The sequence below is a fragment of the Rhodococcus sp. OK611 genome, assembly GCF_003050885.1.
In the GTDB taxonomy this organism is placed as follows: Bacteria; Actinomycetota; Actinomycetes; order Mycobacteriales; family Mycobacteriaceae; genus Rhodococcus_G; species Rhodococcus_G oryzae.
On record NZ_QAOZ01000013.1, the window covers coordinates 1 to 200,208 of the forward strand.

Here is a 200,208-nt window from a genome sequence, read left to right on the forward strand (position 1 = left end):
CTTGTGACCGAGCTTGCCGGGCAGCGAACGTTCGGCCGTTTCGACGATCAGGTTGTGGCCGACCGCCGAGGCCCGGCGCAGCGTTTTCTCCAACCAGCGCATGGTGTCGGTCAGCTCGGCGTCGGAGAGCCCGGTCAAATCGCTGTCGCCCAGTCCCTCGACGGCGTCGGCGATCGCGGACAGGTGTTCCTGCACCTGCCTCGCAGCCCCGGCGTCATCGATCGAACTCATGTTCGAATTCTAGCGTGGGGGTCCGACACGACACGTCATCACGAAGTCGTATCCAGTCGGCACACATCTCGTGGCCGGCCAAACCAGCGTTCGGCGGGGCGGTCCGGACTCGCGAGTACGCTGACTTTGCAGCAGGTCGGGGCGGATTCTGTCGTGGAGGGTCACGCCATGCGCTATGTCGCGAGTCGTCGTCGGTTCGTCGCCTGGGCCGTTGCGTCCGCGGCTGGTCTGGCGTTCCCGCTTGGCTTGCCCGCCGCGGCGCAGGCGGACGGGCCGCCCATGCCGACCCCGGCGACCACGGTGTTTCAGGTCCCGGTGACGTTCGTCTCGGCGTGTAGCACGGTTGGGTTCAGATGCTGGGTGCCGCACCAGCTGGCAGCGGTGACGCCGACGGCCACGACGGGTGCTCCCGGCGTGGTCACCTTTGCGGCCGGTCCTCCGACGACGACCTCGATCACCACGCTCGACTGTATTGACGTGTCGGTGAACTGGCGAAATCTGACCACGGGTGCGGCCGGTACCACCGTGCTCCGAGCCATACAGCCCACTGACTTCAGTGCGTCCATCGCGCCGGACGAGTGGTGCCGATACGCCCCCGCGACAGTGGTCGCCGGTAGCGGCACGGTCGCCTCGATCGCCGACGTCAATGCCCGCGTATTCCCGCACGGGAGCGGCACCTGGCCTCAGGTGCCGGTCAGTCCCGGGATCGGTGTTTTCCAACTCCCGTAGACGCTTGGGCCCGTTGCTCGGGTGGCCTTTTGAGTCGGCCCGACCGCATACGTGGGCCGGAGGGACAGCTCGCGAGCAGTCCCTCCGGCCTCCTATCGCGCGTGGTGAACCTGTCGGAAGCGCTGGTCGAGCTACTGGCCTGCGGAGAAGTCGGCGCGACGCTTCTCGACGAAGGCGTCGACGCCTTCCCGGCCGGTCGGGCCTGCGGCCGCGGCCGAGATCGAGGCGGTCTCGGCGTCCAGCTGCTCGGACAGCGAACGCTGACCCGACTGGGCGAGCAGGCGCTTGATGCCCGCATATGCGGCGGTCGGGCCTGCCGCGAGGGTGCGGGCGACCCGCAGTGCCTCTTCGCGGATCTCGTCATCGCCGACCAGCCTGCTCAGGATGCCGAGCCGCACCGCCTCGTCACCGCCGATGATCGCGTCGGTGAGCAGGATCTCGCGGGCCTTGGCGATACCGACGATCCGCGGCAGCGTCCAGGACATGCCGCCGTCGGGGGTGTACCCGATCGAGGGGTAGGCCGGGCGGAGCTTGGTGGACGGGCCACCGATGGAGACGTCGGAGGCGCAGACCAGGCTCATGCCCGCGCCTGCCGCCCAGCCCTGAACCGCGGCGACGACGGGGATCTCGGTGGCATCGATCGCGCGGACGAAGTCGTGCAGGGTGCGCGCGAGGTAGTCGACGAACTCGCCGCGGTTCTCGGCGGCGGCGAAGGCCCGGACGTTGCCGCCAGCGCAGAAGTTGGCGCCCTCGCCGATCAACAGGACGCTGCGCGCGGCGAGGGTGCCCGCCGCCACGGCTTGCAGGGCGGTGGTGCCCTGGCTCACCCCGTCGAAGTCGAGGGAGGTGCCGTTGTCGGCGGTGGCGATTGCGATTCGGAGTACGTCGCCTTCGAGGCGGACGTGGCTGAGGCCGTCGAGTGAAGTCACCGATGAACCATATCGGGGCCGCAGATACGACTGTGCCCCGACACCTGAGGTGTCGGGGCACAGTCGTGAAAGCGTGGAACGCGTCAGCCGCGGACGACCTTGCCTGCCTTGAGGCAGGAGGTGCACACGTTGAGCTTCTGACGGGTACCGGGTCCAACCTGGGCCCGGACAGTCTGAATGTTCGGGTTCCAACGACGGTTGGTACGCCGGTGCGAGTGCGAGACCGACTTACCGAAGCCGGGCCCCTTGGCGCATACGTCGCAGACGGCAGCCATAGTCGCGAACTCCTTGAATTGATGTACGGATATCTTCTTTGGTGCTGGCCTACGAACACGGGACACCGAAGTGACCCTTGCGAGGCAACCCTGCAAGAGTAACCGTATCCGTGTTGATTGACCAAACCGGCCTGTCCCGCACGTGGAGCCGGGCGGACCGTCTGTGGAGAAGGATAGTCTGGCCGAGCCGAGCAGTTCCCACTAGGGCAGAGAGGAAGAGTCGAGTTGCTCATTGCCCTGGACAGCGTGGACGGCGAGGCGTTGCTGCGTTGGTCGCGATGGTGCGTGGACGGCCTCGTCGCCCGCTGCGAGGAGATCAACAGCCTCAATGTCTTCCCGGTCCCGGACTCGGACACCGGCACGAATCTCCTGTTCACCATGCGCGCGGCTGCCGAAGGCGCCGAGGTCGTCGGCCCGGCCGCCTCGGTGGGTGCGGTGGCCGCGGCCCTGGCCCGAGGTGCGGTCGCGGGAGCTCGCGGTAACTCCGGTGTGATCCTGTCCCAGGTGCTGCGTGGGATCGCCGAGGTCGCAGGCGACGAGCCGCTGGACGCCCGGCTGCTGCGCGGTGCGCTGAACGAGGCCGCCGTGCTGGCGACCGAGGCGATCAGCATCCCGGTCGAGGGCACGATCGTGACGGTGCTCCGGCACGCCGCCGCGGCGGCGGACGGGTGCCCGCACGACGCGGCGCTGTCGGTGGTGGCCACGGAGGCCGCCGACGCCGCCGCCGAGGCGCTCGCGCGCACCCCCTCGCAGCTCTCCGTTCTCGGCGCGGCGGGCGTGGTCGACGCGGGCGGGCTCGGGCTGCTGGTCATCCTCGACGCGCTCGTCGGCGTGGTCACGGGGGCGACACCCGAGCGCCAGGACATCGTGGTCGCGCCGGTCACGCTGGCGACCCCCGGCGTGGTCGTCCCGCCGTCCGCCTGCGCGGACGAGCCGGGCGAGCAGGACTACGAGGTGATGTACCTGCTCTCCGGGTCCGACTCGCGAAGGGTGGACACCTTGCGGTCCCGGCTCGGTGAGCTGGGCGACTCGGTGATCATCGTCGGTGACGGTGAGGGCTCCTGGTCGGTGCACGTGCACTGCTCGGATCCCGGCCCCGCGGTCGAGGCCGGGCTCGCGGCGGGTCGCACCCACGACATCCGGATCTCCTGCTTTGCCCTCGACGAGACGCGTGCCGGGCGGGTGGGCAGGCGTGCAGGCGCGACCGACCGCGGGGTTCTCGCGATCGTCGCGGGTGACGGCGCCGCCGACCTCTTCGCGGGGGAGGGTGCGATGGTGCTCCGCTGTGACGAACCGGTCACCCCCGATCAGCTGCTCGACGCGATTCGCGCGCTCGATTGCGGTGAGGTGCTGGTGCTCCCGAACGGCGCGCTCTCGGCGCCGGAGCTGGTGACCATCGGAGTCGCCGCCCGCGACGAGAGCCACGAGGTGCTGCTGTTGCCCTGCTCGTCGATGGTGCAGGGACTCGCCGCCCTCGCCGTGCACGACCCGGGTCGGGCCGCCGTCGACGATGTGTTCGCGATGTCCGAGGCGGCAGCGACGACGCGCTGGGGATCGTTGCGCGTGGCGACGGAGCGGGCGCTCACCCTGATGGGTACGTGCGAGGCCGGCGACGGACTCGGGCTGATCGGCCGCGAGGTCGTGGTGATCGCGCCCGATCCGGCCGAGGCGGGCAGGCGCCTGATCGACCAGGTTCTCGGGGTCGGCGGCGAACTGTTGACTTTGTTGTTGGGGGCAGAGATTCCCGCGGGCTTCGCCGACCTCCTCTCGGAGCATGTCGCGGCGCGCCACCCGGGCGTCGAGGTGTTGGTCTACGAGGGCGGGCAGGCCGGGGATCTGCTGCAGCTCGGCGTCGAATAGGCGGTGTGATGGCAACTCTGACCGATCGGATCGATCACCTGCTGGGCCGCAAGGTCGCGGAGCCGCTCGCGGAGGCGTTCGGGATCGAGACCATGCAGGACCTGCTGCGGCACTACCCACACCGGTACGCGACGCAGGGCGCCGAGCTCGGCGAGAAGGAGCCGCCCGAGGGCACGCACCTGACGATCCTGGCGACGGTGACCTCGGCCGCGATCATCTCGATGAAGTCGCGCAGCGGGAAGATGCTCAAGGTGGTGCTGACGTCCGACAAGCAGAGCGTCGACGCCACCTTCTTCAACCCGCAAAAGGTGGCGCACTCCATCAAACCCGGTGTGCGCGCGATGTTCTCGGGGAACGTGAAGTACTTCAGGGGCAAGCTGGGGCTCACCCATCCCAGCTATCTCATCCTGCCGAACCGTGACGAGGACGACGGTTCGGTGGTGGCCGCGGGCAAGGTGCGCGGTGGTGGTGCCCTGGCCGGGATGGCGCGCAGCGCGCAGGATCCGGGCGCTGGGGTCGACATGTCGATCTTCGAACGGAACCTCATCCCGCTGTACCCGGCGACCCGCGAGGTCGAGAGCTGGACGCTGCTCCGGTGCATCCGTCAGGTGCTCGACCAGCTCGACGAGGTGCAGGACCCGCTGCCCGAGGAGATTCGGCGTGAGCACGGGCTGATCGGTCTCGACGAGGCGCTGCGATCGGTGCACCTGCCGGAGACGAAGGACGAGGTGGATCTCGCCCGCGAGCGCCTCCGGTTCGACGAGGCGGTCGCCCTGCAGTTGGTGCTGGCGCAGCGCAGCCACGAGGTGGCGGGACGGGTGGCGCCCGCCTGCCCGCCGAAGCCCGACGGTGTCGCCGCCGCGTTCGAGGCACGGCTGCCGTTCACCCTGACCGAGGGGCAGCACGCGGTCGCCGAGGAGATCTCCGCCGACCTCGGCCGGGCACACCCGATGAACCGGTTGCTGCAGGGTGAGGTCGGCTCGGGTAAGACCGTCGTCGCGTTGCGCGCCATGCTGCAGGTGATCGATGCCGGCTATCAGTGCGCGCTGCTGGCGCCGACGGAGGTGCTCGCCGCGCAGCACGCCCGGTCGCTGCGGCAGATGCTCGGAAACCTCGCCATGGCAGGCGAACTCGGCGCCGACGAGCTGGCCACGCGGGTGGCCCTGTTGACCGGGTCGATGTCGGTCGCGGCCCGCCGCGCCGCGTTGCTGGAGGCGGTGACGGGCGATGCCGGGATCGTCATCGGCACCCACGCCCTCATCCAGGACGGCGTCGAGTTCTTCAACCTCGGCATGGTGGTGGTGGACGAACAGCATCGGTTCGGCGTCGAGCAGCGCGACGAGTTGCGGGGCCGGGCACGCGAGGGGCTCAGCCCGCACCTGCTGGTGATGACGGCGACGCCCATTCCCCGGACCATCGCGATGACCGTGCTCGGCGACCTCGAGACCTCGACGCTGCGGCAGCTGCCCAGCGGGCGGTCGCCCATCGTCAGCAAGGTCGTGCCCGCTCTGACCCAGCCTGCGTGGGTGGACCGCGCCTGGGAACGGATCCGCGAGGAGGTCGCCGACGGCAGGCAGGCCTATGTGGTGTGCTCGCGGATCGGCGAGGGCGACGACGCCCCCGACGCGAAGGAGCAGCCCACGACGGCGGCGCTGGCGCTGTTCGAGGAGCTGCGGTTCGGTCCGCTGTCCGATCTGCGGGTCGGCTTGCTGCACGGCCGGTTGCCCGCGGACGAGAAGGACGCGGTGATGCGCGATTTCACCGCGGGACTGATCGACGTGCTGGTGTGCACCACCGTGGTCGAGGTCGGCGTGGACGTGCCGAACGCGACCGTGATGGTGCTCAAGGATGCGGACCGGTTCGGCGTCAGTCAGCTCCACCAGCTCCGCGGCCGGGTGGGTCGTGGCGCCCACCAGGGGCTGTGCCTGCTCATCACGGACACCAAGCCCGGCTCACCGCCGTTCGAACGACTGACCGCGGTGGCGGGCACGAACGACGGCTTCGAGCTCGCCCAGCTCGACCTCGCCCAGCGGCGCGAGGGCGACGTGCTCGGCGCCGCGCAATCCGGCAGCACCACCACCCTCCGGTTGCTCTCGCTGCTCGACCACGAGGACGTGATCGTCGCCGCGCGCGAGTTCTCGCGCGCGGTGATCGACGCCGATCCGGACCTGGCCCGGCATCCTGGCTTGGCCTCGATGGTGACCGCCGCGATCGACGCCGAGAAGATCGAGTACCTGGAGAAGTCCTAGGCGGCATACTTCCCTGGTCGGCGGCCACGGTCGGGCGCCAACGGGGCGCTACGCGCTGTATGACCTCACCTCGGGGGATCGCGCTGCCATCCCGATCATGAACGGCCGTCACTCCACGGTCGGCGAGGTTCGCCTGGCCCCGCGGGCACCTTGGTGGTCACATCTTGGTGTACCGGGCCATGGCGAAGCTATACAGGCCGTAGGTGATGAGCCCGAGACCCGCAACGACGACGAGCACGGGCCCGAAGGGTTGGCTCAGAAGCGATTTCAGCGCGCCGTCGAGTCCGGTCGCCCGGTTCGGATCCGACACGATCGCGGCCACGACGACGAGCACCCCCACCTCGGCGAGAACGAGTCCCTTCGCGACGTAACCGGCGATCCCCAGTGTTCTCACGACATTGCTGGGCGCGCCGTGGAGGTCCTCGAGGAAGTTCTGGCTCGCGCCCTTGTAGACGTGATATCCGCCGACCGCCACGATCACTAACCCGGCCGCTACGAGGGCCACGGTGCCTGCCGCGGATTGCATCATGTGCGCACTGATTCCCGCGTCCTGTTGCCCGGTGGACTTTCCGCGCCCGCGCGTGAATTCCAAGGTGGAGTAGGCGAATGCGAGGTAGACGACCGCCAGGGCGAGGGCTTTGCCGCGGTCAAAGACCTCGGACATGGGGTCTTGGTCTTTCGGATCGGTCGAACGTCCGAATATCGTTTCGGCAAGACGCCAGAGCGCCATCGCCGCGAACGCGACGGTGGCTACCCACAGCGCGAGCACACCGCCCGGCTTGCTCGCCAACTCGGCCAGCGCACCGGACTGGTCGGCCGCGCCGCCCCCGCCGAGGGCGAGCCGGATGGCGATGTAGCCGATGATGAGGTGGACGAGGCCGCTGGTGACGTATCCCGCGCGGGCGAACCGCTCGAAGACACTATTCTGCGCTACCCGTTCCGCGGCGGAGTCAGTGACGCTATCGCTCACGGCGGCGATCCTCCCGGTGTGGACCGGACGTCGGATCCGGATCGGTCAGGATTGATCCTCGACCCGTGACACGCCGGATTGATGGGCCGGACCGACACTCCGTTCGGTGTCATCGGTCGAGTCTGGATGTTTGGGTTCTTCGTCGTCAGGCGTCGCCCCCGGAGCTCCTCGGCGTGGCGGAAGAGCCTGTGGGATCGGTCGAGTGCCGCTGAGAGCCGCCTGCGTCGGACTGGCCGGTTCTGCCCTCATAGGGCGGGACGACCGGATCCGCGTCGCCAATCTCGGTGGTGTACAGGGGTTCGGGCGCGTCTGGTTGATCTGGATCGGTGGACGGCAGATCGTGGTCCTCGATCGCGCCAGATCGTCGCCCAGCGCCTTCGGACGCGCCTGGCGAGGGCATGCCACGCGAGCCTGGTTCGCCTCGCTCGGACTGTGGCTCTTCTTGCCTTCCAGTTTTGTCGTTCACTTGAACGCTCCTGGTCCCGTTGATTGAACTCTCTCGGCTTGATTCAGGGCGGTGGGCTAGATCCATCCGGCGATTTCGGTGGCGACGAGCAGCAGCGGGCGCCCGGGGACAATTGGCAAAAAGGTCCATTGATGCACGCTTGGGATCAGCCAATTCGCCAGCAGCGCACGACAATGACCTTGCGTTCATGGCGGCTGGCACCCCGTGCCCCGCCCGCTCGTCGGCCCACGAGCGGGCGTCAACATTGGGTCGGGTCAGTCCTTGAAGGCGTCCTTGACCTTCTCGCCGGCCTGCTTGAGGTTGCCTTTGGCTTGGTCCTTGCGGCCCTCGGCCTCAGTGTCCTTGTCTCCGGTGGCCTCTCCGACCTTCTCCTTGGCCTTTCCTGCTACCTCTTCGGCCTTGTTCTTCGCCTTGTCGACGGCGCCCATTGTGTCTCCTTTGCACTCGCTGATCTTGCCGCGGGTTCGCGGACAGTGAGCCGCGTGCAACGCGGCCAGGGCCTGGATACCCAATCCCGGCGATGTCTAACGGTGCTCGGCGGGATTCGATGTCATTGCTCGTCGGCGGCATCGTGGTGATACAAGTGGCTCGAAGCCGTCCCGGCGGCGTGTTTCGCAGAGTCCGCCAGGTTCTGGGCCGCGTGCTGCGTTGCTTCAGCGGCCTGCGACTCGGCAGCGCGGTCGAGAATCTCGTGTGCCTTGCCGGGCAGGTCAATCTTCTGCAGCCGTTCTCTGGCCTCGGGGACGTGCTCCTTGACAGCCTGGGTGACAGTGTGGCCGGCCTTGACTGTAACGAGTCCCGCCCGCCTGCTTCCGTCGACGATCGCACCGATGGCGGCTCCCGTAGCGGCGCCGATGACCATTCCTGTCCACAGATTGCGCATGACATAGGTATGCCCCATCAGATGCGAGCGCAAACGCCGACGACGGTGACCTCCCGTTGCTCCATCCGCGGCGCGGCTGGGTTTACCCCTCCGGATTCGGTGGTCGGTTGGGGCAAAGGACGCCATACGCCCGGTCGGCTGAAATGTTCGGCGAGCGGCAGGCCTCTGGTCACGATCTCGTCGCGAACGTCCGTGAGGGGCAGCCGGACCCGCCACCACTACATGTCGCAGCCCCTCTTTTCGAACTGGACCGTTGTGAGGTATTCGGTTGCTTGCGCGCCGAGCGGTGCGTGTCGGTCGTCACGCTCGGCACAAAACCGAGCAGCCTGACAGTCACGAACACCAACGCGAACACGAGTGCAGCCTTCTGGACAGGGAGAGCACTCGCGAGCCGAGACCGTGACATCACCGAACCTCCTCGTTTGCCCCTCCGGGACGACTGGCCTTTTCGGCCGCCCTTGCGGATACCCAAGTCAACTGCGGATCGCGCGGTCCGCGTGGACAGGCCCCCACACCATGCCGCGCCGTATGGCTGCTCAGGGGGTGCGCTTGCCGCCCATCGGCGGTGAAACGGTCGGTTCCGCCGCCGGAGTCGGGGTCGCAGCTTCTTCCAGCGGCGCGCCGGCGGTGGAAGCGGTGATCGCGCTCGTGTCAGCGCCGTCAGCGCCGTGGTGGGTAGCCTTCTTCGCCAGGGCACCGACCTTCTGCTGCAGCTTCGGGGCCTTATCCTTCACGGTCTCTGTTGCGTCGCTCACCTTCTCCTTCACGGCGGGGTTGTGCAAAAGTTCGACGGACTGATCCCTCATCTTCTCGTAGGTTTGCCTGCCAGCCCGGGTTCCCAGAACGAAGCCAACGGCCGCCCCCGATGCGAAGAACAACGTTTTCACCATGACATCTCCCGATTGTTGTGTGAGACGGGCGCTCAGCCGGATCTCGTCAATACGTCCTGCTACCGCTATGCCCGCAGGCAGCCGAGTGCAAACCGCCGAAACGGGCTAGCTTCGCTTCGTTGACGAAGCAGCAGTTCAGAGTGCAGAGGGGACGTTGTTCAGGAGCGGTGCATGACCGTCCCGGCAAGGGTGCAGAGGCGGCGGGCAAGCCTCACGATGGGGATACCCAGCGGAAGAATGGCACAGCAATGTCGGGATCATGCCCATTCGCCGCCGCAATGAACTGCCTGGTGGACCACTTCTGGGTTGTTGGATCAGGTGCATGAAAAGAGGTTATTCGGCGACTTTCAACCCGGCCGAGATCCGGCCCGGGCGTTCACCTGCGTCGTAAAGGTGTTGCGCTAGCGAGCGTGATCATCGGTAGTTTCGCTGGCGGCGGATAGCAGGCTGCGGAACTCGCCCACCACACGGGCGCGGGCCTCGGAAGACCGGGCCGTTGGTGTGTTGAAACCACACCGTCGATGAGACGGGTTTGGTCCAGGCGTCAGGCGGGAAACCCGAAGTTTGAGGCCCTCCAATGGAAGCAATCGACCTGCGGCCCCTCGGGATGAACCACCCGATGGGGGCCGCCACGACTTCGCACACTGTCGCCGCACAGATGCGAACAACCCTCGGCCCCGCCCGCGGGCCGATCACCCAACAGAGAAGAAGTACCGCCATGAGCATCGGGAAGAAGCTTCGGCACAAGGCTGAAACCGCAGAGGGTGCAGCCAAGAAGACGGTCGGTAAGGCTCTCGGAAACGAACGCATGGAGGCAGAGGGGCGCGCAGACCAGGCAAAGGGCAACGCTAAGCAAACCGGAGACAAGCTCAAGCAAGCGGGACAGAAGATCAAGCACGCCTTCAAACACTGACCCGCGCTCACGCCCTTCGATATCCCATCCCCAGTCTCTCTCCCGAAATTAGGTCGACGTCATGTTCATTCTCGGTATCATCCTCGCCATCATCGGCGCGGTTGCCAGCATTCCCGTCCTGTTGTACATCGGGGTCGCCCTTATCGTCATCGGCGTGGCGCTCGAGATCATGGGCATGACCGGCCACGCTGTGGCGGGCCGACGCCACTACTACTGACCCGTAGTCCGAGTTGTATCCACCGGTCCCGCCCGCGCCGCGATGTTTCGCGGTGGGGGTGAAGATCCGGAGTGTGGAGCAGACGCATGGCGATCTCCGACATCAAGGAATATGCGCACCTCACCGCTGACGACGTCGAGGCGCTGCGCTCCGAACTTGACAGTCTCCGGCAAGACGTCACTGAGTCGCTCGGCGAGAAGGACGCCAGATATATCCGCCGCACCATTGCCTTCCAACGGCTGCTCGATACGGCGGCCCGGTTGGTGATCCACGGTAGTAGGTCGCCGGCAGGGTGGATTCTCGGGGCGACGGCGCTCGGTGTGGCCAAGAGTGTGGAGAACATGGAGATCGGCCACAACGTCTGTCACGGGCAGTGGGACTGGATGAACGACCCGGAAATCCACTCCAGCACCTGGGAATGGGACATGGTCGGGCTGTCGTCGCACTGGCGTTACTCCCACAACTACCGCCACCACGTGTTCAGCAACGTTGTCGGGATGGACGATGACCTCGGCTACGGCGTCATCAGGATCACCCGCGACCAGCCATGGAGGCTCGACAATCTGTTGCAACCGGTACGAAACCTGTTGTTGGCGGTGACATTCGAATGGGGCATCGCCCTGCACGACCTGTATTCCGAACAGGCCCGCGCCGACACAGACGCCGAGAAATCGGCGCATCGCAGAAAATTGATTGGGAAGATCGCCCGACAGACGGGAAAGGACTACCTGCTCATCCCCGCCCTCAGCGGACGCCGCTGGCGAAGAACCCTCACGGCAAACCTGACCGCTAACCTGCTGCGGAACGTGTGGGCGTACGTGGTGATCTTCTGCGGGCACTTTCCCGACGGAGCCGAGAAATTCACCCTCACGGAACTCGAAGACGAGAGCCGGGCGGAATGGTATCTGCGTCAGATGCTCGGCGCCGCGAACTTCCACGCCGGCCCGGTGTTGGCGTTCCTGAGCGGCAACCTCTGCTACCAGATCGAACATCACCTGTTTCCCGACCTCCCCAGCAACCGCTATGCGGGGATCTCCGCCAAGGTGCGCGCCTTGTGCGAAAAGTACGACCTGCCGTACACCACCGGGTCGCTGGCACGGCAATACCTTCTGACGCTGCGGACCATCCACAAACTCGCCCTGCCCGACCGATTCCTGCGTGCGACCTCCGATGATGCGCCGGAAACGGCCTCCGAACTGAAATTCCGCCCATCGTTCCCGGTGCCCGCTGACGTAAACACCGGGCGACGGGTGGGACTGCGCACCGCCCTACGCAACGCGCCCGCCGGGACGAGGCGCCATCGGCAGACAAGATCGATCCTCACCCGCATCCTCGTCGTGCTCGAGTATCACCCGCAGGGCTTCTTCGAAAAGACCGGAAACATCTGGCGAGCCCAGGGTCGGCGGATGCGCTTGGAGCTGAAGAACTTCCAACGCCATGTCATGACAAGCACTGTCCTACATCCCGACGACGTCGAGGGCTGGCCCGGGGAAATCCGGGACGGCGAGGTGGTCGAGCCAGAGCAGGACGAATACGAAATGGACACGGGCGAGGAAGCCGAGGACGAGGACGCAGTCGAGGAGGACGAGGACGCCGGCGACACGTCTACGGCATCGTGCCCGCGGACGTGGAGACCGAAGACGGCGCCGTCGACGTCGAGCGAATCGTCGTAGCCGAAGCGGTACTTCAATCCGCCGCGCTGGCGCCGATCGGATTGGCGCACTACTTCGCAGGCGCGCTGATCCTGCCGTACAGCCAGTTCCTGGACTCGGCTGAATCGCTGCGCTACGAAATCGACCTCCTGAGCCTGAAGTTCGAGGTCGGCTTCGAGACCATCTGTCACCGGCTGTCCACGCTGCAGCGGCACCGCCAGCGCGGGGTGCCCTTCTTCTTCGTCCGAACCGATCGTGCCGGGAACATCTCCAAGCGGCAGTCCGCCACCGCCTTTCACTTCTCCCGGGTGGGCAGGAGCTGTCCGTTGTGGGTGGTCCACGAGGCGTTCGCCAACCCCGGGCGGATCCACACGCAGGTGGCGAAGATGCCCGACGGGCGCACCTACCTGTGGGTGGCCCGGACCACCCACAGCGGCGGCCTCGGCTACCTGGCACCCGAACGCAACTTCGCGATCGGGCTCGGCTGCGACATCGCCTACGCCGACCGGATGGTGTACTCGCGCGGAATCCAGACCGACGATCCGGCCACGATCGTGCCGATCGGCGCGGGGTGCGAGGTGTGCGACCGCCCCGCCTGCGCGCAACAGGCATTCCCGCAGTTGGGGCGGTCGGTCCTGGTGAACGAGAACAGCAGCGGCCACCTGCCGTACCCACACGCGTAGCCGCACCCACGCCCGCCCGGGGCGAGCGCAGGTGCGGCGCCGGCCTAGAGCTCGGCCCGGACCAGTGCGGTCGCGGCGACGAGGTTGCGCAGGGACGCCTCGACCTCGGCCCGGCCACGGGTCTTCAGGCCGCAGTCGGGGTTGACCCACAGCCGCTCCGCAGGAACAGCCTTCAGCGCGGCACGCAGCGAGTCGGCGATCTCCGCGACCGAGGGCACCCTGGGGGAGTGGATGTCGTAGACGCCCGGACCGACACCGAGATCGAATCCGACCGCGTTGAGATCGTCGAGGACTTCCATGTGCGAGCGCGCCGCCTCGATCGAGGTGACGTCCGCATCCAGACCGGCGATCGCCCCGATCACCTCGCCGAACTCCGAGTAGCACAGGTGGGTGTGAACCGAGGTCGCGTCGGCGACCCCGGAGGTGGCAAGCCGGAACGCGCCGACCGACCAGTCCAGGTAGGCGGGTTGATCCGCCGACCGCAGCGGCAACAGCTCACGCAGCGCGGGCTCGTCCACCTGGATCACCCGCGCCCCCGCTCTTTCGAGGTCGACGGTCTCGTCGCGGATCGCCAGCGCCACCTGGTCGGCCGACTCGGACAGCGGCTGGTCGTCCCGGACGAACGACCACGCCAGGATGGTGACCGGCCCGGTGAGCATGCCCTTGACCGGCCTCGCCGTCAGGGACTGTGCGTACGAGGTCCAGTCGACCGTCATCGGGCGCGGTCGACGGACATCGCCGTACAGGATCGGCGGTCGCACGCAGCGGGTCCCGTAGGACTGCACCCAACCGTTGGCTGTGGCGAAGAAGCCGTCGAGCTGTTCGGCGAAGTACTGCACCATGTCGTTGCGCTCGGGTTCGCCGTGCACCAGCACGTCCAGACCCAGCTGTTCCTGGAGGGCGATGACATCGGCCACCTCGCCGCGCATCCGGCGCAGGTACTCGGCCTCGTCGATCTCGCCCTTCCGCAGCGCGGCCCTGGCCACCCGGATGGCGGTCGTCTGCGGGTACGAGCCGATCGTGGTGGTGGGCAGCTTCGGTAGCGGCAGGACGGCAGCCTGCACCTCGCGCCGCTCCGCGGCGGGACGCCGCCCGCCGTCGGACGCCTTCAGACCGGTCAATCGCGCCCGGATCGCGTAGTCGTGCAGCCGTCGATCGGCCGCCCTGGTGGCCTTCGCGGACGCCGCCTGCGCCAGCTCCTCGCCGACGGCCTCGCGACCGGAACGCAGGCCGGTGGCGAGGGTGATGACCTCGCGCACCTTCTCGGAGCCGAAGGCCAGCCAGGACCGCAGGGCGTCGTCGAGTTCGCTCTCGCTCTCGAGCGAGTACGGCACGTGCAGCAGGGAGCAGGAGGTGGAGACCGCGACCGAAGCCACGCTTCCGCGCAGGGTTTCGAGCGTCGTCAGGGATGCGGCCAGGTCGTTGCGCCAGATGTTCCGCCCGTCGACGATCCCGGCGACGAGGTGCTTGCCCGCGAGTTCGGGGATTCCGGCCAGCGCCTCCTGGTCGCCCGCGACGAGGTCGACCGCCAGACCCTCGATGTCGGTCTTCGCCAGCGCGGGCAGGGCGGCGCCGAGGTCGCCGAAGTAGGAGGCGAGCAGGATCGCGGGCCGATGCTCGAGCGCGGACAGCGACCGGTACACCTCGCCAGCGGTGGCGATCTCGGACTCCGTGCGATCGGCGACCAGCGCTGGTTCGTCGATCTGAACCCACTCGACGCCTGCGTCCGCCAGCCGCCCGAGCAGCGCGGAGTACAGCGGGAGCAGCTCCCCGACCCGGGAGAGGAGGGAGGACTCGGAGTCGATCGCCTTCGACAGGAGCAGGAAGGTGACCGGCCCGATCAGCACCGGTCGCGCGGCGATGCCGAGGGCCTGCGCCTCCTCGACCTCGCCCAGCACCTTCGACGGGTCGAGGGTGAACCGGGTCGAGGAGCTGATCTCGGGGACCAGGTAGTGGTAGTTCGTGTCGAACCACTTCGTCATCTCGAGTGGGGTGACGGTGGCGGTGCCGCGGGCGGCCGCGAAATAGCGATCCAGAGCCGTCGACTCGCCGGCGACCCGCTCCGGCAGGGCGCCGAGCATCGCGGCGGTGTCGAGCATCTGGTCGTAGTACGAGAAGACGTTGACCGGAACGGAATCGATCCCGGCGTCGCGCAGTTCGGTCCAGGTCTGTGTGCGTAGGTCCCGTGCGACGGCATCGAGCGCGGAGGCGTCGAGACTGCCGGCCCAGAAGGACTCGACGGCCCTCTTGAGTTCGCGGCGGGGACCGATGCGCGGGGAGCCCAGCACGGTTGCGGTGAAGGTGGATGTCACGGTGTTCTCCAGTTGCTGACAACGGGGTGGCCACCACCGGCAGACGAGAGCACGGACCGAGCCCAGGTGGCGCCCGCGTGCGGGCAGCAGTCAACGGCGATCCGATCTACTCGCCCATTCCACGAGGCGGTGGACCGTCGGGCACGGCGTGCCCGACGCAGTCGGCAGGTCTTCGGACTCGCAGGCGCCCGGTGATCGACACCGGTCCTAGTGGCCGTCGCTTCCCAGACGCGAAGTCCAGTGCATGGTGACGGCGGTCGTTCCTGCATACCGCTGCGGGACAGTCCCGGATTCTCACCGGGTTCCCTCTCACACCTCTCTCCTCATAGGCAAGGGAGACGTGCTTCGACGCCGGGCGGGGACTTCGGGGCTCCTCATGACCACACCGGGCGGACCGATTGCACTGACGAGTATATGAGGCAGACCGGGAGCGGTCGACCAGCTCGCTGCGGGGGTGTTCGCCCGCCGTTCGGGCCATCTGTGAACCCTGCGAAAGAGTTGTGATCGAGTCGTATATCCGCAGCTCACGGTGGGTGCCGTATCCCTGTGAGGTGGGGGCCGGTAGCGTACTGCATCGTTACAGCGGGTCGAGTATGCGGGAATTTCCCGGATGCTAGGACACCGTCCGGCGAGCGGTACGAGAGCAAGGGTAATTTTCAGCAATGTTCTCTAAAGTTTTGGTTGCCAATCGCGGGGAAATCGCGATCAGGGCATTCCGCGCCTCCTACGAGCTGGGCGCGGGGACCGTAGCTGTCTTTCCGTACGAGGACCGCAACTCGGTCCACCGTCTGAAGGCCGACGAGAGTTACCAGATCGGGGAGGAGGGGCACCCGGTCCGGGCCTACCTGTCGATCGCCGAGATCGTCGCGGCTGCGAAGAAGTCCGGCGCCGACGCCATCTACCCCGGCTACGGCTTCCTCTCCGAGAACCCGGACCTGGCCGCGGCCTGTGCCGCCGAGGGCATCACCTTCGTCGGCCCGTCCGCGGAGGTGCTCGAGCTCACCGGCAACAAGGCCCGCGCGATCGCCGCCGCGAAGGCGGCAGGCCTCCCCGTGCTCTCCTCGTCGGCGCCGTCCGCCGACGTGGACGAGCTGCTCGCCGCCGCCGCGTCCATGCAGTTCCCGCTGTTCGTCAAGGCGGTCGCAGGCGGCGGTGGCCGCGGCATGCGCCGGGTCGCCGAGCGCGCCCAGCTGCGCGAGGCGATCGAGGCCGCGGCCCGCGAGGCGGAGTCCGCCTTCGGTGACGCCACCGTGTTCCTCGAGCAGGCCGTCGTCGACCCGCGCCACATCGAGGTGCAGATCCTGGCCGACGGTCAGGGCAACGTGATCCACCTGTTCGAGCGCGACTGCAGCGTGCAGCGACGACACCAGAAGGTGATCGAGCTGGCGCCCGCGCCGAACCTCCCGGAGGAACTGCGCGCGCGGATCTGCGCCGACGCGGTCGCGTTCGCCAAGGAGATCAACTACAGCTGCGCGGGCACCGTCGAGTTCCTCCTCGACACCCGCGGCAACCACGTGTTCATCGAGATGAACCCGCGCATCCAGGTCGAGCACACCGTCACCGAGGAGGTGACGGACGTGGACCTGGTGCAGGCGCAGCTGCGGATCGCCTCCGGCGAGACGCTTGCCGATCTGGGCCTGTCCCAGGATTCGATCAAGCTCCGCGGCGCGGCGCTGCAGCTCCGCATCACCACCGAGGACCCGGCCAACGGGTTCCGTCCCGACACCGGCCGGATCACCGCGTACCGCACCCCCGGCGGTGCAGGCGTACGCCTCGACGGCGGCGCGAACCTGGGCGCCGAGGTCGGCGCCTACTTCGACTCGATGCTCGTCAAGCTCACCTGTCGCGGCCGGGACCTGCCCGCAGCCGTCGCAAGGGCGCGCCGGGCGGTGACCGAGTTCCGGATCCGCGGCGTCGCCACCAACATCCCGTTCCTGCAGGCCGTCCTCGATGACCCCGACTTCCGCGCGGGCAACGTGACGACCTCGTTCATCGAGGAGCGCCCGCAACTGCTCACCTCGAGGGCGTCGGCCGACCGCGGCACCAAGATCCTGACCTACCTCGCCGACGTGACCGTAAACAAGCCGCACGGCGAGCGCCCGACCACGGTCTACGCGCGCGACAAGCTGCCCAAGATCGACCTGACCACGCCGCCGCCCGCCGGCTCGAAGCAGCGACTGATCGAGCTCGGGCCCGAGGGCTTCGCCGCCGCGCTGCGTGCACAGGACGCGCTCGGTGTCACCGACACCACCTTCCGCGACGCGCACCAGTCCCTGCTGGCGACCCGGGTGCGCACCGGAGGCCTGCTCGACGTCGCCGGTCACGTCGCCAGGATGACCCCCGAGCTGCTGTCGGTGGAGGCCTGGGGCGGCGCGACCTACGACGTCGCGCTGCGCTTCCTGCACGAGGACCCGTGGGAGCGGCTGGCCGCGCTGCGCGAGGCGATGCCGAACATCTGCCTGCAGATGCTGCTGCGCGGCCGCAACACCGTCGGTTACACGCCCTACCCCGAGTCGGTCACCCGCGCGTTCGTGCGCGAGGCCACCTCGACGGGCGTGGACATCTTCCGGATCTTCGACGCGCTCAACAACGTCGACCAGATGCGGCCGGCCATCGACGCGGTCCGCGAGACCGGCACCGCCGTCGCCGAGGTCGCGATGAGCTACACCGGTGACCTGTCGAACCCGAACGAGGACCTCTACACCCTCGACTACTACCTGAAGCTGGCCGAGCAGATCGTCGACGCGGGCGCCCACGTGCTGGCCATCAAGGACATGGCCGGACTGCTGCGGGCACCGGCGGCCGCGACCCTGGTATCGGCGTTGCGCAGCAACTTCGACCTGCCGGTGCACGTGCACACCCACGACACCCCCGGCGGCCAGCTGGCCACCTACCTGGCGGCGTGGCAGGCGGGAGCCGACGCCGTCGACGGCGCGAGCGCGGCGCTGGCGGGCACCACCAGCCAGCCCGCGTTGTCGGCGATCGTCGCGGCCACCGCCCATTCGGCGCGGGACACCGGCCTGGATCTGCAGGCCGTGTGCGACCTCGAGCCGTACTGGGAGGCGCTGCGAAAGGTGTACGCGCCGTTCGAGTCCGGGCTGCCCGCCCCCACCGGTCGCGTCTACACGCACGAGATCCCCGGCGGTCAGCTGTCGAACCTGCGCCAGCAGGCCATCGCGCTCGGGCTGGGCGACCAGTTCGAGGAGGTCGAGGCGAAGTACGCGGCTGCGGACCGGATGCTCGGCCGCCTGGTGAAGGTGACCCCGTCCTCCAAGGTGGTCGGCGACCTCGCGCTGCACCTCGTCGGCTCGGGCGTGTCGACGGACGAGTTCGCGGAGAACCCCGCCGGATACGACATCCCGGAATCGGTGATCGGGTTCCTGCGCGGCGAACTGGGCAACCCGGCAGGCGGCTGGCCGGAGCCGTTCCGCACCAGGGCGCTCGAGGGCCGCGGCGAAGCCAAGCCCGAGACGCCGTTGACCGCGGACGACCAGGCCGGACTCGACGGTTCTCCTGCCGAGCGCCGCGGCACCCTGAACCGGCTGCTGTTCCCCGGCCCGACCCGCGAGTTCCTCGAGCACCGCGAGAAGTACGGCGACACCTCGCGGCTGTCGGCGAACCAGTTCTTCTACGGACTGCGCCGCGGCGAGGAACACCGGGTCACGCTGGCCCCCGGTGTCGAGCTGCTCATCGGGCTCGAGGCGATCTCCGAACCCGACGAGCGCGGCATGCGCACGGTGATGTGCATCCTCAACGGCCAGCTGCGGCCGGTGTCGGTGCGCGACCGCTCGATCGCCAGCGAGGTCCCCGCCGCGGAGAAGGCGGACCGGGGCAACCCCGGCCACGTGGCCGCGCCGTTCGCGGGCGTCGTCACCCTCGTCGTGGCGGAGGGACAGAAGGTCGCTGCGGGCGACACCGTCGCGACGATCGAGGCGATGAAGATGGAGGCGGCGATCACCGCAACCCGCGGTGGCGTCGTGAGCAGGCTCGCGATCACCCCGGTGCAGCAGGTCGAGGGCGGCGACCTGCTGACCGTGATCTCCGTGGTGTCGACGGAGGAGGACGGGCCGCAGTGACCCGGATCGTCGCCGGCGCCGCGGGTGGGCGCCGGCTCCGGGTCCCGCCGAAGGGCACCCGGCCTACCTCGGAGCGTGTGCGCGAGGCGCTGTTCAGTTCGCTCGACGCCCGGATGCATCTCGACGGCGCCGCCGTGCTCGACCTGTTCGCGGGATCGGGAGCGCTTGGCCTGGAGGCGCTCTCACGGGGCGCCGAGCACGTGGTGCTGGTCGAGTCGGACGCGAAGGCGGCCGCGGTGGCGCGCGAGAACGTGGCGACGCTCGGGCTGCCCGGCGCGCTCGTGCGGTCGTCGCCGGTGGCCGCGGTCGTCGCGGGCACGCCCGATCGGGAGTACGACCTGGTCTTCCTCGACCCGCCGTACGCGATGGGCGAGGACGAGGTCGGATCGGTGCTTGGCGCGCTCGTCGACGGGGGCTGGATCGGGGAGGATTCGCTGGTCGTCCTCGAACGGTCCTCGCGATCGCCCGCGACCGTGTGGCCGTCCGGACTGTCGGCCGACCGGGTGCGTAAGTATGGCGAGACCCGGATCGAGATCGCCTGTTACGGTCTGCAGTCATGAGCAGTGCGGTCTGCCCCGGGTCCTTCGATCCCATCACCAACGGTCACCTCGACGTGATCGGCCGGGTGGCGGTTCAGTTCGACGAGGTCATCGTCACGGTGATGATCAACAAGAACAAGAAGGGGCTGTTCAGCATCGACGAACGCCTCGAGATGCTGCGCGAGGCCGTCGCGGACCTGCCGAACGTCCGGGTCGACTCCTGGCAGGGACTCCTCGTCGACTATGCGAAGGCGAATGGGGCCAGCGCGATCGTCAAGGGCCTGCGCGGCGCCAACGACTTCGACTACGAGCTGCAGATGGCGCAGATGAACCACAAGCTCACCGGCGTCGACACCCTCTTCATCGCGACGAACCCGCGCTACAGCTACCTGTCCAGCTCGCTGGTCAAGGAGGTGGCGACCTACGGCGGTGACGTCGCGGACATGCTGCCCGCGAAGGTGCACGAGCGGCTGCTGGCCCGGCTGGCGGAGCGCGCCGCGGGGCCGACCGCGTAACGGTTGATCCTCGACACACTGGGCGTGGCGGCGCGCCGGTGAGCGGCGCGACGGGCAGACTGGTCCCGTAAGCCGTCGTCGACGATTGGGGTTTGGCGTGTACCGGGTATTCGAGGCGCTCGACGAGCTCGTCGCGATCGTGGAAGAGGCGCGCGGTGTCCCGATGACGGCCGGGTGCGTGGTGCCCCGCGGTGACGTCCTCGAACTCCTCGATGACGTCCGTGAGGCGATCCCGGGCGAGCTCGATGACGCGCAGGACGTGCTCGACCACCGCGACAAGCTGGTCGGCGACGCCCGCGCGCACGCCGAGCAGGCGGTCTCGAGCGCGGACGCCGAGGCGGCGGCCACCCTCGCCGAATCGCGGGACAACGCCGACCGGATCCTCGCCGACGCCAAGGCGAAGGCCGACCGGATGGTCTCCGAGGCGCAGGCACACGCCGATGAACTCGTCGCGGACGCGCGCGAGGAGGCGGACCGGACCATCGCCGAGGGGCAGCACGAATACGACAGCCTCACCGGGCAGGCAGCGGCCGAGGCGGAGCGCCTGGTCGAATCCGGCCGCGCCGCGCACGAGCGGTCGGTCGCGGACGGGCGCGCCGAGCAGGAGCGGCTGGTGTCGCAGACCGAGGTCGTGCAGGCCGCGCACTCGGAGTCGGCTCGGGTCATCGACTCCGCGCACGCCGAGTCGGACCGGCTGCGGGGCGAATGCGACCTGTACGTGGACGGCAAGCTCGCCGAGTTCGAGGAGTTCCTCAGCGGGACCATCCGCTCCGTTGGCCGCGGCCGCCAGCAACTGCGGACCGGCTCCGGGATCCCCGACTACGACGAGCCCGACGAGCGACCCAGCCGGTCGAGCCGTCACCGGTAGCCGAGGGTCGCCGGCTTCAGATTTTCCATTGGGGCACCCCATCGCGTACCGTTGAGTGGTTGCCCATCCCCTTCTTCGCTGACGAAAGAGTATTCGCGTGTCCTCGCATCGTTCCGGTTCGCCCCGTCTTCACGAGGGCGGTCTTGTGCTGGACATCCTCAGTCTGGGGCGCCGTCCCGGGTCGATGACCACGGTCACCCGCACGGTGCCCGCCGCCTCCCGTATCGGCCTCGACATGATCGCGGTGCCGGTCGGCGGTGACGTCGCACTCGACCTCCGGCTTGAGTCCGTCTCGGAGGGCGTGCTGGTCACCGGCACCGTCCGGGCGGCCACCGAGGGGGAGTGCTCGCGCTGCCTCGAACCGTTCGACGCCGAGCTCGACCTCTACCTCACCGAGCTGTTCGCGTACCCGAACAGCACCACCGAGGCGACCACCGAAGAAGATGAGATCTACCGCATCGTCGATGACCTGATCGATCTCGAACCGGTCATCGTGAATGCGGCCGGGCTAGCGCTTCCGCTGCAGCCATTGTGCAGCGAAGATTGCCAGGGACTGTGCCCCGAATGTGGGGTTCGTCTGGCGATTGCAGAATCTGGGCATGGACATGAGATACTGGATCCTCGCTGGGCTGCCCTCGCGGGGAAGTTCGACGCTGAGGATGCATCATCCCAGCCCAGCAAGAGTCGTGTGAACACTGAAGCCGAGGAGAAGTAGAAGTGGCTGTCCCCAAGCGCAAGATGTCGCGGTCCAACACCAGGTCGCGTCGCAGCCAGTGGAAGACCACTGTGCCCACCCTCATCACCTGCCCGAACCGTGGCTGTGGCGAGAAGACCCTGCCCCACATTGCGTGCCCGTCCTGCGGCACCTACAAGGGTCGTCAGGTCACCGCTGCGGTCTAGTCGCGCAGTGACAAGTAGCAACGCAGCACCCGCCGGCGGCGAGGGGGATCATGATTCCCTCCTCGCCGCTCTTGGCGTTGTCCTGGACGAACCGCTGCTCACGCTGGCGCTGACCCACCGCTCGTATGCGTACGAGAACGGCGGGTTGCCGACCAATGAGCGGCTCGAGTTCCTGGGCGACTCGGTGCTCGGCCTGACCATCACCGAGAAGCTCTACGTCGCGCATCCGGAGAAGTCCGAGGGTGAGCTGGCCAAGATCAGGGCCAGCATCGTCAACATGCACGCACTCGCGGAGGTCGCACGCGATCTCGGTGAGGGTGGTCTCGGTGCCCATCTCCTGCTCGGCAAGGGCGAGGAGATGACCGGGGGCCGCGGCAAGGCGAGCATCCTGGCGGACGGCATGGAGTCGCTGCTCGGTGCCGTGCACCTGCAGCACGGCATCGACACGGCGCGGACCGTCGTGCTCTCGCTGTTCGGTGACCTCCTCGAGCGCGCACCCAAGCTGGGCGCGGGTCTCGACTGGAAGACCAGCCTGCAGGAGCTGACCGCGGAGCGTGGCGCGGGCGTGCCGGTCTACGAGATCAGTGCGACCGGGCCCGATCACGACAAGGAGTTCACCGCGACCGTGCTGGTCGCGGGGGATGCGCTCGGCGTCGGTGTCGGACGGTCGAAGAAGGAAGCCGAGCAGAAGGCGGCCAGCACCGCCTGGAAGTCCCTCTCGGAGGACGACTCCGACCAGGTCGGCTGACGCCGTGCCGGAGCTGCCCGAGGTCGAGGTGGTCCGGCGCGGGCTCGAGGCCCACGTCGTCGGTTCCCGGATCGATGCCGTCGAGGTCCTGCATCCCCGAGCCGTCCGCAGGCACCTTCTCGGCGGTGACGATCTCGCGGCGCAGCTTGCCGGTCTCGGGGTCGTCGGCGCCAGCCGTCGCGGCAAGTACCTCTGGCTCGAGTTGGCGCCCGGCGACCTCGCCGTGGTGGTGCACCTCGGGATGAGCGGCCAGATGCTGGTGCAGCCGCCGGCCGCGCCGCGCGAGAAGCATCTGCGCATCCTGGCGAACCTGGACAGCGGGTCACAGTTGCGGTTTGTCGACCAGCGCACCTTCGGCGGCTGGGCATTGGCGCCGATCGTCGACGTGGACGGGACGGCATTGCCCGAGCCGGTGGCCCACATCGCGCGGGACCCGCTGGACCCGTTGTTCGACGCGGATTCGGTCGTCGCCGCGATCCGGGCGAAGGGATCCGAGATCAAGCGGGTGATCCTGGATCAGACGGTACTGTCCGGGGTCGGCAACATCTACGCCGACGAGGCGTTGTGGCGCACCGGGATCCACGGGAACAGGCCTGCTGACCGGCTGACCCGCCCACAGGTGCGCCTGCTGCTCGGCTCGGTCACCGAGGTGATGAGCGAGGCGCTGGCGCAGGGCGGTACCTCGTTCGACGCGCTGTACGTGAACGTGAACGGGGAGTCCGGGTACTTCGACCGGTCGCTGTCCGCCTACGGCCGCGAGGACCGTCCGTGCCCGCGCTGTGGTGCGCCCATCCGGCGGGAGAAGTTCATGAACAGGTCCTCCTACAGCTGCCCGAAGTGCCAGCCACGGCCGCGAGGCTTGTAGACCCCGACCCGCGACGCGCACACTGACGGGTGTCCTTCGGCGAGGAGGTCTCGTGGCCGACTACGACGACATGCTCATCGTGCGCCAGCTCGTCGACGATGTGCTGCTGGTGTTGCGCTGGTCGGCGCAACCGGACGCGGCCCTCGGTGACGACAGCGGTGCGGAGCGCGCCGTGCTGCCCGACGAGGATCTCCGACGCCGGTTCGCCTCGGCTGTCGAACAACTCGTGGCGAATCAGGGGGCGGAGGCGCTCCGCGCGCTCAGCGGCGAGAGCCGGGAGTTCCCCGCCGACACCGTGATCGACGCGTTGGGATCGGCGGGCTGGGACGGCGCCATGCGTGATTTCAAGCTCGCGGTGATCGAGCTGGCAGGCCGCAGCGAGGTGATGGGGGTCGTCCGCGGCGGCGGGACGATCGGGCGGCGGATCTTTCGAACCCTCCTGGCCGCGCTGAACGCGGCCCTCGCCAGTCTCAGCGCCATCCCCGGCGCGTCGGCGATCCAGGAGCTCAAGGACTTCCTGGAGAAGGTCCTCGAGCAGGAGCCGGATGAGCAGCCGTGAGTCAGCGGGCGAGATGCCTGCCGACCACCTCCGCGATCGCACCGGCGACGGCGTCGGCCTGGGTCTCGGGTAACTGCGCGTATCCGAACATCAGGCCCCGTGGACCCGCCGCGTCGGTGCGGTAGGGACCCAGGCCGGGCACCGCGATGCCCCTGGTGCCGAGTTCGGTTGCGATGGCGTCGTCGTCGTCGTCGGCGTGGTCCGGCAGGCGCAGCACCACGTGCAGCCCGGCCTCGATGCCCGCGAGGTCGACCCCCGGCCGGTCCATCAGGGTTGGGCGGCTCCGGAGTGCACCGACCAGGGCGGCCCGCCGCGCCGAGTAGGTGCGCGAGGCCCGGGCGAGGTGCCGGGTCAGGGCGCCGGATTCGATGAAGTGGGCCAGTGCGAGTCCGGTGACCCCGCAGCAGTTCTCGCCGGTGCGGCGCAGCGATTCGTGCACCCGCTGGAGCAGGGCGGGCGGGGGGAGCAGCCAGGCAAGGCGGATCGAGGGCGAGAGGATCTTCGACGCGGTGCCGAGGTAGGCGACGTGCTCGCGTCCGCCCTCGATGCTGCGCAGGGCAGGCAGTGCGGAGACGTCGTAGCGGAACTCGCCGTCGTAGTCGTCCTCGATGATCAGCGTCCCGGAGGCGGCCGCCCGCCCCACCAGCCCGGCGCGACGGGCGACCGGCATCCGGGCGCCGAGCGGATACTGGTGCGCCGGAGTGCAATACACGGCGGCATCGGTCTCGCGGAGCGCCGCCGGGTCGAGACCGTCGGCATCGACCGCGATCGGCCGCGGGCGGGCCCCGGACAGCTCGAGTGTCCGGCGGGCGTTGCGGTACCCCGGCTCCTCGAAGGCGACGTCCCTGCCGGCCAGGTCCGCGGCCGCGGCGAGGGTGCGCAGCGCGGAGTCGACACCGGGGACGACCACCAGTTCGTCCGGGTGGGCGAGAATCCCGCGGGTGCGGCGCAGGTGCAGGGCCAGCGCGTGGCGCAGCACCGGATGGCCGGTCGAGCCGGGCGAGCGCGGGCGGATCGGTGCCGCCGCGGCCGCCCGCCAGGCGCGCCGCCAGTCGTCGGGGGAGATGAGGCCGGTGTCCGGGCAGCCCGGGGTGAGGTCCCAGGTCGGGGCTGTCGGTGTCGGTCCGGTGTCCGGGACCGGCGTCGGGCGGTCCGACACGTGGGAGCCGGCACCCGCGGCGGCCGCGGCATCGGCCCCAGGCGCGATCAGGGTCCCGGATCCCGGCCGCGCGCACGCATATCCGGCCGCGCAGAGTTCGTCGTAGGCCTCGACCACGCCTGCCCTGGACACGCCCAGCTCGGCGGCGAGCGCCCTGGTCGGCGGCAGTGCGTCGCCGGGGTGTAGCCGGCCGAGCCGGATCGCGTCGATGATCGCCTCCGAGATGCGGTGCCGGAGAGCGGCGCCGGTGGGAGGCAGCGTCAGCGTCAGTTGGACGTCGCGGGGGTGGCGGGCCATGCTCGGAGAATACTGGACTATGCAGATTGGCAATTCTGGACCTGTTGGCCGCGCCAGAATGTGACGAGGCTGGTGGGGTGGACACAATCACCAGGCACCCCGAACGCTCGATGCTCGACCGAACCCAGCTCGACGCCGTGCTCGATGCAGCGGTGGTGGGCACCCTCGCCACCGTCGTCGACGGCATGCCGTGGGCGGTTCCGATGCTCTATGCCAGGGACGGCGACCGGATCATTCTGCACGGGTCCACCGGCGCCGGGGCACTACGCCAGGTCGCGTCGGGCGCACCCGCCGCGCTCTGCGTTGCCCTGCTCGACGGAATCGTGGTGGCGGACAACCTCTTCAACTCCTCGGCCAACTACCGATCCGCCGTGGTGCGCGGGCACCTGATCGCGCTCACGCGGGATGAGTCCGCCGACGCGCTGAACGCACTCTCGGACGCCCTGATCCCGGGACGGAGTGCCGAGGTGCGCGGCCACACCAAGAAGGAGCTCGCGGCCACGCTGACCATCGCGTTGCCGATCAGCGCGGGCGGGTGGACGGTCAAGGTACGCAACGCCCCGCCGAGCGAACCCAACCGAGTCGGCGATGCCTGGGCGGGCGTCGTGCCGCTGCGGACCGTGGCGGGCGCACCGATTCCGGCGCCCTGGGTGGACGGGGACACCCCGGTGCCCGCGTCGGTCGGTCGGCTCGCGGGGGAGACCGCTGTCGTCTGACCGCCACGGAACTGTGCGCGCGTTGTACCCCTGTTGGGGTGCGACGCGCGCACAGGCGCAAGCGCGTAAAGAAGGCGTCAACAGCCCAGGTGGCGGCGTTAGCGAGCCGTAAGGAAGTCCCTATTCGCCCTCGTCCGGGAGCACGCTGCACTGTGCCCGAAAACGGGGACGGCGCACGCCGATGGACGGCGCGCGTGAGACTTTCGAAAAGGAACTGTCATGGCTGATCTGGCCTACGTGGCGCTCATCATCGGCACCTTCGGCCTCTGCGCGCTGGTGCTGCGCGGGTTGCAGACAAAGCGTGCGCAGTGACCGCCGGCGGGACGCTCAGCGTCATCCTGATCGCCATCGCGGCGGCCCTCGTGATCTACCTGCTGATCGCGCTTCTTGACCCCGAGAGGTTCTGACACATGAATCCCGCGCTTGCTGCGGGACTGCAGATAGCACTGGTGATCGCCGTGCTAGCGATTCTGTATGTCCCCGTCGGTGACTACATGGCCAAGGTCTACACCACCGACACCGATCTCCGCTCAGGGGATCTGCGCATCGAGACGGTCCTGTACCGGCTCTGCCGTATCAACGCCCGCACCGACCAGACCTGGTACGGCTACGCCGGGAGCCTGCTCGGCTTCTCGGCCGCGAGCGTGCTGTTCCTCTACTTCCTGCAGCGCGTCCAGGGCGTGCTGCCGCTCAGCGGTGACCTGTCCGGGGTGAGCCCGGCGATGGCCTTCAACACCGCCGCATCGTTCGTGGCGAACACCAACTGGCAGTCCTACGCGCCCGAGACCACGATGACCAACCTGACCCAGCCGCTCGGCCTGGCCGTGCAGAACTTCGTGTCCGCGGCGGTCGGTATGGCGGTCGCGGCAGCGCTGATCCGCGGCTTCGTCCGTGTCTCCCGCGGCGGCGAGATCGGCAACTTCTGGGTGGACCTGACCCGTGGCTGCATTCGGATCCTGCTCCCGATCTCGTTCGTCATCGCGCTGATCCTGTTGAGCCAGGGCGTGATCCAGTCCTTCGATTCCGGTTTCTCCTCGACCGGCCTCGACGGGAACTCCGTCACCAACGCGCTCGCGCCGGTGGCCTCGCAGGAGGCCATCAAGGAACTGGGCACCAACGGTGGCGGCATCCTCGCGGCGAACTCGGCGCACCCGTTCGAGAATCCGACTCCGCTGAGCAATATCGTCGAGATCATCGCGATCCTGCTCATCCCGGTGTCGCTCACCCGCACCTTCGGCACCATGGTCGGCGATCGCAAGCAGGGCCTGACCCTGCTGGCCGTCATGGGCCTCCTCTGGGCCGGCCTGCTCGCCGTGACCCTCGCCGCCGAGTCCGGCCAGCGTGGCGTCGCCGCCACCGCGGCAGGCGCCATGATGGAGGGCAAGGAGGTCCGATTCGGGATCCCCAGCACCGCGCTGTTCGCGGTCAGCACCACCGGAACCTCCACCGGCGCGGTCAATTCCGCGCACGACAGCATGTCGCCGCTCGGCGGCGGCGCGGTGATGCTCAACATGCTGCTCGGTGAGATCGCACCCGGCGGCGTCGGCACCGGCCTGTACGGCATCCTCGTGTTGGCGCTGATCGCCGTGTTCGTCGGCGGACTGCTCGTCGGCCGCACCCCCGAGTATCTGGGCAAGAAGCTGGGGCAGCGGGAGATCACGCTGGCGGCGCTCTCGGTGCTCGTGATGCCGGCACTGGTGCTCATCGGCACCGGTATCACCGTGATCCTGTCGTCCACCACCGGATATCAGGGCAACAGCGGCGATCCGGGCACGCCCGGATCCATCCACGGGTTCTCCGAGGTCCTCTACGCGTTCGCTTCGGCCTCGAACAACAACGGCAGCGCCTTCGGCGGCCTGACCGTGACGAGCGACTGGTTCCAGTCCTCGCTCGGCGTCTGCATGCTGCTCGGACGATTCCTGCCGATCATCTTCGTCCTCGCGCTCGCCGGATCCCTGGCGTCGCAGAAGAAGACGGCGCCGGGCGCAGGCACCCTGCCCACCGCGGGCCCGATGTTCGCCGGACTCCTCACCGGCACCGTCGTCCTGGTCGCCGCGCTGACATTCTTCCCGGCCCTGGCTCTGGGCCCGATCGCGGAGGCTCTGCAATGAGTGTGAACACAACCGTACGACCCGACGTCACCCCGCGATCCGGGGAAGGCGCGGGGGACGACCAGCACCACCAGCATCGGGTGCAGGGCGGGATCTTCAGCCCGAAGCAACTGCTCACGGCGCTGCCCGGTGCGGTCCGCAAGCTCGACCCGCGTCACCTCGCGCGCAACCCGGTCATGTTCGTGGTGCTCGTCGGCTCGGTGGTCACCACGGTGATGGCGATCGCCGACCCGTCGGTGTTTTCCTGGGTGGTCGCGGCCTGGCTGTGGTTCACCGTGCTCTTCGCGAACCTGGCCGAATCCGTCGCAGAGGGGCGCGGAAAGGCTCAGGCGGCAAGCCTGCGGAAGGTCAAGCAGGACACCACCGCTCACCGCATCACCGCCGGTGGTGCCATCGAGTCGATCCCGGGCGCTGACCTGGTGGTCGGCGATCGGGTGGTCGTGGTCGCGGGCGAGGTGATCCCCGGTGACGGCGACGTCGTCGAGGGCATCGCCACCGTGGACGAGTCGGCCATCACCGGCGAATCCGCGCCCGTGGTCCGCGAGTCCGGCGGCGACCGCTGCGCGGTGACCGGCGGCACCATCGTGCTGTCCGACCGGATCGTCGTCGAGATCACCGCGGCGCCGGGCCACTCGTTCGTGGACCGGATGATCGCCCTGGTCGAGGGCGCCGCGCGGCAGAAGACGCCCAACGAGATCGCCCTGAACATCCTGCTGGCCTCGCTGACCATCATCTTCATGCTGGCCGTGGTCGCCATCGGGCCGATGGGCATGTACGCGGGCCAGGAGCAGGACCCGATCAAGCTGATCGCGCTCCTCGTCTGTCTCATCCCGACGACCATCGGCGCGCTGCTCTCGGCCATCGGCATCGCGGGCATGGATCGACTGGTGCAACGCAACGTGCTGGCCATGTCGGGCCGCGCGGTCGAGGCGGCGGGCGACATCGACACGCTGCTGATGGACAAGACCGGCACCATCACCTACGGCAACCGCAGGGCCACCGCCCTGCATCCCGCTCCCGGGGTCACCGCGGGGGAACTCGCGGCAGCCGCCCGGCTGTCCAGCCTGGCGGACGGCACGCCGGAGGGCCGCAGCATCGTGGAGCTGTGCGCCAGGGACTTCGGGCTCGACCCGGACCCGTCCGAGGCGGAGAAGCTCGGCGAGTTCGTGCCGTTCACGGCTCAGACCCGGATGAGCGGACTCGACCTCAACGGATCGCAGATCCGCAAGGGCGCAAGCGACGCAGCGCTGTCCTGGGTGCGGACGCAGGGCGGCGGTGCGGCCCCTGCCGTCACCGACACGGTCAACGAGATCGCCCAGGTCGGCGGCACGCCGCTCGTGGTGGCCGTGGTCGAGGCGGGGAGCCCGAGGGTGCTCGGTGTCATCGAGCTCTCCGACGTGGTCAAGCCGGGCATCGCCGAGCGGTTCGCCGAGCTGCGGGCCATGGGCATCCGTACCGTCATGATCACCGGCGACAACCCGTTGACCGCCAAGGCGATCGCCGCCGAGGCAGGTGTGGACGACTTCATGGCCGAGGCGACCCCGGAGGACAAGCTCGAGCTGATCCGCAAGGAGCAGCGGGGTGGACGTCTGGTCGCGATGACCGGTGACGGCACGAACGATGCGCCCGCGCTGGCACAGGCCGACGTCGGCGTCGCGATGAACACCGGTACCTCCGCGGCCAAGGAGGCCGGGAACATGGTGGACCTTGACTCGGATCCCACCAAGCTCATCGAGGTGGTGGAGATCGGCAAGCAGCTCCTCATCACCCGTGGAGCGCTGACCACGTTCTCGCTCGCCAACGACCTGGCGAAGTATTTCGCCATCCTGCCCGCGCTGTTCAGCGGCATCTACCCGCAGCTGGACACGCTGAACATCATGCGCCTGGCGACGCCGCAGTCGGCGATCGTGTCGGCGGTGATCTTCAACGCGTTGGTGATCGTGGCGCTGATCCCGTTGGCGCTCAAGGGCGTGCGCTACCGGCCGTCCTCGGCCTCGCAGTTGCTGGGCCGAAACCTGCTGATCTATGGCCTCGGTGGTGTGATCACGCCGTTCATCGGCATCTGGCTGATCGACCTCGTCGTCCGACTTATTCCTGGGATTGGGTGAGCTTGAATGCGATTCACTATCGGTTTCGTGAAGCAGGTGTGGGCCGGCCTGCTGGTCCTGCTCGCGCTCACCGCGATCCTCGGGGTGATCTATCCCGCCGCGGTGTGGGGGGTGGGCCGGATCAGCTCCGGATCCGCGGAGGGCTCGCCGGTGCGTGACAGCAACGGTTGCGTGGTCGGCAGTCGCTGGGTCGGGGTGGACCCGCAGGTGGAGTCCGGTGCGCCGGATCCGTTCTTCCACAACAGGGTCACCGGTTCGGTCGCCGATGAGGACCCGTTTGCGCCGGGCGACCCGGCGACGGCCCTGCCGACCAACCAGGGCCCCAGCAGCGAGATCCTGGCGTCGTTCATCACCGAGCGTCGCACGGCGATCGCCGAGCGGGAGGGCGTGCGCCCCGATCAGGTTCCCGTCGACGCGGTGACCGGATCCGGGTCCGGCATCGACCCGCATATCAGTCCCGCCTACGCCGCGATCCAGGTGCCCCGGGTTGCCGAGGCGAACGGGCTCGGCGAGGAGCGGGTCCGCCAGCTCGTGGACGAGAACACCGAGGGCCGCCGGCTCGGGCTGCTCGGCGAGGAACGGGTGAACGTGCTCGAACTGAATCTCGCACTGGGCTTGACCGCGCCTTCCTGCGGTTGACGTGCGCACTGGTGGATGATGACGGAGTGAGCAGTACGGGTTCCTGGGACGGGTGCAAGCGCGGTGAGCTGCGCATCTATCTGGGCGCCGCCCCCGGGGTGGGCAAGACGTTCGCGATGCTCGGCGAGGCCCATCGCCGTCGCGAACGAGGCACCGATGTGGTCGCGGCCGTGGTGGAGACCCACGGCCGCGCCCGCACGGCCGCACAGATCGGCGATCTCGAGGTGGTGCCGCCGAAGCTGATCGACTACCGCGGCACCACGATGGGCGAACTGGACGTGGATGCGGTGCTCCGCCGCAGGCCGGCGCTGGTGCTGGTGGACGAGCTCGCCCACACCAACACTCCCGGCAGCCGCAACGAGAAGAGGTGGCAGGACGTCGAGGAGGTGCTCGCCGCGGGCATCGACGTGCTCAGCACGCTCAACGTGCAGCACCTCGAGAGCCTCAACGACGTCGTCCAGCAGATCACCGGGGTGACACAAAGGGAGACCGTTCCCGACGCGGTCGTGCGCGCGGCCACCCAGGTCGAGCTGGTGGACGTGACCCCGGAGGCGCTGCGCCGCAGGCTCTCCCACGGAAACATCTATGCCGCGGAGAAGGTGGACGCGGCATTGAGCAACTATTTCCGTCGCGGCAACCTCACCGCGTTGCGGGAGCTCTCGCTGCTGTGGGTCGCCGACCAGGTGGATGCGGCGCTCGCGAAGTACCGTGCGGAGAACAAGATCACCGACACCTGGGAGGCCAGGGAGCGGGTGGTGGTGGCCGTCACCGGGGGACCGGAGTCGGAGACCCTGGTGCGCCGGGCCGGCCGGATCGCCTCGAAGTCCAGTGCCGAGCTCATCGTCGTGCACGTGGTGCGCGGCGACGGGCTGGCCGGGGTGTCCGCGCCGGAGATGGGCAAGGTGCGCAAGCTGGCGACCAGCATCGGCGCGAGCCTGCACAGCGTGGTCGGCGACGATGTGCCGTCGACCCTGCTCGAGTTCGCGCGCGCGGCCAACGCGACCCAGCTGGTGCTGGGGACCTCCAGGCGGTCGCGCTGGGCCCGCATCCTCGACGAGGGCATCGGCGCGGCCGTCGTGCAGCAGTCCGGCTCGATCGACGTGCACATGGTCACCCACGGTGAGTCGAGCACGCCACGCAGGCTGACCCCGGTCGGAACCCGTTCGCGCAAGATCCTGGCCTGGGTCGCCGCGGTCCTGGTGCCCTCGGCGGCCGCGCTGGTCATGGGAGCGGTCGACCGGCACCTCGGCTGGGGGGGCGAGAGCGCGCTGTTCTTCATCGTCGTGCTCCTCGTCGCCCTGCTCGGCGGCGTGGCGCCCGCGGCACTGTCCGCGCTGATCTCGGGCCTGCTGCTCAACTACTTCTTCACCCCGCCGGTGCGTAGCTTCACGATCGCCGAGCCGGACAACTTCATCACCACGGTGGTGCTGTTGGTGATCGCCGTCGCCGTGGCCGTGCTGGTGGACGCCGCCGCGAAGCGGGCAAGGGAGGCGCGCCGGGCGTCGAAGGAGGCGGAACTGCTCGCCCTGTTCGCCGGGTCGGTGCTGCGTGGGGCGGACCTCCCCGCACTGCTGGAGAAGGTGCGGGAGACCTACGCCCAACAGTCGGTGAGCATGATCCGCCGCGAGCACGGGGTGGTGAGCTCGGTGGGACCGGCCCCGCTCACGACGGTCGACGAGGCCGACACCGTGTGCGAGGTCAACGACGGCGAGTACGCGCTGGCCCTGCGGGGCGGCGAACTGCACGCGCGCGACCGACGGGTTCTGCTGGCCGTAGCGAATCAGGCGGTGGGGTTGATCCGGCAGAGCGAGCTCGCCGAGGAGGCCAGCCAGGCGAAGGCTCTCGCGGAGGCGGACCGGCTGCGACGCTCGCTGTTGTCCGCGGTGAGCCACGACCTGCGGACGCCGCTGGCGGCGGTCAAGGCCGCGGTCTCGAGCCTGCGCAGCGACGACGTGGAGTTCTCGCCGGAGGACACCGCGGAACTGCTTGCCACGGTGGAAGAGTCGGCCGACCAACTGACCAATCTGGTGGGTAACCTGCTCGACTCCTCGCGGCTGGCGGCGGGCGTGGTGCGCCCGACCCTGCGCCCGGTCTACCTGGAAGAGGTGGTCCATCGCGCGCTGGTCGGCGTCGGGATCGGCGCGCCGGGAATCGGCCGGGCTGGACCGGACCGGGTGAAGGTCGAGGTCGGCGGCAACGCGGTGATGGCGGACAGCGGACTGCTCGAGCGGGTACTGGCGAACCTGGTGGACAACGCGCTCCGGTACGCACCCGACTCGATGGTGCGGATTGCCGCGGCTCCGGTGAAGGACCGGGTGCTGATCACGGTTGCGGACACCGGCCCGGGCATCGCCCGAGGTGCGGAGGATCAGATCTTCGACTCGTTCCAACGCCTCGGCGACCGAGACATGTCCACCGGGGTCGGCCTTGGGTTGTCGGTGGTGCGCGGTTTCGTCGAGGCGATGGGGGGAAGCGTCAGCGCCACGGATACACCGGGCGGTGGGCTGACAATGGTGGTGGACTTGGCTGGGATCGGGAAGGTGACTGTGTGACACGGGTGCTGGTGATCGACGACGAACCGCAGATCCTGCGGGCGCTGCGGATCAATCTGAGCGTGCGGGGCTACGAGGTGACCACGGCGGCGACCGGGGCGGCGGCGCTGCGGGCCGCCGCCGAGAAGCACCCCGAGGTGATCGTGCTCGACCTGGGTCTGCCGGACATGGACGGCATCGAGGTGCTGGCCGGGCTCCGCGGCTGGTCCACCGCCCCCGTGATCGTGCTCTCCGCGCGCACCGACTCGGCCGACAAGGTGGAGGCCCTCGACGCGGGCGCCGACGACTACGTCACCAAGCCCTTCGGCATGGACGAGTTCCTGGCACGCCTGAGGGCCGCGGTACGGCGGCACTCCGCGGCCACCGATGTGGGCGAGCCGGTGGTGGTGACCGAGTCGTTCACCGTCGACCTGGCCGCGAAGCGGGTGATCAAGGACGAGCGCGAGGTGCATCTGACGCCCACCGAGTGGGGGATGCTGGAGATGCTGGTGCGCAACAAGGGCAAGCTGGTCGGGCAGAAGGAATTGCTGCGCGAGGTGTGGGGCCCGTCGTACGCCACCGAAACCCACTACCTGCGTGTGTATCTCGCGCAGCTGCGCCGCAAGCTGGAGCGGGATCCCTCGCAGCCCAAGCATCTGATCACCGAATCCGGGATGGGGTACCGCTTCCAGGTGTAGCCGAGTGGCGCCATGTCGGCTGCGGAGCCGACCGCGGCGGATGGCAGGATTCGGGTATGGCTGATCAGACTTCCGCTAGTACCCCCGCCCAGCCGGCCGCGTCCACCGAGTTGTGGGTCGAGCGCACCGGGACGCGCCGCTACACGGGCCGCAGCTCGCGCGGCGCGGAGGTGCTGATCGGGTCGGAGAGCGTCGACGGCGTGTTCACCCCCGGTGAGCTGCTCAAGATCGCGCTGGCCGCCTGCACCGGCATGAGCTCGGACCTGCCGCTCTCGCGCAGGCTCGGGGACAACTACGACGCGACAGTCCGGGTGTCGGGCGCGGCGGACCGTGAGAACGAGGTGTACCCGCGGCTGGACGAGGTTCTCGAGGTCGATCTCAGCGAACTCGACGCCGAGGCGCAGGAGCGTTTGCTCACTGTTGCGCTCAAATCCGTGGACAAGGTGTGCACGGTCGGACGTACCCTGAAAAATGGCACCGTGGTGAACCTGACGGTTGAAACTGATTCGTGATCAAATAGGCGCCATGTTGCTCTCTCGTGTTGCGATGGTCGGTGCCCTGGTGGCAACCGGCGCGATCGTGGGTGCCCCGATCGCCGTCGCCCAGCCCGCTCCCGTTCAGCCTGCTCCGACTCCCGCGGAGCCCGCGGCCACGACGACGCCCACTGTCGCGCCGCCCTTCTCGCTGCCCGGCCTGACCTCGCCGTTGCCCGGAGTTGCCGCGCCGACCACGACGGCCGCACCCGTCGCGTCGACCACGACGGCCGCGCCCGCCGTCGCGCCGACCACCTCCGCCGCACCTGCGGCCGCGACGCCCGCCACCGCGGCGCCGACCGCGGCGCCGGTGACGTCGACGCCCGCGAGCTCGGCACCCGCGCCCGCCGCCGCGACCACGACGCCGTCCGTCACCACGACCACCGCTGCCGCGCAGTCGTGTACGCCGTGGACGGCGAGCGAGGTGGCCAGCGGATTCGGGATGCTGGAGAACCTGGCGTTCGACGGCCGCGGAAAGATGCTGCTGTCCGAGGGCACCCTGTTCGGCGACGGAGCCATCCGCACGCTGTCCCCCGGAGGCAAGACCGGCACACTGGTCTCGGACTTCACCGGGCCGGGCGGCATCGTCGTCAGCGGTGACAACATCCTGTTCACCACCGGGAACAACGCGATGGCCGGCCTGTCGAACAGCAAGAACGGCACCGTCGAGTCCCTCGACCTGGACACCGGCGAGCAGACCACCGTGGCCAAGGGGCTGACTATGCCGAACGGGCTGGCCAAGCTGGCGAACGGTGACCTGCTGGTCACCAGGAACCTCGGGTCCGACCAGGGTCTGACCCGAATTCCGGCAGCACAGCCGGGCACCCCGGCGTCGGTGCGTACCGACCTGGGCTCCGCCAACGGCCTCGCCGTGTCCGCGGACGGCGCAACTGTCTACGTCGGCAACACCTTTGACTCGAACACCGAGATCCGGGAGCTGAACGCGACCGATCTCAAGGGCGCGGTCCACACCATGAAGGTCGCGGGATCCGGTTCGTCGAACGCGGGCGACGACCTCACCGTCGGGGCCGACGGCAACATCTACATGGCGCTCAACGGCGCGGGCAAGGTGGTTCGGCTCGACCCCACCACCGGCTCCACCTGCGAGATCGGCTCCGATCTGCCGCTGACGAGCTCCGTCCGGTTCGGATCCGGCCCCGGCTGGGATCCGGCGGCGTTGTACACCACCAGCTTTGACGGCAGCGTGCACAAGCTCGTGCCGCCGAAGAGCAGCTGAGCGGGCTCCGATGCGCCCACCGGAACCGGTGCGCCTGACCGCCTGGGTACACGGGTCGGTTCAGGGCGTGGGGTTTCGGTGGTGGACGCGGTCGAGGGCGCTCGAACTCGGCCTCGTTGGACATGCCACCAACCGCCCGGACGGTCGGGTGCTGGTGATCGCCGAGGGGCCCCGGCCGCAGTGCGAGCTGCTGCTGGAGCTGCTCCGGTCCGGCTCGACGCCCGGCCGGGTCGATCTCGTGGTGGAGAGCTGGTCGGACGCCGCGGGAAACCTCACCGGTTTCGACGAACGCTAACCTCGGTGCGATGACGTCACAGGATGGGGAGGGACGAGTGGGACCGGATCAGGGCGGACCGGACGACAGGAACGGGGCAGGCGAGACCGGCGGTACGGACGGGTCCGGCGCAGGCGACGAGGCCGCGCAGGCTCCCGGCGGCGGCCGGATACGGCGTCAGGAACCCGGCAGCACCGTGCCCCGTCCGCCGACGGTCGGCGAGGCGCGCGCCAGGGACAAGGCCCGCAAGGACCGCGCCGAGCAGGAGCGGCTGGCCGCCGAGGCCGAGGCCAAGGCCGAGGAACGCCGACGCAAGCGGAAGAAGGGCCTGATCGGCGGCGTCGCGGTGGTCGGCGTGGTCGGACTGGTCGCGCTCGGATACACCGCGCTGTCCTCGGACGAGGTCCAGGCCACCTGCATCGACCCGAACACCGAGGTCGAGGTCGACGAGTCGTACTGCACGACCGGGACGCCCGGCACCGGCGGCATGGCGGGCATGTTCATCTTCGCGGGCTCGCCGTACCGCTACTACTACGGCGGCAGCGCGGGCGGCGTCGGCACGAAGGTGACCGGCGGCACCGTCGTCACACCCAAGGGCACCACCATCACCACCAAGTCCGGTACCACGATTCAACGCGGCGGGTTCGGCAGCAAGTCGACCGGCAGCGGCGGGAGCTGACGTGCGCAGAGTTCGATCCACCCCGCGTCCGGGGTGGCAGAAGATAGTCGAATCCCAGGGCCTGGTGTACGGCACCCCGGCTCGTCTCGGCGATGGCACCGCCCGCCCCTACTGGGACGAGTCGGTGCACTACGAGTTCGATATGGACGAGATCCTGGCGATCGAGGCGGATGTCGAACTGCTGCACTCGATGTGCCTCAACGCGGTCGAGCATGTGATCCTCACCGAACGGTTCGCGGACTTCGGTCTGCCGGAATGGACCTGGGGCCCGATCGCCGAGTCCTGGCGTCGCGGCGACCCGCACGTCTACGGTCGATTCGACCTCCGCTATGACGGTCGCCGTCCCGCGAAGCTGCTCGAGTACAACGCGGACACACCGACCACCCTGCTCGAAGCGTCCATCCTGCAATGGCATTGGCTCAAGGACACTCACCCCGACGACGACCAGTGGAACTCGCTGCACGAGGCGCTGGTCGAGCGGTGGGGAGCGATCCGCGACCGGCTGCCCGGCCACGAGGCGCATTTCTCCTGGTCGTCGGCGGATGCCAGCGGCGAGGACAACATCACCGTCGCGTACCTGCAGGAGACAGCGGCGGAGGCGGGCCTGAACACCGTTGCGCTCGCGATCGAGGAGATCGGCTACGACGAGGACCTGCACCGGTTCGTCGACCTCGAAGAGGCGCCGATCTCGACCCTGTTCAAGCTGTACCCCTGGGAGTGGGTGCTCGACGACGACTTCGGGAAGAAGGCGCTCGCGCTGCTCCCGGAGACGATGTGGGTCGAGCCGCTCTGGAAGACGTTGTTGAGCAACAAGGCGATCCTGGCGGTGCTGTGGGGCATGTATCCCGGGCACCCGAACCTGTTGCCCGCCTATCTCGACGACCCGCACGAGCTCACCGAGTACGTGCGCAAGCCCAGGCTCGGCCGGGAGGGCGCGAACATCTCGGTGGTGGGCGCGGGCATGGAGACGACCACCGGCGGCATCTACGGCGACGAGGGCTTCGTCTACCAATTGCTCGATCCGCTACCGGAATTCGACGGCATGCGCCCGGCTCTCGGCGCCTGGATCGTCGGCGACACGGCCGCCGGTCTCGGCATCCGCGAGACCTCCGGGCTGATCACCGATGACGGCGCGGCCTTCGTGCCGCACCGGATTCCGCAGCCGTGACCGCACCCTGGAACCCGATGCATACCGAAACGGAGCGATTGATGACGACTGAGGTGCTGGCCCTGAGTAGCGATTACTGGTCCGATCTGGGCAGGGGCGTCTCCGCGATCGCGCTGTACGCGATCGTCGGTCTGCTGCTGATGGTCCTCGGCTTCTACGCCATCGACTGGACCACGCCCGGCCACCTGCGAACGCTGGTGCGCGAGGGCAGGCCCAATGCCGCGATCGTGACGTCGGCGGGCATGGTGAGCATGGCGCTGATCATCGTGCTGGCGATCTACGCCTCCTCCGGCCGACTGGTCGAGGGCCTGATCTACACGCTCGTCTTCGGGCTGTTGGGGATTGTCGCGCAGGTGTTCTCGGTGCGATTCATCGAGCTCGTCACCGGCATCGACATCGGCGAGGTGTTGGCCGAGGAGCGCTTCACCCCCGAGGTGCTCGTCGTCGCGGCCGCGCATCTCGCGCTCGGTCTGATCGTCGCGGTCGCCATCCTGTAGCGTCCCCGCTCCCACGGGCCGGGAGTAGGTTGGCGGCATGAGTGAATTCCTCGGACGTGTCGCGGTCGTCACCGGCGCAGGCTCCGGCATGGGGCGAACCCTCGCACTCGGTCTGGCTCGCCGCGGGGCGCGACTGGCGGTGTCCGACGTCGACACGGAGGGGCTCGCCGCGACCGTCGGGCTGCTCGAGGGACTGGGTGCCGACGTGAGGTCGGACCGGCTCGACGTGTCCGAGCGCGAATCGGTTCTGCACTATGCCGACGCCGTCGTCGAGCATTTCGGCGTCGTCAACCAGGTCTACAACAATGCGGGCATCGCCTTTTCCGGCTCCATCCTCGAGTCCGAGTTCAAGGACATCGAGCGCGTCCTCGACGTCGACTACTGGGGAGTCGTCAACGGCACCAAGGCGTTCCTGCCGCACCTCATCGCGTCGGGCGACGGCCACGTGATCAACACGTCCAGCCTCTACGGCATCCTCGCCCTGCCCCGCCAGAGCGCCTACAACTCCGCGAAGTTCGCGGTGCGCGGGTTCACCGAGTCGTTGCGGCTGGAGATGTTCGCGGGTGGGCACCCCGTGCGCGTCACGTGCGTGCACCCGGGCGGCGTCAAGACCAACGTCGCCAACAACGCAGGGCACGCGGGCCCGACGAAGGACGAGGCCGAGACCGCGCTCTACAACGAGAAGCTGCTGAGGATGAGCCCGGAGAAGGCGGCGGAGATCATCCTCGACGGCGTCGCGAAGAACCGGGCCCGCGTCCTCGTCGGCAACGATGCCCGCGGCCTGGACCTCATGGTGCGCGTTCTCGGTTCGTGGTACCAGCGGCCCATGCTCGAGGTGCTCAAGCGGGTCATGCCGTCCACGAAGCGCACCTGACGCCTCAGACGGCCGGCTCGCGGTCGCGGGCCTCGGGTTCGGGGAGTCGGCGTTCGATGATCTCGCCGTCGAAGAACCGGCGATCGCGGCTGCGCCACCACCACATCAGCGGCAGGCCAAGCAGCATCGATCCCACACCGAGGATGAACACACCGCCGATCTGCCAGTGCGGGGCGAAGGGCAGCGTCCAACTGGTCTCGCCGTAGTCCGAGGCGAACGAGGTCACCGCCGTCCAGGCGGCGGAGAACAGCAGCATCGCGCCGCCGAGGAGCGGGAGGATGCCTCGCATCCACAGCTCGCGCGGACCGTCGCGCAGGGTGTCCCGGTACAGCCACGCACAGGACACACCGGTGATGCCGTAGTAGAAGCCGACGGCGATCCCGATCGCGGAGACCGAGTCGAAGATCAGGTTGCCCGCGGACACGAAGTTGAACGCGATGTAGAGGCCGGCGGACACCGCGCCCATCGCGAGGGTGGACACCGTCGGTGTCAGGAACCGGGGGTGCACCTTCGCGAAGCTGTCCGGCAGCGCCTTGAAGACGCCCATCGACAGGGTGGTGCGGGCCGTCGGCAGGATGGTGGTCTGCGTCGACGCGATCGCCGACGTCAGGATCATCAGCAGCAGGACGTGCACCAGGATCTGCCCGAGCATGCTCTCGCCGAACACCGCGGTCCCGAGCGCGGCGAAGATGTCGTCCACGTGTTCGGGGTTGGCCAGCCCGGTTCCCTCCTCGCCGATCCCGGCGAAGGACTGCGCCGCGACGGTGACGAGCACGTACAGGGCGACCAGCACGATCGTGGAGATCACCGCCGAGCGGCCCGGCGTGCGCCGCTTGTCGACGGTCTCCTCGTTGACCGAGACCACCGAGTCCCAGCCCCAGTAGATGAACACCATCAGCAGGATCGCGTTGACGAACGTCGAGAAGGATCCGATCTCGAACGGGTTGAACCAGCTCCACTGCGGGGTCAGGGCCGCGGCACCCGCATTGCCCAGCCACACGCGGATCAGGGCGACCACCGCGAACAGCACCAGCGCGACGAACTCGATCGTCAGCAGCACCGACTGGAAGCGTGCCGAGATGTCGATGCCGCGAAAGCACAGGTAGGTCATGGCGACCATGAACGCCACCCCGAGCAGCAGCACCCAGACGCTGGTGGCGTCGCGGCCGATCCCCTCCGCGCCGAACAGCAGGAAGGTGTACTGGCCCGCGACCTGGGCCATGCTCGCCATCACCAGCACGTCCGCGACGACGATCGCCCAGCCGGCCATCCACCCCCAGGACGGGCCGAACGCGCGGGTGGCCCAGACGAAGGTGGTGCCGCAATCCGGGTCGGCGCGGTTGAGCTCCTTGTAGCCGAACGCGGCGAACAGGATCGGGACGAACGCGAGCAACGCGACCACCGGGGCCTGCAGCCCGACAGCCGCGACGACGAGGCCGAGGGTGGCGGCGATGCTGTAGGCGGGGCCGGCGGAGGCCACCCCGATCACCACGCTGGAGGTCAGGCTCAGGGCCCCCGCCCTGAGCCCCTTGGAACTGGTCACATCATCGATCACTCGGGGGAGAGTAATGCAGGGTCCGTGTCGGCGCCGAAGGCTAGCGTCGACGGCGTACCCGACAGTTGAGGAGTAGCGATGAGCGCCGTCACGACGAACCAACCGCTTGGCACCCCCACCTGGATCGACCTGGGCATCCCCGACCTGGATCGGGCGATGTCGTTCTACGGGCAGGTCTTCGGCTGGGAATTCGACATCGGCCCCGAAGAGGCCGGGCGGTACACGATGTGTCTGTTGCGGGGGAAGAAGGTCGCCGCGCTGATGCCGAACCCCGAGGAGAACGCGACCGAGTTCTGGTGGAACGTCTACCTGGCCACCGACGACCTGGATGTCACCGTCGCGCGATCCAGGGACGCGGGCGGTGTCGTGCTGGTCGATCCGATGGACGTGATGGGGCAGGGTCGGATGGCGATCGTGCGAGACCCCTCGGGCGGACAGTTCGGGCTGTGGCAGGGGCAGGCACACGTCGGCTGCGAGTTGGTGAACGAGCCGAACACGCTGCTGCGCAACGATCTGGTGACGCCGGACCCCGGCCCGGCGCGCGACTTCTACGCCGCGGTGTTCGACTTCACGCTGGACGGGAACGAGGACCTGCCGGGCATGGACTTCACGTTTCTGCGCAGGCCGGACGGGCACGAGATCGGCGGCATCATGGGCGACCCGGCGGCACCCGCATGCCTGGGGCACGCTGTTCCAGGTCACCGATGCCGACGTGGCCGTGGCCGCCGCGCGAGCGGCGGGAGGCGCCGCGGACGACCCGACCGACATGCCCTACGGGCGGACCGCGGAGATCACCGACCCGTTCGGCGCCAGGTTCACCGTTGGTTCCCCGGCCCAGGGCGCATCGGGGTAGGGGCCTCACCCCTGCCGCGGGCGAAGGCCCAGGTCTTCGCCCCGGCACGGCGTTCAATGGCCGATTCGGTCGGTGCGGTGCAGTAACGTCATTCGCCATGCATCTCAAGAGTCTGACGCTGAAGGGGTTCAAGTCCTTCGCGTCCGCGACGACTCTGCGGTTCGAACCGGGCATCACCTGCGTGGTGGGACCGAACGGGTCCGGCAAGTCGAACATTCTCGACGCCCTCACCTGGGTGATGGGCGAGCAGGGCGCGAAGGCGCTGCGCGGCGGCAAGATGGAAGACGTCATCTTCGCCGGCACCTCCGGCCGGCCCCCGCTCGGCCGCGCCGAGGTGACGCTCACCATCGACAACTCCGACGGCGCGCTGCCGATCGAGTACTCCGAGGTCTCGATCACCCGGCGGATGTTCCGCGACGGCGCGGGCGAGTACGAGATCAACGGCAGCTCGTGCCGGTTGATGGACGTCCAGGAGCTGCTCAGCGACTCCGGTATCGGCCGGGAGATGCACGTCATCGTCGGTCAGGGCCGCCTGGCCGCCATCCTGGAGTCCCGCCCGGAGGACCGCCGCGCGTTCATCGAGGAGGCCGCGGGCGTCCTCAAGCACCGCAAGCGCAAGGAAAAGGCCGTCCGCAAGCTGGACTCCATGCAGGCCAACCTCGCCCGCCTGACCGACCTCACGACCGAACTGCGTCGTCAGCTCAAGCCGCTGAGCAGGCAGGCCGAGGTCGCGCGCCGCGCGCAGACCGTGCAGGCCGACCTGCGCGACGCCCGGCTTCGGTTGGTGGCCGACGACCTGGTCACCCGGCGGGCCGAGCTGGCATCGCAGTCCCAGGACGAGGCGATGGCCCGAGCCCAGCAGGAGCACGTCCAGACCGAGCTCGAGGCGGCGTCCGCGGAGCTCGGCGCCCACGAGCAGGCCCTGGCCAGGCTGACCCCGAGCGCCGAGGCAGCCGGGCAGACGTGGTTTCAGCTCTCCGCGCTGGCCGAGCGGGTCAACGCCACGATCAGGATCGCCGCCGAACGTGCCCGCCACCTCGACAGCGCACCCACCTCGAGCCGCGGGCAGGACCCCGACCAGCTCGAGGCGCAGGCCGAACGCGTCGCGGCGGAGGAGGCGGAGCTGGTGGCCGCGGTCGAGATGGCCAGGGCCACCCTCGATGCGGCGAAGGACACCCTGACCGAGTACGAGGAGGCCTCCGCCGCCGCCGAGCGGGCGCACATGGCCGCCGTCCGGGCCATCGCCGACCGTCGCGAGGGCCTGGCCCGGCTCTCCGGCCAGGTGGACACCCTCCGCAGCCGCGCGGACTCCGTCGACGCCGAGGTGGCGCGACTGACGCTGGCGATCGAGGACGCGCGCGCCCGCGGCGATGCGGCACAGGCGGAATTCGAAGGCGTGCAGGCGCAGATCGGCGATCTCGACGAGGGCGAACTCGGGCTCGACACCCAGAACGAACGCGCCGTCGCCGCGCTCGAGGCGGCCACCGCCCGGGTCACCGAACTGCAGGACGCCGAGCGGGCCGCCGGCCAGGAGGTCGCCTCGCTGCGGGCCAGGATCGAGGCGCTCTCGATCGGACTGCAGCAGAAGGACGGCGCCGCCTGGCTGATCGAACATCGCTCCGGTGAGGGATTGATCGGCCCGCTCGCCGGGATGCTCCGCATCCGGCACGGCTACGAGGTCGCGATCGCCGCCGCGCTCGGGCCCGCCGCCGATGCCATCGCGGCCCAGACGGTGGCGGCCGCGCGCTCGGCCGTCGCTGCACTCAAGGAGGCCGACGGCGGCCGGGCCGCACTGGTGGTCCGGGACGGCACCCAGGCGTCGCCGCGGGAAGAAGCCCCGCTGCCGGGATCCGCGCTGCGCGCCCTCGACCTGGTCGAACACCCCGACAACCTGCGCGGGGCGCTGAGCGCGCTGCTCGGCGAGGTGGCCGTCGTGGACACTCTGGAGGAGGCCGCGGACCTCGTCGCCGGACGACCCGGCCTGCGGGCGGTCACCAGGGACGGTGACCTCCTCGGATCCGGCTGGATGACCGGCGGCTCCGATCGGCGACCCTCCACCCTCGAGGTGCAGTCGGCCATCGACGCGTCCACGGCGGGCCTCGCGGACGCCGAGCGCCGTGCGGACGAGCTCTCCGCCGCGTTGTCGGGGGCCACCACCGAACGCGAGCACCGCGCCGAGTCCGCCGAGCAGACCCTGGCCGCGCTCAACGAGTCCGACGCCGCCCTGTCGGCGATCTACGAGCAGCTCGGCAGGCTCGGCCAGGTGGCCCGCGCCGCGCACGCCGAGTCCGAGCGGCTGGCAGGCCAGCGCACCGCGGCGGAGACGGGCCGTGAGGACGCGGTCGCGTCGCTGCGCGAGCTGGAGGATCGCCTGGCGCTGGCCCAGCAGGAGCAGTCGCTGGACAGCGATCCGGCGGCCGGGGACCCCAGCAACGGCGAGCGCGAGGCCGCGGCCGCGGCGCTCGCCGAGGTGCGGTCCGTGGAGATGGAAGCGCGCCTGACGCTGCGGACGGCCGAGGAACGGGCGGAATCCGTTCGCGGCAAGGCGGATTCGCTTCGGCGCGCGGCGCAGGTGGAACGCGAGGCACGGGCCCGCGCCGAACGGGCGATGGCCGCGCGGCAGAACGCGGCCGCGGTCGCCGCCGCCGTCGCGGAGTCCGGCAGGCGGGTGGCGGCTCACCTGGAGGAGGTGGTCGCGGCGGCGGTGGCGCACCGCGACGAGCTGACCCGGCAACGCACCGAACGCACACAGCAACTGGAGACGGTCAAGGAGCGGGTGCGGCAGTACACCGGACAGCTGACCGCGCTCACCGACGCCGTGCACCGCGACGAGGTGGCCCGGGCGCAGGCCGCGCTGCGGATCGAGCAGCTCGAGCAGACCATCTCCGAGCAGCACGGTATCGGCCTGGACGACCTCGTCGCGGAGTACGGACCCGACGTGCCGCTGCCGCCGTCGGCCCTGGAGATGGCCGAGTACGAGCAGGCGCGCGAGCGGGGCGAACAGGTGGTGGCGCCCGCGCCGATGCCCTACGACCGGGACACCCAGGAGCGGCGGGCCAAGCGGGCCGAGCGAGATCTCGCGACCCTTGGCAAGGTCAATCCGCTTGCGCTGGAGGAGTTCGCGGCGCTGGAGGAGCGCTACAACTTCCTGTCCACCCAGCTCGAGGACGTCAAGACCGCGCGCAAGGACCTGCTCGGGGTGGTCGCCGACGTCGACACCCGGATCCTGCAGGTGTTCACCGAGGCATGGGAGGACGTCGAGCGCGAGTTCGTCGGGGTCTTCGCGAAACTGTTCCCCGGCGGCGAGGGCAGGCTGGTGCTGACCGACCCGTCCGACATGCTCACCACCGGCATCGAGGTCGAGGCGCGTCCGCCCGGCAAGAAGGTCAAGCGCCTCTCGCTGCTCTCCGGTGGCGAGAAGTCGCTGACCGCGGTGGCGATGCTGGTGGCGATCTTCCGCGCCCGTCCGTCCCCCTTCTATGTGATGGACGAGGTCGAGGCCGCCCTCGACGACACCAACCTCCGGCGCCTGATCGGCCTGTTCGAGCAGCTGCGCGAGAAGTCGCAGCTGATCGTCATCACGCACCAGAAGCCGACCATGGAGGTGGCCGACGCGTTGTACGGCGTCAGCATGCGCGGTGACGGCATCACGCAGGTCATCTCGCAGCGCATGCGGGGGCAGAACCTGGCCGTTCCCCAGCCGGTCGCGGAGTGATGCGCTGCGCGTCGATCGCTCGCTGACCGGGTGATCTCCCGTCGCCTCTCTGCGCCGGATCGGTGCCTGAAAGGATGGGGGGCGTGACTACCGGAGCTTGGATCGCAATCGCGGCCGTCGTGGCCGTCCTTCTCGTCGCGCTCGTCGTGGGCTGGGCGCTGTACCGGAGGCGGCGGGTCAGCCTGCAGCCCACCCAGCCGGCGCCCGGTGAACTGGGGGAGACGAAGGACCGTTCGGGCGGGTACAAGCCCGCGAGCGGGATCAGCTTCAGCCAGGGTGCGACGGCCACCGCGCCGCCCGTGTCCCGGCCGACCCCGCCGCAGGCGCCGCCGGTGACGCCGCCGGTCGAGGAACCGGTCACGGAGGTGCTGCCCGTCGAGACTGCGCCCGTCGAGCCCGCGCCGCCCGTCGAGGCTGCGCCGGTCGAGCCCCCGCCGGCCCCCGTCGAGGAAGTCCCCGTCGAGGAGGCTCCGGAGGTCGCTCCCGCTCCGCCGGCCCCCGCCGCGCCCGCCCCGGTCGAGCCGGCCCCCGTCGAGGAGGCGCCTGCGGCCGCTCCGGCCCCTGCCGTTCCCGCCCCGGTGGAGGAGATCGAACCGACCGCGGGACGGCTCGACCGGCTGCGCGGCCGGCTCTCGCGCTCGCAGTCCGCGGTCGGCAAGAGCCTGCTGGGTCTGCTCGGCGGCGGCGACCTGGACGAGGACTCGTGGGAGGAGATCGAGGACACTCTGCTGATCGCGGACCTCGGTAGCGCCACCACCGAGCAGATCATGACCCGACTGCGCTCCGAGCTGGCGGCGGGCAGCGTCAAGTCCGAGGCCGACGCCCGAGCCCTGCTGCGCACCGTCCTGATCGAGGCCCTGCACCCCGAGTTCGACCGCTCTATCAAGGCGCTGCCCCACGATTCGACCCCCGGCGTCCTGCTGGTCGTCGGAGTCAACGGCACCGGCAAGACCACGAGCACCGGCAAGCTGGCGCGTGTGCTCGTCGCGGACGGTCGCCGGGTGTTGCTCGGCGCCGCCGACACCTTCCGCGCGGCCGCCGCCGACCAGCTGCAGACCTGGGCCGAGCGGGTGGGCGCCGAGGTGGTGCGTGGTCCCGAGGGCGGTGACCCCGCCGCGATCGCGTTCGACTCGGTGACCAAGGGCATCGAGACCGGTGTGGACGTGGTGATCGTCGACACCGCAGGCCGGCTGCACACCAAGACCGGGCTGATGGACGAGCTCGGCAAGGTCAAGCGCGTGGTGGAGAAGCGCGCCGTCGTCGACGAGGTGCTGTTGGTGCTCGACGCCACCGTCGGCCAGAACGGCCTGATGCAGGCCCGGGTGTTCGCGGAGGTCGTTGACATCACCGGAGTGGTGCTGACCAAGCTCGACGGCACGGCGAAGGGCGGCATCGTCTTCCAGGTGCAGCACGAGCTGGGGGTGCCGGTGAAGCTCGTCGGGCTGGGGGAGGGCGCGGACGACCTCGCGCCGTTCGAGCCGGGCGCCTTCGTGGACGCGCTGCTGGGCTGACCCGAGGGGTCAGACCCCGGACTCGGCGAGCACCGTCAACGCGTCCGCGGTCCGGGCGCAGAACGACTCCGCGTCGATCAGCCCGACCGTGAGCCCGCGCATGGTCGTGGCCGACATCAGCAGGTCGAAGACCGCGTTCGCGGTGACCTGCGTGGCCTCGGCCGTGCGCTCCGGCGCGGCCGAGGCGAGCAGCTCGGTCATCGCCTCCCTGGCGGGCAGCTCGGCGCGGCCGACGAGCCGTTCGTAGACGCCCTCGTGGTGGTGATAGGCCGAGAGCAGGCCGGGGATCGCCGACCGGGTCGCTGGTTCCGCGATCCGGTCGAGGAACATCCTGGTCCACGCGAGCAGGTCGGCGTGCAGGTCGCCGGTCGCGGTGGGCAGGTCCACGTCCTGCATGCCGAAGATCGCGTCCTCGACGATCGATTCCCTGGTCGCCCAGCGTCGGTAGATGGCGGCGGTGCCAACCTTTGCGCGCCGGGAGATCGCCGAGATGGTGGTCTTCTGGTAGCCCGTTTCCGTCAGCAGCTCGCGGGTGGCCTGGAGGATCGACCTGTCGACCTCGGGGTCGCGGGGCCTGCCCGCGCCCGGTTGCTGAACCTGCCGATCCCTCTGTTCGCTCACATCGGCGGACAGTACCGGAGAGATTTCGCCGAAATCATTACGATGCGACATGCTCCGTATTATATTTCGGGAATCATCCGATTCACGAAGGGCTCGCCATGATCACCCCGCACGACGAACTGCTCATCCACCAGCTCCCGACCACGCTCGACCACGTCTCGCAGAGCGACCTGCGCTGGACCGAGCGCATCGTGATGTACGGCTTCGACAAGTCCGGCGAGATCAGCATCATGACCGGCATGGCGAAGTACCCGAACCGCAACGTTCTCGACGCCTACGCCATGGTCACCCGCAAGGGCGAGCAGGCCCGCGTCGTCCGCCTGTCCACCGAGCTGAACCCCCAGACCGGGGCACTGAACGCGTTCAGCGTCGGCCCGTACACGTACGAGATCGTCGAGCCGCTGCGCAAGGTGCGCTCCACCGTCGAGTCCAACGAGCACGGCCTGAGCCTGCAGCTCGACTTCAGCGGCGACTTCCCGGTCTACGAGCAGACCGCGGCCTTCCACCGCAGCCGCGGCCGGGTCCGCGAGGATGCGCGCCGGTTCTACCAGAACGGCACCATCACCGGCTGGATCGAGATCGACGGCGAGCGCATCGAGATCGACCCCGAGAACTGGTGGTTCGGCCGGGATCACTCGTGGGGCGTGCGCCACGGCGGCGGCGGCGGCAGCCTGCCCGAGGGCGGGAACATGCAGCCCTCCGAGGTGCCTGCCGGCGTCCTCTATTACATGGGCATCTTCCAGTTCGACGACGAGGTGGTGCACTTCGCACAGCGCGAGACCCACACGGGGGAGCGTTGGCAGTTCGAGGGCGAGGTGCTCTTCCCGATCGACTCCGGCAAGGAGCCGCTGCCGATCATCGACGTCGAGCACGACCTGGACTTCCGCGACGACCTCCGCGTCGTCAAGTCCGGCACGTTCACCGTGCACCGCTCGGATCGCACGACCGACGTCATCGAGGTCAAGCCGGTGTGCGACTTCTGGCCGGGTCTGGCCGGGTACGACGAATACAACGGCTACGCGTCGGGCATGTACCGCGGCAAGGACTTCAGCGACAGCTTTGAAGTCGACATCACCGACGTCGACGAGATCCGCAAGGTGAGCATGCTCAGCGAGACGCTCGTCGAGGTCCGGATGGGTGACAAGGTCGGACACGGCCTTGTGGAGATGGTGTTCATGGGAGTGAACCCGCGCTACGGCTACACCGACTGGAGCGCCAACCGAGCCGGCAAGAACAATGGCTGAGCGGGTCGCGCAGGAGGAGCTGGCGGCCGCCCTCGAACCGATTGTCCAGCAGCGTATTCCGGGCGCACAGAACGCGAAGATCGTCGACTGGAAGCGCACCGAACGCGGGTTCTCCACCGAGACCTACCTGTTCGACCTCGAGGGCGCCGAGCACGAATCGGCCGGGTACGTCTTCCGACGGCCGCCCGAGATCTCGCTGTTCCCGGATTACGACCTGCGGCGCCAGTACCTGGTCTCGGAGCGGCTCGCGCCGACCGATCTCCCGGTCCCCAGCGTCCGGTGGATCGACGCGGACGACAACCCGCTCGGCACGCCGTACTACGTGATGGACCGCATCGGCAATGCCGAGGCGCCCAGCGACTTCCCGTCGTACCACACCGCAGGCAATTACTTCGAGGCCGACGAGCAGGGTCGGGCGAAGATGTGGTGGGAGTGCATCGAGACGATGGCGCAGGTGCATCTGCTCGATCCCGAGGAGCTTCGGCTCGGGTTCCTGGCGATGCCGAAGTTCGGGGACAAGCCGGTCGAGCAGATCGTGAACTACCTCGACTGGGCCGTGCGCTGGGCGGCGCCGGAACTGCCCCCGGTGATGGAGAGGGCCCTTGCCTGGCTCAAGGCCAACCTCTACGAGCCGGAGCACGTGACGCTGGTCTGGGGCGATGCCCGCATGTCGAACATCCTGTACACGCCGGAGCTGTCGGTCGCGGGTGTACTCGACTGGGAGATGGCGTACCTGGGTGACCACGAGGCCGACCTGGCCTGGGTGCTGTTCCTGGACTGGGCGTGCAGCGAGAACGAGGGGCATCCGACCCTGCCCGGCACCCCGACGCGGGAGGAGACCGTCGCCCGCTACGAAGAGTTGACCGGCTGGAAGGTACAGAACCTGCTGTTCAACGAGGTGCTCGGCGCGGTGCTGCTCTCGGTGCCGCTGCTGCGCCTGTCCACCCACCTGAACCTCGGTGACAACGTCAGCATCAGCGGGTTCTGCATGGCCCGACTCGAGCAGCTGCTCGCCGGGGAGTGAGGGGGGGTCACGGGGGCGCCCTCTCGGCGCCCCCGTGACCGTCGGAGGACGCCTAACGAATGAGTAACGAAGCGGCCCGGGCTCGCCCGGCTCGGCCTCCGCACAGGGAGATTCACTTGGGCGACAGGTTCGTGAAACGCAGAAGCAACACATTCCCCCGATGCGTTCACTCGAGCGAAACACGACAGCGCCACAGCTGAAACACCGGATCAGCAGTCTTCACACCAAGTCGAAAGCCGCAAGGAGCGGGACGACAGAAGGAGGAGGCTCAACGTGGAATTTCCCACAATCGGGGCGCCGGACACCGGAGACACCGCGTGGATGCTGATGAGCGCCGCGCTCGTGTTGCTGATGACGCCGGGGCTCGCATTCTTCTACGGCGGCATGGTCCGGGCCAAGAGCGTTCTGAACATGATCATGATGAGCATCGGCGCGATGGGCGTCGTGGGCATCCTCTGGGTCCTGTACGGCTACTCGGTGGCCTTCGGCGAGGACAAGGGCGGCCTCTTCGGTGACCCCTTCCAGTACTTCGGCCTGAAGGGCATCTTCGGCGGCGCCTACCTGGCCGACGCCGACACCGGCGCAGGCGTGGCCATCCCGCTGGTCGGCACCATCCCGGCAACCGTGTTCGTCGCCTTCCAGGCGATGTTCGCGATCATCACCGTCGCCCTGATCTCGGGCGCGGTCGCCGACCGACTCCGGTTCGGCCCCTGGCTCCTGTTCGCGGGCCTGTGGGCCACCATCGTGTACTTCCCGGTGGCGCACTGGGTCTTCGCCTTCGACGGCGTGACCGCGGAGAAGGGCGGCTGGATCGCCAACCAGCTCAAGGCAATCGACTTCGCGGGTGGTACCGCGGTCCACATCAACGCCGGCATCGCCGGCCTGGTCCTCGCCATCGTCCTCGGCAAGCGTCGGGGATGGCCGGGAACGCCCTTCCGTCCGCACAACCTGCCGTTCGTGATGCTCGGCGCGGCGCTGCTGTGGTTCGGCTGGTTCGGCTTCAACGCGGGATCCGCGGTGGGCTCCAACGGGATCGCCGGTGCCACCTTCCTCACCACGGTGATCGCCACCTGCGCCGCAATGCTGTCCTGGCTGCTGGTCGAGCGGATCCGTGACGGGCACGCCACCACCCTCGGCGCCGCCTCCGGCATCGTCGCAGGTCTGGTCGCCATCACCCCCGCCTGCTCTTCGGTGAACGTGCTCGGCGCGCTGGCCGTCGGCGTGGCCGCGGGCGTCCTCTGCGCCCTCGCGGTCGGCCTGAAGTACCGCTTCGGCTACGACGATTCGCTCGACGTCGTCGGTGTCCACCTCGTCGGTGGTCTGGTCGGCACCCTGCTGATCGGCTTCGTCGCGACGGAGGAGGCGCCCGCGGGCGTCAAGGGACTGTTCTATGGTGGGGGCTTCGACCAGCTGTGGCGTCAGGCTGTCGGTGCGGGTGCGGTTCTGCTGTACTCGCTCGTCGCCACGACGATCGTCGCGCTCATCGTCAAGTACACGATCGGCCTCCGGGCCAGCGATGAGGCCGAGTCGCTCGGCGTGGACGAAGCAGAACACGCTGAGAACGCATACGATTTCGCCGCGCTCGGCGGAAGCTCGGTACCGGGGCGCTCGACCGTCAGGGAGGCATGAGAAATATGAAGCTGATCACCGCAATCGTCAAACCGTTCACCCTCGAGGACGTCAAGACCGGCCTGGAGCAGGCCGGGGTGCTCGGAATGACCGTCAGTGAGGTCCAGGGCTACGGCCGTCAGAAGGGCCACACCGAGGTGTACCGCGGTGCCGAGTACTCGGTCGACTTCGTGCCCAAGGTGCGCGTCGAGGTCGTCGTCGACGACGCCGCCGTGGACAAGGTCGTCGAGGTCATCGTCGAGGCCGCTCGTACCGGGAAGATCGGAGACGGCAAGGTGTGGGTATCGCCCGTCGAATCCGTCATCCGCGTACGTACGGGTGAACGGGGCGCGGATGCGCTCTGACCCAACAGGGTCCGGATCTGGTGGCCCCGATCCCGCCGCGACGTCGGCGGGGTCGGGGCCACCCGCGTCCGGTGGCATTGTTGCCGCCGACGATCTGGTCCGTGCCCGGAAGCAGTTGCTGGACGGTGGTTCCCGGAGCCGCCGCCTCGACACGGTCGCCCTCCGGCAAGCGCTGGTGGACCTGCACGAATTCTGGCTGACCACCAAGGGGGCAGAGCTCGGCATCAAGCCGGACAGCGGATTCGCGATCGTCGCCGTCGGCGGGCTGGGCCGCCGCGAGCTGCTGCCGTACTCCGACCTGGACCTGGTGCTGCTGCACGACGACCTGGACCCTTCGGTCGTCTCCGAGGTGGCCGACCGGCTCTGGTATCCGTTGTGGGACGCGCACATCAAGCTCGACCACAGCGTGCGGACCGTCCCGCAGGCGCTGCAGGTGGCGTCGTCGGACCTCACCGCCGCCCTCGGTCTCCTCGAGGCCCGGCACATCGCGGGCGATGTGGAGCTGAGCAACCTGCTGATCGGCGGGGTGCGGCGGCAGTGGCGCACCGGGATCCGTTCGCGTTTCGACGAACTCGTGGAGCAGGCCCGCACGCGGTGGGCACGCAGCGGCGAGATCGCGCACCGGGCCGAACCGGACATCAAGAACGGCCGCGGCGGGCTGCGCGACATCCAGCTGCTGAGCGCGCTGGCGATCGCGCAGTTGACCGACGCGGTGCCGGGCCTCGGCCCACAGACACCTGGCGGCGGACTGGCGTTCGCGCACGAGCGGCTGCTGGACGTGCGGACCGAACTGCACCGGGTGGCCGGACGCGCCCGCGACCAGCTCCGGGCCCAGGACGCCGACGAGATCGGCGCGGCCCTGCGGATAGGGGACCGCTTCGACCTGGCCCGGATGCTCAGCGACTCGGCCCGCACCATCAGCTACTCCGTCGACGTCGGGCTGCGGACGGCGGGCAACGCGTTGCCGCGCCGCGGCCTCTCGCGGCTGCGCAGGGTGCCGGTGCGGCGACCTCTGGACGAGGGCGTGGTCGAGCACGCGGGTGAGGTGGTGCTGGCGCGCGATGCCAAGCCGAACAAGGACCCGGGGCTGATCATGCGGGTGGCGGCCGCGGCCGCGCAGACCGGCATGCCGATGTCGGCCTCGACGTTGAACCGGCTCTCGGACAGCGCGCCCGAGCTGCGGGAGCCGTGGCCGAAGGAGGCCCTCGACGATCTGCTGGTGCTGCTCGGATCCGGCAGGAACACGATCGCGGTGATCGAGGCGCTCGACCGCACCGGCCTCTGGGGTCGGTTGCTGCCGGAATGGGGCGCGATCCGCGACCTGCCGCCGCGCGACGCGGTGCACACGTGGACGGTGGATCGGCACCTCGTCGAGACCGCCGCCTACGCCAGCGGGTTCACCACCCGGGTCTCGCGGCCGGACCTGCTGGTGCTCGGCGCACTCCTGCACGACATCGGGAAGGGCCGCGGCGGCGATCACAGCCTGGTCGGCGCCGAGCTCGCAAATCAGATCGGCAATCGGCTCGGGCTGTGGCCCTCGGACGTGGCCGTGCTCAGCGCGATGGTGCGCTACCACCTGCTGCTGCCGGAAACCGCCACCCGCCGCGACCTGGACGACCCGGCGACGGTCCGGATGGTCGCGGAGGCTCTCGGCGGTGACACGGTGCTGCTCGAACTCCTCTATGCGCTCGCCGAGGCCGATTCGCTGGCCACCGGTCCTGGTGTGTGGGGGGACTGGAAGTCGTCGCTGATCCGGGAACTGGTCCGGCGCTGCCGGATGGTGATGGCGGGCGAGCAACTGCCGACTCCTGACCCGATCGACCCGGAGCACGCGGCGCTGGCGGCGGACGGGGGCGTGCACGTGCTGTTGCAGCCCGCGGAGGGCGCGCACACCTACACCGTCACCGTGGTCGCACCGGACACCCCGGGCCTGCTCTCGGACGCCGCGGGCGTGCTGGCGCTGCATTCGCTGCGCGTGCTCTCGGCCTCCCTCGGCAGCCACGAGGGGGCCGCGGTGAACTCGTTCACCGTTGCGCCCCGGTTCGGTGCGCCGCCGCAGGCCGGGCTGCTGCGCCAGGAACTGATCCGGGCAATCTCCGGCGAGCTCGACCTGGTCGCGATGCTCGAGGCGAAGGAGCAGCAGTCGCTGGCCGAGCAGGCGCTCGAGCGGGGCGCCGAGGGCGTGCCCGTCCAGTACGCGCAGGCGCCGCCGCGGATCATCTGGTTCGACACCCCGGTGGACGGCCAGGTGATCCTCGAACTGAGGGCCGAGGACCGGCTCGGCCTGCTGTGCCGGCTGGCGAGCGTGCTCGAGCGCCACGGTGCCGACATTCGCTGGGCGCGGGTCTCCACGCTCGGCGCGTCGGTGGTCGACGCGTTCTGCCTGCATCTCGGCGACACCGACTCGCGGGTCACCAGGGAAGAGTTCGAGGCGGCGATGCTCGCGGTGGTTCCGGCGCCCCGCCCGCGCACGAGCGAGGGCGCCGAGGATGGCGCCACGGACGGGGGCGCCGGGTAGAGCGGCTAGGCTTGACCGAAACGCCCACGCGACAGCCAGGAGCCCGATCGGTGTTCGAATCCCTTTCCGACAGGTTGACCGGTGCCCTCAAGGACCTCCGGGGCAAGGGGCGCCTCTCCGGCGCCGACATCGACGCCACCTGCAGGGAGATCCGGCTCGCCCTGCTCGAGGCCGACGTTGCGCTGCCCGTGGTGCGTGCCTTCATCGAGAAGATCAAAGTGCGCGCCAAGGGTGCCGAGGTCTCCGGCGCGCTGAACCCGGCGCAGCAGGTCGTCAAGATCGTCAACGAGGAGCTCGTCGGGATCCTCGGCGGCGAGACCCGGCGGCTCCGGTTCGCGAAGAACCCACCGACCGTCATCATGCTGGCCGGCCTGCAGGGTTCCGGTAAGACCACCCTCGCGGGCAAGCTCGCGAAGTGGCTGACCGGGCAGGGACACACGCCGCTCCTGGTGGCCTGCGATCTGCAGCGTCCCGGCGCAGTCAGCCAGCTCCAGATCGTCGGTGAGCGCGCGGGCGCCGCGGTGTACGCGCCGCACCCGGGCACCTCGATCGGCGGCGGCGAGAACGCGCTGGGTCAGTCGGCGGCCGACCCGGTCGACATTGCCCGGCAGGGCATCGCGGAGGCCAGGGCCAAGCAGCACGACGTGGTGATCGTCGACACCGCCGGACGCCTCGGCATCGACGAGGAGCTGATGGGTCAGGCGGCGGGCATCCGCGACGCCGTCAACCCGGACGAGATCCTGTTCGTCCTCGACGCGATGACCGGTCAGGACGCCGTCCAGACCGCGGAGGCGTTCCGCGCGGGCGTCGGCTTCACCGGCGTGGTGCTCACCAAGCTCGACGGCGACGCCCGCGGCGGTGCCGCGCTGAGCGTCCGCGAGATCACCGGCGAGCCGATCATGTTCGCCTCCACGGGCGAGAAGCTCGAGGACTTCGACGTCTTCCACCCGGACCGGATGGCCAGCCGGATCCTCGGCATGGGCGACGTGCTCAGCCTGATCGAGCAGGCCGAGCAGGTCTTCGACGCGAAGCAGGCCGAGGCCACCGCCCAGAAGATCGGCTCCGGCCAGCTCACCCTCGAGGACTTCCTCGAGCAGATGATGGCCGTGCGGAAGATGGGCCCGATCGGCAACCTGCTGGGCATGCTGCCCGGCGCCGGGCAGATGAAGGACGCGCTGGCCAACGTCGACGAGAAGCAGCTCGACCGGGTCCAGGCGATCATCCGCGGCATGACTCCCGCGGAGCGCGATGACCCGAAGATCATCAACGCCTCCCGGCGGCTGCGCATCGCCAACGGCTCCGGCGTCAAGGTCTCCGACGTCAACCAGTTGGTGGACCGGTTCTTCGAGGCCCGCAAGATGATGGCCGCGATGGCGGGCCGGATGGGGATGCCAGGGGCCCGCTCGAGCCAGCGCAGCAAGAAGGGCAAGAAGGGCAAGAAGGGCGGCAAGGGGCCGACGCAGCCGAAGATCCGCGGCGGCTTCCCCGGCATGCCCGGCGGGATGCCGGGCGGGATGCCCGCCGGGTTCCCCGGACTGCCCGCAGGCATGGACCTGTCGAAGATGCCGAAGGGGCTCGACGAGCTGCCGCCCGGCCTCGAGGGCATCGACCTGTCCCAGCTGAAGCTGCCCAAGAAGTAGCCGTGGCGCCTGCCCGCCCAGGGTCCTTCCGGCTGCGCGGTGTCGGGCTGCCCGACGGCCAGCCGCTGGAACTGTGGGTCGGCGGCGGGGTGATCTCGGATCAGCCGGTGCCCGGCGCGGAGTCGCTGTGCGAATCGGGCTGGATCCTGCCCGGGCTGGTCGACGCGCACTGCCACGTCGGTATCAAGTACGGCGGGGGTCACGAGGACCGGCCGGGGATGATCGCGCAGGCCGAGGCCGAACGCGGGGTCGGGGCGCTGCTGCTGCGCGACGCGGGGTCACCGGTGGACACCCGGGATCTCGACGCGCGCGAGGACCTGCCGCGGATCATCCGGGCCGGTCGGCACATCGCGATGCCGAAGCGGTACATCCCCGGCCTTGCCGTCGATCTCGAGGACGAGTCGCAGCTGCCGGAGGCGGTCACCCAGCAGGCGCTGCTCGGCGACGGCTGGGTCAAGATCGTCGGGGACTGGATCGACCGCTCGGTGGGGGACCTGCGTCCGTTGTGGAGCGACGACATCCTCAAGGAGTCCATCGAGGCGGCACACCGGGTCGGCGCCCGGGTGACAGCGCACGTCTTCTCCGAGGACGCGCTGCCGGGCCTGATCAACGCAGGCATCGACTGCATCGAGCACGGCACCGGACTCACCTCGGAGACGATCGAGCTGATGGTCGAACGCGGCACCGCGCTGGTACCGACGCTGATCAACATTGACACCTTCCCCGGCATCGCGGACTCGGCCACCCGGTACCCGGTCTACGCACGCCACATGCGGGAGCTGCACTCGCGGGTCCGTCGCACCGTCGGCGACGCGCACGACGCAGGCATCCCGATCTATGCGGGCACCGACGCCGGCGGCTCGATCGTGCACGGGCGGGTCGCCGACGAGGTCGCCGCGCTCGCGCAGGCCGGACTGGGACCGACCCGAGCCCTCGGCGCGGCCTGCTGGGACGCCAGGGCCTGGCTTGGTCGGCCAGGGCTCGAGCCCGGCGCGCCCGCCGACCTGCTCGTCTACGAGCAGGACCCGCGCACCGGGCCCGAGGTGCTCGCCGCCCCGGACCTGGTCATGCTGCGCGGCCGGGTGGTCGAGGTGCGCGGCCGGGTCGTGTGATGCGGTCTATTTGACGCAGGGATCGGCCCCGGCATCGGCGCGACCGGTGAACCGGACCTCGCTGACCGAGGTGACGTCGTTGAACGGCGCGGATTCCTGGCCCGCCGCGTTCTTGACAGGCTGACCGTCCACCGTCTCGTTGATCGTCAGGGTGACCGTCTTGGCCGCCTTGTCGACGTCGAGCGCCTGGATGCCGCGCTCCGGCCGGACCTCCTGGACGACCGAGGTGCCGTCGTCGAACGCCCAGGTCACCTTCGTGACCTTGCGGTTCTGGGCGAACCGGTCGGAGCCGTCCACGTCTTTCTTGTCGTAGCCGGGATCGATCCCGACGGAGGTGAGGTCGAGCTTGCAGGCGAAGCTCACCGAGAGCACCTGGCCCTTGGTGCCTGCGCAGCGCCACGCGGTGGTGACGTCGCCGTCGGTGGCGTTCGGGGCCTCGTAGGAGTTCTTGCGCCCGGTGGAGTCGACCGCGGGCGGGTAGGCGGCGCAGGTGGGGACGGCGCCGGTCGGGGTGATCGCGGCGGGGTCGGTGCCGAAGTCGCCGAAGTCGCCACCGCTGAAGGCGTCGCCGTCTGCGGATTCCGCCGTGGCGGCGGTCGCCTCGCCATCGGTGTCGCGGGCCAGCGTCCAGTTGAGTAAGAAGCCGCCGCCCGCGAGCAGCACGACTGCGGCGGTGACGGCCGCGATGATGCCGAGCCAGCCCTTCCAGGACAGCGGCCCGCGCGCGGGCGCGGGCCCGGGAGCTGGCCCATTGGGCGCATCGAAAAAGGGCTGGGCGGGCGGCGGAGGCGGTGGCGGCGGCGGGGGAGTCGCCTCGGCGGTGGGACGAGGTCCGTCGTCGGGGGTCACGGGGCCTCCACCTTCTCGGCGGCCTTGTCGGCGGACTGCTTCGCGTCTTTGTCTTTGTTCTTGTCGGTGGGCTCGTCCGCGTCCTTGTCCGTCGTCTCGTCCCCGGACTTGGCTTCGGTGCGGTCCGGGCGTGCCTTCAGCGCGGCGTCCACCTCGGGGTCGCCCAGTTCCGCCAGCCAGTCCAGCAGGTCGGGATAGGCGCTGGGGTTCGCCGCGACGTACGGACGCAACGCGGCATCGGACTGGGCGATGTGGCCGAGCGTCTGCAGCGGGGTGTACGGATCGAGCGCGAGTGCCTGCGTGTAGGGCTTGGTCGGGGCGGGAGACCCGACAGCGGGCGGCGGCGTCCCGGGTGCCTCCGCGTCGACGGGCTCGGCCGGTGCGGGCGCGAGACCGGCGCCCTGATCGAGCACGCGGGCGGCGCGGGGCTGCACCAGGCCGAGGTCGTAGGCCAGGGCGAGGAACGCCGCGATGGTCTGCAGGATCGACAGGACCAGGATCGCGATGCCGCCCCAGCCGAGCGAGACGGCCAGGCTCTCGTCGTCGGAATCGTCGAAGAAGTTGCCGGTGAAGGTGGGAACGTTGCTGATCGCGATCAGCAGGAACAGGGCCAGCAGGGCGCCGACCGCGGCCGCGGCGGTCGCGATGGCCCGCAGGGCCGGCGCCGCGCCCGGGAACTGGGACAGCCGAGACACGGTGGACAGGCCCGCACTGATGCCGGAGAACAGCAGGAAGACGACAACGAGCAGGGCCTGTGGGAGGAGGAAGCCGCTGACGTTGATCACATCGCCGGAGGTTCGGACGACGAAATAGGGGCCGAAGCCGAGCAACAGGTTGAGTAGGCCGAGCGTGAGCACTGCGATGCCCAGTGCGTTCGGTCGGCCGACGGCCGGAACAGGTGGCCCCGCGATGGGCGCTGCGAACGGCGCGTTGGACATGATCCCCCTTGTGAACGAGCGACGACTTCGGTCGAATTCGTCACCGACCTGCGGTGATGACGTGCCAACGAAGTCTAGGCCGCGGGGGCGCCCGCGGAAGGGCGAAACACCGGCGGCCGCGGGCGATTAACGGCGCGACCTCATCGTCTGGCAGAATGGACCGCTGTTCGCCCGTCTCCGGTTACGTACCGCGCGGCGGTCACGACAACCCCTCAACGCGAAACCGGGTGCGCAGGCCTTGCGCATCGCTGAATTGCGCCGTGACCATCTGAAAGGCTCCACCATGGCTGTCAAGATCAAGCTCATGCGGCTCGGCAAGATCCGCACCCCGCACTACCGCATCGTCATCGCCGACTCTCGCACCCGCCGCAACGGCCGTGCGATCGAGACCATCGGCAAGTACCACCCCAAGGAAGAGCCCTCCCTGATCGAGATCGACTCGGAGCGTGCGCAGTACTGGCTGGGTGTCGGCGCGCAGCCGACCGAGCCGGTCGAGAACCTGCTCAAGATCACCGGCGACTGGCAGAAGTTCAAGGGCCTGCCGGGCACCGAGGGCACCCTGCGCGTCAAGGCTGAGAAGCCGTCCAAGCTGGAGCTGTTCCAGGCCGCGCTGGCGCAGGCCGACAGCGAGCCGGTGGCCGAGGCCATCACCCCGAAGAAGAAGGCCGCCAAGAAGGCCGACGCGGAGGCCACCGAGGCTCCCGCCGAGGCCGAGGCCGCCGCGGATTCCGAGGCTGCTGACAAGTGAGTGCCGTTGTCGCCGATGCCGTCGAACAGCTTGTTCGCGGCATCGTCGCCAACCCCGACGACGTCCGGGTCGAGCTCTCGACCGGACGCCGTGGGCGGACGGTCGAGGTGCACGTGAACCCCGAGGACCTGGGCAAGGTCATCGGTCGTGGCGGACGCACCGCCACCGCGTTGCGGACCCTGGTCACCGGTATCGGTGGTCGCGGCATCCGCGTCGACGTGGTCGACACCGATCAGTAAATCAGTGGAGCTCGTCATCGGGCGTGTGGCCAAGTCACACGGCATCAGGGGTGAATTGGCCGTAGACATACGGACCGACGATCCCGAAGAGCGTTTTGCGGTCGGCACCGTGCTGCACGGCCGCAAGCCCCGCGAGCAGAAACTCACCAGCTACACGGTGGAAGCCGCCCGGGAACACTCCGGGCGGCTTCTGCTGCGTCTCAAGGGGATCGACGACCGCACGGCGTCGGACGCGATCCGTGGCACGCTGTTCATCGTCGACACCGCGGACCTGCCGCCGTCGGATGATCCCGACGAGTTCTATGACCACGAGCTCGAGGGCCTCGCCGTGCGGCTTGGCGACGGCACCGCGGTCGGCTCCGTCATCGAGGTGCTGCACTCGGCCGCGGGCGAGCTGCTCTCCGTGCGTCCGGAGGGGCAGAAGACCGGCGAGATCCTGATCCCGTTCGTCGCGGCCATCGTCACCTCCGTGTCCGTCGCCGACGGAGTCATCGAGATCGATCCGCCTGAGGGACTTCTGAATCCGGAGTAGCTGTGCGCCTCGACGTCATCACGATCTTCCCCGAGTACCTCGAGCCGTTGCGAACGGCGTTGCTGGGCAAGGCCATCGACAAGGGCCTGATCTCCGTCGGCGTGCACGACCTGCGGGACTGGACGCACGACGTCCACAAGGCGGTCGACGACTCGCCGTACGGCGGCGGCCCTGGCATGGTGATGAAGCCGACCGTCTGGGGCGAGGCCATGGACGAGGTGCTCGGCACCGAGCCTGACCCCAACACGCTGCTGGTGGTCCCCACTCCGGCAGGCGTGCCCTTCACACAGGACACCGCGCACCGATGGGCGGGGGAGAAGCGCCTCGTGTTCGCCTGCGGCCGTTACGAGGGCATCGATCAGCGGGTGTTCGACGACGCGGCCAGGCGGGTGCGGGTCGAGGAGGTCAGCATCGGCGACTACGTCCTCATCGGGGGCGAGGCCGCGGTGCTGGTGATGGCTGAGGCCGTCGTCCGGCTGCTCCCCGGCGTGCTCGGCAATCAGCAGTCGCACCAAGAGGATTCGTTCTCCGACGGCCTGCTGGAGGGTCCGAGTTACACCCGGCCGGTGAGCTGGCGCGAGCTCGACGTGCCGCCGATCCTGCTCTCCGGTGACCACGCCAAGGTGGCCCGCTGGCGCCGGGAACAGTCGCTGTTGCGCACCGGCGAACGCCGCCCCGACCTGCTCGAACACGTCGAGCTCTCCGACTCGGATCGCGCTGTTCTCGAGCCCTGACGGTGCCTGCCGGTAGGGTCGATCGCCGTGACCTCAGCTCCGAATGCACCAGCTCTGAAATCAGTCAACGCGCGCATCGCGGAGGAACTCGGCGTCCGGGAAGAGCAGGTCCGCGCGGCGGTCGAACTGCTCGACGGCGGCGCGACGGTTCCCTTCATCGCCCGGTACCGCAAGGAGGTCACCGGGACCCTCGACGATGCCCAGCTGCGCACGCTCGAGGAGCGGCTGCGGTACCTGCGTGAGCTCGACGAGCGCCGGGTCGCGGTGCTCGAGTCGATCCGCTCCCAGGACAAGCTCGATCCCGAGCTCGAGGCGCAGATCATGCTCGCGGACACCAAGGCCCGCCTCGAGGACATCTACCTGCCGTTCAAGCCGAAGCGCCGCACCAAGGCGCAGATCGCGCGCGAGGCCGGGCACCAGCCCGTCGCCGACGCCCTGCTGTCGGACCCGACCACCGACCCCGCGCAGTACACCGCCGAGCAGCTCGAGGGTGCCCGCGCCATCCTGGTCGAGCAGTTCGCCGAGGACGCCGACCTGGTCGGCGAGCTGCGCGAGCTGATGTGGACCCGCGGCCAGGTCAAGTCCGCGGTCCGCAAGGGCAAGGAGACCGAGGGCGCCAAGTTCGCCGACTACTTCGAGTTCTCCGAGCCCTTCGGCAAGCTACCCAGCCACCGCATCCTCGCCATGTTCCGCGGCGAGAAGGAGGAGGTGCTCTCGCTGACCCTCGACCCCGAGACCGAGGAGCTCCCGCTCGGCGAGGTCAGCGTCTACGAGGGCCGCATCGCAGGCCGGTTCGGCGTCGCGGACCGCGGACGGCCCGCCGACAGGTGGCTGCTCGACACGGTCCGCTGGGCCTGGAAGACCAAGATGCTCATCACGCTCGGCATCGACACCCGGATGCGGCTGCGACAGTCCGCCGAGCGGGACGCCGTCGACGTGTTCGCGATGAACCTCAAGGACCTGCTGCTGGCCGCGCCCGCGGGCACCCGCGCCACGATGGGCCTCGACCCCGGCTTCCGGACCGGCACCAAGGTCGCCGTCGTCGACTCCACCGGCAAGGTGCTCGCGTACGACACCATCTACCCGCACCAGCCGGCCAACAAGTGGGACCAGTCCCTGGCCACGCTCGCCGCGCTGGCCGCCAAGCACAAGGTCGACCTGATCGCGATCGGCAACGGCACCGCCTCGCGCGAGACGGACGCGCTGGCGGCGGACCTGATCAAGAAGTTCCCGGAGGCCGGGCTCACCAAGGTGATGGTCTCGGAGGCGGGCGCCTCGGTGTACTCCGCCTCCGCGTACGCCTCCGCCGAGCTGCCGGACCTGGACGTGTCCATCCGCGGCGCGGTGTCGATCGCGCGCCGGCTGCAGGACCCGCTGGCCGAGCTGGTGAAGATCGACCCGAAGTCGATCGGCGTCGGCCAGTACCAGCACGACATCTCCGAGACGCTGCTGGCGCGCTCGCTGGCCGCGGTGGTCGAGGACGCGGTGAACGCGGTGGGCGTCGACGTCAACACCGCCTCGGTGCCGCTGCTCTCGCGGGTCTCGGGCATCACCGGCTCGCTGGCCGAATCCATCGTCGCGCACCGCGACGCGAACGGTCCCTTCCGTGCCCGCGCCGGCATCCTCGACGTGGCGCGGCTGGGCCCCAAGGCATTCGAGCAGTGCGCGGGCTTCCTCAAGATCACCGACGGCGACGACCCGCTTGACGCCTCCGCGGTGCACCCCGAGGCGTATCCCGTCGTGCGGCGGATCGTGGAGGCCACAGGAACCGGCGTCAAGGAGATCATCGGCAACACCACGGCGCTGCGGGCGCTGCGGCCGCAGGACTTCTCCGACGACAAGTTCGGTATCCCGACCGTCACCGACATCATCGCCGAGCTGGAGAAGCCGGGCCGCGACCCGCGCCCCGAGTTCAAGACCGCGACGTTCGCGTCGGGTGTGGAGAAGGTCGCCGACCTCAAGCCCGGCATGACGCTGGAGGGCGTGGTCACCAACGTCGCGGCCTTCGGCGCCTTCGTCGACGTCGGCGTGCACCAGGACGGGCTCGTGCACGTCTCCGCGATGTCACACAACTTCGTGAAGGACCCGCGCGAGGTGGTCAAGTCCGGCGACGTCGTGAAGGTGAAGGTGATGGAGGTCGACCTGCCGCGCCAGCGCATCGGGCTGAGCCTGCGCCTGGACGACGAGCCCGGCGCGGCCAAGCAGGACGGACAGGGCGGCGGACAGCGCGCCGCAGGCGGTCAGCGTCAGGGCGGCGGCCAGCGGGACGGCGGATCACGTCAGGGTGGCGGTCAGCGCCAGGGCGGGCAGCGGGGCGGCGGTCAGCGTCAGGGCGGCGGATCGGGCGGCAGCAGCCCGGCGAGCGGCTCGATGGCGGACGCCCTCCGCAAGGCCGGCTTCGGCAAGTAGGCGGCTCCGCCGCCCGTGCGCGGTTGACGAGTCTCTGGACTCGTCAATCGCGCACAGGCGCGCAGCGCCTAGTAACCGCCGAGACCCTTGCCGATCATCACCACACCGATCACCAGCAGCAGCGTCGCCATCACGGCCGCATTGTTGGCGGTCAGCCAGGACTTGAGGTTCTGCAGCCAGACCGTGGCCTTCTCCCTGGCGACGAAGTAGGCGATCACCGGCACGGCCACCGTGCTGGCGGCCAGGATCGTGAAGACCACCCCGGTGACCACCAGCGTGGCGCCGCTGACCCCGAGGTTGGCGACGGCCACCGCCGCGCCGACGATCATCAGCAGGTTCTTCGGGTTCACCGCGGACAGCGCGAAGCCGAGCCCAAGCGCCTTGCCGGGGGTGACCTTGTCGATGGCGGCGAGCCAGCCGGGCATGGTCGGTTCCTCGCCGGGCGCGGGCCTGCCCCGCCACTGCTTGAGCGCCAGCCCGAGCAGCGCGACACCCAGGATGATCTTGATGGTCGCGGTCGTCGCGTTCCCGCCCGACGAGCTGTCCAGGCCGACCGCGCTGGCGATCGTGACGATCACCGTGTATCCGAGCGCGATGCCGAGAACCCAGCCGGCGGTGAACGCGGTCGCGGTGCTCCCCGCCTTCGGCGTCAGCAGCATGAGGATCGCGGCGATGATCGGGATCGGACTGATCGCGACGCCGAGCGCGAGCGGAAGAATGTCACCAATGGCAGTTCCCATGGTTGGCATGGTCTCAGTCGGCCGGTGGGCGGGAACCACCCGAAAAGGGTGACCGGTGGTGGCTGCGCCCGGTGCGGGTGAGGTGACATGCTTCCTTGCATGGCGTCGAACACCCAGTCGTTGAACACCCCACTCAAGAACATGTCCTGGGTGCCGGGCGGTCTCTTCTGGATGGGCTCGGAGGACTTCTACCCGGAGGAGAAGCCCGTCCATCAGGTCGAGGTGGACGGCTTCTGGATGGACACCCACCAGGTGACCGTCGCGGAGTTCCGGCGTTTCGTGAAGGACACCGGCCACGTCACCGTCGCCGAGACCGCGCCCGACCCCGCCGACTATCCCGGCGCCGACCCGGCGCTGCTGGTGCCCGGCTCGCTGGTGTTCACCCCGCCGCCCGGCCCGGTCTCGCTCGACGACTACCAGCAGTGGTGGTCCTGGGTGCCGGGCGCGGACTGGCGTCACCCGGAGGGCCCGGACAGCAACGTCGGCGGGCGCGAGCGGCACCCGGTGACGCACGTCGCGTACGCGGACGCCCAGGCCTACGCCGCGTGGGCGGGCAAGGAACTGCCGACCGAGGCCGAGTGGGAGTTCGCCGCCCGTGGCGGTCTCGACCGCACGGCCTACGCGTGGGGCGACGAGTACACCCCCGGCGGTAAGCAGCAGGCCAACACCTGGCAGGGCCAGTTCCCGTGGCAGAACCTCGTCGAGGACGGGTTCGTCGGGACCTCGCCGGTCGGGAGTTTCAAGCCCAACGGCTACGGGCTCCTGGACGTCGCGGGCAACGTCTGGGAGTGGACCACCGACTTCCACACCGCCGATCACAGCGCGGGCGGGAAGAACGTCAACCCGGCGAGCTCGTGCTGCATCCCGCGCAACCCGAGGTCGGAGTCGGCGGCGCGGACCGAGGGCGAGAGCTACCCGCGCCGGGTCATCAAGGGCGGCTCGCACCTGTGCGCGCCCAACTACTGCCTCCGTTATCGCCCCGCCGCCCGCCAGGGGGAGACCGAGGAGACCTCCACCTGCCACGTCGGGTTCCGCTGCATCGTCAGGTCGCCGGGGCCGCGCTGATGAACCACTGGCTGCAGCGGGCGATCATCGAGCCGGGCAAGCTGCCGCTGCTCATGTTCTTCCTGGGTTTCATCGGTGGCTTCGCGTTCATCCGGCTCAGCGTGCGGATGATCCGCGCCCAGGTCCGGTGGTGGCCCGGCAACGTCACCCCTGGCGGCCAGCACGTGCATCACGTGGTGTTCGGCGTGGTGGCCATGCTCGTCAGCGGCGGGTGGTTGATCGCGGTCTTCGAGGACGGCAGCTCGACCACCGGCGCGGTGCTCGCCGGCGTCTTCGGGGTCGGCGCCGCGCTGGTCCTCGACGAGTTCGCGCTGATCTTCTACCTCAAGGACGTCTACTGGGCGGAGCAGGGCCGAACCTCCGTCGATGCGGTGTTCGTCGCCATCGGGGTCACCGGACTGCTGCTGCTCGGTGCCCGCCCGACGGCGATCCTGGACGTCGAGGACTTCCGCGGGCAGGAGCCCTGGTGGGTGCGTGGGTTGGTGGTGCTGATCACCGTGTTGGGCCTGATGGTCGCGGCGGTGGTGATCGCCAAGGGCAAGATCTGGACCGCCATGCTGGGGATGTTCGTCTTCCCGGTGCTCCTGGTCGGCGCGATCCGGTTGAGCCGACCGGGGGCGCCGTGGGCGCGGTGGCGCTATGAGGAGCGGCCGAAGCGGATGCTGCGGGCCATCGAACGGGAGAAGCGCTACCACCGGCCGGTGGTCCGGGCGAAGATCTATGTCCAGGACCTCGTCGCGGGCAAGCCGAGCGTCGAGCACGCGAAGGTCGCGACCGAGCAGGAGCTGGAGCGGACAGTGCAGGCCGCGCCCCCGGCCCCGCACCACGAGCGGGTGCCTCGGTAGTCCCGATTTCGTCCCGTCCTGGTCGTCTGGCACAATTGACGGGTTGCCTGTACAGGCAACACCTACCTAATCGGAGTACGAACCAGCCGAGCACAGCGTGAGCAGTGCCGCTCGGTTCCTCTACTCGTGCGAAAACGCAAGGATGGAACAACCGATGAACACCCTGGACTTTCTGGACGCCCGCTCTCTCCGCGACGACATTCCGGAGTTCCGTCCCGGCGACACCCTGAACGTGCACGTCAAGGTCATCGAAGGCTCGAAGGAGCGCGTGCAGGTCTTCAAGGGCGTCGTGATCCGTCGCCAGGGCGGCGGCATCCGCGAGACCTTCACCGTTCGCAAGGTCTCCTTCGGCGTCGGCGTCGAGCGCACCTTCCCGGTGCACAGCCCCAACATTGCTCAGGTCGAGGTCCTCACCCGTGGTGACGTCCGTCGCGCCAAGCTGTACTACCTCCGCGATCTGCGTGGCAAGGCCGCCAAGATCAAGGAAAAGCGCTGATCTTTTTCACGTCGGCCCGGCCCCGGAACAGCACGACCGTTCCGGGGCCGGGCTAACCTGTTCCGGTGGTAAATACCCCTCAGGAATCGACGGCGCCGGACGGTGCCGAATCCCCCGAACCGACGTCGGGGAGGGTCGAGAAGAAACCCCGCTCGTTCTGGCGGGAACTCCCCATCCTCATTCTCGTCGCGCTCGTGATGAGCTTTCTGCTGCAGACCTTCATCGTCAGGGTGTACCTGATTCCGTCGGAGTCGATGGAACCCACGCTGCACGGCTGCGCCGGCTGCACCGGCGACCGGATCGCCGTCGAGAAGATCAGCTACCGCTTCGGCGACCCGCAGCCCGGGGACGTGATCGTGTTCAAGGGCCCGGAGTCCTGGAACGCCGGCTGGTCGTCCACCCGCTCCAACAACCCGGTGGTCCGCGGATTGGAGGAGTTCGGTTCCCTGGTCGGCCTGGTGCCGCCGGACGAGAACGATCTCGTCAAGCGAGTCATCGCGACCGGTGGTCAGACCGTCGAATGCTGCGACGACCAGGGCCGGATCCTGGTCGACGGCAAGCCGATCGACGAGCCGTACGTCGTCACCGACTTCCCCTTCACCCCTGGCGCCCAGACCTGCGACACCCCGCTCAAGTCGGGGCGCTGCTTCGGTCCCGTCACCGTCCCCGAGGGCAACCTCTGGATGATGGGCGACAACCGCAACAATTCCGCGGACTCGCGCTATCACGTCGGCGACGAGTACAACGGAAGCGTGCCCGTGGACAACGTCATCGGCAAGGCCGTCGCCATCGTGCTGCCGCCCTCGCGCTGGGGCCTCATCGATTCGCCTGATATCCAAGGACAGTGAGTACCTGGCCACCGAGGACGATCATCCGCAGAGCGGCTGGCCTGCGGACGATGGAGTCTGCCCTCATCCGTAGCGGCCTCGGCCCCGTGGTTGGCGTCGACGAGGCCGGCCGCGGCGCCTGCGCGGGTCCGCTCGTGGTCGCCGCCTGCGCGCTCGGGCCCAAGCTGCACCCGGCACTGGTGAACCTCGACGACTCCAAGAAGCTGACCGAGCGGACGCGGGAGGAACTGTTCCCCGCCATCACGCGCATCGCCAGGGCCTGGTGCATCGTGGAGATCCCGGCGTGGGAGGTCGACTCGCTCGGCGTGCACGTGGCGAACATCGAGGGCATGCGGCGCGCGGTCGCGGGCCTGGCGTTGTCCCCGGGATACGTTCTGACGGACGGGTTTCGGGTGCCGGGCCTGCCGGCGCCGTCGCTGCCGGTGATCGGCGGCGACGCGTCGGCGGCGTGCATCGCGGCGGCCAGCGTGCTGGCGAAGGTCTCGCGCGACCGCACGATGGTGGCGATGGACACGGAACTGCCCGGGTACGGTTTTGCCGCGCACAAGGGGTACAGCACGGCCGCGCACACCGCGGCGATGGCCGCGCTCGGCCCGAGTCGTGAGCACCGGATGTCGTACGCGAACGTCGCAGCGGCGCGACTGATGCAGCGCGATCCGGTGCGCGAGGACCGCTTGGTGGCCGATGAGGTGGGCGAAATGTACACCGCGGAGGTGCGTGCGGGATGATGATGGTTCACCACAGAGCAGGAGGACGGCGAAACAGATGAGTGCCGAAGATCTCGAGAAGTACGAAACGGAGATGGAGCTCTCGCTCTACCGTGAGTACAAGGACATCGTCGGCCAGTTCGCCTACGTAGTGGAGACCGAACGCCGGTTCTACCTGGCGAACTCCGTCGAGCTGATCCCGCACAACGCGGACGGGGAGATCTACTTCGAGGTGCGGATGGCCGATGCCTGGGTGTGGGACATGTACCGCCCCGCGCGGTTCGTCAAGCACGTCCGGGTCATCACCTTCAAGGACGTCAACATCGAGGAGCTGGAGAAGTCCGACCTGCGGTTGCCCGAGAACGGGCCGTTCGGGGAGTAGGGCGAGCGCACCGCCGCACACTTTTTGCCGAGTTCGCACACCCCTTGATCGCTCACGGGGTGTGCGTTCTCGTCAATGGGGGTGCGCGATGTCGGGCAGGCGCGGGTCAGGCGATCCGGACGCCGTTCTCCAGCATCGTGGTCCGCAGCACGAAGGCGGCCTCGCCGCCGATGATCTCGTCGACCAGGACCAGGTAGCGGTCGACGAACTCGGGGCCGTGCGGGGCGAGCGCCGCGCCGTCCGGCTCGAGGTGATGGGCGAGTTCGTGCAGGACCACCAGCTCGCGCAGCGCCCATGCCGTGCCGCGGGTGTGCAGCGGGACAGCGATGGTCGCCGCGCCGGCCTCGTAGTGGGCGGCGGCCGCCCCGGCTCGCGCGCGGACGGTGACCGGGACGGCCGCGCCCGACCAGCGTGCGCGCACCCAGTTCAGGGCCAGGACCCGGTCCGCGTAGTCCTGCACCGAGTCGACCGAGGCGAACTTCCGCTCCACCGGCAGGGTGATCGTGGAGCCGAACAGCTCGAGTTCGCGTGCCCCCTTGTCGGCGCGGTCGAACACCGTCCGCACCACGGTCTCGGCCTCGTAGACCCGGGAGCGCTGGCTGTCGCGGTCGGTGCTCACTCGAGCTGCTTCCTCGCGCCCGCCAGCTCCGGCGCGTGGCCGAGGCGTGCGGCCCTGCCTGCCCGGTCGCCCGCCCGCCGCGCGGTCGAGGAGTGCCCCGCGGTGGCCTTGGATCCCCGCCAGGTCCCGCGCGCCTGCGACGTCTGACGGTAGAAGTCGGACAGCTCGAGCTGCTTGTCGCGCAGCACCAGCGCGGTGCCGGTCAGTTCGGGGCCCGTGGACTCGTCCGCGCGCACCGCGTCTGCCTCGGCGGCCCTCTTCGCGGTGGCCAGCCGCTCGCCGATCCGGGCCGCGAACGCGAGCTGGAAGTTCAGCCGGGCGGTGACCCCCGCCACCGGGCGGTGAGCGCCCGACTTGATGAACGCGTCGGAGGCCCGCACCATCTGCACGAGCAGGCTCGAGTACAGCGCCTCGCAGGCGTCGATGTCGGTGCCGAAGCCGTAGGCGAACACCTGCGTCGAGTTGTGCGCGACGTCGCACTGCACGTCGTTGGCGGCAGCGATGCTGACGAACAGGTGCACGTAGGTGCGCAGGCCCTTCTTGCCGGTCTCGCCGATCGCGATGACCCGCTGGGTGGGGGTGACGCGCTGCTCGCGGCGCGAGGTGTGCGAGCGCGCGACGGCGAGGTCGATCGAGGTCGCGGTGGCAAGGCGCTGCGCGGCCTCCATGAAGGCCTGGGCCTCGTGCGGGTTGGTGGTGGACTCGGCCTGGCGGAGCAGACCGCCGATCCGGGCCAGCATCTTCTCGGAACTCACCCGGACGAGCGTAGACCGCGGCACCGACGCGCGGCCGGGCCTATCGCGGGCCGTCGAGCTCGAAGTACAGCGCGTCGGACCAGTAGCCCAGTCCGAGCTCGCGGAGCGGTTCCTCGATGCTCTCCTGCGACGGCGTGAACAGCCGCTGCCAGAAGCTCGGCTTGGTGGGCGCGAGCCCGGCAAGCGCGGCCTCCATCTCGGCGTCGATGTCGGCAAGCCCGGCCACCAGTGCCGCGCCCTGGTCGGCGAACGGCTCGTCGTCCATCGCGAAGATCTCGCCGCATTCGAGGACGAAGTGGTCGTCGGGGTCGGTGTGGGCGCGCAGGAAGCGCAGCGCGTCCTCGGCCATCGTGCCGAGACCGGGGTGGTCGATGCGGCTGAGGAACTTCTCGAGCCGGGCGATGCCGGGGCCGCAGCGCGCGGTGACCGCGATCAGGCCGGGGGTGTCGTCCCAGATGATCGACTGGCGGGTGCAGGGGTCCACGGAGACCAGGATCCGGGGGACCAGCGGTATCGCGTACGACCACTCGGAGACGCCCGCGACACGTTGGGTACGGGCCGCGGCCGGATCCGTCTGTGGGTCAAGGAGAGTGGTGTAGAGGTACGTGCGGTTGGCCACGCCGCCTCCTGTCTGTGTGCGGGATCGGGCGACCGGCCGAGTGTAGGTGTCGCCGGTGACAGGGTCGGTCGGCTGCGTTCTCCACAGGCCGGGATCCGTCCACAGGTACCGCGAAATCGGCCGCCGCCGGACGTGATTCGTCCCGGACGCGGTGCAGGGTCTGGTCATGGCACGAAACCTGGAGCTGGGGGCATGGGGTGAGGAGCTGGCCGCGGGCCACCTCGCCCGAGCGGGCCTGACGATCCTCGCGCGGAACTGGCGGTGCCGCTACGGCGAGCTGGATCTCATCGCCCGGGAGGGGGACGCGGTCGTCTTCGTCGAGGTGAAGACGCGATCGGGCCGGGGCTACGGCACGCCCGCCGAGGCGGTGACGTTCGCGAAGCAGGGCCGGATCCGCCGGCTGGCCGGGTTGTGGCTGGCCGAGCAGCCACACGGCTGGCGGCACGTGCGGTTCGACGTGGTCGCCGTCGTCGTGGAGTCCGGCCGGGATCCGGTGCTCGAGCACCTGCGCGCGGTGTTCTGATGGCGCTCGGGCGGGCCTACGCGGTGGCGGTGCGCGGTGTCGACGGTCAGCTGGTGGAGATCGAGGCGGACATCGGCCGCGGGCTGCCCGGGGTGCACCTGGTCGGGCTGCCCGACACCGCGCTACAGGAATCGCGGGACCGGGTGCGTGCCGCGGTCACCAACTCCGGTGAGCGATGGCCGGATTCGCGGGTGATCCTGGCGCTCTCGCCCGCGACCCTGCCGAAGGGCGGCAGCGGATTCGACCTCGCGCTGGCCTGCGCGGTCCTGGTCGCGGACGGACGGGTGCCGAGCACGGACCTGGACAAGGCGGTGCTGCTCGGCGAGCTCGCCCTGGACGGCCGGCTGCGCGGGGTCCGCGGCGTGCTGCCCGCGGTGCTGGCGGCCAAGTCCGCGGGACGACCCAGCGTGGTGGTGCCGTACCCGGCGCTGGCCGAGGCCGGTCTGGTGGACGGCATCGAGGTCTGGGGCGCGCGCAACCTACGGGAGGTGATCGAGTGGCTGCGCGGGGAGCTGGTGCTGCCGGGGCCTGCCCCGCTGGAGGTGCCGCCCGAGCGGACGACGGCCGACCTCAGCGACGTGGCGGGCCAGGGGGAAGCGCGCCTGGCACTGGAGGTGGCGGCTGCGGGGGCACACCACCTGATGCTGACCGGTCCGCCCGGTATCGGGAAGACGATGCTGGCGCAACGTCTTCCGGGGGTGCTGCCGCCGCTGAGCGAGCAGGAGGCGCTCGAGGTGACCGCGATCCATTCGGTGGCGGGACTGCTCACCAGCGAGCGGCCGCTGATCACCGAACCGCCGTTCGTCGCCCCGCACCACACCTGCTCGATCAGCGCGCTGGTCGGCGGCGGGTCCGGGATGGCAAGGCCGGGCGCGGTGAGCCGGGCGCACCGGGGCGTGCTCTTCCTTGACGAGTGCGCCGAGTTGGGCGTCAAGGCGCTGGAGGCACTGCGCACCCCGCTCGAGGACGGTGAGGTCCGGATCGCGCGGCGGGACGGGGTGGCCTGCTATCCGGCGCGGTTCCAGCTGGTGTTGGCGGCGAATCCGTGTCCGTGCGCGCCGCCCCGCACCGAGGACTGCGTCTGCGCGCCGACCGCGCGCAGGCGCTACCTGGGGAAGCTGTCGGGTCCGCTGCTCGACCGGGTGGATCTGCGGGTGAGCATGCAGCCGCTCTCGGTCGGCGCACTGAACGGTGAGGCCGCCGAGTCGACGGCGGAGGTTCGCGCGCGGGTGGCGGCAGCCCGGGCGACGGCGGTCGAGCGGTGGCGTGAGTTCGGCTGGCGGACCAACGCGGAGGTGCCGGGCCCGGCTCTGCGGCAACGGTTCCGGATCTCTCGTGGGGCACTCCGCCCGCTGGAGGGGGCGCTGCGGGAGGGGCAGATCACCGCCCGCGGCGCCGACCGCGCGCTCAGGGTCGCGTGGACGCTCGCGGACCTGTCCGGCCTGGCGTTGCCAGGGGAGGACCAGGTGGGGTGTGCGCTGGGCTACCGGGATCGGCGGGGCGAATGAGTGCGCGACGGGAGGCCTGGGCGTATCTGTCGCAGGTGGCGCAGGGTCCGTGTGCCCCGCTGGTGGAACTGGTCGAGGCGGTGGGGCCGTTGGAGGCGGCGCGGGCGGTGCGCGGGGCGGAGTTGCCGGAGGCGCTGCGGACGCGGACGGAGGCGCGCAGGCACATCGACTCCGCGGCTCGCGATCTCGACCTCGTCGGGCGGCTCGGCGGCAGGCTGCTCACGCCGGACGACGAGGACTGGCCGGCGTGGCGGCTGCTGGCCTTCGACGGCCTCGACTCGCGGCGCGAGCGGGAGTCGGCGCCGCCGTTGGCGCTGTGGGTGTTGGGGGAGCGGCCGCTGGCCGAGCTGACCGATCGGGCGGTCGCGGTGGTCGGGACCCGGGCCGCCAGCGGCTACGGCGAGCACGTGACCGGGCAGTTCGTCGACGACCTCGCGGGCCGGGGCTGGACAGTCGTTTCGGGAGGTGCGTACGGGATCGACGGTGCTGCGCACCGCGCCGCCCTGGCCGCGGGTGGTGCGACGGTGGCGGTGCTGGCGTGCGGGGTGGACCGGGCCTATCCGGCGGGGCACGCGCGGTTGCTGCGCGAGATCGCCAGGGAGGGGGCGGTCGTCAGTGAATATGCGCCGGGCACGCCTCCGGCCCGGCACCGCTTCCTGGCCCGCAACCGACTGGTCGCCGCGCTCGCGGACGCGGTGCTGGTGGTTGAGGCGGGGGCGCGCAGCGGGGCGCGTAACACCGCGACGTGGGCGTCGCGGTTGGGCCGTCCGGTCCTGGCGGTGCCCGGCCCGGTGACCTCGGCGTCCTCGGTGGGGTGCCACCGGATGATCCGGGAGGGTGAGGCGCTGCTCGCGGCGCGGGCCGCCGATGTGGTGGAGGCGGCCGGGCCGGTGGGGGTGGCAGGCGAGGACGGCGGCCCGGTGCGCGCGCTCGACGGTCTCTCCGCCAAGGCGGCGTTGGTGTACGACGCGCTGCCCGCATCGGGGTCGGTGGGCGTCCGCGAGCTGTCGGAGGGCTCGGGGCTGCCGATCGGATCGGTGCGGGGCGCGTTGCCGGTGCTGGAGCTGGCAGGGCTGGTCGGCTCGGACGGGACGGGGTGGTTCAGGCGCGGGTGAAATCGGGAGAAAGAGTTACGAATCCGCGGGTTCCGGCCATCGTGGCAGGCCCGGAGGGTTCGGGACTCAGGCTGCTGGGCACCGGCTAGTACGCGGACTGCCAACGATCCTTTCCGTCGCTGGCGACATCGCACACCATTGATTTGCCCTTCGTGGTGACACCAGTCGCTCCTGGAGTGGAGCAGAACGACCCCGGGTGAACTGTTCCTCCGGATCGCTCCACTGCTGGAGGCGAGTAGACCGGTGCGGGCGCAGGTGCCACCGTTGTCGTGGGAGGGGAGAATAGCGGTGCAGGAGCTGGCGGCTGGTTTCTCGGGACCCACGTCGATCCGCAGAGTCTGTCGCCCTCGAGCCCCATCGACTCCCGCCAGTCCGAGTCGCTGCACGAGGCTTCGAGTGACAGTGTGGGTTCGATGGTGATCGGCCGCTGCGTCGTGGACTCGACAACCGGTGAAACCGGTACCGTGGCCGGCTGCGATGAGGGCGGAACCGTCCTCGTTGTTGTCGTTGCGCGCGGCGTCGAGGAAACCGGTTGAACCGTAGCGGTAACCGTCGTTCCGGCATCGGATCCGGTATCACCGCCGTCGGTCATTGCCCCGAATGCGATGAACGCAACCACAGCCGCACCGACCAGCCAAGGCCAATTTTGATGCTTCTTCTTGGCCCCATTACCGGCCACACGCGGACGCGCCTGGTCGGTCCATCTCTCGCCGTCCCAGTAGCGCTCACTTGCGCTTGGATCGTATGGGTCCGAGTGCCAGCCAGCGGGAGGGAGCATTCCAAGTCCGTCTCTTGAGGGTCAAGCTCAGTGATTGCTCGGAGAGTTTGACAGACCGAACGGTACGGGTCGGCAGTCCCCTGAAACTGCTGTCGTTCAGTCAGACGACACCGCCTGAGCTGAGGTTATCCAGTTGCACGAGCGGTTGGGGGGCGGGTGTGCCGATCGAGTCGGTGTGGGGCGCGCTGTCGGTGCTGGAGCTGGTGGGATCGGACGAGACGATGGTTCAGGCGGGGATGACGCTGTGACTTGACCCTGCCCCTGGGGCAGGCTTGCAGAATGGTCGGCATGACGAGCACCGAGACCCCGAGCGACGCCCGAAGGCGCGGTGATCGGTGATGCTCACGGTCGGCGAACTCGCATCACTGGCGGGCACCACTGTGAAGACCGTGCGGCACTACCACGCCCGTGGCCTGCTCGTGGAGCCCCCGCGGGAGGCGAACGGGTACCGCCGCTACGGCGCGCAGGACCTGGTCCAGCTCAGCCGCATCCGCAGGCTTCGCGACCTCGGACTGTCCATCGCCCAGATCGGCGATCTGCTCGATGGCGAGACCGGCGGCATCCACCAGGCGCTCGACGCGCTGGACGATGAACTGGCCGAGCAGTCCCGGCTCATCGCGCTCCGCCGCCGCACCATCGCGGACCTGCGAGGAAGCCTCGATCCGGAGCTGCCCGACGAGTTCGCGAAGGTGATGTCGGAGTACCTCGCCGCGGGGGTGTCGCCGGAATGGGTCGCGCAGGAGAAGGAGTTCCTGCTGCTCGTGCTCGCAGTCTCGGCCGGGAGTCCCGACGTGAGCGAGCGGCTGCTCAGTATCCACCGGCGGGTGCTCGCACAACCCCATCGGGCGCGCGGCGTCGATCTTATCGGCCGGGTTTCGCGGCTAGGGGACGACGCCGGCGCCGCCGAGATCGAAGCGCTCGCAACGGACTACTGCGCCTTCATGGCGGAGGTGCTGCCCGACCAGATGCGTCCCAGTGAGGTCCCGTACATCAGGGACGACGAGCGGATGGCCGCCCTGATGGATGAGCACCGCTTCAACAACGCCTCATCCGGTTACGCGAGGTTCGTCCGGGCGGTGGCCGCCCGGCTCGCCGACGGCGCCTAGCGCCGCACACCACCGATTCACCCATTCATGCCCGCGTCACTTGCGGGTCCATCTGTCATGCCCGAATTCAGGAGGTACACGCGCATGCGAAAACTGACAGTCATCACGGCCGCGGCGGCAGCGGTGGGCGCCATGCTCGCCGGATGCGCTCAGCCCCAGGCGGATCCGGAGGCCACAGGCCCGCTATCGAGCGCGTCGGCCGCCGACCTCGACCGCTACTACCGGCAGCCCGTCTCGTGGGCGGCCTGCGCCGACGAGCAACTCGCGGCGACCGGCAGCGAGTGCGCCACTGTCGACGTCCCGCTCGACTACCGGGATCCGCAGGGCGCGACCATCGAACTCGCGATCTCCCGGATGGCGTCCACCGACCCCGACAGCAGGCGCGGCATCCTCCTGACCAACCCCGGTGGACCGGGCGGCCGCGGCCTTGGTATGCCTGCCAACCTGCGCGAAGGGATGACCCCCGACGTGTCCGCCGCTTACGACATCATCGGGATGGACACCCGCGGGCTAGGCGCCAGTACCCCGCTCGACTGTGGGTTGACGGACATGACCTGGTTCCGCTCGACCGGCGCCGGGCGATCGGGGTTCGACGAGAACGTGCAACGGGCCTCGAAGGCCGCCGACCTGTGTTGGGAGAAGTATCCGGATGTGTTGCCGCACATCAACACCGCCAACATCGCCAGGGACCTCGACGTAATTCGCGAGGCACTGGGGGAGGAGACCGCTTCGTACTACGGCTGGTCCTACGGCACCGTGCTGGGCGCGACGTACAGCCAGATGTTTCCGGAGAGGATCGATCGCCTGGTGCTCGACAGCGCGGCCGATCCGGCCAAGTACGGCATCGAGATGTTCCGGGACATGGGCCCGGCCAACGAGAAGGCCATCGACGGCTTCGCCGGCTGGGCGGCGCAGCGCGACGACGACTACGGCCTTGGGGCCGCCCCGGCGCAGGTGCGGGCGGGCATCGAGCAACTGATCGCCGACGCGGCGGCGACCCCGATCACGGTGGGGCAGTTCACGCTCGACGACCACACGCTGCCGTTCGTGCTGTACTTCTATGCCACCAGCGACACGGACAACGCCGCCTTCGCGGACGCCCTGGTGCAGCTCCGTCAGTTCGCGGCAGGCAAGCAGGTGACGCCGATGCCGAAACTCGCGGGCCTGCTGCAAGCGATGTTCCGCCCGGAGTCAGGCACGGGACCCGACTACGCGTCGACCCTGGCCATCCTCTGCGGCGACCGCGCGATGCCGACGGACCCGGAGTGGTACTGGCAGAACATCGAACGCGCTCGCGCCGACCAGCCCATCTTCGGATCCGTGCACAATTCCATTACGCCGTGTGCGTTCTGGCGTGGGGAACCGATCGAGCAGGTCGAGATCGGCAATGACACCCCCGCGCTGCAGGTGCAGTCGCTCGGGGACACCAGGACCACTTACGAGGAGGGCCTTGGCATGCACCGGGCAATGCGAGGGTCGAGGCTGGTCACTGTGCCGGGACGCACGCATGCCGTGTTCCCGGACTACCCCAACGATTGCGCGCGCGACGCGGTGAACGACTACCTCAGGGAAGGCACACTGCCGAGCGAAGACGTCGTCTGCGAGGCGTAGCCGGGCGTCAGCCGAACTGCGGGCAGATGTGCTGCCGCGCCGCGTCGTAGGCCCTGGTCTCCTCCTCCAGCGCCTGCTGCTCGGCCGAGGAGTCGCGACCCGCGGCCTTCGCGGCGTCCAGGGCGGACTGCCGGGCACCGATGAGGGCCGCCGTGTATCCCGCCCAGTCGTCCCAGGAGCCGGTCGACACAGCGGCGGGCAGCATCTGCTCGTAGGCCTCGCAGTAGCCGTGGCCCGCGGACACGATGGCGGCGCGTTCGGCGCGCGGGCTCAGCGTGATCGCGCCCGCGGTGATGTCGTCCCAGCGGCTGTCCGCGCAGACGGCGCTTGCGTACCCGGCGTCGCCGCCCTCGGGCACGTTCCGGAAGACCGTGCTCTGTCCGACGCGCTCGACCTGGGCCGGGCGCGAGGCGGCGAACTGGTCCACCAGGTTCTGCTCGACGGAGTCTGTGGTCCCGTCGCCCCTCGGCCGGAGCACGTCGACGAGCTCCTCGGCGGTGGCGTTGGGGAACGTCGCGTCGACGCATGCCGCCGCCTCCGCCGTTCCGGGCTCGGAGGAGGCCGCCGAGCACCCGCCGAGCAGGACGGCGGTCAGCGGCAGGAGGACGGCGAGCGAACGGATGCGGCGGATGTGTGTCATTGCCCCTCGAGAAAAGACGCGGAAGTCGTTGGCGGCGGGGTTGGTTCACCTCGCCCCGGCGTGGACGGTCGAACGCACACGGCGAATCGGCCAGGCAGCAGTATCTCAGGCCGTGGCCGAGAGAGAGGGGAATCACGCCATCCACCTCGAGTCAGCCGGTACTGTGTTAGGTAACACTAACTATCGAGAGGTGTCGGAATGGCCAGGCGAATCACCACCCTCACGGTCTCGCGCACTCAGCGGCTGACCCCGCACCTGGTGCGCGTCTACCTCGGCGACCCCGGCTTCGAGGAGTTCGTCCCCAACGACTTCACCGACGCCTACGTCAAGCTGATCTTCGGGCCAGATGACGATCAGGTGCTGCGCACCTACACCGTCAGCTCCGTGGACGACGAAAACCGCGAGGTCGCCATCGATTTCGTCGTGCACGGCGACGAGGGAGTGGCCGCACCGTGGGCGGCGTCCGCCCAGCCGGGGGAGAGCGTGCGACTGTACGGGCCCGGCGGGGCCTATGCGCCGCGCGCGGACGCCGACTGGCACCTGCTCGCAGGCGACGAATCGGCCATCCCCGCGGTCGCGGCGGCGGTCGCGGCGCTGCCCGCGGACGCGGTGGCGCGGGTGGTGCTCGAGGTCGCGGGCCCGGACGACGAGGTGCCCCTGCCATCGCCCGCGCCAGTGCAGGTCACCTGGGTGCACCGCGGCGGCGCCGCCGACGAGGTGGGCGACGACCGGGCGGGCGACAACGCGCCGCTGATCGAGGCGGTCAAGGCCGTGCCGTGGTTGCCCGGTCAGCCACACGTGTTCATCCACGGCGAGGCGCATGCCGTGATGCACGGTCTGCGCGCCTACATCCGCAAGGAGCGCGGGGTCGCCGCCGAATGGGCGTCGATCTCCGGCTACTGGCGACGCGGCCGCACCGAGGAGGGGTTCCGGGTGTGGAAATCGGAGCTCGCGGCCACCGATAACCCCGAACGCCCGCGCTAGCCGACGGGGACCGACGCGTCGCGGCGAACCAGACGAATCCCGGTGCCGCTGAGCGCTATCGCGATGATCAGGCCCAGCGCGAGGCCGATGGCGGGGAAGCTGAGCCAGGTCGGCCCGAGGTCGATGTGCCACGGCAGTGATGCGGTGGTGGGATCGCCGGTCGGTGTTCGGTCCAGCGCGAAGGGCTGGCCCAGTTGGGGCGGATGGATGCCGCCGACGAGCGCGACGATCGCGCCGTAGACCAGGCCGCAGATCACGAAGACCGCGAACAACGGCCCTCGGCCGCCGCCCCCGCGGCGGACCAACCGCCAGCCGGACAACCCCACCAGCGCACCGACGGCGGCCAGCATCGTCGCGCCGACGGCCGGGAAGATCAGCAGCGCCGGGAGCCACGGCGGGCCGGGGAAGTACATGAACCCGTAGTAGATCGTCCGCACGCCCAGGCGGCCGTTCGGCTCCGTGGGCGAGTAGTCGGCGTACGGGGTCGCGTGGCGCCAACCGATCGCGCCGAGCACCCCCGCGGCCAGCCCGAACACGGCCAGCGCGGCGACCAGTGCCAGGAACCTGCTGCCCGTCCCGTTGCGGTTGCTCACCGGATCATCATCGCGGACACCGGGTCCCAGACGGTGTAGTCGACGCCGGGCGCGTCACGCCGTCGGTCTAGACCCGGGCCGCCGCGACGTCGGCACCGGTGTCCGCCGGCTTTGCCGGCCTGCCAAGGGTGAGCAGCGCCGTCATCGCCGCGACCGCGCAGACCACGATGCCGATCGACATCCCCAGCGCGGACCCGCCGACCAGCGGCGAGATCAGCGCCGCCAGGCCGAACTGGCCCGCGCCCATCAGCGCGGACCCGGTGCCCGCGGCGGCCGTCACCTCGGACTGCCCGAGCGCGGTGGCGTTGCCCATGATGAATCCGAGGCTGGTGGTCACCAGAAACAGCAGGGGCAGCACGACCGCGGTCGCGGCGGCGCCGACGGTCACCTCGAGCAGCAGCAGGGTGCCTGCGGTGAGCAGCATCGACACCCCGAACCTCAGCAGCTGGCGGGCGTGGAACCGCCCGATCAGCCTCGTGTTGACGATGCTGCCCGCGACGATGCCGATCGAGTTGACGCCGAACACGATCGAGAACTGACCGGGGGTCAGGCCGAGCACGTCCTGCACCACGAAGGGCGAGGCGGAGATGTAGGAGAACAGCGCGCCGAATCCGAACATGAACGTCAGCGCGTACCCGACGTAGCGGGGGTTGCCGGTCACGTACCGCATGTTGTGCGCGAGAGCCGAGAGACCGCCGCCGTGCCGTCGTTCGACGGGCAGCGTCTCGGGAACCAGCGTCAGCACGCCGACGAGCATCACCACGGAGGCCGCGGCGAGCACCCAGAAGATGCCGCGCCAGCCGATCGGTCCGAGCAACGCGCCACCCATCAGCGGGGCCAGCACGGGGGCGACGCCGCCGATGATCATCATGATGCTGAACAGCTTCGCGGCGTTGTCGCCCTTGGCCCGGTCGGCGATCACCGCGCGCGCCAACACGATTCCCGCGCCGCCGCTGAGGCCCTGCAGCAGTCGGGCGCCGATGAGCACCTCCGCCGACGGTGCGAGCGCACAGGCCACGCCGCTGATCGCACAGACGATGGTGCCGCCGATGAGCAGCTTGCGCCGCCCCCATCCGTCGGAGAGCGGGCCGATGATCAGCTGGCCGATGCCGAGGCCCGCCATGAAGGTGGTGAGGGTGAGCTGGACCGTCGAGGCCGAGGTGCCGAGGTCCTCGCCGAGCGCGGGCAGGCCCGGCAGGTACATGTCCGTCGCGAGCGGCGCGATCGCGGACAGCAGGGCGAGGATCAACAGCATCGGGATCGGAATGGTTCGGCTCACATGAGGGACCCAGCGGCGCGGGTGCTTGATTTATTCCCGTCCGGGGGACACGGTGCGAACATGAGTTCGCATGCGAAGCGGCAGGAACCGGGCGAGGTGCCAACGCGGTTGGCGTCGCACCTCGATGCCTACGGCGAGTACCTGTCGCTCGAGCGCGGCCGGTCCGAGCACACGGTCCGGGCGTATCTGGCCGACGCCCGGTCGCTGCTCGCGCACCTCGCGGCCGCCTCGCCGGACGCGGGCCTCGACGACATCGACCTGCGGGCGTTGCGGTCCTGGCTGTCCGCGCAGGCGTCGGCGGGGGTGGCGCGCACCACCCTGGCCCGCCGAACAGCGGCCGCCCGCACCTTCACCGCCTGGCTGACCCGCACCCGCCGGATCCCGCGCGATCCCGGCGTCCGCCTCGTCGCACCCAAGGCGCACCGCACCCTGCCTGCCGTGTTGCGCCAGGGCCAGGCGGCGGAGGCCATGCAGGCCGCGGAATCCGGTGCCGCGCAGCTCGAACCGATCGCGGTGCGGGACCGGCTGATCGTGGAGTTGCTGTACGCCAGCGGAATCCGGGTCGGGGAGCTGTGCGGCCTCGACCTCGACGACGTCGACCTCGAACGCCGGGTGCTCCTGGTGCTGGGCAAGGGCAACAAGCAGCGCTCGGTGCCATTCGGGGGACCGGCGGCCGCCGCCGTCGACGCCTGGCTGACCTCGGGACGCCCCGCGCTGGTGAACGAGCGCTCCGGCCGGGCGCTGCTGCTCGGCCGTCGCGGTGGCCGGATCGATCAGCGGCAGGCCAGGAGCGTCGTGCACGAGGTCCTCGAGGCGGTGCCCGGCGCGCCGAGTCTCGGCCCGCACGGGCTGCGGCACTCGGCGGCGACCCACCTGCTCGAGGGTGGCGCCGACCTGCGGGTGGTGCAGGAGTTGCTCGGGCACAGCAGCCTGGCCACCACGCAGCTCTACACCCACGTGTCGGTGGCGCGGCTGCGCGCGGTGCACGATCAGGCGCACCCACGGGCCTGACGGCGGTTACTGCTTCGCGTAGTCGGCGAAGCCCTGCCAGTCCACCAGGATGCAGGCCTCGTCGCCGACCACCCACGCGTCGTGACCGGGCGGGGCGATCATCACGTCGCCGGGACCGAACTCCTGCCGTTCGCCGTCATCCATGACCACGACCATGCGTCCGGAGACGCAGTAGCCCACGTGCGCCGCCTGGCAGCTGTCGGTCTTGGCGATCGGCTTGACGTGGTCGGACCACTTCCAGCCGGGTTCGAAAACCCCGCGCCCGACCGCTCCGCCTGCAAGGTCGACCAGATCGATCTTGCCCTTGCCGTCCTCGAACGGGCGGGTCTCCTCGGGTGAATCGAAACTCTTGCGAACCAATCCGGACATGGCCTGCCTCCTGTGGTTGCCTGTCACCGATGCTTCTCCCCGGTAGGGGGCGATGTCCAGGCTCCACTTGGTAGCCTCGCCCAGACTGCTGCGGGTCGAACCCGCAGATCTGCCACACATTCGGGGGAATTGTGAACCGCGATCATTCGACGCCGGCCTGGCTGCAGGGAGCCGCCGCGCCCGCGGAGGAGCCGGCCTGGACGGATCGGAGTGCGCCGCCCACCGCGGTGCCCGCGTGGTCGGCAGCCGCACCCGCAGTATCCGCGATGCCCGCCGGCCCTCAGGAAACGTGGACCGGGCCCAACCACGCCGTCGAACCCGGCTGGGCGCAGCCCGAACCCGCCCCGGTCGAGCCGACCTGGACCGAGCCGATCCGCCCACCGGCGCCGCCGCACCAGCCCACCAACCGGGACCTGGTCGCCGGGGCGCTGCTCAAGCGGCCGCGACGTGCCCCCGACGCAGGCTGGCGCGCGGCCGTGCACCGCATCTCCGGCGGGGTCATCAACCCCGGTCAGTCCGGCGAGGAACTGCGACAGCAGGCGCTGGTCGAGCGGATCAACCAGCCGATCCGGGGCGACTACCGGATCGCCTTCCTCTCGCTCAAGGGCGGAGTCGGCAAGACCACCACCACGGTCGGGCTCGGTTCGACCTTCGCCTCGCTGCGTGGGGACCAGGTGATCGCGGTGGACGCGAACCCGGACATGGGCACCCTGGCGACCCGGGTCCCGCTGCAGACCGCCTCGACGGTGCGCGATCTGCTCGCCGACGCGCCGAACCTGCGCCGCTACTCCGATGTGCGCAGGCACACCTCGCAGGCCGAGAGCCGGCTGGAGGTGCTGGCCAGCGAGCAGGACCCGGCCATGTCGGAGGCGTTCAGCGAGAACGACTACCGGTCGGTCATCGACATCCTGCAGGTGTACTACAACATCATCCTCACCGACTGCGGCACCGGAATCATGCACTCGGCGATGAACGGCGTTCTGCAGCTTGCCAATTCGCTGGTGCTGGTGAGCTCGCCCGCGATCGACGGGGCCCGCAGCGCCGCGGCCACCCTGGACTGGCTGCAGCACCACGGCTACGGGCACCTGGTCGAACGGACGGTCGTGGTGATCAGTTCTGCCCGGCCGGGCGCGTCCACGATCGATCTCGACGAGCTGAGCAGGCACTTCCTCGCCCGGTGCCGGGCCGTCCAGGTGGTGCCCTTCGACGAGCACCTCGCCGAGGGCGCCGAGATCGACCTGAACCTGCTCCGGCCCGCCACCCGCCGGGCCTTCGTCGAGCTCGCGGCGATGGTCGCCGACGACTTCCCGGCCTCCTCGGGCAGGCATGCCGTCGCCGAGTGGAGCTAGTTCCGCCTGCCCTCCGCGCCCAGCGGCTTGAGCCGGACCGGCGCCGATCGCACAAGGCCGAGCGGGTCGAGGTACTCGCGGCCCCGCCGCAGCCCCCAGTGCAGGCACGTCCCGCACCCGGGATGTCCGGGCTCCAGGATGCCGAGCGGCGTCCCGCGCCCCACCCGCCCGCCGACGGCGACCGCCGCGCGGACCGGCTCGTAGGTGGTCCGCAGCCCGCCCGGGTGATCGATCGAGACCACCGGCTTGCCCGCCACCACGCCCGCGAACGCCACCACTCCCTCGCCCGCCGCGAGCACCGCCTGGCCGGGGCTGCCGACCAGGTCGACGCCGCGGTGCCCGGGCAGCCAGTCGTGTTCGGGTGGGTCGAAGGCCCGCGCGAGCGCCGGGCGCGGACGCAGCGGCCAGGAGTAGCCGTCGGGCGCGGCCGTGCTCGGTGACGGACCGCCGAGCAGGACGATCGCGCACAATCCGAGAACGGTCAGGATCCGCATCGCTCCACCCTGGGCCACGCCGGGTCGCCGCAGGGGCCGCGTCGGGCGATCTGTGGACAGATCGGCTGTCCACAGCGCCGGTTATGACCTGCTGGTGTCAGCCCGTACACTGTCCATGCGGTCTGTGCACGCACAGTCCGACTTCGCGCGCCCGCGCATGAACAACGGCCTCCGGCTGGTCCTGCACTCGTGCAGGTCCGGGGGCTGGCGGGCGCCAGGGCAGGGATCACCGATCGCCTGCGTCAACCGGCTATGAAAGAGGTACACAGCCATGGCTGTCGTAACCATGAAGCAGATGCTCGACAGTGGTACCCACTTCGGGCACCAGACCCGTCGCTGGAACCCGAAGATGAAGCGTTTCATCCTCACGGACCGCAACGGCATCTACATCATCGACCTGCAGCAGACCCTCACGTACATCGACAAGGCGTACGAGTTCGTCAAGGAGACCGTTGCCCACGGCGGCACCGTCCTCTTCGTCGGCACCAAGAAGCAGGCGCAGGAGTCCATCGCCGAAGAGGCGACCCGCGTGGGCATGCCCTACGTGAACCAGCGCTGGCTCGGCGGCATGCTGACCAACTTCACCACCGTCCACAAGCGTCTGCTGCGCCTCAAGGATCTCGAGGCGATGGAGCAGACCGGTGGCTTCGAGGGTCGCACCAAGAAGGAAATCCTCATGCTCACGCGTGAGATGACCAAGCTCGACCGCACCCTCGGTGGTATCCGGGACATGGCCAAGGTCCCGTCGGCCATCTGGGTCGTCGACACCAACAAGGAGCACCTCGCGGTCTCCGAGGCTCGCAAGCTGAACATCCCGGTCATCGCGATCCTGGACACCAACTGCGATCCCGACCTGGTCGATTACCCGATCCCGGGTAACGACGACGCGATCCGCTCCGCCGCTCTGCTGACCAAGGTCGTCGCCTCCGCGGTGGCCGAGGGCCTGCAGGCCCGCGCGGGCCGCGGTTCCGCGGACGACGCGAAGCCCGAGGCCGGCGCCGAGCCGCTCGCCGAGTGGGAGCAGGAGCTGCTCTCGCAGGCCGCCCCCGCCGCCGAGGCGGAGGCAGCAGCCGAGGCTCCCGCAGCTGAGGCTCCCGCAGCCGAGGCTCCCGCAGCCGAGGCGACCGAGGCTCCCGCAGCCGAGGCCCCGCAGGCCTAGTGACTCGGCCCTGACCTTCCAAGGTCAGGGCCGCTTCACTTCATGCTCCACCCCAGGCATCGAATCTCACTCAAGGAGGCTCGCCCCCAATGGCGAACTACACCGCCGCTGACGTGAAGCGGCTCCGCGAGCTCACCGGCTCCGGAATGATGGATTGCAAGAACGCGCTTGCCGAGACGGACGGCGACTTCGACAAGGCCGTCGAGCTGCTCCGCATCAAGGGCGCCAAGGACGTGGGCAAGCGCGCCGAGCGCACCACGGCCGAGGGCCTGGTCGTCGCCAAGGACGGCGTCATGGTCGAGCTCAACTGCGAGACCGACTTCGTCGCCAAGAACGCCGAGTTCCAGGAGCTCGCGGACAAGGTCGTCACCGCGGCCGCCGCCGCCAAGCCTGCCGACCTCGACGCCCTCAAGGCCGCCTCCGCGGGCGACCAGACCGCTGACGAGCTCGTCGCGGCGCTGTCCGCGAAGATCGGCGAGAAGCTCGAGCTGCGTCGCGTCGTCGCGTTCGACGGCCCGGTCGCGACCTACCTGCACAAGCGCAGTGCCGACCTGCCGCCCGCCGTCGGCGTCCTGGTCGAGTACCAGGGCGAGGGCGACGCCGCTGCGGAGGCCGCTCGCGCCGCCGCCATGCAGGTCGCCGCGCTCAAGGCGAAGTACGTCACCCGTGACGAGGTCCCCGCGGAGATCGTCGAGGCCGAGCGCCGCGTCGCCGAGGAGACCGCCAAGGAGGAGGGCAAGCCCGAGGCTGCGCTCCCCAAGATCGTCGAGGGCCGTGTCAACGGCTTCTTCAAGGACGTCGTGCTCACCGAGCAGTCCTCCGTCACCGACTCGAAGAAGACCGTCAAGGCGCTTCTCGACGAGGCTGGCGTGACCATCACCCGCTTCGCGCGGTTCGAGGTCGGCGCCAGCTAGACGGCACCAGCTCCACCGAAAGGCCCCGCCCCGGTTTCCGGGTGCGGGGCCTTTCTGTGTGTGCCGCGCGCGTCGTCGGCCCCGGGCGCCGTTCGCGGGGGCGGATAAGGCAGGATGGAGTGGTCATCTGTGGCCAGAACACCGGGTGGCCCATTCATGCTGGCCACACACCGCCCAGCGCGGCACCGACGATCGAGGAGAGCCATGACCGAACCCGCACCGACCGATTCCGCACCCCGACGGGACGGCTTCAAGCGCGTCCTCCTCAAGCTCGGTGGCGAGATGTTCGGTGGTGGCGAGGTCGGCCTTGACCCCGACGTGGTGCAGACCGTGGCGGAGCAGATCGCCGACGTCGTCAACTCCGGCGTGCAGGTCGCGGTCGTCATCGGCGGCGGCAACTTCTTCCGCGGCGCCGAACTGCAGCAGCGCGGCATGGACCGGTCCCGGTCCGACTACATGGGCATGCTTGGCACCGTGATGAACTGCCTTGCGCTGCAGGACTTCCTCGAGAAGCAGGGCGTCGCCACCCGCGTGCAGACCGCCATCACCATGGGCCAGGTCGCCGAGCCGTACCTTCCGTTGCGGGCGCGCAGGCACCTCGAGAAGGGCCGCGTCGTCATCTTCGGCGCCGGCATGGGCATGCCGTACTTCTCCACCGACACGACGGCCGCGCAGCGCGCCCTCGAGATCGGGGCCGAGGTCGTGCTGATGGCCAAGGCCGTCGACGGCGTCTACACCGCGGATCCGCGGGAGGACCCGGACGCGACCATGTACACCGACATCACCCACCGCGAGGTCATTGAGCAGGGACTGAAGGTGGCCGACGCCACCGCGTTCAGCCTGTGCATGGACAACCAGATGCCGATGTTGGTGTTCAACCTGCTCACCGAGGGGAACATCGCGCGCGCGGTGGCCGGTGAGAAGATCGGAACACTCGTCAAGTCATGAACCATCCCACCGCACCCGCCGAGCCTGGAGGAACACCGTGATTGATGAAGCTCTCTTCGACGCCGAGGAGAAGATGGAAAAGGCCGTCGCGGTGGCCAAGGAGGACCTCGGCGGAATCCGCACCGGCCGGGCGAACCCGGGCATGTTCAACCGGATCGTGATCGAGTACTACGGGTCGATCACGCCGATCACCCAGCTGGCGAGCATCAACGTGCCCGAGGCGCGGATGGTCATCATCAAGCCCTACGAGGCCGCGCAGCTCGGTCCGATCGAGACCGCGATCCGCAACTCGGACCTGGGGCTCAACCCCAGCAACGACGGCAGCATCATCCGCATCTCGGTGCCGCAGCTGACCGAGGAACGCCGCCGCGAATTCGTCAAGCAGGCGAAGGGCAAGGGCGAGGACGCCAAGGTCTCCATCCGCAACGTCCGCCGCAAGGCGATGGACGAGCTCTCGCGCATCCAGAAGGACGGCGACGCGGGCGAGGACGAGGTCGGGCGCGCCGAGAAGGAACTCGACAAGACCACCGCCAAGTATGTGGCGCACATCGACGAACTTGTGAAGCACAAGGAAGCTGAATTGCTGGAGGTTTAGTGTCAACCGAAGGCTCGGCGCCCCAGGGCGCCGCCGCGGCCGTGAACGCCAAGGCAGGACGCGACCTGCCCGCGGCGATCGGGGTCGGCGTTGGACTCGGGGCGATGCTCGTCGTCGCGCTGCTCTACGTCCCGAACCTGTTCTTCGCCATCGTGGCGGCCGCCATGGCCGTCGCGACGTGGGAGGTCACCAAGCGGCTGCGCGAGGGCGGGATCGCGGTCCCGTTCGTCCCGCTGCTGCTCGGTGGGCAGGCCACGATCTGGCTGGGCTGGCCGTACGGCACCACCGGCGTACTCGGTGGGTTCGCAGGCACAGTGCTCGTGTGCATGGTGTGGCGACTGCTGCAGGGCGGGCTGAAGGCCACCCCGCAGAACTTCCTCCGCGACACCGGTGTCGCGGTCTTCGTCGCCGCGTGGATCCCGCTGCTTGCCTCGTTCGCGACGCTGATGGTGCGTCAGGAGGACGGTCCGGGACGGATCTTCTGCCTGATCATCGGGGTGGTGTGCTCCGACGTCGGCGGCTACGCGGCGGGTGTGCTGTTCGGCAAGCACCCGATGGTGCCCGCGATCAGCCCGAAGAAGTCCTGGGAGGGCTTCGCCGGTTCCCTGCTCTTCTGTGTGATCGGCTCGGTCCTCACCGTCACCCTCATCCTCGATGCCGACGCGGTGGTCGGTGTGGTGCTCGGCGTCGTGCTGGTCCTGGTGGCCACCACCGGCGACCTGATCGAGTCGCAGGTCAAGCGCGAGCTCGGCATCAAGGACATGGGCACGCTGCTGCCAGGGCACGGCGGGATCATGGACCGGCTGGACTCGCTGCTGCCGTCCGCGTTCGTCACCTGGCTGGTGTTCACCGCGCTGCTGTGACCGTGCGAGCGCAGTCGTGACGGCACCGATCCCGAGCCCCAACATCTGGCACTGGCCGGACGTCTACGAGGTGGAGAACCGCGCCCAGGACGCCGACGGCGCCGTCTTCGCGGAGTTGCGGCGGGTCGCGGACTGGGCCGGGCGCGACGTGCTGGACCTCGGCTGCGGCACCGGTTTCCACCTACCGGTGTTCGCGGCGGGGGCCCGGTCGGTGATCGGCGTCGAGCCGCACCCACCGCTGGTCGACCGGGCGCGCAGGCGCACGGCGGGACTCGACACCGTCACGGTGCTGGCGGGCTCCGCCGAGCGGATCCCGCTGCCCGAGAACTCCGTGGACATCGTGCACGCGCGGACCGCGTACTTCTTCGGCGCGGGCTGCGGGCCGGGCATCACCGAATCCATGCGGGTCCTGCGGCCAGGGGGAGTGCTCGCGGTGGTCGACCTGGACGCCACCGTCGGCCCGTACGGCGAGTGGATGCGCACGGACCTGCCGCACTACGACCCGGCCGGAGTCGAGTCCTTCTTCGCCGCACAGGGATTCGAGCTCTCGCGGGTGCGGACCCGGTGGGAGTTCGACAGCAGGGAGTCCCTGCGCGCCGTGCTCGGGATCGAGTTCAGCGGAAAGATCGCGCAGCGCGCCTATGCGCAGACCCCGGGACTGTCGCTCGAGGTCGGCTACCGGATCCACACCAGGCGCGCGCCCGCCGGATTGCTGTATTGAGTCGATCCGCCTGCCCGAGACCGCCGGGCGGGGGCATGATGGCCCGATGGCTGAGCTGACCGATTATCTGGCGACGCTCGACGAACCCGAGCGGTCGTTGCTCGACGGCATCCGGGTGCGCGCGCTGGAACTGGCCCCCGACGCGACCGAGGGCGTGAGCTACGGCATGCCGGCGTTGCGCTACCGGGACAGGCCGCTGCTCGCCGTGCGCGCCGCGGCCACGCACCTGTCGGTGTTCCCGTTCAGCGCGGCGGTCGTCGAGGCGGTCGCGCCCGAGCTGGGCGGCTACTCGCTCTCGAAGGGCACGATCAGGTTCACCGCGGACCGGCCGCTGCCGCCGCAGGTGCTCACCCGCATCATCGCCCTGCGCCGCGAGGAGATCGATGCCGCGCGCTGACCGGTTCGCGACCCAACCGATCCCCTCCACCAACGAGCTGTGAGGGCCACTCCGGGAGATTCCCCGGTGTGACCCTGACAGCTCGTGGATGGTTCAGAGGCGACGCTCGCGGCGGTAGAGCGAGCGCGCCCATGCGTATCCGGCGACGCCGATCGCCACGGTCCAGCCGACGGCCTGCGCAACCACCGCTCCCTCGAGCCCCGCGCCGCCGGCGAGCAGCCCGCGCACGGTCTCGATGATCGGCGTGAACGGCTGGTACTCCGCAAACCAGCGCACCGCCGTCGGCATGGTCTCGACCGGCACGAACCCGCTACCGAGGAAGGGCAGCAGCAGCAGGATCATCGGGGTATTGCTGGCCGTCTCCACGCTGCGAGCGTTCAGCCCCATGGCGACGCACAGCCAGCTGAGGGCGAGGCCCAGCAGCACGAACAGACCCAGGAGCGCGGCCCAGTCGAGCACGTCGGCGTCGGGACGGTAGCCCATCGCGAGTGCGGCGCCGAGCACGAGGACGAGCGCTGCCAGCGACTGGAGCACCGTGCCGAGCACCTGCCCGGAGAGCACGGACCCCGGCGAGATCGCCATGGTCTTGAACCGCGCCATGATCCCGCTCGCGGCGTCCATGGCGGCGCTGATGGCCACGGACTGTCCCGCGCCGACGATGGTGAGGATGAACAGGGTGGGCGTGATGTAGTCCAGGTACGCCGCTCGCCCGTCGGCACCGGGGGCGACCCCTGGCATGACGCCTGCGCCGAGGGCGCCGCCGAAGATGTACACGAACAGCACGAGCATCACCAGCGGGCCGGCGACGAGGAACATGGTGAGCCCCGGGTAGCGCACCGCGCGAAGGAGGTTGCGCCGCAGCATGGTGAGGACATCCGTCGCCGGGCGCGAGCGCAGGGTGGCGGGAGCGGTGGTGGCGATGGTGGTCATCGGACGTTCTCCTCGGTGGTGGCGGGGTCGTTCTCGGTCTCGGTGGGGGGCTCGGTGAGGGCGAGGAACACGTCGTCGAGCGAGCCGGTGTCGTGCGCGGCCTTGAGTTCGGCGGGCGTCCCCTCGGCGACGATGCGGCCTTCGTTCAGAACGGCGACCGAGTCGGCGAGCTTGTCGGCCTCCTCGAGGTACTGCGTGGTGAGCAGGATCGTGGTGCCCGCGGCGACGAGCGTCCGCACCTCGTCCCACAGGACTCGACGGCTGCGCGGGTCGAGGCCCGTCGTCGGCTCGTCGAGGAACACCACGGACGGTGCGCCGACGAGCGTCATCGCGAGGTCGAGCTTGCGTTTCATGCCGCCGGAGAAGGTCGCCACGGGCTTGCGCGCGGCGACGGCGAGGTCGAAGCGCTCGAGCAGGTCGGTGATCCGGCGGCGTCCCTCGGTGCGGCCGAGGTGGTTGAGGTCGGCCATGAGCCGCAGGTTCTCGGTGGCGTTGAGCAGCTCGTCGACGGCGGTGATCTGGCCGGTCACGCCGATGGACGCGCGCACCGCCTCGGGCTCACTCGCCACGTCGTGGCCCGCGACGCGGACCGTGCCCGAGTCGGCGGCGAGCAAGGTGGACATCACGCCGACGGCGGTGGTCTTGCCTGCCCCGTTGGGGCCGAGCAGGGCGGTCACGGTGCCGGCAGGGACGATCAGGTCGACGCCGTCGAGCACGAGCTGCTCGCCTGCCTTCGACCGGTACGACTTGCGCAGACCGGCGACCTCGATCGCGGGACCGCGGACGGTGGTGGTCATGGGTTCTCCTTCGATGGTGGGTTGTTGGGGCTCGGTTCAGGCGTGCGGACGTCGGACGACGATGTCGCCGTAGGTGCTGCTGATTCGTGCCTCGACGGTCCTGTCGTTTTCGTCGGGGCCCGTGGCGTCGTGCAGGAGGTTGCGGACCTTGCCGTGCTGCGCGGTGGCGTCGAGCCAGGCGGCCGTGCCCTCGGGCACCCCGACCTCGATCGCGCCGGTCGAGCTCTCGAGCTGGACCCGGCCGCTGATGGCCTGCTCGACGCGGATGTTTCCGTGCGCGGACCGGGCAGTGGTGTCACCGAGCGACCGCTCGATCGTGATGGGCCCGTGGGCACCGTTCACCCGCAGGATCCCGGTGGACTGGCCGATCTCGGTGGGGCCGTTCGGGTTCTTGATGCTGGCGTCTCCGTCGAGCTCGCGGATGCGCACGCCGCCTGCGGTGACGACGATCTCGCTGGAGCCGAGGGCGCGTCCCACGACGACGGAGCCCGCCGTCGCGCGGAGGTCGAGCCTGCCGGCCTCGTCGATCCGGACGTCGCCCGCGCGGCTCGTGAACGAGCAGGCGCCGAGCCGACCCTGGGCGAACAGGGGGCCGAGCGCGCCGCCCTGCAGGGCGGAACCGGTCGGGAGCTCGATCGTGATGTCGACGGCGGACTTGGTGAGGTATTTCCACCTGGTGTTCGTCTGCACGGTGAGGGTGCCGTCGTGGAAGTCGATGCGGGTCTCCTCGGCGGCCTTGACATCGCCGGACTTGTTCGGGTCGTTGGGGCGGACGGTGACCACGGTGTCGGCGCGATCGCTGGCGACGAGGTTGACGGCGCCTGCGGCGATGTCGACGGCGACGGTGATCGATTCTGGGGTCGCGAAAATAGGCATGGTGTGTCCTCGGGGTGTGGTGTCGGCCCCTGTTGGCGGGGCGCGGGTCTGGGGTTCGGGGTGTTAGATCAGCGCACCCAGCCGGTCAGCCGACCGGCGGTGCTGGAGGTGCGTGCTGTGGCGCGGGACGGTGCGGCGGGCTGAACAGCGGCCGCGACCGCGCGCACGAGCCAGGTGTTGAGGGATACGCCCTCACGGGCCGCCGCCGCCTCGACCTGGGCCTTGAGCTGGTCGGGGAGGCGGAGCGTGGTGCGGGACGTGCTGACGTCGTCGGGGTCGAGGGGCGTGGGCAGCGCGGGCTCCGCCGTCGCGGGCTCTGCGTTGTCGAATGCCGAGGCCGGCGGGGGAGTGACGACGAACTCCGGGTCACGGCCCTGGAGGCGCACGTCGACGGACCCGGGGGCGAGCTCGGCCGTGATCTCGTTCGCCGCTGTCGAGAGCGCCTCGAGCAGCACGAGTCGGACGGCGGCGTCGAGCGGGGCGGTCAGGCGGTCGGCGAGCTCACGTGCCTCGTCGCCGCCTGCGGCGGCTGCGGTGGCGAGCTGGTGCTGTAGCTCGTCGACGTATCTTGTCAGGTTCATGACACCACTATGACACCACTCGGGTGTCGGCACAAGGGGTGGGGTGTCACTTCTGGCATCACAGTGGTGTCACTGTGATGCGAAATTGATAAATATGCAGGTCAAGGCGATCTTATGCTCGCGAAGAAGATTTTGGAGATGCGACGCAATGGGGCGTTCTTGGGGAGTTTTGGGCATGACGACGGTGCCTGCGGCCGCGACGACACCACGGGTTGTCGCGGCGACACCACTCGAGCCCGCGCGGATTCACCGAAAAGGCCCAGGTCCCGCGATCGGGACCTGGGCCGTGTTCGGCGAATCGCGGAGCCGGGGCCTAGTCCAGGCCGAACGACCTGGCGAGGTCCGCGACCTTCTTCGCCTTGGCCAGGCGCGGCAGGTCGCTGCCGTCACGCACGCGTTCGCCGTCCTCGCCGAGTTCGGCGATCACATCTCGTGCCCAGACGACATCGTCCTGGCTCGGGCTCAGCGCCCGATTGACCGCGAGGGCCTGATCGGGGTGCATGCAGAGCTTGCCGGTCAGCCCCATGGACGCGGTCAGCGCCGAATCGCGTTGCAGGACGGTCTCGTTCGTGCTGATGGTCGGGCCGTCGATCGGTCCGGTGAGCCGGGCCGCGCGGCTGGCGACGACGAGGCGGGACCGCGGGTACGCCATCGCCATCGGGTCGTCGCTCATGCCGGTGTCGCGGCGGAAGTCGCCGCTGCCGAACGCGAGCCGGAACACCCCGTCCGCCCTGGCGATCTCGGGCGCGGCCTCCAGGCCCATCGCCGATTCGATCAACGCGAGGATGCGGGTGCCCTCGGGCAGCCGGTCCGCGGTCGCGTCGACCTGGTTGCCGCTCTCGGTCTTGGCGAGCATCACCCCGGCCAGGCCGGGAGCCGCCGCGAGGGCCGCGAGGTCGTCGGCCCAGTAGGGCGTGGTGGCGTCGTTGATGCGGACCCAGGCGCTGCCGCCGCGGCTGAGCCACTCGACCACCCGGGCGCGGGCCGCGGGCTTGGCGGGCGGGGACACCGCGTCCTCGAGGTCGAGGATCACCGCGTCCACCCCGGATTCGGCGGGTGGTGTGAAAGCCTCGGGCTTGGTGGCGGGCACCAGCAGCCAGGACCGGGCGAGATCGGGTGGGGCGGCAACCCCTCGACGCTCCGCGTGAATGGTCACAGCAACTCCTCCGATGATCGGGACGACGTCTTTCATCGTCCTCTCGCCGGGGGTGCCGAGCCAGTTTGCGTAAGTAATGTGCGCCGTCGCACAGGCGGGTCAGTGGGTGGTGGAACTGGCCTTCTTCGCCAACCGGCGGATCTGCACGATGCGGACGCCGCCCGCGAGGGCCATGATCAGCGCGCCCGCGATCGCGGCCAGCAACAGGCTCACGCCGAGCGGCAGCGAGAACTCCCAGAAGAACAGCTTGAGCCCGACCTTGTCGAGGTTCTGCAGGATGAACACCAGCAGCAAGATCAGGACCAGGACGCCGATGACCAGGCCGGTCCAGGTGGCGGCTGCCTTGGTATGCCCGAGGCTGGTGTGCCGATCGAGTGCGGCCTGGGCGGGGTCCACCGGCGGCTCGGCGGCGGGCGCCGGCTGGGTCGCACCACGCGGGTCGTCGCTCAGGTCGTCCGGGTTGGGTCCGTCGCTGTGCGCCATGCCCCGATCATTTCGCACCGGATGTGTGATTGCACGCGCATCGCGACGAGAATTCGCATGTCGCGGGTGCCGGATGGGACACTGGAGCACACTATGGCCGTTTCAGTCCCGCTCGTGTTCAACGCTCCGCGTCGCGGCATGCCGCCGACGCACCTCGCCGACCTCGACTCCGAGGGCAGGAAGGCGGCCGTTCAGGAGCTGGGCCTGCCCGGATTCCGGGCGGATCAGCTGGCCCGTCAGTACTACGGCCGGCTCGAGGCCGATCCCGAGAAGATGACGGACCTGCCCGCGTCGGTGCGCGAGAAGGTGAGTGAGGCGCTATTCCCGACGCTGCTCACCGCGGTCAAGCACGTCGCATGCGACGACGGCACCACCCGCAAGACGCTGTGGAAGGCGAACGACGGCACGCTGCTCGAGAGCGTGCTCATGCGCTACCCGGACCGCGCGACGCTGTGCATCTCCAGCCAGGCCGGCTGCGGGATGGCGTGCCCGTTCTGCGCGACCGGCCAGGCCGGACTGACCAGGAACCTCTCCACCGCCGAGATCGTGGATCAGGTCCGCTCGGCGGCCGCGGCGATGCGGGACGGCGACGTCGCGGGTGGCGAGGGCCGGCTCTCGAATGTGGTCTTCATGGGTATGGGGGAGCCGCTCGCGAACTACAAGCGGGTGGTCGCCGCGGTCCGGCGGATCACCTCGCCCGCGCCGGACGGCCTCGGGCTGTCGCAGCGCTCGGTGACCGTGTCGACGGTCGGGCTGGCGCCCGCCATCCGCAAGCTCGCCGACGAGGGGCTGTCGGTGACGCTCGCGGTGTCGCTGCACACCCCGGACGACGAGCTGCGCGACACCCTGGTCCCGGTCAACAACCGCTGGACTGTCGCCGAGGTGCTCGACGCCGCCAAGTACTACGCCGATCAGACCGGTCGCCGGGTGTCGATCGAGTATGCGCTGATCCGCGACATCAACGACCAGCCGTGGCGCGCCGACATGCTCGGCAAGAAGCTGCACAAGGCGCTGGGCTCGCGGGTGCACGTGAACCTGATCCCGTTGAACCCGACACCGGGCAGCAAGTGGGACGCGAGCCCCAAGGACGTCGAGCGTGAGTTCGTGCGCCGGGTCGTCGCGCAGGGCGTGTCCTGCACCGTCCGTGACACCCGCGGCCAGGAGATCGCCGCGGCCTGCGGGCAGCTCGCCGCCGAGAACTGAGCCCGTTCAGCGGAACTGGGTGATCGCGGGGTATCCGCGCGCCCGTCCCTGCGCGGCGAGTGAGGTCAGTGAGGCGAGGATTCGCGGGGTGGACACCCGAATCCACGCGAACTGGCCCAGCAGGAAGACCGCGGTCGCGACGTAGAACCAGCGGGGTTCGTTGACGGCGGCGTTGACGACGAGGCCCGCGGCCAGGATCAGGAACGCCCATGACGAGGATTGCGCGCGGGTACGCTCGGTGATCTCGCTTCCGATCATCGATCCCCACTGCTCCTGGTCGAGGTGCTCGGGGAGGCGGCCGGTGTCGATCGCCGCGAAAAAGGTCCGCATCGTCGCGGTATCGCGATAGCGGCGTCGGCGATGGACGGTGCTGAATGCGATGGCGACCCCGGCGCCCAGCCCGAACGCCAGGCCGAGCACGACCGTGCCGATCCCGACATCGAGGCCGAGGGTGCCGAGAAGCGCCACAGCGAGAGCGCAGGTGATGAAGGCGCACATGGCCCCGACCGCCCACGGCGGTGCGAACCGCAGTGCCCGTAGACAGTTGACGACGCTCATTGGATTCCCCCCGTTCGCGCGCCCCCCGGCGCGCATCGCACCCGGGACACTATCCGAGCCTCGACGCACAACGGCCGCGCGGCTCCGAGGGGAGCGGCGCGGCCGTTGTGGAAAGTGTTTGGCTACCGGGGCTTGCGGCGACGGATGATGTCGCGCACGAGCAGGAACACCATGCCGGCGGAGATTCCGACGAGCCACAGGTCCTCGACCTTGCCCTCGTGGTTGCCGATCGTGTAGACGAGCAGGAAGGCTGCGAAGAACCAGCCAAGGAAGCGGAACAGTCGCGGCGCCTCGCCGCTCCAGCCCCAGGCTGCGGACGGAACTTCTGCCGTGTCGACGTGTGCGGCGACGAGGGGCTCGTTCACGCTGGGATCCAGCTCGGTGGCCACGGTCGATCCTCCTGCTCGTACGGGTGTGCGTGTGCCTGCATATCGTGGCATACGACCGTGCGTCGTACCTAGCTGGGGCGGCGCGCCAGGGGAGCTCGGGTGAACGCGTCGAGGTAGCGGCGCGTGATCAACCGCTGCACCACCCGATTCGCCGGGCCGCAGAGCCGGGTGAGCGCACCGCCGCCGGTCGAAAAGGCGTCGATGACCACCCGCACCCGGCCGTCCTCGCCGAGCTCGATCGCGAAGCGTTCCTCGCCGCGCTCGGGGTGTCCGGGCAGAGTGCCGTAGGCGAAGCCGGACCGCCGCGGCTCGTCTATCCGGTACACCACCCGGCACGGCGCCGTGACGGCCAGCGGACCCGGTCCGAGCCGCAGGATCACGACGGCGCCCTCGACGGCCTCATCGTCGGTGGCCCGCACGCGCAGTCCGGCGCGGCGGTGCATGTCCCACTGCAGCAGTACGCGTTTCGCTCGCTCGAAGTCCTCGACGCCGACTCCGATGACGGCGCTCTCGTGCACGTGGTGGTACCCGTCGGGCAGCACGGCGCGGGTGCCGCCGACCTCGGGGTAGGTCAGCCGCGCGGTCTGCAGCCTGGCGAGATCCATACCCGCCATCCTGGCAGGGTGGCCGGGTGGCGGCCTGAACCGTACGGTGTACTACATGACGATTCTGGTGACCGGATCCACCGCGAACATCGGCCGACTGGTCGTCGACCACCTCCTGGCGGCAGGCGCAACCGATGTCCGGGCCCTGACGAACAACCCCAGAAAGGCGATGCTGCCGAGTGGCGTCGAGGTCGCCGAGGGCTACCTGCGCAGGCCCGAGTCGCTGCCCGCCGCCTTCGATGGGGTGGAGAGGATGTACCTGGCGCCGACCCCGGACACCGTCGAGGAGGTGGTGTCGCTGGCCGCCGAGGCCGGGGTCCGGCACATCGTGGACCTGTCCGGGGAGCACGAATCGTGGTGGGGCGCGGTCACCTCGGCCGTCGAGCGGTCCGGGATCGCCTGGACACACCTGTGGGCGGGGGAGTTCCTCGAGAACGACCTCGTGTGGGGTGACCAGGTGCGACGCACCGGACAGGTGCGCGACCCGTACCCCGATGTGGTCAGCGCGCCGATCGCGATGGACGACATCGCCAGGGTCGCCGCGTCCGTGCTGCTCGGCAGTGGGCACGAGGGCCGCACCTACGAGCTGACCGGGCCGACGGCCCTCTCGCGCGCCGAGCGGGTGCACGAACTCGGCGCGGTGCTGGGCCGGCCCGTGGAGTACGTCCGGGTGCCGGTCGAAGAGGCCGTCGAGATCCTCGAGCCGGTCATGGGTGTGAATGCCCGGTTCTACCTCGAGACCGCCGTCGCGTCGCTGGTCGGTGCGCCGCAGCGGGCGACCGCCACGGTCGCGGAGGTCGCAGGACGCCCGGCCACGACCTTCGCGCAGTGGGCCGCGGCCAACGCCGACACCTTCCGTTAGGCCGCGCGTCGGTATCACTTCGACGCCCCGCATCGGTGTCCTGTCAGCTTCTTCTCAGGTGCCGTCGTGAACAATGGACGGGTGGCAGAACCTACGCGCGTGCTCCTGCTCGGCAGCACCGGATCAATCGGCACCCAGGCCCTCGAGGTCATCGCGGCCAATCCCGACAAGTTCACCGTCGTCGGTCTGGCCGCGGGCGGCGGCAACATCGACCTGCTGGCCCGCCAGATCCGCGAGACCGGGGTGAGCGCGGTCGCGGTCGCCGACCCCGAGGCTGCCGCCCGTCTCGACGGCCCCGCCCTCAGCGGCCCCGGCGCCGTCACCGAACTGGTCCGGACCACCGAGGCGGACGTGGTGCTCAACGCTCTCGTCGGCTCCCTCGGCCTCGAACCGACGCTCGCGGCGCTCGAATCCGGCGCTCGACTGGCGCTGGCGAACAAGGAGTCGCTCGTCGCGGGCGGCCCGCTGGTCACCGCCGCGGCGGCGCCCGGTCAGATCGTGCCGGTGGACTCCGAGCACTCGGCGCTTGCGCAGTGCCTGCGCGGCGGGCGCGCCGAGGAGGTGGACCGGCTGGTGCTCACCGCCTCCGGGGGCCCGTTCCGCGGCTGGACCGCCGACGCCCTCGAGGCCGTCACCCCCGAGCAGGCGGGCGCACACCCGACCTGGTCGATGGGCCCGATGAACACGCTCAACTCGGCGACCCTGGTCAACAAGGGCCTCGAACTGATCGAGACCCACCTGCTGTTCGGCATCGACTACGACCGCATCGACGTCACCGTGCACCCGCAGTCGATCGTGCACTCGATGGCCACCTTCACCGACGGCTCCACCCTCGCCCAGGCCAGCCCGCCGGACATGAAGCTGCCGATCGCTCTGGCGCTCGGCTGGCCGGACCGGGTACCCGGTGCCGCCGCGGCCTGCGACTTCTCCACCGCGTCGACCTGGACGTTCGAGCCGCTCGACGCATCGGTGTTCCCGGCCGTCGACCTGGCCAGGGCGGCAGGTAAGGCCGGCGGCTGCCTGACCGCGGTCTACAACGCGGCCAACGAGGTCGTCGCGCAGGCGTTCCTCGACGGGATCGTCCGGTTCCCGGCGATCGTGCGCACCGTCGAACGCGTTCTCGCTGGTGGCGACGAGTGGACCGCGCCACCGGCTACCGTGGAGGATGTGCTCGCCGCGGACGGGTGGGCGCGCGCACGGGCACACGAGCTCGTCAAGCAGGAGGACTAGAGCCGCATGGTGTTCGTCATAGGTGTGGTGCTGTTCGCGTTGGGCATCACGGTCTCCATCGCTCTGCACGAGGCCGGCCACATGTGGACCGCCCGTGCGCTGGGGATGAAGGTCCGCCGCTACTACATCGGTTTCGGGCCGAAGATCTTCTCCTTCCGCCGTGGCGAGACGGAGTACGGACTCAAGGCGATCCCCGCGGGTGGCTTCTGCGACATCGCGGGCATGACCCAGCACGACGAGCTCGCGCCGGACGAGGTCGACCGGGCGATGTACAAGCAGAAGACGTGGAAGCGACTGGTCGTCATGTCCGGCGGCATCGCGATGAACTTCATCCTCGGATTTGTGCTCGTCTACATCCAGGCCGTCGGCTGGGGGCTGCCGAACACCGAGACCAGGGCCGTCGTGGAGGGCGTCACGTGCGTGGCGCCAACGCAGAGCGGCAAGGACGGCGACTACGCGCTTGCGGACTGCACCGGCGAGGGGCCCGCGCAGCAGGCGGGCATCCTGCCCGGCGACGTGGTCGTCGCGGTCAACGGGACGCCGACCTCGACCTTCGGTGACGTCGTCAAGGCCACGCAGCCGCTCTCGGGCACCGCGGAGTTCACCGTCGACCGTGACGGTCAGACCCAGGTGGTCGACGTGCAGGTGCAGCAGGCGCAGCGCTGGGTCAACAACCCCGACTCCACGAACAGCAACCCGCTGCCGCCCGTCTCCCGCGACGTCGGCGCGATCGGCATCAAGGCGCCGCCGACGTTCCTCGAGTACTCGGCGCTCTCCGCCATCCCGGGCAGTTTCGTCTACACCGGCGACGTCTTCGTCCGCAGCGTGGACGCCCTGGTCCAGATGCCGTCGAAGGTGGCGGACCTGTGGACCGCCGTCACCGGCGGCGAACGCGACATCGAGACCCCGATCAGCGTCGTCGGCGCCTCCGTCATCGGCGGCCAGATGGCCGAACGCGGTTACATCGACCTGTTCATCGGGTTGCTGGCGACGCTGAACTTCTTCCTCGGCATCTTCAACCTGCTGCCGCTGCTGCCGCTCGACGGCGGGCACATGGCGGTGACCATCTACGAGAAGATCCGCGACTCGATCCGCGCGCGCCGCGGCCTGCCCGCGGGCGGACCCGTCAACTACATGAAGCTGATGCCGATCACCTACGTGGTCATCGCGTTGGGCGGCGCGTACATGCTGCTCACGCTGACCGCGGACATCGTCAACCCGATCAAGATCTTCTAGTGCTCGCTAAACTTGTCCTGACGCTACGAAAGAAGGCATCCACGTGACCAGCCCCGTCGGATTGGGCATGCCCGAAGGCCCGGCCGCCGTCCTCGCGCCGCGCCGCAAGACCCGACAGCTCCAGGTCGGATCGGTCGGGGTCGGCAGCGACTTCCCGGTGTCGGTGCAGTCGATGTGCACCACCAAGACGCACGACGTCAACGCCACCCTCCAGCAGATCGCCGAGCTCACCGCGTCCGGCTGCGACATCGTGCGGGTGGCATGCCCCCGCCAGGAGGACGCCGACGCGCTGGCGACGATCGCGAAGAAGAGCCAGATCCCGGTCATCGCGGACATCCATTTCCAGCCGCGGTACATCTTCGCCGCCATCGACGCCGGGTGCGCGGCGGTGCGGGTGAACCCCGGCAACATCAAGGAGTTCGACGGCCGGGTCGCCGAGGTGGCCAAGGCCGCGGGCGACGCGGGCATCCCGATCCGGATCGGCGTCAACGCCGGTTCGCTCGACCCGCGCCTGATGCAGAAGTACGGCAAGGCCACCCCGGAGGCGCTCGTCGAGTCGGCGCTGTGGGAGGCGGGCCTGTTCGAGGAGCACGGCTTCGGCGACATCAAGATCTCGGTCAAGCACAACGACCCGGTGATCATGGTCGAGGCCTACCGCCAGCTCGCCGCGCAGTGCGACTACCCGCTGCACCTCGGCGTGACCGAGGCGGGCCCCGCGTTCCAGGGCACCATCAAGTCCGCGGTCGCGTTCGGTGCGTTGCTCTCGGAGGGCATCGGCGACACCATCCGCGTCTCGCTGTCCGCGCCGCCCGCCGAGGAGATCAAGGTCGGCACGCAGATCCTGCAGTCGCTCAACCTGCGTCCGCGCAAGCTGGAGATCGTGTCCTGCCCGTCCTGCGGGCGCGCCCAGGTGGACGTCTACACGCTCGCCGAGCAGGTGACCGCCGGCCTCGAGGGCATGGAGATCCCGCTGCGGGTGGCCGTGATGGGCTGTGTCGTCAACGGTCCCGGTGAGGCCCGCGAGGCCGACCTCGGCGTCGCGTCCGGCAACGGGAAGGGCCAGATCTTCGTCAAGGGCAAGGTCATCAAGACGGTGCCCGAGGCGATGATCGTGGAAACGTTGATCGAGGAGGCGATGCGGATCGCCGAGGAGTTCGGCGAGGACCAATCTGCATCGGGTTCCCCGGTCGTTACCGTCAGCTGAAACTCGCACGTATCGTGGGAACACCAGACAATTCGAATCCCGACGACCCGACGCGGGGGTGACTCGGTGCTCAAACTGCTCGGCGCCAGGCAGCTCGGTGCGCGCGACAGGGTGCACGTGCTGCGCGTGCTGGACGCCGACCCGATCGCCTCGTGCATGGTCGCGGCGCGGATCCAGGACCTCGGGATAGACCCGCGAGCGATCAACGGCGAGCTCTGGAGCAGGGGCGGTCCGGCCGAATCGCTGTGCTTCTCGGGCGCGAACATGGTGCCCCTGCGCGGCGACCTCGACGACCTGCGGGCCTTCGCGGACCGGGCGTGCCGCGGACCGCGGATGTGTTCGTCGGTGGTCGGCCGCAGCGAGCTGGCCCTGCCGCTGTGGGAGATGCTCGAGACCGACTGGGGTCCGGCGCGCGAGGTGCGCGCCGAGCAGCCGCTGCTCGCGCTCTCGGCGCCGCCCGTCGTCGCGCCGGATCCGTACGTGCGTCCGGTGCGGATGGATCAGCTCGAGCCGTACCTCACGGCCGCGGTCGCGATGTTCATCGAGGAGGTCGGGGTCGACCCGCGCTCCAACGACGGTGGCCGCGGCTACCGGCGGCGGGTCGCGGGCCTGATCGCCGCGGGTCGGGCCTGGGCCAGGTTCGACGGCGAGGAGGTGACCTTCAAGGCGGAGGTCGGCTCGATGTCCGCGCAGGTCGGCCAGATCCAGGGCGTGTGGGTGCACCCGCAGTACCGGGGCCACGGTCTCGGCGCGGCCGGGACCGCCGCGGTGGCGGCGGCGGTGGTGGCGTCCGGCCGCACCGCGAGCCTCTACGTGAACAGCTTCAACCACCAGGCGCGGCGGACCTACCAGCGCATCGGGTTCACCCAGGTCGGCACCTTCTCGACGGTCCTGCTGGACTAGCGGCTTCGCCGCCCGCGCGCGAGTGGTACCCCGGTCGGGGTGAAAAGCGCGCACGGTGCGGGTGCCTTCCCGGTCTCGGCCGTGAGCCCACCTACGATGGCAGGCGATGATCTCCACCGCCGCACCCCGCATCCTCTCCTCGCTCGTCGTCACGGGCGCGCTCGTACTCGGCGCGGTCGCGTGCACCCCGAAGCCGGACGGCCCCGAACCGGCCGCGCAGGAGTTCCTCGACGCCGTCGCCGATCGGGACACCGAGCGGGCCGCCGCGCTGTCCGACCGGCCTGCGGACGCCCGCTCCGCGCTCGACGCCGCCTGGGAGGGGCTGCAGGCCGAATCCCTCACCGCGACGACCGATTCGGTCCGGGTGGACGGCGACACCGCGACCGTCGGCTACACCTACGAATGGCATCTGCCCAAGGACCGGGTGTGGACCTACACCGGCGACCTGCAGATGGGCAGGCGCAACGGCGAGTGGGCGGTCCGCTGGAACGCCACCGACCTGCACCCGAAGCTCGGCGACACCCAGACGATGACGCTGCGGGCCACCCCGGCGCCGCGGGCCCGCGTCAACGAGCGGGCAGGCTCGGACGTGCTGGTGCCGGGGACCATCCAGCGGATCAAGTTCAACGCCAAGGAGTCCGCCAACCCCACCGCGGCCGCGACTGCGCTGGCGTCAGCGCTGGAGCCGTTCGACTCGACGCTCACCCCGCAGTCCATCGTGGAGTCGGCGACCTCGGTCAGCGGCGCCTATCTGGTGGCGAGCCTGCGGCAGGAGGACTACGACGCGGTTGCCGCCGCCCTGAGCGGGGTGTCCGGGGTCTCGGTCACCGAGGAGGCGGACCTGGTCTCCACCGATCGCGACTTCGCCCCCGACCTGATCGGTCAGGTCAAGAAACGGGTCATCGACGAGGTGGACGGCAAGGCCGGCTGGAGCGTGGTCACCGTCAACAAGAACGGCGTGGACATCGATGTGCTCACCGAGACCAAACCCCAACCGGCGCCGTCCTTCTCCGTGAGCCTGGACCGGCCCATCCAGGTGGCCGCGCAGAACGCGGTCAACGCCAGGGCCGAGCAGGCGATGATGGTGGTGCTGCAGCCGTCCACCGGTGCGATCCTCGCGGTCGCGCAGAACAAGGCCGCCGACAGGGACGGCCCGGTCGCGACGACGGGCCTGTACCCGCCCGGCTCCACCTTCAAGATCGTCACCGCGGGCGCGGCGATCGACAACGGCCTCGCCCAGCCCGGTACCCCCGTCGGCTGCCCGGGACGGATCGTCATCGGGGAACGGTCGGTGCCCAACTACAACGAGTTCGCGTTGGGCACGGTGCCGATGAGCACCGCGTTCGCGCGCTCGTGCAACACCACCTTCGCCAAGCTGGCCAGCGAGATGGCGCCTGACGCCCTGACGGTGGCAGCCGCGCGCTACGGCATCGGGCCCGACTACGACGTGCCGGGCCTGCCGACGGATTCCGGATCCGTCCCGCCCGCACCGGAACTGGTGCAGCGCACCGAGGACGGTTTCGGCCAGGGCAAGGTCGTCGTGAGCACCTTCGGGATGGCGCTGGCGGCGGCGACGATCGCGAACGGGTCGACGCCCGTGCCGACGCTGATCTCGGGGGAGGAGACCAAGATCGAGGGCGCCCACCCACCGATCAGCCCGGAGATGGTCGAGGGCCTGCGCGGGATGATGCGCGACGTGGTCACCAGCGGTACCGCCACCCGGATCGCCGACCAGGGCGAGATCTACGGCAAGACCGGTGAGGCCGAGGTCGACGGCGGCTCGCACGCGTGGTTCGTCGGGTACCGCGGCGACATCGCGTTCGCGACGCTGGTGGTCAGGGGCGGCAGCTCCGACAACGCGGTGGCCGTGACCCGGGACATGTTCACGGCGTTGCCCGAGGGCTACTGAGGGGGCGATGATGCCCGCAGTCACCGACTTTCGTGCGCTCGCCAGGTCATCACCGTGGCGGTGGTCGACACTCGAGTTCGAGGTCGATCGCTCGGGGACGGTCGAGCATGCGTGGATCGCGCGGCCGGATCGGCTGCGGGTGGAATCGAAGGGCCAGGTCGCGCACATCCAGTCCGAGGCCCCGCCGTTCGGACGGGTGGGGTACTCGAGCAGCGGCATGGGCGTTCCCATCGCCCGAGTGTGGCCAACGGACGTAGATCCAACCTGTGGTGACAACGGGCTGGTATCGGAGCGGCCGGAGGACACCACCATCGACTACGACCCGCCGTTTCACTCCGACTACTTCTGGGTCGCCCTGCTCGACCCCGTCGAGTTGTCCGTCGGGGTCGAGATCGGCGATGTCCGCGAGGTCACCCACCACGGGCGCTCGGCCTGGGAGGCGCGGGTTCGGCCCACGCCCGACTACGAACCGCGCTGCGACTGTTGTGCCCTGCTCAGCGGCTCGGAATCGCTCGATCAGATGACCTGGGTTCCCAATGCGGACACGGTGATCCGCCTCGACGTGCAGACCGGGGTGTGCGTCTCCGTTCGGCACCTCGGTGAGTCGTGGTGCGGGCAGGAGGGGGAGGTGCGGATCCTTGCGGTGGACGAACCGATGGCCGACGAGTTGTTCCGGCGTCGGCGTGCCGGGCGGTGGCGGCGGCTTCTGCGCTCGCGGAAGGGATCCGGCCTGGCGTAGGCGGGGTCAGGCCGGCGACCCCGCCCGGTCGAGTCGCGCCGCGAGCCGGGCCCGCACGTCGGGCCAGTCCTCGGCGATGATCGAGAACAGGACGCTGTCCCGGACGGTGCCGTCCTCGCGCCGGAAACTGCGGCGCAGCGTCCCCTCGTAGGTGGCGCCGAGCCGGGCGATGGCCTGCTGGGAGCGGACGTTACGCACATCGGTCTTGAGCTGGACGCGCCCAACCCCCAGCTCCTCGAAGGCGTAACGCAGCAGGAGAGACTTCGCCTCGGGGTTGACGGCGCTGCTCCAGACGTCGGGGGTGTAGAGCGTCATCCCGATCTCGAGCCGGGCGTCACGAACCGCGACATCCAGATAGGAGCTGATGCCGACGACGGCGCCCGCGGGGAGTGCTCCGCACGGGCCGACCGTGCGTACGGTCCACGGCTGCCACTCCGGTTGCGCGCACCGCTCGCGGAGGAATTCCGCGAACTGCTCCGGGTCCGACGGTCGCCAGGGCACGTGTGCCCAGACGCGGTCGTGGTCAAGGGCGCGGAACAGCTCGGGCGCGCCCGTGTCCGGGTCGAGCGGCGTCAGCCGGACCGACGTCCCGACGAGTTCGGTACCGGCCGGGACCGGCCACGTCATCGCCGGCCACGGCTGATCGGACGGTCGGGGGTCCTGGACCGGTTCGAAGCGAACGGGGTCGGCGATGCGGTGCGGCATCCGAGAAGTATCACCCGGACACGATCAGGCCGCGCGGTACACCTTGCACTCGCTGACGGTGTGGGTCTTGCGGTCCAGGTAGGCGAACAGCACCGCGTGCGCGCCGTCCACGGTCCCGGTGGCGGTGACCGCGTCGCCCGCGGCGATCACCTTGGTCAGGTCTGTGATCGCGTTGCCGCCGAGCATCTTCAGCGCCGGCGCGTCGCCGCGCTGCGCGGAGTCGATCAGTCGCCGGACCGCGTCCTTGCCCTTCTTGCCCACGCTCAGCGCGGCCTTGCCGAACGCGAGCGTGCCGCCGAGGCCCTGCAGGCGCAGCATCCGTGCGCTCATCGAGCCGGCGACCGTCAGCCGCTCGGGGCTGACACCTGCGACCTGCGCGAACATCGGCGTCACCTCCCAGTGCGCGGCGATGCGGCGGATCCGCGGCTCGCCGTCGTCGAGGGTGGCCTCGTAGAGCAGGTGCATCGGCGCCCTGGCCACGACCCCGGCCGAGAGCCGGGTCTCGATGGTCACGTCGCGGACCACGTGCAGGCCGTCGACGATGTCCTCGTGCTCGATGTCGAAGCTGATGTCGTTGGGCGCGATGAAGGTGTCCCAGAACCGGGCCAGCGGGTCGCCGCCGCGTCGGCCCGACTTCCGGTCGTACAGGCCGCCCAGCACGGGGCGACCGCCGACCGGGTCCTCGATGATGTGCTGGCGCGCGAACAGGCCGAGCCACGCGGCCTTGTCGTGCACGGCGACCGCCGTGGGGGAGGAGCGCGCGAGGGCCAGCAGGTCGTCGGTGGACGGATTCGCGGACATGGCACCCCTGGGATCGGCGTCGGACGGTCGATCGGAGTATGCCAGGAAAGGTAGAACTTGTTCTAGATTCAGTCCTCGCGTCCGCTCAGTTCATCGGTCCGGGCGGCACGCCCTCCTCGCCGAGGAACTCGGGGTGCAGCTCGGCCTTCACGCCCAGCTTCTTGTTGGCCAGGTTGTTGACGAACCACAGCACCACGCCGATCGCCAGCAGCACGCCCGCGATCTTGTACTGCGCGGGATCGCGGTCGGTGAGCGGCGTGGCCAGGAACGCGCAGCTGATCGCGCCGATGATCGGCAGCACGGTCGGCGCGCGGAAGTGCTTGTGGTCCACGGTGTCCTTGCGCAGCACCAGGACGGCGATGTTCACGACGGTGAACACGCACAGCAGCAGCAGGGCGGTGGTGCCGCCGAGCTGGGGCACCTCGCCGACGATCGTGATCAGTCCAAGCGCCAGCAGCGTGGTGAACCCGATCGCGATGTACGGGGTCCGTCGGGTGCGGTGCACCCTACCGAGCTGCGGCGGCAGCACGTGCTGGCGGCTCATGCCGTACAGCAGTCGGCTCGCCATCAGCATGTTGATCAGCGCGGAGTTGGCGACCGCGAACATGGTGATGAACGCGAAGATCCCGATCGGGAAGCCCGGCGCGCCCGCCTGCACGACCTTGAGCAGCGGGGTGTCGCCCTCGCCGAGATCGTCTGCGGGGACAAGGGCGATCGCCGTGACCGACACCAGCACGTAGATGATGCCGGTCGAGACGAGGCCGATGAGCAGGACCTTGGGGAAGATCCGGCTGGGCTCCTTGCACTCCTCGGCCATGTTCACCGAGTCCTCGAAGCCGACCATCGCGTAGAAGGCGAGGGTGGTGGCCGCGATGACGCCGCCAAGAGCGGACCGGTCGCCGGTGTCGAAGGTCGCCGCCCGCGAGAAATCGCCCTCGCCGATGCCGAGCGCCCACATGCCGATGAAGATGATGATCAGCAGCCCGGACAGCTCGATGCAGGTCAGTAGCACGTTCAGCTTGACGGACTCGCCGACGCCCCGGAAGTTGACCGCCGCCACCGCGATCATGAAGACGATGCCGATCAGCGTGATCCCGATACCGGTCCGCACGTCCAGGTCGAAGGCCTCGGCGAAGTTGGCGGCGAACGCCCGCGAGGCGGTCGCGGCGGAGGTGATCCCGGAGCACATCACCGCGAACGTCACCATGAAGGTGAAGAACTGGATGCCGAAGGCCTTGTGGGTGTACAGCGCGGCGCCTGCGGCCTGGGGGTACTTGGTGACCAGTTCGAGGTAGCTGAACGCGGTGATCAGCGCGACCACGAAGGCGACAAGGAAGGGCAGCCACACCACGCCGCCGACATCGTTGGCCACCTGCCCGGTCAGGGCGTAGATACCGGTGCCGAGGATGTCGCCGACGATGAACAGCAACAGCAACCACGGGCCCATCACCCGCTTGAGGGTCGGTTCGTCCTTCGATTCGTTCACGGCGGCTGATGGTTTCGTCACTGCGCATCCCCTCGGTGAGGGCGGCCTGGCCGGCCGCGGTGCTTACGGAAGCAGACCCAACCTCCTGGCGGTGACCACCGCCTCGTGGCGCGAGTGGGCGTCGAGCTTGCCCATCGCGGCACGCAGATAGCTCTTGACCGTCTCGGGCTGGAGCGAGAGCCGATGCGCCACTTCGTTGTTGGTGCAGCCGAGGGCGATGTGGGCGAGCACGTCCAGTTCCCGGGGCGACAGCGTGACCGAGGCGTCACCGGTCTCTGTCTCGTCGTTGACCAGCGCAGCCAACTTGTCGGACACCGCGCGCAGCCGCCCTCGGAGCGGGCCCTCGGGCACCGATTGGGCGAGCCCGCGCAGTTCGGCGTGGGCGTCGCGGATGCCCTCGGCCACCGCCCCGCTCGCGTTGCCCCGGTTGCTGTCGAGCACCCCGAGCATCTGCAGGCGACGGTCCACCTCGTCGCGGATGGCGAGCTCGGTGCTGAGCCTGCGGCCCGCCTGCACCAGTATCTCGGCGGTGCGGTCGCCGATCGGCATGGATTCCCGGACCGCGGCGTAGAGCACCGCGCGCGAGGCGCCGTCGACAAGGACGGGGACCGCGAGCACCGAGCGGATGCCCTCGCCGAGGACCGGCCGGTCGTAGTGATGCGTGATCGACATCGCGCTGCCGTAGTCGGGGATCGAGACCGGCTGCCGCTGCAGGACCACCCGTCCACCCAGCCCCGAGTTCGGCGGGATCACCAGGCCCTTGAGCCCGTTGGTCCTGGTCCCGAAGAACTCGGTCAGGTGCAACGTGCTCGCGGAGACCTCGCCGCCGAACAGCACGGGCACGTTCGCCCGTGCCGCGACCGCGCGCAGTTCGGCGCGCAGGGCGTCGCCGTCGCGGGGCCGCAACAGGGGTGGGGTGCGGGAGAGCATGGGCTACCCCTTTCCGGGGGTGGTGCGTGTTGTTTGTGAGCTAGATCATAGGGCCATGGAGGAGTTCGGCGTCTGCCGGACCGCTGTTGAAGGAGCAAACCATGGGCACCGATGCCACCTCGCGGGTGCGCGAGCTGCTGGAGCAGTACGACACGCCGCAGGCCTGCGCCGCGGACCTGCTGTGTGACCGGCACCCCGACACCGATGTCGCGTTCACGGTGATCGAGGGCGATCTGACCTCGCGCAACCTGAGCTACGGCGAGCTGCGGGCGGAATCGACCAAGTTCGCGGCCGCGCTGGCCGAGCTCGGCGTCGAGCCGGGCGACTGCGTGGCGACGCTGATGGGCAAGTCCGCGGAGCTGGTCATCGCGTTGCTCGGCATCTGGCGTCGCGGCGCCGTGCACGTGCCGCTGTTCACCGCGTTCGCGTCCCCGGCCATCGCGTTCAGGCTCGGCTCCAGCGGCGCCAAGTTCGTGGTGTCCGATCAGAACCAGCTCGCCAAGCTCGCGCCCGGCGAGGACATCCCGGCCGACGCGTCCTGGCGGGTCATCGTCGCGGCGGGGGAGCCCGAGTCCGCGGACCAGCTGCGATTCGACGACCTGCTCGCGGCGCACACCGCCGAGGACCCGGCAGGCGCCGCGGTCGCGGTCGGCGGCAACGGCCCGATGGTGCAGCTGTTCACCAGCGGCACCACCGGCACCCCCAAGGGCGTGCCGGTGCCGGTGCGCGCGCTGGCCTCGTTCCACGCCTATCAGGAGTTCGGCCTCGACGTCCGCAGCGACGACGTGTTCTGGAACGCCGCGGACCCCGGCTGGGCCTACGGGCTGTACTACGCGCTGCTGGGCCCGCTCGCGGCGGGCACCCGCAGCCTGCTGCTGCACTCGGGCTTCTCCGCGCCGCTCACCTGGCAGATCATCGAGAAGTTCGGTGTCACCAATTTCGCGGCCGCGCCGACCGTCTACCGCAGCCTGCGCGCCGACACCACGCCGGTGCCCGAGGGGCTGTCGCTGCGCCGCGCGTCCTCGGCGGGCGAGCCGCTCACCCCCGACGTCGTGGCCTGGTCCCAGAGCGCCCTCGGCGTCGAGGTGCGCGATCACTACGGGCAGACCGAGCACGGCATGTTCATCGTCAACGCGTGGGCGGACGGCCTGCGCGAGGACGTGCGGCCCGGCTCGATGGGCCGGCCGCTGCCGGGCTGGAGCTGCGCGGTGCTGCTCGACGACGCGGACGAGGTCGCGCCCGCCGGTACCCCCGGTCGCGTCGCCATCGACGCCGAGGCCAGCCCGCTGATGTGGTTCACCGGCTACGTCGACGCTCCCGAGAAGACCGCGCAGCGCTTCAGCGCGGACGGCCGCTGGTACATCACCGGCGACGCGGGCAAGACCGACGAGGACGGCCACTTCTTCTTCTCCTCGCGCGACGACGACGTGATCATCATGGCCGGCTACCGCATCGGGCCCTTCGACGTGGAGAGCGTCCTGGTGATGCACGAGCACGTGATCGAGGCTGCCGTGGTCGGCATGCCCGACGAGCTGCGCGGCGAGGTGCTCGAGGCCTTCGTGGTGCTCCGCGACGGCGCCCTGGGCACCGGCGAGCTCGAGGCCGAGCTGCAGACGCTGGTCAAGAAGAAGTTCGCCGCGCACGCCTACCCGCGGACCGTGCACTTCGTGCCGTCGCTGCCGAAGACCCCCAGCGGCAAGGTGCAGCGCTACCTCCTGCGCCAGAAGTAGGCGGCTCCGCCGCCCGTGCGTGGTTGACGAGTCCAGGGACTCGTCAACCACGCACGGGCGCGTCAGCGCCTATCGCCTGCGGATGCGCCCGACCACCAGCAGGGCGACCAGGGTGACGGCCATCAGCAGGGTGGTGTCGGCGGCCGCGAGGAACACCTGGCCGCGGTCGGTGAGACCGAAGATGGTCACCGGCAGCGTCTTCCAGGTGGCCGGGTAGACCATGATGGTCGCGCCGAGCTCACCCATCGACAGCGCGATCGCCAGGCCCGCGGCCGCGCCGAGCGCGGGCAGGAGCAGCGGCAGGGTGATCCGCAGCAGTACCCGCGTCGGTCCGGCGCCGAGCGACTCGGCGGCCTGGCGGTAGGCGGGGTCGAGCCGGTCCAGCGCGGCGGAGACCGAACTGAACGCAAACGCGAGCACCAGCACGGTGTGCGCGAGGATCACGATCCACTTGGTGCCGCCGAGCAGCAGCGGCTCGGCGTTGAACGCGATCAGCAGCCCGAGGCCGATCGCCACCGACGGCACCGCGATCGGCAGGTGGAAGACCGCGTCGGTGGTCTTGCGCAGCCAGACGGGCGCCTCGCGGGCCGCGAGCGCCGCCCAGGTGCCGACGAACAGCGCCAGCGCGCCCGCGATGAACGCGGTCTGCAGGCTGACCGTGAGGCTCGCCAGGTTCTCCTCGGAGAGGGCGGCGGAGAGGTTCTTCGGGCCGAGGTTCGACGGCAGCGGCCCGGTCCAGGCCCCGGCGAGGGCGGCGGCGACGACGGTGGCGATGGGGGCGACGAACACCACGACCACCACGACGCCGAAGAGGGCAAGGGTCAACGCCCTAGCGCGTGTGGTCCACAGCAGCACGGCGGCCTCCAAGCAGTCGGTTGAACAGGAATCGGTAGCCGCAGTACAGCGACAGCGACAGCACCACCTGGACGCTCGCGATCACCGCGGCGCCCGGCAGGTCGAAGGTCACGATGCCGCGGGTGTAGATCAGCACCGGCAGCGTCACGACGTCCTTGGCCCCGGTGAACAGCACGATGCCGAACTCGTTGAGCGTCAACAGCAGTACCAGCGAGCCGCCCGCCATCAGCGCGGGCCAGGACTCCGGCATCACGACGGTCCGCAGCACCCGCCACGGGGAGGCACCGAGGCTCGCCGCGACGTCGAGCTGTTCGCGGGGCATCTGGGTGAACGCGGCCAGCAGGGGCCGCACCACGAACGGGGTGAAGAAGGTGATCTCCGCGGCGATCACACCGAGCGGGGTGTTCAGGAAGTTCAGCGGCCCGCTGTCGGCGCCGGTGAGCTGGGCGATGAGGGCGTTGACCGCGCCCGCGGTTCCGTACAGGAACGTGAACGCCAGCGTGATGAGGAACGAGGGCAGCGACAGGATGGTGTCGATCAGTCGGCCGACCACCTTCGAGCCGGGGAATGGAACGAAGGCGAGTACCAGCGCGAGGAAGGTGCCCAGCGCCAGGCATCCGAGTGTGGACAACGCGGCGATCTCGATGGTGCGCCACAACGCGTTTCGGAACTGCGCGGACGCGAGCACCTCTGTCCAGGTGGACAGCCCTCTGCCGTCGTCGGTGACGGTGGACTCGGCCAACACCCGGGCCATCGGGTAGACGGCGAAGCCGAGCACCAGCAGCAGTGGCGGCAGCGCCCAGGCCACCGGCCGCCACCGGCTCCGCTCTGGCCGGACCGGCGGGGGATCGAGGTGGACCCGTCCGAGGACGGCGGTCATGACGCCGGCCCCGGTGCGGGGACGAGCACCGCGCCCTGGTCCGGGAAGCGAACGCCAACAGCGGTTCCGGCGGGCCGCTCGTCGTGCCCGGTCACGTCCACCTCGAGCAGGGCGTCGGGCAGGGCGGCGAGCGCGACGGTGAGCCTGGTGGTCGAGCCGCGCCAGACGCTCGCGGTGACCCGGCCGGGGAGCGCGCCGCGCTCGGTGGGCGAGGTGAGGGTGATCGCGTGCGGGCGCAGGCAGAGCAGGGCCCCGGCGTCGGACTCCCACTCGGTCGGGCTGATGTCCGGCAGTGGGGCGTGCGCGGTGACCGGCGTGCCGCCGACCGACACCAGGGCCGAGGTGCCGATCACCCGGGTCACGGTGCAGGGCAGCAGGTTCGCGCCGCCGAGGAAGGCCGCGGTGAAGCTGCTCGGCGGCCGCTTCCAGAGGTTCTCCGCGGTGTCGACGTCGACGAGCCGGGCGTCGCGCATCACGGCGATCCGGTCGGCGAGCGCCAGGGCCTCGCTCTGGTCGTGGGTCACGTAGAGCATCGCGGTGTCCGGCAGGGCCGCCCGCAGCTGCTGCAGCTCGGCCAGCATGCTCTGCCGGAGCTGGGCGTCGAGCGCGGCCAGCGGCTCGTCGAGCAGCAGGACCTTCGGTCGGATCGCCAGGGCGCGCGCGATGGCGACCCGCTGTTGCTGCCCGCCCGACAGTTCGCGGGGCAGTCGCTTGCCGAAGGCGGACATGCCCACCATCTCCAGCGCCTCGGCGACCCGCGTGCCGATTTCCGCGCGGGGCACCCGGTGCGAGCGCAGTCCGAAGGCGACGTTCTCCGAGACCCGCATGTGCGGGAACAGTGCATACGACTGCACGACCACCCCGATGCCGCGCTTGGCCGGCGGCAGGTCGGTGATGTCCCTGCCCGCCAGCCGGACCGAGCCCGAGACCGGCCGGGTGAAGCCGGCCAGTGCCTTGAGCGCGGTGGACTTGCCGGACCCGCTGGGCCCCAGGAGAGCCACGGTCTCCCCCGGGGACACCCGCAGGTTGAAATCGATCAACGCCCGGGTGGCGCTCGAGCCCCGCCCGTAGGCCACGTTGACGCGGTCGAAGGTGATGGCGGGCGCGGAGTAGTCGGTGGCCCCGAGGATTCCGGTGTCGGCGGTTCGCGTGGGAGCCGATCCGATCCTCGGCCGGGCCAGCCCGGTGTTGATCTTCCTCATGTCAGCTCCCGGTGGCCTTCTGGTAGGCCGCGACGTCGGCGTCGAGCTCGGTGATCACGGTGTTCCAGTTCGGGGTCCAGACGGTGACGCCGTTCAGCAGGCCCGCCGGGGTGGACTTGTCATCGACGTCGACGGTCGCGGACTCGCGCACGTCCTTGCGGACCGAGACGCCCAACGCGTCGGGTCCGACGGTCTGCTGCGCCTTCTCCGAGAGCAGGTACTCCATCAGCTTCTTGGCCTGCTCGGACTGCGGGGCGCCCTTGGCCAGTCCCATCACGTAGGGCAGCGCCACGGTGGTGCGGGCACCGTTCGCCTCGGCGGGGAAGAAGACGTTGAACTCGGAGCCGTCGTCCGCGATGGACGCGAGGTTCATCTGCACGTCGCCGTTCGCGACCAGCAGCTCACCGTTGCTGACCTTGGGCTGCAGCTTGCCGGTGGACGAGGACGGTCCGACATTGTTGGCCTGCAACTTGTTCAGGTAGTCGAGCGCGCCCTCCTTGCCCTTGAGGTGCTGGAGCAGCAGCAGCACCGCGGTGCCGTCGCCTGCCTGGCCGGGGGTGGAGTACTGCAGCTTGCCCTTGAACTGCTCGCCGAGGAGGTCGTCCCAGGTCGCGGGGGCCGGGTTCGCGTCAGGGTTGGCGATGAAGTTGAGGTAGTTGTTGACGACCGGGACGTACTTGCCCGCCGGGTCCTTCTCCTCGGTGGGGACCGCGGAGGTGTCGATGCCGCTTGGCTGGAGCAGGCCCTGCGCGTCGGCCTTCTGGATGAACGGCGGCAGCGTGACGACGATATCGGCCTGCGGGTTGGACTGCTCCTTCTCGACGCGGGAGACGACCTCGCCGGAGCCGGCCTCGACCAGGTTGACGGCGACGCCGGTCTCCGCGGTGAACTCGTCGAACCGGGCCTTGTACCAGTTGCTCAGGCCGTCGGCGCTGTAGACGGTGACCGTCTCGGTGTCGGAGCTCGCGGCGGTGCCGGTGCCACCGCAGGCGGTGGTGAGGGTGAGCAGGGTCGCGGCCAGGGCGGCTGCGGCCAGGCTGGGGCGGATGCGCATGACGGATTCCTAACTGTGGGTGAGGGGTGCTAGGGATTCAGGAGGAGCCGGGCGAACTCGCGCACCGAGGGCACGATGTGGGTGGCGCCCGCCGCGCGGAGCTGGTCCTCGTCGTGGGCCCCGGTGAGGGTGCCCGCGACGATCGACGCGCCCGAGCGCAGACCGCTGGTCACGTCGTTGGACGTGTCGCCCAGCACCGCAACGCTTTTCACGTCGTCGACGCGCAGGCGCAGCAGCGCGGTGAGGATCAGGTCCGGGTAGGGCCGACCGCGGCCGGCCTCGGCGGGGGACAGGGTGAGGTTGGCGATCGTCTGCCAGCCGAGCGCGGAGAGCAGCTTGTCCTGGGTGCCGCGGCTGAACCCGGTGCTCAATGCGACCTTGATCCCGGCCTCGCGCAGCGCGGTGATCGACTCCGCCGCACCGGGGATCGGCTCGGCGTTGCCCTCCTCGATCAAACGGTCGTAGGCGGACTCGAAGGCGATGTTGGCGGCCTGGGCGCGGTCCTCGTCCCCGAACAGCGCGCGGAAGACGACGATCTTGGACTGACCCATGGTGTCGAGGACATACCGGCGCGCGTCGTCGGCCTCGACGCCCTCGGGGGGCAAGCCGGCGGCGTCGGCCGCCGCGGCGAAGGCCCGCAGCACCAGTCCGTCGTCGGAGACGGTGGTGCCGGCCATGTCGAGCACGGCGAGTTCGATGGGGGTGGCGGTCACGATTTCTCCTGGGGCGATGGATGAGTCGGTGCTTCAGAGGCCGAGCTGGTCGGCGGTCTGTTCGGCGAGGGCGGGGCCGAGGGTCATGCCGCGACCGCCGGGGCCGGCCACCACCCAGACGTTGTCCGCGGGGCTGCCGCGGTGCACGAGCTCGCCGGGGTCGAGGCACTGGCTGTAGACGCCCGCCCAGCGCTTGACGATCGCGGGCAGCCTGCGGCCGAGCAGCTCCTCGACGACCCCGGTCAGGTGCTCGTACGGCGCCTCGTCGACGTCGAAGTCGAACGGCTCGTCGTACTCGTGGGTGTCGCCGATGGTCAGTCCGCCGTGCAGGCGCTGCACGCAGAGCAGCTGCATGCGGTGCGCCTCCGCGGTCGGGGACTGCGGCTGGACGGTCCTGAGGTTCTCGAGGGCGCCGCCCGCGAAACCCGGGTAGTACCGCAGGCTGTCGCCGTCGGCGATGGCCGTGGTCAGCTCCTCCCCGAGCGGGGCGGTCTGCATCATCTGCAACCGGACCCGGCGCAGGGGCAGCTCCCCGGCCAGGTCCCGTGCCAGTCCGCCGAGCGTCGCGCCGGGGCAGACGATGGCCAGGTCGGCGTCGAACACGCGCCCGTGGTCGTCGCGGATGTGCACGCCTGCACCGTCGGTGGTCACCTCGCGGGCCTCGGTGCCTGCGTGGAAGGTGTAGCGGCCGCTCTCCTCGAGGTGGCGGCGGATCGCGGGCAGGGCCACGCGGGACTCGACGGTGCCGTCGCGGCCGCAGTGCAGCCCGGCGAGGAACTCTCCCCGGAGGGCGGGGTTGACGGCGAGCACCTGCTCGGGGTCGAGCAGCGCGAAGCCGCGGGCCTCGGCGTCGGGGCGGGTCATCGCCTCCTCGGCGACCGCGACCTCCGCGGGAGTGCGCAGCAGCGTCATCGAGCCGGCCGCGCGGAACCCGATCGCCGGGACGCGGACGGCGAGGTCCTCCCACAGTTGGCGCGAGCGCAGGGCCGCGTCGAGCTCGTGTTCGGCGCGGCCGGAGACCCACACCAGGCCGAAGTTGCGCACGGTCGCGCCGCGGGCCTCGGTCTCGCGCTCGAGCTGGACCACGTCGTGTCCGCGGCGGATCGCCTCGTCGGCGTGGGCCGTGCCGAGGATGCCTCCGCCCACAATCAGAATTCGCATGGCGAGAGCATGCATTTTGGTCTAGACCATCTGGTGATGGTGGGGAGAACGCCGGATGAACAATTGGTATAGACCAATTTGAGGTACGCTGACCTGCATGAACGACAAGGGGATCGGATCGGGCGAGGTGGGGGGGTCTGCGCCCAAGTACTACCGGGTGCGCACCGAACTGGCGACCATCATCGACGATCTCGACGAGGGCGATCCCGTGCCCGCGGAGCGTGACCTCGCGGTGCGCTTCGAGGTGTCCAGGGAGACGGTGCGCCAGGCAGTGCACGAGCTGCTGGTGGAGGGCAGGATCCAGCGGCGCGGCCGCGGCACCGTCGTCGCCAGCCCCAAACTCACCCAGCCGCTCTCGCTCTGTTCGTACACGGAGGGCGCGGTCAGCCAGGGCCGGGTGCCCGGCAGGGAGTTGGTCACCTTCACGAACGAGCGGGCCGATTCCGAGCTCGCCGCTGACCTCGGGCTGTCCGCCGGGGCCGCCGTGATCCATCTCGAGCGGGTGCTGCTCGCGGACGGGCAGAAGATCGGGCTCGAGAGTACGTACCTGCCTGCCGGCCGATTCGCCTCGATGGCACGGACGTTCGACCCGGGCACCTCGTTGTACGCCGCGATCCGCGCCACAGGGGTGACCTTCGACTCGGCCACCGAACGGATCGAGACGGTGCTGGCGTCGCCGCGCGAGGCCGCCCTGCTCGACTCGACGACCGCGATGCCGATGCTGTTGCTGAACCGGATCTCCCTGGACACAGCGGGTGTGCCGATCGAGCGGGTCCGCTCGCTCTATCGCGGCGATCGCGTCGCATTCCTCGCCACGCTGCGGGAGTGAGCGCGGGAGTCGTTCGTTTCACTCATGAGTTGATTGCGGTTAGCATCCGAACCCGTGGTTGACAGCATCGTGGCGACGAGACCCGCATCGGCAAACGGTCCGGAGATCCCTCCCCACGAGGCGCACGGGAAGTCCTCGCTCCGCGGCGCCCGCTGGACCGCGATCGTCACGGGCCTGATCGGCATGCTCCTCACCCTGTCGGTGCCGCTGCTGCCCGTCGTGACGGACGAGACGGTGCTCTCATGGCCGCAGCAGGACCTGGCGCGCAGCGTCTCGGCGCCGCTCGTCTCGTACTCGCCGGTGAGCCTCGACGTCGCGATCCCCTGCACGGCCATCGGCCCGCTGGTGGGGCAGGGCGGCACCCTCGTCGCCACTGCCCCGAACGGTGCCCCCGACGTCGAGCGCTACGGCCTCGTGGCCAAGGTCACGCCCGCGGGCGCGGATGATCCCGGCCGCATCGAGGTGGTCCTGCGCGACACGGTGTTGCTGTCCGCGCCGCTCGACCGGCTCGCGGGCGGCGACTGCGCGATCGCGGTGTCCTCCGACGCGACGAGGACCACCGCCGAGATCACCGGTTCCGGGATCGCGCCGACCGTGCACGAGGGCGACCTCCGTCCCCAGATGGTCGGGGTGTTCACCGATCTGGACGGTGCGGCGCCCGCCGGCCTCCAGGTCACCGCGGAACTCGACTCGCGCTTCACCTCGACGCCGTCGACGCTCAAGCTGATCGCGATGGTCGTCGGCGTGCTGGCGATGCTCGCCTCCCTCCTCGCCCTGCACCGCCTCGACCGCGTCGACGGCAGGCGCTCGCGCAGGTTCCTGCCCGCACGCTGGTGGAAGTTCGGCGTGGTGGACGCCGTGATCATCGGCACCCTGGTTCTGTGGCACTTCATCGGCGCGACCACTTCGGACGACGGCTATCAGTTCACGATGGCCCGCGCCGCCGAGCGGGCCGGCTACATGGCGAACTACTTCCGGTACTACGGGGTGCCCGAAACACCCTTCGGGACGCCGTATTACGAGGTGTTCGGGCTGCTCGCCCACATCACGCCCGCGAGCCCCTTCGTCCGGCTGCCCGCGCTGATCGCGGGCATCGTGACCTGGCTGGTGCTCAGCCGTGAGGTGGTGCCGCGCCTCGGCGCGGCGGCGCGGGCCAACCGGCTGGCCCTGTGGACCGGCGGTCTGGTCTTCCTCGCCGTCTGGCTCCCGTACAACAACGGGCTGCGCCCCGAACCGATCGTCGCGGCGGGCGTGCTGCTGACCTGGTGCTCGGTCGAGCGCGCCATCGCCACCCGACGGCTGCTCCCCGCCGCGGGCGCGATCCTGGTCGCCGCCATGACCCTCTCGGTCGGCCCCTCGGGGATCATCTGCTTCGCCGCGCTGATCGCCGGACTGCGCCCCATCGGCCAGGTCGTCGTCGCGCGCGCGAAGGAGGTCGGATATCTCGCGCTGCTGCTGCCGCTCCTCGCGTCGGGCACCGCGATCCTGGCGGTGATCTTCGCGGACCAGACGTTGGCGGCGGTCTTCGAGATGCAGCGCGTGCACGAGGTCGCGGGGCCCAACGAGAAGTGGTTCGACGAGTACCTGCGTTACCAGTGGCTGCTGAACATCTCGCCCGACGGATCGCTCGCGCGGCGGTTCGGCATCTTCATCATGATTCTCGGCGTCGCCGTGAGCATCCTGGCGATGCTCCGCAAGGGTGGCCGCATCCCCGGTACCGCCGCCGGACCGGCGCGCCGGATCCTCGGGATCACCCTCGGCGCCATGGTGCTGATGATGTTCACCCCGACGAAGTGGACGCACCACCTGGGGATCTACGCGGGACTGGCCGGGGCGGTCGCCGTGCTGACCACGGTCGCCGTGAGCGTCCACGTCCTGCGGTCGCCTCGCAACCGTGCGCTGTTCGCCGCGGCCGTGCTGTTCGTGCTCGCCATGTCGTTCACCGGCAGCAACGGCTGGTGGTACGTCTCGAGCTACAGCGTGCCGTGGTGGGACAAGCCGGTCTCCATCGGAGGGCTGGGCGCGGGCACCATGCTGCTCGGCGCCACGATGGCGATGCTGCTCGTCGCGGTCTGGTGTCACGTCCGAGAGCCGCACGCCGGCAACGGTTCGGGGCGGACCAGTCGGCTCTGGGCTATTCCTCCGCTCACCGTCGCCGCGGCGGCGATGGTGCTCTTCGAGGTCCTCTCGCTCGCCAAGGGCGCCGTCGCGCAGTACCCGGCGTACTCCGTCGGCCGTGCGAACTTCAACGCGCTCGGCGGCCAGGTCTGCGGTCTCGCCAACGACGTCTTGCTCGAGACCGACCCGAATGCCTCCATGCTGCAACCGCTCTCGGGTGGCCCCGCGACCGGCCTGGCCGGACCGGGCACGGTCGGCTTCGAGCCGAACGGTGTCGCCGCCGACCTGAGCGCCGACAAGGAATCGTCGGATTCGGTCACGGCGAACTCGGTCGATTCGAACGACAACCAGGCGAAGTCGGGCAACGCGGCGGGCACGGCGGGCGGGGCCGGACGGGTCGGCCTCAACGGCAGCGCGGTGGCCCTGCCGTACGGCCTCGATCCGGCGACCACCCCGGTGCTCGGCAGTCACCTGGCCGGCGGCGTCGCCACATTGACGACCGGCTGGTACCGGCTCCCGCCCGTCGGCTCCGACGGTTCGCGGGGTGACCTCATCTCGATCGCCGCCGCCGGCCGGATCCGATCCGTCGACGCCGACGGAATCGTCACCGAAGGGCAGGATCTCGAGCTCGAGTACGGCAGGGGACAGGGCGACGGCGCGGCGGTCGCCCTCGGCACGGTGGCCCCGCTCGACCCCGGTCCCGCGCCGTCCTGGCGCAACCTCCGGGTCCCGCTCGACGCGCTGCCCGTCGAGGCCGACGTGGTCCGGATCGTCGCGTCCGACAACGACCGGGATCCCAAGCAGTGGCTCGCGGTGACCCCGCCGCGGGTACCGCAGACGCAGACGCTCAACTCGGTGGTGGGGTCGCAGACACCCGTGCTGGTCGACTGGTCGGTCGGGCTGGCGTTCCCGTGTCAGCGACCGTTCGACCATCGCGACGGCGTGGCCGAGGTCCCCGAGTACCGCATCCTCCCGGACCGGATCGGCGCCATGACGACGAACCTGTGGCAGGACCACTTCGGCGGCGGACCGCTCGGCTGGACGCAGATGCTGCTGGCCGCCAGGACCATCCCGTCATATCTGGATCAGGACTGGGGTCGGGACTGGGGCGAGATCGAGCAGTTCACGTCGCTCGACCCGACGGCCGATCCCGCGACCCTCGACGTCACGACCACGCCGCGATCCGGGCTGTGGACCCCGGGACCGATCAACACCACGTTCTGACGCCTGCGGGCGCGACTACGCCGGTAGGGGCTCGCAGTGCTCGAGGGTCCGTTCCGTCGCGGACCGCACCACCTCGCCGATGCTGCGGCTGTTCGCGAACGCGTTTCGCTGCCAGATCGCGCCATTGCCCCGCTCGAGCTCACACCTGAGGGCCGCCTCGACACGGCGGCCCTCCCCGAGCTCGTCGAGCGCATCCCGCACGTGGTCGAGCAGGAGCTCGACCCGGCGCGTGCAGGGGACGGGCTGCGCAGTTCGCGGGTCGAGGCCGAGACCGGACAGGCCGTCTCGGGCGGCCATCCAGTTGGCGATCCGGAGCGTCGCCAGCTCGACGTCGGGCGGGTCGTCCCCCCGCTCGACGGCAGACACCGCCGTCATGACCAGGGCCCGCACCAGCGTCGCGATCAGCACCGTCTGGTCCACGGTGGGCATCACGTCGCAGACCCGGACCTCGACGGTGGGCAGGTGGGAGGAGGGGCGGATGTCCCAATAGACCATGCGCTCGTCCAGGAGGCAGTCGCAGTCGACCAGCATCGCGACCAGTTCGTCGTACGCATCGGCCGACTCGAAGTACGGCGGCGGGCCGGAAACCGGCCACCTCGACCACAGGATCGTCCGCCAGCTCGCGAAGCCGCTGTCGATCCCCCGGTGCAGCGGCGAGTTGGCGCTCAGCGCCAGCAGCGTCGGGAGCCAGGGCCGAACCTGGTTGCAGACCTGCACCCTGCTCTCCCGGTCGGGCACGTCGACGTGCACGTGGCAGCCGCAGATGCCCTGTTCCAGGGCGAGGGTGCCGAACCGCTTCGCCATGGCGCGGTAGCGGTCACAGTCGCTCACCGGCATCCGGGCGGGACCCGCGGGCAGCGTGCCTGTTGCGAGCAGCCTGCTGCCGTTGCGGGCGGCCGCGGCGGCCGCGAGCCTGCGGGCCTCGAGCAGGTGGGTGCGCAGCCCGTTGCTGTCCCAGCACACCGGGGAATTGGTTTCGATCTGGCACTGCGAGAGCTCGAGTTGGAGCGACACCCCGAGTTCGGTGGCGCTGGAGATCACCGCCGAGTTCCGCATCTGCGGGAGACCCGTGTCCGGGTCTACCAGCAGGAATTCCTCTTCCACACCCATGGACGGGCACACGGGGTGATTCATGCGGGGGAACGCCCAACTTCGGGCATCAATACCATCTCGGATCCGTGGAATCGGAAAGGTCCTGACTTCAGCTCAATTCAAGCACTAGCCGAACACCGCCGAAAGGGTCAGTCGCGTCGGTAGGTGAGCGGGAGGACGATCCAGAAGTAGGCGAACGCCATGGCCGTGCAGCCGGCGGCAACGGCCCCGACGACCGAGTTGACGACGGTTCCGGCGATCAGCATCACCACGCCGGTGAGGGCGAGTCCCAGCATCACCAGCCCGCTGAGTTCGAGGCGGTGCGCCGTCGAGACGATGGTGTCCAGCTTCCGTCTGCGGAACAGGATCCGGTGGAACCCCACGGGGGCGATCAACAGCACGGTGGCGGCGATCGAGAAGAACACGGTGGCGAGGTAGACGCCCCGTTCGTAGGTCGACAGCTCCGCGAACCGCTCCTGGAACGGCAGGATCAGGAGGAAGCCGGTCAGCAGTTGGACACCGGTCTGCGTCACCCGCAACTCTTGCAGGATGCTCGCCCAGTTGCGGTCGAGGCGCTCGGTCTCGGTCTCGTGTCTGCCGTCGTCGCCGGCGACGGGGTCGATGGTCATCGGATTCCTACGACGCGCGCGACGACTGCCCGGCCGAATCCGCGCAGCGGCAGCCGAGCGGGACGTCGCCGCAGTCCAGCACCAGCGGGTGCCGCATCGCGGTCAGGTCAGCGCACTGCTCTTCGGTGCACTCGGCGGGGTCGGTCCGGTGCACGATCAGGGTTCCGTGACAGTGGTCGAGACTGTCGGCACACGCGGCGCAGGCCATGGTGCTACCTCCGGGTCGGGGCGATCGGCATCCTGCCTCCGTTGGTACCACCTGGCGGCGACAGCGTGGGGATTCCCCGGGCGTGTCAGTCGACCTGTGTAGTTCGGACCGGCGCTTTCGCTGAGGTGTCGACGGGCGGACAATCGAGGGGCAAGAAATGACGGCCTCGACCGACGGAGGAGGGGCAGCGGTGAACCGGACCGAGCTCCCACAGACAGTGCGGCGATCGTCCAAGGAGGCGCAGGTGGTCTTCGCGGAGGCACGCGACACGGCCATCAAGCGATACGGGGAGGGTGAAGACGCCCTTCGCGCGGCGTACGGCGAGCTCAAACACGATTTCGAGTTGGAGGTCGATCACTGGGTGCCCAAGCAGGGGTGACCTCGGTACGACATGGTCCGCGCCGCGGCAGGACGCGACGCGGTGGGTCTGACGGTGTGCCCACGCGGTGCGTCTACCCTTGTCCGTATGCCAGTTCGCACCCAGCTCAGCCCCGGAACCGTCTCCGCGACGCTCGCCGTCCCCGCCAATATCGAGCGGCCGGAGTATGCGTGGAAGCCGACCGTCAACGAGGGCAACGAGCCGTGGGTGCAGACGCAGGAGACCATCGAGGCCATGCGGGTGGCGAGCAAGATCGCCGCGCAGGCCCTGCAGGAGGCGGGCAAGGCGGTCGCGCCGGGCGTCACCACCGACGCGCTCGACCGAATCGCGCACGAGTACATGATCGACCACGGCGCCTACCCGTCCACGCTGGGCTACAAGGACTTCCCCAAGTCCTGCTGCACCTCGCTGAACGAGGTCATCTGCCACGGCATCCCCGACTCGACGGTGATCCAGGACGGCGACATCGTCAACATCGACGTGACTGCGTACATCGGCGGGGTGCACGGCGACACCAACGCCACCTTCCTGGCCGGTGACGTGTCCGAGGAGAACCGCCTGCTCGTCGAGCGCACCCACGAGGCGACGATGCGCGCCATCAAGGCGGTCAAGCCCGGCCGCGAGCTCAACGTCATCGGGCGGGTCATCGAGGCCTACGCCAACCGCTTCGGCTACGGCGTGGTGCGGGACTTCACCGGCCACGGCATCGGCGAGACCTTCCACAACGGGTTGGTCATCCTGCACTACGACCAGCCGAACGTGGACACCGTCATCGAACCGGGCATGGTGTTCACCATCGAGCCGATGATCAACCTCGGCACCGTCGACTACGACATCTGGGACGACGGCTGGACCGTCGTCACCAAGGACCGCAAGTGGACGGCCCAGTTCGAGCACACCATCGTCGTCACCGACACGGGCGCGGAAATTCTCACGCTGCCATGATGTCGGGGCCCGCCCCGGTCGTGAAGGGTGCGCTGCTCGTCGCCGGAACGACCTCCGACGCGGGCAAGAGCGTGCTGGTCGCCGGGTTGTGCCGGATGCTGGCCCGGCGCGGGGTGTCGGTCGCGCCGTTCAAGGCGCAGAACATGTCCAACAACTCGGTCGTCACCCTCGACGGCGGCGAGATCGGGCGGGCGCAGGCACTGCAGGCGCGGGCCTGCGGGCTCGAGCCGAGCGTGCGCTTCAACCCGGTGCTGCTCAAGCCGGGCAGCGACCGGACCTCGCAGCTGGTGGTCCGCGGTCGGGCGGTGACCAACGTGGGGGCCCGCGACTACATCGAGCATCGGGAGTGGCTCCGGGGCGTCGTCGCCGACGAGTTGTCTTCGCTGCGAGCGGAATTCGACGTGGTGATCTGCGAGGGCGCCGGATCGCCCGCGGAGATCAACCTGCGTGCGACGGACCTGGCGAACATGGGGCTGGCGCGGGCGGCTTCGCTCCCGGTGATCGTGGTCGGGGACATCGACCGCGGGGGCGTGCTGGCGCACCTGTTCGGCACCCTCGCCGTGCTCTCACCCGAGGACCAGGCACTGATCGCCGGTTTCGTGATCAACAAGTTCCGCGGCGATGTGGGTCTGCTGGAGCCCGGCCTGGTCCAGCTGCGGGAGATGACCGGACGCCCCACCCTCGGCGTGGTGCCGTTCGCCGAGGGACTCTGGATCGACGCCGAGGACTCGCTGTCCACGGTCGTGGACGCCCCGGTAGGCAGGCCCGCCGCGCCGGCGGGTCAGGGGTGGCTGCGGGTGGCCGCGGTGCGACTGCCGCGGGTGTCCAACGCGACCGACGTGGAGGCCCTGGCCTGCGAACCCGGCGTCTCGGTGCACTGGGTCGGCGAGCCGTCGCGGCTGCAGGATGCCGACCTGGTGGTGATCCCCGGCAGCAAGTCCACCGTCTCGGACCTGGCCTGGTTGCGCTCGAGCGGGATCGCGGACGCGCTGGACGCGCGGGCCGCGGCTGGGCTGCCGACCCTCGGCATCTGCGGCGGGTACCAGATGCTCGGGCGCACCATCGTCGACGACGTCGAATCGGGCGCGGGGACGGTGGACGGGTTGGGCCTGCTGGACATGGAGATCGAGTTCGCGCCCGAGAAGGTGCTGCGGCAGGTCACCGGGACCGCCGACTCGGTTGCGGTGTCCGGCTACGAGATCCACCACGGGCGGGTCGTCCGCAACGCAGACCCGCCGCTGCTGCTCGGCGCGGACGGCGAGCCGGAGGGCAGCGTCCGTGGGCAGGTGTTCGGCACCCACTGGCACGGTCTGCTCGAGTCGGACGAGTTCCGTCGCGGGTTCCTGACCCGGGTCGCGGCCGTCACCGGGCGGCCGTTCACGGTCGCGCCCGACACCTCGGTGGCGGCGGAGCGGACCGCGCAGCTGGACCTGCTGGCCGACCTGGTGGAGCGGCACCTCGACGTGGACGCGATCGAGGAAATCATCAACGGCGGTGCGCCGCGGGATCTTCCGGTGGTCACGCACGGCCGCGCGGTGGTGGACCCAGTTCGCTGATCGCGGGACGTCACGGGGTCGCCCGACGCAGCGCAAGCCAGGCGACCGCTATCGCGATCGCGGTGCCGGTCAGGGGCAGCGCCACCAGCGGCAGGGCCCGCGGCGAGTCGGCGAACCAGTCGCCCACCGCGGGCCACCACCGCGCCCAGGTGATCACGATCGCGGCGATACCACCGAGGCCGAGGACCCCGACTCCGGCGGCCAGTAGTCCCGTTGCCCGCCAGCGCTGGTAGATCGCGCCGGCGGCAATCGCGATCGCCGTGGTCAGCAGCAGCGTCGAGAAGATGGTCAGGAACTGCAGCAGCGGGTTGTCGGTGAGGTAGTCGGCCAGGCCGAACATCCGCATCCACACGCCCCACCCGTCGGTGGCGGCCTCCACCACCGACAGCAGGTAGAGCGCCGCGGCGAACACCGCCGACTGAGCGAGCGCCAACAGCGCTGTGGCGGAGAAGAACTCGCGACGAGTCACGCTCATGCCGAGCGTGAAGGGGAAGGTCTGGGCCATCGCCTGCAGGTAGAACGCCAGCACGAACCCGTATACGGAGAAGACGCTGCCGGTGAAACCCTCTTCCTGATCGTTGTCGACCAGGAAGTAGATCGTGTAGCTGATCAGGAAGGAGGAGGCGAGGATGGCGACAGGCCAGGCGATCAGCAGCGGCCACGCCACGGTGTGCACGCGGAGGACGGCGCCGATCCGGGAGTCGGAGCCCGGCTCGGTGCGCGGCGGTGTCATCGTAGTGGTTGCGGTCTGGGTGGTCATGCGGTGATCTCCAGTGCTCCGGTGGTGGTCGCGATGACGAGGTCCTGCAGCGATACGGGTTCGAGCTCGACACCCGCCGCGCGCAGCAGGGCGCGCTCGGGCTCGGTCGCCGTGCGCTCGACCGTGGTGCGGGCCTGCGAACCCAGCGATTCGCGATGCAGCACCCGGGCGCCCGCTGCGAACGCGTCGACGGCCTCGGCCGGCCCGGTCGCGACCACTGCCCGCCTGCGCAGCGCGTCGGCGTCGTCATCGACGATGATCCGCCCGCCGTCGACGACGATGACGTGCTCGAGCAGGTTGCTGACCTCGTCGATGAGGTGCGTGGACAGCACGATCGTGCGGGGGTGCTCGGCATAGTCGGCGAGCAGTCGGTCGTAGAACAGGTGCCGGGCGACGGCGTCGAGGCCCAGATAGGGCTCATCGAACAGCGTGAGCGGTGCCCGCGCGGCGAGCCCGATGATCACGCCGAGCGTGGACTTCATGCCCCTGGACAGCTTCTTGACCTTGCGGCACAGCGGGAGCTGGAAATCGTCGAGCAATCGGTCGGCGAACTCGCGGTCCCAGCCGGGCATCAGATGCCCGGCGGCGGCGAGCACGTGCTTCACTCGGAGGTCGTCGACGTACGTCTGGCTCTCCTTGATGAAGCAGATGTTGCGCAGGACCCGCGCGTTCTCGAAGGGTGTGCCGCCGAGAACCGTCACGTCGCCGGATGTCTGGGTGTCCTGTCCGGTCAGGATCTGCATCAGCGTGGTCTTGCCCGCGCCGTTCCGGCCGAGCAGGCCGTAGATCTTGTCGGGCTCGATGGTGAGGGAGACGTCGTCGAGCGCGGTGACGTCGCCGAACCGCTTGCTCAGGCCGCGAACCGACACGATCGGTTCGGCATCGATGGCGGTCACGGTCATCTGCTTTCCTCCCGGTTGTCGAGCATGGACTTGAGTTCGGTGATCGACATGCCGAGCTTGTCGGCCTCCGCGATCAGCGGCTCGATGTACTGGCGCACGAAGTGCTCGCGGCGCCGGAATCGCAGCGCGTCTCGTGCGCCCTCCGTGACGAACATCCCGATACCTCGCTTCTTGTAGAGAATCCCCTCGGCCACGAGCTGCCCGAGCCCCTTCGCCGCCGTCGCGGGGTTGATCCGGTGGAAGGCGGCGAGCTCGTTCGTGGACGGAACCTGGCCGTCCTCCGGCAGCGATCCGTCGATGATGGAGTTCTCCACGAGCTCGGCGATCTGCTGGAACAGCGGCCTACCGTCGTCGTTCACCGGAACCGCCGCCCGCGAGGCTTACTGGTTCATTACTCATGTAATGAACCATAGGACCTTTGGGTGCGGTGTGCAAGCGATCGTGGGCGCGGCCCGATGGCGTACCGTCCGTAGCCATGGAATTGACGCAAGTTCCCGTCGGGGAGGGCACCTACACCGTTCGCGTCGCCGGCCCCGAGAGCAGGCACACGGTGCTGCTGCTCCCTGGTGCAGGGGAGTCCGCATCCGTGTTCGACGCGGTGTGCGAGCGACTGCACAACTCCGACCTGCGCACGGTCGTGCCCGAGTCGATCGACGGACTCGACGAGACCAGCGCCATCGCGCTGCTCGACGCGCTGAAGCTGCCGTGGGTCAACCTCGCAGGCAACCGCGAGGGTGCCGCGCTGGCCTGGCTGCTCGCCGCGAAGACCTTCGGCCGGTTCGCCAGTCTGGTCGTGGCGGACTGCCCGCACCCTGCTGTGCCGGATCTCGAGGGTGTCGTGCGCGAGTCCGGTTGTGCGCCCGTGGAAATGCCGACGACGCTGCTGATCGGGAACTCGCTGGGCCGGCCGATGGCCGACACCAGCGGCAGGCACGTCTACTCCGACTTCCGGGTCGTCCAGCTCGACGGCGTCGGCTCGGTGCCGCAGGGCGCGGCCGCCGAGATGGCCACCGAGATCGTCCTCCGTACCAGCAGCTGGTAGGCGCTCCGCGCCCGTGCGCGGTTAGCGAGTCCTGGGAGTCGTCAACCGCGCACGGGCGGCGCAGCCGGCTACTCGAGGCCCAGTAGGGCGTTCTCGACGACCTCGGGGAGACCCGGGTGGATCCAGTACTGGCCCCTGGCCATGTCCTTGGCGCTCAGGCCGAAGCTCATCGCCTGGATCAGCGGCTGGATCAAAGTGGGCGCCTGAGCGCCGATGACGTGGGCGCCCAGCAGCCTGCCGGTGCCGCGCTCGGCGATCACCTTGCACAGGCCCTCGGTGTCCTCCATCGCCCAGCCGTAGGCGACGTCTGAGTACTTCTGCACCTTCACCGTGATTTCGAGGCCCTGATCGCGGGCCTGCTCCTCGGTGAGCCCGACCTCGGCGATCTGCGGGTCGGTGAACACCGCCGCCGGCACGAACCGGTGATCGGTGCGGACCAGGTCCGCGCCGTCCGCCCACGCGTTGCGCAGCAGGTTCTCCTGCACCACCCGGGCCTCGTGGTTCGCCACGTGCTTGAGCTGATAGGGCGAGGACACGTCGCCGAGCGCGAAGACGCCCTCCGCGGTGGTGCGCTGGAACCGGTCCACGAGCACCCGTCCCTCGTCGTCGATGTCGACCCCCGCGGTCTCGGCGCCGAGCCGGTCGCCGTTCGGGGCCCGCCCCACCGCGACCAGCAGGGTGTCGCCCGAGACCACGCTGCCATCCGCGAGTTCCACCTCGACGTTGCCGTCGCCGCCGCGCACGGTCGTCACCGGATTGCCCAGTCTCACATCCCATTTCTCATGGGCGAGGGCGGTGAAATGTGCCGAGATGTCGCCGTCGAGGTGTCGCAGCAGGCGGTTGCCGCGGCCGATGATCGTGACCTTGCTGCCGAATGCCGAGAAGACGTGGGCGAACTCGGAGGCGATGAACCCGCTGCCGATGATCACCAGGTGCTCGGGCAGTTCCGGCAGCCGCATGATGTTGTCGTTGGTGTAATAGCGGACTCCGCTGCGGGTCACCGCCTCAGGGATGATCGGCCGCGATCCGGCCGCGATCACCACCTGGTCCGCGGTGATCACCTCGCCGGTCCCGGTCTCCAGGCGTCGCGGTCCGATGAACCTGGCGTGGCCGGAAAACAGTGTGGTGCCCGGACTCTCGTCGCGCCGATAGCGCTCTCCGCCCGCCGAGATGGGGTCGATCCGGTCGAAAACCCGGCTGACGATGTCGGGCCAGCGCACCTTGTCGATGCGCGAGTCGATGCCGTACTTGCTCGACTGTTCGATGGTGCGGGCGACCTCGGCGGCGTAGACGAACATCTTGGTCGGGATGCACCCGACGTTCAGGCATGTGCCGCCGAAGACGCCGTCCTCGAGCAGCGCGACCTGCATGTCGGCGTACCGGTCGTCGAGAATGGTGTTGCCGGAACCGGATCCGATGATCGCGAGGTCGAAGTGGTTCATGCGCCGTGTCCGTGGAGCCAGTTCAGCCACAGGTCCACCTCGTCGAAGGCCTGCTTGCGCGGCACCTCGGTGGAGAGGAAGACGTCGTGCCGGGCGCCCTCGATCGGCACGATCGTGGTGCGGTCGCCGAGGCAGCCCGCCCAGCGGGCGATCTGCCTCACGTCCAGCACCAGGTCGGCCTCGTCGGACTTGGCGGTGTACCGGGAGGAGTAGTGCGTCTTCTCGGACCGCAGGATCAGCGAGGGCACCCCGACGTCGAGCCCGCGGTGCAGCTTCGCGTGGCCGTGGCGGATCGCGCGCAGCCAGCCGAAGGTCACCGGGAACCCGGTCATCGGCTTCCACTCGAGGTTGTAGTCCCACTCGCCGCCCGTCCCGACGTGCAGGCTGCGCCCATAGACGTCGATCGGCGGCTGCTTGAGGGCGAGCCGGTCCTTGACCCGGCCGACGGCCTTGACGGCCACGGTGCCGACGCTGCGCAGGTACGACGGGCCCTGCAGGTCGAACCACGGGCTGTTGAGGATCAGCCCGGCGATGCCTGCGCCTGCGCTGCCGCCTGGCCGCTTGTTCAGCCGGTCGAGCCACAGCGGCAGGATCAGCCCGCCGGTGGAGTGCGCCACCAGCAGGACGGTGCCGCCGCCGATCTGCTCGCGGACCAGTGCCAGCGCGCGGCCCAGTTCCTCGTCGTAGAGGGCGAGGTCGGTGACGAAGTGCGGGGTCTGGCCCTGCTTCAGTGAGCGGCCGCATTTGCGCAGGTCCAGGGCGAAGAACGAGTAGCCCTGGTCGTGGAAGTGTTCGGCCATGTGGTGCTGGAAGAAGTAGTCGGTGAACCCGTGCACGTAGAGCACGGCCCGCGCGGGCGTGCGGTCGATCCCGCCCTCTGGCTGGTACCTGACGAGTGTGGCGTCGATCTCACCTTCACCGTCGGGATCGATTCCGAGTGGGATGGTCAACTGCTGATATCCGTCGCCGAGGACGTCGGGAGCCCAAGTAGTCACAGATCACAATGTAATGCGCAGGAATGCCCCCCGCAGTGGCGCACAATTGGGTGAGGTGAACGACGCGTGTACGCGCGGGTAACCTATCCGCTGCAGTCGGCGCGACTGCGCACTGCCAATGGACAAGGAAGTCGATTTTCCAGTGTCAGACAACAACGCGGTAGAGACCAAGACCGATGTAGTGCTCGTGGGTGCGGGCATCATGAGTGCGACCCTCGGAGCCATCCTGCGGCAGCTACAGCCGGATTGGTCGATCAGCGTGTTCGAGCGGCTCGACGCCGCCGCCGCGGAGAGCAGCGACCCGTGGAACAACGCGGGCACCGGACACTCGGCTCTGTGTGAGCTCAACTACACCCCCGAGAACAAGGACGGCTCCGTCGACATCGCCAAGGCGATCACGGTCAACGAGCAGTTTCAGGTCTCCCGGCAGTTCTGGGCACACGCGCTCGAACAGGGCATCCTCACCGCCCCCAAGGAATTCATCAACCCCATCCCGCACGTGAGCTTCGTGCACGGGGCGGACAACGTGAGGTACCTGAAGGCGCGCTACGACGCCCTCGCCGGACACACGCTGTTCAACGGCATGGAGTACACCGACAGCGCGGACGAGTTCGCCCGCCGCCTGCCGCTGATGGCCAAGGGTCGCGACTACTCCGACCCCGTCGCCCTGAACTGGACCGAGGGCGGCACCGATGTCGACTTCGGCGCGCTGACCAAGCAGCTGCTCAACCACGTCGCCTCCTCGGGCGGCACCGTGCACTTCGGTCACGAGGTCACCGGCATCAAGAAGCAGTCCGACGGCAGCTGGAAGCTCAAGGTGCACAACCGTCGCACTGGCGGCCGCAAGGTCGTCAACGCCAAGTTCGTCTTCGTCGGAGCAGGCGGCGGCGCCCTGCACCTGCTGCAGCAGTCCGGCATCAAGGAAGCCAAGGGTTTCGGCGGCTTCCCCGTCAGCGGTGCCTTCCTGCGCTGCACCAACCCGGAGCTGATCGATCAGCACCGCGCGAAGGTGTACGGCAAGGCCGCGGTCGGTGCCCCGCCGATGTCGGTCCCACACCTCGACACCCGCGTCATCGGTGGCAAGCCGGGCCTGCTGTTCGGCCCGTACGCCGGTTGGTCGCCGAAGTTCCTCAAGGAGGGGCGGGTCACCGACCTGCCCGGTTCGGTCAAGCCGAACAACCTGCTGTCCATGCTCGGCGTCGGCGTTTCCGAGCTCGGCCTGGTCAAGTACCTGGTCAGCGAGCTGGCGAAGAACGCGGAGGGTCGGATCGAGACGATGCGCGAGTTCGTCCCCGAGGCAATCGGAGCGGACTGGGAGCTGATCACGGCCGGCCAGCGCGTCCAGGTGATCCGCCGCGACAAGCGCAAGGGCGGCGTGCTCGAGTTCGGCACCGCGGTCATCAGCGCCGCGGACGGCTCGATCGCCGGTCTGCTCGGCGCCTCGCCCGGCGCCTCGACCGCGGTCCCGGCGATGCTCGATGTGCTCAAGCGCTGCTTCGGGGACCGGTTCGCGTCCTGGGAGCCGCAGCTCAAGCAGATGGTGCCCTCGCTCGGTCTGAAGCTCTCCGACGACAAGTCGCTGTTCACCGAGGTCTGGGACTGGTCCAGCCGCGTGCTCGAACTCGACACCGACGTTCAGGAGACCGCCTCCGCCGCGGTGTGATAGTCACACCGTATGACGGCAACAGCGGCGCTGCACCGCGCCTGGGCGCTCGATCTGGACCTCCGCACGCTCTATGACCTGCTGAGACTGCGGGTCGACGTGTTCGTCGTGGAGCAGGCCTGCCCGTACCCGGAATTGGACGGGCGGGACCTGCTCCCCGGCACCAGGCACCTGTGGATCGAGCAGGACGGTCAGGTCGTGTGCACCCTCCGCCTGATGGAGGAGCACGACGACGGCAGCTCCTACCGCATCGGGCGGCTGTGCACCCACCCGGACGCGCGCGGGCACGGGCACACCACCAGGCTGCTGCGCACGGCGCTCGCGGAGGTCGGGTCCGCGCCGTGCCGGCTCAGCGCGCAGAGCCACCTGGTGGACATGTACGCCAAGCACGGGTTCACCCCCGACGGCGAGGAGTTCATCGAGGACGGGATCCCGCACGTGCCGATGCGGCGCGGTGGCGGCGAGCCCTGGCGCGAGGTCTAGAGTCAGGATCCGACAATCCCTGCCGCGGGGAAGTCCTGTGTGAACCAGGCACGGTCCCGCCACTGTGATGGATCCGGCCACGTCCGGAACCGGAGTCAGATCGCCGCGGCAGCGGGTAGAGGTCCGAACCCTCGGCGTGGACACCGGGGAGTGAAGGGAAAAACGCTGTGGCACAAGCTGGTACCGGGTCCGAACCGGGTTTTCCGTTCAGTGCGATCGTCGGTCAGGACACGCTCCGGCTCGCCCTGACCCTCTGCGCCGTGCACCCCGGAATCGGGGGAGTGCTGGTGCGGGGCGAGAAGGGCACCGCGAAGTCGACGGTGGTGCGCGCGCTCGCCGCGCTGCTGCCGCCCGTCGACGACGGCAACGGTGGCAGGCCCGCCCGGCTGGTGGAGCTGCCGGTCGGCGCCACCGAGGACCGGGTGGTCGGCTCGCTGGACCTGGAGAAGGTGCTGCGGGACGGGGAGCGGGCCTTCCAGCCCGGGCTGCTGGCCGCGGCCCACGACGGCGTGCTCTACGTCGACGAGGTCAACCTGCTGCACGATCACCTCGTGGACGTGCTGCTCGACGCCGCCGCGATGGGTCGCGTGCACATCGAGCGCGACGGCGTCTCCCACTCCCATCCCGCGCGATTCGTCCTCGTCGGGACCATGAACCCGGAGGAGGGCGAACTCCGCCCGCAGCTGCTCGACCGCTTCGGCCTCGCCGTCGACGTGGCGGCCTCGCGCGAGGTGGACGTCCGCATGCAGGTGGTGCGCCGCAGACTCGATTTCGAGGCCGACCCCGCCGGATTCGCGGCCCGGTACGCCGACGAGGACTCGGCGCTGGCCCGCCGCATCGCCGCGGCAAGGGCGGCCCTGCCCGCCATCGAACTCAGCGACACCGAACTGCGCCGCATCGCCGCGCTGTGCGCCTCCTTCGACGTCGACGGCATGCGTGCCGACCTGGTGCTGGCCCGGACGGCGACCGCGCACGCCGCCTGGCGCGGCGCGGAGGCCGTCGCCGAGGAGGACGTGCGGATCGCCGCGGAGCTGACGCTCCCGCACCGCCGCCGCCGCGACCCGTTCGACGAGCCGGGCCTGGACCCGCAGCAGCTCGAGGACGCGATGCGGGACGCCGCCGAGCAGGCGAATCAGCCAGAACCCGAGCCGGAGCCCGATCCCGACGGTCCCGGTGGCGGCGCGCCCGAGCCCGAGTCCGACGGGGCACCGACCCCCGACGAAGCCCAGCAGTCCGCCGAGTCGAGCGAGACCGAACGGCCCGGCCCGGCCCGCGCCCCCGAACGCCAGGCCGCGGCGCCCTCCGCGCAGTTCAAGACCCGGCTGCTGACCATCCCCGGCGTCGGCGAGGGCGCGCCGGGCAGGCGCTCGCGTTCACGCTCCGCTCAGGGCCGGACCGTGCGGCCCACCACCGAACAGGGGCGCGGGCTACACCTGGTCGGCACCCTGTTCGCGGCCGCCGAGCACCAGGTCGCCCGCGGGCGGCGGGAAGGCCGGATGCTGTTGGCGCCCGGCGATATCCGCGGGGCGCATCGCGAGGGCCGCGAGGGCAACCTGGTGGTCTTCGTGGTCGACGCGTCCGGCTCGATGGCAGCGCGGGACCGGCTCTCCGCGGTCACCGGCGCCGTCGTCTCGCTGCTGCGCGACGCCTACCAGCGCCGCGACAAGGTCGCGGTGATCACGGTGCGGGGCGCCGCCGCCGAACTGGTGCTGCCGCCCACCTCGTCCGTCGACGTCGCCGTCCGGCGGCTGCGCTCGCTGCGTACCGGCGGTAAATCTCCACTGGCGCAAGGATTCCTGAAGGCCCGCGAGGTGGTGTTGCGGGAGAAGGTGCGCGACCCCCAGCGTCGGGCGATGGTGGTCGCGCTGACCGACGGCCGCGCGACCGGTGGGACCGACCCGGTCCATCGGGCGCGGGTGGCCGCGACCCTGCTCGCGGGCGAGTCGGTGGCCTCGGTGGTGGTGGACTGCGAATCCGGCATGGTGCGGCTGGGCCTGGCCCGCGACCTGGCGACCGCGCTGCGGGGCGCCTACATCCGGCTCGGCGAGCTCTCGGCGGAGCAGGTGGCCGGTGTGGTCCGGGCCGGTACCTCGAAGCTCGCGGCCTAGAACGGAAAGAGGAGTAAGAGACGATGCCCAAGGGTGTACCGCTTCCCGAGAACGTCCCCGACGACGGCCTGACCACCCGGCAGCGCCGCAACGCGCCGGTGCTGGCCGTGCACACGGGTCCCGGCAAGGGGAAGTCGACCGCCGCGTTCGGGATGGCGCTGCGAGCCTGGAACCAGGGCTTCGACATCGGGGTGTTCCAGTTCGTCAAGAGCGCGAAGTGGAAGGTCGGCGAGGAGTCGGCGTTCCGCGCGCTCGGCGAGCTGCACGAGTCCACCGGCATCGGCGGACCGGTGCAGTGGCACAAGATGGGCGAGGGCTGGTCCTGGACCCGCAAGAAGGGCGAGGACGAGGACCACGCCCGCGTCGCGTTGGACGGCTGGCGCGAGGTGGCCCGCCGGATCGCCAACGAGGAGCACAAGTTCTACGTCCTCGACGAGTTCACCTACCCGCTCAAGTGGGGCTGGGTGGACGTCGACGAGGTGGTCGAGGTGCTGGCTGCGCGGCCGGGGAACCAGCACGTGGTGATCACCGGCAGGGATGCGCCGCAGGCCCTGATCGAGGCGGCCGACCTCGTCACCGAGATGACCAAGATCAAGCACCCCATGGACGCCGGACGCAAGGGCCAGCGGGGCATCGAGTGGTGAACACCGTTCCGGCGGTCGTCATCGCGGCACCCGCATCCGGCAGCGGAAAGACCACCGTCGCAACGGGTCTGATCGGCGCACTGCGTGCGGCCGGTGATCGGGTGGCGCCGTTCAAGGTGGGGCCCGACTACATCGACCCGGGCTATCACGGCCTCGCCGCGGGCCGCGTCGGACGCAACCTGGATCCGGTGCTGGTCGGCGCGGACCGGGTCGGCCCGCTATACCGGCACGGCAGCGCGGGCTGCGACATCGCCGTCGTCGAGGGCGTGATGGGCCTGTTCGATGGCAAGATCGCGGACCCGGCGCCCGAGGGCGCCGCGGAGGGGTCGACGGCCCAGGTCGCCGGACTGCTCGGCGCGCCGGTCGTTCTCGTGGTGGACGCCCGCGGCCACAGTCAGTCGCTGGCCGCGGTGCTGCACGGCTTCGCGACCTTTGACAGCGGTGTCCGGATCGGCGGGGTGATCCTGAACCGGGTCGGCAGCGAGCGGCACGAGCAGGTGCTGCGCCAGGCCTGTGACCGGGTCGGGGTGCCGGTGCTCGGGGTGGTGCCCCGGCTCGCGGAGCTGGCGGTGCCCTCGCGGCATCTCGGACTGATCACCGCCGTCGAGCACGGCCGCGCGGCCACCGACGCGGTGGACGCGATGACCGAGCTGATCGCGCGGCACGTGGACCTGCCCGCCGTGCGGGCGCTGGCCCGCTCGAGCGTCGACGCACCGGACTGGAATGCCGCGGACGAGGCCGGTATGGACGCGCCGGGACCCGCCCCCGTGGTGGCGCTGGCCGGTGGCTCGGCGTTCACGTTCGGCTATGCCGAGCATCGCGAGCTGCTGGAGGCGGCGGGCGCGCGGGTGTGCACCTTCGACCCCGCCGTCGATCAGCTTCCCGAGGGCGCGGCCGCGTTGGTGCTGCCGGGCGGGTTCCCGGAGGAGCACGCGCCCGAGCTGGCGGCGAACGTCCCGTTGCTCACCACCGTCCGCGAACTGGCGCGCCGCGGGATGCCGATCCACGCCGAGTGCGCGGGCCTGCTGTACCTGGCGCGCCGCCTCGACGGGCACCCGATGGCGGGGGTGATCGGGGTGGATGCGGAGTTCGGAAAGTCGCTGACCCTGGGCTACCGGGAGGCCGTCGCGCTGGGGGAGTCGGTGCTGTTCGAACCGGGGACGAGGGTGGTCGGTCACGAGTTCCATCGGACCCGGCTCACGTCGGCCTCGGTGGACGGCTGGGCCCCGGCCTGGGGCTGGCGGGCGGCGGGGACGTCGGCGCGGGAGGGCTTCGCGGGCGGCGGCGTGCACGCCTCCTACCTACACACCCATCCCGCGGGGAACCCGGCCTCCGTGCGCCGGTTCGTCTCCGCGGCAAGAGATTTCGAGGCATCCAATGGGTGAACTGGTAGTGGGCATCGGTGCCCGCGACGGGGTGGACCCCGACACCGTGCTGGCCGCGATCAGCGCCGTCGTCGACGACCCGACCGAGCTGCACGCGCTGGCCACCCTCGAACGCAAGGCCACCGAGTCCTCGATCGCCATTGCGGCGGCCGAGCTGGGTGTACCGGTGCTCGGGTTCACGGCCGACGAACTCTCGGCCGTGGACGTGCCGACACCGTCAGGACGGGTCGCGGCCGAGGTCGGGACGCCGAGCGTCGCCGAGGCCGCGGCGGTCCTCGGCGCGGGCGGCGGCGACCTGCTGGTGCGCAAACGCGCCCGCAATGGCGTCACCGTTGCCGTCGCCCGTAATGTTTGGTAGCCCGAAGACCCCCGATACCCCAGTCAAGGAGCACGAAGTGCCAGCAGCGGCCGGAGACGAGCCCAACTACCTCGTAGGGCTCAACCTGACCGATCGACGGGTGGTCGTCGTGGGTGGCGGCACCGTCGCACAGCGGCGCCTGGGCCTGCTCGTGGCCTGCGGGGCGAGGGTGCACGTGGTCAGCCGCGCCGTCACCCCCGCCGTCGAGGCGATGGCCACCGGCGGCCAGATCACCATCGACCTGCGCGCGTACGCCGACGGCGACCTGGACGGCGCCTGGTACGCCATCGCCTGCACCGACGAGCCGGACACCAACGCCGCCGTCGTCGCCGAGGCGGAGCGCAGCCGCATCTTCTGCGTCCGCGCGGACAGTGCCCGCAACGGCACCGCCGTCACCCCCGCGAGCGCGTCCTTCGACGGGCTCGAGCTCGGTGTGCTGGCGGGCGGCGACCACCGCCGCTCGGCCGCGGTGCGCACCGCGCTGGTCGAGGCCCTGCAGTCCGGTGGCGTGGTGGACGTCGCCGAGCCGCACGTGCCCGGCGTCGCGCTGGTCGGCGGCGGACCCGGCGACCCGGATCTGATCACCGTCCGCGGCCGCAGGCTGCTGGCCCGGGCCGACGTCGTCGTCGCGGACCGGCTGGCGCCGCCCGAGCTGCTCGCCGAGCTCGGCCCCCAGGTCGAGGTCATCGATGCGGCGAAGATCCCGTACGGCCGCGCGATGGCGCAGGAGGCGATCAACGCCGCGCTGATCGACGGCTACAAGGCCGGCAAGTTCGTGGTCCGGCTCAAGGGCGGCGACCCGTACGTGTTCGGCCGCGGCTTCGAGGAGCTGCAGGCCTGCGCGGCCGCCGGGGTGCCGGTCACCGTGGTGCCGGGCATCACCAGCGCGATCGCCGTGCCGTCCGCGGCCGGGATCCCGGTGACCCACCGCGGCGTCACCCACGAGTTCGTGGTCGTCAGCGGGCACATCGCCCCGGACCACCCCGATTCGCTGGTGGACTGGTCGGCCCTGGCGAAGCTGCGCGGCACCCTGGTGCTGCTGATGGCGGTGGAGCGGATCGAGAAGTTCGCCGCCGTGCTCACCGAGGGCGGTAGGCCGGCCGAGACCCCGGTGACCGTGATCCAGGAGGGCACCACGCGCGCTCAGCGGGTGCTGCGAGCCGATCTGGCGACCGTCGCGGCCCGGGTCCGCGAGGAGAACATCCGCCCGCCCGCGATCGTCGTGATCGGGCCGGTCGCGGGCCTGACCGCCGACGCGCAGTAACCTGGGCGACCGTGCCTGACTCCACTGTCGTGAAGTACCCCGTGACCACGCGAGCCTTCGGTCTCGCCATCGTCGTCCTCGGCGGTATGCAGCTGATGATGGTGCTCGACGGGACCGTCGCCTCGCTGGCCCTGGCCCGGATCCAGCAGGATCTCGACCTGAGCGACGCGGGCCGGAACTGGGTGATCACGTCCTACGCGCTGACCTACGGCGGCCTGATGCTGCTCGGCGGACGGCTCGGCGACGCCTTCGGGCGCAAGCGGGTCTTCATCGGCGGCGTGGTGCTGTTCACGGTGGCCTCGCTCATCTGCGGACTCGCCACCGGTGAGGTCTCGCTGATCGCGGCGCGGGCGCTGCAGGGCGTGGGTGCGGCGATCGCGTCGCCGACCGCGCTTGCCCTGGTGGCGACGACATTCGCGCCCGGCCCGGTCCGCAACCAGGCGATCGCGATCTTCGCGGCCATGACCGGCATCGGTTCCGTGACCGGACTGATCGTCGGCGGCGCACTGACCGAGGTGTCCTGGCGCTGGATCTTCCTGATCAACGTGCCGATCGGGCTGCTGATCATCGGCCTCGCCATTCCCTCGCTGGTGGAGACCGGCGCCGAGCGGCTCAAGCTGGACGTGCCGGGTGCGGTGCTCGCGACCCTGGGCTGCACCGGTGTGGTCTTCGGGTTCACCGAGGGCGCGGAGATGGGCTGGACGAGCCCGCCGGTGATCGCGGCGCTGGCCGTGGGGCTGGGCATGCTGGCGGCGTTCCTGCTGGTCGAGCGCAGGGCGGAGAACCCGCTGCTGCCGTTCTCGCTGTTCCGCAACGGGAACCGGGTGGCCACCTTCATCGCGATCGCGCTGGTGGGCGCGGTGATGTTCAGCCTGGCGCCGTTCGTGGCGCTGTACGTGCAGGACATCCTCGGCTACAGCCCGCTGGCCGCGGGCATGGCGTTCGTGCCGTTCGCCTTCGGCCTCGGCGCCGCCGCATTCGTGGCGTCCAAGCTCGCGGTCCGCGTCCAGCCCCGGTGGCTGATCGTCGCCGGCACCGTCCTGACCACGCTGGGCCTGCTGTACGGCTCCACGCTGGACACCTCGGCGACCTACATGGGCAACCTGTTCATGCTGGTGGTCGGCGTCGGATTCGGTGTCGGCCTCGCGGTGGTGCCGCTGCCGCTGTGCGCGATCGCCGGGGTCGGGCAGCACGAGATCGGCCCGCTGTCCGCGATCGCCCAGGTCGCACAGGTGCTCTTCGGCCCGATCGGGCTGGCGATCGTCGGCGCGATGGCCACGTCCAAGACGCTCTCGCTCGGCGGCACCTCCGGGGTGGCGTCGACCATGAACGCGGACCAGCTGTTCGCGCTCAGCGAGGGCTATACGACGGCCCTGCTCGGCTGCGCGATCTTCGCCGCCCTCGCCGCCGTCGTGGCCCTGTTCATCCGGTTCACCCCGCAGCAGGTCGCACAGGCGCAGGCCGCGGAGAAGGCGGCGCAGGAGTCCTAGCGGTGCCGGAGGCCGCACCTGTCCCGCTCCGCCTGTGGCGACCGTCCAGTATGGTGCGACGAACAGGCAATGACGGGGGACAGGACCTGCAATGACGGCTGAGCCGCGAGAATCGGCAATGCCCACGAAGGCGCGCAGTCGGTGGCGTATCGCCCTGGGGGTGGTGACCATCGTCCTCGGAATCGTGGTGGCGATCGTCGTCGGAGCGCTGGCGGTGGGCCTGGTGGCGCTCGCGGTTGACATCCCGGCGCTGTTCCTCGGAGCGGGATTGGCCGGCGCCGTCGCCGTCTGTTTTCTGGTGAGCTGGTGGGGTTTTCGGCTGACGGGGGCGCGTCGTGCGAAGGTGGGTGCGGCCGGACTGAGCGTGGTGATCGGCGTGGCCGTCGCCGCGCTGGCAGCATCGACGATCCTCAGTCCGTTCCCTGCTCAGCCGGACTCCGCGGTGCCGTCGGACGTCCAGTACTGGGACCTGCCGACCGGTTCGCGCATCGCCTACGTCCACGCCCCGGCCGCCGCACTCCCGACCCCGAAGCCGCCGGTGATCTTCGTGCACGGCGGACCGGGAACACCCGGCGAGGGAATACCGGTCGGCGGCGCCGAACTCGCCGCCCAGGGGTTCGACGTGTACGCGTATGACCAAGTGGGGGCGGGCCGTTCGACCCGACTCGACGATGTCACCGACTACACCGTGCAGCGCCAGGTGGCCGATCTCGAAGCGACACGGCAAGAACTCGGTGCCGAGCAACTCGTCCTGGTCGGACGGTCCTGGGGCGGATCGCTGACGGCGCAGTACATCGCTGCGCACCCCGATCGCGTCGCGAAAGCCGTCTTCGTCGCGCCAGGAGCGATCTGGCCGACGGCATTTCCCGACGGCGTCGGCGAACCCTGGCACGAGATGGATCCCGCCCAGCAGGCACGCTACGACGAACTGATGGGCAACCCGCGCATTCTCGCCCAATCGCTGTTGATGGGCGTGAATCCCCAAGCCGCACATGCGTTCGTCCCCGACGCCGAGGCCGACTCGTGGATGCACGAGGTCGCCCTCACCGGCCGCGACGGGGCCTCGTGCTCACGCGAGGTCACCACGCCGCCGCACGACAATCTGCAGGGGTTCTACGTCAATCAGATGACGACGGCCGATTTCGGCTCCATCCCGGATCCCAGGCCTGCGCTCACGAACGCGCGGGTTCCCGTCCTGGTCATGGCGGCCCAATGCGACTTCCTGCGCTGGCCGGTCTCACGCGAGTACCGAGACACTTTCCCCCACTCCACGCTGGTCGACATCCAGGGTGCCGGCCACGGGGTCTCGACGGACCAACCGGAGATCTACACAGGCTTGCTGGAGACGTTCCTGAACGATCAGCCGCTCCCGCTCCCCGCCTATACATCCATGGACCCTCCGCCCGGACGATGGACCAACTGACGGAGCGTTCGTGATCGGATACGCGACATACTCAGCGTGTGACCGCCCTCGAGGAGTACCGCCGGAGGCTCGAGCCCCGTCTTCCGCGGATTCGCGACATCGCGCTGCTGGCGGCGACGATCTTCGTCCTTGTCGGGCGGTTCGTGCAGGCGGGCGACCATTCGGCGCAAGCATTCTGGTTGTCGGCGATTTCGGTCGCCGCCGCCACGACGCTGTGGTGGCGCCGCCGGTATCCGATCGCGATCACGTGCGTCGGCATTCTCGTGTGTGCTCTGTCCGGGTCGAATCTGATGATGCTCGTCGCGATCTGCACCCTTGCGGTTCGCCGCCGGGACCGATGGCTCTGGATCCTGGCGGTGGCCGGGGCGCTGACGGACGCCGTGTCCGAGTCTTTCCGGCGTACCGCGGAGGACTATCCGACCGTGCTGGGCTCGGCATTGTTCGCGATCGCCGCCTTCGCCGTTCTCGGCGCCTATATCGGCCTGCGCCGCGCCTATCTGGACGGACTTCACGATCGCGTCCGTCAGGCGGAAGCCGAACGCGAGGCACGAGCGGCCCAGGCTCGGCTGGCCGAACGCAGCCGCATCGCCCGCGAGATGCACGACGTGGTGGCGCACAAGGTCTCGTTGATCGCACTGCACGCCGGCGCCTTGCAGGTGACCCGCGCACCGGATGCCGACCGCGTACACCGCAGCGCGACGCTGATCGCCGACACCGCCCGCGGTGCGCTCGAGGATCTGCGCGGCGTGCTGGGCGTGCTCCGGGACTCGTCCGACGAACCCGCGCCGGAACCGCCGCAGCCGCTGCTGCGGGACATTCCCGCGCTCATCGCCGCGTCGCGTGCCGCGGGCGTCCCGATCGTGGAGGACATCCGCGCGGACCTGGACCGTCCGGCACCCTCCGTGCTGGCGCACGCGGCCTTCCGCGTGACCCAGGAGGCGCTGACGAACATCCACAAGCACGCGGCGGGCGCCGCCACCACGATCGCGATCGACGGCGCACCCGGCGACCGTCTGAGCATCGAGATCGTCAATGCGGCGCCGGCAGAATCCTCGGCGACCACGACCCTGGGCGGGTCCGGAGCGGGACTGGAGGGGTTGAGCGAGCGCGTCATGGTCGCCGCGGGAACGTTCGAGCACGGGCCCACCGCCGACGGCGGCTTCCGGGTGTTCGCAAGCTTGCCGTGGCCCAGCCGTCAGCCGGACTCGCCGAGCAGCTGAGCGTCACGCGCCACCAGCGCCGCCTGGACCCGGTTCGAGACGTCAAGAGCGGTGAGAATTCGACTGACGTGCGCCTTCACCGTGCTTTCGCGCATCGACAGCCTCTCCGCGATGTCGGCGTTGGAGTCCCCACGCGCGACCCGCTCGAGGACCTGCGTCTCGCGCGGGGTGAGGCGCGCGATGCGCTCTGCCGCGGCCTGGGCGGACTCGGCTGTCTGTTGGTGGAATCGGTCGATGAGCGCCCGCGCCGCGCCGGGATGCAACATCGACCCGCCCGCCGCGACGACGTGGACCGCTCGGAGAATCTCCGCGGGAGGTGTCTCCTTGAGCAGGAATCCGTCTGCCCCTGCCGCGAGCGCCGAATACACGTGCTGGTCCAGATCGAACGTGGTGAGCACCAGGATGCGCGGACGGGACGGCAGTGCCGCGATCCGGCGCGTCGCCTCGATCCCGCCCATCGTCGGCATCCGGATGTCCATCAGCACCACGTCGATGTCACGGGACCGAACAACTCGCACCGCATCGGCGCCGTCCGACGCGTGCGCGACCACGGACAGTTGGTCGTCGGTGGCGAGCATGTCGGCCAACCCCTGGCGCACGAACGGATCGTCGTCGACGACGAGGATGGAGATCACGTTGCGAATGTACCCGCGGAATCGGCTTCGGCATCGACTGTTTCGACCGATCGCCGGTGGTACCACCTACTTTCGTCGGGGGTGCCGGTGGCCGGATTGCCGATGCGGCGCACCGTGCCGCGCCCGCACTGTGGGGACATGATGAACTTTGCCGCCAGGATCTCTCCGACACGATTCGGCGGCCACGCGCTGTTTGCCGCCGAGGCCGGTCGTGATCTGCGGACGACGGGCGCGATCGCGCCGAGCAGTGCACGGCTGGCACGTGCGCTGACGGAGTCGATCGCCCGTTCCACCGATACCGCGCTGTCGATCCTCGAGGTCGGTGCGGGGACGGGTGCGCTGAGCCGGGCGATCGCGGCCCGCATCGGCCCGGACGACACCTTGACCTGTGTCGAACGGAACCCGCGACTCGCCGCGTACCTCCGAGCGGAGATCGGTGTCGATCCGGCTCTCCGCGCCTGCGCGGAGCGGATCGTGATCCGCCAGGCCGACATCGTCGGACTCCCGGCGGCCGAAAAGTACGACGTCATCGTGGTCGGACTCCCGTTCGCGAACTTCACCGAGAACGAGACGCGTGCGATCTGCGAAGCCCTGGACGGGGTACTCAAGCCCGGCGGCTGCATCACCTACTTCTCGTATCTCGGCGGTGCGGCGGTCGACCGGTTTTCCGGGGAACGGCACCGTCGGCACCGCCGAGGCAGCGCACGGGCGCTCTCCGAGTTCCGCGCACGCTTCCGCCAGGATCGCGTCAAGGTCTGGACCAACCTGCCGCCCGCCTACGCCTGGACGCTCACGAAACCGGGAGTGGCCCAACCCGATCCCCATGTCGGTGCCGGGAATCCGCACACCAAACCGATCACCGCGTAAGGGAGTCGGGGGTGTGGCGTACGGGAGTGCTCACCGATCGGACCGACGCTCCGGCGGTCTGGTGGTTTCTCGCGGCGATGGTGGTGACGGTCATCGGGACGTGGGGATTCGGCTTGGCGATCTGGCGCTATGTCTCGGCGCGGACATCGCACACGAGATCGGTGCTATGGGGGGCCGGCTTCGTGATGTGGGCCGGGGGAGTGTGGTTGCTCTTCCATAAGGCGGCGAGCCTGGGGTCCGGCGGCGCTGTCATCGTCGCAGTCGCCACGGGCCTGTGGAGCTGCGCATATATCAGGCCCCGCCGCCCACCCCCTGTCATGCGGTACTCCTTTCGGGAGTAGGAGACGCGCAGCCGCCGCAACCCGCCGACCGTCGCGACGGAAAGTCGCTCGACACCGCCGGTAGTGTCCGAATGGTGCTGTTCACACTGACCGCGACCGCGACTGGCGGCTTCCCGGATGCGTCGGACCTCGGCTACCTCCTGCACAAGCATCCCGATCGGGTGCAGACGTTCGAGTTGTCGGTGGGGACCGCGACCGTGCTCTATCCGGAGTCCTCGCAGTCGAGCTGCACCGTGGCGATGATCCTCGACGTCGATCCAGTCGATTTGGCGCGCAGCAAGTTCCGGCGGGGCAGTGACGGTTTCGCGTTGGGGCAGTACGTCAACGACCGACCGTATGCCGGGTCGTCGATGCTGGCGGTGGCGATCTCGCGAGTGTTCAAATCGGCCCTCGCCGGGACGCTTGCATCGCGCCAGGAACTTCCGCTGACGGCCCTTCCGCTACGGGTCACCATTCCGGCGATGCCGGCCAGGGGCGGCGCAGACCTGCCGGGCCGGCTCTTCGGGCCACTCGGCTGGGACGTCATCGCGGAGCCGCTCCCGCTGGACGAGACCATTCCGCAGTGGGGTGACTCGGCATATGTGAGCCTGACGCTCGTCGGCACGCAGACGTTGTCCGCGGCGCTGCGACACCTCTATGTCCTGCTGCCGGTGCTCGATGACGTCAAGCACTACTGGGTCGGCGAGGAGGAGGCCGACAAGTTGGTTCGGATGGCGGGTGAGTGGCTGAGCGGCCACCCGGAAGCCGAGCTGATCGCCTCGCGCTACCTCGCGCACCGACGTGAGCTGGTGGCGTCCGTCGTCGATCGGCTGGTCGAGGACGCAACCACGGAAACAGGTGATGTGCCGGCGGTCAACGCCGGCCTCGCGAACCGGCGTCAGGACGCGGTGATCGCGACGCTCGAGGACCTCGGTGTTGCGCGGGTGGTCGATGTCGGCTGCGGTGAGGGAAAGATGTTGCGGGAGCTGCTCGCCCGGCCTGCCTTCACCAAGATCGTCGGCGTCGATGTCAGCGACAGCGCGCTGCGTAAGGCGGAACGCAGGCTCGGGCTGGCCGAGCTGTCGGACCGTCAGCGGGAGCGGATCTCGGTGCTCCAGTCGTCGGCCACCTACCGAGATCCACGCCTGAGGGGGTATGACGCGGTGGTGTTGATGGAGGTGGTCGAGCACGTCGACGAGTCGCGGCTGCCGGCGCTGGTGCGGTCGGTGTTCGCCGACATGCACCCGCGGGTGGTCCTGGTGACCACGCCCAACGCCGAGTACAACGTGCTGTATCCGAATCTCGAGCCGGGCACCTTCCGGCATCCCGACCACCGATTCGAGTTCAGCCGAACGCAATTCGAGGCCTGGGCAGCAGAGGTCACGTCCGCACACGACTATGACGTGAGCTTCACGGGGATCGGCGATGTCGACGGAACCCTTGGCGCGCCCACCCAGATGGCCGTGTTCATCCGACGGGAGGTTTCGGCATGAGTGTTCTCGAGATACCCGAGCCGTCGTTGGTCGTGCTCATCGGGATCAGCGGGTCGGGGAAGTCGACCTTCGCGGCCGAGCATTTCGGCGCGTACGAGGTGATCTCGAGCGATCACTGTCGCGGATTGGTCAGTGACGACCCGAATTCGAAGGAGGCCACCGTCGATGCGTTCGAGGTCCTCGAGTTCATCGCCACCAAGCGAATGCGCGCCGGGAAGCTGACCGTCATCGACGCGACGAGCGTCCAGCCTGCGGCCCGCAAGAAACTGATCGACCTCGCCCGCTCCCAGGATGTGCTGCCCGTGGCGATCGTGCTGAACCTGCCCGAGCAGGTGTGCGCCGAGCGCAACGCTGCCCGGGGGGACCGAGGGTTCGATCGCAGCGTCCTGCGACGTCAACACCAGCAGCTCTCGCGGTCGATGCGCGGGTTGGCTCGTGAGGGTTTCCGCACGGTCCACGTCCTCGATGGGGTCGAGGACGTGGCGTCGGCGCGGATCGTCCGGCAGCCGTTGCGGAGCGACCGTCGCGATCTGCCCGGGCCGTTCGACGTGATCGGGGACATCCACGGCTGCCTCGGCGAGCTCGAAACCCTGTTGGGTGCCCTGGGATACACGGTGCGGCGGGACGAGCAGGGTAGGCCGGTGGATGCACTTCCGCCTGCCGGGCGCACCGCGGTGTTCGTGGGCGACTACGTGGACCGTGGCCCCGACTCGCCGGGTGTGCTGAGGCTGGTGATGGGTATGGCCGCGGCCGGTCACGCGCTGGCACTGCCGGGCAACCACGAGAACAAGCTCGTGAAGGCGCTGCGCGGCCAGAAGGTCAACGCCACTCATGGTCTCGACCGCACCCTCGAGCAGCTCGCGTCCGAGTCCGAGGAGTTCCGCCGCGCCGTCGCGGACTTCTGCGACGGGCTGGTCGCGCATCTCGTCCTCGACGACGGGCGGCTGGTCGTCGCCCACGCGGGCCTGAAGGAGGAGTACCACAATCGCGCGTCCGGTCGGGTGCGCAGTTTCGCGCTCTACGGCGAGACCACCGGTGAGACGGACGAATTCGGTTTGCCGGTCCGCTACCCGTGGGCAGAGGACTATCGCGGCGACGCGATGGTGCTGTACGGGCACACGCCGGTGCCGGATGTGCGGTGGCTCAACAACACGGCCTGCCTCGACACCGGGTGCGTCTTCGGCGGCGCGCTCACGGCGATGCGCTACCCCGAGCGCGAGGTGGTCTCCGTTCCGGCCGATCGGGAGTGGTATCCGCCGGCCAAGCCGCTGCACATGCCGGAGCCCGATCCGCAGGCCCTCGACATCGAGGACATTCTCCGGGTCGGGGGAGTGGATACCGCGCTGCGCGGACGGATCACGATTCGGCCCGAGAACGCGGCGGGTGCGCTCGAGGTGATGAGCCGATGGGCGGTGGCGCCGCAGTGGCTGCACTACCTGCCGCCGACGATGGCGCCGTGCGCGACCTCGTCGCGACCCGGTCTCCTCGAGCATCCAGCCGAAGCCTTCGCCGAGTACCGAAAAGCGGGGGTGAGCGAGGTGATCTGCGAGGAGAAGCACATGGGTTCGCGGGCGATCGTGATGGTGTGCCGCGATGCCTCGGTGGTGGCCGCGCGATTCGGCGTCACGGACGGCCTGTCCGGGATGGTGCACACCCGAACCGGTCGGCGCATGTTCGACGAGGAACAGACCGAGCGCCTGGTGACCCTCGTCGCGGAGGCCGTCGGGGACGCCGGGCTGTGGGAGGAGCTCGGCACCGACTGGATGCTCCTGGACGCGGAGCTGCTGCCGTGGTCAGCGAAGTCCGAGGGGCTGCTCCGGTCGCAGTACGCCGCGGTGGGTGCGGCCGCGCGCGCCGACCTGGCGGGCCGTAGATCGGTGCTCGAGGCCTCGGCGGAGCGCGGACTCGACGTCGGGGATCTCCTCGAGCGGGTGAACAGCAGGGCGGCCGACGTCGCGCGCTACACCGAGGCCTACCGGCGATACGTCTGGCCGACCGACGGCCTGGACGGCGTGCGGGTGGCGCCGTTCCAGGTCTTGGCCACCGAGGGCGCCGGTCACAGCGATCGCGATCACGGCTGGCACCTGGCGATCGCGGACCGGCTCGTGGCGGCGGCACCGACCCTGTTCACCACGACCCGGCGCGTCGTCGTCGACACCGGCTCGCCGGAGTCGGAGGCCGCGGGCATCGCCTGGTGGGACGAGCTGACCGGCGCAGGCGGCGAGGGCATGGTGGTCAAACCGCTCGCCAACGGGGCGCAGGCAGGCGCTCGTCGCGTTCAGCCCGGCATCAAGGTGCGTGGCCGCGAATACCTGCGACTGATCTACGGTCCGCACTACACCGAGAAGGAGAACCTGGAGCGGCTGCGCAACCGAAACCTGGGGCACAAGCAGTCGATGGCGCTGCGCGAGTACGCGCTGGGCATGGAGGCGGTCGACCGACTGGTCAGGGCCGATCCGCTGTGGCGGATCCACCAGGCGGTGTTCGCCGTGCTCGCCCTGGAGTCGGAGGCGGTCGATCCCCGGCTGTGAGCCGCCTTCCGCACCTGTGAGCGATGTGTACCCCCATCGGGGTGAAACACGCGCACGGGCGCCGGAGGTGCCTACGTCAGGATGATCAGTTCCCGCTGGGAGGCGATCTCGACTCGCAGCCCGGCCTTGGCCGCGACCTTGGCGACGCCCTTGACGTCGGACGGCTCCGCACGGGAGACCACCAGCGCGCGGGCGAGCAGGCCCTTGTGGTGCTTGTTGAAGTGGCTGACCACCGAGCGGCTGCCGTCCGGCTTCTCGGTGAGCACTGTGGCGATCACAGCACCCGGCACCGGGCCGAGCTGCTGGTAGGTGCCCGAGCGCAGGTCCACCACCAGGCCGTTGGCCTCCGCCTCGAGAGCCGAGGTCAGCTCGGGCTTCCACACCGACTGCAGGGTGCCCATCCCGGGCAGCTTCGAGCCGCCGGAGAGCCGGTAGGCCGGGATCGGATCGCCCGCGCGGACCACGCCGAACAGTGCGGAGCCGACCGCGAGGCGGGTCAGCGCCTTCGCCTTCTGCGCGCGGGTGAACGACTTCGCGTCGAGGGCGTCGAACAGCACCCCCGTGTAGCGCTCCAGGGCCGGTCGCGTCGGCGAGGTCCAGAGCGCCGCGTTGCGGGCGATCTCGTCGGACTGCCCGGAGCTCAGCCCCAGCGCGAGGCTCGACGCCTCGGCGTCGGCGGCCAGCTCGACGAGCGCGTTCACCAGCACCTCGCGGGTCGCGGTGAGCTTGGGCAGCGACAGCTCGCCCAGGTCGAGGGGGACGCCCTTGCCGCCGTCGGACTTGGTCTCGGAGGGGGGAAGCAGCACCAGCACGAGCGGTAACGGTACCGGGCGGGCCGCGCACTGAGGGACCGGGCGGCACCGCCGCCGTGGCGTTCCGACTATCCTGATACCCCGTGATCACCCGCCTGTCTCAGCTGTTCCTTCGCACGCTCCGCGACGACCCGTCCGACGCCGAGGTCGCCAGCCACAAGCTGCTCGTCCGCGCCGGCTACGTGCGGCGCATCGCGCCGGGCGTCTACTCCTGGCTGCCGCTGGGCCTCCGAGTGATGCGCGAGGTCGAGCGGGTCGTCCGCGAGGAGATGGATGCCATTGGCGCGCAGGAGATCCTGCTGCCCGCCCTGCTCCCGCGCGAGCCCTACGAGACGTCGAACCGCTGGACCGAGTACGGCGCCAGCCTGTTCCGGCTCAAGGACCGCAAGGGCAACGACTACATGCTCGGCCCCACCCACGAGGAGCTGTTCGCGCTCACCGTGAAGGGCGAGTACAACTCGTACAAGGACTTCCCGGTCACCCTGTACCAGGTGCAGACCAAGTACCGCGACGAGGAGCGTCCGCGTGCGGGCATCCTGCGCGGCCGCGAGTTCGTGATGAAGGACTCCTACTCCTTCGATCTCACCGACGAGGGCCTGGAGGCGTCCTACCAGGCGCACCGCGACGCCTACGAGCGCATCCTGCAGCGGCTCGGCGTCAAGTACGTCATCGTCTCCGCGACGTCGGGCGCGATGGGCGGCAGCGCCTCGGAGGAGTTCCTGGCCGAGAGCCCGATCGGTGAGGACACCTACGTCCGGTGCATCGAGTCCGGTTACGCCGCCAACGTCGAGGCCGTCAAGACCCTCGCTCCCGCGGCGATCCCGTTCGACGGGCAGCCCGAGGCCAAGGTGTACGACACCCCGGACACCCCGACCATCGAGTCTTTGGTCGACTGGGCCAACGGCGCCGACCTCGGAAAAGCGGTCACCGCCGCGGACACGCTGAAGAACATCATGGTCAAGACCCGCGTGCCCGGCGGTGAGTGGGAACTGCTCGCCATCGGCATCCCGGGCGACCGTGAGGTCGACGAGAAGCGCCTCGAGGCCTCGCTGGAGCCGGCCGAATACGTGCTGATCACCGAGACCGACTTCAAGAACAACCCGTTCCTGGTCAAGGGCTATATCGGCCCGAAGGCGCTGCAGGCCAACGGCGTCCGTTACCTCGTCGATCCCAGGGTCGTCGACGGCACCAGCTGGATCACCGGCGCCGACGAGGAGGGCAAGCACGTCGTGGGCCTCGTCGCCGGCCGCGACTTCACCCCGGACGGCACCATCGAAGCCGCCGAGGTGCGCGACGGCGATCCCTCGCCCGACGGTGCCGGGCCGCTGGTCGCCGCCCGCGGCATCGAGGTGGGCCACGTGTTCCAGCTCGGCCGCAAGTACACCGACGCGTTCGGCGTCGACGTGCTCGGCGAGAACGGCAAGCCGGTCCGTCCGACGATGGGCTCCTACGGCATCGGCGTCTCGCGGCTGGTCGCGGTGATGGCCGAGCAGCAGCACGACGACAAGGGCCTGCGCTGGCCGGCCGAGGTGTCGCCCGCGAACGTGCACCTGGTGATCGCGAACAAGGACGATGCGGCCCGCGAGGGCGCCGAGGCGCTCGCCGCGGAGCTGGACCGCGCCGGACTGTCGGTGATCCTCGACGACCGCAAGGCCTCGCCCGGCGTGAAGTTCAAGGACTCCGAGCTGCTCGGTGTGCCGCTGGTGGTCGTCGTCGGCCGTGGGTTCGCCGAGGGCAACGTGGAACTGCGGGACCGCTTCACCGGGGAGTCCCGTGAGGTGCCCGCCGGGTCCGCGCTCGACGAGGTGCTCGCCGCCGTCCGCGGCTGACGCACGAAACAAGCAGTACCGGACCGGGCCGTCAGCTGACGGCCCGGTCCAGTGCGTTCAGGCGGGCATCCTCCGCCGCCACCCGGCGCCGCTGCACGCTCACGTGGGCGACCGCGGCCACCGCGGTGGCCGCGACGACCGCCGACAGCACCCAGCCGGCGTCCGGTGCGTGCTGTGAGAAGACGGCGTTGAGCGCGACGAAGCCGCGGAAGCCCCCGATGCAGAAGTAGGCGAGGGCGCCTGCGGCCACCCAGCGGGCCTGCAGCGCGGGGACGTTGACCAGCGGCCTGCGCGGTTCGAGACCCAGTTGGGAGCGGCGCAGGGACTCGCGGGCCGCGGCCCGGTCCTGCGCGGTCGCGCGGGTGGCGAGCGGGACGACGAGCACGGCGGCGCAGGCGAGGACCAGTGCTGTCTCACCCGTCGGTCCGTTGCGCACGGCAACCGCCGCCAGCGCCAACAGCCCGGCCGCCAGTGCATACGTCCGGACCCGGGCCCACAGGTCCGCGCGCAGCGCGGGATCGCGGCGCAGTCGCCGGTAGCCGAAGTATCCGGCCGCGCCAACGGCCAGCAGTGCGACGGCGGTGAACATCCGGAAGCGGTCCCTCGGCTCGAGTGGTGATGCGGTACTGGATGCTCTCACACACCGCGGCGGCGTCCCGATCTACGTGGACCCGCCGCGGATTCGTGCGTCGTAGGCGGCGCGACCGGAGTCGGTGTCCAGGAACACCCGGTCGAGCCCGGTCGCGCGCCGCAGCAGGCGGGCGAGCGGACGCGGGAAGAGCGGCCACAGCAGGGCACCGGACAGCCGGCGAGGGACGACCGCCCGGCGCCTGCCGGACCGCAGCGTCGCGACGACCGCGTCGGCGACCGTCTCCGGCGGGATCGGGGTGAGCAGTCGGCCGGGGTGGGTGCCGTCCAGCAGCGCGGTGTTCGTGAACGACGGCAGCACCGTCGACACCCGCACCCCGGCGGCGGACAGTTCGGCGTCTGCGGCGTCGCCGAAGCAGAGCACCGCGGCCTTGGTCGCGTTGTAGACGGCCATGCCGGGGACGGGTATGCAGCCGGCGATCGAGGCGATGTTGACGATCCGTCCGCCACCGGAAGAGGCCATCGCCCGTCCGGCGGCGCGGGTGCCGTGCAGGACACCGCGCAGGTTGACGTCCACCGCCGTGTCCACGATGGCGTCGTCCTGATCGAGCAGCGTGCCGAGCGGCATGATGCCTGCGTTGTTCACCCATCCCCACGGCCGACCCAGTCCCGATTCCACCTGGGCGAGAAACGATGTCACCGACTGGGGATCGGCCACGTCCAGCACGGCGCCGAGCACGCCGAGTTGCCCGGCCGTGCGGATCACCTCGGCCTCGTCGATGTCGCCGATCGCGACCAGGGCCCCGGCGGCGCGCAGCGCGGTCGCGGTGGCGCGGCCGATGCCGCGGGCCCCGCCGGTGACGACCACAACCCGGCCGGTCAGATCGATGCCCCTCATCTGTGCTCCTCCTGCAGTTCGTCGAGTGTGTGGTGGGTGAGCTTGCCCGTCGACCCGCGCGAGAGGCGGTCGACGAACACGATCTCGCGCGGCATCCGCGACCGGGGCAGTTCCGCGGCGAGGTATCGGCGGACCGCCTGCTCGTCGAGCGTGTCCCGACCGGCGGGGGCGTCGGCCCGGACGAGATACGCGCGCAGCCGATGCCCGAACTCGGCGTCCGGTACCGGGGTGACGGCGGCGTCCGCCACGTCAGGATGCGCGAGCAACGCCATCTCGAGCTCCTCCGGGAAGACGTTCTCGCCACCGGAGACGATCATGGCGTCGGAGCGGCCGGCCACGTACAGGCGTCCGGCGGCGTCCAGGTGGCCGCGGTCGCCGGTGTCGAGGAACCCGTCGGGATCGCTCTTCCTGGTGCCGTCGGTGTACGCGTCGATCTGGCCCGGCGTGCGCACGAGGATCCGGCCCTCCGCACCGACCGCTGCGCTCGTGCCGTCCGCGTCGGCGATGCGGACGACGGTGCCACGGGGCGGGAGTCCCGCGCAGTCCGGGGCCACGGCCAGGTCCTCCGGTGTCGCGATGCTGATGTACGAGGCCTCGGTGGAACCGTAGAGGTTGTGCAGCACCGGGCCGAGCGCCGCGGTGGCCTGGGCGACCAGGGCGCCGTCGAGCCGGGCGCCGCCGCTCGCGACGATCCGCAGCGCGGACAGGTCGGCCGCGGGAATCGCGTCACCGAGCGCCACCAGCCGACGCAGCATGGTCGGGACCGCCACCAGGGTGGAGCAGCGGTGCCGCTGCAGGTCCGTCAGCACCCGCGCGGCGTCGAACCTTCGATGCAGCACCAGCATCGAGCCAAGGGTCAGGGTCAGTGTCGCGACGATCAGGCCCCAGCCGTGGAAGACCGGTGCGGACAGCAGCACGCGCTCGCCGCCGCGCAGCGGGATCTTCGAGAGCAGCCCGGCGGGGACCAGCAGCGACGGTGCCTGCGAGCGCGGGGCGCCCTTGGGCAGCCCGCTGGTGCCGCTGGTGAGCACGACCAACGCCGGGGATCGAGCCGGCCGGGCCGGCAGCGCGGCGGACTCGCCGGTCATCAGGGCGGCCATGCAGCTCTCCGCCCGGGCGTCCTCGGTCCAGGCGCACCACCGGGGGCCGTCGAAACCCGATGCCGCGGTGCTGAATTCCTCGTCGTAGACGAGCGCATCGAGTCGCTCGCGGGCGGCCACCTGGGCCACCTGGCGCGGGCCGAAATCCGAATTGAGCAGCACCACCCGGGCGCCCGCGGCCGACGCCGCGCAGAGGGCGACGACGGCATCGGCGTGGTTGCGGCAGAGGATGCCGATCCCCGGCCGCGGCGAGGCCAGCCGGGACGTGAGCGCGTGTGCCAGCCGGTGGGTGCGCCCCGCGAACTCGGCGAACGTCAGCTGGCCCCGGTCGTCCACGAGGGCGACCCGGTCGGGGAAGGCCGAAGCCCCGAAGGCGGGAAGACCGCCGAACGGCCCGAGCCGGGCGACCGCGCGGGCACCCGAGGCCAGGGCCCATGGGTTGCGCGGCACTGCCCCTGCCCGCCAGAGCGTGCCTGCGGCGAGCGCCTCGTCGAGGATTCGCATCGTTCTCCTCATGATCGGTGTCGAATGGCGAGCAGCGCACGGGTGCCCGCGTTCATCGCGCGGAGCAGGGGTCCGCGGAATCGGTCGGGGTAGGCCGTGGCGATGCGCTGGGTGGTGACCGTCTGCGGTTCGGTGTAGCGGACGACGCCCTCCCGGCCGTGCCGCCGCCCGGTGCCGCTGCTGCGCATCCCGCCCATGGGCGCGCCGAGCGAGGCGATCGCGGACAGGTAGCCGTCGTTGACGTTCACTGCCCCCGCGACCACCTGCGCCGCGATCCGGCGGCCACGCCGCAGGTCCCGGGTCCAGACGCTGGCGCTCAGGCCGTACTCTCCCTCGTTCGCGAGGCGGATCGCTTCGGCATCCGAGGTCACCCGGTACAGGGCGACCACCGGACCGAAGGTCTCCTCGGCGTAGACGGCCATCTCGGTGGTGACACCGGTCAGCACGGTGGGCTCGTGGAAGAACGGACCGAGGTCGGGCCGGGGCCTGCCGCCGGTTGCGACGCTCGCGCCCTTGGCCAAGGCGTCCGCCACATGGTGAAGGGTGAGGTCCAGTTGCCCTTGCGAGGTGAGCGAACCCATGTCCACGTCGTAGCCGTGTCCGGCTCCCAGCCGCAGTCGCGCGGTCCGTCTGACGAGCTCGTCGCGGAAGCTGTCGAACACCTTCTCGTGGACGTAGATTCGCTCGATGCCGATGCACATCTGCCCGGCATTGGAGAAGGCGGCCTGCACGGCGCCGCGGGCGGCGGCGCGGAGGTCGGCGTCCGCGCAGACGATCAGCGGGTTCTTGCCGCCGAGCTCGAGCGAGGCCCCGATCAGGCGGTCTGCGCAGCGACGCGCGATCTCGCGCCCCGTCGCGGTCGAGCCGGTGAAGCTCAGGTGGTCCACCTCGTCGATCAGGGCGGGCCCGATCCGGCTCCCCGGTCCGGCGATCACCTGCCACGCGGCCTCGGGCACCCCCGCCCGCACCGCCAGGTGCCGCGCGTGCAGCAGCGTGAGCGGGGCCTGCGAGTCGGCCTTGCTGAGGACCGCGTTCCCGGCGAGCAACGCCGGGACCACGTCGCCGACGGCCAGGAACAGCGGGTAGTTCCACGGGGCGATCACCCCGACGAGCCCCTTCGGGCGGTACCCAACGCGGGTCGAGACGAGGCCGGGCACCGCGCCGAGCGCGCGCCGCTCGCCCAGGTATGCGCCGCCGCGGGCCGCGTAGTGCCGGGCCACGGAGACGACGCCCTGCACCTCGACGGCGGCGTGCACGCGGGCCTTGCCGGTCTCCCACTGCATGAGGTCGCACAGCCGGTCGTGGTCGTCGACCAGCAGCCGTGCGAACCGCGCCAGCACCCGCTGCCGATCGCGCACCGGCCTGGCCGCCCACGCGGGCTGCGCGGCGCGGCAGGCGAGCGCCGCTGCGGCCACCGACTCGGTTCCGGTCTGGGGAACGTCGGGGAGGGGCTCGCCGGTGAAAGGGGCCGTGGCCGAGGCGAACTCGGTGGACGGCGGCAGCTGGCGCAACAGCGCCTCGACCGACGCCGTCATGGTGTCACCACACCAGTCGGGCGAGGTACCTCTCGGCGTAGTGACGCACCGCATCGGGATCGGTGGTGTCGAGTCGGCCGTGCGGGTGCAGCAGCAGCGACATCGAGATCCGGATGAGGATCTCGGAGACCGAGAGCAGGTCGTCCTCGGGCATGGTCGCCCCACTGTGTCGCAGCGCGGCGGCCACCCGGGCGGCCGCGACCGCGATCGGTGCGCCCTCGGTGCGGGTGGTCACCTCGACCAGCATCTCCGGTTCGCTCTCGAGAATCCGGCCGAGTAGCGGAATCTCCCGCGTCAGAGCGATGCCCCGTGCAAAGCACTCGACCACGGCCCGTACCGGGTCCAGATCCCGGGCCAGGGCGTCGAGCTGATCGAAGAACAGCCCCGCTTCGCGCAACACCAGCACCTCGACCAGGGCGTCCTTGTTCGGGAACTTCCGGTAGAGGGTGCTGCGGCTGATCCCGGCACGCTTGGCCACGTCGTCCATGTTGGTCCGACGGATCCCGTAGCGCTCGAACTCGTCCCGGGCGGCGTCGAGCATCGCCTGCTCCGCGGGAGGTGCGGTCGGCGCGACGGGGGCGGGACGCGTGTTCATCGTGTGCCAGCATATCCGCGGTCACAGCGCCCGCAGCGTGACGGGCAGGTGGTCCTTCGGGACCGGCAGCGTGGAATTGTCGAGTTTCCAGGTGTAGTCGGCGGGTACCGTCCACTCGTACTCGAGGAGCAGGTTGTGCATGATCGTCTTGATCTCCATCTGGGCGAAGTACAGGCCGATGCACTTGTGCACGCCGCCCCCGAACGGCATCCAGGCGTAGCGGTGTGACTTGTCCTCGGCGCGCTCGGGGGAGAATCGATCCGGGTCGAAGTGCTCGGGATGCGTCCACAGGTCCGGGTTGTGGTGGTTGACCATGCCCACCGCGCTGACGTAGGTGCCCTTCGGGACGAAGTGCCCGTTGATCTCGGTGTCCTCCAACGCTCGTCGAGCCAGCCCCGGCACCGGGGAGTTCAGTCGCAGCGACTCCTTCATCACGGCGTCGAGCACCGTGAACTCGTCGAGGTTGTCGTAGTTGATCTCGCGGGGCAGCGAACGGGACTGCGCCCGCGCACGGTCCTGCCACTCGGGATGCTTGGCCAGGTAGTAGGCCATGGTGGTGAGGGTGATCGTCGAGGTGTCGTGCGCGGCCATCAGCACGAAGATCATGTGGTTGACGACGTCCTCGTCGGTGAAGGTGTGCCCCTCCTCGGACCGCGCATGGCAGAGCACCGAGAACAGATCGGGCGTCTCGCCGGATGCGCGTTTGGCCGGCAGGTGTCTATGGAAGAACTCCTCGAGCACGCGTCGCCCGGCCAGGCCCCTAGCCCACTTGGTTCCCGGAATGTCCTTGCGGATGATCGACATCCCGGCGTTCACGCAGTCGATGAAGGCCTTGTTGATCCGATCGGCCTCGGCGCGCGGCAGGTCCATCCCGAGGAAGATCTCCAGGGCCAGGTCCAGGGTGAGCGCCTTGAGCTCGTCCAGGACGACCACGTTCTTGCCGGTCGGGAGTCGCTCGACCCCCTTGCGCAGCATCGGCTGCATTTCGTCCAGGTACCCGCGCAGGCGTTTGTTGTTGAAGGCCTGCTGCAGGATCAGTCGATGGTGGCGGTGCTCCTCGAAGTCCATCAGCAGGATGCCGCGGCGGAAGAACGGACCGATGAGGAAGCCCCACGCGGGTTCGGCGGCCAGCGCCTTCTGCCGGTTCATGGCCACCGACTCGGTGCCGTCCGCGGTGAGGGGGATGGCGAACTCGAGGCCGAACGCCTTGATGTAGGTGATGTCCCCGAAGGCCGCGCGGCGCTGGGCCACCAGCTCGATCGGATTGCGGAAGAAGCGGAGGAGTTCGATCACGCCAGGGTCGCCGGTGCCGTAGATCGGTCGGAGGCCGCTGCCTGCGGGTGGTGCTGCCAGCACTTTGGTGCGCACGGGGAACTCCTAGCGGGCGGTGGGGGCGGTGGGAACGTTCATCAGGGGGCGAGGGTCGATGCCGACCCGGCGCCAGGCGTCGTAGGCCCATGACAGGTACAGCGCGCGCAGGGGCAGCCGGTTGACGAGCGGGTTGATCCGGCGGGAGAAGGCAGCGAACCGCTGGAACCGCTTCTCCTTCTTGGCATCCCAGTCGAGGTCGCAGACCTCCCGCATCTGTGGGGGCAGCGTGCCGACGACGACGGTGCGGATGAAGCCGTTCAGGGGGGCCGACAGGAGTCGCCACACCGGTGCCGGGATCCGTCGGGGGCCGGGCACGCCCTTCCTGATGTACCCGGTGGCGTACACGATGGTGCGGGTCGGGACGAACCGGTCGAGCATCTGCTCCCAGTACTCGAGGAACTCCTCGTAGGTCTGCGGTTGACTGCGATCGCTCACCCCGTAGAGGCGGTACCAGGTCTTGCCCTCCTCGAAGATCTGGACCTTCTCCTCGTGGGACAGGCGCCGGACGAAGGTGTCGGTGACGTAGAGGACCTGGTCGACGAAGGTGGCGTGCGCCCAGTAGAAGAGCTCCGGGTTGAGCGCGTGATAGCGCGATCCATCGGCGACGGTGCCCTTGATCGGCTTGTGGAAGTCGCGGACGGTGCGGCCCCAGCGGTGCGGGTCCTCGCTGTAGACGGTCTTCATGATCGGGGGTCCGCTGCGCCGTGCCCGGCCGAGGGTGTCCGAGAAGATCACAGAGTGGTCCTCGACCGCCTTGCCGAGTTGTTCGATGCAGTTCTCGGTCCCGGCGATCCGCTGGAAGCCCAGCAGTCCGCGGACGTCACCGTAGTACTTCCAGATCAGGGAATCGGGGCCGAGCCGAGGTGAGGTCGAGGCGATCTCGTCGTCGACCGGCATGGGGACGGCCTCGCGAATGGCGGAATCGAAGTCGAGCGGCATCGTGGGTTCCTGTCGGCTCTTGGACGATGAAACAAAACTGTGTCTCTGTTCCAGAACGTAGCAGCGAAGTGACCTGCGACACAAGGGGGTGGAATAGCTACTCGCTGGTAGGTTCATCTCAGACGCGAGCTGATCTGCGAGAGAGGGGCAACCCATGTCCGCGAACGGACAACTGTTCAACCCGACCACCAGCGACTTCGCCGAGTTCGACGAGGAAACCCGGCGGCTGCTGCGTGCGACCGTCGAGTGGTTCGAGAACCGTGGCAAGAAGCAACTGCTCCAGGACGACCTGGACGCGACCTGGGTGTCGGACTTCCTGGAGTTCGTGAAGAGCGAGAAGCTCTTCGCCACCTTCCAGACCCCGGCGGAGTTCGGTGACGGCGACCCGAACCGTCGCTGGGACGCGGCCCGCAACGCCGCCCTCAGCGAGATCTTCGGGTTCTACGGACTGGCCTACTGGTACGCCTGGCAGGTCACCATCCTCGGCCTCGGGCCGATCTGGATGAGCGACAACACCGCCGCGAAGCAGCGGGCCGCCCGCGAGCTGGCGGAGGGCGGCGTGATGGCGTTCGGTCTCTCGGAGCGCGAGCACGGCGCCGACGTGTACTCCACCGACATGCTGCTCGCCCCGCAATCGGACGACGGCGACGTCGCCTTCCGGGCGACGGGCGAGAAGTACTACATCGGCAACGGCAATGTCGCCGGCATGGTGTCGGTGTTCGGTCGCAGGACCGACGTCGAAGGGTCCGACGGGTACGTCTTCTTCGTCGCGGACAGCCAGCATCCGAACTACAAGCTCATCGACAACGTCATCCACGGCCAGATGTACGTGAGTACCTTCCGGCTCGAGGACTACCCGGTGCGGGAGGAGGACATCCTGCACACCGGTGTCCAGGCGTTCGAGGCGGCGCTCAACACCGTCAACGTCGGCAAGTTCAACCTGTGCACCGGCTCGATCGGCATCACCGAGCACGCCTTCTACGAGGCGATCACCCACGCGCAGAACCGGATCCTCTACGGCAACCCGGTCACCGAGTTCACCCACGTGCGGGCGGCGTTCGTCGACGCCTACGCCCGGATGGTCGCGATGAAGCAGTTCAGCGCCAGGGCCGTCGACTACTTCCGCAGCGCGAGCCTCGAGGACCGTCGGTACCTGTTGTTCAACCCGATGACCAAGGCCAAGGTCACCTCCGAGGGCGAGCGCGTGATCGCGCTGCTGCACGACGTGGTCGCGGCCAAGGGGTACGAGAAGAACACCTACTTCCGTGAGGCCGTGGAGGTCATCGGCTGCCTGCCCAAGCTGGAGGGCACGGTTCACGTCAACGTCGGGCTGATCCTGAAGTTCATGCCGAACTACATGTTCAACCCGGCGAGCTTCCCCGAGATCTGCACCCGCACGGACGCGGCCGACGACGAGTTCTTCTGGAACCAGGGTCCCACCCGCGGCGCGGCCAAGGTGCAGTTCCACGACTGGACGAAGGTCTACGAGCGGTTCCAGGACATCCCGAACGTGGTGCGGTTCTACGAACAGGCGCTGGAGCTCAAGAAGCTGCTCACCACCGCGGCTCCCGATGCCGCGCAGCAGAAGGACCTGGACTTCCTGCTCAACGTCGGGCACCTGTTCTCGCTCGTCGTCTACGGGCAGCTGATCCTCGAGCAGGCCGAGATGACCGGGCTCGACCGGGACCTGGTCGACCAGATATTCGACTTCCAGGTCCGAGATTTCTCCGGGTATGCCGTTGCCCTGCACGGGAAGCCGTCGTCGACGCCTGCTCAGCAGGAGTGGGCGCTCGGTGCGATCCGCAAGCCGGTGGTGGACGAGGATCGGTTCGGTCGGGTGTGGGAGCAGGTGCGGGCCTACGATGGCGCCTACGAGATGACGCCGTAGCGTCGGCTGGGGGGTAGGGACGATGAGAACGATTCGGGCAGTTGTGGTGTCGGTCGCGGTGGCGGCGTCGCTGACGGGCGGCACCGCCACGGCGTCGACCGGGTCGTCGTCCGACCCGGTGGGGATCTCGCCGACGTACACGCTCGGCGGCGGGGCGATCGGGTGCGTCGGGACAGTGGACGCGCACTACGACCCAAACGCCCTCTTCTTCGGGCAGAACCCGACGATCTGGGTGCGACCGGAGTTCACCTTCGTTCCGGGCCTGTTCCAGGCCCCCTACTGCGGCGTCGAAGCCACCCTGCGCTGGAAGAACCTGGACACCGGCGCGAGCGGAGTTTTCCCGGGGCCACCGGTGCCGCTCGGCGACAACACGCCGCTCTCGCCGACGGACGGCCCGTGGGTGCCGATGACCGCGGACACCGGGGTCGGGCGGATCGAAGTCCAGATCGACACGAACTTCCCGCATGTCCAGGGGCGCGGCACGATCGTCGTCCCCTAGGCGCTGACTCCGAGGTCGAGGGCGTGACGCCCGGTGGTGATACCGCCGGCCGTCACGCCCTTTGCTATACGAACCTGTGTCATGAAGCCGACCGATGGCGGGCAATAATAGCTGGTACCACCCCTGGTTGAGCATGTGAACGAGTTCTAGATTCGCATGGAGACCGATCGGTCTGGACACCTTGCCAAACAGATGTCCAGCTAATAGTCTCGGTCGTGATTCGAGGCTCGCAGACGGCGCAAGGAGACCCTGGTGAAATTTGGAATCACGCTGTTCACGAGTGACCGCGGGATCACCCCCGCGGCCGCTGCCGTCGCCGCGGAGGGGGCCGGGTTCGATTCCTTTTACGTCCCCGAGCACACCCACATCCCGGCCCGGCGGGACGCCGCGCACCCACAGACCGGTGACGAGACGCTGCCCGATGACCGCTACATGCGCACCCTCGACCCCTGGGTGGCGTTGGCGACCGCGGCCTCGGTGACCGAACGCATCGCACTCGGTACCGCGGTTGCGCTCCCGGTCGAGCACGATCCCATCACCCTGGCGAAGACCATCGCGTCGCTCGACCACCTCTCCGGCGGCCGGGTGGTGCTCGGCGTCGGGTACGGCTGGAACCTCGACGAGCTGACCGACCACGGTGTGCCGCCGGGGCGGCGCCGGACCATGCTGCGCGAGTACCTCGAGGCCATGCAGGCGCTGTGGTCGCAGCAGGAGGCAGAGTACGACGGCGAGTTCGTCAAATTCGGACCGAGCTGGGCGTGGCCGAAAACCATTCAGCAGCCTCGTGTTCCGGTGATCGTGGGCGCGGCGGGCAACGAGAAGAACTTCAAGTGGATCGCCCGGTCCGCCGACGGCTGGATGACCACCCCGATCGAGCAGGACATCGACGACAATGTGCTGTTGCTGCGCCGCATCTGGCAGGAGGCAGGCCGCGAGGGTGCGCCCCGGGTCGTGGTGCTGGCAGGCAAGCCCGACCCCGACAAGCTCGCCCGCTGGGAGGACCTCGGCGTGACCGAGGTCGTGTTCGGCGTGCCCGACAAGTCCGAGGCCGAGGTGGTGGCCTACCTGGGGCGCCTCGCGGGCAAGCTGAACCGGGAGCCGGTCTCGAACTAGGGCCTGTTGCTGATGTTATCGGCTAGAGGTGTATCGCCGTACGCACAAGGTCGGCGACGGCTTGGGATCTGCTGTGTGGTGGCCAGGCGATGACGGTCGTGACGGACGGGGCGTCCGGCACGGGCACGATGGCGTGCTCGCCGCGTAGCTGTGCTCGGAGCGATTCGGGCATGAGCGCGCAGGCCCGGCCGAGCGTGATCAGCTGGGTCAATTGGGTATGGTCGCGAACCTTCGGGCCGGGGCCCTCGGGATAACTCCCATCCCGTCGAGGCCAGCGTGGCAGGGGCAGGTCCGTCAGGGCGTTGACCTCGGCCATCGACATGTGGGGTCGGATGGCGAGGGGGTGCCCCGCGGGTAGGACCACGACCTGGTGTTCGGTGTGCAGGTCCTCGGTGTCGAATCCGGCCGTCGTGTCGTAGGGCGGCTGGAGCAGAGCAACGTCGGCACGCCCGTTGCGTAGCAGGCCTTCAGGTTCGCCGGGCCCGCAGAGCATCACCTCGACTGCGACAGCGGAGGGGTCGGCGGCGTAGGCGTCCAACAGCTTCGACAACAGTTCTCTGGACGCTCCTGCCTTGGCGGCCAGCACCACGCCGGCCCGGTCGGTGGCGGCGCGGCGGGTGCGGCGCTCGGCGGCTTCGACCGCTTCGAGGGCCGGCCGGGCCTCCTGCAGAAGCACCGACCCGGCCTTGGTCAAAGTGATTGCGCGAGCGGTGCGGTGCAGCAGGACGACTCCGAGCCGCCGTTCGAGCTGCTGGATGGCTCGCGATAGTGGTGGTTGCGCGATCGAGAGCCGCTGTGCCGCCCGTCCGAAGTGCAACTCCTCGGCGACGGCGACGAAGTATCGCATCTCCCGCGTCTCCACCAGGCCATGGTATCCGGCGATGACCACGACCAATACCCGTGCGGTATCGCCGCCCACCCGATCGGTCTTGGACGCTGCCCCCGGAATCGCGGCAGGATCGGCGGTGTGAGTGAACAGACGATTGCGCTGGTGACCGGCGCGAACAAGGGAATCGGATACGAGATCGCCGCTGGCCTGGGCGCGCTCGGCTGGCGAATCGGTGTTGGCGCGCGTGATCGGCAACGCCGCGACACCGCGGTGGAGAAGCTGCGCGCGGCTGGGACCGATGCGTTCGGTGTGCCGCTCGACGTGACCGACGACGCAAGTGTGGCCGCGGCGGCCGAATTGATCGCCGACCATGCCGGAGGGCTCGATGTTCTGGTCAACAATGCCGCGATCACCGGCGGTGTGCCGCAGACACCGACCACGGTCGATCCCACGACCGTGCGAATCGTCGTGGAAACCAACGTGATCGGGGTAATCCGGGTGACCAACGCGATGCTACCGATGCTGTGCGCCTCGGCGTCACCGCGAATCGTCAACATGTCCAGCAGCGTCGGCTCGCTCGCCCTGCAAACCACACCTGGCATCGACATGGGCCCGGTTCCCGCCGCCTACTTGGCCTCGAAGACCTTCCTCAATGCCCTCACCATCCAGTACGTCAAGGAACTGGGTGACACCAACATTTTGATCAACTCCGGCTGTCCGGGTTTCACTGCCACCGACCTCAATGGTTTTCGCGGCGTCCGTACACCGCAACAGGGTGCGGCCGTCGCGATTCGCCTCGCGACCCTGCCCGACGACGGCCCGACCGGCGGATTCTTCGACGACGCGGGAACGGTGCCCTGGTGACGGGCGCACCGGTGGTTGCCACCGTTCCCGTTCTCGAAGTCAGCCCCGCGTCGCGCGTTACACGGCGCCGGCGGGAACCCCCGACCGCGGACGCGCTGGAACTGCTCGCCAGTTGGGCGGCAACTCAGGGACCAGTCCGACCACACCGACGAGTCCTCGGCGTAATTCCCGTAGCGCGGGTGGATCAGCCCAGCGCCTGGACCCGCCCCTGCTTACGGGCCTTCGGCAGGCCGCGCCGGGCCAGGAAACCGTTGGCCAGCAACACGATCGTCTTGTTCGCGGGTGCGCGGAACCCGAACTCGGTGTGCGGCGCGTAGCGCGCCTCGGCACCGGTGACCTCGACCCAGCCCGTGTTCTGGCGGGCCTCGAGGCCGACGAGCTGGGCTCGATAGGAATGCGCGAGCAGACCGGCACTGCGGCCGCCTGGCGGAACCCAGGTGGGCACGCGCAGCCGGACGCCATCGGCGTCGCCCCGGCCACCCCGACCGGCGCGATCACCGGATATCGGTCCGCGTCGCGGTAGGTGAGCAACAGGTGCGGCAGCCTCGCGGCCCGCTCGCCGGTTCGCGCGGATCTGGCCGGCGGCGTCGGTGGCCGGCGGCGTCGGTGGCCGGCCGCGTCAGGACGGTGCAGGTCCACAGCCAGCGGCCGGGATCGTCCTCAGGGAGTTCGGGGTTCGGCCACAGCTCGTAGAGGCCGGCCATCGCGATCGGGCCGTCGCCGTTCAGGAAGTACGGGATCTTCTTCCCGTCCTCGCCCTTGAGCCACTCTAAGTAGCCCTCGGCAGGCGGGACACAGCGTCGGCGGGCTGCGGCGGCCTTGAACGCCGGCTTCGCCGTGATTGTCTCGGAGCGGGCGTTGATCATCCGCGAGCCGATCTTCGGATCCTTCGCCCATGACGGCACCAGGCCCTTTTCCGGACTAACGAAACGCGCCCCTGCCAGGTCAATGAGGAACGCCGAATGAGCGCCGGATGAGGATCCCCCATTGGGACACCCGTCGGCAGCGCAAGCGCGACAATAGGTGAATGACCGAGCTGCAGATTCGCGAGGCGACGTCGGACGATGCCCAGGTGTGTGGGCGCCTCATGTTCGACGCCTTCGAGGCGCTCGCCACGCGCCATAACTTCCCGATCGAAGCGGGCACGCCCGAATTCGCCGACTTCCAGATCAAGGCGATGCTGGACACCGACGGCATCTACAGTCTGGTTGCCGAGCGCGACGGTCACATCGTCGGCAGCGCCTTACAGGACGAGCGCGGCAAGATCGTCGGCATAGGACCCGTCTGCGTCGACCCGGCGGCGTCGGACGCGGGGGCGGGGCGTGCGTTGATGAATGCGTTGCTTCAGCGATCGCGCGAGCGCGACGTCGCAGGCGTGCGGCTGGTACAGACGGCGTACAACTACCGGTCCTTCTCCCTGTACGCCAAGCTCGGCTTCGCCGTGCGTGAGCTGTTGTCCGTCTTCCAGGGAACGCCACGCGGGTCCGCGATTCCCGGCGCAGTCGTGCGCCCGGCGACACCGGACGACATTGCCGCCTGCGACGAGATCTGCCGGCAGGTGCACGGCCACGACCGCCACGACGAGCTGCAACATTGGGTCAATGTCGGCACCGCCCGCGTGGTCGAGCGTGGCGGCCAGATCACCGGCTATGCGACGGGCATCGGCTACACCTGGCACGCGGTCGGCAAGGCCGACGACGACGTCATCGCGCTGCTCGCCAGCGCCGACGAGTTCACCGGCCTCGGGTTCCTCGTGCCGTCACGCAACACCCGCCTCATGGCCTGGTGCTTCGATGCTGGTCTGAAGATCGTCCAGCAGTCGACGCTGATGACGATCGGGCTCTACAACGAGCCGAAGGGCGCGTGGCTGCCGTCGATCGGCTACTAGGCGTCCTGGCGCAACAATGCACCGCGCCCGCGCCGACTCAGTTCCATTTGGGCATCGCTGACTTCGGCCAGCACCGACAGCCCTTCCATCGTCTGGCCGGTTACCTTCCTAGCGGCCGTGGCCGCCGCATCATCAGCCGCATCGGCGTGGGAACGCACCGCTTAGGCGATCCCTCCAGGAGCCAACAGTCGGCACCGTCCCTCACAGAAAATGCCCACGGCGTGCACGACGGGCGCAGATGGCCAGGACCGGACGGACCCGGAGCCAATGAATGAACGGTCCCGTCGTCTCGCAGGTCACCACACGGGGCGGGGTTCAGCAATCACCCACAGCCCGGCTCCGCCGCACTACCGATACGATCGAACCGTGCTCGGCCTCCCGATGGCGATGGCCCGATTCAACTACCGGCTCGCACGCCTACCGCTCCAGCTGATCGAGGACGTCGCCGTCGTGCGGCTCCCCGAAGAGTCGGCGCTGCGCCTGGGATACGAGAAGGCCCTCATCGACTGCGATCGCGCGGCCGCCGACCTGCTAAATGACGAGTCAGCCGCGACTCGCGCCTGCCGACTACACGAGCAGACCGCCCCGGCGCGCGTGACCCGCGCACTCGAACTGCGCAGGGTCGAGCAGCATGAAGAGGCCGTGTATGCCGCCGAGGCGGAACTTCTGCACGGGCATCGCGAGAGATTTCTACGCCGCCTGCGCGAACACATCTCACAGAGCCCCGCCGGGCGATAGAAGAAGGCAGCGCGGGGCCGATGCCCTCGACCGTGCCCCTCGCTCCCGAGGTGGGTGGCACCCGGGCTGCCAGCTGATGAAGAAGGCCCGCCGCCCCGGCTAGGGCCATTGCCGGCTCCGATCATGTCAGTGGTGTCGCATGGAGTCTCGGATGCGATCGACCTCGTCCTGCTCGAGAGGGGTCCGGGTGTAGAGGCGCCAGTGCCAGGTGGCGTCGGACCATCCGACATGATGCCGGTGACCGGCCACGAGCAGCTGATCGAGCAATGTCAGATGGGTGTTCAGGGGCCACCGCGCCAGGATGGGTGCGCCGTCGACCTCGAGGTTGAGAATGAGTTCTCCGGTGTCGGGGTCACCAGCCTGCGGCATGTGTCCGATTCCGGTGGGCCAGTATCTCGGCACGGCGACCGGAATCTCTCGGAGCTGTTGGATCTCCGTCGCTGATCTGCGATCGATCAGCGGTGAGGGTGCCGTGGGTAGCCCCCAGGTGAACGCGTCGTCGAGGATCTGCTCACCGACTCGCAGGTCCTTCATGGTCGCGGCGAGTTTGCCGCCGAGCCCTCTCAGACCGAGCAGCATCCCGGTCTCCTGGTCGAAGTCGAGCTCTGTGGGGTCTGCGCCGGCCCCCGCCGTCAGGCGAACTTGCCACGCCCGCCGTCCAGCGATGGTGGTAGTGCCGAGGATGGTCGGTTCGGCATCGGTATTGAGGTCGAACAGGATCGACGTGGGGCCGCCGAGGAACCGGAGGGGGCTGATCGGCAGCAGCGCGACCAGGCGTGTCTGCTCGGGCGCTACCGAGCGCATCCCATCATCGAACCGCGCGAGTGCAGCGGCGCCGTGCCGGAGGTACTGCACCAGGCCGGACCGTTCGATCCGCCATCGGCTGTCGGGGCCGTGCTGGAACGTCCACGTGCCCTCGTCCAGGGACCGGTCATGGCGGATGTACTGATGATCCATGACACCGGAAACGTACAGCTCACTGCTCGCACCGTGGAGGTCTTGCAGTTCCTGCCAGATCGGCTCGTGCGGGGCCATGATGGTGTCCTTCGGCGTTGACGAATAGGTGGGCAGCCGCCGCCATCATCCCGCAGAACACCGCGGGCGAGCACAAATCAGCTCGGGAGGGCGGCTCAGCGTTCGCCCCGCCAGTAGGGAAAACGGAGGGGGTCGGTCACGATGATCGTGACCGACCCACTCCGACGGGACACTTTCACTCAGTCCTGGCCCATCGACTCTCTGATTTCACGCAGTTCGGCAGCCAACTGCTCGCGATTCTTACGCATGAGCCGCCGAAATGGCATCGACAGACAGAACTCGGACTGCCACTCCGTCAGCCCAGACTGTCGCATAATCGCCCAGACCGCATCCGATTCTGTATCGGAATCGGTGGCGATGCGGACGAGGTCGAGTGGGTGATCAACTGCCCACTGCACGGCCTCGAGTATCGCCAGCCGTTGTTCCTGGTCGGAGGTCATTTGAGCCCCCTATCTAGTAGTTGAACGTCTGGGCTCCAGAACTTTCCTTCTTGAAGTTCGGACTCTTGTACTCCACTGTGCCGAAGGAGATTCCATATGTGGCGTCATACGATTCGAACTTGATGTTCATCCAGTTCAATTCGTTTGTGTAGGTATGCGACCTCGTCTGGTCGTAGATCAAGAGACTCTTTGTCTTTGGCGCCCCGATACAGTTGGTGAACGTCGCGCGAACGGGATCAATCGCGAGGTTCTTGTCGGCCTTCAACTGGCAAGTGAAGTTCTTCACCCCAAAGGTTCCGATCGAATCTCGCGCTTGCATGGTTCCGGAGAGGGTGACTTCGCTGTTGAAGAAGATGTTGTACTCGAAATGGATGTCGTTCCAGTCGATCTGTACGCACTCCCCACCGTCGCCCGGGCAGTTGACGATAGGCCGATGGTCGTCGATCGACCACTCCCAAGCACTGTCGACGGTGCCACTGTTGCCACCAAACGGAACGATCGTCCCTCCACTTCGATCATCGGATGAGGGCGGTGCCGCCGCGCGTGTCTGTGCGGATGCGCGCGCGGCCGTGATCTCGTTCCGCTTCGACTCCGGGGTGTTCGCCGGAAGCCGAGCCACGTACTTCTCGCCCCCTCTAGTTCAGTCCGAAGGCCCCGATGACCGTCCGGCCGTCGCGGTCGTAAAGGGGGATGCTGCCGCTGTTGTTCTTGACTTCGTTCAGGTCGGTTGCCTTGACATATCCGAAGGTTCCGTCCGATCCGTAGCTCGCGACAAGATCAGGAATGTCCGTCGCTTCCTTGACGCCGGCGGCGGTTCCGTAGGTGGACCCGTCCGCGTTGGTTCCAGCAGACAGATCGGCAGGAGCTGTAGTCGGAGCGGTCGCCCTCGCCAGTGGTGCCGGCGCCACATAGTCGAGCGGATTGGTCGGGAACGTCACGTAGGTCGACCAGTTCACGCCATCTCCTGCCTGCACGAATCCGTGGCTGTCGTATGAACCCGAACCGCAGTCACCGCTCGTTCGGTTCTCGAGCCGCGAGGTGGAGATCGGGTTGTACTGCAAGGGAGTGATTTTGCAGAGCACACCGCTCTTGAACAGGCGTGATTGGACTCCCATCCTGAAGTCGGGAACCATCTGCCCGAAACTCGGTTAGATGGCTGTCGATGCCGAGAGGGTTGGCGCGTTGCTGATGGTCGAGCATGCAGGTAGATGACCCCGCCGACGGGAGGCGTCCCTCCGACCCAGCCGGTCTCGGTCTGCGCCGAACTCACGCCTGCACCTGTGACCGCCAGTGTCGCCGCGGCCAGTCCAACGAATGTGGCTCGCGCAGCAGACTTCCCGGACAACATTCGAATAGCCATATTGTGTCCTCCCCTTGACCAAGATGGAATCTCCACCCCTAGAAGGGACCGTAATGAAACACGCACGCGAACTTCATGAAAGACAAAGGTCACAAATCAGGCACGGTTTACGGCCGCGTCAAGGGGGGGATCCCGCGGAAACACACACCAGACTGGTGATCCCGGATCGCCCCATCCAGAGCGAACAGGCCGTTCGAGTGGGGACTAGTTGTCCGGTCTCCCCAGGCTCTGCCCAGGGAGATCGAATGTCCGTCGAACTGGACGATGCCGGTGTGTGAGATCGATCGAGCGATCTCGCCGTGCCTGATCTTCGGCTCCGGAGTAGCTTCGACAGTGGGTTTCTCGTCGTATCGCTGCTGCGGCGTCTTCCCCGCCAGGCTCTGATGGCGCCGGTTGTTGTAGACCACCCGGTACTGCTCGAGGAGGCTCTGCAATTCCTCGAGGGTGTCGGGTGCCGGCTGCTTGCGTAACCACTTCTGCAAGGTCTGGTGCACGCGTTCGTTCTTCCCGCAGGTCTGCGGGTTGTAGACGGACGAGGTGATGGTCTGCACCCCGAGCGCGGCGAGGGTGCGCTCGAGGGCGGACGTTCCGCCACGGTGCTTGGCCGAGAACGCGCGACCGTTGTCGAAGAGCACCCGAACCGGCAGGCCGTAGCCGGCGAAGGCCTGCTCGAGCGCCCGCCAGGCTTCAGCGCCGTTCTCGCTGACCGCGGCGCACGAGCCGACGTCCAACCGGGAATGGTCGTCGAGTATCTGCAGGACGCAGACTTTCTCACCGGTGGACAGGTAGTGCTCCATGCCGTCGATCTGCCACAACCCGCCGGGATCGGAGTATTCGAACCGCCGCCTCGTCCTGGGTCGTTTACGGGGCTGGGCGACGATCTGGCCGTGGTCGAGCAGGATCCGGTACACCGTCGCCCGCGATGGAAACGGATCGAACCCGAGGGACTCGAGCCGCCAGGCAATGCTCTGCGGTCCGTTGTCGAGTCCTGCGTCGTCGAGTTCCTTACGGGCACGCACCACCGCCTCGCACAGCACCGCCGACGTTCGGGTCGGTGATGTGTGCGGGGCGGTGGAGCGTCTGGTGAACCCGCCGGTTCCCTCGGCCTTGAACCGTGCGAAGTACTTGTGGAACGTCGTGCGTGAGATCGAGTGGGATCTGCAGAAGTCGGCGATGTTGACGTTCTCGCCGCCTGCTGCGCGGACGATCGCGGACACGAACTCTGGATCCATCGAAAACCCTGTTCTGCCCATCCCCGATTGTCACGGGGTGGGCCGTTCAGTGTTCACGATGTCCTGAGACATCAACTGTTCGGGATGTCCTGAACACAGACACGAGTGTGGGGACTCGTCAACCACGCACAGGCGGCCCAGCCGCCTCAGCCCTTCGCGGCGGCGACTCCGGCGCGGCGACCGTAGAAGCTGCCGTCGCCGAGCGAGGTTCCGCTCGCGTAGCCACCCGCGCAGACGCCGGAGGTGCAGCGGCCGGCCGCGAACAGGCCGGGGATCGGCTCGCCGCTCACATGCAGCACCTCCGAGTTGAGCGTGGTGCGCAGTCCGCCGAGGGTGAACCCGGCGGTGAAGTTGCGCAGGTCGAGCGCTGCGATGGGGGAGCCGATCGGCTTGCACCATTCGGACTTCTTGCCCAGCACCGGGTCCTCGCCGTTCTCGGCGTGCCGGTTGTACACCTCGACGGTCGAGACCAGCGTGCCGGCAGGTAGGCCCATCTCCGACTCGAGCTCCTCGACCGTCTCCGTCACCCACTTCGGCTGGAACCGGAAGAACGGCGTCGAGCTGTCGCCCGCGCAGCCCTCCTCGTAGGCGTCCTCGTCGATGATCAGGTAGGCCTGGTTCTCGTTGCGCAGCAACGTCTCCTGGCCGATCCGGCCCGGGTACGTGTCCTCGTTGACGTACCGCTGGCCGCGGCCGTTGACGAGGATGCCCCTGACCATCAGCTGCGGGTCGCCGAAGAACGCGACCTCGGTGGCATCCATGTGCGCCAGGTCCGCCCCGAGGGCCTGTGCCATCCGGATCGCCCTGCCGTCGTGCTCCTCGATCGAGGCGCCCGGCTTGCCGATCAGGCGCGGCGCGTAGTTCTGCACCATCTCCTTGTTGTAGGCGAAGCTGCCGGTGGCAAGCACCACGCCGGTGCGGGCGCGGACCGCGATCTCCTTGCCGTACTGCTTGGCGATGATCCCGACGACCCGACCGTCCCCGTCGACGATCAGGCGCTGCACCCGCATGTCGTATTCGGCACGGACGCCGAGCTCCTCGGCTGTCTCCACCAGCGGCTTCATCAGCATGTAGCCGCCACCCTTCTCGCCGGTGCGCTTGTCCGCCATCTGCGGGACGTGCCCGCGCGGCGCCGGGGTGGCGATGGTGTTGAACGGCGCCGCATTCTCGCCGCCGGAGTACATCAGCCCGTCGTCGAACGGAGTCTCCCAGCCAGGCTGGCCGTAGAAGGACTCCTTGAACGGAACCCCGTTGTCCACCAGCCAGTTGTAGTGCTCGACGCTGCCTTCGCAGTAGTCGGTGATCTTCTCCTCGTCGGCGCCGGGGCCGAGGGCCGCCATCATGAAGGCCTTCATGTTGGCAGGCGAGTCCTCGAAGCCGAGCGCCTGCTGGAGCGGGGTGCCGCCGCCGAGGTAGATGAATCCGCCGGCGAGCGCCGCCGCGCCGCCCCAGCCGCTGGTCCGCTCGAGCACCAGGACATCCGCGCCCGCTCGAGCGGCCTCGATCGCGGCGCTGACCCCGGCGATCCCGTAGCCGGCGACGACCACGTCGGCTTCGTAGTGCCAGGTTTCGATGGTGTCAGCGGGCTGCGGGCGGATGGGAGTGGCCTCGGCCATGAATGTGATCCTTGTCTCGAGAGTTGTTGCCTAGAGTGCAGTATTTCCGGCCGAGCCTCAACCGGTGGTGGTTTCCGCGGCCTTCTCCGCAGCGCGGGCGGCCTTGCGGCGGTCCGCCTTGACGGCGATCATGGCGTTGTTGAGTCCGGTACCCAGTGGCCAGCCGACATAGTGGCAGAGGAAGATCGCCGCCTCCTCGACCTGTTCCTCGGTCAGTTCCTCGTTGTGCAGCGCCGCGTTGATCTGGATCTTCGCGACGTCGCTCTGACCCTGCGCGGTGATGGCGCCGAGCAGCAACAGTCGACGGTCGCGCAGGCTCAGCCCGGGCCGGGTCCAGATGTCGGCGAACAGATGGTCGGCGGTGACCGCGAAGAAGTCGCCGGGGATGTCGGCCGGCATCTCCCAGCCGTAGACCTGATTCATCATCGCCACCCCGCGCGCGCGGGCTTCGGTGACACCGTTTCCGTCGGTCATGCGTGCTCCTTCGTTGCAGCGTCGGATTGTGTGCCGGTCCCGACCCCGAGTCCGGGGCCGAGATCGGAGAGGGCTCGCCGCGCGAGCGGCATGTCGACGTCGAGCCGCTCGCCGAGGTCGAGCGCCAGGGACAGGTCCTTCTCGCCGAGGTTGCGGACATGCGAGAGGATCGGGTGCCAGAAGTCGTCCTCGGCGACCGGGGCGGTGGTCTCGCGCAACATGATCGCGCCGGCGCCCCCGGTGATGGCGTCGGTGTGCCGGACGACCTTGCCGAGCTCGCGGATGTCCAGGCCCGCGGCCTCGGCGAGGCGCTGTGCCTCGCTCGCGGCGGTGAACGAGACGAAGTGGAGCAGGTTGCGCGCCAGCTTCATCCGGGTGCCCGCGCCGACCGGCCCGGCGTGGACCACCAGCTCGGCCCAGCGTGCGAACGGCCCGCTGACCGCGGCGAAGGCCTCGTCGGATCCACCGACCATGACCGCCAGCCGACCCTGCTTGGCGCCCGGGGCGCCGCCGCTGACGGGCGCATCGACCAGGTCGACCCCCCGTTCCCGGCAACGCTGCGCGAGGTCGGTGGCGGTCCGGTCGCTGATCGTCGAGTGCACCGCGATCACCGTGCCGGGCGCGGCGACGGACAGGATCCCGTCGGGTCCGTCGACCACCTCCCGCACCTGCGCGTCGTCGAGGACGGTCACCGAGATCACCTGGGCCTGTGCGGCGACCGCGGCGGGCGTGTCCGCGGCGGTGGCTCCTGCATCGGTGAACGGGGTCAGCGCCTCGGGTCGCGTGTCGCACACGACCAGGCCGCCGGGCCAGTCGAGCAGCCGGGTGGCCATCGGCGCGCCCATATTGCCGAGGCCGATGTAGCCGACCGTGATGTCGGTGTCGCCGCCCGTCACGACCGGAACACCTGTCCGCCGTCGACGTTGAAGATCTGCCCGGTCACCCAGCCCGCCTCGTCGGAGAGCAGGAATAGGCACATACCGACCAGGTCCTCGGTGGTTCCCATGCGCTGCAGGGGAATTCGCCGGACGATGTCCTTGACGATGTTGCCGGGGGTGACGGTGCGGGTGGCCTCGGTGTCGATCGGGCCGGGCGCGATCGCGTTGATGCGGATGTTCGACCAGCCGAGTTCGGTGGCGAGCTGCTGGGTGAGGCTGTTGACACCCGCCTTCGCCAGTCCGTAGTAGTTCGAGTACAACCAGGCCGCGGTGGAGGACTGGTTGACGATCGAGCCGCCGTTGGCCCGCATGTGCGGGACGACGGCCCTGCAGACCTGCAGCGCGCCGTCCATGTTCACGCTCATGAACCGCCGGTAGTAGTCCCAGTCGACCGTGAGCAGCGAGTCGATCTTCATCTCGCCGTAGATCGCGGCGTTGTTGACCAGGTGCTCGATGCTGCCGTATCTCTCGATCGTGAAGTCCGCGAGCGCCTTCGTCGATGCCCCGTCCGCCACATCGACTTCCTTGAAGGCAGCGGAGCCCCCGTCTGCGGTGATCTGCTTGGCCACGGTCTCGCCCAGCTCACGGTTGAGGTCGGCGACCACAACGTTGGCGCCCTCCGCCGCGAGTGCCCGTGCGTAGCTCTCGCCGATGCCCTGCGCCGCGCCGGTGACGATGGCGGTGCGTCCGTCGAAACGTCCCATGTGTTGTCTCCTCGGTAGGTGTAGCGGGCTGCGGATCAGGCTGTCGCGGGGGAGGCGACGAGTTTGGTCTCCAGGTACTCCTCGAAGCCGGCCACGCCCATCTCGCGGCCGATCCCGGACTGCTTGTAGCCGCCGAACGGGGCGTCCGCGGAGTACCAGACCCCGCCGTTGACGCTGAGCGTTCCGGTACGCACGCCCGCGACCACACGGTTCAGCCGCTCCGGGTCGGTGCCCCACACCGAGCCGGACAGCCCGTACGGCGAGTCGTTGGCGATCCGGACGGCGTCCTCGTCGCCGTCGTGCGGGAGGATCACCAGGACCGGGCCGAAGATCTCCTCCTGGGCGACCCGCGCGGAGTTGTCCACCCCGGCGATCAGGGTCGGCTCGACGAAAAACCCGCGGTCCCGGTCGGCGGGTCGGCCACCGCCGGTGACGATGGTGCCGCCCTCCGCCACCGCGAGCTTCAGGTAGCCCTCCACCCGCTCGCGTTGGCGCGCGGAGATCAGTGGCCCGCAGACGGTTCCGGTCTTGCTGGGGTCGCCTGCGCGGATGCCGGACATGGTCGCGGCGGTCGCCGCGACCGCCTCGTCGTAGCGGGCGCGCGGGACCAGCAGCCGGGTCGTCAGCGCGCAGCCCTGTCCGGCGTGCACGCAGACCGAGAATGCCGCGACCGAACAGGCGCTCGCCAGGTCGGCGTCGTCGAGAACGATGAACGCGGACTTGCCGCCGAGCTCGAGGAAGACCTTCTTGAGGCTGTCGGCCGCCGAGGCCATCACCGTGCGGCCGGTCGCGGTGGACCCGGTGAACGAGACCAGGTCGACGCGCGGGTCGGTGCACAGCTGCGCGCCGAGCGCGTGATCGGTGGAGGTCACGATGTTGACCACGCCCGCCGGGATCTCGGTCTCCTCGGCGATCACCCTGCCGACCAGCGCCGCACACCACGGGGTGTCGGGTGCGGGCTTGAGCACCACGGTGTTGCCCGCGGCCAGGGCGGGCCCGAGCTTGGCGAAGTTGATCTGGTGCGGGAAGTTCCACGGGGTGATCGCGCCGACGACCCCGACGGCTTCCTTCAGCACCCGGCGAGCGGTGGGGATCCCCATCGGCGTCGCGGACCCGAGATCCTGTTCCCACGAATAGTTTTCGGCCAGGTCGGCCCAGTAGCGCAGGTCTTCGACGGGCCCCTCGAGCTGTGGCCCGCTTGTCAGCATCGCGGGCGCACCGACCTCGGCGATGGTCACCTCGCGCAACTCCTCGATGTGCGACTGCAAGGCGTCGCACAGTTGGCGCAGACACCGGGCGCGGAACGCATGATCGCGGGACCAGGTGCCCTGATCGAACGCGCGGCGGGCGGCCGCGATCGCGGCGTCCATGTCGGCGGCGGTGGCCTCGGCCGCCGATCCGAGCACCTCCTCGGTCGCGGGGTTGAGCACCTCGAAGGTGCCGCCGGAGCCGGGGACGAGCTTTCCGTCGATCAGTAGGGCCGAGCTGTCGGTCGGGCGAAGCGTCATGCTCAATTCCTCCACATCTGGACAGGTGTCTGGACTATAGTTCGCACAGAGGTGCCTCGCAATGCTTTCAGGCAGAAGAACGTCGAACGTTCCATTGATTGCAGGGAGTGATCCGATGAATCGAGTCGCAGGCAAGGTCGTGTTCGTGACCGGCGCAGCGCGGGGGCAGGGCCGCAGTCACGCGGTCCATCTCGCCGAAGAGGGCGCGGACATCATCGCGTTCGACCTCTGTGCGGACATCGCAAGCAACGAATACCCGCTCGCCACCGAGGCTGACCTGGAGGAGACGGCGCGGTTGGTCGAGAAGGCCGGCCGCAGGGCCGTCACGGCCCGCGTCGACGTCCGCGACCGGGCGGCCGTCGAGGCGGCACTGGCCGAGGCGGTCGCCGAGTTGGGAGGCCTCGACGTCGTGGTGGCCAACGCGGGAATCTGTCCGCTGGGCAAGCACGTTCCCAACGCGGGATTCGTGGACGCCTTCGACGTGAATTTCATCGGGGTGGTGAACACCGTGCACGCGGCGATGGAGTATCTGGGCGAGGGCGGCTCGATCATCGCGATCGGTTCGGTTGCCGGCCTGGTGCCGCAGACCGGGTTCAACGGCCAGCAGGCGCTGCAGGGTCCGGGCGGTGACGGGTACGGGCTGGCCAAGAAGCTGATCCAGGCCTACACGAACTCGCTGGCGCTGACGTTGGGGCCGAGTTCGATCAGGGTCAACGCGATCCATCCGACGAACGTGAACACCGACATGTTGCAGAGTCCGCCGATGTACAAGACGTTCCGGCCCGACCTCGAGAACCCGACCGCAGAGGATGCGGCGCTGACCTTCCCGTTCATGCAGGCCATGCCGATTCCGTGGGTCGAGCCCGCGGACATCTCGCACGCGGTGGTGTATCTGGCCTCGGACGAATCGCGGTACGTGACCGGTCAGCAACTGCGGGTCGACGGCGGGGCCGGGATGAAGATCGGGCTCTAGAGCGCGAAAACGGGTACCGCCGGACGGGAGACCGTAGTAATGTCCAGACACGTGTCCAGTCGTAGTTTCGAGTCGACCCGCAGACGGTTGACCGAGAAGCAGGCCGACACCGTCGAGCGACTGACCGGTGCCGCCGTCGAGGTGCTGCGCGAGCAGGAGTTCGGTGGGCTGACCGTGCGTGCGGTGGCCGCGCGGGCGGGCGTCGGCCCGGCGACCGCGTACACCTACTTTTCATCGAAGGAACATCTCGTCGCCGAGGTCTTCTGGCGACGGCTCGAGGCCTCCGAGGTTCCAGACGGCACCGGCCTGGACCGCACGGAACGGGTGCTGTCGGTGCTGCGTGGGATTGCACTGCTCCTTGCCGACGAGCCGGAGGTGTCCGACGCGGTGACCGGCGCGCTGCTCGGCGCCGATCCGGACGTCGAGCACCTGCGCAGCCGGATCGGATTCGAGATCCACAACCGGCTCGGTCAGGCCCTCGGCCCGGGATACGACCCAGAACTGCTCGAAACCCTCGAACTTCTCTACGCGGGAGCTCTCCTGCGCGCCGGGATGGGATACGGGTCCTACCCGCAACTCGCGCAGCGACTAGAGGCCTCCGCCAGACTGATCCTGGAGCCACGATGACCGAAGCCCTGATCACCCCGGTGGTCTTCAATCCGTACGACTACGACTTCCACGACGATCCGTACCCCACGTACAAGCGACTGCGTGAGGAGTCGCCGATCTATCACAATCCGGACATCGGGTTCTGGGCGCTCTCGCGGCACGGCGACGTCGCCGACGCCTTCAAGGACAATCGCCGGCTCTCGAGTGCCAACGGCGTCTCGCTCGATCCGGCCGCGTACGGACCGCACGCGCACCTGGTGATGTCGTTCCTCGCGATGGACGACCCGAGGCATATGCGGTTGCGGCAGTTGGTCTCTCGCGGGTTCACGCCTCGCCGGGTCGCCGAGCTCGAGGGGCGCATCCTGGAACTGACCGATCAGTACCTGGAGCCTTCGCTGGCGGCGGGCGAGTTCGACTGGATCGCCGAGGTGGCAGGCAGGCTGCCGATGGATGTGATCTCCGAGCTGATGGGGGTGCCGGAGCCGGATCGCGCGGAGCTGCGACGGATGGCGGACCTGGTGGTGCACCGGGAGGACGGGGTCCAGGACGTCCCGCAGGCCGCGGTGGAGTCCTCGATCAGTCTGATGGGTTATTACCGGGACATGATCGCCGAGCGCAGGCGGTCGGCGACCGAGGACCTGACCTCCGCGCTCCTCGAGGCCGAGATCGACGGGGACCGGCTCAGCGACGAGGAGATCCTCGGGTTCATGTTCCTGATGGTGGTGGCGGGCAACGAGACCACCACCAAGCTGCTGGGGAACGCGCTGTACTGGGGTTCACGCCATCCCGGCCAGGTCGCGCCGGTGCTCGCCGACCCGGACCGGGCACCGGACTGGGTGGAGGAGACGCTGCGCTACGACACCTCGAGCCAGATCGTCGCCCGCACCACCGCGATTGATCTCGAGTACTACGGCCAGACCGTGCCCGCCGGGGAGAAGATGCTGCTCCTGATCGGATCCGCGAACCGGGACTCCGACGTGTTCGAGGAGGCCGACGAGTTCCAGATCGGACGGAGCTCGACCAACAAGCTGGCGAGTTTCGGTGGCGGCGTTCACTTCTGCCTCGGCGCCCACCTGGCCAGGCTCGAGGCCAACATCGCGCTCGCCGAGTTCGCCAGGAACGTCTCCGACTTCGAGGTCGACGAGTCCGGGATCGAGCGCGTCCATTCGACGAACGTCAGAGGCTTCGCGGCCCTGCCGGTGAAGGTGCAGGTGCGCTGATGCCACGATTCGAACCGAACCCGGAGCGCAGGCCCGCGGTCATCTCCGGCGCCTCCTCCGGGATCGGCACCGCCACCGCCTATGCGCTCGCCGAGCTCGGCCACCCGGTGGCGCTGGGCGCCAGGCGGGTCGCGGAGTGCGAGGCGATCGCGGAGAAGATCCGGCAGGGCGGGGGCGACGCGTTCGCGCACTTCCTCGACGTCACCGACGCCGCCTCGGTCGACGAGTTCGTCACGGCCGCCGAGGATGCCCTTGGGTCGACGGAGATCGTGCTCTCCGGCGCGGGCGACCTCGAGTTCGGTGCGGCCGACCAGATGGAGCCGGAGCGATTCCTCAAGCAGGTCGAGGTGCACCTGGTCGGTGCGCAACGGCTGGCGCACCGGATCCTGCCCGGCATGCGCGAGCGGCGCCGCGGCGATTTCGTGCTGATCGGATCCGACTGCGCGGACCGTCCGCGGCCGCTGATGGGCGCCTACGACGCGGCCAAGGCCGGACTCGAGGCGATGGGTCGGCAGATGCGAATGGAGCTCGAGGGCACCGGAATCCGCGCCTCCATCGTCAGGCCGGGGCCGACGCTCACCGGGATGGGGATGGATTCCACCCCGGAGGTCATCGGCCCGCTCGCTGAATCCTGGAAGACCTGGGGCTTCGCCAGGCACGGTTACTTCCTGCGCGCCTCCGACATCGCGAACGCCGTTGTCGCGGTGGTGTCGGCGCCGCGTGGCGCGCACCTGGTGCTGGTCGAGGTCCAGCCGGAGGCGCCGCTGAGTGCCCCCGCCACCGAGAACCACTCCGACCCGAAGGAGGCGAAGAGATGAGTCTGCAAGACCCCCAACGCGTGTCCGGCGGTGAGCACGAGCACGGCCACCTCGAGGAACTGCGCACCGATCCGATCGCGTTGATGCGCCGCGTGCGGGAGGAGTGCGGCGACGTCGGGACCTTCCGGCTCGCCGACCGCGAGGTGGTGCTGCTCTCCGGGGCCGAGGCCAACGAGTTCTTCTTCCGCTCGTCGGACGAGGACCTCGACCAACAGGCCGCGTACCCGTTCATGAAGCCGATCTTCGGGGCGGGTGTGGTGTTCGACGCCAGCCCCGAGCGGCGCAAGGAGATGCTGCACAACCAGGCACTGCGCGGTGAGCAGATGAAGGGCCACGCCGCGACGATCGGTGCCGAGGTGGAGGCGATGGTCGCGGGCTGGGGCGACGAGGGGGAGATCGACCTGCTCGACTTCTTCGCGGAGCTGACCATCTACACCTCCTCGGCCTGCCTGATCGGCAAGAAGTTCCGCGACCAGCTCGACGATCGGTTCGCCAAGCTGTACCACGAGCTCGAACAGGGCACGGACGCACTCGCATTCGTCGATCCGTACGCGCCGATCGAGAGCTTCCGGCGCCGCGACGAGGCGCGGCTGGCGTTGGTGGCGCTGGTGCAGGAGATCATGACCGGACGGATCGCGAACCCACCGCGGGGCAAGGACGACCGGGACATGCTCGACGTGCTGGTTTCGATCAAGGACGAGACCGGTGCGGAGCGTTTCAGCGCCGACGAGATCACCGGGATCTTCATCTCGATGATGTTCGCGGGCCACCACACCACCTCCGGCACTGCGGCCTGGAGCCTGATCGAGCTACTCCGGCACCCGGACGCCATGAAACAGGTGGTCGGCGAGCTCGACGAGCTGTACGCGGACGGCGCGGACATCAGCTTTCATGCACTGCGGCAGATCCCGGTGCTGGAGGCGGTGGTCAAGGAGACCCTGCGACTGCACCCGCCGCTGATCATCCTGCTGCGGCTGGCGCGTGATGACTTCGAGGTCGGTGGTTTCCGGATCGAGAAGGGCAACCTGGTCGCGGCGACCCCGGCGATCTCCAACCGGATCCCCGAGGACTTCCCGCGCCCGAACGATTTCGACCCGGGTCGCTACATCGATCCGAACCAGGAGGACATCGTCAACCGGTGGACCTGGATCCCGTTCGGGGCGGGCAGGCACCGCTGCGTCGGGGCCGCCTTCGCGCAGATGCAGCTCAAGGCGATCTTCTCGATCCTTTTGCGGGACTTCGAGTTCGAGATGGCGCAGCCGTCGGACTCGTACCGGAACGACCACAGCAAGATGGTGGTCCAACTCGAGCAACCGTGCCGGGTCCGATATCGCAGGCGGGGAATCCGATGAGGATCGAGGTCGACGCGGACCTGTGCCAGGGGCATGCCGCCTGCGAGATGGAGGCGCCCGAGGTCTTCTCGGTGCCCAAGCATGGGACCGTGCAGATCCTCGACCCCAACCCTCCCGAGTCCCTGCGCGCGAGTGTGGAGAACGCGGTGAAGTTCTGTCCGACCCGCGCGCTGAGAATGACCGAATCCGAAGGAGACCAGTGATGTCCCAGTTCGATCGTGCGGAACTCGACGAGATGGTGGAGCGCTGGATCGAGGCGAACAAGAAGGCCGAGGCAGTGCGGGACTGGACGCCGTTGGCCGAGTTCTACACCGAGGACGCAACCTACGGCTGGAACATCGGCCCGAAGCAGGACATCATGACGGTCGGCCGCGAGGAGATCCGCGACATCGCACTCGGCCTCGAGATGAAAGGGCTCGAGGGGTGGACCTACCCGTACCAGGAGATCGTCGTCGACGAACGCAGCGGTAACGTGATCGGCCTGTGGAAGCAGGTCGCCGATGCGAAGCGGGCCGACGGCAGCAACTACGAGGTCTACGGCATGGGCGGCAGCTGGTTCCGCTACGCCGGCGACTTCCAGTGGTCCTGGCAGCGCGACTTCTTCGACTTCGGCCACGTCTCCGCGCTGTTCATGGAGATGATCAAGGACAACGCGCTGTCGACGGGCATGCAGTCCCGCATCCAGCGGTCCGTCTCCGGTGAGAAGCTCCCCGGCTGGTACCCGATCGGCCAGACTCCGGTCCCGCTGTGGTGAGGACCGAGGCCCAGTCGAGGCGGTCGTTCGACGCGCTCTCCCGGGCGGATCTCGCGACCCTGGTGCCCGAGCTGCTGCTGTGCGGGCAGCTGATCGATCGCTCGGGAATGGCACACCTGATCGTGGAGTTCGGGCGCGAGGGCATGGCGGCCGTCGCGATCGAGGAGTGGCAGGCGTCGAGCCCCTGGTACACGCGCCGGATGCAGAGGGCGCTCGGGTACGAGGGCGACGACGTGGTCACGATCTTCAAGGGACTGCAGCTCGATATCGGGGCACCACCCCAGTTCATGGACTTTCGGTACCGGGTCGACGATCCAGCACACGGCGAGTTCTGGCTCGATCACTGCGGTGCCCTGATGGACGTCGAGCCGCTCGGCGACGAGTACGTGAAGACCATGTGCCACGACATCGAGGACCCGACCTTCGATGCGACCGCGCTGGCCACCAACCCGCACGCACAGGTGCGGCCCATCCACCGCCCGCCGCGCCGACCGGTGGACCGGAAGCCGCACTGCGCGTGGACGGTGGTCATCGATCCGTCGCACGCGCCGCCCCAGATGACTACGCACACCGAGCAGATCGGCCGCACCGCGGCCAACACGGTGGAGCTGAGCCCCATCGACCGCACGGGGGAGGGCGCGCACGACTACTCGGGTCCGTTGCTCTCCGACGTCCGGTTCGCGGACTTCTCGCACTCGGCCCTGGTGCGGATCGCGGAGGAGGTCTGCCTGCAGCACCACCTGCTCGCCCTCGGGTTCCTGCTCGCGGTCCGCAAGCGGGCGGAGGAGGACAAGGCGCTCGAGATCACTCGCAAGCAACTCACCGGGATCGCGGGGGTAGCCGCGCAGCGGATCCGCGATGCGCTCGGGCTGCCGCGTGACCTGGCAGGCCTTGCCGAGGTGCTGTCGGTGCATCCGCTGCTGAGCCCGAAGCAGTACGTGGACAGCGACATCCGGCTCGGGGGCGGGCGGCTGGAGCTGCTGCTCGGTCGCGGTGGCGCGGCGGACGCCGACGGAGGCTGGCCCGCCCTGATCGACGGCGACCACCTCGAGCCGCTGCAGGCGCTGGTGCGTGGGGTCGATCCCCGCTTCACCGTCCGGGTGCTCTCGGAGGACGTCGACGCGCTCCTCGTCGAGGTGGTGACCGAGGACGAACCCGCGCCCGAGTGTGTGGAGGTCGCCATCACCCGGGTCAGTACCGGAGCCGGGTTCGTGTTCGCAGATCGTGGAATCCCCTTGCCGCTCACGGTGATCTGAGCGTCCAACGCTGGAAGGACTCGCATGGCATATACGTTCGCGGACCTGTTCGAGCACGCCGTCGACGCCATGGGCGATCGCGTCGCCGTGATCGCAGGCGACGAGCAGGTGACCTACAGGGAGCTCGACGAGCGCGCGAACCGGCTCGCCCACCACCTGGAGTCCGTCGGGCTGGGCGTGGGAGCGCACGTCGGTATCCAGATGCACAACTCGATCGAGACCATGGTGGCGGTGCTGGCGGCATTCAAGATCCGGGCGGTGCCGCTGACCGTCAACTATCGCTACACGGCCGACGAGCTGGCCTACCTCTACGACGATGCCGACCTGGAGGCGGTGGTCTATCACCGCGGGTTCGGCGAGCGGGTCGCGGAGGTCGCGCCCGCTATGCCCCGGATCCGGCATCTGATCGAGGTGCCGGACGAGCTGGAATCGGCCGCCGTCGACGCCCCGGTGCTCGTTCGGGCCGCGGTCCGGTACGAGGAAGCGCTCGCCGCCGAGTCCCCGGCCCGCGGCTTCGACGAACGCAGCGGCGACGACGTCTACATCCTGTACACCGGCGGCACCACCGGCAGGCCGAAAGGGGTGGTGTGGCGGCAGGAGGACATGTGGCGGGTCCTCGGCGGCGGCCTCGACTTCTTCACCGGGGAACCGATCGCCGACGAGTACCAGCAGTCCCGCACCGGGGCCGCGGGCGAGCAGATCCGGATGCTGATCCTGCCGCCACTGATCCACACCTCGGCGCTGATGCCGACATTCACGGCGTTGCTGGCGGGCAATGCGGTGGTCTACTCCGCGAAATTCGATGCCGAACGCACCTGGGACCTGGTCGCCCGGCACCGGCCGACCGCGATGGTCATCACCGGCGACGCGATGGGTCGGCCGCTGGTGGAGGCCTACCGGAATGTCAAGGCGGACACGTCGAGCCTGGCCGTGGTGGCCTCGGGCGCGGCGCTGTTCTCCGCGTCGGTCAAGGACGCGTTCTTCGAGGCCATCCCCAACCTGATGATCTCGGACTCGGTGGGTTCGTCCGAAACCGGCTTCGGTGGTATCGGGTTCGCCACGAAGGGTTTCGAGCAGCACGGCGGCCCGAAGGTGGGATCGCACCGGCACACCGTGGTGGTCGACGACGAGAATCGGGTGCTCGCACCGGGTTCCGGTGGGGAGGGATGGCTGGCGAAGCTCGGCTATGTCCCCCTCGGCTACTACAACGACCCCGTCAAATCGGCGGAGATCTTCCGGGAGATCAACGGCTGTGCCGATGTGCATCCCGCAGGCTCCACGCAACGTGCCGTGGTGACCGGCGATCGGGCCAGGATCGAGGACGACGGGTCGATCACGCTGCTCGGTCGCGGCAACATGGTGATCAACACAGGCGGCGAGAAGGTGTTCGCCGAGGAGGTCGAGGCGATCGTCAAGGCTCATCCGGACGTGTACGACGCCATCGTGATCGGGGTGCCCGACGAGCGCTGGGGATACCGGGTGGCCGCGGTGCTGTGCCCCCGCGACGGCACGCCCGACTTCGAGAGCCTCGAGAAGCACGCCCGCAGCCACCTCGCCGGATACAAGATCCCGCGATCGTTCTGGATCGCCGCCGAGGTCGAGCGGACGCCGAGCGGCAAGCCGGACTACCGCTGGGCCAAGGGCCATGCCGCCGGCCGCGCGCCCGATCACCGAATCGACTGACCCTCGCCCGAAAGGCCTGCCATGACCGATCAGCACGTCCCGGCGCTCGATCTCCCGAGGGGCTTCGACGTCACCGATCCCAAGCTGTACGGCGACCGCGTGCCGCTCGCCGAGTTCGCACAACTGCGCCGCTGCGCCCCGGTGTGGTGGAACGAGCAGGAACCGGGCACCGGCGGCTTCCACGACGGCGGCTGCTGGGTGGTCTCGCGGCACGCCGACGTGCGCGAGATCTCGCGCCGCCCCGAGCACTTCTCGAACCACGTGAACGGATCGATCCCACGGCATCAGGACGACATCTCCGCCGAGGAGCTGGAGGTGACCAAGCACGTCCTGATCAACAAGGACGCGCCCGAGCACACCCAGCTGCGCAAACTGGTCTCCCGGCTGTTCACCCCGCGTGCCGTCGAGTCGATGCGGGCCGCCCTCGACGAGCGCGCGGACCTCATCGCCCGCACCGCGGTGGCGAACCCGAGCGGGGACTTCGTCTCCGAGGTCGCCAGTGAACTCCCGATGCAGGCGATCTCGGAACTGCTCGGGGTCCCGGAGGACGCCAGGAAACAGCTCTTCGAGTGGTCCAACCAGATGACCGGATATGACGACGAGAACCTCGAGGGCGCCTCGCGGATGGCGTCGGCGCAGATCCTCGGTTACGCCTACCAGCTCGCGGAGGCGCGCCGCACGGAGCCGCTCGAGGACATCATCTCCACGCTGGTGCACGCCGACCTCGACGGGGAGGCCCTGACCCCCGAGCAGTTCGGCTTCTTCGTGATCATGCTCGCGGTTGCAGGCAACGAAACGACCCGAAACGCGACGACGCTCGGCATGATGTCGTTCATGGAGCACCCCGAGCAGTGGGAGCGCTACAAACATGAGCGTCCCCGCACCGCGGCGGACGAGATCATCCGCTGGGCGTCGCCGCTGACCTCACTGCAGCGAACGGCACTGGTGGACACGGAAATCGGTGGAACCGCCATCAAGGCGGGACAGCGAGTGGTACTGCTGTACGGGTCAGCGAATTTCGACGAGGACGTGTTCGACAACCCACGCACCTTCGACATCACCAGGGATCCGAACCCGCACCTCGCCTTCGGGGGGACCGGGCCGCACTACTGCATCGGGGCCAACTTGGCCCGAATGGAACTGGATTTGATCTTCAACAAGATCGCAGACCACATGCCCGACATCTCGAAGCTCGGTGATCCCCGCCGCCTGCAGTCCGGATGGATCAACGGGGTCACGAGCTTCGAGGTCGATTACGGAACCCGCGCGTCTGGGTGTCCCGTAGCGCACTGACAGGGCGTGCACACGACGAGGGAGAGCTCGTGGCGAGTACGACGCTGAAGGGGCCGATGCGCGAGCTCGGCCACTTCTACCGGATGGGGGCGGATGTCGCGGTCGGGTTGGTGCGCACCCGTTTCCAGCTCCAGGAGTTCCTGGAACAGAGCTGGATGATCGCACGGGTGTCGATCGTGCCGACGGTGCTGGTCGCGGTGCCGTTCACCGTGCTGGTCAGCTTCACACTCAACATCCTGCTCCGTGAGATCGGGGCGGCCGACCTCAGCGGGGCGGGCGCCGCCCTCGGTGCGGTCACCCAGGTGGGCCCGGTGGTGACCGTGTTGATCGTCGCGGGTGCCGGGGCCACCGCGATATGCGCCGACCTCGGCTCCCGCACCATCCGCGAGGAGATCGATGCGATGGAGGTGCTCGGCATCGATCCGGTGACCCGGCTGGTGATCCCGCGGGTGGTGGCGTCGACAGTGGTCGCGCTGCTGCTCAACGGGTTGGTCTGCGTGATCGGCATTGCGGGCGGGTTCGTGTTCTCGGTGTTCCTGCAGGGCGTCAACCCTGGCGCGTTCGCGGACGGCATCACGCTGCTGACCGGTCTGCCGGAGGTGGCGATCTCGATGGTGAAGGCGGCGCTGTTCGGCCTGCTCGCGGGGCTGGTCGCCTGCTATCGGGGGCTGACGGTGCGCGGTGGGCCCAAGGGCGTGGGGGAGGCGGTCAACGAGACCGTGGTGTACGCCTTCATGGCGCTGTTCGTGGTCAACACCATCGTCACCGCGGTGGGCATCCGGCTGACGGCGGGCTGACGCGATGGCATTGGCGACGACCGGCAAGTTCGGCCGTACCCGCAACCGTGCGGCAGGCCTGTCCCGAACCGTCGACGACATCGGCCGCCAGGCGGTCTTCTTTGTCCGCGCGCTCGCGCACGTGCCGTGGGCGCTGCGTAAACACCCCAAGGAGGTGCTCCGGCTGATCGCCGAGATCAGTATGGGCACAGGCGCATTGGCCCTGATCGGCGGGACCGTGGCCGTCGTCGGATTTCTCACCCTTGCCTCCGGTGGCACGATCGCAATCCAGGGTTTCAGCTCGCTGGGCAACATCGGGGTCGAGGCGCTGACCGGGTTCTTCTCCGCCTTCATCAATGTGCGGATCGCGGCGCCGGTGATCGCGGGCATCGGGCTGTCCGCCACCATCGGCGCCGGTTCGACGGCGCAGCTCGGTGCGATGCGGATCAGCGAGGAGATCGACGCGCTCGAATCGATGGCGATCAGCTCCGTTCCGTACGTCGTCAGTACCCGGGTGGTGGCGGGCATGATCTCGATCCTGCCGCTCTACTCGCTGGCGCTGGTCGCCTCGTTCCTGGCGGGCCGGTTCACCACCGTGGTGCTGTTCGGCCAGTCGTCCGGGCTCTACGACCACTACTTCTCGACCTTCCTCGACCCGATCGATGTCATGTGGTCGTTCGTGCAGGTCCTCGTGATGGCGATGCTGGTCATGCTGATCCACACCTACTACGGCTACAACGCGACGGGTGGGCCCTCAGGGGTCGGCACCGCGGTCGGTCGCGCGGTCCGGTTGTCACTGATCTGTGTGGTCGCGGTGACCCTGCTCGTCTCGCTCGCCATCTACGGCGGGTCCGGCAACTTCAACCTGTCGGGTTAGGGGGGAAGATGCGCACGAACGGGTACAAGCTGGCCGCACTCGCGCTGGTCGCCGCGATCGGCGGCGTCGTCGCACTGGCCGTGGCGATGTTCGATCAGTCCTTCTCCGACCGGGTTCCGGTGACCGTGGTCGCGCAGCGCGCGGGCCTGGTGATGGATCCGGGCGCCAGGGTGAAGATGGCGGGCGTCACCGTAGGCACCGTCGATTCGATCATCCAGTCCGGCGAGTCCACCGCGCTCCTGTCACTGCTGATCGATCCCGATGCGCTCGATGCGATCCCGGCGAACGTCGACGTGCAGGTCACGTCGAACACGGCATTCGGAGCCAAGTTCGTGAGCATGTCCGCGCCCGAGCAGCCCAGTGCCGAGCGGCTCGCCGCGGGTTCGACCATCGACGCCTCACACGTGACGGTGGAGATGAACACGGTCTTCGAGAACCTGACCGAGGTGTTGCGCACCGTCCAGCCCGAGAAGCTGGACGCCACGCTTGCCGCCCTCTCGAGCGCGCTGCAGGGCCGTGGTGACCGGCTCGGTGTCGCACTCGGACAGGCGGACTCGTCGCTGGTGGAGTTCGGGGCGGCCCACGGCGCGCTCGACCAGGTGCTGACCGAGCTGCCGCCCGTGTCCGACACCTATGCCGCGGTGGCCCCGGATCTGATGCGTTCGCTCGGCGCGCTGACCACCACCGGGAACACCGTGGTGGACCGACAGGCGGACCTGGACCTGTTGCTGCTCGAGGTGACCGGGCTCGCGAACACGGGGGACGAGGTGCTGACGCAGAACAGCAACGCGGCCGTCGACGTGGTCTCGCTGCTGCGCCCCACCGCGGTGCTCCTCGAGGAGTACTCGCCGGTGATCCCCTGCATGTTCACCGGACTGCAGGAGAGCAAGAAGATCGGCGACGGTGCGTACAACGGCCAGCCGGGGATCAAGATGTCGATCGGCCTGATCGCGGGCACCGAGCCCTACCACTATCCCGACGACCTGCCCAAGGTCGCGGCGACCGGCGGCCCGCACTGTATGGGACTGCCACTGCGTGACCCGAACGTCAACGCACCCTTCCTGGTCACCGATATCGGGGTGAATCCCTTTGCCCCCGAGCGTCAGCCGAATGGCGGCCTGCCGAGCGGTGCGACAGCGAACCTGATGACCTACCTGTTCGGAACGGCGGTCCGATGAAAGTGCGCGGGTACACCGTCAAGTTCGGGATCTTCGTCCTGGTGATGCTGCTGGTGAACGCGGGACTGATCCTCGTGTTCGGCCAGTTGCGTAGCGGCGGCGCGAACTCGTACGGCGCCGAGTTCACCAGCGTGTCCGGCCTCAAGCCCGGCGACAAGGTACGGATCGCGGGGGTGCCGGTCGGCGCGGTCAGCGCCGTCGAGCTCGGCGAGAACCGGCGGGCACAGGTGGAGTTCACCGTCGACGCAGGCAACACGGTGACCGTCGAGACCAGAGCGGCGGTGCGGTACCAGGACCTGGTGGGCAACCGGTACCTCGAGCTGCTCGACAGCCCGGGCACCGCCGAGCCGCTCGTCGAGGACGCGACCATCCCGGTCGAACGCACCGCGCCCGCACTGGATCTCGACGCGCTGCTCGGCGGCTTCAAGCCCCTGTTCCAGGCACTGGACCCGGAGCAGGTGAACGCGCTGTCGATGTCGTTGCTGGAGGTGTTCCAGGGGCAGTCGGGGACCGTTTCATCGGTGCTCGCGCACACGGGCTCGCTCACCAACACCCTGGCGGACCGCGACGAGCTGATCGGCCGCGTGATCGACAATCTCGACGGGGTGCTGAGCGAACTACGCTCTCGCGGTGGGCAGTTCAGTGGCACCCTGGACCACCTGCAGCAGCTGGTCAGCGGTCTCGACGCGGACCGCCAACTGATCGGCGACGCCGTGACGAGCGTGAACACCGCCACCGGAACCTTCGCCGACCTGCTGACCGACACCCGGCCGAACATCGCGGGCACCCTGACCGAGCTGAACACGAGCCTGGATCCACTGATCGAGCAGCAGGGCGAGCTGAACCGGATCGTGGAATCGATGCCCGCGAACTACCGACAGCTCATCCGGATCGGCGCCTACGGCTCCTTCTTCAACTTCTACCTGTGCGGGATCGCGATGAAGGTCGACGGTGCCGACGGCAGGCCGATCACGGTCGACCTGGTCGACCAGAAGACCGGGAGGTGTGCGCCGCGATGAGGAACATGGTGGAGAGCCACGCGGTGCGGGTCGGGGTGATCGGCCTCGCCGTCACCGCGGCGGTGGTGCTGACCGCGCTGCAGTATCAGGACCTTCAGTTCCTGAAGTCCGGGGTGGGGTACAGCGCGGTGTTCGACGATGCCAGCGGGCTGGCCGTCGGCGACGAGGTCAACGCCGCGGGAGTGAAGATCGGCACCGTCGAGGAGATCGGTGTCGAGGGCGGGCGAGCCGTGGTGAGCTTCACCCTCGACGGATCGATCGGTTTGGGGGAGAGCACCGCCGCCGCCATCACCACCATGTCGCTGCTCGGCAAGCGGGCGGTCACCCTCGACCTGGCGGACGACGGACGGATGCCGGTGGGCGGGCAGATATCCCTCGAACGCACCCGGTCGGCGTACTCCTTGCCGGATGTCCTGGGGGACCTGACCACGACCGTGGAGGACATCGACCTCGACCAGTTGTCGGCCTCACTGGACGAGGTGGGGAAGGTGATGGCGGACAGCGCCCCGAACCTGCGGCCCGCCCTCGACGGAGTCAGCCGGATCTCCACCAGCCTCAGCAGCCGCGACGAGACCCTGAGGGCGCTGCTCGCCGACGCGAACAACGTGGCCGGCCTGCTCGCCGAGCGTGGTCCGCAGGTGAATTCCCTGCTCGTGGACGGCAATGCGCTGCTAGGAGAGCTCGTCAGTCGCCAGGGCGCCCTGTCCGAGGTGATCACGAACGTCTCCGCGGTCTCGACAGAGTTGAGCGGGCTGGTACACGACAACGAGGCGCAGTTGAGCCCGGTCCTCGACGAGCTCAACACCGTGGTGGGGATCCTGCAGAAGAACCGGGACAACCTGGCGCAGGGCATCGACGGGTTGGGCACCTATGTCGGCACCCTCGGCGACACCGTGGCCAGCGGCCCGTTCTACTACGCGTACATCCAGAACCTGTTGCCCGCCCAGTACAACCAGCCGCTGATCAATGCGATGTTCGGGCTGGCGCCCGCGCCGCTGCCGATTCCGGAGGTCCGCTGATGATCACCTGGCGCAGGATGGCCGTTGGCGGGGTGGGCCTCGCACTGGCCGCCGCGGTCGTGGTGTCCGGTTACCTTGCGGTGGACCACTTCCGGCACTACCGGGTGACGGCCTATTTCACCTCCGTCACCGGCCTGTATGTCGGAGACGACGTGCGCGTGGTCGGGGTCGACGTCGGCAAGGTGACCGGCATCGACCCGGATGGCGACCGGGTGCGGGTACGACTCGAACTGGATCGCTCGGTGCCCGTGGCGGCGGACGCGAAGGCGGTGATCGTGGCGCAGTCCCTCGTCTCCGCGCGCTTCGTCCAGCTGACCCCTGCGGTGACGGAGGAGTCGACACCGGCCCTGGCCGATGGCGCCGAGATCGGACTCGAGCGCACCGCGGTCCCGGTCGAGTGGGACCGGGTCAAGCAGGAACTGGGCCGGGCGGCGGAGGCGTTGGGGCCGAATGGGGACGACCCCGGGCCCGCGGCGAACCTGCTCGAGGGGGCGGGAACCGCGTTGCAGGGCAACGGCGCCGCGCTGGGGGAGTCCGTTGTGGAGCTGTCGCGGGCGATGAGCACCCTTGCAGGCAGCGGCGGCGATCTTTTCGGCACGATCCGCGGTTTGCAGGCGTTCACCACCGCGCTGGCCGCCAGCAACGAGCAGATCGTGCAGTTCCAGGGCCGCCTCGCGACCGTGACAGGGGTACTGGCCGACAGCCGAACGCAATTGGCGCCCGCGCTGGCACAGCTGGACACCGCGATCGCCGACGTGCAGCGTTTCGTCGCGCAGAACCGGGCCGGGCTGACCGAGCAGGTGCGCACCCTCGCGGACGTGTCGCAGGTGCTGGTCGACAAGAAGGACGGACTCGAGAAGGTGCTGCACCTGGGGCCGACCGCACTGTCGAACTACTACAACGTCTACCGGCCCGCGCAGGGCGCGATGGTCGGGGTGCCCGCCTTCCAGAACATCGGCAACCCGATCGACCTGATCTGCGGTGGCATCGCCGGCCTCGCGAACGAGACCTCAGAAAAGGGCGCGGAACTGTGCGCCCAGTATCTCGGTCCGCTGCTGAACACCGTCAGGGCCAACTACCCGGATCTGAGCATCAATCCAACGCGGGCGCTCGGCGCCACCCCGGACCAGTTGGTGTACAGCGAACCGCAGCTGAAGCCGGCGGCGGCCACGTCGATGCCTGCACTGACCATGCCGACGGTTCCGGTACCGCCGAACCTGGCCGATCTGATGACACCAGGGAGGTCGACCCGATGACGAAGCGCGCGTGGGGGATCGGCGGCGCGGTGGTGGCCGCCGCGACGCTGCTGTCGGGCTGCCAGTGGAGCGGGCTGAACTCGGTGGCCCTGCCCGGCGCGGCCGGCCGGGGCGAGGGGAGCTACACCGTGGTGATCGAGATGCCCGACGTCACCACGATCAGCCCGAACTCGCCGGTGCTCGTCGATGACGTCACGGTCGGCAGCATCAGCTCCATCGAGACGCAGAACTGGCATGCGAGAGTGACCGTGTCGCTGGAGGACTCGGTGCAGCTCCCGGCCAACGCGACCGCGAAGATAGGCCAGACCAGCCTGCTCGGCTCCAAGCACATCGCGCTGGCGCCGCCGACCGATGTTGCGCCGGAGGGCAGGCTCGACGACGGGTCCGTGATCCCGCTGGCCTCGGCGGGGGTGTACCCGACCACGGAGGAGGCGCTGACCGCGCTGTCCGTCGTCCTCAACGGCGGCGGGCTCGCGCAGGTGCAGACCATCACCACCGAACTGAACAAGGCGCTCGACGGCAGGCAGGACGCGGTGCGGGACCTGCTGCCGCAGCTGGACTCGCTCACCGAGATCCTGGACCGGCAGCGGGATGCGATGGTGACCACGATGGCGAACCTCGACCTGTTCGCGGGCGAGATCAGCTCTCAGCGAGACGTTCTCGGTCGGGCCATCGAAACCCTGGACCCGGCGATGGGGGTGCTGGCCGCGCAGCGCGCCGACCTGACGGCGGCCCTGGACGCGGTCGGGAGATTCGGCGACGTGGGGACCGACCTCGTGAACAGGAGCCGTGAGGATCTCAAGGCCGATCTCGCGGCACTCGAGCCGACCCTGGCCAAGGTCGTCGAGGCGGGGCCGGACCTCATCAACAACCTGGGCAACCTCAGCACCTTCCCGTTCCCGCAGACGGCGATCGACCAGGGCATGCGCGGCGACTACACGAATCTGTGGGCGCTGATGGACCTGACCTCCGATCGCTTGCGGACCGGCCTCGGCTTCGGCACGCCGTTCGGTCCGCCGCCGTCCGTGTCCGGCGGCAAGCCCACCAACCCGATGACCGCGCCGCTCACGGCCGCGGCAGGCCAGGAGGGGAGCGGTCGATGATCCTGACGCGAATGGTCCGCACGCAGTTGACGATCTTCGCGGTCATCGCGGTGATCGGCATGACCGCGGCGGCGGTCTCCTACCTGAGGGTCCCGACCGCGCTCGGGATCGGCCGCTACACGGTGACCGTGGAACTGCCGAATGCCGGTGGCCTGTACCGCAACGCGAACGTCACCTATCGCGGTGACACCGTCGGTCGGGTGCGGGAGGTGCGACTCGACCCGGACAGTGTGCGCGCCGAGCTGACGCTGGAGAGCGCGGTGCCGGTGCCGAGCAGCGATCTCACGGTCGCGGTGCGCAGCGTGTCCGCGATCGGTGAGCAGTACGTGGATCTGCAGCCGACCGGCACCGAGGGGCCGTTCCTCGCCGACGGCGACGTCATCGCGGCCGAGCAGGTGACGGTGCCGCAGGAGATCGGCCCCGTTCTCGACCAGGCGAAGGCGATGCTGGAATCGGTTCCGCAGGACAAGTTGCGCGCGGTGATCGACGAATCCGCGGCCGCCTTCGCGGGCCGGGCTCCGGACCTCGCGCGGCTACTGGACTCGACCACCTCGTTCATCGACCAGGCGTCGGAGGCGACCACTCCCGCGACCACCCTGGTGCAGCAACTCGCCCCGCTACTCGAGACCCAGGTGGTGACCGGCGATCAGATCCGGCAGTGGACCACGAATGTGGCGCACCTGAGCGGCCAGTTGGCGACCGCAGACGGGTCGGTGCGCGGCATCCTCGACAAGGGCCCGGGGTTCGCCGACGAGGCCGACACGCTGTTCCAGGACCTGCGTCCGACCCTGCCCCTGCTGCTGGCGAATCTGACCAGCACCGAGCAGGTCGCGGTCACGTACAACGCGTCCCTCGAACAGGTCCTGGTGATCCTCCCGCCGCTCATCGCGGCCCAGGAGACGGTGGTGCAGCGCGGCCAGGCCGACGGCGCCGCCAACGTCAACTTCCACCTGGAGGCCCAGGACCCGGCCGCCTGCTCGACCGGATACCTGCCCGCCTCGGAGCGTCGTGATCCCAATCAGACGACCGTCCCCGACACACCCCCGGACTTGTACTGCAAGGTGCCGCAGGACTCGATCTTCGCGGTGCGCGGATCCCGGAACATCCCGTGTACGGAGGTGCCGGGCAAGCGGGCGCCGAACCCCCAGATCTGCCGCAGCCCCGAACCGTTCGTCCCGAGCGGTACAAATGCGCCGGACGAGCTGTACACGGGCCCAGCGGGAACCCGACACACCGACCTCGCCCCCGCGGCGGCGCCCGCGTCAGCCCCCGCGGAAGGGACACCGGGATGGCAGCAGCTGCTGACGGGACCGCGGCCGTGACCGCGGTCGACACGGAGGTCCCCGACGTGCCGGTGGCGGAGGACGGTACCCGATGGTCGTCGGGACGACGTCGAATCCTGTTGTCCGCGTTGGCCGGCGCCGCAGCGATCGCGGTGCTGGCGTGCGCCGTCGTCGCGACCACCACCTATCTGGCCGATCGCTCGCGCGAGTCGCATCGCGAGGCGCTGGTCGAGGCCGCAGGCGACGGGGTGCTGGCCCTGATCGACGTGCACACCGACACCGCGGAGGACGACATGGCGCAGCTGCGGGAGTGGAGCACCGGTGCGTTCGCACAGGAGCTCGGGGACAGCTCCGTCGGACTCGCGGCGTCGATCCGGGACGCGGCGGTGAACTCGGACGGGCGGATCGACTCGGCCGCGCTGGTGAGCGAGTCGGGAGAATCGGGCGTGGTGATCGTGGCGGCATCGTCACAGGTCGGCAATGTCGACAGTCCGACCGCGACACCGCGCAGCTATCGGCTGCGGGTGACGATCGACGAGGTCGACGGCCGGCTCCTGATGTCGGGTGTGGAGTTCGTGCCGTGAGCGGGCGGACGCGGCGGGTCGCGGCAGGCGGGGCCGTTCTGGTGCTCCTCGCAACGCTGCTCGTGACGGCGGCGCTGGTGTGGACCAACCGGACGGAGGCGCAGCGGGAGTCGGCCCGCGGCGAGGCGCTGGCCGCGGCACCGGAGCGAATCGAGGCGCTGCTGAGCTACGACGCCGCGACGGTGGATGCCGATCTCGACGAGGCGGCGCGAGGCGCCACCGGGACGTTCGCAGAGGGGTTCCGTGACTTCGCGGCGAACACCGTCGCCCCCAAGTCGAAGAGCGAGGGGATCAGCACCAGGGCGCGGATCGCGGAGACCGGCTATCTCAGCGGTGCCGCCGATCAAGCGCGACTGCTCGCCTTCGTCGACCAGATCACCACCAGCACGCTGTCGCCCGCGCCGACCTCGACGTCGAGTCGGGTGATCGTGACGATGGAGCGCGTCGGCGACGAGTGGTTGATCGCCGAGATGACCCCGATCTGATCGGTGGGTCGACCGCGCCGCGGCGGCGACGGTGACAGGATCGAGGGGTGGATCTTGACGATGTCGCCGACGAGCTCTACGCCCTCGACCCCGGCGAGTTTGTCGAGAAGAGGACGGCTCGCGCCGCCGAGGCCCGCGAGGGCGGGGATCGGGCGCTCGCGGGCGCGATCACCGCTTTGCGGAGGCCGACGACGGTCGGATGGGTGGTCAATCTCCTGGCCCGCGAGTCGCCGGACGAGGTCGCGGCGCTGCTCCGGCTGGGCGAGGAGCTGCGCGACGCCCAGCGGCAGCTGTCCGGCGAAGACCTGAGGCAGCTGTCCTCGCAGCGGCAGCAGGTCGTCCGCGCGCTCGCCCGGCGGGCGGGTCGGCTCGCGGCTGAGCACGGGCGGAAGGTCGGCGAGGGTTCGCTGCGGGAGGTCGGGCAGACCCTGCATGCGGCGCTCGCGGATCCAGAGGTGGCGGACCGGGTCCGTGCGGGCCGCGTGGTCACCGCGGCCAGCTACAGCGGGTTCGGGCCGGCGGGGCTGAGCGTGGTCGCCGAGCAGGAATCTGCCGCGACGAAGCCGGAGCCGGGGCCCGAGACAACGGAGCCTGCGGCGGCCGCCCCGGACCTGCTGGGAGGCGCCCGAACCGAACTCGCCGAGGCCACCGCTGACCTGGAGCAGGCGACCGCGGCCGCCGAGGGCGCACGGGTGGAACTCGAACGTGCGTCGGAGGTTACGGCGGAGATCGACGTCCGGATCGCCGCGCTCAGGGGCGAACTCGAGCGGGCCGAACAGGAGCGGCAGTTCGCGCGCAGCGCCGAGACCGCGGCGGCCCAAGCAGCGGAGCGGAGCGAGAGCGACCTCCTCGGCGCCCGTCGGCGTCTCGAGGAGGCCGAGCGGCGACTCGGCGAGCTCGGTTAGGTGAGCGATCCTCAGCGCCGCAGATCCGCTACCAGGTCCAGCCGCCCCAGCTTGTGCGGGTTGCGGATCGCGTAGATCCGCGTGATCCGGCCGTCCTCGACCACCACACTCACCGCGGTGGCCTCGCCACCGACATCGATCCGAATTCCCGGCAGGCCGTTGAAGAACGTCGACGTGGTCACGAAATCCGGGATCTTTGCCGCGCGGGACAGGAAGGCCGCCACCCGTTCGACCCCGACGATGGGCTTGCGCGCAGCCGCCGCGATGCCGCCGCCGTCGGCGATCACCACCACGTCCGGGGCGATCACCTCCATCAGGCCCTGGACGTCACCGGTGGAGAGGGCGGCCATCAGCTTCTCGACGGCCGCCTGCTGTTGGGCTCGGTCCACCTGCATCCGTGGCCGCCGCGCGGCGACGTGCTCGCGGGCACGGTGCGCGATCTGCCGGACCGCGGCCGGGTTCTTGCCCATCACCTCGGCGATCTCCTGGTACGGCGTCTCGAACACCTCGTGCAACACGAACACCGCCCGCTCGGCCGGACCGAGGGTCTCCAGCACGGTGAGCATCGCGATCGAGACGCTCTCGGCGAGCTCGACGTCCTCGGCCACATCGGGACTGGTCAGTAGCGGCTCGGGCAGCCATTCCCCGACGTAGTCCTCCCGGCGGCGGGACAGCGACCGGAGCCGGTTCAGCGCCTGCCGGGTGACGATCCGGACCAGATAGGCCCGCGGGTCGTGCACCTTGGCCCGGTCGACCTCGGCCCAGCGCAGCCAGGTCTCCTGGACGACATCCTCGGCGTCGGCGGCGGAGCCGAGCATCTCGTAGGCGACGGTGAAGAGCAGGCTGCGGTGGGTGACGAACGGGTCGTCGGTCATGACTTCGAGCGTACGGCGAGCGGCTTGAGGCCACAGGCCGCCGAGAACCCCTGCGAGGTGATGCCCATTGCGGTGTTGCTCCGGGTGTAGAGGTTCGCGAGCGCGATGAACGCGGTCAGCTCCAACAGCGCCGGTGCGCCGAGCTGCTCGAGCAGCCGTGCGGACATCTCGTCGGTCACCGTGGGCGGGGTCTGGGTCATCGCCTCGGCGTACTCCATGACCTCCCGCTCCAACGGCGTGAACACGTCCGACTCGCGCCAGCGTGGCACCTCGCGTGCCTTGGTCAGATCGAGCCCGTCGTTGTTGGCTTGGAAGTAGCCGAGGTCCAGGCAGAAGCTACAGCCGACCATGCTGGCCACCGCCATGTGGGCGAAGGTCTTCAGGTTTTCGTCGCACTGATCCCACTTCTGCGCCTTGCGTCCGATGGTGAAACTGAAATTCAGCACCTTGCGGTTGTGCCATGCCACCTCGGCCGGCTCGGGTACCTCGCCGAACATTTTGCGGGACATCCGCTTGACGATCGCGCCGTAGACGCCGGTCAGCTCGGCCCGCGGGATCCTGGTGGTCATCATTCCTCCTCCGGTTATGTGCTCTCGGCATGAAGACACCGGCGAAGGATCGAATGTGACACCTGGGTGGGGCCGCCTAAGAGAACGCTGTGTCGAGTCAGGAGCGGAGCCGTCCTGACCGGACAGGATCGGCAGATACTGAGGGTTGGTGGGCACCACACGGTGGAGAGTCCGATAGGAGCAGCCTGTGTTCGAGAAATTCACCGATCATGTTTGGCATCCGAAGCAGCGCAGGCACGCAACCGCGACTACCTGGGCACCGAGCACCTCTTGGTCGGCCTTCTCCGTGAGGGCGACGGTGTGGCGGCGAAGACGCTGGAGTCGTTGGGCCTGTCGGTCGAAGCCGTTGACAGCCGGATCAGCTGTTCCGAACAGCCCCAGGCTGGCCGATCAGGACAGATTCCGTTTACGCCCCGAGCGAAGATCGTGCTCGAACAGAGCACACGCGAGACTGCACTGCTCGGTCACGACCACATCGGAACCGAACACCTCCTGCTCGCTCTCATCGACAGCCGCGAGTCCACCGGTGCCCGGCTACTCGGTGAGGTCGCACCCGTGGACATCGCCGAGGTGCGTCAACAAATCCTCAGACAGGTCGCGGAGTATCTGCTGCATCAGGCAACGTTCGCCTTGTTCACGACCTCGCGGACGTGTACTCGTTCTGCCACCCGCACGGCCTGGCAACACCGCGCCGCGTGGACCAGCATCCGGAACGGCACGCGACGTCCCCGCCGTGGGCACCGTTCAGGCCAGTTCCTCCGACACGGCATCGGTGGCCTGGCCCCGCACGTTCGTGGCGGATATCAACACAGCGTCGAAGGCGGCGTGCCGGGCGACCTCGAACGGGATACGACGACCGTCGACGAGCGTGACCAGGTCGGGATCGTCAGCGTCCGTAATGGAGTGCCGTTCATCCCCCCAGTCGATGTTGTAGCCGACCCAGACCACCAGCTCGAATGTGTTCTCGCCTTCAGCATCGACATACACCTGATTGGCACAGCGAGTGCGCAGTCTGGCTTCGTCCCAGCTGTCACAAAACATCGCGTCATGGCCATGCGCCGCACCGTCGAACAGCAGAATCTGCTGTCCAGACTCGGTGACCGCGTACACCAGCGCGGGCAAGTCGTCACCGACGATTAGCCCTTCGGACCGCTCCCCGTAGTAGCGCAACTGAAATCGAGTCTGGCCGCCCTGGGATCGCAGCCGTGCCGCCCAGCCGACCTCCAACAACTCTGCCCAGAAATTCTCGGATACGTTGCAGGGACGGTCAGCCGGCTCGGTCAGACCGACCAGATGAGGCGGCCCAGGACGAGTCGTCCTTCCGGACACGGACATGCCATTCGTCATGTGCTCAATCATCGGGTATCGATCCACACAGCCAATGGTCACAGCAGGGCGAACATTGCCTGATGTGGCACTAGCTTCTCTGCTTGGGCCGTGATGCGATCCACGGAATCGAACGGGCACCAGCCATTCTTCGAGTCGTCGCGCATGGGCCGCTAGAGACTTTTGGCGATTTGCTGTTTGAGGCAGCGTCAACCTCGCGGGACGTTTGCCTTCGGTCGTGTTGCGTTGGCGATGGAGGTATCCGCCGGTGCTGGGTGTGCATGGTTGGCACCCAAAATTTCTGTCGGCGGCCGCGCGTAGGCTCGTACACATGTTCGATACCGGGGGGTTTCGGGGTGGCGCCGCAGGTGAGGGCGCCCGCGGCGTCGAGCGCCCGGTGGATTTCGAGGACGGTGC

Annotated in this window: 194 protein-coding genes, 6 pseudogenes and 1 riboswitch; of the genes and pseudogenes, 123 read left to right on the forward strand and 77 right to left on the reverse strand. The window is 69.4% G+C overall.

Translation table 11 applies throughout. The features are described 5' to 3' along the window. The 4 genes and pseudogenes from C8K38_RS17055 to rpmB form a co-directional block, all read right to left on the reverse strand. Positions 1 to 231 (reverse strand): annotated as a pseudogene (locus C8K38_RS17055) (HNH endonuclease); the annotation flags it as partial. 305 nt (positions 232 to 536) lie between these two features. Then, the gene (locus C8K38_RS27235; RefSeq protein WP_219912802.1) at positions 537 to 692 is read right to left on the reverse strand and encodes a hypothetical protein; all 156 of its coding nucleotides are present in this window, start codon (positions 690 to 692) and stop codon (positions 537 to 539) included. A 399-nt stretch (positions 693 to 1,091) separates the two neighbouring features. Next, positions 1,092 to 1,889 carry an enoyl-CoA hydratase/isomerase family protein gene (locus C8K38_RS17065; RefSeq protein WP_097212636.1) on the reverse strand — a complete coding sequence of 266 codons (798 nt, stop codon included), beginning with the start codon at positions 1,887 to 1,889 and terminating at the stop codon, positions 1,092 to 1,094. An 83-nt stretch (positions 1,890 to 1,972) separates the two neighbouring features. Then, positions 1,973 to 2,164, reverse strand: coding sequence for a 50S ribosomal protein L28 (rpmB, locus tag C8K38_RS17070; protein ID WP_072750141.1), 192 nt, complete (start codon positions 2,162 to 2,164; stop codon positions 1,973 to 1,975). Positions 2,165 to 2,389: 225 nt separating this feature from the next. Here rpmB and C8K38_RS17075 point away from each other — a divergent pair, with 225 nt between their 5' ends. Beyond that, positions 2,390 to 4,024: a DAK2 domain-containing protein gene (locus tag C8K38_RS17075; protein ID WP_245220879.1), complete on the forward strand. Its 1,635-nt coding sequence runs from the start codon at positions 2,390 to 2,392 to the stop codon at positions 4,022 to 4,024. Between the two features lie 8 nt (positions 4,025 to 4,032). Further along, positions 4,033 to 6,273: an ATP-dependent DNA helicase RecG gene (gene recG / locus C8K38_RS17080; RefSeq protein WP_097212638.1), complete on the forward strand. Its 2,241-nt coding sequence runs from the start codon at positions 4,033 to 4,035 to the stop codon at positions 6,271 to 6,273. A gap of 157 nt (positions 6,274 to 6,430) precedes the next feature. Here the strand turns inward: recG and C8K38_RS17085 are convergent, their stop codons facing one another. From C8K38_RS17085 to C8K38_RS17100, 4 genes are all read right to left on the reverse strand, one after another. Continuing rightward, positions 6,431 to 7,243, reverse strand: coding sequence for a DUF1206 domain-containing protein (locus C8K38_RS17085; protein ID WP_097212639.1), 813 nt, complete (start codon positions 7,241 to 7,243; stop codon positions 6,431 to 6,433). A 720-nt stretch (positions 7,244 to 7,963) separates the two neighbouring features. Continuing rightward, a complete protein-coding gene (locus C8K38_RS17090; protein ID WP_097212640.1) occupies positions 7,964 to 8,137 on the reverse strand; it encodes a CsbD family protein in 174 nt (57 codons plus the stop codon). Positions 8,138 to 8,259: 122 nt separating this feature from the next. Then, complete coding sequence (locus C8K38_RS17095; protein WP_143548484.1) at positions 8,260 to 8,592, reverse strand: hypothetical protein; 333 nt, start codon at positions 8,590 to 8,592, stop codon at positions 8,260 to 8,262. A 536-nt stretch (positions 8,593 to 9,128) separates the two neighbouring features. Beyond that, positions 9,129 to 9,482 carry a YtxH domain-containing protein gene (locus C8K38_RS17100; protein ID WP_097212642.1) on the reverse strand — a complete coding sequence of 118 codons (354 nt, stop codon included), beginning with the start codon at positions 9,480 to 9,482 and terminating at the stop codon, positions 9,129 to 9,131. A gap of 718 nt (positions 9,483 to 10,200) precedes the next feature. Here C8K38_RS17100 and C8K38_RS17105 point away from each other — a divergent pair. The 4 genes and pseudogenes from C8K38_RS17105 to C8K38_RS17115 form a co-directional block, all read left to right on the forward strand. Next, positions 10,201 to 10,395 carry a CsbD family protein gene (locus tag C8K38_RS17105; RefSeq protein ID WP_097212787.1) on the forward strand — a complete coding sequence of 65 codons (195 nt, stop codon included), beginning with the start codon at positions 10,201 to 10,203 and terminating at the stop codon, positions 10,393 to 10,395. A 61-nt stretch (positions 10,396 to 10,456) separates the two neighbouring features. After that, positions 10,457 to 10,612: a DUF6131 family protein gene (locus C8K38_RS27240; protein ID WP_097212643.1), complete on the forward strand. Its 156-nt coding sequence runs from the start codon at positions 10,457 to 10,459 to the stop codon at positions 10,610 to 10,612. Between the two features lie 86 nt (positions 10,613 to 10,698). Continuing rightward, positions 10,699 to 11,886 (forward strand): annotated as a pseudogene (locus C8K38_RS17110) (fatty acid desaturase family protein); the annotation flags it as partial. A gap of 380 nt (positions 11,887 to 12,266) precedes the next feature. Continuing rightward, positions 12,267 to 12,947: pseudogene (locus C8K38_RS17115) on the forward strand (helix-turn-helix domain-containing protein); the annotation flags it as partial. A gap of 44 nt (positions 12,948 to 12,991) precedes the next feature. Here C8K38_RS17115 and metE read toward each other — a convergent pair. Next, positions 12,992 to 15,259, reverse strand: coding sequence for a 5-methyltetrahydropteroyltriglutamate--homocysteine S-methyltransferase (gene metE / locus C8K38_RS17120; RefSeq protein WP_097212645.1), 2,268 nt, complete (start codon positions 15,257 to 15,259; stop codon positions 12,992 to 12,994). A 146-nt stretch (positions 15,260 to 15,405) separates the two neighbouring features. Next, positions 15,406 to 15,618, reverse strand: a riboswitch (cobalamin riboswitch). Between the two features lie 303 nt (positions 15,619 to 15,921). Between metE and C8K38_RS17125 the strand changes: the two genes are divergently transcribed. The 9 genes from C8K38_RS17125 (at position 15,922) to C8K38_RS17165 (ending at position 24,329) form a co-directional block, all read left to right on the forward strand. Further along, the gene (locus C8K38_RS17125; protein WP_097212646.1) at positions 15,922 to 19,335 is read left to right on the forward strand and encodes a pyruvate carboxylase; all 3,414 of its coding nucleotides are present in this window, start codon (positions 15,922 to 15,924) and stop codon (positions 19,333 to 19,335) included. Next, a complete protein-coding gene (gene rsmD, locus C8K38_RS17130) occupies positions 19,332 to 19,895 on the forward strand; it encodes a 16S rRNA (guanine(966)-N(2))-methyltransferase RsmD (protein ID WP_097212647.1) in 564 nt (187 codons plus the stop codon). The genes C8K38_RS17125 and rsmD overlap by 4 nt, the downstream gene beginning before the upstream one ends. Next, positions 19,892 to 20,389, forward strand: a complete 498-nt coding sequence (coaD, locus tag C8K38_RS17135) for a pantetheine-phosphate adenylyltransferase (RefSeq protein WP_097212648.1) — start codon at positions 19,892 to 19,894, stop codon at positions 20,387 to 20,389. Before rsmD ends, coaD begins: the two co-directional genes overlap by 4 nt. A 97-nt stretch (positions 20,390 to 20,486) precedes the next feature. Further along, positions 20,487 to 21,257 carry a DivIVA domain-containing protein gene (locus C8K38_RS17140; protein ID WP_077041189.1) on the forward strand — a complete coding sequence of 257 codons (771 nt, stop codon included), beginning with the start codon at positions 20,487 to 20,489 and terminating at the stop codon, positions 21,255 to 21,257. A 145-nt stretch (positions 21,258 to 21,402) separates the two neighbouring features. Next, positions 21,403 to 21,972, forward strand: coding sequence for a YceD family protein (locus tag C8K38_RS17145; protein WP_257017545.1), 570 nt, complete (start codon positions 21,403 to 21,405; stop codon positions 21,970 to 21,972). Between the two features lie 2 nt (positions 21,973 to 21,974). Beyond that, complete coding sequence (rpmF, locus tag C8K38_RS17150; RefSeq protein WP_077041191.1) at positions 21,975 to 22,157, forward strand: 50S ribosomal protein L32; 183 nt, start codon at positions 21,975 to 21,977, stop codon at positions 22,155 to 22,157. A gap of 7 nt (positions 22,158 to 22,164) precedes the next feature. Continuing rightward, positions 22,165 to 22,905, forward strand: a complete 741-nt coding sequence (gene rnc, locus C8K38_RS17155) for a ribonuclease III (protein ID WP_097212649.1) — start codon at positions 22,165 to 22,167, stop codon at positions 22,903 to 22,905. 4 nt (positions 22,906 to 22,909) lie between these two features. Then, positions 22,910 to 23,770 (forward strand): bifunctional DNA-formamidopyrimidine glycosylase/DNA-(apurinic or apyrimidinic site) lyase, encoded by an 861-nt coding sequence (gene mutM / locus C8K38_RS17160; RefSeq protein WP_097212650.1) that lies wholly within the window; start codon positions 22,910 to 22,912, stop codon positions 23,768 to 23,770. Between the two features lie 52 nt (positions 23,771 to 23,822). Further along, on the forward strand, positions 23,823 to 24,329 hold the full coding sequence (locus C8K38_RS17165; protein WP_097212651.1) for a hypothetical protein: 507 nt from the start codon (positions 23,823 to 23,825) through the stop codon (positions 24,327 to 24,329). 1 nt (position 24,330) lies between these two features. Here the strand turns inward: C8K38_RS17165 and pdxR are convergent, their stop codons facing one another. Continuing rightward, positions 24,331 to 25,785 carry a MocR-like pyridoxine biosynthesis transcription factor PdxR gene (gene pdxR, locus C8K38_RS17170; protein WP_097212652.1) on the reverse strand — a complete coding sequence of 485 codons (1,455 nt, stop codon included), beginning with the start codon at positions 25,783 to 25,785 and terminating at the stop codon, positions 24,331 to 24,333. 77 nt (positions 25,786 to 25,862) lie between these two features. On the opposite strand from pdxR, the gene C8K38_RS17175 reads away from it, so the two are divergent. From C8K38_RS17175 to C8K38_RS17210, 8 genes are all read left to right on the forward strand, one after another. Further along, the gene (locus C8K38_RS17175; protein ID WP_097212653.1) at positions 25,863 to 26,501 is read left to right on the forward strand and encodes a pyridoxamine 5'-phosphate oxidase family protein; all 639 of its coding nucleotides are present in this window, start codon (positions 25,863 to 25,865) and stop codon (positions 26,499 to 26,501) included. Positions 26,502 to 26,809: 308 nt separating this feature from the next. Beyond that, positions 26,810 to 26,908 (forward strand): K(+)-transporting ATPase subunit F, encoded by a 99-nt coding sequence (gene kdpF, locus C8K38_RS17180; protein WP_099459055.1) that lies wholly within the window; start codon positions 26,810 to 26,812, stop codon positions 26,906 to 26,908. 3 nt (positions 26,909 to 26,911) lie between these two features. Further along, on the forward strand, positions 26,912 to 28,612 hold the full coding sequence (gene kdpA, locus C8K38_RS17185; protein WP_097212654.1) for a potassium-transporting ATPase subunit KdpA: 1,701 nt from the start codon (positions 26,912 to 26,914) through the stop codon (positions 28,610 to 28,612). After that, positions 28,609 to 30,720: a potassium-transporting ATPase subunit KdpB gene (gene kdpB, locus C8K38_RS17190; RefSeq protein ID WP_209925893.1), complete on the forward strand. Its 2,112-nt coding sequence runs from the start codon at positions 28,609 to 28,611 to the stop codon at positions 30,718 to 30,720. The genes kdpA and kdpB overlap by 4 nt, the downstream gene beginning before the upstream one ends. Before the next feature lie 6 nt (positions 30,721 to 30,726). Next, the gene (locus C8K38_RS17195) at positions 30,727 to 31,359 is read left to right on the forward strand and encodes a potassium-transporting ATPase subunit C (RefSeq protein ID WP_097212655.1); all 633 of its coding nucleotides are present in this window, start codon (positions 30,727 to 30,729) and stop codon (positions 31,357 to 31,359) included. A gap of 26 nt (positions 31,360 to 31,385) precedes the next feature. Next, a complete protein-coding gene (locus C8K38_RS17200) occupies positions 31,386 to 33,911 on the forward strand; it encodes a sensor histidine kinase (RefSeq protein WP_257017546.1) in 2,526 nt (841 codons plus the stop codon). Continuing rightward, a complete protein-coding gene (locus C8K38_RS17205) occupies positions 33,908 to 34,588 on the forward strand; it encodes a response regulator (RefSeq protein ID WP_027499265.1) in 681 nt (226 codons plus the stop codon). Before C8K38_RS17200 ends, C8K38_RS17205 begins: the two co-directional genes overlap by 4 nt. Positions 34,589 to 34,644: 56 nt before the next feature. Continuing rightward, positions 34,645 to 35,100, forward strand: a complete 456-nt coding sequence (locus C8K38_RS17210; protein ID WP_097212656.1) for an OsmC family protein — start codon at positions 34,645 to 34,647, stop codon at positions 35,098 to 35,100. 105 nt (positions 35,101 to 35,205) lie between these two features. On the opposite strand, the gene C8K38_RS27755 is transcribed toward C8K38_RS17210, so the two are convergent. Continuing rightward, positions 35,206 to 35,496 carry a hypothetical protein gene (locus C8K38_RS27755; RefSeq protein WP_245220881.1) on the reverse strand — a complete coding sequence of 97 codons (291 nt, stop codon included), beginning with the start codon at positions 35,494 to 35,496 and terminating at the stop codon, positions 35,206 to 35,208. Between the two features lie 49 nt (positions 35,497 to 35,545). Between C8K38_RS27755 and C8K38_RS27760 the strand changes: the two genes are divergently transcribed. From C8K38_RS27760 to C8K38_RS17240, 6 genes are all read left to right on the forward strand, one after another. Further along, on the forward strand, positions 35,546 to 36,358 hold the full coding sequence (locus C8K38_RS27760; protein ID WP_257017547.1) for an SMP-30/gluconolactonase/LRE family protein: 813 nt from the start codon (positions 35,546 to 35,548) through the stop codon (positions 36,356 to 36,358). A gap of 10 nt (positions 36,359 to 36,368) precedes the next feature. Continuing rightward, positions 36,369 to 36,653 (forward strand): acylphosphatase, encoded by a 285-nt coding sequence (locus tag C8K38_RS17220; protein WP_097212657.1) that lies wholly within the window; start codon positions 36,369 to 36,371, stop codon positions 36,651 to 36,653. A 148-nt stretch (positions 36,654 to 36,801) separates the two neighbouring features. Further along, entirely contained in the window at positions 36,802 to 37,311 is a 510-nt protein-coding gene (locus C8K38_RS17225) for a hypothetical protein (protein ID WP_097212791.1), read from the forward strand. 1 nt (position 37,312) lies between these two features. After that, the gene (locus tag C8K38_RS17230; protein ID WP_097212658.1) at positions 37,313 to 38,479 is read left to right on the forward strand and encodes a glutathionylspermidine synthase family protein; all 1,167 of its coding nucleotides are present in this window, start codon (positions 37,313 to 37,315) and stop codon (positions 38,477 to 38,479) included. Between the two features lie 41 nt (positions 38,480 to 38,520). Further along, entirely contained in the window at positions 38,521 to 38,976 is a 456-nt protein-coding gene (locus tag C8K38_RS17235; protein WP_097212659.1) for a DUF350 domain-containing protein, read from the forward strand. 37 nt (positions 38,977 to 39,013) lie between these two features. Further along, on the forward strand, positions 39,014 to 39,850 hold the full coding sequence (locus C8K38_RS17240) for an SDR family NAD(P)-dependent oxidoreductase (protein ID WP_097212660.1): 837 nt from the start codon (positions 39,014 to 39,016) through the stop codon (positions 39,848 to 39,850). Between the two features lie 4 nt (positions 39,851 to 39,854). On the opposite strand, the gene C8K38_RS17245 is transcribed toward C8K38_RS17240, so the two are convergent. Next, positions 39,855 to 41,405 carry an APC family permease gene (locus C8K38_RS17245; protein ID WP_257017548.1) on the reverse strand — a complete coding sequence of 517 codons (1,551 nt, stop codon included), beginning with the start codon at positions 41,403 to 41,405 and terminating at the stop codon, positions 39,855 to 39,857. Between the two features lie 78 nt (positions 41,406 to 41,483). On the opposite strand from C8K38_RS17245, the gene C8K38_RS27995 reads away from it, so the two are divergent. The 3 genes from C8K38_RS27995 to ftsY all read left to right on the forward strand — a co-directional run bounded on the left by C8K38_RS27995 (position 41,484) and on the right by ftsY (position 47,484). Next, entirely contained in the window at positions 41,484 to 42,344 is an 861-nt protein-coding gene (locus C8K38_RS27995; protein ID WP_441346764.1) for a VOC family protein, read from the forward strand. 11 nt (positions 42,345 to 42,355) lie between these two features. Continuing rightward, entirely contained in the window at positions 42,356 to 45,973 is a 3,618-nt protein-coding gene (gene smc / locus C8K38_RS17255; protein WP_097212661.1) for a chromosome segregation protein SMC, read from the forward strand. 83 nt (positions 45,974 to 46,056) lie between these two features. Continuing rightward, on the forward strand, positions 46,057 to 47,484 hold the full coding sequence (gene ftsY / locus C8K38_RS17260) for a signal recognition particle-docking protein FtsY (RefSeq protein ID WP_097212662.1): 1,428 nt from the start codon (positions 46,057 to 46,059) through the stop codon (positions 47,482 to 47,484). Between the two features lie 9 nt (positions 47,485 to 47,493). Here ftsY and C8K38_RS17265 read toward each other — a convergent pair whose 3' ends face one another. Beyond that, entirely contained in the window at positions 47,494 to 48,105 is a 612-nt protein-coding gene (locus C8K38_RS17265) for a TetR/AcrR family transcriptional regulator (protein WP_257017549.1), read from the reverse strand. Positions 48,106 to 48,203: 98 nt separating this feature from the next. Between C8K38_RS17265 and C8K38_RS17270 the strand changes: the two genes are divergently transcribed. The 7 genes from C8K38_RS17270 (at position 48,204) to C8K38_RS17300 (ending at position 57,616) form a co-directional block, all read left to right on the forward strand. Further along, positions 48,204 to 49,349: a hypothetical protein gene (locus C8K38_RS17270; protein WP_097212664.1), complete on the forward strand. Its 1,146-nt coding sequence runs from the start codon at positions 48,204 to 48,206 to the stop codon at positions 49,347 to 49,349. Beyond that, positions 49,342 to 50,373: a phosphotransferase family protein gene (locus C8K38_RS17275; protein ID WP_097212665.1), complete on the forward strand. Its 1,032-nt coding sequence runs from the start codon at positions 49,342 to 49,344 to the stop codon at positions 50,371 to 50,373. The genes C8K38_RS17270 and C8K38_RS17275 overlap by 8 nt, the downstream gene beginning before the upstream one ends. A gap of 321 nt (positions 50,374 to 50,694) precedes the next feature. After that, positions 50,695 to 52,002, forward strand: coding sequence for an ammonium transporter (locus tag C8K38_RS17280; protein WP_179800619.1), 1,308 nt, complete (start codon positions 50,695 to 50,697; stop codon positions 52,000 to 52,002). Positions 52,003 to 52,007: 5 nt separating this feature from the next. Further along, positions 52,008 to 52,346, forward strand: a complete 339-nt coding sequence (locus C8K38_RS17285) for a P-II family nitrogen regulator (RefSeq protein WP_005240467.1) — start codon at positions 52,008 to 52,010, stop codon at positions 52,344 to 52,346. Then, positions 52,336 to 54,864, forward strand: a complete 2,529-nt coding sequence (locus tag C8K38_RS17290) for a [protein-PII] uridylyltransferase (protein WP_097212794.1) — start codon at positions 52,336 to 52,338, stop codon at positions 54,862 to 54,864. Before C8K38_RS17285 ends, C8K38_RS17290 begins: the two co-directional genes overlap by 11 nt. A gap of 50 nt (positions 54,865 to 54,914) precedes the next feature. Then, positions 54,915 to 56,504, forward strand: a complete 1,590-nt coding sequence (gene ffh, locus C8K38_RS17295; protein ID WP_077041212.1) for a signal recognition particle protein — start codon at positions 54,915 to 54,917, stop codon at positions 56,502 to 56,504. A gap of 2 nt (positions 56,505 to 56,506) precedes the next feature. Continuing rightward, positions 56,507 to 57,616 carry an amidohydrolase family protein gene (locus C8K38_RS17300; RefSeq protein WP_181320862.1) on the forward strand — a complete coding sequence of 370 codons (1,110 nt, stop codon included), beginning with the start codon at positions 56,507 to 56,509 and terminating at the stop codon, positions 57,614 to 57,616. 6 nt (positions 57,617 to 57,622) lie between these two features. Here the strand turns inward: C8K38_RS17300 and C8K38_RS17305 are convergent, their stop codons facing one another. Continuing rightward, entirely contained in the window at positions 57,623 to 58,465 is an 843-nt protein-coding gene (locus tag C8K38_RS17305) for an NADase-type glycan-binding domain-containing protein (protein WP_143548485.1), read from the reverse strand. Then, entirely contained in the window at positions 58,462 to 59,403 is a 942-nt protein-coding gene (locus C8K38_RS17310) for a DUF5336 domain-containing protein (RefSeq protein ID WP_097212667.1), read from the reverse strand. Before C8K38_RS17310 ends, C8K38_RS17305 begins: the two co-directional genes overlap by 4 nt. A gap of 283 nt (positions 59,404 to 59,686) precedes the next feature. Here C8K38_RS17310 and rpsP point away from each other — a divergent pair, with 283 nt between their 5' ends. Genes rpsP through C8K38_RS17335 form a run of 5 tightly spaced genes read left to right on the forward strand, consistent with a single transcriptional unit; the run spans position 59,687 to position 64,065 of the window. Further along, a complete protein-coding gene (gene rpsP / locus C8K38_RS17315; RefSeq protein WP_097212668.1) occupies positions 59,687 to 60,151 on the forward strand; it encodes a 30S ribosomal protein S16 in 465 nt (154 codons plus the stop codon). Further along, on the forward strand, positions 60,148 to 60,390 hold the full coding sequence (locus C8K38_RS17320; protein WP_027499286.1) for an RNA-binding protein: 243 nt from the start codon (positions 60,148 to 60,150) through the stop codon (positions 60,388 to 60,390). The genes rpsP and C8K38_RS17320 overlap by 4 nt, the downstream gene beginning before the upstream one ends. Positions 60,391 to 60,394: 4 nt before the next feature. Then, on the forward strand, positions 60,395 to 60,922 hold the full coding sequence (gene rimM / locus C8K38_RS17325; RefSeq protein ID WP_097212669.1) for a ribosome maturation factor RimM: 528 nt from the start codon (positions 60,395 to 60,397) through the stop codon (positions 60,920 to 60,922). A gap of 2 nt (positions 60,923 to 60,924) precedes the next feature. Then, positions 60,925 to 61,656 carry a tRNA (guanosine(37)-N1)-methyltransferase TrmD gene (gene trmD, locus C8K38_RS17330; protein WP_097212670.1) on the forward strand — a complete coding sequence of 244 codons (732 nt, stop codon included), beginning with the start codon at positions 60,925 to 60,927 and terminating at the stop codon, positions 61,654 to 61,656. 27 nt (positions 61,657 to 61,683) lie between these two features. Then, entirely contained in the window at positions 61,684 to 64,065 is a 2,382-nt protein-coding gene (locus tag C8K38_RS17335) for a Tex family protein (RefSeq protein ID WP_097212671.1), read from the forward strand. Positions 64,066 to 64,133: 68 nt separating this feature from the next. Here the strand turns inward: C8K38_RS17335 and C8K38_RS17340 are convergent, their stop codons facing one another. Continuing rightward, entirely contained in the window at positions 64,134 to 64,805 is a 672-nt protein-coding gene (locus C8K38_RS17340; RefSeq protein WP_097212672.1) for a GAP family protein, read from the reverse strand. 141 nt (positions 64,806 to 64,946) lie between these two features. Here C8K38_RS17340 and C8K38_RS17345 point away from each other — a divergent pair, with 141 nt between their 5' ends. The 6 genes from C8K38_RS17345 to C8K38_RS17370 all read left to right on the forward strand — a co-directional run bounded on the left by C8K38_RS17345 (position 64,947) and on the right by C8K38_RS17370 (position 69,148). Then, positions 64,947 to 65,870 carry a formylglycine-generating enzyme family protein gene (locus C8K38_RS17345; RefSeq protein ID WP_097212796.1) on the forward strand — a complete coding sequence of 308 codons (924 nt, stop codon included), beginning with the start codon at positions 64,947 to 64,949 and terminating at the stop codon, positions 65,868 to 65,870. Further along, on the forward strand, positions 65,870 to 66,715 hold the full coding sequence (locus C8K38_RS17350) for a hypothetical protein (RefSeq protein WP_097212673.1): 846 nt from the start codon (positions 65,870 to 65,872) through the stop codon (positions 66,713 to 66,715). Before C8K38_RS17345 ends, C8K38_RS17350 begins: the two co-directional genes overlap by 1 nt. A gap of 154 nt (positions 66,716 to 66,869) precedes the next feature. Then, positions 66,870 to 67,211 (forward strand): 50S ribosomal protein L19, encoded by a 342-nt coding sequence (rplS, locus tag C8K38_RS17355; protein ID WP_027499292.1) that lies wholly within the window; start codon positions 66,870 to 66,872, stop codon positions 67,209 to 67,211. A gap of 65 nt (positions 67,212 to 67,276) precedes the next feature. Continuing rightward, a complete protein-coding gene (lepB, locus tag C8K38_RS17360; RefSeq protein WP_097212674.1) occupies positions 67,277 to 68,059 on the forward strand; it encodes a signal peptidase I in 783 nt (260 codons plus the stop codon). Then, the gene (locus C8K38_RS17365; protein ID WP_097212675.1) at positions 68,056 to 68,787 is read left to right on the forward strand and encodes a ribonuclease HII; all 732 of its coding nucleotides are present in this window, start codon (positions 68,056 to 68,058) and stop codon (positions 68,785 to 68,787) included. The genes lepB and C8K38_RS17365 overlap by 4 nt, the downstream gene beginning before the upstream one ends. 37 nt (positions 68,788 to 68,824) lie before the next feature. Beyond that, a complete protein-coding gene (locus C8K38_RS17370; protein WP_072750096.1) occupies positions 68,825 to 69,148 on the forward strand; it encodes a DUF2469 domain-containing protein in 324 nt (107 codons plus the stop codon). 106 nt (positions 69,149 to 69,254) lie between these two features. Here the strand turns inward: C8K38_RS17370 and C8K38_RS17375 are convergent, their stop codons facing one another. The 3 genes from C8K38_RS17375 to C8K38_RS17385 are packed head-to-tail and all read right to left on the reverse strand — an operon-like array spanning position 69,255 to position 71,141. Next, positions 69,255 to 69,767, reverse strand: a complete 513-nt coding sequence (locus tag C8K38_RS17375) for a TIGR04338 family metallohydrolase (RefSeq protein WP_097212676.1) — start codon at positions 69,765 to 69,767, stop codon at positions 69,255 to 69,257. Next, positions 69,764 to 70,522 (reverse strand): DUF2786 domain-containing protein, encoded by a 759-nt coding sequence (locus C8K38_RS17380; RefSeq protein WP_097212677.1) that lies wholly within the window; start codon positions 70,520 to 70,522, stop codon positions 69,764 to 69,766. Before C8K38_RS17380 ends, C8K38_RS17375 begins: the two co-directional genes overlap by 4 nt. Positions 70,523 to 70,562: 40 nt before the next feature. After that, entirely contained in the window at positions 70,563 to 71,141 is a 579-nt protein-coding gene (locus C8K38_RS17385) for a DUF7822 domain-containing protein (protein WP_097212678.1), read from the reverse strand. Positions 71,142 to 71,307: 166 nt separating this feature from the next. On the opposite strand from C8K38_RS17385, the gene C8K38_RS17390 reads away from it, so the two are divergent. The 4 genes from C8K38_RS17390 (at position 71,308) to C8K38_RS27775 (ending at position 74,823) form a co-directional block, all read left to right on the forward strand. Beyond that, positions 71,308 to 71,664 (forward strand): YraN family protein, encoded by a 357-nt coding sequence (locus tag C8K38_RS17390; RefSeq protein WP_097212797.1) that lies wholly within the window; start codon positions 71,308 to 71,310, stop codon positions 71,662 to 71,664. Continuing rightward, positions 71,664 to 73,172 carry a YifB family Mg chelatase-like AAA ATPase gene (locus C8K38_RS17395; protein ID WP_097212679.1) on the forward strand — a complete coding sequence of 503 codons (1,509 nt, stop codon included), beginning with the start codon at positions 71,664 to 71,666 and terminating at the stop codon, positions 73,170 to 73,172. The genes C8K38_RS17390 and C8K38_RS17395 overlap by 1 nt, the downstream gene beginning before the upstream one ends. Next, the gene (gene dprA / locus C8K38_RS17400; RefSeq protein WP_097212680.1) at positions 73,169 to 74,287 is read left to right on the forward strand and encodes a DNA-processing protein DprA; all 1,119 of its coding nucleotides are present in this window, start codon (positions 73,169 to 73,171) and stop codon (positions 74,285 to 74,287) included. The genes C8K38_RS17395 and dprA overlap by 4 nt, the downstream gene beginning before the upstream one ends. 413 nt (positions 74,288 to 74,700) lie before the next feature. Further along, the gene (locus C8K38_RS27775) at positions 74,701 to 74,823 is read left to right on the forward strand and encodes a hypothetical protein (RefSeq protein WP_257017550.1); all 123 of its coding nucleotides are present in this window, start codon (positions 74,701 to 74,703) and stop codon (positions 74,821 to 74,823) included. Between the two features lie 146 nt (positions 74,824 to 74,969). Here C8K38_RS27775 and C8K38_RS28105 read toward each other — a convergent pair. After that, positions 74,970 to 75,065, reverse strand: a pseudogene (locus C8K38_RS28105) (DUF2510 domain-containing protein); the annotation flags it as partial. 338 nt (positions 75,066 to 75,403) lie between these two features. Here C8K38_RS28105 and C8K38_RS17410 point away from each other — a divergent pair. Continuing rightward, a complete protein-coding gene (locus tag C8K38_RS17410) occupies positions 75,404 to 76,171 on the forward strand; it encodes a MerR family transcriptional regulator (protein ID WP_097212682.1) in 768 nt (255 codons plus the stop codon). Positions 76,172 to 76,255: 84 nt separating this feature from the next. Next, positions 76,256 to 77,782 carry an alpha/beta hydrolase gene (locus tag C8K38_RS17415; protein WP_097212683.1) on the forward strand — a complete coding sequence of 509 codons (1,527 nt, stop codon included), beginning with the start codon at positions 76,256 to 76,258 and terminating at the stop codon, positions 77,780 to 77,782. A 7-nt stretch (positions 77,783 to 77,789) separates the two neighbouring features. Here C8K38_RS17415 and C8K38_RS17420 read toward each other — a convergent pair whose 3' ends face one another. After that, positions 77,790 to 78,422: a hypothetical protein gene (locus C8K38_RS17420; RefSeq protein ID WP_097212684.1), complete on the reverse strand. Its 633-nt coding sequence runs from the start codon at positions 78,420 to 78,422 to the stop codon at positions 77,790 to 77,792. Between the two features lie 198 nt (positions 78,423 to 78,620). Between C8K38_RS17420 and C8K38_RS17425 the strand changes: the two genes are divergently transcribed. Beyond that, the gene (locus tag C8K38_RS17425; RefSeq protein WP_097212685.1) at positions 78,621 to 79,406 is read left to right on the forward strand and encodes a siderophore-interacting protein; all 786 of its coding nucleotides are present in this window, start codon (positions 78,621 to 78,623) and stop codon (positions 79,404 to 79,406) included. Here C8K38_RS17425 and C8K38_RS17430 read toward each other — a convergent pair. After that, a complete protein-coding gene (locus C8K38_RS17430; RefSeq protein ID WP_097212686.1) occupies positions 79,403 to 79,999 on the reverse strand; it encodes a hypothetical protein in 597 nt (198 codons plus the stop codon). The two genes, C8K38_RS17425 and C8K38_RS17430, sit on opposite strands and share 4 nt — an antisense overlap. A gap of 67 nt (positions 80,000 to 80,066) precedes the next feature. Beyond that, positions 80,067 to 81,254: a multidrug effflux MFS transporter gene (locus C8K38_RS17435; protein ID WP_097212687.1), complete on the reverse strand. Its 1,188-nt coding sequence runs from the start codon at positions 81,252 to 81,254 to the stop codon at positions 80,067 to 80,069. Positions 81,255 to 81,338: 84 nt separating this feature from the next. On the opposite strand from C8K38_RS17435, the gene C8K38_RS17440 reads away from it, so the two are divergent. After that, positions 81,339 to 82,289: a tyrosine recombinase XerC gene (locus C8K38_RS17440; RefSeq protein ID WP_097212688.1), complete on the forward strand. Its 951-nt coding sequence runs from the start codon at positions 81,339 to 81,341 to the stop codon at positions 82,287 to 82,289. Between the two features lie 6 nt (positions 82,290 to 82,295). Here C8K38_RS17440 and C8K38_RS17445 read toward each other — a convergent pair whose 3' ends face one another. After that, entirely contained in the window at positions 82,296 to 82,658 is a 363-nt protein-coding gene (locus C8K38_RS17445; RefSeq protein WP_097212689.1) for a cupin domain-containing protein, read from the reverse strand. Positions 82,659 to 82,924: 266 nt separating this feature from the next. On the opposite strand from C8K38_RS17445, the gene C8K38_RS17450 reads away from it, so the two are divergent. Next, positions 82,925 to 84,007, forward strand: coding sequence for a MinD/ParA family ATP-binding protein (locus C8K38_RS17450; RefSeq protein ID WP_097212798.1), 1,083 nt, complete (start codon positions 82,925 to 82,927; stop codon positions 84,005 to 84,007). Here C8K38_RS17450 and C8K38_RS17455 read toward each other — a convergent pair. Beyond that, positions 84,004 to 84,501, reverse strand: coding sequence for a M23 family metallopeptidase (locus C8K38_RS17455; RefSeq protein ID WP_097212690.1), 498 nt, complete (start codon positions 84,499 to 84,501; stop codon positions 84,004 to 84,006). The two genes, C8K38_RS17450 and C8K38_RS17455, sit on opposite strands and share 4 nt — an antisense overlap. A 271-nt stretch (positions 84,502 to 84,772) precedes the next feature. Between C8K38_RS17455 and rpsB the strand changes: the two genes are divergently transcribed. The 7 genes from rpsB (at position 84,773) to C8K38_RS17495 (ending at position 90,098) form a co-directional block, all read left to right on the forward strand. Beyond that, positions 84,773 to 85,660 (forward strand): 30S ribosomal protein S2, encoded by an 888-nt coding sequence (gene rpsB, locus C8K38_RS17465; protein ID WP_097212692.1) that lies wholly within the window; start codon positions 84,773 to 84,775, stop codon positions 85,658 to 85,660. An 89-nt stretch (positions 85,661 to 85,749) separates the two neighbouring features. Continuing rightward, positions 85,750 to 86,574, forward strand: coding sequence for a translation elongation factor Ts (gene tsf / locus C8K38_RS17470; protein ID WP_077041243.1), 825 nt, complete (start codon positions 85,750 to 85,752; stop codon positions 86,572 to 86,574). A 204-nt stretch (positions 86,575 to 86,778) separates the two neighbouring features. Further along, a complete protein-coding gene (pyrH, locus tag C8K38_RS17475; RefSeq protein ID WP_077041244.1) occupies positions 86,779 to 87,522 on the forward strand; it encodes a UMP kinase in 744 nt (247 codons plus the stop codon). Positions 87,523 to 87,559: 37 nt separating this feature from the next. Beyond that, positions 87,560 to 88,117, forward strand: a complete 558-nt coding sequence (gene frr / locus C8K38_RS17480) for a ribosome recycling factor (RefSeq protein ID WP_097212693.1) — start codon at positions 87,560 to 87,562, stop codon at positions 88,115 to 88,117. Then, positions 88,117 to 88,980: a phosphatidate cytidylyltransferase gene (locus C8K38_RS17485; protein WP_257017551.1), complete on the forward strand. Its 864-nt coding sequence runs from the start codon at positions 88,117 to 88,119 to the stop codon at positions 88,978 to 88,980. The genes frr and C8K38_RS17485 overlap by 1 nt, the downstream gene beginning before the upstream one ends. A gap of 16 nt (positions 88,981 to 88,996) precedes the next feature. After that, positions 88,997 to 89,701 carry a class I SAM-dependent methyltransferase gene (locus C8K38_RS17490; RefSeq protein WP_097212695.1) on the forward strand — a complete coding sequence of 235 codons (705 nt, stop codon included), beginning with the start codon at positions 88,997 to 88,999 and terminating at the stop codon, positions 89,699 to 89,701. 46 nt (positions 89,702 to 89,747) lie between these two features. After that, positions 89,748 to 90,098, forward strand: coding sequence for an iron chaperone (locus C8K38_RS17495; protein ID WP_097212696.1), 351 nt, complete (start codon positions 89,748 to 89,750; stop codon positions 90,096 to 90,098). 93 nt (positions 90,099 to 90,191) lie between these two features. Here the strand turns inward: C8K38_RS17495 and C8K38_RS17500 are convergent, their stop codons facing one another. The 6 genes from C8K38_RS17500 to C8K38_RS17525 form a co-directional block, all read right to left on the reverse strand. Further along, the gene (locus C8K38_RS17500; RefSeq protein ID WP_097212697.1) at positions 90,192 to 91,028 is read right to left on the reverse strand and encodes an ABC transporter permease; all 837 of its coding nucleotides are present in this window, start codon (positions 91,026 to 91,028) and stop codon (positions 90,192 to 90,194) included. After that, entirely contained in the window at positions 91,025 to 91,825 is an 801-nt protein-coding gene (locus C8K38_RS17505; protein ID WP_097212698.1) for an ABC transporter ATP-binding protein, read from the reverse strand. The genes C8K38_RS17500 and C8K38_RS17505 overlap by 4 nt, the downstream gene beginning before the upstream one ends. A gap of 36 nt (positions 91,826 to 91,861) precedes the next feature. Continuing rightward, positions 91,862 to 92,701, reverse strand: coding sequence for a DUF4097 family beta strand repeat-containing protein (locus tag C8K38_RS17510; RefSeq protein ID WP_097212699.1), 840 nt, complete (start codon positions 92,699 to 92,701; stop codon positions 91,862 to 91,864). A gap of 68 nt (positions 92,702 to 92,769) precedes the next feature. Beyond that, entirely contained in the window at positions 92,770 to 93,282 is a 513-nt protein-coding gene (locus tag C8K38_RS17515; protein ID WP_097212700.1) for a YlcI/YnfO family protein, read from the reverse strand. Positions 93,283 to 93,595: 313 nt separating this feature from the next. Then, complete coding sequence (locus C8K38_RS17520) at positions 93,596 to 94,432, reverse strand: HpcH/HpaI aldolase/citrate lyase family protein (protein ID WP_373560269.1); 837 nt, start codon at positions 94,430 to 94,432, stop codon at positions 93,596 to 93,598. 105 nt (positions 94,433 to 94,537) lie between these two features. Next, positions 94,538 to 94,921, reverse strand: coding sequence for a lipopolysaccharide assembly protein LapA domain-containing protein (locus C8K38_RS17525; protein WP_097212702.1), 384 nt, complete (start codon positions 94,919 to 94,921; stop codon positions 94,538 to 94,540). Between the two features lie 93 nt (positions 94,922 to 95,014). Between C8K38_RS17525 and rlmN the strand changes: the two genes are divergently transcribed. After that, positions 95,015 to 96,124, forward strand: coding sequence for a 23S rRNA (adenine(2503)-C(2))-methyltransferase RlmN (gene rlmN, locus C8K38_RS17530; protein ID WP_097212703.1), 1,110 nt, complete (start codon positions 95,015 to 95,017; stop codon positions 96,122 to 96,124). A 6-nt stretch (positions 96,125 to 96,130) separates the two neighbouring features. Here the strand turns inward: rlmN and C8K38_RS17535 are convergent, their stop codons facing one another. The 3 genes from C8K38_RS17535 to C8K38_RS17545 all read right to left on the reverse strand — a co-directional run bounded on the left by C8K38_RS17535 (position 96,131) and on the right by C8K38_RS17545 (position 97,685). After that, positions 96,131 to 96,682, reverse strand: a complete 552-nt coding sequence (locus C8K38_RS17535) for a hypothetical protein (protein WP_097212704.1) — start codon at positions 96,680 to 96,682, stop codon at positions 96,131 to 96,133. A gap of 122 nt (positions 96,683 to 96,804) precedes the next feature. Continuing rightward, the gene (locus tag C8K38_RS17540; protein ID WP_223263706.1) at positions 96,805 to 97,071 is read right to left on the reverse strand and encodes a DUF2631 domain-containing protein; all 267 of its coding nucleotides are present in this window, start codon (positions 97,069 to 97,071) and stop codon (positions 96,805 to 96,807) included. Between the two features lie 68 nt (positions 97,072 to 97,139). After that, a complete protein-coding gene (locus C8K38_RS17545) occupies positions 97,140 to 97,685 on the reverse strand; it encodes a DUF1990 family protein (protein WP_257017553.1) in 546 nt (181 codons plus the stop codon). A gap of 46 nt (positions 97,686 to 97,731) precedes the next feature. Between C8K38_RS17545 and C8K38_RS17550 the strand changes: the two genes are divergently transcribed. The 7 genes from C8K38_RS17550 (at position 97,732) to C8K38_RS17580 (ending at position 105,759) form a co-directional block, all read left to right on the forward strand. Beyond that, on the forward strand, positions 97,732 to 98,538 hold the full coding sequence (locus C8K38_RS17550; RefSeq protein ID WP_097212800.1) for an NmrA family NAD(P)-binding protein: 807 nt from the start codon (positions 97,732 to 97,734) through the stop codon (positions 98,536 to 98,538). 81 nt (positions 98,539 to 98,619) lie between these two features. Then, positions 98,620 to 99,768 (forward strand): 1-deoxy-D-xylulose-5-phosphate reductoisomerase, encoded by a 1,149-nt coding sequence (dxr, locus tag C8K38_RS17555; RefSeq protein ID WP_257017554.1) that lies wholly within the window; start codon positions 98,620 to 98,622, stop codon positions 99,766 to 99,768. 6 nt (positions 99,769 to 99,774) lie between these two features. Then, positions 99,775 to 101,004, forward strand: a complete 1,230-nt coding sequence (locus C8K38_RS17560) for a M50 family metallopeptidase (RefSeq protein WP_097212706.1) — start codon at positions 99,775 to 99,777, stop codon at positions 101,002 to 101,004. Between the two features lie 43 nt (positions 101,005 to 101,047). Further along, positions 101,048 to 102,208 carry a flavodoxin-dependent (E)-4-hydroxy-3-methylbut-2-enyl-diphosphate synthase gene (ispG, locus tag C8K38_RS17565; RefSeq protein WP_027499323.1) on the forward strand — a complete coding sequence of 387 codons (1,161 nt, stop codon included), beginning with the start codon at positions 101,048 to 101,050 and terminating at the stop codon, positions 102,206 to 102,208. A 66-nt stretch (positions 102,209 to 102,274) separates the two neighbouring features. Then, positions 102,275 to 103,111 carry a GNAT family N-acetyltransferase gene (locus C8K38_RS17570; protein ID WP_097212707.1) on the forward strand — a complete coding sequence of 279 codons (837 nt, stop codon included), beginning with the start codon at positions 102,275 to 102,277 and terminating at the stop codon, positions 103,109 to 103,111. A gap of 106 nt (positions 103,112 to 103,217) precedes the next feature. Continuing rightward, positions 103,218 to 105,020, forward strand: coding sequence for a penicillin-binding transpeptidase domain-containing protein (locus C8K38_RS17575; protein ID WP_097212708.1), 1,803 nt, complete (start codon positions 103,218 to 103,220; stop codon positions 105,018 to 105,020). A 10-nt stretch (positions 105,021 to 105,030) separates the two neighbouring features. Beyond that, positions 105,031 to 105,759 carry a hypothetical protein gene (locus C8K38_RS17580; RefSeq protein WP_209925985.1) on the forward strand — a complete coding sequence of 243 codons (729 nt, stop codon included), beginning with the start codon at positions 105,031 to 105,033 and terminating at the stop codon, positions 105,757 to 105,759. Between the two features lie 6 nt (positions 105,760 to 105,765). Here C8K38_RS17580 and C8K38_RS17585 read toward each other — a convergent pair whose 3' ends face one another. The 4 genes from C8K38_RS17585 to C8K38_RS17600 all read right to left on the reverse strand — a co-directional run bounded on the left by C8K38_RS17585 (position 105,766) and on the right by C8K38_RS17600 (position 109,681). After that, on the reverse strand, positions 105,766 to 106,464 hold the full coding sequence (locus tag C8K38_RS17585) for a GNAT family N-acetyltransferase (RefSeq protein WP_097212710.1): 699 nt from the start codon (positions 106,462 to 106,464) through the stop codon (positions 105,766 to 105,768). A 24-nt stretch (positions 106,465 to 106,488) separates the two neighbouring features. Beyond that, the gene (locus C8K38_RS17590) at positions 106,489 to 107,265 is read right to left on the reverse strand and encodes a transporter (RefSeq protein WP_097212711.1); all 777 of its coding nucleotides are present in this window, start codon (positions 107,263 to 107,265) and stop codon (positions 106,489 to 106,491) included. Positions 107,266 to 107,350: 85 nt separating this feature from the next. Then, positions 107,351 to 108,712: an APC family permease gene (locus tag C8K38_RS17595; protein ID WP_097212801.1), complete on the reverse strand. Its 1,362-nt coding sequence runs from the start codon at positions 108,710 to 108,712 to the stop codon at positions 107,351 to 107,353. Between the two features lie 102 nt (positions 108,713 to 108,814). Continuing rightward, positions 108,815 to 109,681, reverse strand: a complete 867-nt coding sequence (locus C8K38_RS17600; protein WP_097212712.1) for a LuxR C-terminal-related transcriptional regulator — start codon at positions 109,679 to 109,681, stop codon at positions 108,815 to 108,817. A gap of 101 nt (positions 109,682 to 109,782) precedes the next feature. Here C8K38_RS17600 and C8K38_RS17605 point away from each other — a divergent pair, with 101 nt between their 5' ends. Then, complete coding sequence (locus C8K38_RS17605; RefSeq protein ID WP_097212713.1) at positions 109,783 to 111,411, forward strand: AMP-binding protein; 1,629 nt, start codon at positions 109,783 to 109,785, stop codon at positions 111,409 to 111,411. Between the two features lie 69 nt (positions 111,412 to 111,480). Here C8K38_RS17605 and C8K38_RS17610 read toward each other — a convergent pair whose 3' ends face one another. From C8K38_RS17610 to C8K38_RS17635, 6 genes are read right to left on the reverse strand one after another with little or no spacing between them, the layout of a single operon-like run. Beyond that, a complete protein-coding gene (locus C8K38_RS17610; protein WP_097212802.1) occupies positions 111,481 to 112,266 on the reverse strand; it encodes an ABC transporter permease in 786 nt (261 codons plus the stop codon). Then, positions 112,241 to 113,146, reverse strand: coding sequence for a 2-aminoethylphosphonate ABC transporter permease subunit (locus C8K38_RS17615; protein WP_097212714.1), 906 nt, complete (start codon positions 113,144 to 113,146; stop codon positions 112,241 to 112,243). Before C8K38_RS17615 ends, C8K38_RS17610 begins: the two co-directional genes overlap by 26 nt. Further along, positions 113,143 to 114,348 (reverse strand): ABC transporter ATP-binding protein, encoded by a 1,206-nt coding sequence (locus tag C8K38_RS17620; protein ID WP_097212715.1) that lies wholly within the window; start codon positions 114,346 to 114,348, stop codon positions 113,143 to 113,145. The genes C8K38_RS17615 and C8K38_RS17620 overlap by 4 nt, the downstream gene beginning before the upstream one ends. Position 114,349: 1 nt before the next feature. Then, positions 114,350 to 115,402, reverse strand: coding sequence for a 2-aminoethylphosphonate ABC transporter substrate-binding protein (locus C8K38_RS17625; protein WP_097212716.1), 1,053 nt, complete (start codon positions 115,400 to 115,402; stop codon positions 114,350 to 114,352). 29 nt (positions 115,403 to 115,431) lie between these two features. After that, positions 115,432 to 116,115 carry a phosphonatase-like hydrolase gene (locus C8K38_RS17630; RefSeq protein ID WP_097212717.1) on the reverse strand — a complete coding sequence of 228 codons (684 nt, stop codon included), beginning with the start codon at positions 116,113 to 116,115 and terminating at the stop codon, positions 115,432 to 115,434. A 33-nt stretch (positions 116,116 to 116,148) separates the two neighbouring features. Beyond that, on the reverse strand, positions 116,149 to 117,276 hold the full coding sequence (locus C8K38_RS17635) for a TIGR03364 family FAD-dependent oxidoreductase (RefSeq protein WP_097212718.1): 1,128 nt from the start codon (positions 117,274 to 117,276) through the stop codon (positions 116,149 to 116,151). A gap of 97 nt (positions 117,277 to 117,373) precedes the next feature. On the opposite strand from C8K38_RS17635, the gene C8K38_RS17640 reads away from it, so the two are divergent. Beyond that, positions 117,374 to 118,105 (forward strand): GntR family transcriptional regulator, encoded by a 732-nt coding sequence (locus C8K38_RS17640; protein ID WP_097212719.1) that lies wholly within the window; start codon positions 117,374 to 117,376, stop codon positions 118,103 to 118,105. A gap of 54 nt (positions 118,106 to 118,159) precedes the next feature. Then, complete coding sequence (locus tag C8K38_RS17645; protein WP_373560268.1) at positions 118,160 to 121,447, forward strand: arabinosyltransferase domain-containing protein; 3,288 nt, start codon at positions 118,160 to 118,162, stop codon at positions 121,445 to 121,447. Between the two features lie 15 nt (positions 121,448 to 121,462). Here the strand turns inward: C8K38_RS17645 and C8K38_RS17650 are convergent, their stop codons facing one another. From C8K38_RS17650 to C8K38_RS17660, 3 genes are all read right to left on the reverse strand, one after another. Beyond that, positions 121,463 to 122,557 carry a carboxylate-amine ligase gene (locus C8K38_RS17650; protein ID WP_097212720.1) on the reverse strand — a complete coding sequence of 365 codons (1,095 nt, stop codon included), beginning with the start codon at positions 122,555 to 122,557 and terminating at the stop codon, positions 121,463 to 121,465. Positions 122,558 to 122,688: 131 nt separating this feature from the next. Further along, positions 122,689 to 123,168, reverse strand: a complete 480-nt coding sequence (locus C8K38_RS17655) for a DUF6328 family protein (protein WP_097212721.1) — start codon at positions 123,166 to 123,168, stop codon at positions 122,689 to 122,691. 7 nt (positions 123,169 to 123,175) lie between these two features. Then, the gene (locus tag C8K38_RS17660; RefSeq protein ID WP_097212722.1) at positions 123,176 to 123,376 is read right to left on the reverse strand and encodes a hypothetical protein; all 201 of its coding nucleotides are present in this window, start codon (positions 123,374 to 123,376) and stop codon (positions 123,176 to 123,178) included. Between the two features lie 190 nt (positions 123,377 to 123,566). Between C8K38_RS17660 and C8K38_RS17665 the strand changes: the two genes are divergently transcribed. The 3 genes from C8K38_RS17665 to C8K38_RS17675 all read left to right on the forward strand — a co-directional run bounded on the left by C8K38_RS17665 (position 123,567) and on the right by C8K38_RS17675 (position 126,256). After that, complete coding sequence (locus tag C8K38_RS17665; protein ID WP_097212804.1) at positions 123,567 to 123,755, forward strand: ChaB family protein; 189 nt, start codon at positions 123,567 to 123,569, stop codon at positions 123,753 to 123,755. 87 nt (positions 123,756 to 123,842) lie between these two features. Beyond that, entirely contained in the window at positions 123,843 to 124,700 is an 858-nt protein-coding gene (gene map, locus C8K38_RS17670; protein ID WP_097212723.1) for a type I methionyl aminopeptidase, read from the forward strand. Continuing rightward, the gene (locus C8K38_RS17675) at positions 124,700 to 126,256 is read left to right on the forward strand and encodes a cobyric acid synthase (protein ID WP_097212724.1); all 1,557 of its coding nucleotides are present in this window, start codon (positions 124,700 to 124,702) and stop codon (positions 126,254 to 126,256) included. Before map ends, C8K38_RS17675 begins: the two co-directional genes overlap by 1 nt. 10 nt (positions 126,257 to 126,266) lie before the next feature. Here C8K38_RS17675 and C8K38_RS17680 read toward each other — a convergent pair whose 3' ends face one another. Genes C8K38_RS17680 through C8K38_RS17690 form a run of 3 tightly spaced genes read right to left on the reverse strand, consistent with a single transcriptional unit; the run spans position 126,267 to position 128,277 of the window. Continuing rightward, positions 126,267 to 127,016: an ABC transporter permease gene (locus tag C8K38_RS17680; RefSeq protein WP_257017555.1), complete on the reverse strand. Its 750-nt coding sequence runs from the start codon at positions 127,014 to 127,016 to the stop codon at positions 126,267 to 126,269. After that, entirely contained in the window at positions 127,013 to 127,918 is a 906-nt protein-coding gene (locus C8K38_RS17685; protein ID WP_097212725.1) for an ABC transporter ATP-binding protein, read from the reverse strand. Before C8K38_RS17685 ends, C8K38_RS17680 begins: the two co-directional genes overlap by 4 nt. Further along, complete coding sequence (locus C8K38_RS17690; protein ID WP_097212726.1) at positions 127,915 to 128,277, reverse strand: GntR family transcriptional regulator; 363 nt, start codon at positions 128,275 to 128,277, stop codon at positions 127,915 to 127,917. Before C8K38_RS17690 ends, C8K38_RS17685 begins: the two co-directional genes overlap by 4 nt. Before the next feature lie 116 nt (positions 128,278 to 128,393). Between C8K38_RS17690 and C8K38_RS17695 the strand changes: the two genes are divergently transcribed. After that, positions 128,394 to 128,960, forward strand: a complete 567-nt coding sequence (locus C8K38_RS17695) for a hypothetical protein (protein WP_097212727.1) — start codon at positions 128,394 to 128,396, stop codon at positions 128,958 to 128,960. Between the two features lie 68 nt (positions 128,961 to 129,028). On the opposite strand, the gene mtr is transcribed toward C8K38_RS17695, so the two are convergent. Both mtr and C8K38_RS17705 read right to left on the reverse strand, forming a co-directional pair. Further along, positions 129,029 to 130,402: a mycothione reductase gene (gene mtr / locus C8K38_RS17700; protein ID WP_097212728.1), complete on the reverse strand. Its 1,374-nt coding sequence runs from the start codon at positions 130,400 to 130,402 to the stop codon at positions 129,029 to 129,031. Further along, complete coding sequence (locus C8K38_RS17705) at positions 130,399 to 131,397, reverse strand: alpha/beta hydrolase (protein WP_097212729.1); 999 nt, start codon at positions 131,395 to 131,397, stop codon at positions 130,399 to 130,401. Before C8K38_RS17705 ends, mtr begins: the two co-directional genes overlap by 4 nt. Positions 131,398 to 131,515: 118 nt before the next feature. On the opposite strand from C8K38_RS17705, the gene mqo reads away from it, so the two are divergent. From mqo to C8K38_RS17755, 10 genes are all read left to right on the forward strand, one after another. Next, complete coding sequence (gene mqo, locus C8K38_RS17710) at positions 131,516 to 133,060, forward strand: malate dehydrogenase (quinone) (RefSeq protein ID WP_097212730.1); 1,545 nt, start codon at positions 131,516 to 131,518, stop codon at positions 133,058 to 133,060. A gap of 12 nt (positions 133,061 to 133,072) precedes the next feature. Beyond that, a complete protein-coding gene (locus C8K38_RS17715; protein ID WP_097212731.1) occupies positions 133,073 to 133,543 on the forward strand; it encodes a GNAT family N-acetyltransferase in 471 nt (156 codons plus the stop codon). A 167-nt stretch (positions 133,544 to 133,710) separates the two neighbouring features. Next, the gene (locus C8K38_RS17720) at positions 133,711 to 135,651 is read left to right on the forward strand and encodes a magnesium chelatase subunit D family protein (protein WP_097212732.1); all 1,941 of its coding nucleotides are present in this window, start codon (positions 133,711 to 133,713) and stop codon (positions 135,649 to 135,651) included. A gap of 23 nt (positions 135,652 to 135,674) precedes the next feature. Continuing rightward, positions 135,675 to 136,295: a cob(I)yrinic acid a,c-diamide adenosyltransferase gene (gene cobO, locus C8K38_RS17725; protein ID WP_097212733.1), complete on the forward strand. Its 621-nt coding sequence runs from the start codon at positions 135,675 to 135,677 to the stop codon at positions 136,293 to 136,295. Next, the gene (locus C8K38_RS17730) at positions 136,289 to 137,680 is read left to right on the forward strand and encodes a cobyrinate a,c-diamide synthase (RefSeq protein ID WP_097212734.1); all 1,392 of its coding nucleotides are present in this window, start codon (positions 136,289 to 136,291) and stop codon (positions 137,678 to 137,680) included. The genes cobO and C8K38_RS17730 overlap by 7 nt, the downstream gene beginning before the upstream one ends. Beyond that, positions 137,673 to 138,038 carry a cobalamin biosynthesis protein gene (locus tag C8K38_RS17735; RefSeq protein ID WP_097212735.1) on the forward strand — a complete coding sequence of 122 codons (366 nt, stop codon included), beginning with the start codon at positions 137,673 to 137,675 and terminating at the stop codon, positions 138,036 to 138,038. The genes C8K38_RS17730 and C8K38_RS17735 overlap by 8 nt, the downstream gene beginning before the upstream one ends. Positions 138,039 to 138,075: 37 nt before the next feature. Next, a complete protein-coding gene (gene cobA / locus C8K38_RS17740; RefSeq protein WP_097212736.1) occupies positions 138,076 to 139,302 on the forward strand; it encodes a uroporphyrinogen-III C-methyltransferase in 1,227 nt (408 codons plus the stop codon). An 86-nt stretch (positions 139,303 to 139,388) separates the two neighbouring features. After that, positions 139,389 to 140,792, forward strand: a complete 1,404-nt coding sequence (locus tag C8K38_RS17745; RefSeq protein WP_097212806.1) for an MFS transporter — start codon at positions 139,389 to 139,391, stop codon at positions 140,790 to 140,792. A 118-nt stretch (positions 140,793 to 140,910) separates the two neighbouring features. Next, positions 140,911 to 142,215: an alpha/beta hydrolase gene (locus C8K38_RS17750; RefSeq protein WP_179800614.1), complete on the forward strand. Its 1,305-nt coding sequence runs from the start codon at positions 140,911 to 140,913 to the stop codon at positions 142,213 to 142,215. Between the two features lie 38 nt (positions 142,216 to 142,253). Next, positions 142,254 to 143,435, forward strand: a complete 1,182-nt coding sequence (locus C8K38_RS17755) for a sensor histidine kinase (protein WP_097212738.1) — start codon at positions 142,254 to 142,256, stop codon at positions 143,433 to 143,435. Here the strand turns inward: C8K38_RS17755 and C8K38_RS17760 are convergent. Next, positions 143,411 to 144,070, reverse strand: a complete 660-nt coding sequence (locus C8K38_RS17760; RefSeq protein ID WP_097212739.1) for a response regulator — start codon at positions 144,068 to 144,070, stop codon at positions 143,411 to 143,413. The two genes, C8K38_RS17755 and C8K38_RS17760, sit on opposite strands and share 25 nt — an antisense overlap. A gap of 138 nt (positions 144,071 to 144,208) precedes the next feature. On the opposite strand from C8K38_RS17760, the gene C8K38_RS17765 reads away from it, so the two are divergent. From C8K38_RS17765 to C8K38_RS17780, 3 genes are all read left to right on the forward strand, one after another. Then, a complete protein-coding gene (locus C8K38_RS17765; RefSeq protein WP_179800615.1) occupies positions 144,209 to 144,937 on the forward strand; it encodes a class I SAM-dependent methyltransferase in 729 nt (242 codons plus the stop codon). Between the two features lie 412 nt (positions 144,938 to 145,349). After that, entirely contained in the window at positions 145,350 to 146,750 is a 1,401-nt protein-coding gene (locus C8K38_RS17775; protein WP_097212742.1) for a 3' terminal RNA ribose 2'-O-methyltransferase Hen1, read from the forward strand. Then, complete coding sequence (locus C8K38_RS17780; RefSeq protein ID WP_097212743.1) at positions 146,747 to 149,281, forward strand: polynucleotide kinase-phosphatase; 2,535 nt, start codon at positions 146,747 to 146,749, stop codon at positions 149,279 to 149,281. Before C8K38_RS17775 ends, C8K38_RS17780 begins: the two co-directional genes overlap by 4 nt. Before the next feature lie 71 nt (positions 149,282 to 149,352). Here the strand turns inward: C8K38_RS17780 and yaaA are convergent, their stop codons facing one another. Next, positions 149,353 to 150,093, reverse strand: a complete 741-nt coding sequence (gene yaaA, locus C8K38_RS17785; protein ID WP_097212744.1) for a peroxide stress protein YaaA — start codon at positions 150,091 to 150,093, stop codon at positions 149,353 to 149,355. 83 nt (positions 150,094 to 150,176) lie between these two features. On the opposite strand from yaaA, the gene C8K38_RS17790 reads away from it, so the two are divergent. After that, the gene (locus tag C8K38_RS17790; RefSeq protein WP_097212745.1) at positions 150,177 to 151,922 is read left to right on the forward strand and encodes a proline--tRNA ligase; all 1,746 of its coding nucleotides are present in this window, start codon (positions 150,177 to 150,179) and stop codon (positions 151,920 to 151,922) included. Between the two features lie 31 nt (positions 151,923 to 151,953). Here the strand turns inward: C8K38_RS17790 and C8K38_RS17795 are convergent, their stop codons facing one another. The 7 genes from C8K38_RS17795 to C8K38_RS17825 all read right to left on the reverse strand — a co-directional run bounded on the left by C8K38_RS17795 (position 151,954) and on the right by C8K38_RS17825 (position 159,452). Continuing rightward, entirely contained in the window at positions 151,954 to 152,511 is a 558-nt protein-coding gene (locus C8K38_RS17795) for a hypothetical protein (RefSeq protein ID WP_097212746.1), read from the reverse strand. Positions 152,512 to 152,583: 72 nt separating this feature from the next. After that, positions 152,584 to 153,408 carry an SDR family NAD(P)-dependent oxidoreductase gene (locus tag C8K38_RS17800; RefSeq protein WP_097212747.1) on the reverse strand — a complete coding sequence of 275 codons (825 nt, stop codon included), beginning with the start codon at positions 153,406 to 153,408 and terminating at the stop codon, positions 152,584 to 152,586. Beyond that, the gene (locus tag C8K38_RS17805; RefSeq protein WP_257017558.1) at positions 153,405 to 155,012 is read right to left on the reverse strand and encodes an AMP-binding protein; all 1,608 of its coding nucleotides are present in this window, start codon (positions 155,010 to 155,012) and stop codon (positions 153,405 to 153,407) included. The genes C8K38_RS17800 and C8K38_RS17805 overlap by 4 nt, the downstream gene beginning before the upstream one ends. A gap of 8 nt (positions 155,013 to 155,020) precedes the next feature. Continuing rightward, positions 155,021 to 156,547 carry a succinic semialdehyde dehydrogenase gene (locus C8K38_RS17810; RefSeq protein WP_257017560.1) on the reverse strand — a complete coding sequence of 509 codons (1,527 nt, stop codon included), beginning with the start codon at positions 156,545 to 156,547 and terminating at the stop codon, positions 155,021 to 155,023. A 4-nt stretch (positions 156,548 to 156,551) separates the two neighbouring features. Continuing rightward, positions 156,552 to 157,142 (reverse strand): TetR/AcrR family transcriptional regulator, encoded by a 591-nt coding sequence (locus C8K38_RS17815; protein WP_097212750.1) that lies wholly within the window; start codon positions 157,140 to 157,142, stop codon positions 156,552 to 156,554. Positions 157,143 to 157,163: 21 nt separating this feature from the next. Continuing rightward, positions 157,164 to 158,510, reverse strand: a complete 1,347-nt coding sequence (locus tag C8K38_RS17820; RefSeq protein WP_097212751.1) for a cytochrome P450 — start codon at positions 158,508 to 158,510, stop codon at positions 157,164 to 157,166. A gap of 9 nt (positions 158,511 to 158,519) precedes the next feature. Further along, a complete protein-coding gene (locus C8K38_RS17825; protein WP_097212752.1) occupies positions 158,520 to 159,452 on the reverse strand; it encodes an oxygenase MpaB family protein in 933 nt (310 codons plus the stop codon). 154 nt (positions 159,453 to 159,606) lie between these two features. Here C8K38_RS17825 and C8K38_RS17830 point away from each other — a divergent pair, with 154 nt between their 5' ends. The 3 genes from C8K38_RS17830 (at position 159,607) to C8K38_RS17840 (ending at position 162,952) form a co-directional block, all read left to right on the forward strand. After that, complete coding sequence (locus C8K38_RS17830; RefSeq protein WP_097212753.1) at positions 159,607 to 161,340, forward strand: acyl-CoA dehydrogenase family protein; 1,734 nt, start codon at positions 159,607 to 159,609, stop codon at positions 161,338 to 161,340. 22 nt (positions 161,341 to 161,362) lie between these two features. Continuing rightward, on the forward strand, positions 161,363 to 161,839 hold the full coding sequence (locus C8K38_RS17835) for a hypothetical protein (RefSeq protein ID WP_143548487.1): 477 nt from the start codon (positions 161,363 to 161,365) through the stop codon (positions 161,837 to 161,839). Positions 161,840 to 162,091: 252 nt separating this feature from the next. Further along, the gene (locus C8K38_RS17840) at positions 162,092 to 162,952 is read left to right on the forward strand and encodes an LLM class F420-dependent oxidoreductase (protein ID WP_097212755.1); all 861 of its coding nucleotides are present in this window, start codon (positions 162,092 to 162,094) and stop codon (positions 162,950 to 162,952) included. 22 nt (positions 162,953 to 162,974) lie between these two features. Here C8K38_RS17840 and C8K38_RS17845 read toward each other — a convergent pair whose 3' ends face one another. Then, on the reverse strand, positions 162,975 to 163,814 hold the full coding sequence (locus C8K38_RS17845; protein ID WP_097212807.1) for a LysR family transcriptional regulator: 840 nt from the start codon (positions 163,812 to 163,814) through the stop codon (positions 162,975 to 162,977). A 129-nt stretch (positions 163,815 to 163,943) separates the two neighbouring features. Here C8K38_RS17845 and C8K38_RS17850 point away from each other — a divergent pair, with 129 nt between their 5' ends. Further along, positions 163,944 to 164,645 (forward strand): SDR family NAD(P)-dependent oxidoreductase, encoded by a 702-nt coding sequence (locus C8K38_RS17850; protein ID WP_257017562.1) that lies wholly within the window; start codon positions 163,944 to 163,946, stop codon positions 164,643 to 164,645. Positions 164,646 to 164,829: 184 nt separating this feature from the next. Here the strand turns inward: C8K38_RS17850 and C8K38_RS17855 are convergent, their stop codons facing one another. Together C8K38_RS17855 and C8K38_RS17860 are read right to left on the reverse strand one after the other, a co-directional pair. After that, a complete protein-coding gene (locus C8K38_RS17855; RefSeq protein ID WP_179800616.1) occupies positions 164,830 to 165,090 on the reverse strand; it encodes a hypothetical protein in 261 nt (86 codons plus the stop codon). 133 nt (positions 165,091 to 165,223) lie between these two features. After that, positions 165,224 to 165,556 (reverse strand): annotated as a pseudogene (locus C8K38_RS17860) (SOS response-associated peptidase family protein); the annotation flags it as partial. 116 nt (positions 165,557 to 165,672) lie between these two features. On the opposite strand from C8K38_RS17860, the gene C8K38_RS17865 reads away from it, so the two are divergent. Further along, complete coding sequence (locus tag C8K38_RS17865) at positions 165,673 to 166,533, forward strand: GNAT family N-acetyltransferase (RefSeq protein WP_097212757.1); 861 nt, start codon at positions 165,673 to 165,675, stop codon at positions 166,531 to 166,533. Positions 166,534 to 166,899: 366 nt separating this feature from the next. After that, entirely contained in the window at positions 166,900 to 167,271 is a 372-nt protein-coding gene (locus C8K38_RS27245) for a hypothetical protein (RefSeq protein WP_179800617.1), read from the forward strand. Between the two features lie 126 nt (positions 167,272 to 167,397). Here the strand turns inward: C8K38_RS27245 and C8K38_RS17875 are convergent, their stop codons facing one another. From C8K38_RS17875 to C8K38_RS17920, 10 genes are all read right to left on the reverse strand, one after another. Then, positions 167,398 to 168,306, reverse strand: a complete 909-nt coding sequence (locus C8K38_RS17875; protein WP_097212758.1) for a hypothetical protein — start codon at positions 168,304 to 168,306, stop codon at positions 167,398 to 167,400. A 179-nt stretch (positions 168,307 to 168,485) separates the two neighbouring features. Continuing rightward, positions 168,486 to 168,746, reverse strand: a complete 261-nt coding sequence (locus C8K38_RS17880) for a hypothetical protein (protein WP_097212759.1) — start codon at positions 168,744 to 168,746, stop codon at positions 168,486 to 168,488. A gap of 13 nt (positions 168,747 to 168,759) precedes the next feature. Then, positions 168,760 to 169,365, reverse strand: coding sequence for a hypothetical protein (locus tag C8K38_RS17885; RefSeq protein WP_097212760.1), 606 nt, complete (start codon positions 169,363 to 169,365; stop codon positions 168,760 to 168,762). A gap of 16 nt (positions 169,366 to 169,381) precedes the next feature. Further along, positions 169,382 to 169,879: a hypothetical protein gene (locus C8K38_RS17890; RefSeq protein WP_097212761.1), complete on the reverse strand. Its 498-nt coding sequence runs from the start codon at positions 169,877 to 169,879 to the stop codon at positions 169,382 to 169,384. A gap of 334 nt (positions 169,880 to 170,213) precedes the next feature. Further along, positions 170,214 to 171,338 (reverse strand): DDE-type integrase/transposase/recombinase, encoded by a 1,125-nt coding sequence (locus tag C8K38_RS17895; protein ID WP_179800618.1) that lies wholly within the window; start codon positions 171,336 to 171,338, stop codon positions 170,214 to 170,216. A 146-nt stretch (positions 171,339 to 171,484) separates the two neighbouring features. Then, the gene (locus C8K38_RS17900; RefSeq protein ID WP_097212763.1) at positions 171,485 to 172,954 is read right to left on the reverse strand and encodes an FAD-dependent oxidoreductase; all 1,470 of its coding nucleotides are present in this window, start codon (positions 172,952 to 172,954) and stop codon (positions 171,485 to 171,487) included. Between the two features lie 57 nt (positions 172,955 to 173,011). Further along, complete coding sequence (locus C8K38_RS17905) at positions 173,012 to 173,428, reverse strand: carboxymuconolactone decarboxylase family protein (protein WP_097212764.1); 417 nt, start codon at positions 173,426 to 173,428, stop codon at positions 173,012 to 173,014. Beyond that, the gene (locus C8K38_RS17910) at positions 173,425 to 174,273 is read right to left on the reverse strand and encodes an NAD(P)-dependent oxidoreductase (RefSeq protein ID WP_097212808.1); all 849 of its coding nucleotides are present in this window, start codon (positions 174,271 to 174,273) and stop codon (positions 173,425 to 173,427) included. Before C8K38_RS17910 ends, C8K38_RS17905 begins: the two co-directional genes overlap by 4 nt. A gap of 47 nt (positions 174,274 to 174,320) precedes the next feature. After that, complete coding sequence (locus C8K38_RS17915) at positions 174,321 to 175,070, reverse strand: SDR family oxidoreductase (RefSeq protein ID WP_097212765.1); 750 nt, start codon at positions 175,068 to 175,070, stop codon at positions 174,321 to 174,323. A 35-nt stretch (positions 175,071 to 175,105) separates the two neighbouring features. Then, positions 175,106 to 176,578, reverse strand: coding sequence for an aldehyde dehydrogenase (locus tag C8K38_RS17920; RefSeq protein WP_097212766.1), 1,473 nt, complete (start codon positions 176,576 to 176,578; stop codon positions 175,106 to 175,108). Between the two features lie 115 nt (positions 176,579 to 176,693). On the opposite strand from C8K38_RS17920, the gene C8K38_RS17925 reads away from it, so the two are divergent. The 21 genes from C8K38_RS17925 to C8K38_RS18025 are packed head-to-tail and all read left to right on the forward strand — an operon-like array spanning position 176,694 to position 197,021. Beyond that, a complete protein-coding gene (locus tag C8K38_RS17925) occupies positions 176,694 to 177,551 on the forward strand; it encodes a mycofactocin-coupled SDR family oxidoreductase (protein ID WP_097212767.1) in 858 nt (285 codons plus the stop codon). A gap of 39 nt (positions 177,552 to 177,590) precedes the next feature. Next, entirely contained in the window at positions 177,591 to 178,178 is a 588-nt protein-coding gene (locus C8K38_RS17930) for a TetR/AcrR family transcriptional regulator (RefSeq protein ID WP_097212768.1), read from the forward strand. Beyond that, positions 178,175 to 179,380, forward strand: a complete 1,206-nt coding sequence (locus C8K38_RS17935) for a cytochrome P450 (protein ID WP_097212769.1) — start codon at positions 178,175 to 178,177, stop codon at positions 179,378 to 179,380. The genes C8K38_RS17930 and C8K38_RS17935 overlap by 4 nt, the downstream gene beginning before the upstream one ends. Beyond that, entirely contained in the window at positions 179,380 to 180,198 is an 819-nt protein-coding gene (locus C8K38_RS17940; protein ID WP_097212770.1) for an SDR family oxidoreductase, read from the forward strand. Before C8K38_RS17935 ends, C8K38_RS17940 begins: the two co-directional genes overlap by 1 nt. Further along, a complete protein-coding gene (locus tag C8K38_RS17945) occupies positions 180,195 to 181,550 on the forward strand; it encodes a cytochrome P450 (protein ID WP_097212771.1) in 1,356 nt (451 codons plus the stop codon). The genes C8K38_RS17940 and C8K38_RS17945 overlap by 4 nt, the downstream gene beginning before the upstream one ends. Continuing rightward, positions 181,547 to 181,753 carry a ferredoxin gene (locus tag C8K38_RS17950; protein WP_097212772.1) on the forward strand — a complete coding sequence of 69 codons (207 nt, stop codon included), beginning with the start codon at positions 181,547 to 181,549 and terminating at the stop codon, positions 181,751 to 181,753. Before C8K38_RS17945 ends, C8K38_RS17950 begins: the two co-directional genes overlap by 4 nt. Continuing rightward, positions 181,753 to 182,304 carry a nuclear transport factor 2 family protein gene (locus tag C8K38_RS17955; protein WP_097212773.1) on the forward strand — a complete coding sequence of 184 codons (552 nt, stop codon included), beginning with the start codon at positions 181,753 to 181,755 and terminating at the stop codon, positions 182,302 to 182,304. The genes C8K38_RS17950 and C8K38_RS17955 overlap by 1 nt, the downstream gene beginning before the upstream one ends. Next, positions 182,301 to 183,560 (forward strand): hypothetical protein, encoded by a 1,260-nt coding sequence (locus C8K38_RS17960; RefSeq protein WP_373560270.1) that lies wholly within the window; start codon positions 182,301 to 182,303, stop codon positions 183,558 to 183,560. Before C8K38_RS17955 ends, C8K38_RS17960 begins: the two co-directional genes overlap by 4 nt. Positions 183,561 to 183,584: 24 nt before the next feature. After that, positions 183,585 to 185,243 carry an acyl-CoA synthetase gene (locus C8K38_RS17965; RefSeq protein WP_097212775.1) on the forward strand — a complete coding sequence of 553 codons (1,659 nt, stop codon included), beginning with the start codon at positions 183,585 to 183,587 and terminating at the stop codon, positions 185,241 to 185,243. 21 nt (positions 185,244 to 185,264) lie between these two features. Continuing rightward, positions 185,265 to 186,536: a cytochrome P450 gene (locus C8K38_RS17970; RefSeq protein WP_097212776.1), complete on the forward strand. Its 1,272-nt coding sequence runs from the start codon at positions 185,265 to 185,267 to the stop codon at positions 186,534 to 186,536. Positions 186,537 to 186,592: 56 nt separating this feature from the next. Continuing rightward, positions 186,593 to 187,333, forward strand: coding sequence for an MlaE family ABC transporter permease (locus C8K38_RS17975; RefSeq protein WP_037175188.1), 741 nt, complete (start codon positions 186,593 to 186,595; stop codon positions 187,331 to 187,333). 4 nt (positions 187,334 to 187,337) lie between these two features. Further along, complete coding sequence (locus tag C8K38_RS17980; protein ID WP_097212777.1) at positions 187,338 to 188,189, forward strand: MlaE family ABC transporter permease; 852 nt, start codon at positions 187,338 to 187,340, stop codon at positions 188,187 to 188,189. 8 nt (positions 188,190 to 188,197) lie between these two features. After that, positions 188,198 to 189,367 (forward strand): MCE family protein, encoded by a 1,170-nt coding sequence (locus C8K38_RS17985; RefSeq protein ID WP_097212778.1) that lies wholly within the window; start codon positions 188,198 to 188,200, stop codon positions 189,365 to 189,367. Next, a complete protein-coding gene (locus tag C8K38_RS17990; protein WP_097212779.1) occupies positions 189,364 to 190,386 on the forward strand; it encodes an MCE family protein in 1,023 nt (340 codons plus the stop codon). The genes C8K38_RS17985 and C8K38_RS17990 overlap by 4 nt, the downstream gene beginning before the upstream one ends. Beyond that, on the forward strand, positions 190,383 to 191,405 hold the full coding sequence (locus tag C8K38_RS17995; RefSeq protein WP_257017564.1) for an MCE family protein: 1,023 nt from the start codon (positions 190,383 to 190,385) through the stop codon (positions 191,403 to 191,405). The genes C8K38_RS17990 and C8K38_RS17995 overlap by 4 nt, the downstream gene beginning before the upstream one ends. Further along, positions 191,405 to 192,661, forward strand: coding sequence for an MCE family protein (locus C8K38_RS18000; protein ID WP_097212780.1), 1,257 nt, complete (start codon positions 191,405 to 191,407; stop codon positions 192,659 to 192,661). Before C8K38_RS17995 ends, C8K38_RS18000 begins: the two co-directional genes overlap by 1 nt. Beyond that, positions 192,658 to 193,764, forward strand: a complete 1,107-nt coding sequence (locus C8K38_RS18005; RefSeq protein WP_097212781.1) for an MCE family protein — start codon at positions 192,658 to 192,660, stop codon at positions 193,762 to 193,764. Before C8K38_RS18000 ends, C8K38_RS18005 begins: the two co-directional genes overlap by 4 nt. Then, positions 193,761 to 195,086, forward strand: a complete 1,326-nt coding sequence (locus tag C8K38_RS18010; RefSeq protein WP_097212782.1) for an MCE family protein — start codon at positions 193,761 to 193,763, stop codon at positions 195,084 to 195,086. Before C8K38_RS18005 ends, C8K38_RS18010 begins: the two co-directional genes overlap by 4 nt. Next, entirely contained in the window at positions 195,053 to 195,631 is a 579-nt protein-coding gene (locus C8K38_RS18015) for a hypothetical protein (protein WP_143548488.1), read from the forward strand. Before C8K38_RS18010 ends, C8K38_RS18015 begins: the two co-directional genes overlap by 34 nt. Further along, a complete protein-coding gene (locus tag C8K38_RS18020) occupies positions 195,628 to 196,116 on the forward strand; it encodes a hypothetical protein (RefSeq protein WP_257017566.1) in 489 nt (162 codons plus the stop codon). Before C8K38_RS18015 ends, C8K38_RS18020 begins: the two co-directional genes overlap by 4 nt. A gap of 47 nt (positions 196,117 to 196,163) precedes the next feature. Beyond that, positions 196,164 to 197,021, forward strand: coding sequence for a hypothetical protein (locus tag C8K38_RS18025; RefSeq protein ID WP_097212784.1), 858 nt, complete (start codon positions 196,164 to 196,166; stop codon positions 197,019 to 197,021). Positions 197,022 to 197,032: 11 nt separating this feature from the next. Here the strand turns inward: C8K38_RS18025 and C8K38_RS18030 are convergent, their stop codons facing one another. Beyond that, complete coding sequence (locus C8K38_RS18030) at positions 197,033 to 197,896, reverse strand: RNA polymerase sigma-70 factor (RefSeq protein ID WP_097212785.1); 864 nt, start codon at positions 197,894 to 197,896, stop codon at positions 197,033 to 197,035. Then, on the reverse strand, positions 197,893 to 198,465 hold the full coding sequence (locus C8K38_RS18035) for a carboxymuconolactone decarboxylase family protein (RefSeq protein ID WP_097212811.1): 573 nt from the start codon (positions 198,463 to 198,465) through the stop codon (positions 197,893 to 197,895). The genes C8K38_RS18030 and C8K38_RS18035 overlap by 4 nt, the downstream gene beginning before the upstream one ends. Before the next feature lie 162 nt (positions 198,466 to 198,627). Here C8K38_RS18035 and C8K38_RS27780 point away from each other — a divergent pair. Beyond that, positions 198,628 to 199,044 (forward strand): annotated as a pseudogene (locus C8K38_RS27780) (Clp protease N-terminal domain-containing protein); the annotation flags it as partial. Between the two features lie 165 nt (positions 199,045 to 199,209). Here the strand turns inward: C8K38_RS27780 and C8K38_RS27785 are convergent. After that, positions 199,210 to 199,812, reverse strand: a complete 603-nt coding sequence (locus C8K38_RS27785; protein ID WP_245222400.1) for a hypothetical protein — start codon at positions 199,810 to 199,812, stop codon at positions 199,210 to 199,212. Between the last annotated feature and the right edge of the window lie 396 nt (positions 199,813 to 200,208).

What these genes read in the sequence shown, in the direction of transcription:
- C8K38_RS18030 (WP_097212785.1), bottom strand. Translation starts at nt 197,896, where the DNA reads ATGACCGACGACCCGTTCGTCACCCACCGCAGCCTGCTCTTCACCGTC.
- C8K38_RS17640 (WP_097212719.1), top strand. Translation starts at nt 117,374, where the DNA reads ATGAACGACAAGGGGATCGGATCGGGCGAGGTGGGGGGGTCTGCGCCC.
- C8K38_RS27775 (WP_257017550.1), top strand. Translation starts at nt 74,701, where the DNA reads ATGGTGATCGGCCGCTGCGTCGTGGACTCGACAACCGGTGAAACCGGT.
- C8K38_RS17340 (WP_097212672.1), bottom strand. Translation starts at nt 64,805, where the DNA reads ATGGGAACTGCCATTGGTGACATTCTTCCGCTCGCGCTCGGCGTCGCG.
- recG (WP_097212638.1), top strand. Translation starts at nt 4,033, where the DNA reads ATGGCAACTCTGACCGATCGGATCGATCACCTGCTGGGCCGCAAGGTC.
- C8K38_RS17590 (WP_097212711.1), bottom strand. Translation starts at nt 107,265, where the DNA reads ATGTCCGCGAATCCGTCCACCGACGACCTGCTGGCCCTCGCGCGCTCC.
- kdpA (WP_097212654.1), top strand. Translation starts at nt 26,912, where the DNA reads ATGAATCCCGCGCTTGCTGCGGGACTGCAGATAGCACTGGTGATCGCC.
- C8K38_RS17745 (WP_097212806.1), top strand. Translation starts at nt 139,389, where the DNA reads ATGCAGCTGATGATGGTGCTCGACGGGACCGTCGCCTCGCTGGCCCTG.
- C8K38_RS17500 (WP_097212697.1), bottom strand. Translation starts at nt 91,028, where the DNA reads ATGACCACCATCGCCACCACCGCTCCCGCCACCCTGCGCTCGCGCCCG.
- C8K38_RS17895 (WP_179800618.1), bottom strand. Translation starts at nt 171,338, where the DNA reads ATGGATCCAGAGTTCGTGTCCGCGATCGTCCGCGCAGCAGGCGGCGAG.
- tsf (WP_077041243.1), top strand. Translation starts at nt 85,750, where the DNA reads ATGGCGAACTACACCGCCGCTGACGTGAAGCGGCTCCGCGAGCTCACC.
- C8K38_RS17925 (WP_097212767.1), top strand. Translation starts at nt 176,694, where the DNA reads ATGAATCGAGTCGCAGGCAAGGTCGTGTTCGTGACCGGCGCAGCGCGG.
- map (WP_097212723.1), top strand. Translation starts at nt 123,843, where the DNA reads ATGCCAGTTCGCACCCAGCTCAGCCCCGGAACCGTCTCCGCGACGCTC.
- C8K38_RS17750 (WP_179800614.1), top strand. Translation starts at nt 140,911, where the DNA reads ATGCCCACGAAGGCGCGCAGTCGGTGGCGTATCGCCCTGGGGGTGGTG.
- C8K38_RS17655 (WP_097212721.1), bottom strand. Translation starts at nt 123,168, where the DNA reads ATGACCATCGACCCCGTCGCCGGCGACGACGGCAGACACGAGACCGAG.
- C8K38_RS17775 (WP_097212742.1), top strand. Translation starts at nt 145,350, where the DNA reads ATGGTGCTGTTCACACTGACCGCGACCGCGACTGGCGGCTTCCCGGAT.
- C8K38_RS17905 (WP_097212764.1), bottom strand. Translation starts at nt 173,428, where the DNA reads ATGACCGACGGAAACGGTGTCACCGAAGCCCGCGCGCGCGGGGTGGCG.
- rlmN (WP_097212703.1), top strand. Translation starts at nt 95,015, where the DNA reads ATGGCCGTTTCAGTCCCGCTCGTGTTCAACGCTCCGCGTCGCGGCATG.
- C8K38_RS17525 (WP_097212702.1), bottom strand. Translation starts at nt 94,921, where the DNA reads ATGGCGCACAGCGACGGACCCAACCCGGACGACCTGAGCGACGACCCG.
- C8K38_RS17595 (WP_097212801.1), bottom strand. Translation starts at nt 108,712, where the DNA reads ATGGGCCCGTGGTTGCTGTTGCTGTTCATCGTCGGCGACATCCTCGGC.
- C8K38_RS17995 (WP_257017564.1), top strand. Translation starts at nt 190,383, where the DNA reads ATGAGGAACATGGTGGAGAGCCACGCGGTGCGGGTCGGGGTGATCGGC.
- C8K38_RS17890 (WP_097212761.1), bottom strand. Translation starts at nt 169,879, where the DNA reads ATGGTTCCCGACTTCAGGATGGGAGTCCAATCACGCCTGTTCAAGAGC.
- C8K38_RS17930 (WP_097212768.1), top strand. Translation starts at nt 177,591, where the DNA reads ATGTCCAGACACGTGTCCAGTCGTAGTTTCGAGTCGACCCGCAGACGG.
- kdpB (WP_209925893.1), top strand. Translation starts at nt 28,609, where the DNA reads ATGAGTGTGAACACAACCGTACGACCCGACGTCACCCCGCGATCCGGG.
- C8K38_RS17735 (WP_097212735.1), top strand. Translation starts at nt 137,673, where the DNA reads ATGGGTGAACTGGTAGTGGGCATCGGTGCCCGCGACGGGGTGGACCCC.
- C8K38_RS17795 (WP_097212746.1), bottom strand. Translation starts at nt 152,511, where the DNA reads ATGTTCACCGCCGTCGCACTGCTGGCCGTTGGCGCGGCCGGATACTTC.
- C8K38_RS17765 (WP_179800615.1), top strand. Translation starts at nt 144,209, where the DNA reads ATGATGAACTTTGCCGCCAGGATCTCTCCGACACGATTCGGCGGCCAC.
- C8K38_RS17920 (WP_097212766.1), bottom strand. Translation starts at nt 176,578, where the DNA reads ATGACGCTTCGCCCGACCGACAGCTCGGCCCTACTGATCGACGGAAAG.
- pdxR (WP_097212652.1), bottom strand. Translation starts at nt 25,785, where the DNA reads ATGGCCCGCCACCCCCGCGACGTCCAACTGACGCTGACGCTGCCTCCC.
- C8K38_RS17965 (WP_097212775.1), top strand. Translation starts at nt 183,585, where the DNA reads ATGGCATATACGTTCGCGGACCTGTTCGAGCACGCCGTCGACGCCATG.
- C8K38_RS17420 (WP_097212684.1), bottom strand. Translation starts at nt 78,422, where the DNA reads ATGACACACATCCGCCGCATCCGTTCGCTCGCCGTCCTCCTGCCGCTG.
- rpmB (WP_072750141.1), bottom strand. Translation starts at nt 2,164, where the DNA reads ATGGCTGCCGTCTGCGACGTATGCGCCAAGGGGCCCGGCTTCGGTAAG.
- C8K38_RS17600 (WP_097212712.1), bottom strand. Translation starts at nt 109,681, where the DNA reads ATGCTCTCCCGCACCCCACCCCTGTTGCGGCCCCGCGACGGCGACGCC.
- C8K38_RS17825 (WP_097212752.1), bottom strand. Translation starts at nt 159,452, where the DNA reads ATGCCGCTCGACTTCGATTCCGCCATTCGCGAGGCCGTCCCCATGCCG.
- C8K38_RS17935 (WP_097212769.1), top strand. Translation starts at nt 178,175, where the DNA reads ATGACCGAAGCCCTGATCACCCCGGTGGTCTTCAATCCGTACGACTAC.
- C8K38_RS17625 (WP_097212716.1), bottom strand. Translation starts at nt 115,402, where the DNA reads ATGCGCATCCGCCCCAGCCTGGCCGCAGCCGCCCTGGCCGCGACCCTG.
- C8K38_RS17535 (WP_097212704.1), bottom strand. Translation starts at nt 96,682, where the DNA reads ATGAGCGTCGTCAACTGTCTACGGGCACTGCGGTTCGCACCGCCGTGG.
- cobO (WP_097212733.1), top strand. Translation starts at nt 135,675, where the DNA reads ATGCCCAAGGGTGTACCGCTTCCCGAGAACGTCCCCGACGACGGCCTG.
- C8K38_RS17940 (WP_097212770.1), top strand. Translation starts at nt 179,380, where the DNA reads ATGCCACGATTCGAACCGAACCCGGAGCGCAGGCCCGCGGTCATCTCC.
- C8K38_RS17280 (WP_179800619.1), top strand. Translation starts at nt 50,695, where the DNA reads ATGCTGATGAGCGCCGCGCTCGTGTTGCTGATGACGCCGGGGCTCGCA.
- C8K38_RS18005 (WP_097212781.1), top strand. Translation starts at nt 192,658, where the DNA reads ATGACGAAGCGCGCGTGGGGGATCGGCGGCGCGGTGGTGGCCGCCGCG.
- C8K38_RS17985 (WP_097212778.1), top strand. Translation starts at nt 188,198, where the DNA reads ATGCGCACGAACGGGTACAAGCTGGCCGCACTCGCGCTGGTCGCCGCG.
- C8K38_RS17290 (WP_097212794.1), top strand. Translation starts at nt 52,336, where the DNA reads ATGCGCTCTGACCCAACAGGGTCCGGATCTGGTGGCCCCGATCCCGCC.
- C8K38_RS17285 (WP_005240467.1), top strand. Translation starts at nt 52,008, where the DNA reads ATGAAGCTGATCACCGCAATCGTCAAACCGTTCACCCTCGAGGACGTC.
- C8K38_RS17835 (WP_143548487.1), top strand. Translation starts at nt 161,363, where the DNA reads ATGAGAACGATTCGGGCAGTTGTGGTGTCGGTCGCGGTGGCGGCGTCG.
- C8K38_RS17945 (WP_097212771.1), top strand. Translation starts at nt 180,195, where the DNA reads ATGAGTCTGCAAGACCCCCAACGCGTGTCCGGCGGTGAGCACGAGCAC.
- C8K38_RS17575 (WP_097212708.1), top strand. Translation starts at nt 103,218, where the DNA reads ATGATCTCCACCGCCGCACCCCGCATCCTCTCCTCGCTCGTCGTCACG.
- mqo (WP_097212730.1), top strand. Translation starts at nt 131,516, where the DNA reads ATGGACAAGGAAGTCGATTTTCCAGTGTCAGACAACAACGCGGTAGAG.
- C8K38_RS17685 (WP_097212725.1), bottom strand. Translation starts at nt 127,918, where the DNA reads ATGACCGTGACCGCCATCGATGCCGAACCGATCGTGTCGGTTCGCGGC.
- C8K38_RS27785 (WP_245222400.1), bottom strand. Translation starts at nt 199,812, where the DNA reads ATGACGAATGGCATGTCCGTGTCCGGAAGGACGACTCGTCCTGGGCCG.
- rpsP (WP_097212668.1), top strand. Translation starts at nt 59,687, where the DNA reads ATGGCTGTCAAGATCAAGCTCATGCGGCTCGGCAAGATCCGCACCCCG.
- C8K38_RS17090 (WP_097212640.1), bottom strand. Translation starts at nt 8,137, where the DNA reads ATGGGCGCCGTCGACAAGGCGAAGAACAAGGCCGAAGAGGTAGCAGGA.
- C8K38_RS17550 (WP_097212800.1), top strand. Translation starts at nt 97,732, where the DNA reads ATGACGATTCTGGTGACCGGATCCACCGCGAACATCGGCCGACTGGTC.
- C8K38_RS17800 (WP_097212747.1), bottom strand. Translation starts at nt 153,408, where the DNA reads ATGAGGGGCATCGATCTGACCGGCCGGGTTGTGGTCGTCACCGGCGGG.
- C8K38_RS17410 (WP_097212682.1), top strand. Translation starts at nt 75,404, where the DNA reads ATGCTCACGGTCGGCGAACTCGCATCACTGGCGGGCACCACTGTGAAG.
- C8K38_RS17910 (WP_097212808.1), bottom strand. Translation starts at nt 174,273, where the DNA reads ATGGGCGCGCCGATGGCCACCCGGCTGCTCGACTGGCCCGGCGGCCTG.
- C8K38_RS17950 (WP_097212772.1), top strand. Translation starts at nt 181,547, where the DNA reads ATGAGGATCGAGGTCGACGCGGACCTGTGCCAGGGGCATGCCGCCTGC.
- dprA (WP_097212680.1), top strand. Translation starts at nt 73,169, where the DNA reads ATGAGTGCGCGACGGGAGGCCTGGGCGTATCTGTCGCAGGTGGCGCAG.
- C8K38_RS17310 (WP_097212667.1), bottom strand. Translation starts at nt 59,403, where the DNA reads ATGTCCAACGCGCCGTTCGCAGCGCCCATCGCGGGGCCACCTGTTCCG.
- C8K38_RS17585 (WP_097212710.1), bottom strand. Translation starts at nt 106,464, where the DNA reads ATGCCGCACCGCATCGCCGACCCCGTTCGCTTCGAACCGGTCCAGGAC.
- C8K38_RS18035 (WP_097212811.1), bottom strand. Translation starts at nt 198,465, where the DNA reads ATGACCACCAGGATCCCGCGGGCCGAGCTGACCGGCGTCTACGGCGCG.
- C8K38_RS18010 (WP_097212782.1), top strand. Translation starts at nt 193,761, where the DNA reads ATGATCCTGACGCGAATGGTCCGCACGCAGTTGACGATCTTCGCGGTC.
- C8K38_RS17210 (WP_097212656.1), top strand. Translation starts at nt 34,645, where the DNA reads ATGGCTGATCAGACTTCCGCTAGTACCCCCGCCCAGCCGGCCGCGTCC.
- C8K38_RS17865 (WP_097212757.1), top strand. Translation starts at nt 165,673, where the DNA reads ATGACCGAGCTGCAGATTCGCGAGGCGACGTCGGACGATGCCCAGGTG.
- pyrH (WP_077041244.1), top strand. Translation starts at nt 86,779, where the DNA reads ATGACCGAACCCGCACCGACCGATTCCGCACCCCGACGGGACGGCTTC.
- C8K38_RS17495 (WP_097212696.1), top strand. Translation starts at nt 89,748, where the DNA reads ATGGCTGAGCTGACCGATTATCTGGCGACGCTCGACGAACCCGAGCGG.
- C8K38_RS17980 (WP_097212777.1), top strand. Translation starts at nt 187,338, where the DNA reads ATGGCATTGGCGACGACCGGCAAGTTCGGCCGTACCCGCAACCGTGCG.
- C8K38_RS17815 (WP_097212750.1), bottom strand. Translation starts at nt 157,142, where the DNA reads ATGAACACGCGTCCCGCCCCCGTCGCGCCGACCGCACCTCCCGCGGAG.
- C8K38_RS17275 (WP_097212665.1), top strand. Translation starts at nt 49,342, where the DNA reads ATGGCTGAGCGGGTCGCGCAGGAGGAGCTGGCGGCCGCCCTCGAACCG.
- C8K38_RS17805 (WP_257017558.1), bottom strand. Translation starts at nt 155,012, where the DNA reads ATGCGAATCCTCGACGAGGCGCTCGCCGCAGGCACGCTCTGGCGGGCA.
- C8K38_RS17235 (WP_097212659.1), top strand. Translation starts at nt 38,521, where the DNA reads ATGACGACTGAGGTGCTGGCCCTGAGTAGCGATTACTGGTCCGATCTG.
- C8K38_RS17605 (WP_097212713.1), top strand. Translation starts at nt 109,783, where the DNA reads ATGGGCACCGATGCCACCTCGCGGGTGCGCGAGCTGCTGGAGCAGTAC.
- C8K38_RS17545 (WP_257017553.1), bottom strand. Translation starts at nt 97,685, where the DNA reads ATGGCGGGTATGGATCTCGCCAGGCTGCAGACCGCGCGGCTGACCTAC.
- C8K38_RS17990 (WP_097212779.1), top strand. Translation starts at nt 189,364, where the DNA reads ATGAAAGTGCGCGGGTACACCGTCAAGTTCGGGATCTTCGTCCTGGTG.
- rpsB (WP_097212692.1), top strand. Translation starts at nt 84,773, where the DNA reads ATGGCTGTCGTAACCATGAAGCAGATGCTCGACAGTGGTACCCACTTC.
- C8K38_RS27995 (WP_441346764.1), top strand. Translation starts at nt 41,484, where the DNA reads ATGAGCGCCGTCACGACGAACCAACCGCTTGGCACCCCCACCTGGATC.
- C8K38_RS17955 (WP_097212773.1), top strand. Translation starts at nt 181,753, where the DNA reads ATGTCCCAGTTCGATCGTGCGGAACTCGACGAGATGGTGGAGCGCTGG.
- C8K38_RS17830 (WP_097212753.1), top strand. Translation starts at nt 159,607, where the DNA reads ATGTCCGCGAACGGACAACTGTTCAACCCGACCACCAGCGACTTCGCC.
- C8K38_RS17515 (WP_097212700.1), bottom strand. Translation starts at nt 93,282, where the DNA reads ATGAACCTGACAAGATACGTCGACGAGCTACAGCACCAGCTCGCCACC.
- C8K38_RS17915 (WP_097212765.1), bottom strand. Translation starts at nt 175,070, where the DNA reads ATGGGACGTTTCGACGGACGCACCGCCATCGTCACCGGCGCGGCGCAG.
- smc (WP_097212661.1), top strand. Translation starts at nt 42,356, where the DNA reads ATGCATCTCAAGAGTCTGACGCTGAAGGGGTTCAAGTCCTTCGCGTCC.
- C8K38_RS17105 (WP_097212787.1), top strand. Translation starts at nt 10,201, where the DNA reads ATGAGCATCGGGAAGAAGCTTCGGCACAAGGCTGAAACCGCAGAGGGT.
- C8K38_RS17880 (WP_097212759.1), bottom strand. Translation starts at nt 168,746, where the DNA reads ATGACCTCCGACCAGGAACAACGGCTGGCGATACTCGAGGCCGTGCAG.
- C8K38_RS17875 (WP_097212758.1), bottom strand. Translation starts at nt 168,306, where the DNA reads ATGGCCCCGCACGAGCCGATCTGGCAGGAACTGCAAGACCTCCACGGT.
- C8K38_RS17450 (WP_097212798.1), top strand. Translation starts at nt 82,925, where the DNA reads ATGCCCGCCGGCCCTCAGGAAACGTGGACCGGGCCCAACCACGCCGTC.
- C8K38_RS27240 (WP_097212643.1), top strand. Translation starts at nt 10,457, where the DNA reads ATGTTCATTCTCGGTATCATCCTCGCCATCATCGGCGCGGTTGCCAGC.
- C8K38_RS17435 (WP_097212687.1), bottom strand. Translation starts at nt 81,254, where the DNA reads ATGCTGTTGATCCTCGCCCTGCTGTCCGCGATCGCGCCGCTCGCGACG.
- C8K38_RS17425 (WP_097212685.1), top strand. Translation starts at nt 78,621, where the DNA reads ATGGCCAGGCGAATCACCACCCTCACGGTCTCGCGCACTCAGCGGCTG.
- C8K38_RS17675 (WP_097212724.1), top strand. Translation starts at nt 124,700, where the DNA reads ATGTCGGGGCCCGCCCCGGTCGTGAAGGGTGCGCTGCTCGTCGCCGGA.
- C8K38_RS17100 (WP_097212642.1), bottom strand. Translation starts at nt 9,482, where the DNA reads ATGGTGAAAACGTTGTTCTTCGCATCGGGGGCGGCCGTTGGCTTCGTT.
- mtr (WP_097212728.1), bottom strand. Translation starts at nt 130,402, where the DNA reads ATGAACCACTTCGACCTCGCGATCATCGGATCCGGTTCCGGCAACACC.
- C8K38_RS17240 (WP_097212660.1), top strand. Translation starts at nt 39,014, where the DNA reads ATGAGTGAATTCCTCGGACGTGTCGCGGTCGTCACCGGCGCAGGCTCC.
- C8K38_RS17580 (WP_209925985.1), top strand. Translation starts at nt 105,031, where the DNA reads ATGCCCGCAGTCACCGACTTTCGTGCGCTCGCCAGGTCATCACCGTGG.
- C8K38_RS17680 (WP_257017555.1), bottom strand. Translation starts at nt 127,016, where the DNA reads ATGACCACCCAGACCGCAACCACTACGATGACACCGCCGCGCACCGAG.
- C8K38_RS17715 (WP_097212731.1), top strand. Translation starts at nt 133,073, where the DNA reads ATGACGGCAACAGCGGCGCTGCACCGCGCCTGGGCGCTCGATCTGGAC.
- C8K38_RS17345 (WP_097212796.1), top strand. Translation starts at nt 64,947, where the DNA reads ATGTCCTGGGTGCCGGGCGGTCTCTTCTGGATGGGCTCGGAGGACTTC.
- C8K38_RS17440 (WP_097212688.1), top strand. Translation starts at nt 81,339, where the DNA reads ATGAGTTCGCATGCGAAGCGGCAGGAACCGGGCGAGGTGCCAACGCGG.
- C8K38_RS17390 (WP_097212797.1), top strand. Translation starts at nt 71,308, where the DNA reads ATGGCACGAAACCTGGAGCTGGGGGCATGGGGTGAGGAGCTGGCCGCG.
- C8K38_RS17195 (WP_097212655.1), top strand. Translation starts at nt 30,727, where the DNA reads ATGCGATTCACTATCGGTTTCGTGAAGCAGGTGTGGGCCGGCCTGCTG.
- C8K38_RS17395 (WP_097212679.1), top strand. Translation starts at nt 71,664, where the DNA reads ATGGCGCTCGGGCGGGCCTACGCGGTGGCGGTGCGCGGTGTCGACGGT.
- C8K38_RS17975 (WP_037175188.1), top strand. Translation starts at nt 186,593, where the DNA reads ATGCGCGAGCTCGGCCACTTCTACCGGATGGGGGCGGATGTCGCGGTC.
- C8K38_RS17415 (WP_097212683.1), top strand. Translation starts at nt 76,256, where the DNA reads ATGCGAAAACTGACAGTCATCACGGCCGCGGCGGCAGCGGTGGGCGCC.
- C8K38_RS17970 (WP_097212776.1), top strand. Translation starts at nt 185,265, where the DNA reads ATGACCGATCAGCACGTCCCGGCGCTCGATCTCCCGAGGGGCTTCGAC.
- C8K38_RS17780 (WP_097212743.1), top strand. Translation starts at nt 146,747, where the DNA reads ATGAGTGTTCTCGAGATACCCGAGCCGTCGTTGGTCGTGCTCATCGGG.
- C8K38_RS17620 (WP_097212715.1), bottom strand. Translation starts at nt 114,348, where the DNA reads ATGAGGAAGATCAACACCGGGCTGGCCCGGCCGAGGATCGGATCGGCT.
- C8K38_RS17810 (WP_257017560.1), bottom strand. Translation starts at nt 156,547, where the DNA reads ATGACGGCGTCGGTCGAGGCGCTGTTGCGCCAGCTGCCGCCGTCCACC.
- C8K38_RS17125 (WP_097212646.1), top strand. Translation starts at nt 15,922, where the DNA reads ATGTTCTCTAAAGTTTTGGTTGCCAATCGCGGGGAAATCGCGATCAGG.
- C8K38_RS17270 (WP_097212664.1), top strand. Translation starts at nt 48,204, where the DNA reads ATGATCACCCCGCACGACGAACTGCTCATCCACCAGCTCCCGACCACG.
- C8K38_RS17635 (WP_097212718.1), bottom strand. Translation starts at nt 117,276, where the DNA reads ATGCGAATTCTGATTGTGGGCGGAGGCATCCTCGGCACGGCCCACGCC.
- C8K38_RS18015 (WP_143548488.1), top strand. Translation starts at nt 195,053, where the DNA reads ATGGCAGCAGCTGCTGACGGGACCGCGGCCGTGACCGCGGTCGACACG.
- C8K38_RS17615 (WP_097212714.1), bottom strand. Translation starts at nt 113,146, where the DNA reads ATGACCGCCGTCCTCGGACGGGTCCACCTCGATCCCCCGCCGGTCCGG.
- C8K38_RS17455 (WP_097212690.1), bottom strand. Translation starts at nt 84,501, where the DNA reads ATGCGGATCCTGACCGTTCTCGGATTGTGCGCGATCGTCCTGCTCGGC.
- C8K38_RS17370 (WP_072750096.1), top strand. Translation starts at nt 68,825, where the DNA reads ATGAGTGCCGAAGATCTCGAGAAGTACGAAACGGAGATGGAGCTCTCG.
- C8K38_RS17505 (WP_097212698.1), bottom strand. Translation starts at nt 91,825, where the DNA reads ATGACCACCACCGTCCGCGGTCCCGCGATCGAGGTCGCCGGTCTGCGC.
- C8K38_RS17095 (WP_143548484.1), bottom strand. Translation starts at nt 8,592, where the DNA reads ATGCGCAATCTGTGGACAGGAATGGTCATCGGCGCCGCTACGGGAGCC.
- C8K38_RS17445 (WP_097212689.1), bottom strand. Translation starts at nt 82,658, where the DNA reads ATGTCCGGATTGGTTCGCAAGAGTTTCGATTCACCCGAGGAGACCCGC.
- C8K38_RS17650 (WP_097212720.1), bottom strand. Translation starts at nt 122,557, where the DNA reads ATGGGTGTGGAAGAGGAATTCCTGCTGGTAGACCCGGACACGGGTCTC.
- C8K38_RS17220 (WP_097212657.1), top strand. Translation starts at nt 36,369, where the DNA reads ATGCGCCCACCGGAACCGGTGCGCCTGACCGCCTGGGTACACGGGTCG.
- C8K38_RS17900 (WP_097212763.1), bottom strand. Translation starts at nt 172,954, where the DNA reads ATGGCCGAGGCCACTCCCATCCGCCCGCAGCCCGCTGACACCATCGAA.
- rplS (WP_027499292.1), top strand. Translation starts at nt 66,870, where the DNA reads ATGAACACCCTGGACTTTCTGGACGCCCGCTCTCTCCGCGACGACATT.
- C8K38_RS18000 (WP_097212780.1), top strand. Translation starts at nt 191,405, where the DNA reads ATGATCACCTGGCGCAGGATGGCCGTTGGCGGGGTGGGCCTCGCACTG.
- C8K38_RS17350 (WP_097212673.1), top strand. Translation starts at nt 65,870, where the DNA reads ATGAACCACTGGCTGCAGCGGGCGATCATCGAGCCGGGCAAGCTGCCG.
- C8K38_RS17695 (WP_097212727.1), top strand. Translation starts at nt 128,394, where the DNA reads ATGGAATTGACGCAAGTTCCCGTCGGGGAGGGCACCTACACCGTTCGC.
- coaD (WP_097212648.1), top strand. Translation starts at nt 19,892, where the DNA reads ATGAGCAGTGCGGTCTGCCCCGGGTCCTTCGATCCCATCACCAACGGT.
- C8K38_RS17660 (WP_097212722.1), bottom strand. Translation starts at nt 123,376, where the DNA reads ATGGCCTGCGCCGCGTGTGCCGACAGTCTCGACCACTGTCACGGAACC.
- C8K38_RS17560 (WP_097212706.1), top strand. Translation starts at nt 99,775, where the DNA reads ATGGTGTTCGTCATAGGTGTGGTGCTGTTCGCGTTGGGCATCACGGTC.
- C8K38_RS17510 (WP_097212699.1), bottom strand. Translation starts at nt 92,701, where the DNA reads ATGCCTATTTTCGCGACCCCAGAATCGATCACCGTCGCCGTCGACATC.